We start from the raw sequence: 230686 nt of genomic DNA, 5'->3' as shown, positions 1-230686 counted from the left end.
AGAGGGCCGGAGACTTCTCCGAGACCTTCAACTCATCCGGCAGCCTCATTTCGATCTACAACCCCATCACCGGCTCCACCCAGGCTCCTCGTATGCAGTTCCAGGACAACGTCATCCCGCAGGGGCTTCTGAACCCGATTGCGCTCAAGATTCTCTCTTACTATCCCGAGCCGAACGTTACCGGGAACCCGTATACCAACGTGAACAACTACTTTGCCAATGGGGTTCAGACAACCACGCGCAATGCATTCGGGGTTCGCCTGGACGAATATCTAACGCCTACACAAAGGCTTTCGGGACGCTACACCTGGGATAAGGCAACTCTGATCTCGCCGCGATACTTCGGCAGCAACAACATCGCCGACCCTGGTTATGGCCCAACGATCTACCCCAGAAACAGTCTGGCGTTTCTCTACACCAACGCCCTCACCTCAAGCCTGTTGATCGAGGCTCACGCCGGGTTCAACCGCTTCGGACTGGTTCGCAACCCGATCAGCCAGGGCTTCGATCCCGGCACACTGGGGTTCCCGTCCTCGCTGGCCGCGGAGATGCAGTTGCTCGAGTTTCCTCTCTTTGCCATGTCGACCACCTCATCCATCGGCAGCAACCAGGCAGACCCATCGACGCAGGAGAACAACGCTTACACCTTCGGCGGCGACGTTACCTGGGTCAAAGGCACTCATACCTTCAAGACCGGCGCTGAGCTGCGCGACTACCAGTGGAACGCAATCCAAGGCAGCGGCGTATTGCAGTTCAACTTCGATGCCAACTTCACCAAAGGCCCAAGCCCCACCGCAGCCGCTACCAATGGATACGACCTGGCGTCGTTCCTGCTCGGACGTCCAGCCAGCGGCACTCTTTATCGCCATCAGAACTACGCCTACTCCACCTATTACTGGTCTCTCTACGCGCAGGATAACTGGAAGCTGACCCACAAACTCGTCGTGGACTACGGGCTGCGCTTCGACCACGAAGCCGGGACGACAGACCGTCACAACGGCATCAGCAACTTCGATCCGAACCTTGCCTACAGCGCCAGCGGTTTGAATCTTACCGGAGGACTCGAGTTTGTCGGAGTCAATGGAGTCGGCCGCGGCAACCGCGATGCAACGTGGGACAACTTCGCCCCCCGCATAGGAGTTGCCTATAGCTTTACTCCGAAGACCGTCTTCCGTACCGGCTTCGGTCTCTTCTTTCTACCGACGACGGGCGGCTATGTTCGGCTCGGATCGACTGGCTTTACCAGTCAGACCTCTTACGTCGCTTCGATCGATGGCAACCAGCCCAGCGGTACGCTAAGCAATCCCTTTCCGCAGGGAATCGTTCCTCTCACGGGGGCCTCCCTCGGCCCGCTGACGGGGCTTGGCTCAAGCATCACTGCTAATGTCCGCAACCTCACTACCGGCAGTGCGCAGCAGTGGAGCGCCAACCTGCAGCAGCAGGTCGGAGACTGGGCTATCGAGTTCGGCTACATCGGAACACACGGGCTCCATCTCCCCGCGGACTTCGCTTTCCATCATCTGCCCCAGGGCGATCTCGGTCAGGGCACTGCCCTACAGCAACTTGTCGATAATCCCTACGCTGGTATCATCACCAATGGCTCGCTCTCTGCTGCCCAGGTGCAGCGCGGACAGCTCGAGATGAGCTACCCGCAGTTCACCGGAGTCACCGCGATGACGAACTGGGCGGGATCTAACTATCAGGCTGCTACGGCCACGGTGCGGCGTCAGTGGGTCAATCAGTTCTACCTGCTCGCCTCCTATACATTCTCCAAGCTGCTGGATAACAACCTTGGCAACGGAGAAAACATCTATGCCGACACCGGCAGCAACACCGTCCAGAACTGGGATGACCTTGGTGCCGAGAAGGCTGTGTCAACCTCGAACCTGCCACAACACCTGGTCGTCTCAGGCAATTACATCCTGCCTTTCGGCAAGACCGGCAGCCACATTTATAAAGAACTGATCGGTGGATGGCAGCTCAACGGCATCCTCACTGCGGAGAGTGGCAACGTCATCAGCGTGACCGCGAACGCTCCTGCATACGGAGGCTCGCGGCCGAACATCGTGGGCAATCCAACACTCTCGCACCCCACCGTTACCAACTGGCTGAACAAGGCCGCGTTCGCCAACATCCCGGCGTTCACCTACGGCAACGCGCCGCGGAACCTTCCCTCCACGCGTTCGCAGGCATATGTCAATCTTGACGCGGCGCTCGCCAAGGAGATACTGCTTCACGACCAGATGGCCCTCAACCTTCGGGTGGAAGCTTTCAACCTGTTCAACAGCACTACCTTTGGCATCCCCGACAGCAACATCAACGATACGAATTTCGGTCAGATCACGACCTTGCGTACCGGTACTGCGCCTAGGGTGCTCCAGTTTGCTGTGAGATTCCACTTCTAAATCTCTCTGGACTGACTGTGTATTGACTCCCCCTCTGTCGCTGCTGCAATCACGAGCAGCGACAGAGGGGGAGTTGAATTACCCAGGATTCATCCCTCAGAAAAATCAGGAAAAGAAGACCGTTGACGATTCCTACGATTTCACGACGCACATTCATTCAAGCGCTGGCTGCTATTGCCGCTACCTCTAGGGGCGATGCTTCCCCGGACACCCGACACGCAAAGCCGTTCCGTGTAAAGGATATTCTTCATCTTCCACGAAGCATCAACTTCGGCCTCGCAGCCGATGGTGCTCCACTCACCACCGGCAGCCTCTACCGCGACTTGACACAAGATGCCTCAGAATTGAGCTTCGATGTCTCCAACAATCAGATCGCGGCTTCACTGACGGCACGCGGTGAGGTGCATCGAGCGTGTATCTGCTGCGGGGTTGAAGCTCTTCCTCTAGAGCAGATCAAAGGTGGCGTCTACAGCAGAAAACTCCTCCTCTACGGAGGGCCGTGGTCGATGCAGGCTCATGTGGAATCGGGAGGGATCTCCAGCAGCCATGTCAAAGTTGCACTGCTCGAAAACCTCCTGCCACTGTTCACATCCCGTCAGGGCGATGTGAGCATCCACCAGCTTGTCTTTGCTCCTGTAGATCGTAGTGACTCGGCCCGCTCCCCCCGAGCGCTTCTGAATCTCACTCTTCTTACCAACGATGGAACTATTACGCGGCAAGTGAGCCTGGCCCCCATCAGCGCGAGCCTGATCAATACCCCGAGATCCGGCGATCCACATTCAATTGACTCGTCTCTTAGTCAGAACGAACAAGCTACCGGCGAGAAGAAGAGCCGTGCTCTCGCCCGTTGTGCGCTCTTCGATCATCTCGGCCACAGTGGTCAATTCGACTTTGACGGAGTCTCCCTGACTATTGCCCCTCACGCTTCCACTGTGCTGGCGACCGCATGGATACTGGGCGAAGACGAGCAGGAAACAGATGCAACGCTCGCGCGGCTGAACGCCTTAAGCCTCGCACGATGGCTCGAAGATACGCTTGACGTGCGCCGAATCGGCTATGGCACGTTGTCGATTCCGCGGGACAGCTTCGTGGCCGAATCGGTGATCCGCTTCGCGGAGCTTTCTCGTCAGTCTGCCCTGCGATCCCGTGACGGCAGATTCTGCGGAGGCTTCCTCGGCAGCGACGTCGGCATAACCCAGGTGAATTGGGCTCGCGATGCTTACTACTCTATGCTGGCGATGAGCCTCTTCGATCCTGCGCTCTGTGCCGATTCCATCCCCTACTTTCTCAAGTGGGGATGCCCCACGGAGACAACTGGTCCCGCTCGCTCGCGGTTCCCTGGAGCCGGGAGCATCAGCCAGTCCCTCAGCAACTCCGTCTCCGGCCTGTCACTCGCAGGCGCTTACTATCGCTCCACGGGAGACCGCAGCTTTTTCATCGCTCGCCCCGAGATATTGGAGCAGGCACGCCGCATTTTCGATGAAGTACTCGCAAGCCGTCGCGGCACGCCCATGCTCTTTCCTTCTCTTTACTTCTCCGACGGAGAGGCTCGCGGGGAGTACCACACAGGCTCGAATGTTGCTGCCTGGTTCGCGTTCATGGGAATGGCGCAGGTTGCAGCCGAAGCCTACGGTGACGATACGTTGGCGCATGAGTGGTCAAGTGTCGCGCAAAGCATCCACGACGCCATCAGCACGTACTGCGTTGGCAAAGGACCTGATGGAGATCGCTTCTTCGAAGGGGTCAATAAGGATGGCAGCTTCGTACAAGGCCATGACGGGGAGGAGAGCGAGACGACCCTTCTGCCCTTCTACGGATTCTGCAAGGCCGACGACCCCAGGCTCCTGCATCATGCATCTCTGGCCATGACCAAGGAGAACCCGCTCTACTCGCCGGAGCTCGATGCCATCTGGTGGTACAACGCAAACTGGAGTTCCGCAACCTTTCCGGGCTGGACGACCGCTCTTGCCGGTGCCGCGGACGAACCCCAGATACTGCATCGGCTCAACCGCATTCGCTCTCTCACGGACCTGGATGGCTCCCCATGGTGGTGGCCCTATACTTACGGCAGTAAAGACCCTTCTATGCCGCTTCGAGGCGACGTCGCGAGAAAGTGCGGATGGGGCGCGGCAGTGTATCTCTGCTGCCTGATCAACAATTTCATCGGTGTTTCAGTAGATGCCCGTTCTCGTTCCATACACTTTGCCCCTTTTATTCCATGGGACAGTTTTTCCTGGAATCGTGCACGGATCGGCGCGACCAGTTTTGACCTCGAGCTGACCAAAACCCCAGGCGAGATATCCGCATTCGTGCGAAACCGCAACTGCCATCGTTATGCGGCTACCATCGTGCTGACGCCGGGGAAGGGTATTTCACTCAAAGACCTTCAGGCCTCGGGAGTCTCTATTAAGGCCCTCTCCACTTTGGAGTGCTGGGGGCGAACGTCTCTGCAGGTCGAGGTAGATCTCGCTCCGGGAGAACATGTGCACGTGCGGGCAAAGATCGGCTGAGGCAATCGAATATAAACTGAAAATAAGGCAGAGATTCCCACGGGCCAGTTTCCACAATCTTACGCAATGCACTATTGATTCAAGACCAGCGAGTGCTCACAATCGCCGACCATAGCAGATGATTCGTGATTTCCAGGGCCGGAAGATCCTTTAGGTTTCCAGACTATTGACTGAGAGATGTTTATCCTACAGTTAGTAATTCTTCGAAGAAGCCGCCGATCTGGCGCGCTCTATCGACGAAATGAATTTCCAAAATCCAATGGCGCATCTGGCCCTTCTCATCCGTTGAGCGCATAGGCAGGCTGCTCTTCGGATGAATATAGAGAGTTATCTTATCCTCAGTGATCCTCTCATGCGGAAACTGACCGATCAGATGCCCCGCGATCGGTCCGCCAAACTCCCAGCCGTACTTCGCCGCAAGAGAAACGGCATAGGCATAAAGTTGATCTGCGGTAATATCTGGATTCTCTTTGAAGTAGTGTTTCCCATCGGCGAATGCTTTTGCCACATCATCACGCATCTTGAGCTTCACAGAATCTGATCCGATAACGAAGGTGCGCCCGAAATCTGCTTCATACTCTTCAAACACCGGACCGAGATCGAGGAAAAGAATCTCATCTGCACCAAGCGTATGGTCTGGCGGATTGTCAGCGTAAGGCAGCAGTGTATTGGCTCCCGCGCGAACGATTCGCTTGTGCCAGTACGTTGAGATCCCGTACATCTCCTTCGCCAGGTCATAGATCTCCTGGTTGAGCTGGCTCTCAGTGATACCGTCACGGACCAGCCCTCGCGTTTCTACCTCATGAAAGAGCCGTTCCGCCTTGTTCTGGGCAATGCGGAGTTCTGTAACCTTTTTCTCTTCCGATATGTCTAATGAACCGATCTCGTCTGGCACGGGGGGCTGTTCCTCACTATATTTATAGTGCCCGATGGAGGGGCCTAAAACCAGATGACTGCCGTTTTTCGTTGGAGAAAGATGAACCTGTCTATCGTGGCTGCAATTGCGACCGTCCTGAGCTTTACGGTTGCCAGCTCCCCCTTGGCGCAGGCACAGGAGCCGCTAAGCATCGTTGGAAGCTCTCCGTTATACGGACTGACCGGCGCGACCGGCTGGATCAATTCCACGCCTTTGACGGCAAAGCAGCTCAAGGGGAAGGTCGTCCTCGTCGACTTCTGGGACTATTCCTGCATCAACTGTATCCGCGCCATTCCGTATGTTCGTGCCTGGGCGGAGAAGTATAAAGACAGCGGCCTCGTCGTGATCGGCGTCCATACGCCGGAGTTTGACATCGAGAAACAGATGCCAAACGTCCAGAAGGCAGTCAATAAGTTTGGAATCACGTATCCCGTTCCCCTCGACAACAACTATGCGATCTGGAGCGCGTTCCACAATCAATACTGGCCCGCCCATTATTTTATCGACGCTAAAGGAAAGGTGCGCTACGAGCACTTCGGCGAGGGCGAATACGAGCAATCGGAGCGTTGGATACAGGAGCTGCTGAAAGAGGCCGGCGCGAAGCCGATGTCGGCCAGCACTGTTAGCGTTCATGGGCAAGGGGTTCAGGCGGTTGCCGACATGAGCGATGTGCGCTCTCCTGAGACCTATATTGGCTATGACCGTGCCGAACATTTTGCGTCGCCGGGCGGCATCAAGCGAGATGCCGAGCAGCTTTATTCTGAGCCGAATCGTCCTAAATTAAACGAGTGGGGACTTGCAGGCAAATGGACCGATCACCAGCAGGTCGCTGTGCTCGGATCTGCGGGGGGAAAGATCGCCTTTCGTTTCCACGCCCGCGACCTGCATCTTGTACTTGGTCCGACAGCCGATGGAAGACCAGTTCACTTTCGAGTGACCATCGACGGGCAGGCTCCAGGAGCGAATCATGGAGTAGACACGGACGCGGAGGGCAACGGCGTCGTGACAGAACACCGCCTATATCAGTTGGTCAGAGAGAAGGGTACGATTACAGACCACACCTTCGTGATCGAGTTTCAGGAACCGGGCGTGCAGGCTTTCTCCTTCACCTTCGGATGAGAGCCAACAGGAGAGCATCATGATTCAGAAGCGAGATGGCAGCATGAGTCGGAGAGTGTTCCTTGTCGCCGGAGGTGGTGCTGTGACTGCGCTTGCCTTAAAACTGCGATATGGAATCAACTCTGTCGAAGCGATGGCTGGAAGCCCTAAAGCAGTCAATATCGTTGAGTTCTCCGACTCAGGGCAGCGGAAAGAGACGGTCAGTGTTCCGGTGATTGTCAAGACCAATGCCGAATGGAAACAGCAGCTATCGTCTGACGCATACGGAATCACGCGGCGGGCGGGCACCGAACGGCCTTACTCCGGTCAGTATTGGAATCTCCACGACAAAGGGCTCTATCGCTGCATCTGCTGCGATACCGCGCTTTTCAGCTCCGATACAAAATTTGAATCGGATACGGGCTGGCCCAGCTTTTGGCAGCCCATCGCCAAAGAAAATGTTCGTGAAAGTATCGACATGTCCCTGGGAATGGGGCGCATCGCGGTTTCGTGCAAACGCTGCGACGCCCATATCGGACATGTCTTCGATGATGGACCAAAGCCGACGGGCCTGCGTTATTGCATGAATTCAGTGGCACTTAAGTTTGTGAAGTTTACCTAGCCCACAAGGTGCAGAATAGAAGTATGTCCGAGAATACCTTCGCTCAGATTCTTTCCGAAGTGAACACGTGTGCGAAGTCCGCAAACGATCTTGCGTCTTTGCAGAACTTCATCGTTGAGATCATTCCGCAGCGCCTGTCTTATTACAACTGGACGGGCTTCTATATGCTCGATCCCGACGATCCAGAGACGCTGGTCCTGGGACCGTTTCGTGGAGCGCCAACTGAGCATGTGCGTATTCCCGTGAATCAAGGAATCTGTGGAGCTGCTGTGGCGCAAAACGATACGGTTATCGTGGACGATGTCAACTCAGATCCACGCTATCTCGCCTGCTCGCTGGAGACCAGATCCGAGATCGTCGTTCCCATTCGAGTCAATGATGCTGTGGTCGGTGAAATTGACATCGACAGTCACGACCTCGCTGCCTTCTCACCGCGAGACAAGGAGTTCCTCGAAGAGTGCGCGGCTATCGTGGGCAGCTTTATGAAACGCACTCAAGCTCTATCTTCGGGTGCAAAGTAGAAGCGGTAATGGTTCCTGCAGCCGGGGTTAAAGCCAGCCTTGCAGTGCGGGCACGAGTATCCGCTGTCCATGTATTCGTGGATCGTCAACTCGCACCCGCACGCACCACAAAGAACCGCTCGAACATTCCACTCTGCATGCGGCCAGACTTCAATGGCATGGCCAGCTAGAGTTTCGTGGCAGTCTTTGCAGGCATAGTAGATGCCGCAGCAAGCCATCTTGATAGCAATGATGTCGAGCGGAGAGTGGTAATGGACGCATCGGGTCTCCGCATCCACTTCCACTCCTCGGACATCTGGTTTTAGCAGCTTCACATGCCTATCAGAACACAATGCAGGAATCATTTAGTAGCGTCTATAAGAGAGAAACTTGCCGGACATAGTGATGCGCACGCGGTCACCCTTCGGGTTCTCCTCACGTTCGATTGCCATACCGAAGTCGATCGCGCTCATGATGCCGTCCCCGAACTCTTCCTCGATAAGTGCCTTCCAGGTAGTGCCGTAGGTTTGTATCAGTTCATAGAAGCGATAGATCAACGGATCTGTCGGAGGGACTGTCGATAGCGAACCTCTATAGGGCGGTTCAGTAAGCTGGATTGCTTCCGATTCCTCCAGGTCCAGCAGCTTCGCAAGCTTGCCAGCTTCGTCCTTTGTCAGCGTCATCTGGCCGAGCAGCGCAGCCGTATACAAGATCGGCGATCCCTCCGATGGCTTCTGCAATCTGCTTCCACGAAAGGCCCTGCTTTCGCTTGGCATCCAGTACCTTCGCGGTGAGTTCTTCTCGTGTCATCTCTTGCTCCTAAAAGGTTGACGGGCGAAGTCGCCTTCGCCCGTCTTAGTTTGCGTTAGACGATACATTACTTCTTCACGGTATAGGAGTGCGCTCCAGCACCAGCGAGCTTGCCGCCATCCACGATCAGGTACTCATCTCGGATGGGACGCCCTTCGAAGAAGCACTCCAGTATCTCGCGCGTGCCTGCCGCATAGCGGGTTTGAGCGGAGAGCGATGTGCCCGAGATGTGCGGGGTCATCCCATGATGCGGCATCGTCCTCCAGGGATGATCCTGCGGAGCGGGCTGCGGATACCAGACATCACCGGCATATCCGGCCAGCTGTCCGCTCTCCAACGCGCGAACAACCGCATCACGATTGCAGATCAGGCCACGCGCGGTGTTCACAAGGTAAGCGCCGCGCTTCATCTTGCCGATCAACTCATCGTTGAACAGGTCGAGCGTGCCCGGGTGCAACGGCGCATTGATCGTCACCACATCGCAGACCTTGACCATGTCTTCAACGCTCGTGTGATGAGTCAGGCCAAGCTCCTTCTCGACGCTCTCCGGAAGCCGATACTGATCGAAGTAGTGCAGCTTCACGTCGAAGGCCTTCAGGCGCTTCAGCACCGCGAGTCCAATGCGGCCCGCGGCAACCGTGCCCACGTGCATCCCTTCGAGATCGTAAGAACGTTCGACGCAGTCCGCAATATTCCAGCCGCTCTTGAGAACCCATTCGTACGACGGAAGGTAGTTGCGCACCAGAGAGAGGATCATCATCACCACATGCTCGGAGACGCTGATGCTGTTGGAGTACGTCACCTCGGCAACGGTGATGCCGTGCTTGATGGCGGCTTCAAGATTGACATGGTCGGATCCGATGCCGGCCGTAATCGCCAGCTTCAGCTTCTTTGCCTTCTCGATGCGCTCCGGTGTCAGGTAGGCGGGCCAGAATGGCTGCGAGATGACAATGTCCGCGTCGGGCAACTCACGGTCGAAGACCGAGTCTGCGCCTTCCTTATCCGACGTGACGACAAGGGTGTGGCCAAGACCTTCGAGGTACTTGCGCAAACCAAGCTCGCCGGAGACACTGCCGAGTAATTCGCCGGGGGTGAAGTCAATCGCCTCCGGAGTAGGAGCCGTCTGCCCACCCGGATAGTGGTCGATCTTGGGAATGTCGTTGCGAGCGTAGCTCTTGGGATAACCGGTAACGGGATCGTCGTAAAGCACACAAAGTATCTTTGCCATTGCTTCCTCCAATTACTTACGGAAACAACGCTCTCAAACCGCAATCACGATGGTCAAACAAAGGACTTCAATGGGCCAATCGAAGATTTCGATCATCGTTACAGTCCGATAACTCACGTCGTTGAACGGTTCATCTGCTTGTCCACCTCTTTACGAAGGTCGATCAGTTTTGCCGCATCCAGAAAAGCCCGGGCAATAGGAGGTAAGGGGTCTCGATCCGAGGCAACGAGGCCAACCACATGAGAAGCCTCCGGTTCGACAAGTGCGAGCGAAGTAAGCCCATCAACCTCTCCAATCAAGGACAGAAAGGAGTTCGGCACAACGGTGGACCACTGACCGAACTTCAAGTGCGACCACAACGTGATGAGTGAGTTCGTCTCGATAGCTGCATGGACCTCTGCTCCTGCCTCTCGGAAGTGTGTGTCGATAATCCTGCGGTTCTGCATATCGGAGGTCAGCAGGCAAAGGGGATAACTCGCCGCCTCCAGCCACGGAATCGTCTTACGTCCTTGCATGCTCGGACTCACCCGAGTCAGGAAGACGTAATGCTCGGTGTAGAGCTGGAGCCGGCGCACCCTCGCAAGCGGCTCGTTGTCGAGATACGTCATTCCTATATCGAGCGTCAGCTCATCAATGCCTCTCTGGATTTCAATCGAGGTCAGGCTGCGGATGACTGTATGGGTCTGCGGATGATGCTTGGCGAATGGCGTAGTGAGCAGCGAGATGATTGGCAGCGTAACCGGGATCGCCCCAACCTTCAGATATCCCGTCAGTCCCCGCCGCATCTCAGACAAGCCCTGTTGCAGACCTTCATAGTCTGCGATCACATGCTTGGCCCATTCAAGGGCTTTCTCTCCTTCAGGAGTAAGCCCCACAAAGCGCTGTCCGCGCTCGACCAGCAGAACACCGAGACTCTCCTCCATCTGTTTAATCCCAGCAGAGAGTGTCGACTGCGTCACACGACAACAAGCTGCCGCGCGCGCAAAGTGCTTTTCACGTGCCAAGGCTGTAAGAAATTCCAGATGCCGAAGAATCATGCGCGCCTATCTCAATTCAAATCATATAATTTTGCTACCGATAAGCGGCCAGAGCCGAAATACCCTAGCCCGAGAACACCGGCAAACGACTTGTAATCAAGATGATTCCGTATACTGGGCTGGCCGATCAAACATGGCTTGCGTTACTTCCTTCGAATCCTGGCCTGTTCAAGGATTTATCGGTGACATGAAAGATCAACCCTGAGGAGATTTCACGATGTTTATCTCGAACGTTCGACGCCTCGCCATCTGCTCTGCTCTTGTGGCAAGCCTTTCGCAAGCCGCGTCCGCCGCTGACATTTTGATCGCCGACGCGAAATCGCAGCCGGAAAGTTTGACCGTGGCACCTGGCGGCATGCTGATCGTTGGCAGCGCCAGTTCGCCATTCGTCTACAAGGTGCGCTCGGGCGCATCCACCGCCGAGAAGTTCATCGACGCCAGCGCCGAAGGTCCGGGAACGTTTTTCTTCGGTATGCTGGCCGATGCCGCCAACAATACGCTGTGGACCTGCCAGCTAACCCCGGTGCCGAACATCACTCCGGTGCAGCGACACACCGCACTGCGAGGCTTTGATCTCACTACCGGCGCGCCGAAGGTCCGCTGGAACCTGCCCGGCGACAATACGACGTGCAACGATTTCGCGATCGGCCCCGACAAGGCGCTCTACATTACGGACACCGCCACCGGTAGAATCTACAGGCTGGCGGCCGGGGCCTCCAGCGCGGAGCTTTACCTGGAGCATCGCGTGCTTCAGGGCGTCGATGGCATTACCTTCCTGAACGGTACGCTCTACGTGAACAACGTAATCTTCAACAAGCTCTATCGCATCCCGGTGGACGCCTCCGGCAAGCCGGGGCAGCCTGTCGATATCTGGATGGACCAGCCGGTAAAAGGTCCCGACGGGATGCGTGCGGCGAATGGAAAGATCTTCGTCGCCGAAAATGGCAGCGGTAAGATCTCTGCCCTCACCATCAACGGCGACAGGGCAAGCGTCACCGTGCTCAAGGAAGGACTTAAGACACCGACCGGAGTCGAACCTGCGGGAGATACGCTTTGGATCGCCGAGCGTGGAGCCGGTAAGGCCGTGTCGATCCCCCTTCCGAAATAGCTTGTTGAGGGAGAGAATTCGTCGAGCGCGAGATCATGGCCTGGATTGCGCAAGCCGACCTTTGCAGCGGCAAGATCTTCCGAGCGATTGGAAAACCAGACCACCTTTGGGGCGATGGTTTCACCCCAAAGGTGGTCTGCTCGGTAGCGAAGCTGGCTGGGGAGAAATGCGGTTTCGAGGCAAATATGTGACCACGCAGAGTCGCTCGCATGGTATCTGATGCTTGTTGCGGCTTCGAGCGCTTTGGATGTTGGCGAGTGTCAAACACTTTGAAGTTTTCATCTTCGATGCGGACGACTGTGCGCGATTACAAGTCGCGCTCGGAATCTATCGTCAATCCAATAGTGGCGATCCAGATCAAGCGCACGCGAGCCGATATACGTTTGAATCCTCATAAACACGCTTGCGTCGATCAATCGGTACCTCCCTGACTCCTGCAAACCATTGGGCTATGATTCAAACTGAAAGGAATTACTTTGCGATATATGCGTCAATTTATGCTGCTTCTGATCGTGGCCGCGGCCTCGATTCAATTACATGCGGAGTCAAAGCCTCTTCGCGTTGTGATCGTGGGCCTGGTCCACGGCCATGTACAGGGTTTCCTGCGCGACTTGCCCAAGAGCAAGGATGCAACGCTTGTTGCCATCGTTGAGCCGGACAAAGCCCTTGCCGAGAAATATGAGAAGCAGTATTCGCTTGACCACTCACTCTTTCACACCGATCTCGACGAGACCATCGTCGCAACTCATCCCGATGCCGTACTCGTCTACACGACTATCCTCGATCATCGCCGCGTCATCGAGGTTGCCGCCAGGCATGGTGTCTCGTCGATGGTCGAAAAACCGCTGTCCACAACGATGGAAGATGCTCTGGCTATTCGCGCCGCGTCCCGCAAGTACAAGGTGCATGTGCTCGTGAACTACGAGACCACCTGGTATGCCTCCAACGCCGAGGCTCTGAGGCTGGCTGAAGACAATAAGCTGGGCGACGTCCGCAAAGTCGTCGTGCATGACGGCCACGAAGGCCCGGCCGAGATTGGTGTTGGGCCGGAGTGGTTGCCCTGGCTCACGGACCCCATGCGCAACGGCGCTGGCGCCCTCTTCGACTTCGGCTGCTATGGAGCCGACCTCACGACGGTGCTGATGCACGGGCAGGCCCCGATCAGCGTTACCGCCGTCTCTCAAACTGACAAGCCTCAGATCTATCCGCACGTTGAGGACGATGCCACCATCATCCTTCATTACCCCAAGCTCCAGAGTGTATTGATGCCGTCGTGGAACTGGAGCTTTGCCCGCAAGGACATGGAACTTTACGGCACGGGGGGCATGGCTATTACGGTCGGTCCATCGAACCTGCGCACGCGATTCCATGGAGAAAAGCTGGAGCAGACAAGCGAAGCGCCTGCGCTTCCGGCCAACGTTGCGAGTTCTCTCGGGCTGCTGGCAGCCGTGCTGCGTGGCGAGCTGAAGGACACGGGCGATCTCTCAGCGCTCGACACTAACATGGTGGTGATGCAGATTCTCGACGCCGCCCGTACGTCCGCCGCTACCGGACGCACCGTAATGCTAAAGCCGTTGCCCCAATAGGTTGTCCGTTTACGGACTGCTTTACGCCGCTTCTGAAAGTCCGCCCTCTTGGGCAAACATGGACACCAGTGGACGATCATCATCGTCTCTCATTGAAATTGAGAGACGATGATGATCTGAGGTTAGAGACCAAAGACGGCGGCGTTCAGTATTCCACACCGATCTGCATCCCAATTGTAGGGTTATCGCTTTAAGCGCCATCGAGAAGGCTGAGTTTCGCGATGGCGCTTGACCGTTATACGAGAGGCTTGGCTGCGATGATGTCTAGCTGCTGGATCTGCGGCGGTTCGGCAAACAACTCTTCGGCCTTGGCAAAGAGGGCTTTTGCTATCTCTCCAGTCAGGTGAGCTTGCCTGTCTTCTTCATTGGCGAACGTGTCAAAGATCCCGAACGTTGCCGGAGCGATGCGAAAGGCAAACCAGGCTCTGGTGCCAGCTTCCTGAGCTACCAGAGGCAGGGCGGATCTTAGAAATTGCTCAACTTCATTCTCTTTCCCCGGTCGAGCCTTCAGCGTCGCTGATATCGCAAAACGATCCATGTCTTCTCCCAATTTCATTGTCTGGTTTAGAGGTGGAGCAGAGAAATCTCCGATCCAATTTGGGTTCCATTGCCTGTTCCGTCTTCAATCTCTAACCACGCTTGACCTGCAAGATAGAAGACTATCCGTTTGATCTTCCGGAAAGAAAAAAGTTACAGCCGACATGAGGATTATGGGGGAGACAGCGATATCGCCCTTAGCTTGGGCCGACTATCGTGAGTGGCGACTTCATCCCGTCTTACGAAAATGAGAAGACATGATGGATTCAACTCGCGATGGCCGGAGCACTCCAGCTTGTAACCTTCGTTGTACTCAAGCGTCTACTGTGAGGCGTTTTAACGTTTCATAAGGAGGTAAAGCGAAGGTGACAGATCACACTGGGGCTCCTGTAGCCCAACAGAATCGGGGCTGGCTCCTTAGTCTGACGAGTTTCCTGCTCATTCTTTTGCAGAGTGTATGCACTGCCGTCATAACCATCAGTGGTCTTCGATTCCTGATCGGGTTGAGTTCGCTGGCGGCTGCCTCATTCATCCCAGGATTCGCCTTTACTCTCCATACCGGTATCGTTCGAGTTCCGATGATTGTCTTTGCGATCCTCGGCTCTGTCCTCAACCTTTATGTCGTGTGGCGAATACGTTCTCTTCGCGCCCGCCCCGCAGCGCAGTGGAGGATGCAGCCGATCTCCGCCAGGCAGCGCCGTTCGGAGACTGTGCAGATTGCACTGTCGGTTGTGACTCTTCTGCTGGTTGTGGCGGAGAGTCTCGCGCACCACATTTTGCACGGTTCTTACTGATCTCCACTCACTGACATCCGTTTAGCCGCCGCCTGCCGTTCTGAGTTCGAGGTCAAGGCGCGCATGCAGGCGCTCACTAAAGCCTACCGGCAATTCGAACACGCGCTCATCCGCTGTAAGGATGATGATATTGCGAGTCGAGTCCAAAATGGCCGAGCAAATCTCGCAGTGATCGAGATGTTTCTGAACATCTCTCCGGATTTCCTCGGACAGTGTGTCATCGATATATCCGGAGATGTGGTCCCAAACGTGTTTGCATTCTATAACCATGGGAGCCACCTCCTCTTTGGGCCTGGACGGACGTTCTTCAAATGCGGGATGAGTTGTTTTTGCAGCATCATGCGCGCTCGGTGAAGCCGCACCTTCACCGACGGAACACTGATGCTGAGAGCCTCTGCGGTTTCATTGACGTTCAGCTCTTCGATATCCCGCAGCAGGAAAACCTGGCGATAAATCTCGGGAAGACCGGTGACTGCTTCTTGAAGCATTAGCCGGATCTCCTGCCGTTCCAGAGCCTCTGAGGGGATCTCATGCCAATCCCGGAGCAAAGCCGGAGAGACCGATCCCTCCTCGTCGGGAGGGGTATCGAGTGATTCCATGCGAACGATTGCCTGTCGCCGGAGTCGGCTTCTTGCCTCATTGAGAGTGATACTGATGAGCCAGGTACCGAAGCTTGATTCTGCGCGAAACCTGGACAGGTTGCGAAAAGCCTTCAGGAAGGATTCCTGAGCGATATCCTCTGCATCGGCCTCGTTCTTCACGAAGGAGAGCGCCATCATGTAGACGCTTCGCTCGTAGGGGCGAATCAGGTCGTGATACATCTGGGTATTTCCGGCCAGGATCGAGGCGATCATCGCTGCCTCGACTTCGTTTTCGATCCGGTTCGTCATTCGCTATGCAGTTTCCTTCACCCTCTTGGCAATCAGTGCATCGACCGCCAAGAGGCCGGGGCCAAATATCAACACCATCAGCGACGCAAACAGGAACGTATAGGGATCAGCGACATAAAACTTACCGGGATCGGAGAAGAACGAGGTGAGTGCCTCGTGATCCGCTGTCCAGTAGGCTACGAACATGTTACCGGCGAGAAACAGGCTGATGATGCGAGAACCCAGGCCGAGCATGAGCAAGATACCCCCGACGAACTCCAGGCCCGAGACGAAATGGGCGTTGAACGCGGGAAAAGGAATATTAAGGCTCGCAAAGAACCCTGTGATCTTTTCCAGGTGGTGCAGCTTCCCCCAGCCGGTCTGGGCAAATTGAAAGCCCCAATAGAGGCGCACGGCCAGCAGCATGGGAGAGCGCAGCATAGATAAAGCCGTCGAAAAGCGATAATACACGCGAACCAGCTTACTCATGAATAACCTCGTTGCGATAGAGCCCGGGCGGTATTCCGGATCGGCGGCTCTTCTCATCGCTCATTAGAGCGAATAGATAAAATTTGGTTACGACGGAAATGCAAATTGTTGGAATTGCGGTGATAGTTCTTCGCAATGGCTGATCACGGTCTGTCCAAATCTCTTCTCAGGATGAGAGGATACTGCCGGGAGCTAAAATTCAGCACAGGCTGTAACCATTTGCCGCCTCAACTCTCCAATACGCGGTACAAGAGATGGCGAGAGGGCTTCCCAGATCAATGCAGCCTGCTACTCTCGCTCCGTCTCCCCGTGTCCGCGACCGCAACGTCCAGTGCGCAAGGCCTGGCCTTAACCAAGAAAGGAACTTTCTATGAAGACGACTTCAGTAAGCTCTCTGGCTCTGGCTGCGGCATTCGCAGGCCTGCTTGGCGGTACCGCTGCCCGCCTCAACGCCCAGCCGGTTTCGCCCAACACCGGTGCTGCCACCAGCGCCTCCGCTGGGCTCGGCGTCTTGCTCGTCAGCGACGATAAGGCCCCACTGCCGAAGCATGCCTGCAAAGGACAGAACGACTGTAAGGGGCAGGGCGGCGGCAAGCACCCCGGCAAGAACTCCTGCAAGGGCAAGGGCGACTGTGCGACCGACGGTTCCAAGTCCAAGGCATAGTTTGGTTCTCTGTTGGAGGTCTGAGATGGTTCAGGCCTCCAATTTTGCCTGTCTTGCGTAAAGGAGCAATCATGCCGGCCAACCGCTTTAATGGATTTACCGAATACGGCGTTGGGATCGGACTGCGAATCCCCCACTATGACCACATCTTTTCGGAGAAGCCGGTCGTCGATTGGTTTGAGATCATCTCCGAGAACTACATGGTCGATGGCGGGCGCCCTCTGAAGATGCTCGACCAGATCCTGGAGAGATACCGCGTTGTCCAGCACGGAGTCTCGATGTACTTCGGCTCCGCGCAGTCCCTGAATCGGGACCATCTTCGGAAGCTCAAGGAGCTGACGAAACGTACCAAGACTCCTTGGCTCTCTGACCATCTTTGCTGGGGAAGCGTCGATGGCTGCTACACGCACGATCTGCTCCCATTGCCGTACACCTTCGAAGCGGTTCGAACGACCGCAGAGCGCATCCGGCAGGTTCAGGATTACCTTGAGATTCCCGTTGCGGTCGAGAATGTCAGCAGCTACGCAGAGTTCCACGAGTCGCAGATGACTGAGTGGGAGTTCCTGAACGAAGTCGTTCATGCGGCCGACTGCGGAATTCTTCTCGATGTAAATAACATCTACGTCTCATCGCAGAATCACGGGTTCGATCCGATGGTATACGTCGATAGCATCCCCGTGGAGCGAGTCGCCCAGATTCACATTGCCGGGCATTCCAGGTTCGAGAAGTATACGCTCGACACGCACGATCATCCGGTGCTCGATCCCGTGTGGAAGATGTATGCGCGTGCGATCGAGAGGATCGGCCCGACGGCAACATTGCTGGAGTGGGACGACAATATTCCTTCGTTCGAGGAAGTTCACAATGAAGCCCTGAAGGCGAACCGCTACTTGAAAGCAGCCGCGACACAGACGAGGCAATCGGTTGGAATTCTGGAAGAGGCCAGCGTATGAACCTTCTGGAACTGCAACGACGCATGGCGGAGGACGTGCGCCGCCCGCTGACGCCGAACTTCGAGATGCAGCAGGAAACGGAAGACGGCAGCTCCACCAATGACCTGGCTGCAAGTTACATCACTCCGAATGCTCACCTGACCTCCTTCGAGCGCCTGGAGATTTATAACCGTCAGTACTGGTTCCGCTTGATCGAAGCGGTATCCGACGATTTCCCCGCGCTGAATGCAGCCCTTGGCGCAAAGCGCTTCAACGCCATGGTATTAGCCTACGTCCGCGAAAATCCATCGACTTCGTGGACGTTGCGTGACCTTGGCGGCAAGCTGCCGGATTGGCTGGCTAATCACCGCGAGTTCGCTGGGAGGCAGCATAGACTGGCAGTCGATATCGCCAGACTCGAGTGGGCGTATGTCGAAGCCTTCGACCGCAGGTGCGTTGCTCCACTCTTAGCCGAGGATATCCAGATATTGGGCGCTGAAACGCGCGTCGCTCTCCAGCCGCATATCCAACTGCTCGAGCTGATGTATCCCGTCGACGAGTTGGTGATGGCCGTGCACAAGGACACACCGGACACAGACATCGTCAGCAATGCGTCGACAGGAAACAGGCTGCGGAAAAGAACATCGCTTCCCATAATGCGCCGTGGCCGGGTTTTTCTGGCCGTCCATCGCTTCGATGATCTGGTCTATTACCGGCGCATCGACCGCGAAGCATTTCAGCTACTTTCCGGCCTACGCAATGGGTTGTCGATCATGGAAGCACTCAGCATAGCGTTTGCGGACACTCGCTTGAAGGAACAGCAGCTAGCCGAGAAGGTTCAGGAATACTTCGCTCATGCGGCGGAGCTTGGCTGGTTCTGCAAACCATAAATAGCCCTCTCTCCATTTGTCCTCGCCCAGTTGTGTCGATTGCGGGAACTCAGAGCCAACGCCGCGACGAATCCGTCGCGGCGTTGGTTTGTCTGGTATTAGAGTGCGGCGATGCCGTTGAAACCAACGGTCTCGGGCAGCCCTTCAATCTTGCCAAGGCTGGTGGGAGTTCCATCTGAGTTGATACGGTAGACACAACTGTGCCCGTAACTTCCTCTCGTCAGACGTTAAGGCATTTAGAGAAGATTCTGGATCTTAATTACAGGCAACCTGTCCGTCTCACTCTGCACAATCTAAAATTGAGACGAAACCGAATCCTATGCAAATTTCGCAATCGAAGACGGTAAGTACAGATATTTCCGCCGGACAGGAGTCATCTGTCAGAAATAGTGCGATTCCAGTTGCTATTGCTTGGTCCAGTCTCTTCTTCGCGGTGTTGCAGAGCATCTGCACCTTCTTCGCCGCTGTTGATGGCATCCGATTGACGCTTGGGATTAGCTCACTTCTCGTGAGCGCCTCTGTAGGAAATATTCTGGATCGATTTCATGCCGACTGGATTCGCGTGCCAATGATTCTGTTTGCCTTGCTTGCGACATCGCTGAACCTGCTGGTTCTGGCGCAGGTTCGTCGGCTTCGCCGACGCCCTGCATCCCAGTGGCGTCAGACTCCTCCCACAAAAAAGAAGCTGCGCATGGAGCGGATGCAACTCCTTCTGTCCGTCGCAACTCTTTTCCTGATTGGACTCGAGGAGTATCTCCACTTCCGCTGGGGCCATCATCTGTGATTCAACTCATTGCGGACTTTTTGCGGTAAACCTTGCCATGAGAATGAAGCTCACACTCAGAGATTATCGTTAGCTTTAATTCTGAGATACCGTTGCGTGCTGGCTATTATCACCATCACGCAGTCAGCGGTTCTCACTTATATTTTTATTCTGGAGCATGGATATCTAGCCAGCAAAAGCAGCCTTAATCTCTTCCGCAACGGTGTGCAGATTCTCATCGAGCACAAAGTGGCCCGAGTCCAGCCAAACGAGCTTTGCCTTTGGCAAATCACGCAGGCAAGCTTCGGCTCCCGGTGGCACAAAGAATGAATCCTTCGTGCCCCACAGGATGAGCGTCTTCGGCTGGTGAGTACGGAAGGCCACCTGCCAACTGTCATACGATGCCTCGTTCGTCTTGTAGTTCTCCAGCAGGTCAATCTGATACGCCTGCGTGCCGGGACGGTCTAGAAATGCCTGATCTAAAACCAGTTGTCGGGGTTGATGTTCTCTTTAGCGCGCTCCGACAATTTAGTTGAACATGGTCGAGGCCGCACTCAGGAACTCCTTTGCCGGTTCCTCCGTCTTTGCATTGCGATTCTCCCACAGTGGGCTGAGAACCTGCTTCGGCAACTCACCAACGCCCTCTATGTACGCATTAGCGTTCTGGATAATGAAGCCCTTTACCTGTTCCGACTTTTCCGCGAAGAGACGGAACCCAACTGGGCGGCCGTAGTTTTGCATATAAAGGGCGTATGACGTAAGACCAAGTTGGTCGAGCAAACCACGCAAGTGTGCTGCAAGATTGTCGAACGTATATTGGAACTCATACCGCGATGGAGCCTCGAAGTGACCAAAGCCGATGTAATCAGGAGCAATGAGATGAAACTTATCGGTAAGTGCGGGAATGAGTTCACGGACATCTGGCTGCTGTTTGGAAGCCTTATCCTTCCAGCGATACGCGAGTCCCAGGCGTGGTCCGAACTGTGTCTTGCTGGCGTTAGACCCTGCTCCGGTACCCGCCATCGAGTAGTTGCTGGAAGTCCCCGGAAGATTCGCATGTGAAATCTGGGCAAGGAGCTTAGTCGCCGCAGGGCTCACTCCCGTTTCAATCGCGTTGCGGCCATCGTTGTGCACGGCTCAATGTGAAGATGACGTGGGATTTGGTGAACCTTTCTGCGATGGAGGCGCGGCACGAAAAGATACGAGCGCAGCTCGAACGCCTTGTCGTCAGCGCTGAGTTCGCACGCGCTGACCGAACGGCGCGCTTCCTCAGATTCGTTCTCGAACAGTCCCTCGAGGAAAATGTAGAGGCCCTGAAAGAGAGGCAGATCTGCATCGAGGTCTTCGACCGGCCTCGGGACTGGGACCCGAAGCTGGACAATATTGTCCGTAGCGAAGCGAGGCGGCTCAGGGCAAATCTGGAGGCATATGCTGCCAGCGGAAACCCGGATGAGACGGTACGAATCATCATCCCCAAAGGCGGCTATCTGGCGGAGTTCACTGAGCTGCCTGCGAAGAAACCGGCCCTGGATCTACCAGACCTGTCAGCTGCTTCGTCGAGCCACACTCCTTCAGAAAATCGGACGCGATCTCAACCCTGGTGGCGAGCCTCTGCACTGATCGCGAGTTCCGCGAGCCGAAGGAAGGCATCTACTTTGCCATTGGGGGACAATCATTGGCAAAGTTCTTCACCTACGCTTTCCGCACCCGGCAGATCGAGGAGCTTGTCGAACTTCCGCAATCTCTGGCTTTAGGAACGCCGCGCCTGGTCATCTCTCCCGACGGGAAATGGCTCTTATACGCCATGATCGATCACGTCGGGAGCGACATCAAGATTTGGCGCAACTCCTCTCTGGCTGCCCTGCCAAGACATTAGGCGGCCGCCATAAACTTGCCCCAGGCCCAACAGCGAAACGCCGTCGGCCCTGGGCAAATTTACAAGCTCGCCGTTACTGCTTCTTACTGGGGTTTTCCTCCTGGGGAACCTCTTGCCCTTCACCGGGGAAGGGCCATTTTCGCTCGATGGGCTGCTGGGCCTCGCGAGTGGTTTTGGGGACGTTGTCAGCAACCTTGAGGTTCTCAAGAAAGTGAACCCCTAACTTCCCGGCAGTGGCTATATCGAGATCGCCATCGTGGTCGAAGTCCTCCGCCAGGATCTGCGTGCCTGCGCTGGCGGTGCCGTTGTAAGAGAGCGTGAACCTCGTGAACGTGCCGGTCTTTCCAATGCGATAAGCATAGAGAACGACGGGATCGTACGATCCGGCATCGTTGCCGGAGTGGCCACGATAACGCTTGCCGGTGATAAGCTCGGGCTGTCCATCGCCGTCGATGTCCGCGAGCCGAAGAGCGTGCGACTGCGAGAAGGACTCATCAATGAGGTGTTGAGTCCACCTGCGGCCTGCGCCGGAGCCGCTCTGCTCCAGCCAGAAGAGCCCGTAGCCGTGCCCCTGACCATAGATGAGATCCATCTTGCCGTCGTGATTGACATCGTAGCCAAGGATGGGGAAACCGGCATCGCCGAGTCGCCAGTCGCCATGCCACTCCCACTGATCGCTGTTTGCGTCGATGTTTTTATACCAGCCATAAGGGGTGAGGAGATCGGCCTTGCCATCTCCATCGACGTCGGCAACGCCAATGCCGTGGCCGTCATGCTGGTCTTTGTCGACGTGATGCACCTTCGGCCTGGGACCGCTGAAGTCTACCCAGAGGATGCCGCCCTTGTCATAGTGGGCCAGAGCCACATCGGGTTTACCGTCGCCATTGATATCAGCGAAAGCGCCGCCCTCGGTGTCGTAGCTATCGGTGATCTTCTCGCGTTGCCAGAGGGTGCCGGGCGCAGCGGATGCACCAGGGTTTTTGTACCACCAGAGACCGTTAGCGATCCAACCGGCAGTAACGAGATCCGGCAGCCCATCATGGTCCACATCGACGATCCACTCGCCGCAGTCGGAGACAAACTCCTCATGCGTGCCGACGGCGCGGAACTGGTGCTGCTTCCAGTCACCGCCATGAGCGCCGGGATTCTCATACCAGTAGGCTCCGCTAAGCAGGTCGTTGAAGCCATCGCCGTTTATGTCGAGGGCGGAGATTCCTTCAGCATGATCGCTTCCAAGGCGGTGTGACAGGAAGGCGATGCGGGGCGTGCCGTCGGGATCGTTGCCCGGCTTTTGGAGGCGGACTTCGGTGCCTTTTCCATTTTCCTGAGCAACGGCAGTGCCAGCACAGAGTGTCGCGATCAAAGCGAGGTGAAGCGTGCAATATCTCATGGAGATCCTTTATATGTGAATGGTCCCGAATAGATTCAGGAGAAGATATCTCGTATCCGCATGGCAATCATGCCGGCGTCATCACGCCAGCTTCATGGTTTCGGGATCCCAGTGAACGATGGCGTCCTTCTCAATGCTGAGGTTCGAGAGCAGCGCGGCACCGGCGGCGCGGAAGCCGAAGGTTGCGTCTTCCACCGGCTGCCTGCGAGTGCGAACAGAGTTAAAGAAGTTGTGGAAGTGGTCGTAGCTGTCGGAGTAGCCGCGGGGCGCGGAGTAATTTTCAACTGCGGCATAGGTAGAGCCAGCGGGATGTTCGACGGGGTACTTCCTGCCGTGCTCTGCGGTGAGCTGCCGCTGCATGTCATTCGTAAAGGTGCCGATGGTCATGCCGGGGTCTCTCTCATGCGGAACACGCGTGACGATGACGCTGTTGCCTGCGATCTCCATGGTGCCTTCGTCGCCGGTAAAAAGGAAGCCTTCGCTCTCTTCGCCTCCATTGACGAAGTTGACGCGGAGCGAGAGGTTAAATCCTTCGGGATAGTCGAAGAGGGCGAGCATCACATCATCGGCGTCGCGGCCGTCCTTCCAGTAGCGTACGGACCCGGTGCCCATGGCGCGAGTGGGGCCGTGAGAGCCGGTGATGAAGTGAGTTCCGCTGAAGAGGTGGACGAAGAGGTCGCCAGCGACGCCGGACCCATAAGCCTTCCACTTACGCCACTGGAAGAAGTGCTCAGGGTTCCAGGCGATCTTAGGGGCAGTGCCGAGAAAGCGAGGCCAGTCACAGGTCTCAGGCGAGGCATCGAGGGGAACGGTATAGTTCCACGCGCCCATAGAGGAGTTTCGATCCCAACGCGCATTGACAGTATTGAGCTTGCCGATAGCTCCAGCGGCAAGAAGCTCCTTGGCTTTCGAGTAGGCGACGTTGCTCACACGCTGGCTCCCCACCTGCAGGATGCGGTCGGTCGATCGAGCCGTGTCGATAATCTCCGGCCCATCGGAGTAGAGATGGATCATGGGCTTTTCGAGATAGACATCTTTGCCCGCCTTCATGGCATCGACAGCGGCCTGTTTGTGCCAGTGGTCGGGCGTGGCGATCAGGACGGCATCCACGTCTGGACGAGCGAGGATCTCGCGATAGTCTCGCGTGGTGAAGACGTCGGCTCCCCAAAGCTCTTTAGCGTGAGCGAGACGTCCGTCGTAGCAGTCGGCGACGGCGACGAGCTTGACGCCGGGAACCTGGAGAGCGGTCTTGGTGTCTCCCTGACCCTGGATGCCTGCGCCGATAAGGGCCAGGTGGATATTGTCATTGGGGGATTTAGGAGCAATCAGCGGAGCCGTCTGAGCGGCAAGCATGTGGAGGTTCGTAGCGCCTGCGGCTGCAATCATGGCAGATTTGAGAAAGGATCTGCGGTCGAGTGTCGTCATGTGGTCGAGTCTCGTTTCGGTAGAGTCTGGTGGTGGTTGCAGAAGATGCAATGTGCATCCGAGGGTTCAGGTTCCATATCAGGCCATAGGACTTATAGCCTATAGCTGGCATGTGAGCCGTTGGAAGTGCGGCCCCAAGCATTGTAGCGACTGTAGGAGCTATCTGCCTCATATCAACGATCGCAACACCCGCATCGAGGATGCCGGGCATCTGTAATGCGGAAGTGGAGAAGCTACTCGCCGGGCCACAGGCAAAAACTTTGTCAGCCGTGATGAGCGGAAAGTGGCAGGTTATGCCGACGCGATAGACATAGTTCTTGTGGGCTGCGAAGCCATCACCTCAACCGGAAATCGCATCAAGTTGCAGAGCTATCCTCTGCGGCCCGAATCTCTGGATATCGAGACTGGCTCAGAGGAACGCTGTCGATGCCGCATGGCGGATCCACACAAAATGCTTGTAGAACCAAGCGTTCAGGACGATACTTGATTTCCAATATGGCTCGACGTGGCACGTTTCGCGTAAAGCCTGTCGAGTAATGCGGCTAATAAATCCGGTTGTGTTGCGAGCTACAACGCATCCAATTCGCTGGGAGGGTCCTACAGATGCCGACGTTCTTTATCCAGGATTCAGACAGTGAAGGAGCTGCTTTCCAGTCCGCTCTATCGTATTGCCTTAGTCAAAACCATCCCACAGCACATACAACCCCGGCAGAACTATCAGGTCATGCCGAAGTGGTGTTGGACCTCCTTTCAGAGATGATCTGGACGATGCGCCCGGATGGCTCAAGTGAATATTTCAATCGGAGATGGAACGACTATACCGGGTCCAAGGCGGGCGAACCAGGCTTAGGGAACTGGCTAAACTGGGTGCATCCGGATGACTATTGCGAAGTCCTGAGTCGCTGGACACAATCGAATGAAACAGATTCCCCTTTCGTCTGTGAATGTCGCCTCCGCCATCGATCCGGAGATCATCGGTGGTTTCTGGTTCAGGCTCGGGCACAGCACAACGAGTACCGTGAGGTAATTCGATGGCTAGGTAGCTGCACCGATATTCAAGAGCTGCGTGCTCGCCAGCAGGCCCTTGAAGAAAACACAAGGCTCCAGCGCGACATGCTGGATATCAGTGTCGATTGCATCAAGGTCATTAATCCTGACGGCTCGCTTGCCGCGATGAATAAATCAGGTTGTGTCGCCCTCGGTGTTTCGGAGGACTCCGGCTTTGGCATGCGATGGCTCAATCTCCTCCCCAAGGAAGTACACAATCGTGGAGGAAGAGCCTTGGCTATGGCCCGGCAGGGGAAGAATGCGCGCTTCCCTGGACTTAGCCAACTACCAGGTCAAAAGCCTCAGTATTGGGATAATATCCTCACCCCGCTGGTAGATGAGCACGGCCGGACGACTGCGATTTTTTGTGTCTCCAGAGAAGTGACGCTACAGCGCGAGGCCGAGAGGCGGCTTCGAATCGCGAGCGAAATTGATAGCTTGACTGGATTGCTAAATCGCAGGTCACTCCGAATTAAACTAAGGCATTTGATTAAAAACGCCCGTCGGACGGGCGAACAATTTGGTTTCCTTCTGATTGATCTCGATCACTTCAAACAAGTCAACGATACCTTGGGACATCCAGCCGGGGATCATCTCCTGCAAGCCATCTCCAGGCGCCTCAAGACATCTTTTTCAGATTCAGGAATTGTGGCTAGGCTTGGCGGCGACGAATTTGCGATCATCATTCGCAATATCAGAGATGAGGAAGATGTACGCAACGCGGCCGGACGAGCTCTTTCGCAAATGACATCTCCCATTACCTATAACGGCAATCAGATCAATGGGGGAATGAGCATAGGCTGCGCTCTTTTTCCGCGAGATGCACAGGATATCGAGACATTATCTCGCTGTGGAGATGCCGCGCTGAAAGAGCTGAAGGCTAACGGTCGCGGTGGGTTTCGCATCTTCGATGCCCGAATGATGGAAACGATTGAGCGCGCGGTAGCTCAATTCAATCTTGCCGCGCAGATCCTGCACAACAGGGTGATCGAGCCGCGGTATCAACCCAAAATAAACCTCCCCGATTTTTCCGTAATCGGGTTCGAGGCTCTGCTGAGTTGGCGCGACCCTGAATCCGGCCTGCAACCGGCTAGCACTCTCGCAGAGACCTACAGGGACTACGAACTCGCGACGCAGCTTAGCTGCCACTTGCGAAAGAGAGTTTTTAGCGACATGGCGGCCTGGAAGAAGACGGGGACTGCTCTGCTTCCAATTTCAATGAATGCTGCCCCGGCCGAGTTTCTGCGAGATGATTTCGCGGAACGCCTTCTGAGAGACCTCGACAAATTCCACATTGAGCCTTCATTGATCGAGATTGAAATTACCGAACTTGCGCTTTTTGCGCGAGGGTCAGAGTTCATCGTCCGCGCGTTACGAAAATTACGAGAATACGGAATACGCATTGTCCTGGACAACTTTGGTACAGGTTGTTCGAGTCTTGCGCAATTGGGAGATTATCCAGTGGACGCCCTAACGATTGATCGCACCTTCGTTCAACGGATGCACTCTGAGAAGGCGATCGATGCAATCGTTCAAGCTATCGGAATGTTGGCTTCCAGCTTATCGCTTGATGTCATCGCCAAGGGGATTGAAAACGAGTGTCAATACGATATGTTGCGAGGTTTCGGTTGCTTGACTGGGCAAGGTCTCTATTTCGGCCCACTACTTAGCTCTGCAGAGACGATGCGCGCGCTCCCTAAGGAGCAAGTTGCTGCTCCTTAGTTACGTATACATACGTCGCTGCAAGCCTCAAGCCCGTGACTGCAAGGCAGCTACAACTCTGCAGTAGGCCGGTCACATCCGAACAAGGAGAGCCGGTGCTATATCTCCCGCGCAGAGCAACATTGGCGACCGCATCACTGGCCTGTCCCGATCTTTGTGCTGTTGGATGAGTTAGTGTAACGAGCGCCATATGATTACGCTCGAATAGCTGGGAGAGGCGACCATCGTTATGTGTCATTTTGTGGGAAGTGATCGGACTTCTGCCGATCACTTCCCACAAGTGCATATGACTGGTCTTATTAGTCAATGCATATCCAGCTAAATGAGAGGGTTGTTTTCCGTATGAATTGCTTTAGGGGTTTGAACTACCCAGCGTGTCGAATAGCGGCGACGCCGGGATCAGGGATGGACTGTCGCCGACAACCGAGACCGACAGAATGCGAATCTTGTCGTTGTTCGGAAGCGTAAGCGTGCGAGCGCCCACGGGTAGATCCAGCGAGTACACGAAGAGATAGGAATACTGGTACGGCTCGTTGAGTCCCTCTGCGGTGTGATGGTGAGACGCGTACCAGCCCAGTGCAGCCTGCTTGATGTAACCGGGCTTCAATCCAACGTAGTCATCGGGGTAGCGCCATGCGGGCGGTTTGGATTCGTTCGGCGAACGGAGGGAAGATGAGACATGATTGGCGGAGACGGCCCAGTCACGGTCCGGAGTGTTTGTCCAGATGCGCGTGTCCCACTGGCCAATCCAGCCGGTCCACGATTGAATGTTCAACTCGGCGGCGCGATTGCCCACACGGAAGAGTGCTTTCTGATCGTCTGCAGAAGATGCCGCGGCAAGCAGATAGATGCGATTAAATCGGCCGGCGGGCAGTGCAAGCGTCTGGCCCCTGGCCGTGACAGCGTTCGGCACGCCGGTTTTAGCTGAGGCAAGCTCAAACCTGACCGGGCCATAATCAATCTCAGACGAAAGCATCTCAGCAGGCATCGCGTTTCCTTTGCCGTCGATACCGCCATCTTCGATCTTCGTATCATCGTTGCTGGCGATGGCACGATCGTAGTGCAGCGCGACCGACTGCGTATGCGGTCGCGCAATCGGAACCTGCGGCGGTGCAAGACGCAGCGCAAAGGTGCGCGGCTGATACGGAGTGAAGGATGCAATCAGATCGCCGTGGCTCACTTCGGCTGGCCCAATTGGTTCCTCCTGCGCGTTGACTTCGTGCGCCGACGTAATCGGTGCAGCAAAGGACACATGCATATTCGGCGCAGGCTTACCGTTCAGTTCCACCATGCGGAGAACGAGCTCGTCACTGTCCTCGGCTTTCTTGAACGCAAGCACGCGGATCGCAGGATCGCTGACACGCACCAGAGAGAAGCTCTTGCCAAACGTGCCCGAATGCTTCTCCGTTGTAAACGAGATCAGCGGATCGTTGACGCGGTATGCCTCCCACGCCGTCTGCTCCTGGCGCCAGTCGCCGGCATGGCCCACGACGCCGAGTGCGATCTCGTGATGTCCCCAGTCCTGAGTCGTCTGGTCGCTGTAGTTGCCTGGATGGCCGTCGGCTGTGGGCTTCGCCCCAGGAGAGCGCAGCAGTGTCACGCGAATCGTCTGATCGTCACGCTTGTCAGAGCCATTCTTCACATCGGTCAGCAGAGTCACGCCATAGCTTCCACTTTTGTCGGTCAGGTCGATCCAGCGATGCGAGCCCACCTCATACTGCCGCTGTTTCGCATTGCCCCGCTCGATAGTGCCGATATCCCAGCTATAGGTCGCCTTCGGATTCGAAGCGCTCAGCGAGAACGCTGCCCTAAGGTTTGAGCCCGCAGTCTTCCAGTCGATTGCATAGTGGAGATCGACGCGATTGCCGGCATCGCCCGCGGCAAGACTAACGGTCTGCACAAACCGGGAGCCTTCGGTCTGCCGCGTCACTTCGAGCGAGACGCGAGCAGGGCCATTCTCGCTGATGCGAATCTCCGCAGGTCCGCTGACAAACGTGCGCGGAGCAGCCTGTTCCTGCGCGAAGTCCATGTTCCATGCCGGATAATTACGAGGAATATCGGTGGAGATCGCCAGCCTGAGTGGCGCGGAGAGCAAATCCTTGCCGAGCTTCTTGTCATAGATGCTCGACACGTCGCCACTCTCGTTAAGCGTCACTCGATAACGCTGGTTTTCGAGCGAATGATCGGACGCGTGCAGCGCGTTATTCGTTACTGGCTGCGCGTCTGGGCGTACGTCGAAGACGGCATAGCCGACAGAGGGCACAGACGCCAGAAAGACTACCTTGCCGTCTTTCCACTGTGCAGGAGTCTCCTGTCCGTCGGGACCATAGACGCGCACGGCTTTGGGAGCGTGGCCAGGAAAGACAACCGCGGCCTCGACCAGATCCTTGCGAGCGATGTTGAGCGGGTTGTAGACCACCACAGGCACACCCTGCGTGCGCGTATCGAGACCGGAGGAAACAGCAGCGCTTGCACTGGTAAGCACTGCGGCAAACCGATTGGCTGCGATCACGTCATCGTTCCATGCATACTGATAGGCGCGTGGTGTCGATGTTCCTGCACCCGTATCGTGAAAATGCCCGGCGAGCGCGAGCACCCACGCATCATTCAACTGCTGCTGCGGATAGGTGCGAGCACCAAGCCATTGCGCGGCGATCGAAGCCTTCTCCGCTGCGTCAGCGAGATTTTCATCCTTGATGATCCAGCGCTTGTGATAAGCCTGCGATGTGAGCGAACCGGCGGAGTGGTCGGTCAGCTCCAGGTCACCCTCGTAGTGCGGCATGCGTGCGGCCATATCCGGCGTAATGGCGTTGAACATCTGATCGGAGGAGGACTCAATCACACGCACCGGGCCTTCTCCCACGCGCACCGTCACCGAATGCGCGGGGAAGGACGGCACACCATTCAGCTTTGGCAGGGACGGCAGTATGGTGTCGCTCTTCGTCGCGATGGCTTCAAGCAGTTTGACGGTAGCCTCCTGCGGCGCTCCTCCCGTATCTCCTGTGCCCACGTAGCGGTAATCGGCGAAGACGCCCGACACTTTTCCATTGAGATCGATGCGCTTCACCCAGTCCGTATCGGCAGCAGAAAGACGGCGAAGCGCGTTGGACTGTTCCCCGTTGAGCGGCGGCTTTTGCGCATTGCTCAATAGAGTCTGTTCCATAGACGCTGTGGGCGCCTCGCTCAGGTCGGTATAGATGCTGCTACCGTATGCGCCAGGATGCAACGCCGCAACCACGCTCCTACCGTCTGGCCCCACCCACACCCCGACGTTGAAGGGTACGCCGTCCGGTGTCTGCTCGGGCGAATCGGGCCCACCCACCTCTGGCCCGGCGGGCCAGCGCCCACCGATCTTTTGAGTCGAGAATCCCGCGAGTCCGGCATGGGCAAGAATCGTAGGCAGCGAGGAAGGGAATCCGAAACAGTCCGGCAGCATAAATTCGTTACTTGCCTTGCCGAACTCGTGACGAAAATAAGTATTGCCATACAAAATCTGGCGGAAGATTCCTTCGGCGCTGGGCAGGTTTACGTCGCCTTCTTCCACCGAAGAACCTGCGGGGAACCACTGTCCACGCGCCACGTACCCCTTGATTCGCGCATAGTCGCCAGGAAAATACTCCTTCATCAGACGATAGCGATTCGAGCCGGTCCAGTTGAAGACATAGTGTGGGTACTTATCCATGTAGTCGAAATTCAGCCGCATCGTTTTGGGCAGAAACTCGCTGATGGTTTGCGGAAACTCCCATCTCCACTGTGTGTCCAGATGAGCATAGGGAACGACGAAGAGTGTAGGGGTCTTTGTAATGTCCGGTGTGGTCATAGTCTGACCGTCGGCGGCAGTGACGAAGGCAAGCATCGCTGCTGTGGCGGCAACGGATCGCAAAGGGCGCCGGGCAGCAGCGCAAACGGTATAGAAAACAACGACCATGCTGAATTTCTCCCCAAATAGCTTGTGTAAGCAAAAAACCTTAACTCGTGTCGGCAGAACGTCTGCAACCTACCTCACGTCAAACAACATCTGAAAACCTCGATCTATGTGGAACTGGTTATGACAATGAAAGAGCACAGGGCCCTCTCCCTCGGGCGTCCAATCGACTTCCATCCGCTGATGCGCGCCGATGAGAACAACATCCTTCAACAAGCCGCCGGTGACCCTTCCGTCAATGCGAGTCAACTCAAATGAGCTGCGATGCAGATGCAGCGGATGCGCATCGGAGCTGGTGTTGTGGAATGCAAACCGGTGACGCACGCCTTTGCGCAAAACCACGGGCGGATTCGATGAGCGATAGCTGTTACCGTTGATCGTCCATCGTTCCATGCCGTTCTCGCCGGGAGGAACACGTGCAATAACCATCGGCAGCGTTACGTCGACAGGCGGCTGCGGACGCGGCAGACCGAACTGCGTGTAATCCCACGGCGCAGCAGTAGCACGCGCATTCATCGCAATGCCACTGTGGCCCGCATATTCGATCAAAACTCCCAGGCCCGCGCCGCGTACGTCGTCATCGGTCGATCCCAGAACCCAGACGCCGGGACAGTTCATCTCGACGATGGCGTCGACCCGTTCGGCAGCACCCAGATCAAGCGAAGGAACTTTACAGGGCCGTGGCACTGGATTTCCATCCAGTGCAATAACAAGAAACTCGTGACCAGGAAGAGCAAGCTGAATATTTTCGGTCGCGCTGGCATTGAGGATATGGAACAGAACGCGCTGTCCTTCTTTGACGCGAACCGGTTCTCCATGACCAAGCGCTTTGCCATTGATCGAGCCGATGCGATAGCCGACCTCAACCATGCTGGAGCCCCAATCGGTTTCACCGAACTCCTCCACGGCAGAGGGATTGTCGTCGTCATCCATATCGAGGAAGAAAGGCTCCCACTCATGCGTGGAGAGAAAGATCTCCTGGTCGTAGCGGCCGGAGTTCTTCTTCGGCTCAACATAGACGAACCCAAACTGGCCGCTGTACAGGCCCACAGTGAGATCGTCCATCGTCATCACATGCGAATGCACCCATCGCGAACCGGCCGCCTGCGGCGTCATGCGATAGCGAAGATGCCCATGCGGCGGCACAGACAAACTATTCTCCTCCTGCGTGCCATCCATAGCTGCGCTCAAAGGAAAGCCATGCCAGTGAACATACTCCGGAATATCGGTGTCGTTGAAGAGGTCCACGGTGACAGGAACGCCTTCGCGCAGACGAATCAGCGGCGCTGGCACGCTGCCGTTATATCCCGTGGTGTGGATCGTCTTTCCGGGAGCAACGTCGGTTGTCACTGGGCCAATGCGCAGTGTCACGTCGGCCGGAGTGTCGTGTTTCTGCAGAGCTGCCCATGCTGGGCTTGCAGCAAGCCCAGCGGCGGCCGCCGCGGCTCCTGTGAGAAAGCCGCGGCGAGTTACTCGCCCATCGTTCTGTAGCCCATTACTTGGTGAGAGTTCGACGATATAGCTCACTTCCATCCGTACCTATAAAACAAATTGCAAGGGTCTTGCTATCGGCTTCGAGAACCGTGAAGCCGTTGACCTTCTGCCGAAATACGGAGCGGTCGTACGGATTCATCTCATAGAGGCCCGCGCCGCCCCCACCGCTGACAAAGAAGTGAACACTCCCCTCCGGCTTCAGCTCCTGCAAATTGTGGTCGTGGCCGTTCAAATACACATCGACGTTGTGCTTTTTAAGAATCGGCAGAAGCCGCGCGATAAGCTCTTTATTGTCGCCGCGCGTCGCCGAGTAGATGTGGTAGTGGCCGTAGACTATCTTCCACTGCGCGGTGCTTTTGCCAAGTTCCTCATCGAGCCACTTCAGCTCCGCTTCATCGACCGCCGGAGTATCGAAGGCAAAAAACTGCACGGAGCCAGCGGTGAACGTGTAATACGGCGCGGGCATGTGCCAGCTCTGGCTTTTGGCCGAATAGAGAACCTCTGCCGCTGGACTGTCGGCGCCGCTCCAGTCATGATTGCCGAGCACGGCGTAGAAAGGGATGTGCATCGGGCTGTAAAGCTGTTCCCACTGCGTCTGCCAACGCGGATCGTCGGGACTGTTCATGCCGCGCGCGTAGAAGTTGTCGCCAAGCGTCAAACCGAAATCGAACGGATGGGTCTTGTGATACGCCACCATCGCCGCAGCGGTCTGCTTCTGCGCCGCTGAACCGGTTCCAAAGTCGCCAAACGCCAGCACGCGAATCGGCTTGTCTGCCGGTGCTACGGAGAACAGCGGCGGCGGCATACGCATGAACGAAGGAAAACCAATACCGTAGCGCGTCTGCTGCAGCAGCTTCTGCTCGTCCAGCACCAGTCCAGCGCTATGAATATCGCCGGCGGCCACCGCAGATCCGAGCCTCGCGTTGAGCAGTCGATTCAAAGAGTCTATCCGCGCCTCCTTGAGCATCTCGGCCGCGGCGATGGAAACAGTTACGTCAGGATCGGACGAGGCATGATGCTCGAGGGCCGATATGTCCTGACCGCCTTGCCAATGTTTCTCAAGCCCCCGAATGACGTCGATGCGAAGCGCCGCAGAGGGTTCTTTTTCAAGCCGGTCGAGTAAAAAAGTGGATTCCGACGGCATGTCTCCGAGAACGTGCAGTATGGTTGCGACGAGTTCGTTGTCTGGCATCTTCTCGGCTTGTTGCTGAATCTCTTCGGTCTGCTTGATCTTCGCCTGCGCCTCGGCACGATAGTCGGCCGGGATGCGCATTAAGATCGATTCAGACAAAGGCAATAACGGTGACTTGTGGGGCGTCACCTGGGCAACCGATATCAGGCTCAGGGAAGATGCTAAGGACAATAGGAACACGGGACGGTTTGAAAAGAATCGAAGCAAGATTTGCACTCCTCCGGAGTAGGCGTAAAGAAGAAGAGGGAGACGGAAGAGATATCCGTCTCCCTCTTCTTAGAACGAGTATCGAACTGACAATTGAAGCTGTCGTGAAAGGCCGGTTTTGCTGGTGACCTTGCCGAAGGTGGAATTGCCGGGTGTGAGGTTGGGGCCTGACCAGTTGGGGTGGTTGAACACATCGTAGGCCTCGGAGCGGAACTCAAAGGCGTTTCGTTCATTGATGGCAAACTTCTTGAACAACCCAGCATTCCAATCCTGGAAGCCCGGACCATAGATGACATCTCGAATCCCATGCTGCAGGTTGAAGGTTCCTTGCGCGGGTGCGGTAAACAACGGTTGTCCGGAGGAGGTAGTCGTATTGAAGTAAGTGGCTGAGGCCGATGTGCTCTTTGAAAATTGCCGCGGATACGTCGGCTTTCCGTTCAGCACCCAAAACTGAGGCAGGCCAGGGTCAGCGATGCCTGCGTAATCGGTGTTGGTGCTGTAGACGCTTCCCGGAGCTCCAGCCAAAAATTGAGCAGTGCCACTAAGCTGCCAACCGCCGAGCACCTTGCCGGCAAGATGTTGCTGGTTCCTCAGGAACGGCAAGTCATAGGTGAAGGTGCTAACAAAGGCATGGCGAACGTCGAAGGTTGAAGGTCCCCAAAGATTACTCGTGTTGTACGTATCCGGTACGATGTCGCTATAGCTTGAGCTATTGTCCATGCTTTTGGACAAGGTGTATGCAGCAGAGAAGCCCAGGCTGTGGGTGAACCTGCGATTCCAGAAAACCTGCAACGAATTGTATCGAGAGCTACCACGACTCACCTCCGTCAGGATGGAAGAGTAGCCTCTATACGGTGCCAGGGCCGCTTTGTTGATACCGGGGTTCGCATATGTGGTTCCGGCGGGGAGCTGGTTTGCATCCTCGGAGTACCAATTATGAAGTCCTCGGCGACCGACGTATGCGACAGACAGCACTGAATGACCGGGAAGCTCTCTTTCTACCGTGACGTTCCAGTTCCATCCTTCCGGCTGTTTCATATTGCGATCCAGAGTTGTTACTGTCAGCGTGGGAGTCGCAACAGACGTTAACTTGGCTCCCGGGTTGTCGATCGAAATGCCGGTTACGGTAACAAAAGGCTGGAATGGAGAGTTTCCGCCGGGGAAGATGTTGTCCACCAATCCCATTCGCGTAAGAAACCGGCCGCCGCCAGCACGGACCACTGTCTTATCGGTGAATTGATATGCAACACCCACGCGTGGCTGAAGGGCATTTTGATGATCGAGCAAACCGCGAGGCAATCTGTTATTGAACAGAGGAGCATACATTGTCGGAAAGTTGGCTTGATAGACTCCATGCTGCACCGCACCGTTGGGGAAACCGGAGAGGCCCGGAATGACCATGCCGTTATATTGGTTGCCGCTGCCCAGGTTGACCAGACCTGTGCTCGGGTTGATGCTGACTGCCTGTGTCGGGTTATACAAAGCAGGGTCAAAGAAAGCGGCGTTCCCCCAGAGCGCATGGAATGGGAAAACGAGCGTATCGCGAACGCCGTAGTCGATATGCAACCTGGGAGTGATCTTCCAGGAATCCTGTGCAAACAGTTCATACATGGCGCCACGCCATGTGGTGTCCGCCCGTGGTCCGATTTCGGTATAGCTATCAGCCAATCCCAATGCCAGGTTAGCTAGCCCCAAACCGCTACCATTCGTGTAGGAGTCACTGAGGGTAAAGGTCCCGTTCTGATTGTTGCTGCCTCCGGGGACAGTAGTGATGTTGATCTGATCGTCGTCATCCTCACCCCGATAGTCATATCGAAACCCGAACTTTAACATGTGATTCCGGGTTGCTAACGACAGGCTGTCGCTGAATGTATAGATTGGACCACCGGAGTGCGACGGATATGGTCCGCCGCTCAAGCTATAGAAAGGACTCGGAAGGCTAAGACTTGGAATCTTGTCGAGATCCTTACCCCCGGGAACTATATAGTTGTAGTTAATTCCCAACTCAGATCGATTGAATCCCGGCAAAGACGCATTGACTGGATTTGATACGCGGTCGATGCTAAGACTTCCATTCGCTTCATTGATGATGGTTGGGGTGATAGTCCAAACCCAGGCAAGGGTATTCGTCTGGTTCGGCCACAATTTATACTTGCCCGTCAGCCCCGATCCCTGGTCCAGAGCAGAATACTCGTTATAAGAAAGATCTGTTCTTCGGAACGAGATGCGGTGCTTGTCGTTCCAAACGAAATCGAAGTTATAGGAGCCCTTGCGCTGATTGATAGGGTGAGGAGCCGTGGCTTCCCAGTTCTGATCTCCATTAACCAGCAAGCCTGGAGTTGGCGCGGGATAGGCATTCAAGAGAGCCATGCCGTTGGAACTCCACAGATTTTTGGGGATGATGTTCCCAGGGAAGGGTACACAAGTCTTCTTTCCATTGGTTGTTGTGCAGTTATTTGGATTAGAGATGATCCTGGGAGTGCTGTAAAACGGGTTGGAGCCGAGCAACTCGCTGAAATTACCTTGGCGCATCAGGGCTGTCGGTACGGTTTCAAACTGCGTATCGGTATACCGGTAACGAATCCAATCTTCAGCGACGAACCAGAAGAGCTTTCTCCGCAGTATTGATGGCAGGCCCGGAGCCCAGACTGGCCCTCCCACGGCAAAGCCGAAGTCGTTATATCGAAAGGGCGATGCGAAGGCTGTTGTTGGACTCTGGTTACGCGACCAGGTATTCGCATTCAGCGCCGAATTCCGTAGATATTCATACGCCGTTCCGTGGAAATCGGTAGTTCCGCTTTTGCTGACCATACGGACCTGACCGCCTCCAGCTCCGCCGTATTCGGCTGCGTACGCCGAGGTGAGTACCTGCATCTCTTCGGTTGAATCAACGTTCGGCGTACCAATTACGTATGTGTTTGCACGAGTGCGCACAGCAGGGGCGCCGTCAATCGTCACCGTTGTATCTGTCTGCTCCGCTCCGTTGATTGCATAGCCGGGCTTGCTTACGCTGAAATTGAAATCACCCAGCGTGGCTCCCGTTATCACGCCGGGCAACAACTCAGCCATGTAGACGGGATTACGGCCATTGAGTTCCTGATGCTGAATCTGCTCTTCGGTGATTTGGTGCTGAACCGCGCCGGAATCAGTCTGAATCAGACTGGCACTCGCGGTCACTTCTACAGACTCATCCGATGCCCCAACGGTCAGTGCAGCGTTGATCGATAATGTCGACGATGCGTCCAGCTTATTATGGATACTTTCAAAGAGTTTGAATCCCTGCATCCGGACAGCAACGGTATAAAAGCCGGCGGGAAGGCTCGAGATCGAGTAGTAACCACTTCCATCGGTGGCGATCGTATGGCTTTCCTGGGTTGCCTCGGAGGTCACGGTGATTTGTGCCTTGCGAACCAGGGCTCCCGACGGGTCCTTGACGAAACCTGCAATCGTACTGGTATCCGATTGCCCATACATACATATGTGGAGGCCCATCAAACAAGCCAGTGCCCAAACGATATTTCGGAATCCTTGACGACTTAGCTTCACTTTCATCTCCCGACTGCCAGTGAAATCAGCGTTCCTCCTTTATGTACACACGTCAGACATCAAGCCGGTAGTTAAGACCGGATTCCTAACGGTTCGGCATGTTTCTGTAAATAAGCGATTTATTGCGTAACGGGGATTTTAACAGTCATGAATTGCGGGTTTGATATGTTCACTGTGTGAAGCCGATAAAGTCGGAACCATGGAATCAAGATTCGTTCACGCTCCGGACCGATTTGATCGTTTCTCGCGCGAACGAGGTACGGCATCATGTTGATCAGATCGTAACAAGTCAAGCGTTCAGCAGAAGTCGCAGAAGTTGTGAGTTTCTACAACATCTCCTTGATAAGACGCTGGCCGGCCAGCATGATGAGCTGAAGGAACGCATGATCGGGATGCAGTTGTTCGGTCGTGACCCTGCCTACGATACAGGTGAGGATGCGATCGTGCGTGTCACTGCGACAGACGTCAGAAGGCGGCTGAAGCGTTTCTATGACGATGTAGAAACAAACATCCGTCTTGACCTGCCTCCCGGAGCATACGTCATTGGGCTAATTGAGCAGGCTGCCTCACCAGAAGTGACCTATCCTCCGCAGCCATCCGAGCCGACGGAGATCCTTCACCCACCAGTCACACGGCCATCCATCTGGCGTCATCTCTTCCCGATAGCGTTGGCTTTAGCGGTGTTGGGACTTTTGATGAGTGTGTACCACTATCGAATACAGTCAGCCAAGGCTGACCGTCTGCCATGGTCGGCTATGCTGCCGCGTCGAAAGCAATTGAAGATTGTGTTTAGCGATCCCGATATCGTTGTTCTTCAAGGGATCACGGGAAATGAGATTTCACTCACGGACTACGCAGATCATCATTACGTACCCTCTCAACAGCTACTGGATCATCCTTCCAGCGTTGTAGCACGGCTTTTCAAGGGGTATAACGTTCCTATTATTGACGCCGACTTTGCCCTCAGTGTCAGGAGTTTGCTCCCGTCGGGACCGATTAACACATATCGCGCCAGAGCCCTTCAATCCCAGGATTTCAAAACGGAAGATAACTTCATACTACTCGGCAGCCCAGTGTCGGATCCCTGGGTCGCCCTCTTTCAGGACCGGCTCGATTTTTACTTCACGTATGACCCAGCGCGACACGAGGAAATTATTAATAACCGACACGCCGAACACGGAGAAACATCCGTTTATGTCCCCACGACCCCAGGGTGGGGCACAGGACAGGCGTTTGCGATTATTGGATTGCTCACGAATCCGAATCAAACAGGGCACGTTCTGATCCTGGCCGGCTCCAACTCCGCAGCCACGGGGGCGGCTTACAGGCTGGTCACGGATATGGATTCAATCTCTCGCGTGCTTCAGGAGCATGGTGTCGATGTTCACGATCCCAAGACCCAGTTTGAGATCTTACTGCGCGTAAACACGATGGCTTCGTCTCTTAATAACTTCGACGTAGTAGCCTGTCATCGTCTTCCTGGAACCGCACATTGATTGTGCAGCAGATGTAATGCGTCTCCTTGATGTTCTCTGGACGACGAAGATACGCTCACGCAGGCGATCATTCAGCTTGCCTGCCAGTACGGCGTTATACCTACCGCCGTGTACCCTGGCTTAGCATCCAGGCCAGGATGGAAACCCACATAAGTCATTGATTTTAGAAATGGTCGGGGCGAGAGGATTCGAACCTCCGACCCCCTGGTCCCGAACCAGGTGCGCTACCAGACTGCGCTACGCCCCGAACCGATTGGTGAGTGGATGCCGGTGGAAGGGTGCTGGCCATGATTTTCAACGCCACGGGATACGGCGCGATGGCTGGCTTACCGACTCACTAAGAATATCAGAGATTGTGACGTTTGCGTGCATGGCCTCGAGATCTCCTCCCCAGACCGATTTCAACAAGAATAGGCCCCATAATGCACCGGCCCATCGTCGATCTGTGGCAGCGCGATTCTGTGCCGGTTGGCTGAGCGTCTCGCACCCAAGCAGACCGAGTTGAGCGGAGCCAATGTAGCTCCGCTCAACTCGCCTGCATCCGAATCGACCAGTCTAGCGGTGTCCGCCGCCGTGGCCACCAGCCGCGTGCCCGCCGCCACCGGGGTGTCCGCCGCCGACATGGGCTCCGCCGCCGGGACGTCCGCCACCAAAGCCGCCACGAGCTACCGGCCGTCCACCGCCGACGCGTCCGCCGCCACGATAGGCGCCTCCGGGGCGTCCCGCGTATCCACGCCCGCCACGGGGGAAGTAGCGTCCGCCGCCCGGGCCGCCGAAGCGATGCCCGCCCCAGCCATGGCCGTAGCCCCAGTTGGACCAGGGGCCGACGCCGAGGAAGATGCCGTTATAGAAGTATCCCGGCCCGTAGAAGCCCATCGGCGCGCAGGAGTAGGGAGCATAGTCATAGTACCCATAGGGGCATACCGGCGGCGGTCCACCGATGCTGATGGCGATCTGCGCATTGGCCGATGGCGCGTAGGCCAGGGAGGCGAGCAACGCTGCGCCGCTGAGTAAAACCTTCAATCCACGCATTTAAAACCCTCTCGATCTATTGCAGTGTCTTCCACTGGTTGTACTCGATACTGCGGTGTACCGTTTCCTCGCTGAGGGCAGGCTTCGGACAGACTAACGCAGTTAGATTGGATGGATTTGGAAAATAAAGGTTGCTTCCGGCCCATATTCCCAGTGTGGGAATTCCTTCTGCGGTAACCAAACCCCGGTTTCTGAAACAAGATTCAGGCCGCAGAAGACCTGGGTCGCGATACACTACCGGCACACTCCCGTCCCATCAAAAATTGAATAAATGATTCGCAGGCAGTTCTGAAGAGAGATTGCAGACAAGGCAGCAGCCCACTCCTGTAGAGGTAATCTTGCATGAGCAGTTCGACCGCCCCCGCCGTTCCCTACGCCGAGTCGCCGTCCGCCGACGCCAGCCCAGTCTCCAGTGCAGACGAGACGCACCGCTGGTCCCTGCCCGCGAAGATCGGCTTCCGCCTGGCCTTCATCTACTTGGTGTTGTACATGTTCTGCAACACCAACGTGACGATCTTCACGATCCTGCAGCCCTTCCCGTCGCTCGACCGCTGGATTCACGGGGTGCTGGACACTCCGTTCCTCATCTTCACGCAGTGGTGGGGCGTCCGGGCGTTTCACCTCACCGGTATCGCCGCCGTCTGGCACAAGGACGGCAGCGGCGACACCATGCTGAACTACCTGCTCAGCGCCAGCTTCCTCGGCACCGCTGTCGTCGGCACGGCCATCTGGTCGGTGCTCGACTGGCGGCGTCCGCACTATCAGACGCTCTACGCGTGGCTGCGCTTCCTGGTCCGGCTCAATATCGGCATGGGCATGTTGCAGTACGGCTTCTACAAGCTCTACCCCATCCAGATGCAGCCGCCGAACATGGCCGTGCTGAACGAGCCTCTGGGACAGACCTCTCCGATGACCCTGCTGTGGACGATGCTGGGTCTGGTGCCCATGTACGAGCGCGTCTGCGGCGCGGCGGAGATCATCGGCGGCCTGCTCATCCTCTTCCGCCGCACAGCCTTGGCCGGGGCTATCATCAGCGCCTTCGTCATGACAAACGTGGTGCTCTACAACCTCTTCTTCGACGTGCCGGTAAAGCTCTACGCCATCCACCTGCTGCTGATGTCGCTCTTCGTCATGCTGCCCGACATCAAGCCGCTGTGGAGCTTCTTCGTCCTGCACCAGCCGTCGAACCCGGTCGGCGTCTGGGTGCCTCCCGCCTCGCGCCACAGCTTCAAGGTAGCGACAGCGGCCATCGAGATCGCCTTCTTCGTCTTCGCCATCGCGGGCTACATCAAGTACGACGGCGACCGCTACCGAGCCTATACGGATTCAGTGCGGCCCTCACCGATTATCGGGCTGTGGACACTCGACGCCAGCTCGGAGATGCCGAAGACCGTAGGCGGCGTTCCCTGGCACGAGATCTCCATCGACAGCCTGACGCGCGGCATGGCTCGTTCGACCGACGGAATGCTCTGGCGGATGTACCTGACCTACAACGAGAGCGCCCACACGCTGGGGATGGTCAGCCGCGGTGGCGGCGGAGCGGTGAAGTACACGTGGCAGACGCCCGCGACGGATGTGCTGGTGCTGAACACGGGCGGCAAGGTGCTGACCTTCCACCGCGTGCCGACCCCAGCGTCTTACCCATTGTTGACGCGCGGCTTTCACATGATTAACGAGTGGGGATACGAGCGATAACACATGGCTCTTTAGTAGGGACTGTAATGGCCAAGTATCCCAAAGCAGATCAGTACCGTGCCGATGAAGTAGAACATCGCCCGGCAGAACCACTGCGGATTCTCTCCGTCGAGCGTATTGGTGCAGCGGTCCGTGGCCGCGCGGAAGACGCCGATGGAGAGCGCAATGATGCCGAGTACAAGGGGAATATCGCGTCCGAGGTTTGGGTGCATGGCAGTGCCTCCCGCAATCCTTGCCGCAGATTGTAGCGCCACTCAGATGCAGTTGTAACTGGTGCAGTAACGAAATTTCCAGCAAACCGGAACCGACGTTAGAACACCGTTGCCATTGTTCTCCCGGCCGCCTGTTTTTTCGTTCTTGCCGTTGCTTGTTTTTTGTTCTTGCCGTTGCTTGTTCTTTTGTTGTCATTCAGGAGCGAAGCGGAGGAATCTGCTTCTGTTTTTGTTCTTGTCGTTGTTTTTGTTTTTGCATCTACTGTTGTCTTCGCTTCTGGGGAATGTCGCCCGGACATTCAAAGCCACCACAGAAGCGGGCTTTAGCCCCCGAGGTATGCTTTCTTTTCCCGGCCTAACCCATTCCGCTTGGAAGGTCCTTACTTCTGGAAGGCACTTACTTAAAAATGCCGAATGCTCTCACTGGGAGCATGTCCCTGCGCTCCCGGAGGCGGCACAACCGTCCGTTCCGCCGTCCGATCCACCCGGCTCTCGAGCGACCGGCTCACCAGCTCACGCGATCCAAGCCCAACAGCCAGCGACAAGGTCAACACAATCCCCCCAAACAAGATCCCAAAAGCCAACTCCACCACAGTCCCACCAATCTGAAGATGGTCAAGAATCATGGCAGCGGTCAAAACCAGCACCAGCCACTTCACCCCCAGCGACAGGAACCGGGCATACTGCAACTGTGCATTGACCGCCCCGATCAACACCGACCGAGCCAGAAAACGAGCAATAATATTCCCGGCAAAGAGCAGCAGGATAGCTCCAACCGAGTGGGTAAGGTAGGGCAGCAGCGAGAAGGGCAGCGTAGAGCCGGTCGCCAACGAGGCGTCGAACGAGGAGACCCCGATCACCAGTCCCAGCAGCACGCAGAGCCAGAACGCGCCGCGGGCGACGATCTCGGTGGGTGCGGTGGAGGGGGTCCAGTCGGTGACTCCGGCGGTGCGGTTACGCGCCAGCCGCTCGTCGAACTTGGCCGCTGTCAGCCCGCGCCGCAGCAGCGCCGAGATACCCATGCCGATGGCCGTCAGAACCGCGAGCGCCACGAAAAACGCCAGAATACCGGGCAAAATCGCGACCAGCAGCGAGAGAACCCGGTAGAGCGAGTCGTGCAGCGCGTCGGACATATGGTGCCAGATCGAGGTATTGTCCACGTAGATCGGCTGGGATACGGCCTGGTATGGGTCGGGCTGGAGCATGGTAGCGAGCGTGTTTCGCATGGGGAAACTCCTTGAATCGGGCAGCAGCGGTGTTATGGATGCAGCGGTTGCGATAATTTCCGTATCTCTATGTTTCTATGGGTTAAACCGGTCTGGCCAGCGCCATCGGGAGACCAGGTAGGGTTTGTCCATTTCGAAGGCGTTGGCGATGGCTTCGATGTGGTTTTCGGAGCTTACGCCTGTGGTGGTGATGTTGATGTGGCTCGCCACCCAGGCGAGGTAGAGCGGAGTGAGCGCGCCCAGCAGGTGGCCTCGGTTGATGGTGCGCAGCCGGTAGGCCAGGAGGAAGTCGAAGACGATGCGGGCCCAGAGGCTCTCGGGCATCCGGAAGGCGGGGCCGTCGGTGGCGGCGAGCCGCTTGAGGCCGAGGAGCGAGTTTGGCGGCAGCACCAGCGACCAGATCTCCTGCAAGTTGGTGTAGGCGAGGCGGAAGGCCTCGATCATGGGGGCTATGTCGGCGGGGGCGTCGTTGTCGGGAGCCTGCGGGATGGGGTGACGGGCAGGGGGCAGGGGCGGGCGCGCTGCCAGAAGGCGGCTTTGGCGTCGATGTCGGCGAAGAGCGAGCTGGTCACCAGCGCGAGGACGGCGTTCAGGTCGGCCTCGGTGGGCTGGGGCAGAGTACGCGGCCCGGCGTCAATCTCCTGGATGGTGAAGCCTGCGGCGGCGGCCTCGTCGATGGGCCAGAGCAGGGCGTCACTTTGGCTGAGGGTGGAGAAGCGCTGTCCGGCAGCGGCTAAACGCTCGGCCATCCGCAGGGAGAGGCCGAGGTCGAGCGCCAGCGGGAAGCGGGCGCGGGTGGCGAAGAGCGCCCGGGTGAGGGGATAGAGGATCGCCGCGTTGACCAGTCCGGCGCGGGGCGGCTGGTCGTAGCAGGGGATGGCCAGGTCGGCTGAATCGACGGCGGCGGCGAGGGCTTGGAGGGCGGCTGGGGCGAGGGTGTCGGCTGCCGGGCCGAGGATCAGGACGGCGCGGGCCTCGCTCTTCTGGGCCAGTTGGTGGGCGTTGATGAAGTCGGCCGCCGTCAGGGTCCAGGTGGAGTTGGTCGGGTTTACGGTCAGGAAGCGCAGCTCCGGGTGCTGCTCGGCGAGCAGCGGGTCGGGCGTGGCGATGGTCATCTGGTCGGCGGGAAAGGTCGCGGCCAGGTTGCTGAGCAGCGTCTCTACCGGCTCGGAGGGCATGGCCGTGAGCACCACCAGCAGGCCGGTGGCGGCGCGGGCGGCGGAGGGCGTAAGGTTGGGGATCGAATCTGCTGTCGCCATTTGTTACTTTCTCAAGAACCTGTTTACCAGAGCGATCAGTGTACTGCTATCGAGAAACGGCCAGTGCGTTGCTAAAGAGCCAGGATGCCGGAGAGCGGGATGTGCAGCCACGTGGGCCGGTTATTCAGCTCGTAGAGCAGCTCGTAGAGCGCCTTTTCGAGCAGGTAGGCGTTCAGCATGGTTTGCGCCTGTTGGGGCGGCGGCAGCAGTGCCGGGTCGGCGGCGATGGCCGCTCGGTATCCTCTCAGGAACTCGGCGGCAATGGAGTTCTGCCAGAGCTTGGTCCATATCGTTATCTCCTTTTGGTTTGTGGGAGATAGATCGTTATCCCTGATGTATTGATCGAGTCCGGAGTGGGCCGCGTAGGAGAATGACCGGAGCATTCCGGCGACGTCCTTCAAAGGAGACTGCTTCTGGCGGCGCTCGGCCAGCGAACGGGCGGGTTCGCCCTCGAAGTCGAGCAGGACGAAGTCGTCCTGCGCCCGCAGAATCTGGCCCAGGTGGTAGTCGCCGTGGATGCGGATGCGCTGGCCGGAGAGTGCTGCTGCGGCGATGGCGTGGGCGCGGGAGAGCAGGTCGATGCGGCGGGAGAGCAGCAGGGCGTCGTCGTCGGCGATGTGCTCCTGTAGGGCGGCGAGCTTCGTTCTCAGAAGGTCGAAGGCCGAGGTGATCTGGCTGTCGATGCGGAGGGAGTCGGCGTCCAGATACTCCTGAGTGATGGGTTCGGCTGCGAAGGCGGGGTCGTCGGTGGGAGTGGCCAGCGCCAGGTGCATCTCGGCGGTGCGGCGGCCGAGCAGGGCGGCGGCTTCGAGTGACGGGCCTGCATGTTCGAGAACCTCGCGGATCGGCGTGCTATCGCTCAGGAAGCTGGCTGGGGGCATGTTGGGCGGTGCGGGCAGGCCGGAGATTGCGGTAAAGTACTCGCCGAGCCGGTCGAGAAACCACTGCCAGCCGTCTCCTTCGTTTTCGACCAGTCCCTGGAGCATTGCAACTGTTGTCTTTTCAGTGGCTTGCGGGGTAAGGGTGATCTCGCCCAGGAAGGGGGCGATGCGCGGGAAGTGGGCGGTCTCGGTGAGGAAGCGGCTTATCTCCACGTCGGGATTCTCTCCGGGCTGCAAGCGGCGGAAGAGCTTCAAAATCAGTTGCTTGCCGTACAGAATGGACGTGTTGGATTGTTCTGCCGAGCCGGTGCGAGATGGCAGAGGATGTTCTCCCCGAGCTGAGGCAAAGGCTGTGGAAAAACGGGCCTCAATTGTGCCGGTGGGGACTGGCGCCTCGTGGGGAAGAGGCTCGGAGTTCTGTTCGGGAGAGTGTGGCGGGGCTGCTGCTTCTCCCGGCTGGGCTGTGATTGGAGCCGGGGTAACTGGTACGCCGGTCGAGGTGGTGGACAGCGGAACAGAGATTGTTTCTTCGGCGGTTGCGGAGGGAACCTCAAGTGATGGATGAGAGGTTTCGGCGGCAGGGAATAGCTCGTGCGGGCGCAGGGAGACGCTCCCGGAGCGCTCGGGGTGATGCAGCAGGTCGGCTGCTTCTCCGGTTGCCAGAGCCTGATTTGCGGTGTGGCCGCTGGCGGCTGCGGTGAGTGTCGCCGCTACTTCTAAAGCCGCAGTTTGGGGTGTTCCGAGAGTCAGCCGGGCGTTGCGCTCGATCAAGGTCAGCAGACTTTGGCGCAGGTCCTCTCGCGTCGTTGCGTCGTGGAGTACGGCTTGGCCGGTGGGGGTGGTGAGCGTCGCCAGAACCGTCAGTGGGTGCTCGGCGATGAGGGCAGCGGCGTCTGGTCCGGTGGAGAAGGCCAGTGGGATTTGGTAGGTGTCGGTGGCCGAGTCCGCGTAGCCGATCTCTATATAGAAGAGAGCCGGGGGGATGGTGCTGGCGGCGGGGATCGAGTTGGTGGGGAGGATGGCGGTGTTGGCCGCGACCATCTCGGGTAGCTCGGCCCACTCGAGCACGCGCGCGGAGTGGATCGTCCGGCTCTTGGCTCCGAACCAGCGTTGTTTCGGCAGCCAGGTGGGGAGGGTGGTCTGGAGGAGAGCCAGTCCGTGACCGGCCAGGAGGCCGGACCAGCCCTTGGTTAGCAGGTCGAGTGCTGCCTCCTGATTTTCGCCGACGGCGGCTTCGGCCTCCATGGTTGCGAGGACGGGGGAGATTGCGGCCTCGGGTGGCCGGACGCTGGCGGGTTGCAGCTCCAGCCAGAGGAAGGAGTAGGGGGCCAGCGAAAGGGAGTAAGGGGCGTCCTCGATGATCGGGAAGGAGACGTAGCCGAGCATCTCCACCGGCTCGAAGCCCTTGTAGTTGCTCAGGTCGAGCGAGACCGGCTGGGCGAAGCGGCTCAGGTTGGCGACGCAGAGGACGGTCTCGTGGGAGCCGTCGCCGCGGTCGAGGTCGCGCAGGTAGGCGAGGATCTTCCGGTTGGCCGGGTTCAGGAAGGTGAGGGTACCGCGCCCGAAGACCTGGAAGAGCTTGCGCAGGGCGATCATGTTGCGGGTCCACTGCAGGAGGCTGGACTGGTCGGAGAGCTGGGCCTCGACGTTGACGACCTGGTAGCCGTAGATGGGGTCCATGACGACGGGGAAGTAGAGGCGGGCGGGGTCGCACTTGGAGAAACCGGCGTTGCGGTCGGAGTTCCACTGCATGGGCGTGCGGACGCCGTTGCGGTCGCCGAGGTAGATGTTGTCGCCCATGCCGATCTCGTCGCCGTAGTAGAGGATGGGCGTGCCGGGGAAGCTGAGGAGGACGGAGTTGAGCAGCTCGATGCGGCGGCGGTTGTTGTCGACCAGAGGGGCGAGGCGGCGGCGGATGCCTACGTTGATGCGCATGCGCGGGTCGGCCGAGTAGGCGAGGTACATGTAGTCGCGCTCGTCGTCGGTGACCATCTCGAGGGTCAGCTCGTCGTGGTTGCGGAGGAAGAGGCCCCACTGGCAGGTGTCGGGGATGGCCGGGGTCTGGGCCATGATGTCGGTGATGGGGAGGCGGTCCTCTTGCCGGAGCGCCATGTAGAGGCGCGGCATGAGGGGGAAGTGGAAGGCCATGTGGCACTCGTCGCCGTCGCCGAAGTAGGGGCGCACGTCGGCGGGCCACATGTTGGCTTCGGCCAGAACGAGGCGGTTCTGGTACTCGGCGTCGATGACGGCGCGGATCTCTTTGATCTTGGCGTGGGTCTCGGGAACGTTCTCGCAGCTGGTGCCGTCGCGCTCGATCAGGTAGGGGATGGCGTCGAGGCGGAGGCCGTCAACGCCGAGGTCCATCCAGAAGCGCATGGCGTTGAGCACCTCTTCCATGACGCGGGGGTGGTCGAAGTTGAGGTCGGGCTGGTGGGAGAAGAAGCGGTGCCAGTAATACTGCTTGGCCACCTCATCCCAGGTCCAGTTGGACTTTTCGGTGTCGGTGAAGATGATGCGGACGCCGTCGTAGAGGCGGTCGGTGTCGCTCCAGACGTACATCTCGCGCTCGGGCGATCCGGGTGGGGCGAGACGGGCGGCCTTGAACCAGGGGTGCTGGTCCGAAGTGTGGTTGATGACCAGCTCGATCATCACCTGCATGTTGCGCTGGTGGGCGGCGTCGAGGAAGGTCTTGAAGTCGGCCAGGGTGCCGTAGGACGGGTTGACGTCGACGTAGTTGGCGATGTCGTAGCCGTCGTCACGCAGGGGCGAGGGGAAGAAGGGGAGGAGCCAGATGCAGGTGACGCCGAGGTCTTGCAGGTAGTCGAGCCGCGAGAGCAGGCCGGGGAAGTCACCGATGCCGTCGTTGTTGGAGTCGGCGAAGGCCCGGACGTGCAGCTCGTAGATGATCGCGTCTTTGTACCAAAGTGGATCGGTGGCGCTTGCGGGCTTCTTCACTCGTTTTGTCTCCGAGCCTATTGTGATGCGCAATTTGTATCAGGTGAGCCGGTGGATGAGGAAGACGTGGGCGGGTTGGGCTTCGGGGCGCAGGGCTACGAAGTTGCTGCGGTCGTGCCAGGTGTAGCTGGTGCCGGTCAGCAGGTCTTCGACGATGAAGTTCTGGTTGTAGGGGATTCCGAGCTGCCGCAGGTCGAGGTCGATCCAGCCGGCCTGCTCGTTGAAGGGGTCGAGGTTGACCGCGACGAGGATCGTGTTCTCGAACCCCGGCGTCGTCTTCGAGTAGCAGAGCAGGTTGGGGTTATCGGCCGGATGGAAGTGCAGGGAGCCGTTCGATTGCAGCGCCGGGTTGGCGCGGCGGATGCGGTTGAGCGTGGTGATGAGCGGCACCAGCGAGCCGGGGACGTTGCGGTCGCGCTGGCGGATCTGGTACTTCTCGCTGTCCATATACTCTTCGGACTCGGTTCTGCCGGGTGCGGGCTTGGCCGGGATGTTCTCGCCCAGTTCGTAGGCCGGGCCATAGATGCCGAAGTTGGCCGTCAGGGTCGCAGCTAGGATGAGGCGCTGCATGAAGGCGGGGCGGCCTCCGTCCTGTAGCGACTTGTGCAGGATGTCCGGCGTGTTGGGCCAGAAGTTCGGCTGGAAGAAGTTGCTCACCGGAGGGCGCGTGATCTCTTCGAGGTAGCTCTCCAGTTCCGGCCTGCTCGTGCGCCAGGTGAAGTAGGTGTAGGACTGGGTGAAGCCGCCCTTGGCCAGTGAGTACATGACATGCGGGCGCGTGAAGGCTTCGGCCAGGAAGATGGTGTCGGGGTACTTCTCGCGCAGCGCGCCGAGGCACCACTCCCAGAAGGGCAGCGCCTTGGTGTGCGGGTTATCGACTCGGAAGACGTGTACGCCGCGCTTGATCCAGAACTCGAAGACCGAGTACAGCTCGTCCCACAGGCCGCGCCAGTCGGGTGACTCGAAGTTCAGCGGGTAGATGTCCTGGTACTTCTTCGGCGGATTCTCGGCGTACTGGATGCTGCCGTCGGGCCGCGTGATGAACCAGCTCGGATGCTCGGTGACCCAGGGGTGGTCGGGCGAGCACTGGAAGGCGATGTCGAGCGCCAATTCAAGATGGTGAGACGTAGCTGCGGCCACCAGATGGTCGAAGTCGGCGAGGGTGCCGAGCGCCGGATGGATGGATTTGTGGCCGCCGTTATCGTCCTTCTGCTTGGTGGCGACGGACTTGTCTCCGATAGCCCACGGGCTGCCGAGGTCTCCGGGTTGGGCGGTGGTGGAGTTGTTCGGACCCTTGCGGAAGGCGTTGCCGATGGGATGAATCGGTGGCATGTACAGGATGTCGAAGCCCATCGCGGCGATCTCGGGGAGTTGTTTCTCCACGTCGGCAAACGTGCCATGCTGGCCCGGAACCGGAGACATGGAGCGCGGAAACAGCTCGTACCACGCGGAGAAGCGGGCGCGCTCGCGGTTGACCCAGAGCGTCAACTCCGGCTCGTAGCGAGTGGCGTTGCTCAGGTCCGGATAACGCGCCATCAGGGCGTGCTGGCTGTCGCTCAACGGATATTCATAGAACGCGGCGTTCTTGTCGGCCAGCGCGGTGAGTGTGTCCGCCAGTTTCTGAAGCTGTTTGGCATCGGCACTGCGTGCGCGTCCGGCTGCTTCCTTCACCAGGATCGCGCCCGAGCGTAGCGCCAGCGGGATATCCTGCGGCACGGCGTTGGGATCGGGGTGCTGCGGATCGGGCTGCGCGGCCAGACGCTTCTTCAGGTCGCTGGCCCAGGTGTCGAAGTGATCGATCCAGCCCTGCACGGTAAACGTCCACATCCCCGGCTGGTCCACGGGGAACGATGCCGTCCACAGATCGTTGCCTAGTGCGGTCATAGGCACCGTGCGCCACTTCTTCTCGGAGCTGCGGCGATACTCGAGCCGCGCAGCCACGTGATCGTGGCCATCGGCGAAGATGGCTGCGGTGACGACGACCTGGTCGCCGACGATGCGGCAGGCGGGGTAGCGGCCGCCATCTACCTGGGGTGTGATCTCTTCGATGACAACGCGATTACGACCATGAGAAGGCTTCATGACATCCATCTTTCAGTTGCAAACTTCGCTTGGGTGGAGACTCGGGGCAGAGGGGTGAGCGCCATAGTGAGAGAGATGCAGAGAATCGCAGCCGGGGTTACTTGCAGCAGCAAAAGGGCCGACAGCGCCCTTCGATGAGTCTAACTAATTCTGGGTTTGTGAACGGAACGAGAACAGGAAGCATCAGAACTGAGACGGAGGATTGCGTGCCTGAGAAGAAGCCGGTGAAGAAGGTAGAGAAGAAGCCCGAGAAGGATACGGCGAAGGAAAAGAAGCTCCCGCTGCATGGATCGCGCATCGAGGACTACGCGTTGATCGGCGACTGCGAGACGGCAGCTTTGGTCTCGCGCAACGGCTCCATCGACTGGCTCTGCTGGCCGTCGTTCTCGAGCGGAGCCTGCTTTACTGCGCTGCTCGGCACCGCCGATCATGGTTTCTGGAAGATCGCCCCCGAGGGCAAGGTACGCGAGTGTCGCCGCCAGTATGCAGGCCAGACCCTGATCCTTGAGAGCACCTTCGTTACCGCGGGCGGCGAGGTCCGCATCACCGACTTTATGCCGCCGCGGAGCAAGTGCTCGAGCATCGTGCGCATCGTTGAAGGCATACGCGGCCGCGTGAAGATGCGCATGGACCTCGCCATCCGCTTCGACTACGGGCGCACAATCCCCTGGGTGACGAGCATCGAAGGCGGAGTGCGCGCCATCGCCGGACCGGACATGGTGGTGCTGCGCTGCGGCACGCGGATCAAGGGCGAGGGCATGACCACGGTGAGCGAGTTCACCGTGAAGCCCGGCCACTCCGAGTCCTTCATCCTGACCTATGCGTCCTCGCAGGACAATCAAGGCCACGACTCGCCCATGCCCGAGATCTTCAAGGCTAAGGACGCGCTGGCCGACACCACGCTCTTCTGGCAGGAGTGGCGCGGCCGCAATACCTATCGCGGGCCTTATGAGGAGGACGTCGCGCGTTCGCTGATGATGCTGAAGGCCATGACCTATCGGCCCTCGGGCGGCATCGTCGCGGCGGTCACGGCGGGCCTGCCGGAGAAGATCGGCGGCGCGCGCAACTGGGACTATCGCTACTGCTGGCCGCGCGATACAGCCTTTACGCTGATGACGCTGCTACGCGCCGGCTACCAGGAAGAAGCTGCGGCCTGGCGGCGCTGGCTGCTGCGCACGGTGGCCGGAGCGCCGGACCAGATGCAGACCATCTACGGCATCAACGGCGAGCGCCAACTGGTGGAGTGGGAGGCCGACTGGCTGCCGGGCTATGAAGGCTCGCGGCCGGTGCGTATCGGCAACGCCGCTGCCAACCAGTTTCAGCTCGATGTTTTCGGGGAGGTCGCCTCGGCGCTGGAGCAGATGCCGCTTGCTGAGGATGGTATACGAGTTTCTTCTACTGCTCTGCAAGCTAATATCATCGACCATCTTTGCAGGGTTTGGGTGGAGCCGGACGAGGGCATCTGGGAGACGCGCGGAGGCCGCAAGCACTTCGTCCACTCCAAGGTGATGGCCTGGGTCGCACTCGACCGCGCCATCAAAAACTATGAGCGCTACGATGGCGGCGGCGATATCAAACGCTGGCGCAAGAATCGCGACATGCTGCATAAGCAGATTCTTGAGAAGGGCTTCAATAAGAAGCTCAACAGCTTCACGCAAAGCTATGGCTCGAAGGAGCTTGACGCTTCTTGTCTGCGGATCGGGCTGGTGGGCTTTCTGCCGATGGACGATCCGCGCATCGTCGGCACCATCGAGGCCATTGAGAAGCACCTGATGCGCGACGGCTTTGTGCTGCGCTACAACACGCACACCTCGAAGGATGGACTGCCGCCGGGCGAGGGAGTTTTTCTGGCGTGCAGCTTCTGGATGGTGACCTGCCTCTGGCTGATAGGCCGCAAGGAGGACGCGACGCGGCTCTTTGAAAAGCTGCTGGCGCTGCGCAACGATGTGGGCCTGCTCAGCGAGGAGTACGACGTTCCAGGTAAGCGCATGGTTGGCAACTTTCCCCAGGCCCTATCGCACCTCACAATGGTCTATGCGGCGCTTACCATCGCTGGAGTATGGAAGCCCGGCCCGAACACGGAGGATAGATAACAGCAGGCGGACGGCAAGGAATGGACTTATCTCGTGCGGCCTCTGCGGGCCGTGCCGAGGTGCAACCTCACCCGTTGCCCGCGCAACTAAACAGGGACTGAGCTACTCTGTCCCCGGGTTCGCGCCCGGCCCCTTGTGCCTTGCACCTCGTGTGTCGATTGGACCTTATGATTCGTGTGCCCAGCTCGACCTATCGCCTGCAGTTGCATCGCGACTTCACCTTCGACGATGCGGCGGCGGTGGCGGAGTACCTGTGGGACCTCGGGGTCTCGCATGTCTATAGCTCGCCCTATCTGCAAGCAGCGCCGGGCAGTATGCACGGCTATGATGTCGTGGATCATCAGCGCGTGAACGCAGAGCTGGGCGGCGAGATCGCGCATCAGCGTTTTGTGCAGGCCTTCAGCGAAAGGGGGATGGGGCAGGTGCTCGATATCGTGCCCAACCACATGGCGCTGGGCCGCGAGAACCGCTACTGGTGGGACGTGCTCGAGAACGGCAGCTCCAGCCGCTATGCGTCTTTCTTCGACATCGACTGGCAGCCGCAGGAGGAGCGTCTGCGCAACAAGGTGCTGGTGCCGGTGCTGGCCGATCAGTACGGCCGCGTGCTGGAGCAGGGAGGCATCAAGGCCGCGCGCTCCGGCGGCGCGTTTCTGGTCGAGTGCGCGGGGCAGACGCTGCCCATCAATCCTTCGTCATTTCCTGTTTTTTTGAATCGCGCTGCTGACTACTCGCGTTCGGACACGCTCAGTTTTCTTTCCGCATCTTTCAGTCGTCTGCCGGTGCCTGACTACGGTGATCGCCGCGCCGTGCTGGTGCGGCATCGCGATAAGGGTGTTCTGCTCAAGCTGCTTGAGCGGCTCTGCTCTGAGGAGGTAAGCGTCTGCAAGGCCATCGACCATGCGCTGCGCGAGCTGAACAAGAATCTTGACGCGCTCGACGATTTTCTGAATCAGCAGAACTATCGGCTTGCATATTGGAAGACCGCCGATCAGCAGCTTGGCTATCGCCGCTTCTTCGACGTCAACAATCTCATCGGTCTGCGCATGGAGCGCGAGCACGTCTTTGAAGAGACTCATGCTCTTGTGCTCGATTGGCTTCGGCGTGGCGTGCTCGATGGCGTGCGCGTCGATCATCCCGATGGCCTGCGCGATCCGCTCGAGTACTTCAAGCGTCTGCGCGAGGCCGCACCCGAGGCCTGGATCATCGGCGAGAAGATCCTTGAGCCTGGCGAGTTCATGCGGCAGGAGTGGCCCATCGAAGGCACCACTGGCTACGACTTCCTCAACGTCGTGGGTGGCTTGCTGCTGCACCAGACGGGACTTGAAGAGCTGACGCGCATCTACGCCGAGTTCACCGGCCAGCCAACCGACTTCCATGCAATAGCCCGCGAGAAGAAGATCAACGTGGAGCAGGAGGCGCTGGGCAGCGACGTCAATCGCCTGACCTCGCTCTTCGTCGAGATATGCGAGAGCAACCGCAATCAGCGCGATTACACGCGTGCCGAGATGCGCCGCGCCATTCGCGAGATTGGGGCCTGCTTCTCCATCTACCGCACGTACGTGGTGCCGCAGCGCGAAGAGATTACCGATGAGGATCGCTGTTACATCACACAGGCCATCGACTGCGCCAAGGAACGCCGCACCGATATTGATGACGGCCTCTTCGACTTCATGCACGATGTGCTGACGCTGCAAGTGCGTGGCCGTCTGGAGAGCGAGTTCGTGCTGCGCTTCCAGCAGTTCACCTCGCCGGTGATGGCGAAGGGGGTTGAGGACACGGCTTTCTACTGCTTCAACCGGCTGACGTCGGTGTGCGAAGTCGGCGGCGATCCGGCGCGCGGCGGTCTTAGCGTGGAGGAGTTTCACGCCTTCCAGCAGAAGATGCAGGAGACGCATCCGCGCACGATGACGACGCTCTCCACGCATGACACCAAGCGCAGCGACGATGTGCGTGCGCGGCTGGCTGTGCTCACCGAGATCCCCGCCGAGTTTGGTGAGGCTGTCGTGCGCTGGGCGGGGCGCAACGCGGGCTATCGTAGCGGCGATGTGCTCGACCGCAACACCGAGTACTTCTACTACCAGACGCTGATCGGCGCGTGGCCGCTGGACGCGGAGCGAGCTAAGGCTTACATGATGAAGGCCATGCGCGAGGCCAAGCAGCAGACATCGTGGGTTGCGAACAACAAGGCCTACGAGGATGCGCTGAACAGCTTCATCGAGCAGACGCTCGCCGATGAGAAGTTCTGCGCAGAGGTGGAGCGTTTCGTGCAGCGCATCCTTGTGGCGGGCCGCATCAACTCGCTGACGCAGACGCTGCTCAAGCACACAGCGCCCGGAGTGCCCGATCTCTACCAAGGCGCGGAGCTGTGGGATCTCTCGCTGGTAGATCCGGACAATCGCCGTCCTGTGGACTACGAGGAACGCCGCCGTGTGCTTGCGGAGTTGAAGCATCTGAAGCCCGCCGAGGTGCTGACCCGGATGGATGAGGGGATGCCGAAGATGTTCGTGATTCACCATGCGCTGTGGCTGCGCAGGCAGCATCCGGAGTGGTTCGGCGAAGGTGCTGAATATGTGCCTGTAACGGTTACAGGTTCAAAACAGCCTCATGTCATTGCCTATCTTCGCGCCGATGCCGTCCTCACGGTTGCTCCGCGGCTGACCACTACGCTTGCGGGCAAGTGGGAGAAGACTGCTGTCTCTATACCCAAGGGCAAATGGAGAAATCGGTTGACTGAAGCGGTCTTTCACGGCGGCGTGGTTCCGGTCGAAGATCTATTGAAGGAGTTTCCCGTGGCTCTTCTCACGCGGGAGGGAGCATAGTCATGCACGAGTTTACGGTCTGGGCTCCGCGAGTGAAGAAGCTTGCGGTCAAGCTCGGCGAAGATGCGGTTGTCATGATTGGCCCGGATGAGCGGGGTTGGTGGAGAGCCACAGCGAAGGCCGGTCCCGGCAGCGGCTATGCCTTTCTCGTCGATGACGACCCGACGCCTTATCCTGATCCGCGCAGCCTACGCCAGCGCCGCGGTGTGCATGGCCCATCGATGCTCTATGACCAAGGCGCATACCCGTGGAAGCATCCCAATTGGCAGGGACCGCCGCTCGGCAGTTCCGTTCTCTATGAGCTGCACCTCGGCACCTTCACGTCCGAAGGCACCTTCGACGCGGCTATAGGAAAGCTCGATTATCTCCGCGATCTCGGTATCACGCACGTCGAGATCATGCCTGTGGCCTCCTTCGCGGGCGATCGCGGCTGGGGCTACGACGGCGTTGCGATCTTCGCGGTTCACGAGGCTTATGGCGGGCCTGATGGTCTTAAGCGATTTGTGGATGCCTGCCACGATCGCGACCTCGGCGTCATCCTCGACGTGGTCTACAACCACTTCGGCCCGGTCGGAAACTACACCGGCAAGTTCGGCCATTACACCACCGGCAGGCACCACACTCCGTGGGGAGATGCCATCAACTTCGAGGACACAGGCTCGGACGAGGTGCGGCGCTTCTTCATCGACAACGCGCTGATGTGGCTGCGTGACTTCCACATCGACGGCCTGCGGCTGGATGCCGTGCACGAGTTCGTGGACCGCAGCGCGGTTCACTTCATGGAGCAGCTCTCGGCCGAGGTCGAAGCGCTCTCCACCACGCTGGGCCGACACCTGATTCTCATTGCCGAGAGCGACCTGAACGATCCCCGGATCGTCCGTCCGCGCGAGGCCGGTGGCTACGGCATGGACGCGCAGTGGAGTGACGACTTTCACCACGCGCTCTTCAGTCTGTTGCACGTGAACACCAAGGGACAGGGCTACTACGACGACTTCGGCGCGGTCGAGCACCTGGCCAAGAGCCTGAAGGAGGTCTTCGTCTACGACGGCATCTACTCGGGCTATCGCGGGCGCAGGCACGGCCGTCCCGTGGACGGACTCTCCGCGCATCGGTTCCTCGGTTACATCCAGAATCACGATCAGGTGGGCAACCGCGCCACCGGCGACCGGCTTGGCCACATCGTCGGCCTGGAACGGGCGATGGCGGCGGCGGGTCTGGTCCTCACCGCGCCCTTCGTTCCCATGATCTTCATGGGCGAGGAGTTCGCCGCCTCCACCCCCTTCCTCTACTTTGCCGACCATGACGACCCCGAGATGGCTCGTCTGGTCTCGGCGGGGCGCAAGCGCGAGTTCGCCGCCTTCGGCTGGGACGAGGACCAGATCCCCGACCCGGAGAAGCCCGCTACCTTCACCGACTCCAAGCTCAACTGGAACGAGGTAGGGCAGGGCGAGCACCGGCAGATGCTGGAGTGGTTCCGCATGTTGGTCCATATCCGCCGGTCTTCACCCTCTCTGAACGACGGCGACCGAGGCCATCTCCACGTCACCTTCGACGAGAAAAAACGCTGGCTCCGGATGGATCGAGGGTTGGTCACGGCCATCTGTAATCTAGGCGACGAAGCGATTCTCTTGCCGTGCGGCGAGACATTCCGGCTCCTACTCACGTCGAAAGAAGCGACGGAGTTTGTGGGGGGCAGCGTCACGGTTCCGCCCTCCGGCTTCGTGCTTCTTTCGGCGGAGGAAGCTTAAGGGAAGGTTAAGAGTATTTGCCAACACGAATCCAGTAAATACTTCTATTGAAAGGGAAACTTTTTCCAATATCGACCGTATTCTTTACAGACCCTTCATAGCTTTGAGCCGATAGCAAAGGCTGTTGAGCCAAAGTCGCCGATCTGTGTTGTGGAAGATGCAGTTGGACCCGGACTGCGGATCTATTTTTACGGATCATTTGAGAGAAAAATGTTTAGTTTGATGACAAACCGGAAGATGACAGGCCAGCCTGTATGCCAGCCCAGAGTGGGGGTTCAGGGAGCAGGCTTTCTGGCTATGGCCGCGTTTGCCATTGTCGTTTCCTGTGTATCGGTTGTGCCCTACGGTTTAGCCCAGGCTCCCGCGGCACCGGCAGCCGCTGCTGCCTCCGCGCGCCAGCTTGGAACCGTGACCGCGATCGCCGGGTCCGTTCTGACCCTTTCGACTGACACCGGCAAGACTATGACCGTTACCGTCGCGGATGGAGCCAAGGTGCTGCAGCTCGCCCCCGGCAGCACCGACCTGAAGACGGCCACGCCCGTCGTGCTGACCGATATCGCGGTGGGCGACCGCGTCCTGGCCGCCGGTAAGCCCGGCGACACCAGCGACACCCTGACCGCCACCCGCGTCGTCCTGATGAAGTCCACCGCCATCGCCGAGAAGCACGCCAGCGAGCAGGACGAGTGGAAGCGGCAGGGGATGAGCGGCATCGTCAGCGCCATCGCGCCTGACAGCGGCGGCGCGGCTATTACGGTCACGGCTGGACCTCGCAAGGTCATCGTCCAGGCTACCTCTACGACCACCTTCCGCCGCTACGCCGGTGACTCGGTCAAGTTCAACGATGCGAGGCCCAGCACGCTCGACCAGATCCACGTCGGCGACCAGCTCTCGGTGCGCGGTCCTAAATCGGAGGACGGCACCTCGCTGAGCGCTATCGAGATCGTCAGCGGCTCCTTCCGCAACCTCTCCGGAATCATCACCGCCATTGATGCCGGTTCCGGCTCCATCACCCTGAAGGACCTGGCCACCAAGCAGACCGTTAAGGTCTCGGTGACTACCAACTCCGATCTTCGCGCGCTGCCTGCCGAGGTTGCCGCGAGGTTTGCCGCCCGGGCCAAGGGCGAGACGCCTGCTGCGGCTGCCCCGGCCTCTGCTTCAGGCTCCGATGCTCCCGGTCCCCGCCGCTCTGCCGGTGGAGACCTCTCTCAGATGCTTGCCCGCCTCCCAGCCCAGACCCTCGCCGGCCTCAAGTCCGGCGACGCGGTCATGATCGTCGCCTCTGCCAGCCAGACCGGAACTTTTACCGCGGTCACCCTGCTCAGCGGCGTCGAACCCATCCTCTCTGCAACCCCCAGCGGAGCCGCACCCATGACGCTCTCTCCGTGGAGCGTTGGCGGTGGCAGCCCCGAGGGCGGCGGTCTGTAAGTTTGATGTAGATCTTCACTGTAGCTTCAGGAGCGTGCTCCGGGTTTCCGAGAGCTACGCCTGTAGTGCGCCTTACCTGCCCCGACGACGGGCCTGATTGTTTTCATTGCAGATTTTTTTTGGAGATTCAGAGTAATGATGCTTCTTCGCATGACCAAAGTGTTGTTTTTAGGCTTATTCTGCCTGCTGCTTCTGAACCCTAGCCTCGTATTGGCCCAGGGAGCCTCCGCCACCGTCAGCGGCACCGTCGTCGACCCGGATAGCGACCTCGTCCCCGGAGCCACCATCACCCTCAGCCTGCCCGGCGGCAAGCCGGCGGCCGTGGTCAAGTCGGGCAGCGACGGCACCTACAGCACCAAGGTCGCGCCGGGTACCTACTCGTTCACCGTCGTCATGCAGGGCTTCTCGCCCTTTATACGGCAGGCCGTCAAGCTCACCGCCGGACAGGCCCTGACCCTCAACGCCAAGATGGCGCTCGAGAACGAAGTCCAGCAGGTCCAGGTGACCGCCAGCGACAACACCGTCAGCGTCGATGCCGATTCGAACGCCAGCGCCACGGTGCTCAAGGGCGACGACCTGGAAGCCCTCTCGGACGACCCTGACGAGCTTTCGAGCGAGCTTTCGGCGCTCGCCGGGCCCGCCGTGGGACCGAACGGCGGCCAGATCTACATTGACGGCTTCACCGGCGGCCAGCTTCCGCCCAAGTCGTCCATCCGCGAGATCCGCATCAATCAGAACCCCTTCTCCGCGCAGTACGACCGCCTGGGCTACGGCCGCGTCGAGGTCTTCACCAAGCCGGGAACGGACAAGTTCCACGGCAACTTCCAGTTGAACGGCTACGACAACAACTTCAACACCGGCAACCCGCTGCTGGGGCCTGACGCGGTCATTCCGCCGTATCACACGCTCTTCTTCTTCGGAAACGTGACCGGCCCGCTGAACCACTGGGCCTCGTTCACGCTGGGCGGCTCGCGCCGCACCATCCAGGACAACACCGTCATCAACCCGACGGCGCTCTACTCGCAGATCGCCAGCCCCGGCACGGTCTGCCTGCCCACAGACCCCTCCGCGAACTGCGCCATCACCAACAGCTTTACCCAGGCGCTGCTTGTACCTCAACTTCGTTGGGATATTACGCCCCGCATCGACCTGGCGCTCGGCGAGAAGAACACCCTGACCACGCGCTTCCAGTACACCTCGAACCACATCCCCAACCAGGGCCCCGGCTCGGGCGACCTCGCCTCCGTCGCTACCACCAGCGACAGCTCCGAGGTAACGCTGCAGATGAGCGATACCCAGATCGTCAGTCAGCGCATCATCAACGAGACCCGCTTCGAGTACCAGCGCACCCCTTCCACGCAGACCCCGTTCAGCACAGACCCCAGCCTCAATGTGGCGGGTGCGTTCGAGGGCGGCGGCGCGACCACCGGCCTCTCCAGCGTTCTGGACCAGCACATCGAGGTACAGAACTACACCTCCATCCAGCTTAAGAAGAACTTCATCCGTTTCGGCGGACGTTTGCGCACCACCGGTGAGACCAATACCTCTACCTCTGGCGTAAACGGAACGTTCTCCTACGCGAGTATTGACGCCTATACAAAAAACACGCCCAACCAGTACACAGTCACCCAGATCACCACGCCGACCATCCAGCTACGCACGACAGATCTGGGCCTCTACGCCGAGGACGACTGGAAGCTCAAGCCGAATCTCACCATCAGCTACGGCATCCGCTACGAAACCCAGAATTACATCCCCGACCACAAGGACTTCGCTCCGCGCGTCTCCTTCGCCTATGGCCTGGGCAAGGGTACTTCGCCCAAGACGGTCCTGCGCGGCGGCTTCGGCATCTTCTATGACCGTTTTATGATTTCCAACCAGGCGTCTCTCATCCGCCAGCCTACGATCACGCAATACGTAATCCAGGGGGATGTGCTGACCTCGGCCTGTACCCCGGCCAATCCAGTGGCCTGTCCTATTGGCGGCCAGACCACCAGCTATCAGCTATCGAAGAGCATGCATGCGCCGTACACCATGCAGACCGCTATCGGCGTCGATCAGCAGATCATGGGGGGGGCGACGGTCTCGGTCAACTACCTAAACGCGCGCGGCGTTCATCAGTTCAACAGCGAGAACACGACCTTCGTCCAGAACGGCGGGCCTACTCTTACCGGTCCCATCCAGTACCAGTACCAGTCCGAGGGTGCCTTCCGCCAGAACCAGTTGATCGTGAATGTGAACTACCGGCCCAACCGGAACTTCTCGCTCTTTGGCTTCTATAGCCTCAGCTTCGCCAACGCCAACACGGGCGGCATCTCCTCCTTCGCCACGCACCCCGGCGACCTGGGAGCCGATTACGGACGCGCCGCTTACGATGTGCGCAACCGTCTCTTCGTGGCCGGAAACCTTGCGTTCAAATACGGTATCGCGGCGTCACCCTTCATGGTGGCGAACTCGGGAACGCCCTTCAACCTGACGACCGGCACCGATAACAACCTCGACAGCGTCATCAACGACCGAGTGGCTTTTGCCGCTGCCGGAACCCCCGGCTCGAAGACGATCCCCGGCTGCGGCACTTTCATCGCGCCGACCGGCACGAACTATACCGAGGTCGGTCCCAACCTCTGCTCCGGCCCGGCCAACTTCACCATGAATCTGCGTCTGACCAAGACCTTCGGCTTCGGCCCTCGCACCGGTCCTCCGCAAGGGAGTGGCGGTGGCGGCGGCGGACGCCGTGCCGGGATGATGCAGGGCGGTCCCCGTGGCGGCGGCGGACGTGGTCCGGGCGGCCCCGGCGGCGGCGGTGGAACCAACACCGGACGACGCTACAACCTGACCATCGGGGCACAGGGATCGAACATCTTCAACGTTGTCGATCGAGGCTCGTCGGTGGGAGCCTTCACGTCGCCCAAGTTCGGCGTGGCCAACCAGCTTGCGGGCAACATCTTCACCACGAACTCGGCGGTACGCCGCGTCCTGCTGCAGGCCTCCTTTACGTTCTAGCGAACTACGTAAAAAAGCTCCCTCGAAGATTGCTTCGAGGGAGCTTTTGTTTTACTGCCGGGTTGGCGGAGGAAGTATCAGCGCCTCGTCCAGCGCGCGGCTGAACTCGCTGCGGTCGAACGGCTCCGGCTTCGCGATCATTACGGTCTTGGCGTTCAGAAACTCCTTCATCCCCATCGCCGCAAGCTCGCGTCCGTAGCCGGAGCGCTTGATGCCGCCGAAGGGAAGCCGGGGATCGGAGGAGACCATCGCGTTCAGGAAGACGCCGCCGCACTCAAGCGTCCGGACGAAGTGCTGCTGCTCCAGGTAATCCCTCGTCCACACCGAAGCCGCCAGTCCAAAGGGTGTATCGTTGGCGATCTCGATGGCCTCGGAGACGTCTTTGGCGCGAAAGAGCATGGCCACCGGCCCGAAGAACTCATCGCGATAGACGGAAGCCGAGCGCGGTACGTCGGCGATCACGGTAGGCCCGAAGAAATTTCCCACCCCCGTTATCCGCTTGCCGCCGGTTAGAATCCGGCCTCCGGCGAGCACGGCTGCCTCCACCTGCTTCTCCAACTCGTCAACCAGGGAGGGCGTCGCCAGCGGCCCGATCTGGGTGTCTTCGAGCATGGGGTCGCCGATCTTCAGCGCCTCCATGCCTGCTACAAAGCGCCTCTCGAACTCGTCGTAGATCTCCTCGTGAACGATGAAGCGCTTGGCCGCGATGCAGGACTGGCCGTTGTTGATCGTACGCGCCTTCACCGCTGTGGCGACGGCCTGGTCGAGGTTCGTCGAGGGCATTACGATGAACGGATCGGAGCCGCCCAGTTCCAGCACCGACTTTTTGATAAGCTGTCCGGCCTGGGCCGCGACGGCGCGGCCCGCAGGCTCGCTGCCGGTTAGGGTGACGGCGGCGACGCGCTCGTCGGCCAGCACCATCTCGACCTGTTTGGATTCGATCAGCAGCGTCTGGAAGGTGCCGCGCGGAAACCCGGCCCGCCGCACCAGCGCCTCAATCGCCAGGGCACACTGCGGCACATTGGACGAGTGCTTCAGCAGGCCCACGTTCCCGGCCATCAGGGCGGGCGCTAGGAAGCGGAAGACCTGCCAGAAGGGGAAGTTCCACGGCATCACGGCCAGGATCACTCCGAGCGGGTCCCAGCGCAGGTAGCTGTCGCCGGACTCGATCTCGATGGGCTCCTCGGCCAGCATCTCCGAGGCGTTCTCGGCGAAGTAGCGGCAGCAGGAGGCGCACTTCTGGATCTCCTGCCGCGCGGTTGCCAGGGGTTTGCCCATCTCGGTGGTAATCAGCGCGGCCAACTCTTCGACCTCGGCCTCCATGATCGCGGCCAGCCGCCGCATCCACAGGGCGCGATGTTCGAGCGAGATATCGCCGTAGCTCTTGAAGGACTGCGCGGCGAGGGCGATCTTGCCGCGGATCGCCTCTTCGCCGAGTGGCTCGAAGGTGCGTAGAGAGTTGCCGGTGGCGGGATTGATGGAGGCGATGGCCATGTCGCGAAACCAACTTTTCTGGTGTGGAGTCTCGTCGTGTTGAGTGTAAGGGCTTGTCGGCTACGCTGCCAATCGGGCCAGCGCTTCGGCCAGCACCAGCGTTCCCCGGGCGATATCCGCCGTGGTGGCGAACTCGTCCGGCTTGTGGCTGACGCCTGCTCGGCAGGGAATGAAGATCATGGCGACGGGCGCGATCCGGGCCATGAAGAGCGTGTCGTGGTAGGCGCGGCTGACCATCTTGCGCGCGGGGATGGCGTGCTCGGAGCAAATATCGGTGAGCAGGGAGACGATGTCGGGGGCGCAGGTGGCGGGCTCGTCCGCGTTGACCAGGGACTCGGTGATCTCGACGCGGCGACGGTCTTGGAGGGAGGCGATATCGGCGCGGATGCCGTGCATCACCGACTCGCGGCGGGCGGGGTCGGTGTCGCGGATGTCGAGCTGGAGCGCGACGCGGCTGGGCACGGAGTTGACCGCGCCGGGGTGGACGTCGCAGGTGCCCACGGTGGCCACGGTGTCGATGGAGCCTGTCGCCAGTGCGTGGCGTTCAATGGATAAGACCAGCTCGGCGGCGGCGCAGAGAGCGTCGTGGCGATCGGGCATCAGGAGCGCGCCCGCGTGACCGCCGAAGCCTTCGATGACGAAGCGGTATCCGGCGGGCGCGGCGATGCTGGTGACGATGCCGATCTGTTCGGCGTGGCGCTCGAGCAAGGCCCCCTGCTCGATGTGCAGCTCGAGGAAGGAGTAGTAGTGGTGCGGGGCTATGCGGACGGTTTCGAGCGGACCATGAAAGCCTGCGGCGGTGCGGACCTGGTGCAGGGGCAGGTCGCTGGCGTCGAGGAGGGCGTCGGCCTGCTCGGGCGGCAGGACGCCCGAGAGGACGCGGCTGCCCAGGCAACCGATGCCGAAGCGCGTCGGCTCCTCGGAGGTCAAGAGGATGGTCTCGATGGAACGCCGGGGCCGGTGGCCGCTGGCGGCGATGGCGCGTAGCGCGGCCAGTCCGCCGAGGACGCCGACGGTGCCGTCGTACATGCCTGCGTGGGGTATGGCGTCGATGTGAGAGCCGGTGGCGACCGGGGCCAGCGCGGGGTCGGTGCCTTCGAGGCGGAAAAACGTGTTGCCGATGGCGTCTTCGCGGATGCTCAGGCCCGCCTCGGTGGCCAGTCGTTTGAGCCAGGCACGGGCGGCGAGGTCGTCCGGCGTGAAGACGACGCGGGTGACGGCGGTGCCCAGCGGCGACGGCTCGGCGTGGGTGAAGGTCGCCAGGTGGTCCAGCTCGGATTGGAGGCGGGCGGCGTCGATGTGCAGGTCAGGCATAGGTGCTCCGTGGCGCTACCAGCTTAGCGGATGGCGGTTGAAGTCTTTGTAGATGAGGTACTTCGCGGGCTGCTTGCCGATGGCTCCGAACCACTGCGGGCAGTAGGGGGCCATCCAGATGAAGTCGCCCGCCGTGACCGGATACCACTGGTCGCCGAGCCGGTAGATGCCGCCGCCCGCGAGCATCAGCAGGCCGTGCTCCATGATGTGGACCTCGACCATGGGGAGCGCCGCGCCGGGCTGGTAGGTCATGGTGTTGACGGCGAAGTCGTGTGCGGGCGAGTCGGGCAGGAGGGTGCGGACCTCGAGGTCGGGGTCGCCGTTCAGGGCTGAGGCGGGGGCTTCGGCCTCGTGACCGAAGAAGGCTGGTGGTGGAGGCAGGGTGGGGTGCGGCTCGTAGCTCTTCTCGAGGATGGCGATGCGCGAAGGCTCGAGCGCGGTCAGGCTGGCGTCGAGATCTTCGGGCAGATAGGCGTAGCTGCCGGGCGTCAGAGCATGTGTAACGTTTTTAGTTACCTGGAATCCCGGCTCTTCGACATTTGTAACCTGATGCAGCACAATCTTCGCCGAGCCATCGAGCAGGTAGACGAATCGCTGGTTGGAGGTCGGCCCGAGACGGCTTCCGGCCTCCATCTCGACGGTGTACTGGGTGAACCCCGCGCCCCCGGCGGGCGAGGTGTGGACGATGGCGACGCCGCCTTCGAGCGACGGCAGCGGGATGCGGATGAAGGTATCCGGCGTGTGCAGCAGGTGGTCGCGTGAGTTGACGCTGCGGGTGTGGCCGAGCTTATGCATGTGCGACCTCAGTGGGAGAAAGACTATTCAGGAAGGCTACTCCGGTGATGAGGGCGGCTTCAACATCGGCGGCGTGGACGGCCTCGTCGGGATGGTGGCTGAGGCCGCCGGGGGTGCGGAGAAAGAGCATCGCTGCGGGGATGCGGCGGGCGAGGATCATGGCGTCGTGGCCCGCGCCGCTGGGGATGGGGGAGGCGTCGAAGCCGCTGATGCGGGCGGCCTCGACCAGCAGGTGGATGAGGTGCGGGTGCATGGGGACAGCGGGTTGATCGACCAGCGGCTGCACGGTGCAGGTGACGCCGCGCCGGGTGGCTGCGTGCTGGGCGGCTTCGAGGAGCACTGCGAGCGTGGCGTGGCGCACGGCGTCGTCGGCGTGGCGCAGGTCGAGTGACGCTGTGACCTGGCCGGGGATGACGTTGCCTAGGCCGGGCTTGGCTTCGATGGAACCGACGGTGGCGACCAGCCCCGGCTGCGCGAGGGCGTGGGCCTCTACCAGCGTGATCCAGTGGGCGGTGGCGGCCAGGGCGTCGTGGCGCAGGCGCATGGGCGTGGCTCCGGCGTGGTTGGCGCGGCCGTGGAAGGTAAGGCTCAGGCGGCTCTGGCCCGCGATGGTGCTGACGGCTGCGAGGGGGCGCGACTCGGCTTCGAGGACCGGGCCCTGCTCGATGTGAAACTCGAGGTAGGCGAAGGCGCTGGGAGCGAGCGCGGCGGGTGCGGTGGGCTGGTGGCCGAAGATGGCGATGGCGGCGTCGAGCGTGATGCCGTCGGCGTCGGTGAGGGTGTGCGGGGCGGGCTCGCCGATGAGGGCGAGGGAGCCGAGGAAGGGGTGGCGGAAGCGGACGCCCTCTTCTTCCGAGAAGGCGATCAGCTCGATGGCGAAGGGGAGCTCGGCGGGGTCGACGGACTCGATCAGCGAGAGGCCCATCAGGATGCCGAGCGGGCCGTCGAAGGCTCCGGCGTCGACGACGGTGTCGAGGTGCGAGCCGACGATGAGGCGCGGCTTGTGCTCGGTGCCGGGGTGGATGGCGTGCAGGTTGCCCACGGCGTCGATGGTGACGTGCAGCCCGGCCTCGAGCATCCACCGCCGCACCAGCGCGTGGGCCTCGCGGGTGGCGGGCGTCAGGAACTGGCGGTTGGTCTGGCCGGGGACGTCGGTGATGCGCGCAAGCTCGCGGCAGCGGGCGATGATCTGCTCGGCCTGGGCTGCGAAGGCGAGTTTGTTCTCATGGGTCATATTAAGAGCGGCGCAGGCGGGCTTCGATGTAGCCGTGAGGCTCGTCGGTGGGGACGAAGATCTCGTTGGGGTTGTCCTGGCCGAAGCGGGAGAGATCGACCAGCAGGCAGTGCTTGTTGGGCATGGTGATGTGGATCTCGTCGATGGCGGGGACGGCGTTGAGGGCGTCTTCGGCCATGGCGTAGAGGGTCTGCTGGACCGACTTGCTCTTGTGGTCGGCGAAGGTGCGGAGCAGGAGGGTGCGGATGGTCTCGCGGGTCAGGTCGTAGTCAGTGGTGTCGGTGTAGTGCCAGTCGGCCTCGACGATGGTGCCGAAGACGCGGTCTTCGGTCTCGGGCAGGGTGGTCAGGGAGTCGCGGAGGAAGCCGGAGAAGGCCGAGTTGGCGGTCTTGAGGAGGTTCAGGCCGGAGAGGCCGGAGTGGATGACGAAGAGCTGGTCGCGGTGGCGCTCGACGCTGGTGGTCTGGACCTCATTGGAGCCGCGCATAAAAGAATCCGGGTGGGGCTGGCCTTCGAACTCGAGGCGCTGCCAGGGGTGGCCCTGGATGCGGACGTGCGCGGAGGAGACCTGTGGGTTGCGGCTCAGCAGGAAGTCGATCAGCTCGCGGGCGTACTCCTCCATCGTCGTGGCCTGGGAGCTGCGGGCGACGGAGTAGACCGTGTTCTTCATAGTGTCGGTGGCGAGGATCTTCGAGTTGTCGCCGAGCGTGTGGGCTGTCTCGAAGTCGCCGCGGAGGAGGACCTCGACGGTCCACTCGAAGACGCGGTTGCCTTCGGGGTGGCGGGTGACCTTCATCAGGCGGACGCGGTGTTTGCCGTAGCGATTGTCGATCAGCTCGATCATGGGCTTCCTCAGCTTCCTCGGTAGGTGGTGTAGCCGTTGGGGGTCAGGAGCAGGGGGATGTGGTAGTGCTGGGCAGGGTCGGCCAGCTCGAAGACGATGTCGATGTAGGGATAGAGGCCGCGCAGGTTTTGTGCGGCGAAGTAAGGGGCGGTCTCGAAGCGCAGGCGGAAGATGGCCGGGGTGGGGGCGGGGTCGTCGGGCAGCAGGTGGCGGGCGCGGCCGTCGACGTCGGTGTGGACGTGGGCGAGCGGGGTCCAGACGGCGTTATCGCGGCGGGCGAGCGAGAGGGCGACTCCGGCGGCGGGGCGGCCGGTGGCGGTGTCGAGGATGTGGGTCGAGATGCCCATGTTTTAGGTGCCTCCTAGCCAGCGTTTGAGGCGGAGCTGGGTGATCTGGCGCTGCTGTTCGCCGGACTCGCGCCACTCGGTCTCGGGATCGTTGTGGATGCGGGACTCGAGGGCGGAGAGGATCTCGGGGGCGGTGCGGCCGTTGGCGCAGAGGAGGAAGATGCGGCCGTAGCGGGCCTCGTAGCGGGCGTTGGCGGCTCGGAGGGCTTCGGTGGGTTCGGCTTTGGACTGCTCTTGGCTGGACCAGGTGAGTGATGTTGCGGTGGCGGCTTTGGCGTGGCGCTCGCCGAGGCGAGGGTGGCTGTCGAAGGCCTGCTGCCAGGCCTCGGGTGGGAGGGATTGCCAGATCTGGTCGGAGAGGTGGAGGAGTTGGACGGGGTCGGGGATGGGGCGGTGGGTGGTGAGGGCTTCGGCCCAGGCGTGCGAGCCGCAGCAGGGCAGGATGGACTCGGCGGCTTCGGCTGGGGGGAGGGAGTTCCAGCGGGCGAGAACGCTCGGGTTGGATTCTGTTTGCACGGTGTTGTGAGGATATCGCAGGTCTTGCAGAGGTGCAGTGACGGGTTGGGGAAAGAAAACGCGAAGCGTCCAAAACCGTACGAAGTACCGCCCGCCCGGCGTTAGGGCGCTTTTGTCATTGCTGTTGTATCTGAGGTAGGTCCGGGCTTTAGCCCGGACATTCAAGACCTGTCACAAATGCGGGCTTTAGCCCCCGAGGTGTGCTTTCTTCTCCCGTCCATTGATGCTGGAGGAGAAGCTGTTGTTTGTGAAGACAGGCTGGCCGCGTAGGTAGGTGGCGTGGACCTTGCCGGTGACGGTCTCGCCGACGTAGGGGGAGACGGGGTGGCGGAAGTGCAGGTCTTCGGGTGTGATGGTGTGGGTGGTGTCGGGGTCGAAGAGGGTGAAGCTGGCCTCGCGGCCGGGGAGCAGGGAGCCTACTTCGGTTTCAAAACCCGCCAGCCGGGCCGGTGCGGCAGAGAGCCAGCGGGCGATGTGGTCGAGTGTGAAGCCGCGTCTGCGGGCTTCGGTATGGATGATCGGCAGGGCCACCGAGAGGCTGGCGATGCCGCCCCAGGCCATGTCCCAGCGGCCTGTATCGAGACGCTTCATCTCAGGCGGACAGGGGGAGTGGTCGGTGGCGATCAGGTCGATGGTGCCGTCGGCGAGGCCCTGCCAGAGCTGCTCGCGGTTGGTCGCGCTGCGGATTGGCGGGGCGCACTTGTGCAGGGTGGCTCCGTCGGGGATGGTTTCGGCGGCGAAGTGGAGGTAGTGGGGGCAGGTCTCGACCGTGACGGGCAGGCCCTCGGTTTTGGCGGCGGCGAGCAGGGGGAGCGCGAGGGCCGTCGAGAGGTGGACGATGTGCAGGCGGAAGCCGTACTGGCGGCAGAGGCGGAGGAGGAGGTCGATGGCCTCCAGCTCGGCGGCGGCGGGGCGGCTGGCGAGGTAGGTGGAGTATTGGGTCCAGTCGCGGTCGATGAGCGTGGGGGCGACGGCTTCGATTGGCCCGGCCAGCTCGGCGTGGACGAGAAGCGGCAGGCCAGTGCGGGCGATGTGGGGGAGCGCGGCTTCGAGCTGGCGGCGGTCGATCATGGTGAAGCCGTCGCAGCCGGGGTAGATGAGGAAGCACTTGAAGCCGGGAACTCCGGCCTGGGCGAGCGGCTCGAGATCGAGCTGGTTGTCGGCGACGGCTCCGCCCCAGGCGGCCCAGTCGATGAGGCACTGACCGGTAGCGGCGGCGCGTTTGGCCTCGAGGTGGGGGACGGTGGTGGTCTCGGGCAGGCAGTTGAGGGGCATGTCCACGAGCAGCGTGTAGCCGCCTGCGGCGGCGGCGCGGGTGGCCGTGCGGAAGCCCTCCCACTCGGTGCGGCCGGGCTCGTTGATGTGGACGTGGGTGTCGACCAGACCGGGGAGGATGGCTCGGGTCTTGTGGTCATGAATGGTGGCGTCGGGGGGGATCTCGGCGGTGTTGCAGATGGCGCGGATGCGCTCGCCTTCGATCAGCAGCGCGCCGGGGCGGGTGCCTTGTGGGGTGACGATGCGGTCGGAGAGGAAGGCTTCGGGCATAGGTAGGTTTTCTTGGGGAACGGCGGACCGGAGGTCTTAGATTTGCTGGCTCATGCGGTTTGAGTGGTCGTTGCACCTAGTATCGCTGCTGAAAGGTTATTGCGGTTACTGCGAAGGCTTCAGCACCCGGCGCGTTCCCATTGGCGGCTCCTTTTGAGGGTCATTCGGCAGGCTTAAAGGATCGGCAAGAAGCTTCGGGTCTGGCATCCTAACGGAGACTCCCGCAGGCCGGATGAACGCATCGGTGTGCGCGACCCACACCATGATTCCGTGTTCGCCCGGTGCGGTATGCTGGGCCAGCGGAAACTCCACGATATAGCGCCCGCGCAGCAGATCGACAAACTGCTTCAGGTCGAAGGGAAGCTGGGCGCCGGTCGTCGACAGGATCATCCCGCCGCTCAACTCGCACACGTTCAGAAACGGGTCTTCCGATGTTCTGCCGCCCGCCGTTACCCGCACTCCCCCGTAAGGTTCCCTTATTATGACCCGCTCGGTCATCCCAAAGATGGCAACTCCTTCCTGCTGCGCGAGACTCTTCAGCTCTCTCCATGGACGGTCGCTCCCCTTGTCGTGGCCATCGGTCACTGCCAGAATTACGCGGCGTCCCGGTGTCCCGTGCAGCTCGCGTATCACGTATCCCAGCGCGCTCCACGTACGCGGCGTGTGCTCACATTCGGCCCCCTTTTCTTTTTGCTCGAGCCGCGCGATTTGGAGCACATGGTCGACTCCGCGCTTCATCGTGTCGGCGTCGGCGGGTGCGTTGAGAAAGGTTCGCTTGAGCGTGCAGCCCAGCGTATAGATCGTGATGCTGTCTTGCGGGTGAAGCCACCGCGGAGCCAGTTGGGCGATGGCCGCATCCATCGTCGGCAGCAGGTGGTCTTCGGCGCCGGTTACGTCCAGCACGATCGCCAGCGCGATGGGGTCGTCTCCCTCCAGCCGAACGTGCGTCGGCTGGAACTTCGGTCCGGAGTCCAGGCTCATGGAGAAGCGATCCTGGGGAATCGGTTTTAGCGGAAGGCGGTTGTCGCTCAGCACCAGAGTGGGCACCTGAACGAGACCCTCATAGACGTGCAAGGTGGCCAGCGGGGGTGGTTCGTCTTGTGCAGTCTGTGCGCGGCTCAAGACAGCACAGGCTGCCAGAATCGCTGCGCCGAGCAACAACCGGCGAAGTTGCGAGAGAGATGCGCGGCGCTGAGTCATCCTGTCCTCCCAGCTTGTCCTTCCCCAACCTGGCAAAAGTTTACCTCTCTTTTATCCGATGCCTGATATTTGCCGGGCGGTCGTTGCTTCGCGGGGGATGCCTGCCGGGGCACGGAATCCGGTAACATGGTGGGGTGGACGCTCATAAGGAATACATGAGGCAGGCGATTGACCTGGCCACGACGAATGTGACGTCGGGTGCGGGCGGGCCGTTTGGCGCGGTGATCGTGCGCGACGGCAAAGTGATCGCGACCGGGGTGAACCGGGTGACCGCGACCAACGACCCCACGGCTCATGCGGAGGTGACAGCGATCCGCAATGCCTGCGCGGCGCTGGGGACGTTCGAGCTGAGCGGATGCACGATCTACTCGAGCTGCGAGCCCTGCCCGATGTGCCTGGCGGCGATCCTGTGGGCGCGGTGCGACGCGCTCTTCTACGGCAGCACGGCCGGCGACGCGGCCGAGGGCGGGTTCGATGACTCGTACTTTTATGAGCAGGTGCGGCTGGAGCCGAAGGATCGGGTGCTGCCGTGTGCGTGCCTGCTGCGCGATGAGGCTCGGGTGAGCTTCGACCGCTGGCGGGAGCAGGCGGGAAAGATCGAGTATTGAAGGCTTGGCGGCTTTGGGTGGTTAGGGCCGTATCCCTTTCGACAATTTCAGGTTCAGGAACTTCAAGACAGGAATAACGATGAAGGTTGCTTTGGTTGGGTTTGGGACGGTTGGTAGCTCGGTGGCGAAGGTTTTGCAGGCGTTGCAGCTACCGGGGTTGGAGCTGACGCATGTGTATAACCGCCGGATCGCGCGCAAGAAGGCCTCGCTCGAGGCGCGGTTTGTGCCCACGGGCGTGGTCTGGACCGAGGACATCGAGGATGTGTTGAACTCCGATGCCGAGATTGTGGTCGAGCTGATCGGAGGGCTGGAGCCTGCGGGTGATTGGATTACGCGGGCGCTCGCTTCGGGAAAATCTGTCGTGACGGCCAATAAGCAGTTGATCGCCTATCGCGGCACGGAGCTGCTGGCACTGGCTGCGGAGCGTGGGGTGCAGCTATTGCATGGGGCTGCGGTGGCGGGCGGCGTGCCCGTCATTCCGGGGATGCTGCAGGGGCTGGGCGGCGACGAGGTGACGCGGATCAGCGGCATCCTGAACGGGACGTGCAACTACATCCTGAGCCGGATGGAGGCGGGCGACGGCTACGCGGGTGTGCTGGCCGACGCGCAGGCGCTGGGGTATGCCGAGGTCGATCCGAGTGCCGATGTGGACGGCTATGACGCGCGGGCGAAGCTGTGCATTCTGGCGCGGATCGGGATGCACGCGGAGCTGAACCCGGATGAGGTCTCGACCCAGACGATTGCCTCTGTCGATGCGGTGGACTTTGCTTATGCGAAGGAGCTGAACTGCACTATCCGCCAGGTATCGCGGGTGGAGGTGGACGGCAACGGCGTTCATGCGCGAGTGGGGCCGATGCTGGTGCCGAGGATCTCGCCGCTGGCGTGGTCGCATGGGACTCAGAATATGGTGGTCGTGAAGGGCCGGTTCAACGGCGATGTGGTCTTCTCGGGCCACGGCGCGGGCGGAGATGCGACGGCGGTGGCCGTAATCAGCGATCTGTTGGCGGTCTCGCAGGGCTGCACCAACGTGAAGCTGCCGGTGACGCCGAAGAAGGTGAACGGCGACCTGGTGGCGCCGCACTATCTGCGGTTCATCGTGGACGACAAGCCGGGGATCGTCTCGGCGATTGCGGGCGCGCTGGCGGAGGTAGGGGCGAACATCGACTCGCTGCTGCAACGGCCAGGATATCCCAAGCACCGGCTGGCGTTTGTGGTGACGACCGAGCCGAGCTTGACCTCGGTGATCGAGCGGGCGGTGGAGTCGATTGCGAAGCTGGACTGCATGTTGGAGCGGCCGCTGTGCTTACAGATACTCGTGGTAGATGATAAAGACGAAGAGACCGCCTAATGGCGATGAATGAGGAGACGGCTTAATGGCGGTGTTGCTGGATGCAATCAATATCAAGCGGAAGATGACGTTTGAGATGGACGATGTGCCGTATGCGTGCCTGGACTCGGATATCAGCACTCCGACGGCGCGCGGAGGGCAGACGCTGGTGCGGCTGAAGATGCGCAACCTGCTGAACGGCGCGGTCTTTGAGAAGAGCTTCAAGGCGGGCGACAAGTTCAAGGAGCCGGACCTGGAGTATGTGCCTGTCTCGTACCTGTATAGCGATGGCGATGGTTCGCACTTTCTCAATCAAGATAACTTTGAGACGCTGACGCTGAACGCGGAGACGGTCGGTGATGCGCTGGACCTGTTGATCGAGGGCGCACTGCTGCAACTGTACATGTACAACGGCGGGCCGATTGGCGTGGTGCTGCCGGTCTTTGTGGAGTTGAACGTGGAGTACGCGGAGACGGGCGGCAAGGGCGACTCGTCGAGCGGCAGCGGGACCAAGATGGCGCGGTTGGAGACGGGGCTGGAGATTCGGGTGCCGTTGTTCATCAAGGAAGGCGAGAGGGTCAGGGTCTCGACTGAGACGCGGGAGTTTACCGGCCGGGCATAAGGTTTTTCACGCGAAGCGTCGAGAACGGTACGAAGTACTCGGGGGACGACGATGGATCGCAGGGATTTTCTCAACCTGGGTGGGGCCAGTGTGGCCGGTATTGCTTTGCGTGCTCGTGCGCAGGAAGCCGGCTTCAAGGCGCAGGAGCCGGACCTCGTGGTCTTCAATGCGAAGGTCTATACGGTCGATGACCGGCTGCCGAAGGCGGAGGCGTTCGCCGTCAAGGGGGGCCGGTTCGTCGCGGTAGGCAGCAATGCGGAGATCAAAGGGCTCATCGGCAGGAAGACCCAGAGCTACGATGCCCACGGGATGACGGTGGTGCCGGGGTTCATCGACACGCACAACCACGGCGGTGGCGAGGGGCTGATGTACCACGCGCTCGTCGGCAACCCGTACGATGTGGAGTTCGTGACGATCCAGAGCGTCATCGACAAGTTGCAGGCTCGTGCGCGGACTCTGCCCACGGGGACGTGGGTAGAGGGCTTCTTCTTCGACGATACCAAGCTGAAGGATAGCCGCCCGCTGAACGCGCAGGATCTCGACAAAGTTTCGACGGAACACCCGGTGGTGGTGCGGCATCGCGGCGGGCACACCAACTTTTACAACAGCAAGGCCTTCCAGATGGCGGGTATCACGAAGGATACGCCCAATCCGCCCGGAGGTACCTTCGACAAGAACGAGCAGGGCGAGCTAAACGGGCGCGTCACCGACCGGGCCAGGGTGGTGCTCGATAAGGTCGGCAGCTTTGAGAGCTTTACTCCGGCTGTCAAGGAGAAGCGCGTCCTCGACGGCGTGGCTTTTATGTCGAAGAAGTTCGTCGAGTACGGGCTGACCAGCGTGCATCACGACGAGGTGGGCGTGCTGATGGCCATGCAGGAGCAGCGCGTGCGTGGTGGACTGCTGCACCGCGTCAACTATGAGCCTGGCGATAAACTGACCGACCAGATGATCGACGCGGGCATCGAGAGTGGCTTTGGCGATGAGTGGATTCGCTTGGGCGCTACCTCGGAACACCTCGTCGATGGCTCGCTCTCCGAGCGCACGATGGCGATGAGCCGTCCCTTCGTGGGCATCTCGCCACCGTACTATGGCAACCTCATCCAGAGCCAGGAGGACCTGAACGCTTGGGCTGAGCGGGTGCATCGCGCCGGTATCCGGCTGAACTGCCACGCCAATGGAGACGTCGCGATCGACCGCACGCTAACGGCTTACGAGCGGGCTTTGAAGTTGTATCCACGGCCCGATGTGCGGCCTAAAATTTCTCATTGCAGCCTGGTCAACGCTGATCTGGTGCGGCGAATGAAAGCTCTGAACGTGGTGCCTGCCGAGTTCAGCACCTACCCGTATTACAACTCCGATAAGTTTCATTTTTACGGCGAAGAGCTGATGAAGAACATGACTGCCATGCGGTCGCTGCTTGATGCCGGGATTGTGGCCTCGGGTGGTTCGGATTTTAGCCCGGGGCCGTTCTCGCCGTTGATGGCGGTGCAGGCGATGGTGACGCGCACCGGATGGAATGGGGAGACGTGGGGCGCGAACCAGCGGATCAGCGTGGATGAGGCGCTGCGGGTGAATACGCTCAATGGGGCTTATAACTCGCTCGAGGAGGGGATTAAAGGCTCGATCACTCCAGGGAAGCTGGCGGATTTTGTGGTGCTGGCGAATGATCCTCATACCGTGGAGCCGGGGAAGATCAAGGATATTCAGATTGTGAAGACCGTGGTGGGTGGGGCTACGGTCTATCAGGCGTAAGAGAAGGCTCCAGGAGCAACGGCAACAGCGCCCTCGCGCCGGGCGGGCGGCACTTCGTGCGGTTTTGGACGCTTCGCGTGTTTTTTGTTTTTAGAGAATAGAAAGTGGCACCTCGATTGTGAGGTGCCGCTCTTTTTGTTGCTGCGATTTTTAGTACTTCGCCATCGTCGGGTCGATCTTATCGGCCCAATCGAGGATGCCGCCCGCAAGGTTCTCCACGTGGGTGAACCCGGCGTTCTTCAGGATCACCGCGGCCTTCTGGCTGCGGGCTCCCGAACGGCAGTGGACGACGATCTCCGCGTCCTTAGCCACGGGAATCTCAGAGATGCGCTTCTCAAGATCGCCGACCGGGATCAACGGCGCGCCGAGATTCGCGATGGGAACCTCGTGCGGCTCGCGGACGTCGAGCAGGAAGAAGTTCTCGTTGGCGTCGCGCCTGCGCTTCAGGTCATTGACGGTGATCTGCGGGATGCCATCGACGATGGAGCCGGAGACGTCTTTGTTCTGCGCGACCTCAAGCGGACCGGTGGTCGAGGCCGGAGGCGCGATGCCGCAGAACTGGTCGTAGTCGATCAGCTCGGTGACGGTCGGGTTGGGGCCGCAGACCGGGCACTCGGGGTTCTTGCGCAGCTTGAGCGTGCGGAAGTTCATGCCCAGCGCGTCAACCAGCAGAAGACGGCCGACCAGCGGCTCGCCGATGCCGAGAATGAGCTTGATGACCTCAGTAGCCTGGATGATGCCGACGAGGCCGGGCAGGATGCCGAGGACGCCGCCCTCCGCGCACGAGGGCACGAGGCCCGGCGGCGGCGGATCGGGGTAGAGGCAGCGGTAGCACGGGCCGTCCTTGGCCCCGAATACGCTGGCCTGGCCCTCGAAGCGGAAGATCGAGCCGTAGGCGTTGGGCTTGCCGGTCAGGACGCAGGCGTCGTTGACGAGGTACCGGGTCTGGAAGTTGTCGGTGCCGTCGGCGATGACGTCGAAGTCCTTGAAGATCTCGAGCGCGTTGGCGCTGGTGAGCATGGTGTTGTACTTGACCACGTTCAGGTTCGGGTTCAACCCCTTGAGCATGATCTCGGCGGAGTCGACCTTCAGCTTGCCGACGGTCGCGGTCGAATGGATAACCTGACGCTGGAGGTTCGAGGCGTCGACCGTGTCGAAGTCGACTAGGCCGAGCGTGCCCACTCCGGCTGCGGCGAGGTAGAGCGCGAGCGGCGCGCCCAGGCCGCCGGTGCCGACGCAGAGGACCTTCGCGGCCTTCAGCTTCTGCTGGCCCTCGTAGCCGACCTCGGGCAGGATGAGGTGGCGGGAGTAGCGGGCGATCTCCTCGTTGGTGAGCTTGGGAAGCTCGGCGGTGACGGCTTGCGGATCGAGCGTTGCGGTGGACATAATGTGCCTCTTATTTACAGATGCGGGGTTCTGGGCTGCGGATTCAGCGGCCGCCGGCGATGGAGGGGATGATGGTCAGCTCGTCGGACTCGGCGACGGCGGTCTCTTCCTTGGCGGGGAGGTAGCGGATGTCGTCGTCGTTCAGGTAGATGTTGACGAACGAGCGCAGCTTGCCGTCGGCGCTGTAGAGGTTGTTGCGCAGGTCGGGGAACTGGGTGACGAGGGCTTCGAGTGCGGCGGCTACGGTGGTGCCGGTGACGGTAACGGCCTCCTGGCGGTCGGTGTAGGCGCGAAGAGGGGTGGGGATGTGGATGGTCATGAGGCTCCTGAAAGCTTGGAAATGTGGATGAGAGTGAAGAGGGACTTTGCCGGGCGCGCCGCGAGTGGGCGGGGTTCTAAGCCGGGGCTAGAGGCAACGACAACAACAACAGCTGCGGCGGCCAGGGCAGGAGCCGAGGCAACAACAACGACAGCGAGTTGGATAGTGCAATGTCATGCTGATTTGATTCTAAACCGTTTCGTTGATCAAAATCTCGATGGGCTCGGGTTCGAAGCGTTTGTCTTCCTCGCTGGTGCCGGTGAGGAGGAAGGAGTTGGTGTCCTCGGAGACGCCTGCGGTCTTGTCTCCGGCCACGCGGGTGATGAGGTAGGAGCAGCCGAGCCAGTGGGCCTCGGCGAAGTCGGTGGAGGACCACATGGCGGGGTGGTCGGGGTGCGAGTGGTAGAAGCCGACGATGTCGAGGCCCAGTTTGCGGGCGTGGCGCTGGATCTTGACCAGCTCCTCGGGCGCGATGTGGTAGCGGTTGTGGGCCGAGTCGGTGCGGGTGTTGCCCGCGCGGACGGTCTCGACGACCTCGTTGCCCGCCTCGGTGGAGTGGCCGAGCAGGACACCGCAGCACTCGTAGGGGTAGGTCTCGACGCCGTGGGCGCGCAGGGTCTCGTATTCAGTGTAGGAAATTTTGAGCATTAGGACTCCTTCCAGAAGCGCTCGGACATGTACTTTTCTGCGGAGTCGCAGAGGATGGTGACGATGACGGCTTCGCGTCCGGCGGCGTGCTCGCGCTGGGCGATCTGGAGCGATGCGGCGACCGCTCCGCCCGCCGAGACGCCGACCAGCAGGCCGGATTTGCGGGCCAGACGCAGGCACATCGCGTAGGCGCGCTCGGTCTCGAGGTCGATGTTCTCGTCGGCGAGGGTGGGGTCGTAGATCTTGGGGACGATGGCCGTGGCCATGTGCTTCAGGCCCTCGAGGCCGTTGAAGGGCGAGTCGGGCTGCATGGAGATGCAGCGGATGTTGGGGTTCAACTCGCGCAGGCGGCGGGTGGTGCCCATGAAGGTGCCGGAGGTGCCGAGGCCCGCGACGAAGTGGGTGACCTGGCCCTCTGTCTGCCGCCAGATTTCGTTGGCTGTCGTCCGGTAGTGGCTCAGCCAGTTGTTGTCGTTGGAGTACTGGTCGGCGTAGAAGTAGCGGTCGGGCTCGGCGGCGGTCAGCTCGCGGGCCTTGCGGATGGCTCCGTCGGAGCCGTCGGCGGGGTCGGTCCAGACGATGGTGGCTCCGTAGGCGGCGAGGTACTGCTTGCGCTCGGGCGAGACGTTCGACGGCATACAGAGCGTGACCGGGAAGCCCATGGCCGCGCCCAGCATGGCGTAGGCGATGCCGGTGTTGCCGCTGGTGGCGTCGAGCAGACCCTTGGTGGGCGAGAGAAGCCCTTTGCTCTGGGCGTCCAGCACGATGGCCGACGCGGCGCGGTCCTTGACGGAACCGCCGGGGTTGGCCCACTCGGCCTTGCCGAGGATCTGAATGCCGGGAAGGTCGCCTGTCAGCTCGTCCAGGCGGACGAGGGGGGTGTTGCCAATACGGTCCAGAAGGCTGGTCCCGAGTGTTTTCGTTGCGGTCTCGGTTTGAGTAGGCATGGTTTCTATTGGGAGTTGCGCTGCCGATGTGCGACAGTTATTTATGTCGAGTGTAAATTACTGGTTCTGACAGGCAAACCGGGAACCAAGAATAAGGAACATGTAACTCATGGCTAAGAAAACAGAGCAGCGCAGCTTCAACGACGTCCTTTCCATTCTCGGCAGCCAGAAGTTTGATGTCGCGCCGGCCTCCGAGGGTGCAAAGCGGGGCGGCGGGGCGTTCCAGGTGCGGAAGTACGGGTGTGCGGCGGAGATCGGCGCGGGTTCGGACGGGTCGGTGCAGATGCTGGCGCGGCCGGGCTGGGTGCTGGGCGGCGAGATCAGCCGCCTGGTGGACAAGGGCTACCAGAAGTTCCTGGTGACCCCGAAGGTGAGCGTTCCGGCGACTGCCGACGCGCTGCGGGCGATCCATGAGTTCTCGCAGGAGCTGAACCTGGCGGCTGGGGAGATGAACCTCTACAACGAGGCTCTGGGAACGACCAGCGACCGCTATATGTACGACCGGGTGAAGGGGCGTCCGGACGCCGGGTAACGATTGCCGGTTCGGGCGAAGAGTCTAGCGCGGATAAGGACGGATCAAGGCGGATTTGAATGCTCGGGTGTTGATGCCTGAGTGCTTTTATCTTTCTTGATCCTTCTTTATCCGCGTTTGGTTTTTCTTGACTGTTCGCGCTGGTACTCGCGGTAGGCCTCGCTCTTGCCGATGCCGCGTTCGCGGGCTACGCGCTTCAGGGCGTCCATCTCGGAGAGGGAATCCGAGGCCATCAGGGCGGTTACATCCTGAAGGATGGTGCGGCGGGAGGTGACCTGTGACTCGGCCAGGGTGAGCAGCAGAACGATCTCGCCTTTGACGACGCCTCGCGCGGCGAAGGTCTGGGCTATCTCCGCGACCGGGCCGCGCAGGAACTCTTCGTGCAGCTTGGTCAGCTCGCGGGCCACGACGAGGTGCTGGGCGGGGCCGAAGGTCAGCTCGAGGTCGGCGAGGGTCTCGAGCAGGCGGTGGGGCGACTCGTAGAGGATGTGGGTGGTGGGGCCTTTGGGCAGGGCTTCGAGGGCCGAACGGCGCTGGCCGGGTTTGGACGGCAGGAAGCCGTGGAAGGTGAAGCTCTCGGACGGCAGGCCGCTGGCGATCAGGGCGCTGATGGCGGCGTTGGCTCCGGGAATGGGGTAGACCGGGACTCCGGCGGCGATGGCCTGGGCGGCGAGCTGGGAGCCGGGGTCGGCGATGCCGGGGGTTCCGGCGTCGGAGACGATGGCGATGCGGGCTCCGGCCTTCAGCTCGGTGACCAGCTCGGCGGCGCGCTCGCCCTCGTTGAAGAGGTGGTAGCTGACGGTGGGAGTGTGGATGCCGAAGTGGTTCAGGAGCTTCTGGGTCTGGCGGGTGTCCTCGCAGGCGATGCGGTCTGCCAGACGCAGGACGCGGAGGGCGCGGAGGGTGATGTCCTCGAGGTTGCCGATGGGGGTGGCGACCAGGTAGAGGCCGGGGGGGATGGGCTTGTCGGAGGTTTTGAGGGTTTCAGGCTTGAGTGTGTCAGTCATGGGGTAGTTGGGGTTGTTAGAGGCAACGGCAAAAGCAGAAGCAGATTCCTCCGCTTCGCTCCTGAATGACAACCAAAAGAACAGGCAACGGCGAAAGAATAGGCAACGGCGGAGGTGGTCTCTTGGGGCGCTTAGATTCAGCGGTCGTTCTGTTTTGATGCGAGGGTGGCTTGCTTCAGGCGGCGGGTCTGGTTGAGGGTGGTCATCGACCGTTGCAGGTTCTGCGGAGTGATGATGCCGACGATGCGCTCGCCCTCGACGATTGGCACTAACTGCGCACCCTGGCCCGCCAGCGTGCCCATGATGCGCCGCAGCGTGGCCACCAGCGAGTCGTTCGGCGAGGCCGTCTGGAAGCTGCGCGTCATCACGCCCTGCACGTAGCTGTTGCCGTTCGACTCCAGCGCCTCAAGGATGTTCTGGCGCGAGACCGCTCCGACCAGATTGTTGCCGCGGACGACGGGATAGACGTCCTGCAGGGTGTGCCCGGCGTGCAGCATGGCGTCCTCCAGCGTGGCCGAGGCCGAGAGGGTGGTGAAGTCGGTCAGCATGACGTCGCGCATGGTGACAGCCTCGGCCCCGGTGGGAACGGACGGCTGGCTGGGATCGTCGGTGGCGGTGACGGGCTGGAGGAGGGGCAGCGACTCCATCTGGGCGCCGAGCAGGATGGTGATGCCCATGATAATCATCCACATATTGACGACGATCATGCCGCCCGCGATGAGGATGAGCGCGATGGCGGGGCCGAGGATGGCCAGCAGGCGCGAGCTGCGGGAGGTGGCTCCTGCACCGGCGGGCAGCAGCTCGCTACGGAAGACGCGCGCGCCGTCGAGCGGCCAGGCGGGCAGCAGGTTGATGGCTCCGAGCAAAATGTTGACCCAGACCAGGGCGCGGAGCAGGTGCGCGGGGGAGACCCAGCGCAGCGAGAGCAGGTCGGTCGAGGGGGCGAAGGTCAGGATGACGGCCGCCATGATGAGGCCGAAGGAGAAGTTGGCGATGGGGCCGACCATGGCCATGCGGCGCTGGATGGCGGGGCTCTGGGCGCGGACGCTGGCTTCGGGCGAGAAGGTGAGCAGGCCGCCAGTGGGCAGCAGCAGGATGCCGCGCAGCTCCAGCGAGAACCAGGTGGCTGCGACGGCGCGGGCGATCTCGCGCACGGCCACGGCGAGCAGCAGCAGCAGCCACAGGGCCACGCCACGGTGGGTGCCCACGCCGACGAAGGTGGCGTAGCTGATGGAAAACGCGCAGAGCAATACGAAGAAGGTGTGGATGCGGAGATCCACGCCGAGAACTCTGCCGATCGGGAAGGACCATCCGCGCATGACTTGATTGTATGCTGCGGGCGATGAGGGCGGGGCGGTTAGGATGGGAGGATGAGGGTGATTGCAGGGACGTACCGGTCGCGGCTGCTGGCCTCGCCGCCGGGGATTTCGACCAGGCCGACGAGCGATCGGCTGCGGGAGACGCTGTTCAATATTCTGGCTCCACGGCTGGAGGGCTGTAAGTTTGTGGACCTGTATGCGGGGACCGGAGCGGTGGGGATCGAGGCCATCAGCCGGGGCGCGGCGTTTGTGTGGTTCGCCGAGAAGGCCGAGCCTGCGTTGAAGTCGCTGCGAGGGAACCTGGCTGCGTTGAAGATCGCGCAGGGTTACTCGGTGGACGACCGGGGGACCGGGGCTCTGTTGCAGAAGGTGGCGAAGCTGAAGGGGCAGATCGATATTGTGTTTCTGGACCCGCCGTATGAGGCCGAGGCGGAGTACGAGGGGACGCTGCGATTTCTGGGCAGTGACGCCGGGCGGGGGATGCTGGCCGAGGGCGCGGTGGTGTTGGCCGAACACGCCTCGAAGGGGAAGTTCAAGCTGGCCGAGCGGTATGGCGGGTTGGTGAGGACGCGGGAGTATCGGCAGGGAGAGGCTTCGGTGAGTTTTTACGCGGTTGCGGCCGAGTAAAAAACACGCGAAGCGTCTAGTACCCCACGAAGTGGTGCCCGCCCGGCATGAGGGCGCTTTTGCTGTTGCCTCTTGTCCCAAAGGCAACAGCAAAAGCAGATTCCTCCGCTTCGCTCCTGAATGACAACCAAAAGAACTGGCAATGGCAAGTGCCCTTAGCGGATCTGGTAGCCGCCGCCGGTATGGGTGCCGGTGCGCAGGTCGAGCGTGAACGGAACCTCCTTATCAGTGAGCATGTTCCAGCCGAAGCCGTGAAGCTGGTCTCCTTCGATGTGGCTGAGGGTAATGCCTTCCCAACTCAGGCGGCTGGATTGCCATGCCATGCCGTCTGCTCCCCATGCGAGCAACTGGTGGAAGCCCATGAAGAGCAGCAGGTTGTGGCTGGGGAGCGGGTGGACGGCGGTGACGGGCTTGAGCGGTAGCAGGGTGCAGGCGGACGGGGCGGTGGTGTCGGCCAGGTAGGCGTAGCCTCCGGCGACGGCGCAGAGCTGGCCGGGGTTGGGGCAGGCGTAAAGGCCCGTGGGCATCGAAGGATCGGTGAAGCCAAGGGCACAGGTGACCAGGTAAGAGCCTCCCGCAGCGGGGCGTACGAGCAACTGCAACGCGCCACGGGCCAGCGAGTCCTCTTCGCCCGCGATCTGCATGGGGTAGGTGAACTGGCGCGCGGGCGCGATCAGGGGAGACGTGCGCAGGATCTCGGCGGACCAGTTCTGCGGGAAGGTGTCGGGGGCGAGTAGGGGCATGGTGGCTCTGCAATCAGGATAACGGTTAGCGGGTGCGAGTGTCCGGCTAGAACGAGCGTTCGGTCGGTATAGTAGAATCCCGGCATGGTCGATGACGGATGAGATTCAAGCTGATTCTTACCGGAGCCACCGGGTTGGTGGGTGAGGGCGTGCTTCTGGAGTGCCTGGAGCATCCGGCGGTGATGCAGGTGTTGAGCGTGAGCCGAAAGTCCTGCGGGAGGCAGCATCCCAAGCTGACCGAGTGTCTCGTTCCTGATTTTATGGAGCTGGATGCGGTCGCCAACCAGTTGAGCGGCTACGATGCCTGCTTCTACTGCGCGGGCATTAGCTCGCGGGGCATGACTGAGGCTGCGTACAGCCATGTGACCTACGATGTGCCCCTGCACTTCGCCGAGACGCTGCTGCGGCTGAACCCGCAGATGATCTTCTGCCACATGTCGGGCGGCCACGCCGACAGCTCCGAGAAGGGCCGGGTGATGTGGGCGAGGGTCAAGGGACGAGCCGAGAACGCGATGATGCGGTTGGGCTTTCGGCGGGTCTATAACTTCCGTCCCGGCTTTATGAAGCCGACCGACGGGCAGCGCAATGTTCCGCCGTTTTATCGGGCGATCAGCCGTCTGTACCCGGTGCTGCGCGTGCTGCTGCCGAGCCAGGTGCTGACTATGCAGCAAGTGGGGCTGGCCATGATCGAGAGCGTGCTGAAGGGGTATCCGAAGCAGGTGCTGGAGATCAAGGATATGCAGGCGCTGGCCGGAAGCTAGGCCGCAACTTTGTGTTGCGACAAACATCGTATGGGAAGATTGGTTGGGATATCTTCCCTTGAGGTGTTTGCTTGTCGAAGCTACTGGAGCCGCTGAAAGTCGGCGCATGGACTCTGCCGAATCGTGTCGTCATGGCACCGCTGACGCGGGTGCGTGGAACCGTCGATCATCTGCCGACGCCGATCATGGCCGAGTACTATCGGCAGCGAGCCTCGGCCGGGCTGATTATCTCCGAGGGAACGCCGGTCTCGCCGATGGGTGTGGGATATGCGCAGGTGCCGGGCATCTGGTCGCAGGAACAGGTAGAGCGGTGGAAGCCGGTGACCGCAGCCGTACACGAGGCGGGAGGCAGGATACTCGCGCAGATATGGCATGTGGGGCGTATGTCCGATCCGATGTTTCTCGACGGGCGGCAGCCGGTCTCGGCGAGTGCGATTAAGCCGAGCGGGCACGTCTCGCTGGTCAGGCCGCTGAAGGAGTTTGTGACGCCGCGTGCGCTGGAGTTGGACGAGGTCAAGGGCGTCATCGAGGAGTTCCGCAAGGGAGCGGCGAATGCGCAGGCGGCGGGGTTTGATGGAGTGGAGATTCATGGGGCCAACGGCTATCTGCTGGACCAGTTTTTGCAGTCGGGCACCAATGTGCGGACGGATGAGTACGGCGGTTCGGTGGAGAACCGTGCGCGGCTGATGCTGGAGGTGGCGGATGCGGCGGCTTCGGTGTTTGGGGCCGATCGGGTGGGGATGCACCTGGCTCCGCGCTCGGACGCGCATGGGATCTCGGACGCGAACCCGCGGGAGACGTTTACGTACGTCGCCACGGAGCTGGGCAAGCGCGGGCTGGCGTTTCTGTGTGCGCGGGAGTTCCTCGACAACGATTGGCTGGGGCCTAGCCTGAAGCAGGCGTTCGGCGGGGTGTATATCGCGAATGAGAAGTTCGACCAGGCGCAGGCGGAGCAGGTGATCGAGGCCGGGGAGGCGGATGCGGTGGCGTTTGGGAAGATGTGGATCGCCAATCCGGATCTGGTGCGGCGGTTTGCCGAGGGTGCGCCGTTGAATACGCCGAATCCGGAGACGTTTTATGCGCATGGGCCGGAGGGGTATACGGATTATCCGGCGCTGTAGTTGCCTTTACGCAAAGCGTCGAGAACCGCACGAAGTGCCGGTCTTTCGAGTACAGCACGAAGTGCCCCGGCGTTAGGGCGCACTTGTTGTTGTCTTAATTCAACCGCTGAAGGCGGGCTACGAGCTTCTCGGCTAGTGGCTCGCCGGATTCGGTCCAGAGCAGGCGGCTGGAGATGCCGCAGTGCTTCTCGACCGAGAGCGTGAAGGCCAGCAGCATCTCGATGTTCTGCTTGATGTGCTTGGCGGTGAGGGCCGCATACTCGTTGCCGGGTTCGATCTCGGCCTCGTCGTCGAAGAGCCACGGGGTGTCGAGGCCGAAGTCGATGCGGATGTGGCCGTTCTGCTCGAAGGTGGAGTCGTCGAAGTCGGGGCCGAAGCCGAGGAACTTTACGGTGGTGGGGGTCTGCCGCCAGATGGGGTCGAGGCCGCCGGTCTCTTCGGCGGTGACGCCTTCGGGGGCCCAGAGGCTCCACTTCATCTCGAACTCATAGGCGGTGTCTTCGTGGAGTAGCTCGGTGGCCTCAGCCACGGCGTTTTCGATGATGGACTCTTCGCTCTCGGAGGCTTGGGAGCGGTCGTCGAGGACGTAGAGGCGCTGGTAGGTGGGGGCTTCGTGGAAGCTGATGGGGTAGGCCGCCGCGGCGGAGACGCGCTTGCTCTTGCTGATGAGCGAGAACTGGCGCAGGACTGCGATGAGAGCGGCGGGCAGGGCTTCGAAGCGGAAGTTGGGGAACCAGAGGCTCAGGTAAAGCTGATCGGCCATAGGTTTTAGTTTACAGCTATAGGAGTTTGTTTCCGACCAGCACGCGAAGCAGTAAAAAGGCGTGCGAACGCCCGCCCTCCGCGCAGGAGGCCCGTCCGGCAGGACGTCTTTGCAGTTTTTGCAGAAAGCATACTTCGGGGGCTAAAGCCCACATTGGTGGCGGGTTTTAATGTCCGGGCTAAAGCCCGGACCTACCCCAAAGGCAACAACAAAGACAGAAGCAGATTCCTCCGCTTCGCTCCTGAATGACAACAAAAGAACAAGCAACAACGCCCTTGCGCCGGGCGGGCGGCACTTCGTGCGGTTCTCGACGCTGCGCGTGGCTTGAGGATGAGAAGATAGATCAGGCTTCCAGATGGGTTTGTCGATTGGGAAAGTTCGGGTGGGGTTGCTGGTGGGCGCTGGCCTGCTGGTAGCAATTGTGCTTGGATTCATCGGCTACGCGCACTTCGTTGCGGCACGCTTCGTCAAAGGGCTGCCGGGGCGGTTGGGCATCGACATCAAGCAGACCACGGACAACTTCACCTACTCGCAGTCGCTCAAGGGCAAGACCGTCTTCACCATCCACGCGGCCAAGGCCATCCAGCACAACGACAGCAAGGTGACGCTGCGGGACGTAGGGATCGTCCTCTACGGACGCGAGGGCAACCGCGCCGACCATATATACGGAGACGAGTTCGAGTACGACCAGAAGCTGGGCGTGGCGACGGCCAGCGGTGAGGTCAGAATCGACCTGCAGGCTCCGGCGGCGGCCTTCCACGGCAAGCCCGACGGCGGGGTACACGAGACGGGCGAGGCTGCCGACGGCAAGGATGACAAAGACGCTCGCGTGGTGCATGTGCGGACGCGCGGGCTGGTCTTCCACCAGAAGGAGGGCTTCGCGACGACGCCCGAGCAGATCGACTTTACCTCGGGTGGTATGACGGGCCATGCGCTTGGCGCGCAGTACAACTCCCAGACCGGGGTGATCGTGCTGGACTCGGCCGTACACGTGAGCGGCCTGATGAAGGATCGGTCTGGGGTGCTGACGGCGTCGCACGCGGAGATGGATCAGAAGGCCAATACGGCGGTGTTTACGGGGGCGAAGTATGTCTCGCCGGGGCAGGGGCTGGAGGCCGACCACGCGGTGGTGCATACGGCCAAGGACGGCACTCCGCAGGCGATGGAGACGCAGGGCCACGTGCGTGTGACCGGGCAGGATCGCGGCGCAGTAATGTCGGACCGGATGGACGTGGTGCTGAACGCGAAGGGCAAGCTGGAGTCGAGCCACTTGTACGGCGGGGTGCGGTACGCGGATACGTCCGACGGGCGGGACGCGCAGGGTAGCGCGGCGGATGCGCGGGTCGGCTTCGACGGCGAGGGTCGTGCGCGGCATGTGGACCTGACCGGCGGGGTGACGGGTGAGGAGCGCGGGTCGGCGGCGACGCGGACGATGAGCGCGCAGCATCTGGTGCTGGAACTGGAGCCGCAGGGGACGCGCAGTGTGCTGCGGGATGCGGTGGCTACCGGTGCGGCGAAGGTGCGGGAGGTGGCTCAGGCTGTCGGCAAGGGCAGTGCGACTACTGACATGGCAGGCGATACCTTGACGGCGCACTTCGACGCGGTGAACGGGGAGTCGCGCATCTCGACTGTGCATGGGGCGGGGCATACGGCGCTGCATCAGGTGGCTCGAGATGGGACGGATGAGATCAGCTCAGGCGATACGCTGGAGATGTTGTTCCGCCCGGTGGCTGCGGGTAAGTCCGCAAAAGCTAAGACGGGACTCCAGACCGGCGGTGCTCAGCCGGTTGAAGTGCAGCGGGCGGTGCAGCGGGGTGGAGTGAAGGTGGTGCGTCGGCTTCCGGCCAAGGCGGGTGCGGCGGCTGAAGTGCAGCGGGCGGCGGGCGATGAGGAGACCTACGACGGAGATTCGGATCGGGTGACGCTGCGCGGGCGGGCGCAGGTGGAAGACCCGTCCGGCGCGGTGTATGCCGAGACGGTGACGATGGAGCGCGTGAGCGGCGATGCGACCGCCGAGGGCGGGGTGCGGACGACTTATCTGCAAACCAGCACCAGCGGCGCGCAGAAGAACGAGCCGACTCATGTGCTGGCCGATCATGCCAGCTTCAAGCATGGGCTGGGGACGGCTTACTTTTATGGTGCGGCGCGTCCGGCGCGGCTGTGGCAGGGCGGGTCTCAGGTGGAGGCCCCGGTGCTGGAGTTCGTGCAGGCCGACAAGCGGCTGAAGGCTTACGGCGAAGGTGCAGGCGATGCAGCGGTAGTGCATGGGGTACTGCTGGGGTCTTCCGCCAAGCCCGCCGGGGATAAGACTCAAGCTAGAGGGAACCAGGTGGTGCATGTGGCCAGCCGGGAGCTGGTCTACTCCGACCAACTGCGGCAGGTGGAGCTGAAGGGCCGGGTGCGGGTGGAGGACGCCGACGGGGTGATGGTTTCGGACCACGCGACGGTTTATCTGTCTCCTTCTCAGGCTCCTTCTGCAACGAACAGAGGCTCCGCAGCGTCAAATAAGCCTCCAGCCGATGCTTTTCTCGGAGGTCAGGTCGAGCGCGTGGTCGCTACCGGTGCGGTGCGCGTCGAGCAGCCGGGGCGGCTGGCTGAGGGGCAGCAGTTGGTCTATACGGCGGAGGACAAGACCTTTTTGATGACGGGAACCAAAGCCGCGCCGCCCCGGATCGTGAGCGAGGGGCGGGACAACGAATCGCCGGGTACGATCGTCGGCACCTCGTTGCGGTTTCGCAGTGGGGACGACAGCGTCCTGATCTCGGGCGGCGACGGGCAGGGCGGAGCGCAGCGGGTGAAGACCGAGACGCGGGTTAAAAAGTAAAGTGATGGAAGAGGTTTACGCGGTGAAGACGGGGTCAGGGCAGTGAGCGGGGAGTCAGGAACAGCGGGCAGGGTACTGTCGACCGAGGATATCGGCAAGTCCTACGCCGGACGCGCGGTGGTGCGGGGGGTCTCGCTCCAGATCGCGCAGGGCGAGGTGGTGGGGCTGTTGGGGCCGAACGGCGCGGGTAAGACCACCAGCTTCTACATGATCGTGGGGCTGGTGCGGCCGGACGCGGGCCGGGTGATGGTGGACGACGTGGACATCAGCCGCCTGCCCATGTACCTGCGGGCGCGCAAGCACAAGATCAGCTACCTGCCGCAGGAGCCCTCGATCTTCCGCAAGCTGACGGTCGAGGAGAACATTCTGGCGGTGCTGGAGGCGCAGCAGCTGCCCTGGGAGCGGCGCAAGACCCGGACCGAGCGGCTGATCGAGCAGTTAAACCTGGGCCACGTGCGCAAGACCCGCGGCTACGCTCTGAGCGGAGGCGAACGCCGCCGGGTGGAGATCGCGCGATGTCTTTGCATCGACCCCTCGTTTATCCTGTTGGACGAGCCCTTTTCGGGAATCGACCCCATCGCCGTGCTGGATTTGCAGGAAATTATCTTTGCCCTGAAGGCGAGCGGAATTGGGGTTCTGATTACCGACCATAACGTGCGCGAGACGCTCTCGGTGACCGACCGGGCCTACATCATCAACGAGGGGAAGATCTTCCGAACGGGCACGCCGGGTATGCTGGGACGTGATCCGGAGGTAAAAAGGATCTATCTCGGGGAAAAATTTTCCATGGATTAGGTTGCATTCGACCCTGGATGTGCAATATTTATGCATCTATTTTCACAGAGCGGCGGCTTCCCACTCTTGATTCCAATGTGGGAAACGGCCATGTGCGGCCCCTATCAGCAATGTCCGGCAAGTGTAGACTGTGGCGGAGCAAACCAACGGAGACATTCCTCTGACGGCGATCGGGTGACGTCGATCTCAGATTGTCGAAGGAATTTTCTAGATCTGCAATGCTGGTGGACGAGGAGAGGTAGAGACATTGTTCATGCAACCCAGACTGAATCTGAAGGTCTCGCAACGCCAGGTGCTGACGCCCGGCCTTGTGCAGATGGTCAGTGTGCTGGCGCTGAACAAGCTGGACCTGAAGGAGATGATCAACTCCGAGATGGTGGAGAACCCCGTGCTCGAGGAGCTGGAGGAGTTCGGACCCACCATGGAGGAGATGGATGGGCGCGAGGGTGACCGCGACCGCTCCGTCGCCGAGGTGGCGGCGGAGACCGAACGGGTGGAGAAGGACCCCTTCGACGAGATCGACTTCGGCAGCTACTTTCAGGAGTTTCTGGACCCCGGCTTCAAGACGACCTCGAACTTCGAGGAGTATGACAAGCCCTCGTTTGAACACTTTCTGGCCCAGCCCAGCACGCTGAGCGACCATCTGCTGTGGCAGATCGGGGCGCAGACGCTGTCGCCGGTGCTGCGTGCGGCGGTGGAGCTGGTGATCGGCAACCTGGACGGGAACGGCTACCTGACGGCGAGCGACGAGGAGCTGGCCGAGGCCCTGGCGGCCGAGGTGCATGGTCCGATCCGGCTGGACCCGATTCCGTTTGAGCGTGGGGCGCGGGCTAAGCCGGAACTGGCTGAGGAGGAAGAGGTGCTCGACTCGGTGGCAGCCGCTGCTCCTAAGCCGAAGTCTCTGGATGCGGAGCTGGTCATTATCGTCCGCGCGCGGGAGCTGGTGAACCAGCTTGATCCCCTGGGGGTCGGCGCGCGCGACCTGCGCGAGTGCCTGCTGGTGCAGATTGCGGCGCAGCGGCGCGAGGCCGAGACGGTGGCGGCGCGGCGCAGGGAGCTGGCGTCGGCAGAGGCGGAAGAGGGTCTGGAGGAGCTTACGGATGAGGTGGCTCCGCCGCAGAGCCGCTTCGACGTCTTCGAGACGGCGGCGCATATTGTGACGAACTGCCTGCCGCTGCTGCTGAAGAAGGACATGCGTGAGCTGACCAAGAGCTGCGGGCGCACGGCCGAGGAGGTGCAGGCCGCGGTGGAGTACATCCGCACGCTGGACCCCAGGCCGGGGCAGCGGTACGCGCAGAACGATACGCGGCTGATCGAGCCGGATGTGGCGTTCGTGAAGCGCGACGACCAGTACGTCGTGCTGATGAACGAGGAGGACATGCCCACGCTGCGACTGAACCAGGGCTATCGGAAGATGCTGCGGCAGAAACAGACGGACAAGGACGTCCGCGAGTATGTGAAGGAGCGGTACAAGTCGGCGATCCAGCTTCTCAGAAACATCGAGCAGCGGAAGAACACGATTGTGCGGACCTGCGAGGTGATCGTCAGGCGGCAGCAGGAGTTCCTGGAGCATGGGGAGCAGTCGCTGAAGCCGATGATGATTAAGGAAGTGGCCGAGGAGATCGGAGTGCACCCTTCGACGGTGAGCCGCGCGGTGGCGAACAAGTATGTGCACACGTCGCAGGGGGTGTATGAGCTGCGGTTCTTCTTCTCGGAGGGCGTGAACGGCCCTGAGGGCGGCGACCTGCCGTTGGTGCTGCTGAAGCGAAAGGTGAAGAAGCTGATCGAAGAGGAAGACCCGCGCAAGCCGCTGACCGACGACCAGTTGGCCGCGCAACTCAAGTCCGAGGGGATCAATGTGACTCGGCGGACGGTGGCGAAGTACAGGGAAGACCAGCAGATTCCAAGCACTCACCAGCGTCGCGTTCGATAAATTGCTGTCTGGAAAGATTTCCACGGATCAGGAACAGGTGGGGATTGGCTTGTTCTTGTCCGTCTTATCCGGGATTTTCCGTGTTTTTTTTGGATGACTTTATCTCCGGAGGCAAGGAGTTTTGAACAACAACGGAGTGCATCGACGGCATCGGAGGGTATAGATTGTGTTGCAGTGAGGTGAACTGATGAACGTTGAGTACACCGGACGATGCACGACCGTTACGTCGAAGTTGAAGAAGCAGGCGGAAGCGGGGTTGTTGAGGATTGAGCGAATCGTGGGCAGGATGGTGAGTGTCCATGTGATTCTGACCGGGGAAAAGTACCGGCAGATCGCGGAAGTAACGATGAAGACCGGGGATCAGAGCCTGGTTGCGTTGTGTGAGGGGACAGAGATGGCGGTGGCCCTGCATGACGCGCTGCGGTGCCTGGAGCAGCAGGCGATTCGCAGTCAGCAGCGCCGAACGACCCTGAAGCGACATCCGAAGTCAGTGCCCAGCCTGGTGGTGGAGATGGATCAGGCGGCGGCCTCTTAGGTGCTGCGGTGTAGATAAGTAAGTGGTATGGGGGATTTCCGTTGGTCGGCAGCGGATATCGTTAGCTGCCGACCAATGGAAGGCCCTCAGAAGATAACTCCCCCGTGCCGCCCCGAGAACGGTACGAAGTACCTGCTACGATCTCTGCATGAGCCGCAAGCCAGCCGCGAAGACTGTAAAGGCAGCGAGCAAGACTGCCCTGAAGAAGACTGCCAAAAGTTCCTCCAAAAAGATTGCGAAAAAAACTGCGGCTGAGGGCTATCTCGAGGCCCACGGCGAGTTGGTGATCCTGACCGGTATGTCCGGCTCGGGCAAGCTCTCGGCGCTGAAGGCGTTTGAGGATCTGGGTTACTACTCGGTGGACAACCTGCCGCTGGAGTTGATTCCGCGCTTCGCCGATCTGGTGCGCCAGTCCAATGAGATTACCCGCGCGGCGCTGGTGGTGGACGTGCGCGAGGGGATGCGGCTGGATAAGTTTCCCGCGATCCTGAAGCAGGTGCGCAAGGTGCTGCCGACGAAGGTGGTCTTCCTCGAAGCCAGCGAAGACGCGCTGGTGCGGCGGTTTTCGGAGACGCGCAGACCGCATCCGATGGGGCTGGCCAAGCGCGCGCGCGACCACGGCAAAGAGGTGACCGAGACGGTGCTCGAGTCGATCCGCTCGGAGCGCAAGCGGCTGGACCCGATCCGCAACGTCGCCGATATCCTGCTCGATACGACGAAGTTCAACGTGCACGAGCTGCGTGCGCACATCCACGCGCAGTTCGAGGACAAGGGCGAGAGCGACCGCAACCTGACGATCCAGTCGATGAGCTTCGGCTTCAAGAACGGCGTGCCGACGGATGCGGATCTCGTTTTCGACGTGCGGTTTCTGCCCAATCCGCACTTCATCCCCGAGTTCCGCCCGCTGACCGGCAGGGACGCCCAGGTGGCGAAGTACGTGATGAGCTTTCCGCAGACGAAGGAGTTTCTCGACAAGACCACCGAGATGCTCGACTTCCTGCTGCCGCACTACATCAAGGAGGGCAAGAGCTACCTGACGGTGGCCTTCGGGTGCACGGGCGGGCAGCACCGTTCGGTCTTCATCGCCGAGGAGATGAAGCGGCGGCTCGAAGGCAGTGGTTATAGGGTCAAAAGCTCGCACCGGGATATGCCGCGGTGAAGATGCAGGCCAGGCTGCCGGGACGCGGCAATGAGCTACCGTGTGCTGACCACCGAACGAGATGCTGCACTGGAGATCGAAAGTTTCTTCCTGAGAAAACGCTTGAAATGATTCAGAGGGATTTCTATCAGGACGGATAATGCGATGGTGACAAGAAGGAGGGCGATTTTCTGGATATTGCTGGTTCGGTCATAGGGAATATAAGCCACGAACAGCATCAGCAAAGGCAGATGAAAGAGATAAAGGGAAAATGTCCCATCGGCAATCCTGCGAATTATCGGAATGACGGCATGGTCTTTTCTCAGCTTCGATCGTTCCAGCAGAAGAAGTAGGTAGAGCAAGAGAAGGCCGGTTGGAACTCCCACCACATAGGCGTGAAAGCTTGCACGTTGTAGAAGGTGCAAGCCATGATCCTTGCTCCAATGAAGTAGACCTGTGAGGCTTGAGTGCGGCATCGTCGCAGCAACTCGATGGCCCAAGCTACGCAGGACGGGGCGCAAAAGCACAACCGCAATGAGCCCGGTGGCGAAGATGCCGGTAAGATAGGAGAGCGAGTTTCGCTGGGTGCGCAGTTTTTGATAGAGATCGTGAATCAAGCAGCCAAAGAGCCACAGAGGAAGGAGAAAGAGAATGGGAGGTCCGACGAAGAGTGCCAGGGCGACAAGCGAAACCCATCGCACCCAGCCTCTGCCGAAGAACGCCAGACCGTAAAAGCAATAGTAGGAGAATTCATAGCACAGAGACCAGAACACAGAGTTGAAGCTGACCGGAAAGTCAAAGCCCCATATCTCTGCGGTAAAGGTGAGATTTGCCAAAGTTTGCGGAGCAATTTTTCTCAGGTCGAATTCGACGATACTTCCTAACCGTGTGGAAGGGAACAGGTGCAGCACGAAAGCCGCCAGGAGAGTAAATAAAACGGCAGGTACGGTCACCGAGTACAGGCGTGAGAAGCGATCAATTGCGTAATCTCGAGCCTCAATCGGGCGGACCTTTGTGATCAGGCGAATCACAAAGCCGGAGAGAACAAAGAAGACTGCCACTGCACTCAGCGCAAGTTTCAGGAGATAAGGCCAGTGCAGGGAGAAAGGGTAGTTGGATAAGTGGCCGACAACGACTGCAACTGCTGCTCCAAACCGAATGACATCCAGCGCAATGGAACCTGCCGGCGTGAGTGGCCGCGCCTGCGTAGCTTGTTTTTGCAGTCGCATTCCTTCCGATCTCTCCCGGTTGAGTAAACTGGCGCTTTTGAGTTTTGCCAATTAGTGTTTGGGGGATTGATATGTAGTTCGCACGAACATTCTCTATCGACGCGGCTTCGCAAGGTGAGCATAGCACAGCGGCTTTTGGAGATGCGCGGTTTTTATGAGTGGATTACTCATGCGTAGAATAATCTGGTGCGGATCGGCTTAGATATCGACGGAGTGCAGATTTGAAGCGGGTCTGGCGGCTGCTGCTGTACGGAGTCCCCTACGCGCTCTACTCGCTGGGCTCCGTGCTGCTGATGGCTATGGTGGGGCTGATGGCGGCGTTTCGTGTGCTGTTGGTCAAGCCTATTTTCGATAAGGTGTTGCAGCCCGATGCTCCGCCGGATGACCTGCTGCGGTTCTCGATTCCGCATGTGCAGCGGCAGATCGACCTGCACTTTCTGGTGCCTAGCCAACTGCATAACGCCTGGACGGTGGTGGCCTATGCGCTGATCGCGTCGGCCATCGTGAAGTCGGTTTGCGACTACGCGGGCACCTACCTGGTGAACTACGCGGGCTTCGGCATGATTACCGACCTGCGCAACGACCTCTACGACGCGGTGCTGCGGCGGTCGATGGCGTTCTTCCAGAAGCACACCACGGGCACGCTGCTCTCGACGCTCATCAACGATATCGAGCGCGTGCAGACGGCGATGTCCGCCGTGCTGGGCGATTTCTTGCAGCAGTTTTTCACTTTTCTTTTTATGGCCGCGGTGGTGGTCATCAACGGCGGCAAGCTGGCCTGGGTGCTGCTGCTGTTTGTGCCGGTAGTTATCTCGTCGGCGCGGCGCATCGGGCGCAGCGTGCGCTCCACCACGCGTAAGGGCCAGGACAAGCTGGCCGAGATCCAGAACATCCTGCACGAAACCATCACAGGCAACAGCATCGTGAAGGCGTTCGGCATGGAGATCTGGGAGATGAAGCGGTTTCGCCGGGCGGCGCGGCGGCTCTTCACCGCGAACCTCAAGGCGATCAGCGTGCAGGCCATCAGCTCGCCCCTGATGGATGCTATCGGCTCCATCGGCATCGCGCTGTTGCTGCTGCTGGGCCGCGATCGCATCAAGCTACACCAGATGACCGAAGGCTCGTTCATCGCGTTTCTGATTGCGACGTTCACGCTCTACGATCCGGTGCGCAAGTTCGCGCTCTTCTACAACAGCTTCCAGCAGGCGCTGGGCGCGAGCGAGGCCATCTTCGAGTTCATGGACGCGCAGGACGACGTGCGCGAGAAGCGCAAAGCGCCTGAGCTGAAGGGCTTCCACGAGGAGATTCGTTTTGAGAACGTGGGCTTTGCCTACGAGGACAACGGCGAGATGAAGCCGGTGCTGCACGGCATCGACCTGGCGGTGCAGCGCGGCGAGGTGATTGCGCTGGTGGGGCCGAGCGGCGCGGGCAAGTCGTCTCTGGTGAATCTGATTCCGCGCTTCTTCGATGTGGCCTCGGGGCGCATCCTGATCGACGGGCATGACCTGCGCGATGTGACGATTGCGTCACTGCGCGAGCAGATCGGCAAGGTGACGCAGGAGACGGTGCTCTTCAACGACACCGTGCGGAATAACATTGCTTACGGCCAGCCGGATGTGCCTCTGAAGGATGTAGAGTCAGCCGCGAAGATGGCGCTGGCGCACGATTTCATCCTGCGGATGCCGGAGGGGTACGACACGAAGATCGGCGAGAAGGGCGTGCGGCTGAGCGGCGGCGAGCGGCAGCGGCTGGCGATTGCGCGGGCCATCCTGAAGAACGCGCCGGTGCTGATCTTGGACGAGGCGACCAGCGCGCTCGACGCGGAGAGTGAGAAGTTTGTGCAGGCGGCGCTGGCGAACCTGATGCAGGGGCGCACGGTGTTCGTGATCGCGCACCGGCTCTCGACCGTGCGGCGGGCCACGCGGATCGTGGTGCTGGAGCACGGGCGCATCACCGAGATGGGGACGCACGAGCAGTTGCTGGCGCGGATGGGGACGTATCGGCGGCTGCACGATCTTCAGTTCCAGGACGATAGTGATGTGGAGGGTGTGGCATGAGTTCTGCAAATCCGGTTCGGTCGATGACGGGCTTTGCTACGGCGCGTGGAGCGTCCGGGGAGGTGGGTTTCGCGTTGACGTTGAAGAGCGTGAACCATCGTCATCTGGACCTGCTGGTGCGGGTGCCGAACGGTCTGGAGGGGCTGGAAGCGGCTCTGCGCAAGACGCTGAAGGAGCGGCTGCGGCGCGGGCATGTGGAGTTTGGGCTTCAGCTTGAGAAGGCCACGGCTGGCGGGCGTCTGGAGTTGAACGAGGCTCTGCTGGCCTCGTATGCGGAGGTCTACCGGCGTGCCTCGGGTCTGTTGGGATTGAGTGGTGATCCGGAAGTACACGAGCTGCTGCGGATGCCTGGCGTGATCGCGGCTGAGGCAGTGAGGGCGGAGGATGCCGAGATGGCTGCGGCGGTGCTGGCTGCCGTGCCGGAGCTGGTGGACCGCTTCGACGCGGTGCGCGCCGCTGAGGGCGAGGCGCTGCGGCTGGAGCTGCTGGCTGGAATGGGGCGCATCGAGGCCGTGGTGGACGAGGTGACGCGGCTGCGCGGGAGCATCGCCGAGACGCAGGTGGGTCGGCTGCGCACGCGGCTGGCGGAGTTGCTCGAAGGAGCCGGGGTTCAGGTGGCTGAGGAGCGCATCCTGATCGAGGCGTCGATGCTGGCCGAACGCGGCGACGTGGAGGAGGAGTTGGTGCGGCTCAGGACGCACGTGGGCCGGTTCGTGGAGTTGCTGGAGGCGGGCGGCGAGCTGGGGCGGCAGCTCGATTTCCTGTTGCAGGAGCTGAACCGCGAGGCCAACACTCTGCTCTCGAAGACGGGGGGAGCCGCCGGGGAGGCCGGGCTGCGCATTACCGATTTGGGTTTACAGGTGAAGGTTGAACTGGAACGGGCCAGGGAACAGGTGCAGAATCTGGAGTAGTTTTCCGGCTAAGCAGCTACACTGACAACAACATGGCAGGCATTCTTTTCATCATCTCGGCCCCGTCGGGCTCGGGGAAATCAACGCTGGTGACGCAGTTGCGGACACTGGTCGAGGGGCTGGACTTTTCGGTCTCCTACACGACGCGCGCGCCGCGTGGCTCGGAAGAGAACGGGCGCGAGTACCACTTCACCACCCGCGAGAACTTCGAGCGGATGATCGCCGCGGGCGAGTTTTTGGAGTACGCCGAGGTCTTCGGCAACTACTACGGCACGGCGCTTTCGGCGCTCGATCATGCGCGGATTGCGGGCAAGGACCTGCTGCTCGATATCGACGTGCAGGGCGCGGTGCAGATCATGCAGAAGCTGCCGTCGGCGGTCTCGATTTTTATTTTGCCACCTAGCCCCGAGGTGCTGGAGATGCGTCTGCGCAACCGCAGCGAGGCCGAGAACATGACCTCCGAGGAGGTCATCGGGCGGCGTCTGAGCGAGGCGCGCAAGGAGCTAAACCGGCTGCGCGAGTACAAGTACGCGCTGGTGAACGATGTTCTGGACCAAGCTGTGACGGAGATGAAGGCGATCGTGCTCACCGAGCGTGGGCAGGGGGACGGGGTGCAGGCGATGGCCGCGAGCTGCCGTACCGATGCCGCTTCGAGCCGTCTTCAGGCGGCGCTTGCGAGCTTTGCCCGGAGCTAAAGCGGGACTAAAAGAGTTAGGGACTCGTTATCCACTATCGTTTTTTGTGGTAGCGGCCGATGTTTAGGGGTAGAGTCGAAGTCACCGAGGTAAATCTATGACGACAGACAATGCTCTGTTCAACAAGTACAGCTTGGTCAAGGGTGCTGCTCGCCGTGCGCGGCAGCTACAGTCAGGCGCTCCTCCGCTGACGGCTTCAAAGTCGATGAAGGCGTGCCGTGTGGCGCAGGATGAGATTCGCGCCGGGCAGGTGACGTTCGTGCTGAACGAGCGCATCGTGGCTCCGGCAGTCGACACTCTTATCTAGCACTTCGTGCCGTTCTGGGGGCGATATGGGCGAGTAATCTGCTGAGGGCCTTCTGCTGGTCGGCAGCGAGCATCTGCTTTTACTTGGCTCGGTTTCCTCAGGCCGATTGCTGTAGGCTGGCAAGATGGCGGTCGAAAAGCAGAACGATGCGGTGCGTGCGTATCTCGAGTACTTCCGGGATATGGGCGTGCATGACTTCTATCGGAACGGTGAGCCGGTCGAGCTGGAGCAGGTGCTTTCTGCTCAACCTGAGGCTCTACCCGAGCCACCGATGCCTGTGGTCAGGGAACGCGTTGCGGCGGCTCCCGTAGTGCGCACACCTGTTTTGCCTGATCCTGCGTTGCAGGCTCCCGCTCCACCTGCCTCTGTTCTACGTGCGCCTGCCGTGCGTCCTCCGGCACCGCCACCCGCGCCTGTTCCCTCTGCGTTTAGTGATTCCATGGCCAAACCAGTTCCGCTTCACAGCCTCATCCGCCTGCCCACGACGCGGATCGCGCCCGCCGACCGTGCTGCTGCCCTGCGTGCCATCCAAGAGGATATCGGCGACTGCACACGCTGTCCGCTGGCCTATGCGGGACGTCGGAAGATTGTCTTCGCCGACGGCGATCCCAACGCGCGGCTCATGTTTGTGGGCGAGGGGCCGGGCGCGGATGAAGATGCCAGCGGCATCCCCTTCGTGGGCAAGGCCGGACAGTTGCTGAACAACATGATTACGGCGATGGGCCTCAAGCGCGAAGAGGTTTACATCGCGAACATCGTCAAATGCCGCCCGCCGGGCAATCGCAACCCCGAGCCGGTCGAGGCCGAGACTTGCAGGCCGTTTCTCGCACGGCAGATCGACGTGGTGCAGCCGGAGTTCATCGTGGCTCTGGGGGCCACGGCGGCGACCTACCTGCTGGGGGTACGGCAGTCGCTGACCTCGCTGCGGGGTACGTGGCGTCAGAGTCGCGGGGCCAGGGTGCTGGTGACCTATCACCCGGCGTTCCTGCTGCGCGATCCGCGCCAGAAGGGCGAGGCGTGGAAGGACCTGCAGATGGTGATGGCGGAGATGGGGCTCAAGGGGCCGAAGAAGGCTTAGGCAAAAAACACGCGAAGCGCCGAGAACCGCACGAAGTGCCGCCGCCCGGCGTTAGGGCGCTTTTGTCGTTGTTTCTAGATGTACCGGGCCTGCTCCCGCAGCTTCTTCGCCTGCGATGTCTTGTGCTGCTCATCAAGGACGGCGGCGCGCAGCAGCATGGTCTCGCGTAGCTGCTGCCGGTAGTTCGCGGACTTATCCACTTCGGCCTCATTCTGTAGCAGGCTGCGGATGATCTCTTCGGCCGCAAGGCAGTCCTTCTCCGCGCCCCGCAGGTTGTTCGTCAGCGAGCGGATCTCGGCGCGGGTGATGAAGGCGGTGGCGGCGGCGGGCGAGTGGTGCATCACGTCGGGGTTCAGGTCGACGAAGCGGGAGACGGCCTCTTCGCCGAGCTGGCTGGCCTCGGGCTTGCGCTTGGCGGCGATCAGCGCCAGGACGAGGTCGTTGTACGCCGTAGCATGGACGCCTGTCTCGAAGCGCGGGGAGAAACGGTTCGCCATAGCGAGCGCCTCTTGGCACGCGGCCACGGCGTCAGCGGAGTTCTGGGCCGAGAGCGTCTGGCAGCGGGCGTGCAGCGGCTCGAAGGCCGCGTCGATCTTCTGGTCGGTATCCGGCGGCAGCTCTTTCAGGTTGAAATTGACGCTGGTGGTGATGATGGCCGGGGTTGGCTTGCCGTCGGTGAGCAGGGGACGGTAGGCGGCGTGCCGGTAGGCATCTACGGCGGCCTGGCGCAGCGGCTCGGGACCGGAGACGGCGCGCACGCCGATCACCTCGCCCTTGGCCGAGACGTTGATCTCGAGCACGACGACGCCCTGGATGCGCGCCTTCTTGGCCTCCTCGGGATAGACCACCGAGGGCGGGGTGATGGGCTCGTCGTTCAGCGTCGCGGCGGCAGACGGCTGGGCGGAGACGGCCTGAGCGGCGGCCCGGGCGGGAGAGCCGGAGGAGGCGAGGAGGAGGGCGATCGGGAGGAGTGCTTTCAAGCGGAGGCTTCCTGGTTCCGGAGACGTTACGGAATCTTCGACCGACAGAATAACGCAGCGAGGTGAAAGGCGTATGAGATATGCTCCCTACCCGTCTACTTCAGGGGCTCTCTGCCTGAACTTCGGGCTAATCTGCATAGGCTACAATTTTGCAATGTCCACGGAAGAATTGCTTCATGAGGGCCTGGTTCCGACTCCAGGCAAGCGGATCCGCCGTCCTGGTCTTCATGCTCTTACGGGTATTCGTTTTTTTGCGGCTTTCTGGGTTCTGTTGTTTCACTTTGGGGCGGGCTTCTTCGACCACATGCACATGCCCTCCCCCTTCATTGCTTTTCTGCGACACGGCGGATTCGGTGTTTGCCTCTTCTTCATGCTCTCGGGTTTCATCCTGTACTACACGTATCAGGACAACCTGAAGACGGGCCGCGATCTTTATAAATACTTCGTCGCTCGTCTGGCGCGCGTCTATCCGGTCTACCTTCTCGCTCTCGTCATCGCCACCTGTCTCTCGCGAACGCTTCCGCAGGGGCGGGAGTGGCTTGTGATTCCACTCCTGCAAGCCTGGTTTCCAGTTACCTCGAAGACGGGGATGGCGGTCATCGGGCAGGCCTGGACCCTCTCGGTGGAGCTTTTTTTCTACCTCTGCTTTCCCTTGCTGTTATTGTTCTTTCGCCGTCGCCGGTCTCCAGCGGTGTTGTGGTCGATAGCGGGGCTGATGGTCGCAATCGGAATCGCGTTTCATGCTCCCAACCTTGCTCCCGGAGTCTTCGACTCATGGGTCAATCGTCACATCCTGCTGCCGGTTCTGCGCCTGCCGGAGTTCATCCTGGGGATGTCGCTTGGTGCTCTCTTTATGGAGCGGCAGAGTGCCTCGCCGGATTGGCGCACCAATGATTGGTTGACGCTGGCGGGCCTGATTCCAGGCGGCATTGTGATCTCCCTTAGAGTCGAGGATCGTTACCTGATTGCTGCCGCTCTCTTTTCTTTTGCGTGGGCTATCTTCCGTCTTGCGGTAGGCAAGGGCTGGCTGACGAACCTTCTCTCCAGTCCTCCGATGTTGTTGCTGGGTGGGGCCAGTTTCTCGATCTACATCCTGCAGGCTCCAATACGCAACCTGATGCATGTACTCTTTGCGCACTTCCACCCGGGGCTTGATGCCGCGGTTACGCCCGTGGTGCTCATCGTGTTCTGCTGTTTTCTGTTTCTTTACTACGAGGAGCCGATGCGCGGTGTCGTGCGTCGCGTTCTGATAGGCAAGTAGCGTTTCGGGCATTGCGCCGGACTCGATACACTGGGGAGTGTGGCTTCCTTCTGCGATGTGGCTCTGCCGGTTCCGCTCGATCGGACGTTTACCTATGCGGTGAACGACCGGGTGCCTGTCGTCGGCGCGCGGGTGTTGGTTCCCTTCAGCGGACAGCGCCTGATGGGCGTCGTGGTGCGGGTGCACGACCAGCCGCTGCCCGAGGGCGTCGAGGCCAAGCCGCTCCAGCAGGTGATGGACCATCAGGCCATCCTGTCCGATGAGCTGATGCGGCTGGGGTCGTGGGTCGCCCAGTACTACTGCGCGCCGCTGGGCGAGGTGCTGCGCGGGATGCTGCCGCTCTCGGCCGAGGTGCGGCGGCAGTGGGTCTACCGGATCGGCGAGGCGGGGCGGCGCGTGCTGTACGAGGGCGCGGCCAAGGGCTCGTCGCGGCGCTCGAAGCTGACGCCAGAGGAGCAGAACCGCGAGTATGCCGTGCTGAACTACCTCGAGAGCGGCGAGTCGGCGAAGATCTCCGCGCTGCGCTCGGCGACGCAGGCGAATAAGGCGCTGCTTGAAGGCATGGTGCGGAAGAAGTGGCTGGTGCGCGAGGCGTTGGCCGAGGAGCGCGACGCTCGGCGAACGTACAAGGTGGCCGTGCTTACCGGGGCCGAGCAGCAGGGACAGCCCGGCGCGAGGCTGCCGAAGTTGAACGAGAACCAGCTCGCCGTGCTGGCCGAACTGGCCGCGGTGGGCGGACGGATGGCCGTGCGCGACCTGCGCGAGGTGCTCAGCCGCAAGGCCGTGCCGGAGAGTTCGCTGACGACGCTGGTCAAGCGCGGGCTGGTGGCGATTGAGGAGGCCCCCGAGCAGTTTCACCTGGGCGGCGTGGGGCAGGCGGGCAAGAAGCATGCGCACGAGCACGCGCTCAACGAGGAGCAGATGGAGGCCGTCGGCACCATCGCGGCGGCGATGGAGAAGGGCGGGTTCCGCCCGCACCTGCTCTACGGCATCACCGGATCGGGCAAGACGACGGTGTACTTCGCCGCCATGCAGCGGGCGCTCGACGCAGGCCGCAGCGCGCTGCTGCTGGTGCCGGAGATCGGCCTGACGCCCGCGATGGCCGGGCAGATGCACGCGGCCTTCGGCAGCGAGGTGGCGCTGCTGCACTCGCAGCTTACGCCCGATGAGCGCGCCGAGCAGTGGCATCGCATACGGCGGGGCGAGGCGCGAATTGTCGTGGGTACGCGCTCGGCCATCTTCGCGCCGATGGTGCGGCTGGGGCTGATTATCGTCGATGAGGAGCACGACTCCAGCTACAAGCAGGAGGAGACGCCGCGCTACCACGGTCGCGACGTGGCGGTGATGCGGGCCAAGCTGAACGAGGCAGTGGTGGTGCTGGGGTCGGCGACGCCGTCGCTGGAGAGCTGGGCCAACGCCGAGCGCGGGCGCTACGGGCTGATCGAGATGCGCAGCCGCGTCGCCAACCGGCCGATGCCCGCGGTGGAGTTGGTGGATATGCGGCAGGAGTTTCAGGAGACAGGCCGCGAGGATATCTTCAGCCGCAAGCTGATCGACGAGACCCAGGCGACGCTGGATCGGGGCGAGCAGGTCATCATCCTGCTCAACCGGCGGGGGTACTCGTTCGTGGTCATGTGCCGAAGCTGCGGCGACAAGATCGAGTGCGAAAACTGCGCCATCTCGATGACCTACCACAAGCCTGTGCCCGACTCGGGCGACGGCATCGCGCAGCCCGGACAGCGGCTGGAGTGCCACTACTGCGGCTTCCGGCGCGGCGTGCCCAAGACCTGTCCCAAGTGCCAGAGCGAGCACCTCTACTTTCTCGGAGCAGGCTCGCAGCAGGGAGAAGAGCGGTTGCAGGAGATCTTTCCCGGCGCTCGCATCGGGCGCATGGACCGGGACACAGTACGCGGGCGCGGCGATATGGAGCGGCTGCTACATCGGCTGCATGCGGGCGAGATCAACCTGCTGGTGGGCACGCAGATGATCGCCAAGGGGCACGATATTCATGGCGTGACGCTGGTGGGTGTGGTGGGAGCGGACCACGCGCTGGGGCTGCCCGACTTCCGCGCCGCCGAGCGCGTCTTCCAGCTTCTGACGCAGGTTTCGGGCCGGGCCGGGCGCGGCGAGCTGCCGGGGAAGGTGCTGGTGCAGAGCTATCATCCAGACCACTACGCGGTGAAGTTCGCGGCCGAGCACGACTATCCGGGCTTCGTCGCCAAGGAGATGCAGTACCGCCGCTGGATGCACTATCCGCCCTTTGCCGTGCTGGCGAATGTGGTGGTGGAGAGCCCCGCGATGGAGGAGGCGGCGGGCTGGTCGGCCAAGCTGGGGAGATGGTTCGAGCAGCAGGGAGTCGTCGGGCTGCGGGTGCTGGGGCCTGCTGCTGCGCCCATCATGCGGCTGAAGCGCATCTATCGCTTCCACTTTGTGGTGAAGGCCGAGCGGCGACAGGTGCTGGGAGATGCGTTGCGCGCCATGTTGCAGTTTGCCGAGGCGAACGAGATTCCGCGTCGCAATCTGGTGGTGGATGTGGACGCGGTTCACCTGATGTAAGAGAGAGATAGATCGGGCCTTCAGCCCTCATCTCCCTCTTCGCAATCGGTTACCTGGGGCGTTGCCCCAGGCTGGTATAAAGCGCGCCTTCAGCGCTTTCTGTGGCGTAGGGAGCATTGGCCCTCATGTGCCACCCCATCTCAACTCCGACCGGCGGGAGGACCATGCGAAGCCGAGTACAGCACGAAGTGCCGCCCGCCCGGCGTGAGGGCGCATTTGTCGTTGTTTTTAAAAAGCCTAGTCGATGAGCTGAAGCTCTTTACCGGGCTTGAAGCGAACCGCCTTACCGGGCGCGATGCTGACCTCGGCCCCGGTGCGCGGGTTGCGGCCGACTCCGGTCTTGCGTGGCTTTACTGTGAAGACCCCGAAGCCGCGCAACTCGATGCGGTCTCCGCCGATCAGGCTCTGCTTCATGCTTTCGAAGATGGCGTCCACAGCAGCTTCCGCCTTGGTACGTACGAGGCCGGTGCGATCGACCACCCGTTGAATCAGATCCTGCTTGATCATGATGACCCCAGTCCTACTGCCAGTAGTGAGAGCGTAGCCACAACTGCTCTGAACGGCCCGACGCTGGTTTGATGGTAGAAAGTCAACCGTAGATTGTCAACGGAACAACGCTACCGTAAAATCAGCATTTACAGGGACTTGCATGCTTCCCAGGGCATTAGATGCAGCGACGTTAGATGCGGATGCGCCCCTGAAAGATTTAGCGAAATACGCTATCGAGAACTGAAAAAGGAAAGGTAAGCTAAGGCATGGCGATCAAAAGCGACCGTTGGATTCGGGAGCAGGCATTAACACAGGGGATGATCGCACCGTTCAGCGAGAAGCAGGTCCGCGAGGGAGTCATCTCCTACGGCCTCTCTTCCTACGGGTACGATCTGAGAGTTTCAGACGAGTTCAAGATCTTCACCAACGTCAACAGCGCAATCATCGACCCGAAGGCGTTCGACGAGCGCTCCTTCGTGACCGTGCAGGCCGACAGCATCATCGTGCCGCCGAACTCGTTCGCGCTGGCCCGCTCGGTCGAGTACTTCAAGATTCCTCGCGACGTACTGACAATCTGCGTCGGCAAATCGACCTACGCGCGCTGCGGCATCATCGTCAACGTCACCCCCTTCGAGCCGGAGTGGGAGGGCTTTGTCACGCTCGAGATCTCGAACACGACGCCTCTTCCGGCGCGTATCTATGCCAATGAGGGACTGTGCCAGATCCTCTTCTTCCAGTCCGACGAGGTCTGCGAGGTGAGCTACGCCGACCGCCAGGGCAAGTACCAGAACCAGCAGGGAATCGTGCTTCCGAAGCTGTAAGCAGCAGCGTCGTGGCGATGTGTGAGCGGGCCTGAAGAGCGTGCAGGCAAAACCAGAGCGCGAGGGCTTGAAGGATGTTATCCCACCCAGAGACCAGGTCGAGGCGGATCGGAATCGTGGCAATGGACCCGCTGCGGGTGATCGGCCTGCGGACCCTGCTCGACCGGCAGCGAGAGGGCAAGCACGTGCCCACGGAGATCATGCCGCTCTCGGCGCCGCGCGCGCTGGAGACGGTGGGGCTCACTATCGTGCTTATCGACTCCGACTCGACGCCGTTCCTGCTGGAGCTGCTGTCGACGTTCCGGCGCGCTCGGCCGGAGCTGAACGTCATCGTGCTGGGTAGCTCGATGGACCCGGCCCATATCGAGGGCGTCATCGGCGCGGGTGCGAAGGGCTATCTGCGCCACTCGGCCAGCGAGGACGAGCTGCGCATGGCGATCGATACGGTTTCGGACGGATCGGTGTGGGCTCCGCGCAAGGTGATGGCGAGGCTGGTCACGGGCTCGCGTCCGACGGTGTCCGGGGCGCAGGTCAAGCTGACGGCTCGCGAGAGCCAGGTGTTGGAGCTGTTGGTGCAGGGGTACTCCAACCGAGAGATTGCCCTCGAACTGGCAATTGATGAGGGCACGGTGAAGGCGCATCTGGGGCGGCTGATGCGGAAGACGGGCGTCACCAACCGCACGGCGCTGACGATGCAGACCCTGACGAAGATCCCCACCCAGACCAAGCCATAGGCTTATCGACGTGCCGCCTGTCCGGCGTAAGGGCGTACTTGCCGGTGCCTGCATCGGCTACGCGAGGGAATCGCGCCTCAATTGAAACTTATGTCTCAATCAAGACATGGGCACTCGGATTTTGCAGCTTCGACGAAAAGCAGGTGGCTTAACTTTCTTAGAGTTCCAGCATCTGCAAATGTCTCCGATACGATTTAGCCGCTTCCTGACTGGTTTTTATCTACTTCGGGTCTTGTGTGGACTGTTTACTTATTAGTAAATTACCTTGTTACCTAAGTCTGTAGACCTCCGTAATGTTGTGAGGCCGCAAGGGAAAGTGCAGAGTAAGCAAGCAACACAGACCTGGGAGAGTGGGGCTGGACCGGCGGAGGGCGAGATGCCCTTCCTGATGCCAGCCCCCATTTTTTTAAACTGGGCTTTTTAGCGCCTTTCCGTTGCCCTCTTGCGAAGTGGGAGCGAAAGACATTTGTTGTGTACAACTTTCCATTCGCTCCATCCATCACACTACAAGTCCCGTCGATTGCGCAGAGAATGTGCGCAACATCATTTGATTTGGCACTAAGATTTTGGCGCACTGGTTTTGGAGGATTGATCGCGATGAAACGTATTGTGGCAGCACTGAGCACGTTGACCCTGATGGTAGGTGTAGCAACAGCCCCCGCATTTGCCGAGGCAGATAAAGCGAAGCTGACGGAGCGCCTCAACAACGCCTCCGCGGTTCTCAAAGAGATTATGGCGACGCCGGACAAGGGTATCCCCCAGAGCATCCTGTCCTCGGCCTCCTGCGTAGTCGTCATCCCCAGCTTCAAGAAGGGCGCGTTCGTCGTCGGCGGCCAGTACGGCCAGGGCGTCGCAACCTGCCGGACGGGCCGGGGCTGGAGCGCGCCGGTCTTCGTGCAACTGGCAGGCGGTAGCTTCGGATTCCAGATCGGCGGTCAGTCTACCGACCTCGTCCTGGTCGCGATGAACCAGAACGGCCTGCAGGACATGCTGAAGAACAAGTTCAAGATCGGTGCTGACGCGGCGGCTTCGGCCGGTCCGGTCGGACGCAACGCGCAGGCGGGAACGGACTGGAAGCTGAACGCCGAGTTCCTCTCCTACTCGCGCTCGAAGGGCCTCTTTGCCGGTATCAACCTGGATGGAACCGTGCTTTCGCAGAACGCGGACGACACCCGTACCCAGTACGGCACGGATATCCCCTTCAAGACGATTCTGAGCGGCGGAACCCCGACTCCGGTCGAGGCGCGGCCCTTTGTGCGCACCGTGGCCCGCTACTTCGTGGCGGCACGCGCTGCTCAGTAGCACCGAACTGAATTGTGAAGAAGCAAGGGGGAGCGGCCGGGGGCTGCTCCCCTTTTGCTGCGTTCGGTTATAGAGCGCGGGCCGGGTAAACTATAGGCTTGACGCTATCTCGTACTCTCGGACAACGAAGACCCAGCATGCGCGAGCGGCTCGAATTTGCGCTGGTATGGCTGCTGGTGCGCGGCCTCGGCGCTCTGCCGCGAAGCTGGGCACGCGGCATCGGCGAGGGCATTGGATTGTTTGCCTTCCGCACGCTCGGCCGTCTGCGCTCGGTAGGGATGCGTAATCTACGGCTCGCCTACCCGGAGTGGGACGACCTGCGCCGCGAGTGTACTCTGCGGAGGGTCTACTGCCAGCTTGGGCTGCTGCTGGCTGAGTTCTGCCTGATGAGCGGGTACACCGCCGAGGAGGCTGGCCGGTTCATCCGCTACGACGGTCTTGAGCACTATCTTGCCGCACGGCAGCGGGGCAAGGGCGTGCTGGTCCTGACCGGGCACCTGGGGGCGTGGGAGCTATCGAGCTTCTACCACTCGCTGGCGGGTTATCCGATGGGCATGGTCATCCGGCGGTTGGACAACCCGCTGGTGGATGAGTTCGTCAACCGCATCCGCTGCCTGCACGGCAATCGCGTCATCCACAAGGACGACTTCGCGCGTGGCCTCATCGCCTCTATGCGAGCGGGCGAGACGGTGGGCATCCTGATGGACACCAACATGACGCCGCCGCAGGGGGTCTTTGTGCCGTTCTTCGGAGTTCCGGCGTGTACGGCCTCGGGGCTGGCGCGGATCGCGCTGAAGACCGATGCGGCTGTCGTACCAGGCTTTCTGTTTGCTGAGGAGGGCGGTCGCTACGTCCTGCGCTTCAGCCCGGCCCTCGAGCTACAGCGCAGCGCCGACGCGGAGGCCGATATCGTGGCCAACACCGCGCTCTTCACCGCAGAGATCGAGCGTTCTGTGCGACAGTATCCAGAGCAGTGGCTGTGGATGCATCGCCGCTGGAAGACAAGGCCTGCGGGCGAGCCGGGAGTTTATTGATGGCCGAGAAGATCACGGTCGGGATCATCGAAGAGCTGCTGGATCGCCAGCCCAGCGGGGACACGCGCTCCTTCGCGCGGCTCTCGGGCTTCGCCGACGCGGGGCCGGACGCCATCGTCTTCGCGCAGGATGAGGCATCGCTTGCACAGGCGCTTCGGTCCGCAGCGGGGCTGATCCTGGCGCGTGTGAGTGGCGACAACCTCATAGATCCGCGACTGTTTCCGGTCAGGAATCCGAAGTACGTCTTCGCTCTCTGCGGGCGCTGGTTTGACTCCTTCCGGGAGCCGTCGGTACACCCCTCGGCGGTGATCGACCCGGAGGCGTCGGTCGGTCCGGGTACCTCTGTCGGCGCTGGAGCGGTCATCGCGGCTGGGGCGCGGCTGGGCAGAGGCTGCGTCATCGGCAGCAATGTCACGATCTTCGGCTGTGCCACACTGGGCGATCGGGTGGTAGCGCAGGCGGGCGCGGTGCTCGGCTCGGTGGGCTTCGGCTACGTACCGGGGCCGGATGGCCATCACCTCCGCTTTCCCCAGCAGGGGACGCTGTGGATCGGCGATGATGTGGAGATCGGGGCCAATACGACCATCGACCGTGGTGCACTGGGTGAGACCCGCATCGGGCGCGGCACGAAGATCGACAATCTGGTTCACATTGCGCATAACTGCATCATTGGTGAGGATGTCCTGATTGCCGCGCAGGTGGGGCTGGCGGGGTCGATCATCGTTGAAGATCGGGCGATGCTGGGCGGGCAGGTAGGGCTGGGCGAGCGGGTTACGATTGGCCGGGGAGTCATTCTGGGTGGCCAGGGAGGCGTGCTGCCGGGCAAGAAGATCGAAGGCGACGGAACCGTCTACTGGGGCACTCCGGCGCAGCCCGTCAGGGAGTATCTGCGGGATCTGGCGCGGCTCAGGCGGCGCTAGGGAGGCGGTAACGTGGCGATAGTCGTGGTCGGCGGACACACCAGGAACATCGGCAAGACCAGCGTCGTCGCGGGGCTGATCGCGGCACTACCGGAGATGCACTGGACCGCGTTCAAGATCACGCAGTTCGGCCACGGCGTCTGCTCGGCCAATGGCGAGCCGTGCGACTGCGAGACTGCCGAACATACCATTGCCATTAGCGAGGAGCGCGACCGTTCGAGTGGCACGGATAGCTCGCGCCACCTGGCTGCGGGGGCGGTGCGGTCGTTGTGGGTCAGGACGCGGCAGGGTCAGCTTGCCGAGGCGATGCCACGTATCCGGCGCGAGATGGCGGCGGCGGAGAACGTGATTCTTGAATCGAACAGCGTCCTCCGGTTTCTGAGGCCGGAGGTTTATATCAGCGTGCTCGACCCGGAGACGGCGGACTTCAAGGAGTCGGCGCGGAGGTATCTGGACCGTGCCGATGCCATTGTGACTCCGGCGGGGGAGATGGGGCAGGCTGCGTGGGAGGGGATCTCTCTGAAGCTGGTGGCCCATGCCCGGCGGTTTGTAATGCACCCGCCGCAGTACTGCGGGGAGGACCTGGTGGAGTTCGTCCGGGGGAAGATGAGTGTGGTGGGGATAAATCGGGCCTTCAGCCCTCATTCGCACACAGACATTGTTACCTAGGGCTTTGCCCTAGGCTGGTATAGGGCGCGCCGTTGGCGCTCATGCCCGTAGTGCAGCGTGCTTTCCGGTGAAACACTTTAGGACGAAATGGTTCCGAATGAAACATCCCAGGACACACCTCGAAGAGCGCTGAAGGCGCGTTCCATACCAGCCTAGGGCAAAGCCCTAGGTACCCGGACGCTCTGGAAGCTGAGGGCTGAAGGCCCGATCTATCGGATTTACCTCTGAACATGAGGCCCCGGATCAGCAGCTTGAGACTAGATGGAAGGGACGCCGAGCATCATCAGGTCGTCGACCAGGCTGATCTCCTTCTGGACGAAGGGTTCAGCGTAGCGGACGCCCGCGAGCAGGCCGTAGTGACGGGCGTGGGCCAGGGTGCGCTCACGGATCTCCTCCTCGGGGACGAAGAGGCCGCCGCCCTGGGGCTGGTTTGCGTACTGAGAGCGGTAGGCCAGCAGCGACTGGAGGCGTGGCTCGACGTGCGGCGTGATATCCACCACGAAGGTGGGCCGGACATCGGCGTAGAGCGAGGCGTAGAGGATCTTGAAGGGGCGGTGCGGCCGGGCGTCGGGAGCATCCGGCGTCACCACCTTGGCCAGTCCCGCGACGAAGCAGGCCTCGTAGCCCAGGGTGGCGCTGGTGTAGTGGTCTGGGTGACGACCCTGCCAGTAGGGAAGGATGACTACGCGCGGACGCAGACGGCGCAGCACGGCGGCCAGCTTCAGCCGGTTTTCAAGCGTGTTCTGGACGTTACCATCGGGAAGATCGAGCGCCTCACGCACCGAGACCTTGAGGATTCGGGCGGCCTCAGTAGCCTCGGCGAGCCGCTCGGCAGCGGTGCCTCGCGTGCCCGACTCGCCCTGTGTCAGGTCGAGGATGCCGGTGCGCCAGCCGAGGGCCTGCATGGCCATCAGGGTGCCGCCGCAGGTCTGCTCCACGTCGTCGCGATGGGCTGCGATGGCAAGAATATCGACGGGAGCAGAGGTCGGCATGAGCGGATTAGTTGGCGGCGTTGGTCAGCGCGTCCATGTAGGCTACGTCGAGCGCCGTGCCCTGGACGGTGATGAAGAAGTTGTTGATCTCCGAGCCGTCGGCCGTGTTGAAGGCGTGAACCTGACCGCCGTACGCGGTGTAGACCTTGTGGAAGTCCTGCACCCAGCAGATGCCGGTCAGAGAGCCATAGTAGAGCAGGTTGTTGTCGCCGTTCGGATAGGGAACCGTGGCCGGGGTGGTCGCGGTCGCCGGGGTGATGGCGGGCACGATGCTGGCCGTGTGGGCTCCCAGGTCGTAGCGGGTCAGGCAGTTGTAGTTCAGGCCCTTGGCCGCGCGCTCGCCGGTGGCGCAGAGCTGCGATCCGACCCAGAGCGTATTGTCGTCGGCGAAGAGCATCTTGGTGTGGGTGCCGTCCGAGATGGCGATCGGGGCCGAGACCGCGAGGGTGGTCAGGTTGATCGTGGTCAGATTCCCGGCGAAGAGGCCGTCGGGCTGTAGCGCCTGGCCCGCTACGTAGAGGTTGGTGCCATCGGAGATGACGTCGGTCGCGCCGCCGGGGACGGGAATGGTGCTGGTCGTCTGCACCGGGTAGGTGGTCGAGGTGGGGATGACGTTGTTGGTCAGGCCGCCGATGGGGATAATGCTGACGCTGGAGCCACCGTTGCTGCCGCCGCCCAGCTCCTGGCCCGCGTTCACCACGTAGACCGAGTTGCCGTCGATCGAGTAGTAGGCGTAAGTGGGGCGGTCGAAGCTGCCATTGACCGGCACCACGCAGTAGACCGGCAGTTGGTAGGGCTGGCAGTCAATCGCGCCCGGGGGGAAGAGCGGGTTGGTGCCGCCCGCGTTGTAGATGGTGTTCGGCGTCAGCTTGATGACGCGATAGAGCGTATCCGAGTTGCGCACCATGGCCAGCGCGACCGTGTCTCCGGTGTTCGAGAAGACGCGGTAGACGTTGGGCAGGTTGAGCGGGTAGCCCTTGCCGGTGGTCAGGTCGACGACGGTGAGCAGGCCGACGGACTCCTCAGCCGAGTACTCATGCGCGGCCAGCGGAGGAATAGCCAGCGAGCTCGAAAGGCCGGGCAGGGTTGGCCCGAACGCGCCGAGGCTGGCCTCGGTCGAGTAGTTGATGGTCGCGACCGAGCCGTTGTTCTGCGAGTAGACGTAGCCGCGCTGCTGCTCGGGGTAGTTGATGATGAGGCTCGGATAGCCGCCGCTGAAGCCGCTGATGGGGAAGCTGGAGATCGTGTTCTGGATGTTGTTGCGCAGGTCGAGCTTGCCGTCGAGCATCAACAGGCTGCCCGTGCTCGAGCCGTCGGAGGTCACGGCGACGAGAACGCGCTCAAGCAGTTGGCTGGGAGGGATGGGCCGACCGGCGAACTGGTTCTCGGGGTGAGGGTACAGGTTGCGGCAGGAGGTAAGCGCAAGACTTACGAAGGCCAGCAGAAGGCCCTGTGCGGACAGAACAAGAAGACTACGGGGCTTCAATTTCAACGTGAACGGCTCCAAACCTGATCGCTGCGGCGTAGACGAATGCGGCTGCGGATTCCTTGAAGTATACCAAAGGAAGACGAACCGCCCCGACGAGGAACGCGGTTTCATCGCGCGTCCATCGCCCATACATGGCCTGTCAATAGCTTAGGATGGATGGATTGAGCTGAATGGCCTGCGTGGATAGGATGAGCGGGATCGTGTTAGAGCCGGGAAGAGAGTTTCGAGCAATGAAAACAGGCAAGGTAGCGGAGAGTTTATTCGGGGGCGGGTCGGAGCGGAAGGTCGTGCTGTGCGATGGAGCGATGGGGTCCATGCTGTACGGCCGGGGGGTCTTCATCAACCGCTGCTACGACGAGCTGAACCTCTCGCAGCCGGACGTGGTGCGCGGCGTCCACCTGGAGTACCTTCAGGCCGGCGCGGAAGTGATTGAAACCAATACCTACGGGGCCAACAGCATCCGGCTGAAGCGTTTCGGGCTGGAGGCACGGGTCGCCGAGATCAATCTGGCCGGGGTGCGGCTGGCGCGTGAGTGCGTCGATCAGATGCGGGAGAAGCAGGGGAGCGAGGCGTTCGTCGCCGGGGCGATGGGGTCGCTGGGCGACCTGACGGTCTCGGCTGAGGAGGCCTTTGCGGCGTTCTCCGAGCAGGTGCGGGCGTTGGCGCAGGGCGGTCCCGGCGTGGGCGCGGACCTGCTGATCGTCGAGACGCTGCCGGGGATGCTCGAGGCCGAGCAGGCTATTCGTGCGGCTAAGGCCGAGGCTCCGGCGCTGCCGCTGATCGTGATGGTGACTGTCAGCGAGAGCGGCGACTGCCTGGACGGGACTTCGCCGGAGGAAGCCGCGCGGCGGATGACCGAGTGGGGAGCCGACGCCATCGGCTGCAACTGTAGCGACGGCCCGGCGACGGTGCTGAGCGTCATCGAGCGCATGAGGCCGATGACGACGCTGCCGCTGGCGGCGATGCCTAACGCGGGACAGCCGCGGGCGATCGACGGGCGCAGCCTCTACCTGACCTCGCCCGAGTACATGGCCAGCTTTGCGCGGCGATTCGTGCAGGCCGGGGCTACGTTTGTGGGCGGATGCTGCGGCACCACGCCCCAGCACACGCGGGCGATGCGCGGGGCGCTGCGTGCTCTGGAGGCGCAGGCGACCGGGGTGCAGGCGGTGGAGTCGGGGGCTGCCGCCCGTGTCGTCGCGAGCAAAGTCGAGCCGCCGCCGTTGGCCGAGCGGTCCAGGGTCGGCGCGAAGATCGCCACCGGGGCCTTTGTGACGATGGTGGAGATTGTGCCGCCGAAGGGCATCGACACTACCCATGAGCTGGAGGGCGCGGAGGAGCTGCACCGCCTCGGCGTCGACGCGATTAACGTGCCGGACTCGCCGCGTGCCAGTGCCCGCATGAGCGCGCAGAGCCTCTGCGTGCAGATTCAGCAGCGGGTGGGGATCGAGACGATCCTGCACTACACCTGCCGCGACCGCAACCTGCTGAGCATCCAGAGCGACCTGATCGGGGCCTCGTCGATTGGGCTGAAGAACGTTCTTTGTCTGACCGGCGATCCGCCGAAGATGGGTACTTATCCCGATGCCACGGCGGTCTTCGACGTGGATGCGATTGGGCTGGTGAAGATCGTCGAGGGGTTGAACCACGGGCTGGATATCGGCGGCAACGCCATCGGCGCTTCGACCGGCTTTACCATCTCGGTGGCGGCCAATCCGGGCGTGCCCGATATCGATAACGAGGTGCGGCGGTTTGCCGCTAAGGTCGAGGCGGGCGCGGAGTTCGGCATTACGCAACCGGTCTTCGATATGCGGCTGCTGGAGCAGTTTTTGAAGCGTATCGAGGGTTTCAGGATTCCAATCGTCGCGGGCATCTGGCCGCTGACCAGCGTGAAGAACGCCGAGTTTATGAAGAACGATCTGAAGGTGAGTATGCCGGACGAGATCATGCGCCGGATGGCGGCGGCTGGCTCGCCCGAGGCGGCTCGGGCTACGGGTATCGCCATCGCGCAGGAGATGCTGACGGCGGCGCGGACGATGGTGCAGGGTGTGCAGGTCAGCGCGCCCTTTGGCAAGTACAAGGCAGCGGCCCAGGTGCTGGGCGTCGTTTAGGCGACGGGAAGGGGATCATTATGGCTGGATTTGAGGACAGGTTGACGGCGCTCGAGGCGGTGGTGGAGCGGCTGGAGCGGGGGGAGTTGTCGCTGGAGGAGTCGGTGCGGCTCTTTGAGCAGGGGGTGCAGCTCTCGAACGCGTGCAAGCTGGAGCTGGAGAAGGCGGAGGGGAAGATTCAGGTGCTGGTGGAGGGGGCGTCGGGGGAAGTGCAATTGGCGGAGATGGAGATCGAGGCTGATGAGGAAGAAGACGACGCAGAGTAATTAAGTAAGAATCACGCGCAGCGGGCGTTCACACGCCTTTTTACTGCTTCGCGTGGTCCTCCCGTTGGTCGGAAGTAAAAGATCTTCGCTGCCGACCAGCGGAAGGCCCCATGCAGATCACTTACCTTACAGCCCCCAAGACCGCACGAAGTGCTAGTTCTCCGTCCGCTCGCGCTTGTAGGGCTTGGCCATATCCGCACGAGCCTCGTTGATCGCTCCCTGCGTATTGTCGTTTGTCTGCACGGCCAACCGGTACTCGTTGACGGCGCGCTCTCTCTGCCCGGTGATATCGAAGATCCGCCCCAGCTCGACGTGGCTCCAGACCTCCACCCACTTCGGCTCGCCGTCCCCGCGCAGCGCGTCGCGGAAGCTGTTCGCGGCGGACTGATAGTTCCGCTGCTGGAAGAAGATCTCTCCGATCCGATAAGCCGCCAGCGAGCTGTTTTTATTGGAGTCGAGCGCCTTCTGGTACTCGACCAGCGCGCCGGTCAGGTCACCTTGAGCGACTAACTGCTGCCCACGCAGCACGGCCACCTTCACGGCCAGATCCGGGGTCGACTTCAGCAGCCAGTTCTGTGGGTCCAGCGTAATCCGCCGGGGCCGTCCGAAGGTCTCCACCGAGTACGTCGAGTCGGTGCCGCTCACGTCCACTCGGCGCGTCTCGGTCTTTCCGTCGGTCTCGATGCGCAGCTCCACCGGCATACGGAAGAGGTCGAGATCCTGCGCGATGGTGCCGATGGTGCGGAAGCCCTTGTTGCTGCCCAGCCGGTAGACGGTGTAGTGGTTGGTGAACTGCGGTGCGCCGGTGCCGTCGAGCCACTGCGCGAAGAACGGCGTCATGTTCAGGTCTTTGTTCTGGGCCTCGACCACGGCCTCCACGTCCCGGCCGCGCACGGACTTGTCCGTATATTGCGAGAGCAGCCCGCGCAGGAACTTGATGAAGGCATCGTCGCCCAGCTCCCAGCGCAGCATGTGGAAGACCATCGCGCCCTTCTCGAGCGTCATGGACTGGAACTGCGGCGAGAAGGGATCGAGCCGTCCCACCGTGGTCAGGGGCGCGGTGTCGTAGGCCAGCGCACCGGCGGAGATGTCGCCGACCGCGTTCTGGAAGGCTGTCTTGCCGGAGGCGTCCTCGGTGTACATCAGCTCGGCGTAGCGGCTCATGCCGTTGGTGATCCACGCGTCGTTCAGCGTGGCGGGCGATATCTCGGAGCCGAACCACTGGTGCGCCAGCGTGTTGGCCAGCAGGCGCTGCGAGTTATGATCGACGATGCGGTTGCCCGCGATGGCGATCACCTCCGGCCCCCAGGCGGCGGAGATCGAGTCCTCGGGCAGCTCGACGATGTTGATCGTGCCCGACTCCGGCTGGCCGAAGGTGTTGGACATGAACTCGAACTCGCGGCTGGCTAGATTGACGAAGTCCAGCCCGCCGGACTTGCGCGTGTCGGTGATGTAGAGGTGGATGTTGCGCAGGCCCGGCGCGCTGATGGGCGCGAGGAACTTGCCCGCGACGATGGTGCCGGGGAAGCCCGGCTTGGTCCAGTTGAAGCTGTACTCGGTCTTGCTGCCTTCGACCGAGACCGGCGTCCCGACGGCTCCGCTGCCCACTACGCGCTCGTCCGAGGGCACGCGGATCTTCATCTGCGCGGTGAAGCGGTCGGTGTAGAGACCGGTCGGCGACATGGGGAACCAGCGGCCGGGATAGAGCAGGATCGAGATGGGGGCGGCGATGGCGGCCAGCTTGATGCCTTCGACCGGGCTGGTGTCGGAGCCGGTGAGGGTGCCCGCATACTCGAAGCTCCAGGTGGTGGTGGTGCCCTTGGGGATGGGGTTCTGGAGGGTGAAGCGGACGGTGGAGTTGGCGGTCAGGCGCTCGGAGGTGAGGGCCGCACCGGTGGCGTCGGTGACCTTGCTGAGGGCCAGCCCGTTGTTCAGCTCGAAGACCGGGTTGGTCAGGTCGTCGAGCGCGGTGAAGGTGACCTGGGCGGTGGCGGTCAGTTTGGTGGACGCGGGGTCGATGTCGGCGGAGATGGTATAGGACGTGACGCGAAGCTGCGGGCGCGTGGGCGCGGCCAAGGCCGGAAGGGCAGCGGCGATGAGGGCGAGAGCGGCGGCCAGGTGCCTTAGGGAGAACATGGGCGGAGGTCCTTTAGGGCGTGCTTCGTCAGTGTATTAGACGGTACTAGATTAATTTAGGATCGGTCTCGTTCTGGTCGTCGAGCAGCGTCAGGGCAGCATCTCGAACTCGCTCGATGGCGGTGGCAGTTGCCGCTGGGGTGAGCATAGCCCGAAGCTCGGCCAGATCGGCGAGCATACGGGTTCTCCGGGGAGTGTCTTCGAGCAGCGGTTTCAACTCCTCGGAGAGCGTCTTCGGGTTGAACCGCTCCTGCAACAGCTCGGGCACGATGCGCCGTCCGGCGATCAGGTTGGGCATGGCGATGGGCAGGTTTCCGGCAGAGTCGAGGTTGTCCTGTGCCCATATCTCGGGCGGATACTGGACGAGGTACTTGGCCAGCGCGTAGGTGAGCCGGGAGACCCGGTAGACGACCACGAACGGGTTGCCGATGAGCGCGGCCTGCACCGTGGCCGTGCCGCTGGCGACGATGGAGGCGCGGGCGTGGTGCAGGGCCTCGCGGGCGTCGTCCACCAGGTGGATGTACGGCAGCGGCCCCGCCGCCACGCCGGGAGGATGCGAGATCCAGCCCGCCACGAAGTCCTTCAGACGCTTCAGGTCGATGGTCGAGGCCACGGGCAGGATGTACTCGACGTCGCGGGGGTACTGGCAGGCCATCTCGACCATCGCGGGCAGGTTGGCCTCAACCTCGCGCCAGCGGCTGCCCGGTAGCAGGGCGATCCACGGCTTCGCCGGGTCGAGTTGATAGTGGGCCGCGTAGGCCTCGCGCGAGACCGAGGGCAGCGGCAGCTCGGCCAGTGGGTGCCCGACGAACTCGGCATCGACGCCGCGGTTGCGGTAGAACTCGGCCTCGAAGGGAAAGATGACCAGCATCCGCGAGACCCGCTCCTGCACCCAGCGCAGGCGGCGGCGCTTCCACGCCCAAAGCTGCGGCGAGACGAACCAGACGACCGGCACGCCGCGCTTCTTCAGCTCGCGGGCGAGGCGGAAGTTGACGTCGGGAAAGTCGATCAGGACGGCCAGGTCGGGGCGCTGCTGCTCGATACTGCGGACGAGTTTTTTGTACTGGCTATAGATATAAGGCGCGTGCCGGACGACCTCGGTGATGCCCATGTGGGCCACGTCCTCGGCCCGCACCACGCGCTGCTGGCCCTGCGACTGCATCTCGAGGCCGCCGAGGCCGGTGTAGGTGGAGGCAGGGAGCGCGAGGCGCAGGGCGGCGATGAGCTGCGCGCCGTAGTGGTCGCCCGAGGCCTCACCGGCCGAGAGAAAGATTCGCGGATTGGGCTTCATGGCGATGGGGCTAGTTTATCCGCTCTGGGTTTACGATGGGGGCCATGGGGCGCGTGAAGAACTTCGAGGCGGTGCTAGAGCCGGACAACCGGATGCTGGGCTGGACGATTGCGCGGGTGCCCTTTGACCCCGCCGCGGCGTGGAAGGAGATGATCTGGCTGAGGGTGCGGGGAGAGGTCAACGGCTTCGCCTTCCGTAGCTCGCTCTTTCCTGACGCTCGCGGCGGCTTCTATGTGCTGGTGAGCCGGGCGATGCAGGCCGGGGCTGGCGTGCATCGCGGAGAGAAAGCCGAGTTTACGCTGGAGCCGGACCTTGAGGCTCGTCCAGCGGAGCTGCCGGACGAACTGGCGGCGCTGCTCGAAGACGAGCCGGGGCTGCGGGAGTGGTACGACGGCCTCTCCGAGTACATGCGGCGCGAGATGGGCAAGTGGGTGCTGGCGGTGAAGAGCGACGAGGCCCGGATACGTCGAGCCGAGCAGACAGCCGAGCGCCTGCTGGCCACGATGGAGGCAGAGGTGGAGTTGCCGCCGGAGATCGCGATTGCCTTTCGGCTTCGACCTAAGGCCAAGGCTGGTTGGGAACGGATGAGCCAGACGAAGCGACGGGCAGAGCTGATGGCGGTCTTTCATTACCTAAGCCCGGAGTCGCGGACCAAGCGCATCGGCAAGATGATGGACGAGGCGGAGAAGCACGGGGCTTCGGTCAAGGGCTAGTACGGACAAAGGAGCGACCGCCTTGGCAGTAAGCGCCAACGGCGCTATACCAGCCTGGGGCAACGTCCCAGGGGATGAGCCGCCAAGGTGTGAGGGCTGAAGGCCCGCCCTATTGTTAATGGGGTAATGGAAAGAAAGCATACCTCGGGGGCTAAAGCCCGCATCCGTGGTGGGTTTTGATGTCCGGGCTAAAGCCCGGACCTACCTCAGAAGCAGCGGCAACAGCAGAAGCAAAGACCAAGGCAAAAACAGATTCCTCCGCTTCGCTCCTGAATGACAACAAGAAAACAGGCAACGACGAAGATGCTCAAGCGAGGAGGCTTCGCACGCAGCGGAAGAATCCAGGGCCCCCATCTCTCAATTCTGAGATATGGGTTTTACTCAGTCGTTACGTGGTTGGCGTAAGCGTCCGTGCTTCGCTGGGCGCGGCGGCTGGCTCCTGATCCTGATACTGCAACTGGTACAGCTTGTAGTAGAGTCCGCGCTCGGCCAGCAGCTCCTGGTGCGTGCCCTGCTCGCGCAGCGTGCCCTTGTGCATCACCAGGATCGTGTCCGCCGACTGGATCGTCGAGAGCCGGTGCGCGATCAGGACCGACGTACGCCCCGTAATCATGCGCGAGAGCGCCAGCCGAACGCGGTGTTCCGTCTCGGTGTCTACCGAGCTGGTCGCTTCGTCCAGGATGAGGATGCCGGGGGCGTGCGCGAGGGCGCGGGCGAAGGAGATAAGCTGCTTCTGGCCGGTGCTCAGGCCGGCTCCGCGCTCGCGTACAGGCTCGGCGAACTGGAGCGGAAGCGTGCGGATGAAGTCGCCGACGTTGACCTCGTCGGCTGCCTGCTGCAACTGCTGGTCGGTGATCCAGCTCGACCCGAGCCGGATGTTGTCGGCCACGGTGCCGGAGAAGAGGAACGGGTCCTGCAATACGACGCCGAAGCGCCGCCGCAACTCATGCAGGTTGCGACATCGAATGTCCACGCCATCGACCAGGATCTCGCCGTGCTGGATGTCGTAGAAGCGCATCATCAGCGCGGTGATGGTGGTCTTGCCTGCGCCGGTGTGGCCGACGATGGCGGCGGTCTCGTTGGGATGAATTGCGAAGGAGACGTCGCGCAGAATCCACTCGACTGAGGGATCGTTGCGCCCGTCTGTATCTTGATCGAGTTTCTGATACGTAAACCAGACGTTGCGGAACTCGATCCTGCCGAACTCCGGGCTGGCCGGATCGACGGCCACGCACTCGGCGGGCGAGACGATGGCGGGGGCGGCGTCGAGCAGCTTGAAGACGCGCTCGGCCGCGGCCATGGCTGCTTGCAGAATGTTGTACTTGTCGCTCAGGTCCTGGATGGGCCGGAAGAACCGCTGCGCGTACTGGATGAAGGCGATCAGGATGCCGATGGTCAGCGGGCCGCCGATGCGCGTCTGGGCAGCGTGTATGCCGAGACTGTGCAGCACGCCAATGCCGCCGCGCCAGAGCACCAGCGCGATGGCGATCGAGCTGAGCAGCTCGACGATGGGGTAGTAAAGCGCGTAGGCGAAGATGGCGTCGGTCCACGCCTGCTTATTGCGCTGGTTGACAGCGGAGAAGTCCGAAAACGCCCGTGGTTCGCGGTTGAAGAGCTGCACGACGCTCATGCCGGAGACGTACTCCTGGGTAAAGGAGTTGATCTGCGCGGTAGCCGCGCGCTGGCGGCGGTAGCTCTCGCGGACGTGCCGCCGGAAGACGCCGGTTACATACAGGATCGCGGGGATGACCGAGAGGGCCAGCAGCGCCAGCGCCCAGTTCATCTGCAACATGATGGCCACGATGAAGACGAGGATAAAGACATCCTCGAAGATGGCCAGCACGCCCGAGGTGAACATCTCGTTCAGCGCGTCTACGTCGGAGGTGACGCGCGTGACCAGCCGCCCGACGGGATTGCGGTCGAAGAAGGCGACGTCCTGCGTCTGGAGGTGGCGGAAGATCTGGCTGCGCAGGTCGAACATGATCTTCTGCCCGGTCCACTGCATCAGGTAGGTCTGCAGGAACTCGAGGCCGAAGGTGAGCATGAGCGCGCCCAGATAGAGCGCGGCGAGCTGGGTGATGCCGACGAAGGGGACGGGGTTCAGGTGCCGGGCCAGCCAGCTCATGTGGGCTGGGCGGTTCGGGGTCATGTAGGTGTCGACCGCGACCTTGACCAGGAACGGTCCGGCGACGTCGCTGGCGGCCTTGATGACGATGGCCAGGGCGGAGATGGCGGTTTGCAGCTTGTAGGGGCGCAGATAGGTTAGCAGGCGGCGCATCAGCCGCGAATCGTAGACCTTGCCGACGACGTCGTCGTCGGGTGGGGTGGTCTTTTTCTTCTCTTCTGCCTGCTTGGTGTTCGCGGTTTCTTTGCTCATGCTCTGCTTCATTCTAGATGCTTGGGACGGGGGAAGGGTGCGGTTTATCTGTTGTTCACAGGCAGTTGAAAAAGAAAACACGCGAAGCGTCCAAAACCCCACGAAGTGGCGCCCGTCCGGCGTTAGGACGTTGTTGCTGTTGCTCCTGAAAACACATGAAAGAATCGTAACTATGCGCGAGTCCACCGGCGTCTATATCTCGATCCCGTTCTGCAAGGCCAAGTGCAGCTTCTGCAACTTCGCCTCGGGCGTCTTCGCGGCGGACCGGATCGCGGGCTATGTGGATCGGCTCTGCGCGGAGATTGCCGGGGCGCGTGCCTCGGCTGCGCGGCTGGGCGCGGAGCTGCCGGAGCACGTGGATACGGTCTACTTCGGCGGCGGAACCCCCAGCCTGCTGGAGCCTCGGGTGGTCGAGCGGATCTTTGCCGCGCTGCGTGGCGAGTTTACGGTTGCCGCCGACGCTGAGATCACGGTGGAGTGCGCTCCGGGGCAGCTTGAGGAGGCTACGCTCGAGCAGTATCAGCGCGAGGGGATGAACCGCGTGAGCTTTGGGGTGCAGAGCTTTATCGACCGCGAGAGCGCCTCCGTGGGGCGTCTGCACACAGGGGTCGAGTGCCTGGCGGAGATGGAGCGGATGCGGAGAGCCGGGGTCGGACAGCGCAGCCTCGACCTGATCGTCGGCCTGCCGCACCAGACGGTGGCCAGTTGGCGGTACTCGGTGGACGAGGCGCTGGCCAGCGGCGCGGAGCACGTCAGCGTCTATATGCTGGAGGTGGATGAGGACTCGCGCCTGGGGCGGGAGCTGCTGGCCTCGGGCGACCGCTACCGGGCCGGAGCGGTGCCGGACGAGGACTCCTGCGCCGATTGGTACGCCGAGGCCGTCGGGTGGCTGGGTGATGGTGGCGTCGCGCAGTACGAGATATCGAACTTCGCCCGGACGGGTTGCCGGTCGCGCCACAATATCAAGTACTGGCAGCGGAAGCCGTACATCGGCTTCGGATTGGATGCGCACTCGATGCTGCGCTCGGCCACAGACCCGATGGGCGCGGTGCGGTGGGCGAACCCGGACGAGATGGAGGGTTATCTTGGGCTTGGCGATGGGCTGGCTGCTCGTGCCCTTCCGGGGGTGATTGTGGACCGCATCGGTCGTCGAGAAGCTTTTGAGGAGACGCTCTTTCTTGGGCTGCGGATGAACTCCGGGGTAGAACTGGAGCGGCTGCGGGCTGACTTCGGGGCGCTGGTCGATGAGATTAGTCCGTCTCTGGCTGAGGTGCAGGAGGCTGGGTTGCTCACGCAGGAGGACGGCTGTTTGAGGCTTACTTCGGCGGGGCGCATGGTCTCGAATGAGGTCTTTGGGCGGCTATTGCTGGAGCCTGTCGCTTAGTTTCAAAGGCAACAGCAACAACGCCCTCGCGCCGGGCGGGCGGCACTTCGTGCGGTTTTGGACGCTTCGCGTGTTTTCTTCTTTTAGGATAGAGAAATACCCCGGTTCACAGAGACCCGCCGCATAGCTGCGACCTCACTTATAGGAGATGGAAACGATGGCACACTTGATTGACCTGCGCAGCGACACCGTAACCAAGCCCACACCCGCCATGCGCCACGCCATGGCCACCGCCGAGGTGGGCGACGACGTCTACAGCGAAGACCCGACCATCAACCGGCTCGAAGCCCGCGCCGCTGAGATCATGGGTCGCGAGGCCGCCATCTTCGTCCCCACCGGGACTATGGGCAACCAGATCGGCGTGCGGCTGCACACGCAGCACGGCAAAGAGGTCATTTGCGAGGCGCGCTCGCACATCCTCGACTGGGAGATGGCGATGGTCGCGGCCTTCGCGGGCTGCCAGTGCCGCACCGTCGCGGGCGAGCGCGGGATTCTGACGTGGGAGAAGATCAAGGCAGCCATCGCGCCGGTCATCTACTACAAAGCGCAGACGGCGCTGATCTGCCTCGAGAACACGCACAACATGGCCGGAGGCACGGTCACTCCGCTGGCGAACCTGAAGGAGATATGGGCCGGGGCGAAGGCCGCTGGACTGCCCGTTCATCTCGACGGCGCTCGCGTCTTTAACGCTGCCGCTGCCGCAGGTGTTTCGGTGGAAGAGCTGACCAGCGGTTTCGACACGGTGATGTTCTGCCTCTCGAAGGGCCTGGGTGCTCCGGTGGGGTCGATGCTGGTGGGGACGAAGGATCAGATCGCCGAGGCTCGCATACATCGCAAGGCGCTGGGCGGCGGAATGAGGCAGGCAGGAATCCTGGCGGCGGCGGGGCTGATCGCGCTCGAGGAGATGCCGAAGCGGCTGCATGAGGACCACGAGAACGCCCGGCTGTTGGCCGAGGCGGTTGCCGGTCAGGAGAGCGCGGAGATCGACCTTGAAGCCGTGCAGACTAATATCGTCATCTTCCAGTTGAAGGATAAGGGCGATGCTCCGGCCTTTGTGGCTGGGCTGAAGGAGCGCGGCGTTCTGGCCAGCGCGATCGGGCCGCACTCGGTGAGGTTTGTGACCCACTACGATGTCTCGCGCGAGGACTGCGCGGCGGCAGCTGAGATGGTGAAGCAGGCTCTGGGGGCGCTGGTTCCAGCGGCTGTTTAGCACTTCGTGCCGGCTTGGGGCTGTATCGGTAGATGGTCTCCTGCCTGTAGGCCTCCCGTTGGTCGGCAAAGCGATATTCGCTGCCGACCAACGGAAGGCCCTCAGAAGCTAACTTCCCCTTATCGCCCCGAGAACGGCACGAAGTGCTAATCCGACTCCATCTCCGTCGGTACGGGCTGAATCTCCGGATCGCTGGCCAGGAAGACGTGGACCGCGGTGCCGTGGCTGTCGGGAGCGATATCGCTCTCAATCTCGATCTCCCCTCCATGCCGTGTGACGATGCCCTGGCTGACCCACAGCCCGAGGCCGGTGCCGCGTTCGCCCTTGGTCGTGAAGAAGGGCTGGAAGAGGTGGCGGCGAACCTCCTCGGGGATGCCCGAGCCGTTATCCGCCACCGTAACGATAAAGCCCGGCAGACGCGTGCTGAGCGGCTTCGTACCGGCCGGGCTGGGCGTGGCCGTCACCTGCACGCTCCCGGCTTGGTCCTGCTGCTGCCCGGCTGCCTCGGCGGCGTTGGCCAGCAGGTTGGTGAAGACCTGGCGCAGCTCGGCGGGGAAGCCGTGGATGATGGTCTCCTTCGGCACATCGAGTGCGACTACGACCCCGAGGTCGGTGAAGCGGCGCTCCATCAGCAGCAGGATGGACTCCAGCATCTCGCGCAGGTCGATGGCGACCGGCGTGCGCGACTCGCGGTAGAGGCTGAGCATGGCGCGGCTGATCTGGGTGACGCGGGCGATCTCCTGCTTGGCCAGCAGCAGAAACTGCGCCGACTCCTCCGGGCTGGCTACCCCGTCCATGAGGAAGAGCAGGTTCGAGACCGAGTCCAGCGGGTTGTGGATCTCGTGCGCGATGGTGGCCGCGAGCCGCCCCGAGACGGCCAGCTTTTCGTTGGCAATGAGCGCGGCCTGCGACTTGCGGGCCATGGTGACGTCGCGGAAGACCAGCACAAACCCGATCAGGCGGCCGCCACGGTCGCGGATCGGCGCGCCCGAGTCGTCGATCATGATCTCGGTACCGTCCTTGCGGATGAGGATGGTGTTGCCGGGCAGCCGCACCACGTCATGGCTCCTGCGCATCAGCTCCAGCGGGTCTTCGAGCGGCTCGCGCGTGGTCTCGGAGAGGATGCGGAAGACGGTTTCGAGCGACTGGAGGTGGGCCTCCTCCTGGGTCCATCCGGTCAACTGCTCGGCCATCGCGTTCATGGACTCGATGCGGGCGTCGAGGTCGCAGGTGATGACGCCGTCGCCGATGGAGGCCAGCGTGGTGCGCAGCTTCTCCTCGGAGCGGAAGGTCTCCTCGATGCGCGTCTGCAGCACGCTGAGGGTCTGGCTGTAGGCATCGGTGACGCGGTGCAGCAACTGCCGCATGAAGATGCCGATGAGCAGTCCGGCCAGCAGCGTGAGTACGCCGAGAGCGAGAAAGGTGCGGCGTGCCTGGGTGTGCCAGCTCTCGGTCCGGGTGATGCGGCTCTGCTGCGCGGCGTGGACGATGCCGGCCAGCGCGGCGCGGAGGTCGTTCATCTCCTTGCGGCCCAGCAGGTTCAGCTCGACGTCGTCGGTGTGCCCCCCGGCCTTCACGGTGGCGATCAGGGGCTCGGCAAAGCCGTGCTCCCAGGTGGCCTGGGCGACGCGGACGGCTTCGATCCGCTGCAACTGCTCCTCCCGCGGCTTGGGGCGGGCCTCGGTCTTGGCGCTCTTTTCGAGAAGCTCGAGGTTGTGCTCGATCTGCGGCTGCGCGTCCAGATAAGACTGTAGAAAGGCCGGGTCGCCGGTGATCTGGTAGCCGCGCAGGCCGGACTCCTCATCGACGATGAGCCGCTCGATGAAGATGGTCTGGGCGATCTCGGCGCTGGAGGCCTGGATGAGCGCGACCGTATCGTGGGCGATCTTCATCTGCCAGAAGATAACCGCAGCCATAAAGATCAGGGAGACGACGGGAACGATCAGGACGAGCCGGAGGATGTGGTGGAACTGCCTGAGATTCAATTCATTTCCCCGCGTATCCGGCCCGAAGCTCATCGCCTGGCTCCCTATTTATTTGAATACAGACTACTTGGACGCAAACTATAGGGATTCCGACTGTATGGTGTCGGCAGGATTGAGAACCAGACGGCTCAGCTTCTCCAGCAGCACGGGGGCACCCTCGCCCTTGGTCATGCAGACGTTCACAACCTCTTTGACGTCGGCGGGCAGGTCAACGTAGGCGGAGAGCAGCAGGATGGGGACCTCGGGCTTGGTGTGGCGCATCCGCATGGCCACCTCGGCGCCGCTCATGCCGGGCATCGAGTAGTCCAGTACCACGGCCTGGATCGGCTCGCGGGCGAAGATCTCGAGGCCGAGCACCCCGTCGAGCGCGGTGAGGACGCGATAACCGGCGCGCTCGAGGAGCATACGACGCACCTGGAGCCCTACAGTCTCATCGTCCACGCACAGAATTAGGGGGGGTGTTCTCGACATGTTAAGACCCAGGGCTCCTGACCATACCAGCATAGCTGACGCGAGTAATGTTACGGAAACGCTTTGTCGGAATCGAGAAAAGAGTAATAATGGACCCCCGTAAGGATACAAAAGGACTTATATCGAGACAGGCCGGGAAAATCGAGCGGATTCATCGTATGTTTGCAATCGGACTGTTTCATTGCGATAACCTTGACTGCGATAGGGCTTAGGGCTGGAACGAGGATTTTTACATTGAGTCAGACGATATTCCTGCTGGAAGATGAGGCAGACATCTCCCGCCTGGTGCAGTACCACCTGGAGGGTGCTGGATACACGGTTCGTCCTTACCTGGCGATCGGGTCGATCGTAGCCGATGCCGAGAAGCAGCCACCTGCTCTATTTCTTCTGGACATCATGGTCCCGGGCGGAGACGGCATGGATCTCTGCCGCAGGCTGCGGCAGAACCCCAAGCTGAGCATCGTACCCATCATCTTTCTGACGGCGCGCGCCGCCGAGAACGACCGGGTTCACGGGCTGGAGCTGGGTGCCGACGACTATATTACGAAGCCGTTTGCGACGCGCGAGCTGGTAGCCCGGGTCAAAGCGGTTCTGCGCCGGTTCGAGCGGCCAACCGCGCCCTCGGTCATCAGCTTCGAGGACGTCGAGATCGACGCCAGCGCGATGCAACTGCGCGTCAAGGGTGAGCTGGTGACGACGACGGCGACCGAGTTCCGTCTGCTGGACTACCTGGCCCGGCATCCGGGGCGGGTCTTCAGCCGCGATCACCTGCTGGATGCGGTGTGGGGCGATGCGCGGTTCGTAACGCCGCGGTCGGTGGATGTGTATGTCCGGCGTATTCGCGAGAAGATCGAAGAAGATGCGGAGACGCCGCGCTATCTGAAGACGATGCGCGGAGCCGGATACCGGTTCGAGATTCCCAAGGTGACTGCGCAGGCCTCGTAGGCTGCGCGGTGGCGGTAGGGGTAGGCAGCCGCCACAGGGCGGTTGCGGCGACGAAGCAGCAATCGGCGAAGAGGTGGGGTTCCTGTCTCTGTACTCGACTGTCTCTCCTGTGGCCGGGCTTTGTCCGGATCGAGGCCAGGGCTGGGCAGGATCGGGGACGATTACGACAGGTAACGGTGGCGCAAGACAAGGCGTTTGCAAAGACGCGGGGGTTCAGGGGTGAGTCGGAGTCTGTTCCTCAATCTGCTGGTGCGGCTGGTGCTGGCGGTCGGGGTGGTGACGGCGCTGGACTGGTCGATCCACCGGGTAGACCCTGCGTTCTCCATCTTTGGAGATGTGCTGCTGCTGCTGGCGTGGGCCGCGCTGGTCTCGCTGTGGACGGCGCAGTCGCTGCGGCGAATTCTGCGTCCGTTGCAGGAGGCGGCAGCGCTGCTGGTGGAGGGCCGCCAGGGGCCGCTGGCGACGCGCTACCGCGACTTTGACGGGCTGGCGCTCTCGCTGGCCGCGGCCTCGGGCCAGGTGCAGCGAGCGCTGGAGCGGGCAGTGGAGAGCAGGCGCGAGCTGGAGTCGCTGCTCGACAGTATGCAGGACGCAGTGGTCGGGGTCGATAGCGCCGGGCGCATCCAGTGGACCAATCGGAATCTGCAGGGGATGATCCCGAGCGCCTCGGTCTCGGGCGCGGTCAAGATCGGCCACGCGCTGGTGCAGACGATCCGAGACCCGGAGGTGCTGGCCTGCGTGCGCACGGCGATTGAGGAGCGCGTGGTCAACGAGCGCAAGTCCACGTCGCTGGTGCCGGGGCGGATCTTCGAGATCAACGCCTCGCCCACGCCGGGGGGCGGCGCGGTGGCGGTGATGCACGACATCACCCGCATCGAAGAGGTGGAGCGGACCCAACGCGACTTCGTAGCCAACGTATCGCACGAGCTGCGCACGCCGCTGACCTCGATCACCGGCTACGTGGAGACGCTGCTCGACCACGAGGCATCCCTGAGCCCCGTGGCGCGGGACTTTCTGCGCACGATCCTGAAGAACGCGACGCGGATGAACCGGCTGACCGAGGATCTGCTGGTAATGGCCCGTGTCGAGGGGCCGAAGCAGGAACTGAACCCGGCCCCGGTCTCGGCGGCGCAACTGGTGCGGGACGCGGTGGCGTCCATGAGCGGGCTGGTGCAGGAGAACGGGGCGGTACTCGAGATTGGGCCGACGACCAAGTGCCAGGTCTTTGCCGATGCGGACTCGGTGATGCAGGTGCTGGGCAACCTCATTGAGAACGCGCTGAAGTATGGGCACGGCAAGGGCGAGGGCCGGACCCGCAGCGAAGAGGACCGTGCCCGCGTGGTGGTGAGCGCGCGTGAGGTCTCCGAGCCTTTTGACGCCGTGGAGTTCAGCGTGCGGGACTTCGGGCCGGGAATCGCCTCCGAGCACCTGACCCGGATCTTCGAGCGTTTCTACCGAGTGGATAAGACGCGGTCGCGGGAGTCGGGCGGCACCGGCTGGGCTGGCCATCGCGCGGCACATGGTCCACGCGCAAGGCGGCAGCATCCGGGCCGAGAGTGAGCTGGGAGCCGGGAGCAACTTCCTGTTTACCCTGCCCAAAGCCTTGTATCCGGTGCAGTAAGGGGAGATACGGTCTCTCCGCCGCTGGTCGGAGGCAGGGCCGGAAAGAAGCCGGACAGGGGACCGTGCAACTGTTTGCAGATGTCCGAAAGCATTGATTCTTTTCGTTTTTATGGCGATGTAACCGTACAGTAACACAGCTTGACGACACTAGATGCAGGTGCGCTGACTGTTCGCGTGACCTATTTGAGGGGGAGACTTTGAAACTGAACCTGATTGCAGCATGTGTCCTGTCCTTTACGGCAATGAGCGCGGTGCCGACGGCGCTGGCCCAGAACATCAACGGCGCGGGAGCGACCTTCCCCTATCCGATCTACTCGCGCTGGTTCACTGAGTATAGCCATGTGCACCCGGAAGTAAAGATCAACTACCAGTCCATCGGCTCGGGCGGCGGTATCCGCCAGGTCTCCGAAGGTACGGTGGACTTCGGCGCGACCGACGGTCCGATGACCGACGAGCAGCTGAGCGCCTCGAAGGTGAAGGTAATACACATCCCGACGGTTCTGGGAGCGGTGGTTCCGACCTACAACCTGCCGGGCGTGACCGCGGACCTGAAGTTCTCGCAGGATGCGATCGCGGGCATCTACCTGGGTAAGATCACCAAGTGGAACGATCCCGTCATCGCCAAGGACAACCCGGGCGTGAACCTGCCCGCGAAGGCGATCCTGCCGGTCTACCGTTCGGACGGGTCGGGCACGACCTACATCTTCACCGACTGGCTCTCGAAGGTCAGCCCGGAGTGGAACACCCGCGTGGGCAAGGCGACCAGCGTCAAGTGGCCGGTCGGCATCGGGCAGAAGGGCAACGAGGGCATCGCCGGAATGGTGCGCCAGTCGCCCTACTCGTTCGGCTACGTCGAGCTGATCTACGCGGTGACGAACAAGATGCAGTACGGTTCGGTCCGCAACGCTGCGGGCAAGTTCGTGAAGGCTTCGACCGAGGGCGTGACGGCTGCGGCGGCCGCGGCTGCGAAGAACATGCCTGCGGACTACCGGGTGTCGATCACGAACGCCGCGGGCGGGGATTCCTACCCGATCTCGAGCTTCACCTGGCTGCTGATCCCCACCAAGTCGGCTGATCCGGCCAAGGGCAAGGCGCTCCAGGGCTTCCTCCAGTGGATGCTCTCGACCGGCGAGGCCGAGGCTGCGCCGATGAGCTACGCTCCGCTGCCGAAGGCGGTCGCCGACCGCGTGAAGCAGACGATCGCGACGGTACACTAGAACGTAGCCGGCGTCAGGGTGGAGCATCCTGACGCCGGTCGTTGTGTTACCTTCACCGCAGTTCTTTTTTCTGGCAGGTTTTCAGTTTTCGGCGTCGAGCCGCCAGCCCCAATGTTGAACTCCACTCAGGACGCGACTCCCGACCGCATGACCGTTGATCCCGCATTCTCGAAGCCCGGCGCAATCGCACAGGCGCCATCCGTAACGAACTTTGTAGCGCCTGCCCCGCCTGTTGCCGACCCAGGGCCACCGTCGCCGATCCGCCTGTTCTTGAGCAAGCGTGGCAGCGGCAGCGTTCCGGATGGGATCTTCTTCGCGCTGATGTTGATCTGCGCGTGCAGCATCTTCGCGATTGTGGTCTTTATCGCGAGCATTTTGGTCGTTCGCTCGAAGCTCTCGCTGGCGGCGTTCGGACTCAAGTTCTTCTCCAGCCAGGAGTGGGACCCGGTAAGCGGATCCTTCGGCGCTCTGCCGTTCATCTACGGCACGCTGGCCACGTCGCTGCTGGCGCTGCTGATGGCGGTGCCGCTGGCGCTGGGCGTCGCGGTGTTCATCACCGAGCTTTGCCCCAAGGCGCTGCGGGCTCCGATCTCATTTTTGACTGAGCTTCTGGCCGCGATTCCGAGCGTGGTCTACGGCCTCTGGGCTGTCTTCGTGCTGGTGCCGCTGATGCGCGACCAGGTCGGCCCGCTCCTCTCGACGTACCTCGGCTGGACGGGCTTCTTCGAGGGCGCGAACTTCGGCGTTGGCCTGCTGACCGCGAGCATCATCCTCGCTATCATGATTCTGCCGATCATCTCTTCGATCACCCGCGACATTATGATGGCGGTGCCGAACAACCAGCGTGAGGCGGTGCTGGCGCTGGGGGCCACGCGCTGGGAGATGATCCGCATCGGCGTGCTGCGCAATGCGCGCATCGGCATCGTCGGCGCGGTGATCCTCGGTCTGGGCCGTGCGCTGGGCGAGACGATGGCCGTGACGATGGTGATCGGAAATCACCCGGTCATCTCGAAGAGTCTGTTTGCGCCGGGCTACACGCTGGCCAGCGTCATCGCCAATGAGTTCTCCGAGGCCACGGGCGACCTGTACCTGAGCGCCCTGATCGAGATCGGACTGGCTCTGTTCCTGGTAACGATTGTGGTGAACGCGATTGCGCGGCTTCTGGTCTGGGCCGTAACTCGCGGCGCACCGGCGAGGGTGGCCTAAGCGATGAGCACACAGCCGATGGCAATGGACCCGAAGCCCAGGGCGCCGATGGATTTCTCGACGCGAGCCATGCGTCTGAACACGGCGCGGCGTACGTTTACGAACTATTTTGTCAGCGGCCTTGCGATTCTGAGCACGATCCTGGTGATCGCGCCGCTGGTGGCGATCCTGGTGTACCTGCTGTACAAGGGCGCAAGCTCACTGAACCTCGACTTCTTCACCAAGATCCCCGCGCCGGTGGGCGAGCCGGGCGGCGGCATGGCGAACTCCATCGTGGGTTCGGCAATTGTGCTGGCGCTGTCGAGCGTGATGGGGATTCCGGTGGGCATCGCGGCGGGCGTCTATCTCGCGGAGTTCGGCCAGGGCAAGATGCTGGCGAACGCGGTGCGGTTTACGGCCGACGTGCTGAACGGCGTACCCTCCATCGTGATGGGCATTGCGATCTATTCGCTGATCGTGATGCAGCAGAAACACTTTTCGGCCTTTGCGGGTGGCGTGGCGCTGGCCATTATGATGGTGCCGACGATCACTCGCACCACCGAGGAGATGCTCTCGACGGTGCCTCATGCGATCCGCGAGGCGGCGCTGGGGCTGGGCGTGCCCAAGTGGCGCACGGTGGTTTCGGTCAGCCTGCGGACGGCTTCGCCGGGCATCATCACCGGCTGTATGCTGGCGTTCGCGCGCGTGGCGGGCGAGACGGCTCCGCTGCTGTTCACCGCCTTCGGCAACCAGTTCTGGAGCCTCAAGCTGAACGAGCCGATCGGCGCGCTGCCGCTACAGATTTACGTGTATGCCATCTCTCCCTACGATGAGTGGCACAGGCTGGCGTGGGCCGGGGCGCTGGTGCTGATTGTGATGATTATGGTTTCTGTGACGCTAGTGCGGGTGTTTGCAAACCGCGGTGCGCTGAAGGGTTCAAGCTAATGGGAGTTGGGATTCAAGTCGAACATTTGAACGCATGGTATGGCACGACGCATACGTTGCAGGACATCAATCTGCACATCCCGGCCAACCATGCGACGGCGCTGATCGGGCCTTCGGGCTGCGGCAAATCGACGTTTGTGCGCTGCCTGAACCGGATGCACGAGACCAACCCGATTGCGCGGGCGACGGGCACGGTGAAGATGGGCGATGTGGACATCTACAGCGACGCCTCGCCGGTGGAGATACGGCGGCGCGTGGGCATGGTGTTCCAGCGGCCCAATCCGTTTCCCACCATGTCGATCTACGACAACGTGGCCAGCGGGCTGAAGCTGAACGGCTTTCGCAACCGCGCCATTCTGGACGAGACGGTGGAGCGCTCGCTGAAGCAGGCGGCGCTGTGGGAAGAGGTCAAGGACGACCTGAAGAAGAAGTCGGGCGCGAGCCTCTCGGGCGGACAGCAGCAGAGAATGTGCATCGCGCGCGCGCTGGCGGTCGATCCCGAGGTGCTGCTGATGGACGAGCCGGCCTCGGCGCTGGACCCGGTCTCGACCTCGAAGATCGAGGACCTGATCTTCCAGCTCAAGAGCCAGTACACCATTGTGATCGTGACGCACAACATGCAGCAGGCGGCGCGCGTGGCCGAGAACACGGGCTTCTTCCTGAACGGCAAGCTGGTGGAGTTCGATTCGACGCACAAGATCTTTACGCGGCCCAGTGATAAGAGGACGGAGGACTACATCACCGGGAGGTTCGGATGACGCGGATCAAATTTCAGCAGAGCCTCGACGATCTGAAAGAAAAGCTTCTGGTGATGGCGGGGATGGCCGAGCAGGCCATTCAGCGTTCGATCGAAGCCTACCGGACGCGGGATATGTCGATCTGCGAGTTGGTCTTCCGGTCCGAGCCCGCGATCAACCGGCTGGAGCGCGAGATCGACCAGATGGCGCTGGACCTGCTGGCGATGGAGCAGCCGATGGCCATCGACCTGCGCTTCATTCTTTCGGTCATCCGGATCAACGCGGACCTCGAGCGGGTGGGCGACCAGGCGGTGAATATCGCGGTGCGCGTGCGCGAGATGGGCGCGTTTGCCAACTACGATCTGCCGGTGGATATTCCGAAGCTGGCGTCGTTATCGGCCGCGATGGTGCGCAAGGCGTTGCAGGCGTTTATCGAGGCCGATGCGGAGCTAGCGCAGGCGGTGCTGGCGCTCGACGACCAGGTGGATGACATGAACGACGCAGCGTTTTATGCGTTGAGCACGCTGATCGGCGAGAAGCCAGAGCTGACTCCGCAGTCGCTGAACGCGTTGATTATTGCGCGGAACCTGGAGCGGGTGGGGGATCATGCGACGAATATCGCGGAGGATGTGATCTTCTGGGTTCGCGGCGCGGACGTTCGCCACAATACGACACCGGCCTAAACGTTTCATACAGTGTGATCCTCCCGTTGGTCAGAGCATTTTTGTTTCCGACCAACGGGAGGACCTTTGCTTTCAAATCACCCAGACAAGGATGAAAGTCACGAAGTGACCGCCCCGCGCGCAGCGGGCCCGTCCGGCAGGACAGGAGCCTCCCACCAGATAAGCTGCGGCAAGCTGGGGAAGTAGAGGGCCAGCCGGAGGGGTTGGCCGGGAGCGGCCAGCTCATCGGCGTAGCCCTCCAGTTGCTGAGCGTGCCTCTGGCGTTCTACTTCGAGATCTTCGACGTTGGCGGTCTTGTAGTCGACGATCCAGAGGTGGCTTTCTCCCTCGGATAAGGGCGTGGGACCGGCGAGGAAGACGCGGTCGGCGCGGAGTGTGTGCGGGGCACCGTCGCGGAGGGAGACCTGCTCGTGTTCGGTGGCGGCTGCGGGGTGAGGGCCGAGGAGCCATAGCCCTTCGGGGTCGCGCAGTGCGGCGGTTAGTGCGTCGATGGCGCGGGCGGAGTGGCTCTCGACGAGAGCCGGGGGCAGGCCGGAGGCCCGGAGGATGGCGGCGGCACGCGGAGTCCAGCGGGGAAGCTCGGCTAGCAGGTCGGCCGAGGTTGTGCCCGAGGCGAGCTGGGCGGTGATCTGCTCGAGCAGGGCGTGGACGGCGTTGCCGTAGGTCCGGGCGGCGAAGGAGCCTTCGGAGCGGGTGAAGATGGGGGCGAGCCTCTGCGGCCGGGCGGGCGTGAAGAGCGGCGCGGGTTGCTGAGGGAGATAGTTGGCCGGGACTCGCTGGAGCGGTAGGGCGCGGGAGAGCTTTGGGGAGGATTCTGGCTCCGCCTCGGCGGCTATTTTGAAGACTACGTCTGGCTCGGCTGGGGCGGCGGCGTTGAGGAAGTGCGGCTCGGCGGCGGGCCAGGCGGCTCCGAGGAGGCTTGTGGAGGGGACTGAGGCGGCTCCGTCTTTCTTGGCCTTGGGGGAGGCGAAGAGGTGCAGCTCTTCGCGGGCGCGGGTGCAGGCCACGTAGAAGAGGCGCTTGCGCTCGGCGGCTTCGCGGGATTTCTCCACGCCCTGAATCCAGGTGGTGAGGCCGTCGGTCTGGCGGCCCTTGCCGGGGATGGGGGCCAGGATGCCGGGGGCTTGGTCTTCCTCTTCGGAGTCGTCCGTGGACTCTATCTCCAGCCAGCTCAGCAGACGGCCCGTGGAGCTGCGGCCTATCTTTTCGAGCGCGGGGACAAAGACGACGTCCCACTCCAGGCCCTTGGCCTTGTGAATGGTCATCAGGTCGATGGCTCCGGGGTGGACGGACGGCTCGGCGAAGAGGCGGGCGAGGCGGTCGGTGAGCGTGGTCAGCTCGAGTCGGCCGCCGGGCTCTTCGAGTTGGTCGAGGAGCGAAAAGAAGCGGTTGGCGTTGCGGCTGGCCTCCTCGTCCGAGCAGTCGGCCATGCCCAGCGAGTGCCAGGTCCGCTCGATCAGCTCGGCGAGGGGCAGGCGGCCTCGCCGGGCGAGGGCGGCGCGCAAGATCGGGTAGACGCGGGAGATGCGCTCGATGCCGTCCTCGGATAGCTCCTCGCCGCGTATCTCGATGAGGTGGAAGACGGTCTCCTCGGCGAAGGCGTGGTCGTCGGCCCCGGCGAGCTGGTGCAGGTCGGCCAGCGTGAGGCCGCAGGCGGGCGAGCGCAGCAGGGCGAACCAGGCGGTGCGGTCGGCGGGGTGGAGCAGGGCGCGGGTGAGCGCGGTCAGGTCGAGGATCTCCTGGCGGTCGGCGAGCGGCTCGATCTCGACGGCGCGGAAGGGCAGGCGGGCGAGCTTGAGGGCGTCGATGATCTCGTGCAGGTGGCGCTTGTTGCGGACGAGGACGGCGATGCTGGTGCCGGGGTTGCGGCTGCGCCACGCGGCGGCGATGCTGGCGATCTCGCTGGCATTCTGGCCGGGTTGGGTTGAGTCGTCAGTCAGGCTGGCGTGCCACGCGAAGGCGGCGTCGCCGGTGGCCTCGCGGACGGCGGAGGCGGCGACGTAGGGCACCTGCTCGGGCTGGGTCGGGTCGGGCTTCAGGGGGAAGAGACGGGCGAAGGTCTCGTTGAAGGCGGTGACCAGCGTGCGCTGCGAGCGGAAGTTGGCCGTGAGCTGGAGCGGCGTCAGGGGGATGTCGCCGAGACGGCGCTCGAGCAGCGTGTGGACGAAGCGCTCCACGCGGGCCTGGCGGAAGAGGTAGATGGACTGCTTGGGGTCGCCGACGAGGAAGACGGTCTGGCTGCGGCCGTCCCAGTTCTGGGTGAGGAGCTGGATCAGCTCGTACTGGCCGGTGGAGGTGTCCTGCATCTCGTCGACGAGCAGGTGCTGGAGCCTCATGCCCAGCGCGGTGGAGAGGTCGTCCTGGGCGTCTTCGCGGCGCAGTGCGGACTTGGCCAGCAGCGATATCTCGGTGAAATCGCACTCGTTGCGCTCAGCGAAGACGAGCTGCAGCTCGACCAATGCGCGGGAGAGGATCTGGAAGAGGGCCTTGGTGATGCGCCACTGGTCGGCGGGGTACTGGAGCGGCGGCAGAGCGAGCAGGGAGCAGAGAATTTCGACGAGGCCGGGAGTATTGCTGAAACGGGCGACCAGCTCTTTGAGGTCGGCCCGGTCCTTGGGGGTGGTCTCGAAGAGGATCTGGTTCTTGTTGAAGCCGCCGCGCCAGTTCTGCTGGGACGGCGTAATGACGAGGTGGACCAGCGAGCGCCAGTGGGCGAGGTCTGCGGCGGCCTGTCCGGGGGCGGAGGTCAGCTCGCGGCAGATCGTGATGGGGGATTCGGCTCCCTTGTAGCCCTCGGCCCAGGCCAGTCGGCTGGCCAGCAGGGTTAGTTCGGCCAGCAGATCTTGCGGGATGACCTGCGCGATCCGGGTGAGGGTGCGGCAGACGACCTGTTCGAGGGCGCGTTCGAGCTTGGGCAGGACGACGGTGTCGAGGTACTGTTCGTCGAGGTCGCGCCGGGTGAGCGGGACCAGCTCGCCCCACTGGTCGCGCCAGGAGAGCATGTTGGCCAGCAACTGCTCGCAGTTGGACAGGTTGCCGTCGCGGTGCAGCAGCAGGGTTTCGAGCGCGGCGTTCAGCGCGGCGTCGGGGCCGCCGAGCTGCATCAGCGTCCGGCGGGCGGCCTGCTGGTAGAGGCCGGTGGCGGGCTCGACCGGCGTGGCCGAACCGGCGCTGCCCGAGAGGATGGGGAGCGAGCGGGCGATCTGCGCGCAGACGGCGTCGATGGTGCGGATGTTGAAGCGTTGCGGCGACTCGATCAGGTTCCACCCGGCCTCGCGGTCGCGGGCCACGACGGCCTCGGCGAGCGGCCGGGTGTCGCGGTCGAAGGCGTTCTTCGGGGGGATGGCGTCGCGGGCGTCGGTGAGCTGGCCGAGGACGCGCTCGCGCATCTCGGCCGTGGCCTTCAGGGTGAAGGTGATGGCGAGAACCTGCGCGGGATCGGTGACGGCGGGGTCGGTGAGGAGCTTGAGGTAGCGGCGGATGAGGAGGCCGGTCTTGCCGGAACCGGCTGGCGCTTCGATCAGAAACGACCGTTGGATGTCGAGGGCTTCCTCTCGCGCCGCGGCGTCGGAGATGGCGGGCGGGGTGGGGAAGAGGAGGAGGTTAGGACTGGGGTTATTCATGGGCCAGCTCGCTTTCCTCGGACTCTTCTTCGGAGAAGGTGGCCAGATTGAGGCGGCAGAGGAGGCGCTGGCCGCAGTGCTGGCAGGTGTTGGGGTAGCGTTTGGGATCGACGCGGGCGTCTCCGGCGGCGAACTCCTCGGCCAGAGCGGTGAGGACGCGCCGCCACTCCTCGAGCTGGGATTCGAGTGGGAGCTGGTTCTTGGCAGTGGAGGCGAAGACCTCGGGTGTGGAGGCGAAGCCGGTCAGGGCCAGGTCGTCCCCGGCGCGGAGCAGGGCGAAGGCCACGCCGCCGAGCGGGGTTCCGTCCGGGCGCGGCCACGCGGGCTGGATGGCGTAGAGCGGAAGCTGGGGGGCGTCGGGGCGGTCGGAGAGCCACTCGGCGGGAGAGGCGTGGCCGGTCTTGTAGTCGAGGATGAGGTCGCCGCCGCTGGTCTCGTCGATGCGGTCGGCGCGGAGTTGCAGGTGCAGGGGGCCGATGTGGGCTTCGAGTTTCTCCTCCTGCTGGCGGACGAGGAAGGGCGGGCGGGTCAGCTCGAAGTCGAGCCACGGGCGCAGGAGCTGGCGCAGGCGCTCGCGTTGGAGGGACAGGTAAGCCTCATCCCAGGTGGTCTGGGTAAGGCGGCGAGAGCGCCCGAGGGCCGCGTCGATGCAGCGGTCGAGCGTGGCGTGGCGCTGGTTTTCGGTCAGGGACTTCAGGGTCTCCTGGTCGCGGACCTCGTCCCAGAAGGTCTCCATGATCTTATGGACGTCGACGCCGCGCTCGAGCGCGTTCATGCCGGGGTCGCGGGCGTCGATGGCGGAGGAGCCGAGGCGATGTTCGGCGAAAGCGCGGAAGGCGCAGGCGGCCTGGTGTTGCAGGAGCTGGGAGCCGCCCCGGCTGGGGTGGTCGGGCGGGTAGGGTGGTGGCGGCTGGTCGGGCACGGACTCGAGCGGGAGCGCGGTGCGGGTGGGCTCGGGGATGGGGTCGTAGGGGGTGAGACCGAGAGGCTCGAGTAGAGGCGACGGGTGCTGGTGGCCGTCGGCGAGCGTGGCCGAGTAGCTGAAGACGACGGTGGGGGCGGCGCTGGCCAGCCGGGCAGTCAGGCGCTGGGCGGCCCCGCGGTCACGGGCGGCGTCGGCTCCGGGCATGGCCAGCTCCTGCTGGATGTGCCAGGGCAGAAAGGGCGTGGTGGAGGGCTGCGGGGGCCAGCTCAGCTCGCCCGCGCCGAGGACCCAGGCGGCGTCGAAGCGGGAGCCGGAGGCTTCGAGCGGGCCTAGGATCTGGATGGGCGCGTCGTGCGACTCGGGGGCGAAGATGGCCTGGGTGGCGATGCGGGTGAGTGCCCGGAGGGCCATCGTGGGGGTGGCGCGGGAGCCGTCGAAGTCGAGCGTGGCCAGCTCATCGAGCGCGGACTCCCACCGCCGCAGGGCCTGGAAGGTGGTGGAGTCCTCGCCCGCTCGGACGGACCAGCGGGTAGCTTCGAGGGCGGCGCGGAAGGCGTCGGCGTGCTCGGCGTACGGGCGCTCGGTGGTGTCGGCTGCGCTGCGGCGTAGGGCACGGAGGCGGAGGAGCAGGTCGGTTAGCTGCTCGCTGCGCTTGGCGGTGGCCACGGAGGCGATGGCCTGGTCGAGCGTTAGCTCGGGGCGGAGCATACGGGACTGGCGCAGCTCGAAGGCGTCGAACTCGGCGGCGGCGGCGGCGGCCTCATCTCCCAAGGCTGCGCCGAAGTACGGCGAGAGCAGCAGGGCGCTGATCGTGTCGAGCGGGAGCGGCTGCTGGGTCCAGCGGAGGAGGTCGAGCGCTGTGGCGACCAGCGCGGTGCTGGCCAGCGGGGTGCCGAGGGAGAACTCGTAGGGAGCGGCGGCTGTGGAGGCGATGTCCTCCAGCTCGGGGGCCAGGATCTCGCGGAAGACGCGGGCGATCAAGGGCTTGCGGTCTTCGAGGCCGGGGACGATGACGCCGATGCGGGCGGCAGGGGCGGCTGTGAGGACGCTCCGTGCCCAGTGGGCGGCGGCGCGGATCTCGGATAGATCGTCGGCGCAGGCGGCCAGTTGACGGTCGTGGGCTTCGGTTGCAGGTTGGTAGTGGGTAACGGGGGTTAGGGAGGCGAAGAGGGACGTATAGGCGGGCGGCGGGGTGTCGAAGCCGACTAGCAGCAGGCCGTTTATGGCGAGGCCAGCCGCTCCAAGGGCGGCGGGAAGTTCGGCGCGGGTGAGCCAGGACTCGCGTTGCAGGCGACGCTCGAAGGCCACGGCCCAGCGCTGGAAGGCGCGGGTGTCGGTGCTGGTGCTGAGGGTGCGGAGGCGGGAGCGGCCGTTGTAGAGGTGCAGTCGCGACCAAGCCTCGGCGGCCATCTGGGCCAGCGAGTCGAGCGAGCGCGTCGTCTCTGAGGAGCTTTCCGCTGCAAGGACTGCTCGCCAGATGGCGTGCTCCTGGGCGGGGTTCAGGAGCACCCGGTCGGTCTTGCCTGCGAGCAGAATCTGGTGCCAGAGGCCGGTGGCCCAGGTGTCGAAGGCGAAGATGGAGGGACTGTGCCAGCGGGTGCGGCCCTCGGCCTGCATCGCTGCGTTGAAGTCGCGGCGGAGGGTGCGGGCGGCGCGCTGGTTGGAGGTGACGATCTCGCCGCCGTCGGCCAGGGCTTGTGCGATCTCGGGTGGCAGGGGCATCTCTCTTGCTTATAAACCAAAAGACGATTGTAGGTTTATGAGTTGTATGTCGTTTGAAATCAATCTCTCATCGCCGGAAAAAGGTCTCTGGTATTTACGCGAAGCGTCCAGAACTGCACGAAGTGCCGCCCGCCCGGCGTTAGGGCGCTTTTGCTGTTGCCTTAAGGAGTGAAAGCATCCAGCTTCGGTGGGAAGAGGATCATCACCAGCAGAACCAGCGCGGCGGCCACGGGGATGCCGAGCGCGAGCTGCAACGAGCCGGTCCGGGTGGAGAGGACGCCCATCAGCCACGGAAGAGATGCCGCGCCCAGTCCCGAGACCGCGATGACCGCTCCAGCCTGACGTGCGCGGGGGTGGTAGCCCAGAAGGATCGAGAACGAGACGGGGAAGACCGCGGCCAGGCTGAGGCCGAGCAGGACCGCGAAGGCGGCGATGGAGGCGGCGGTGTGGGCCGTGGCCAGCGCGGCGGAGAGGATTGCCGAGAGCCCCAGAGCGACGCGGATGAGGGTGGTCTCGGCGACGCGGTGCAGAAGCGCGGAGGCTATGGCACGGCCCACGGTGAGGCCGAGCAGCAGCAGGACCAGCGTGTACTCGCTGAGCGCCAGCGACGAGGTGCCGTAGCGCAGGGCGAAGGTGGTGAGCCAGCCGCTGAGGCAGGTCTCAAGTCCGCCGTAGACGAAGAGGATGCCGAGAAAGTAGAGGAAGACGTGCGGGCGGAGTCCGGGGATGGTGTCGGCCTCGGCGCGGGCGGGCGGCTCGGGTTCGGCTCCCCGCATCTGGAAGACGAGGGCGATGATCGAAATGAGGAAGAAGCCAGCCAGCGTCAGAAGCAGATTGCGCAGGGCGAAGTGCGGCGTCAGCCACGCGGCCAGCAGCGGCGAGAGCATCGCGCCGAAGCTCCAGGAGAGGTTGAGCCGGGTGACGGAGACGCCGCGGTTGGCGGTGAAGCGGCGTCCCGCGATGATGTGGATGGCGGTGAGGGTGCGGCCCACGCCGAAGCCTCCGATGACGAGGCCCGTGCAGGCCACGGCCAGCCCCGGAGCCAGGGCGAAGATCGCCAGGCCCAGCGTGGAAGCGGCGACTCCGACGGCGACGCTGCGGCGCAGCCGTCCCGAGGTGCTGATGCCTCCACAGAACGAGCCGCAGAACTGCGCCATCAGCAGCAGGCCCGCCTGCGCGTCGGCCAGATGCCACTGGCGGCTGAGCATAGGCAGAATCGGCCCGAGCAGGAAGGTGCCGAGGCCGGTGAGGATGAAGGTGGCGTACATCCATAGAAGCGTCGGGACTGGAAGAGTCGGGACAGGGACCGTCGGTACAGTGCGGTGATCGCTCATCCTCTGCGTCGGTGGCATGAAACTATTATGATCGCCACTGGGGTGGTGTGTGCGATGGGAGTTTCCATGAAGCGGTTTACGGCTGTTCTGGGTTTGAGTCTCGTGCTGTCGGTTGCGGGCTGCCGCAAGAGCGCGCCTGCTCCAACGGTGGCGGCGGGCCAGCCCGCGAAGACCTTCACGCTGCGCGGCCGGATCGTCTCGACCAACGCCGCTCACGGCGAGGTGACGGTGGCTCATCAGGCTATCCCCGGCTTTATGGGAGCGATGACGATGCCCTACAAGCTGGTGCAGCCGGAGATCCTCTCGGAGTTGCACCCCGGCGACACCATCACGGCGCAGTTGCTGGTGGATAAGGACTCGGACGGCTATCTCAACCCTCGGCTGGACCACGTCGTCATCGTCGGCCAGACGCGCCCCGACTACAAGCCGCAGTCGCAGTATCATGTCCCGGAGCCGGGCGAGTCGGTGCCGGACTTCAAGCTGCTGAACCAGAGTGGCAAGACGATCCACCTGGGCGGCTTCAAGGGCAAGGCGGTGCTGCTCACCTTCATCTACACGCGCTGCCCGCTGGCCGACTACTGCCCGCGCATGAGCACGAACTTCGCGCAGATCGACAAGGCGCTGGCGGCCGAGCCGAAGCTCTACGGCAGCACGCATCTGCTCAGCATCAGCTTCGACCCCGCGTACGATACGCCCGCCGTGCTGCGTAGCTACGGCGGCGCGCACACGGGACAGTTTACGAACGAGACCTTCAAGCACTGGGACTTCGCGGCTCCTTCGGCGGCAGACCTCACAGATGTTGAGCACTACTTTGACGTCGGCGTGACGCCGGGCGACGACCGCACGCTGAACCACTCGATGGCGACCGCCCTGATCGGCAAGGATGGCAAGGTAGTCGCGTTCTACCCGAGCAACGACTGGCAGGTTGAGGACGTGTTGGCGAAGCTGAAGGAGGCCGCACTGTGAGCGAGAGGCTAACCTACACCGAGCGTCTGGAGGCCGGGCAGCGGCAGCGCAAGCACATGCGCCGGGCCGATCACGCGGGCTGGAATGCGAGCGCGCGAGATGAGGAGCCGAAGACGCTGTTGAAGCGAAGCGATAAGGGCCGTATCCCCAAGCTGGTGAAGCTGAAGTACGAGCGCATGGCGGCCTCGGCGTTTGCATACTTTCGCGGCGCGGCCACGGTGATGGCGTACGACCTCTCGCTGGGGCCGAACTCGGGCATCCTGAACCAGATCTGCGGCGACGCGCACGTCAGCAACCTGGGCGCATACGAAGGGGCGGACGGGCGGCTGGTCTTCGACATCAACGACTTCGACGAGTCGATGGTGGGGCCGTTCGAATGGGATGTGAAGCGCATGGCCACCAGTATCTTGCTGGCGGGGCGCGAGGCCGGAGTGAAAGAGGCGCGCTGCCGCGAGGCCGTGGAGATGATGCTGGCGAGTTATCGCGAGGGCATCATCGGGCTGACGAAGATGACGGTGCTGAGCGCGGAGCGGCACCAGGTTAAGCGGCTCGGCGATCTGCCCTCCATTGAGCAGGTGCTGGAGATCGCTGAGCGATCCACGCCGCTACACTCGCTCGACACGCTGACTGAGGAGACGAAGGGCGGGGAGCGCATCTTCAGGACGAAGCCGCCAACTCTGGAGCGGCTGACGGGCCTCGTTGCCCAGCAGGTCAGGGACTCGCTGACTACCTACCGCGACTCGTTGCTGCCGGAGCGGCGTCGTCTGCTGGACCGGTATCGAGTGCTGGATGTTGCGTTCAAGGTGGTGGGAACAGGCTCTGTCGGGTTGCGCGATTATGTGGTGTACCTCGAAGGCAATGGCGAGGACGACCCACTCTTTCTGCAAGTGAAGGAGGAGGTTGCGTCGGCTTACGCCCCGTATCTGGGCGGCGCATCACCTGCTCATCAGGGCCAGCGCGTGGCCGAGGCGGAGAGGGCGATGCAGTTTCAGTCGGACCCATTTCTGGGCTGGACCACGCTCGATGGGCGCGACTATCTGGTGCGTCAGTTGAACGATCACAAGGCCGCCATCGACATTACGACGCTCAAGTCGGCGACCCTTCCCGAATATGCGGGGCTCTGCGGCGAACTGCTCGCACGCGGACATGCACGGGCGGGGGACTGCGCGATGATCGCGGGCTATTTGGGCAACTCGGAGCGCTTCGACGAGGCGATCCTGCGCTTTGCCGTGGCCTATGCGAATCAGAGCGAGCGTGACTGGAAGAAACTGGTGGCGGAGCTGAAGCATTGAGTGAGCCGCGCTTCAGCGTGCGGCTGGCAGAGCCGGAGGATGCACCGGCGCTGCGTGCGTTGATCGCAGACTCCGTGCGCCGTCTGCAGCTTGGGGATTACACGCAGGCGCAGATCGACGGCGCGCTGGGCACGGCGCTGGGGCTGGACACGCAGCTGATCGACGACCGCCACTACTTCGTAGCTGAGACCGCCGACGGCACTCTGGTAGCCAGCGGCGGATGGAGCGACCGGCGCACGCTCTTCGGCAGCGACGGCGCTGCGGTGAGAGAAGACGACCGCATCGACCCCGCTGTAGATGCGGCAAAGATCCGAGCGATCTTCGTGCATCCGGACTGGGCGCGGCAGGGGCTGGGCAGCCTTGTGCTGGCGACGGTCGAGAACGCCGCACACGCCGCCGGGTTTCGACGCTTTGAGATGGGATCGACGCTGACGGGCGTGGCCTTGTACACACTCAAGGGATACCAGCCAGGAGAGTTGATCGAGGTGCCGCTGCCGAACGGCGAGCGGCTGCCGATCCTGAAGATGACTAAGAATGCCGAAGAGATGACCAGGGATGCCGAAGAGGTATCCTGAGGGAAAGGGAGTTCTATTATGGCGAAGATAACGGTTGTCTTTGGAGTGCTGCTGCTGATCCTGGGTGCGGGCGCGTTCGTAAGCCTGGGGCACCATCCGCATACGCTGATTCCGGCCGCGTTCGGCCTGCTGCTGGTGGTCTTCGGCGCGCTGGCGCAGACGCCCAACGCGAAGCGCCGCATGTTGTTCATGCACATCGCGGTAACGGTCGGTCTGTTGGGCTTTCTGGGAACGATTCCGGGGATCATCGGCATCATTCAGATGGCAGCGGGACATGAGGTGGCACGGCCCGATGCGGCGAAGGTGCAGGCCATCATGGGTACGCTTTGTCTGGTCTTCGTGGCACTTTGCGTGCGCTCGTTTATCGCGGTGCGGCGGGGACGGACGGCTGCATAAGTAAGTCAAAGTAAGAAATAAAAAGTAAGAAGTAACTCCGAACCCATAAGGAATACATAAGTAGCTCACTTATGCGTGCCTTATGGGTTTCACGTTTCACTGAGTGTGGCCGGCAGATAGCCGGTTTCACGAGGTGATGCAAATGAAATACATTCGAGGCCTTTCTCAGTCTGGTGCAAATTTTGTTGCTGGACTTCTGACAAGTTATGAAGGGAATAAGGCCGCAATAAGTAACAAAAAAGAGAGCAATCTCATGCACATCCCCTGTGCGGGATCGCTTCTACTCTTCACCCTTGTTCTTATTCTGAGTTCTGTAGCTCCAGCCTTCGCGCAGTCGACCTTCGGAAGCATAAGAGGTACCGTTCAGGACAACACCAGTGCGGCAATCTCCAATAGCCATGTTGTGCTTCACAGCACGGACGAGAATACAGAGCGTCCTGCAAATGCTGATGCCTCGGGCGGTTTTATATTCGAAAACGTTAAGGCAGGCCACTACAGACTGCTTGCTCACCATGATGGCTTCGCCGACACGACCCTGACCGGCATTGCAGTCGAGGCTCGCCAGGATCTCCGCCTGACGGTCACGCTGTCGGTAGCGGCCCAGACTACGACCGTCGAAGTTACCTCCGCAGCCGACCAGATCAACACCGAGAACGGAACGCTCAGCGACTCAAAGGATAACCTGCAGATGACGCAGCTTCCTCTGAATAACCGTGCTACGACGACCAGCCCACTCGGCGCTCTTGGCCTCTCCCCCAACGTTCAGACAGATAGCTCGGGTAATATTGCGCTCGGTGGAGCCAGTTCGTCGATGGTCAACTTTTCCGTCGATGGTATCTCGACCGCAAACGTAAGACAGAACGGTGCGCTGCAGGATGCCTACCCGTCGCAGGAGGGAATCGCCGCAGTCAAAGTAACATCGTTCAACAACAGCGCCGAGTTCTCGCAGATTGGTGATGTCACCTTTACCACCAAGAACGGAACGAACAATATTCATGGAAGCGTCTTTGAATATCTGCAAAATCAGGCGCTGGATGCTATCCCATTCGGGTTTAGCAGTAAGTCACCAAAAAAGTTTAATACCTTTGGATTTTCACTCAGCGGCCCGATTATGATTCCCCGCTTGTATGACGGACACAATAAGACGTTCTTCTTTGTCGACTACGAGGGAAACAGGCGAACAACCGCGGTAGCCCAGCAGTTTGAAGTTCCTACGCTAGCCGAGCGGAACGGCGATCTCAGTGGATTCAATCAGCCTGGCCAGCCTGCTCTGGCGCCAATTCTTGCCGGCAATATCAGTGCGACAGCAAAGGCTCTCCTAACTTACATTCCCCTGCCGAACGTAGGAGGGCAGTCTGGATTCAACTACGAGAACTTTCAATCGACTCCAGCCCGAACCGACGGCGCCGATATTCGCCTGGATCAAGCCATATCCTCCAAGCAGTCCGCGTACGCCCGCTTCAGCCGTAAGAATATTACTTCCGACTTGGCAAATCCATTCTTGCCGAACGACGTCGATTCCATCCATAATCGGAGCTTCCTGTTTTCCCATACCTACGCGATTACGCCAAAGCTGCTGAACGAGTTTCGCTTCGGATTTACGAACGTCACAACAAACGTGAACTTCCCAATCCAGGGATCGGACGCGTTGACCCAGCTCGATCTGACTGGCGTAAATATCAGTCAGCATCAGACGACGCACGCATTCCCAACCTTTAACTTCAGCTCCGGCACCGGACTTACGCCGATTGGCAGGGATAAGGCGGGTGTTACTCAGTCCCATACCATGCAGTTCAGCGATAACGTTACATACACTCTTGGCAAGCACACGCTAAAGGCCGGAATTGATATTCGTCGGCTTCGCTACTTCGACCTGGAGAGCTTTGCCCCGTCATACGCCTCGGATGACTTCGGTAGCTTCACTTTCCAGCCAACCTTCACCGGAAATGCCTTCGGCGATTTTCTGGAAGGCGCGCCAACTACTCTGAACTTCGCAGTATCCAGCCCAGACGTAGGTGGAACAGCCACTCAGTACAGCCTGTTTGTGCAGGACGAGTATCAGCTTAACAGCCGACTTACTCTGAGCTACGGCATGCGCTGGCAGGTACTTCCCGGATTTCAGGAAGATGGCGGTAACCTGGCTAACTTTGATCAGAGGAATAATTCAATCGTAGTTCCGGATAATCTTGCGGCATATCTCACAAGCCAAAATATTACTGCTTCAAATGTTGGTTTTCAGCAGTCGTTCAATGCATGTAATTTGAACTTCAATGGGCTTCCATGTACGAAATATGTGACGGCCAGCCAGGATGGATTGCCGCAGAGCCTGCGCAATACTTATAAGGGGAACTTCCAGCCACGTATCTCCATAGCCTACCGGCCCTTCAATGACACCAAGACAGTTATCCGTGCGGGCTTCGGTATCTATACAATGACCAACCTTGGCCCCCTGTCGTTCAATAACAGTGGTAATCCAACCTCAGCCCTTCACACTTACTCGAATGTCAATACGGCGGGGCCAAATACTCCCCAGATCCGGTTTCCCAATACTGCGCCTCCCAGCGTATCTGCGCAAATTGGGGGAGGCGGTTTGGATCAAGGTGTAGACCCGAACTACCGTGATCCTCAATCGAACCAGTGGAACGTGACAGTGGAGCGTGAGATTTCGAACAATACGTCCATTCGTGCGAGCTATGTAGGGATGCATACCTATAGGCTGAGCATTACGGAAGACCTGAACCAGATTCCGGCTAGCAGCACTACCTATACGCCGACCGTGGCAGCGCCATGGGCAGATGCTCGGACTCCTTACTTAAACTGGGCACAAATCTTCAGCACGTTCAACGCAGGTGAGGCAAACTATCGCGCTTTTGAGTTGGAGGCCTCGCACAGAATGCAGCGCGGGCTCTACTTCAATGCGAACTATACCTTCGCTAACAATCAGGCGGATAACCAGGGAGATGCACCGAGTTCATTTGCAGGCGAGGTGAACTACGGTGGTCCGATTGCTAACCGCTTCAACATTAAGCAAGATCTTGGCAATGTGGAAGGTACACGCCGTCACCGTATGCTGCTGACTGGGGTATATCAGCTTCCTGTGGGCAGAGGCCGTAAGTTCATGAACGTTGGCGGTGTGAAGGACGCCATCCTCGGTGGCTGGGATCTTACAACTGTAACTCTGCTTGAAACAGGCCCATGGTTGACGCCGAGCATCAGCGCGGGCGGATGTCAGGTCACCACAAACGCTGATGGTTCCTGCCCCGTAGGGGCGACTGGGCAAGCGCAGACCAATGATCAATCCAATACAAACGTTGCGAACCGCAGCGCAGTTTTGCGCCCCGACGTTGTCGCGAATAACTTGTATGGGGGACAATCGAGAGCGCAGTTCTTCAATATCACGGCCTTTGCGCCGACACCAGTTGGAGCCGGTCGTTTCGGCAATGCTGGGGTTGGTATCTTGCAGGGCCCTGGAACGGCGACGGTCAGTCTTGGCGTGGCAAAATCATTTCATATTACCGAAAAGGTTCATGCTCGCTTTGAATCGACCTTTACTAATGTACTGAACCACATAAACTTCGCTCCGCCGGCAACGGTAGTAGATAGTCCTTCTACCTTCGGTGCATTGATCGGCGCGCAAACGGCAGAGAATGCGGGAAATCGCACCGGACAGGCTGCTCTCCGGATTGATTTCTAACTCGTAAAGACAAGAAATAAAATGGCCTGGAGTTCAGTGGTTGAACTCCGGGCCATTTTGTTTTGGATAAATTGTATGGCAATTTATATTCCGCGTTTATTTTACTGTTCCAGCTTGTCGTAACCAGGCAACAGATTCCTGCACCGCCTCAAGCGAGCTATATCGCGGTGCGTATCCCAGCCGTTCGCAGGCCTTTGCGATGCTACAGTTTGGCGAGTGCGCGATGTGATCCCATGTTGAGCGGGCGTCTTTTTCTGTCACTGTTTCGCGCCATTCATCGAAAGGCATGAAGCGGATTCTTGCTGGTTGACCGAAATAGTTGAACGTTCTTTCGGCGTAGCCGCGCAAGGTCAGTGCTGCTGCGGAGACTACGTGAAAGCTCTCGCCAATAGCTGCCGAGCGACATTCAATAGCTCGTACAAAGGCTTGTGCCACGTCTTCGACGTGAACGTGGTGCACAGTCTCCATTCCGATGTTCGGCAAGGTGATTTCATTGCCGTGCAGGATGGATGAAAATACGTCAGGGTTGAAGTTGCCTTGTGGGTTGATTGGATTCCAACCCGCACCTACGAGGTGCCCCGGATGCAGCACGGTCACGGGCAGGCCATCGTTGGCAGCGGCATCCAGTAGTGATCGTTCGATCGCGGCTTTACGTTTGCCATAGTCGCCAAAGGGTTCGCGCACCGCAGTTTCCGTCGTAGGAACCTCGACACTATGCCCGTGGACCCAGATGGTGCCGCAGTGCAGCAGGTGATCAATACGGCCGCGTAGAGCTTCAACCAGTTGGGCTGAACTCTCGGGCGTGTAGCAGGTCAGATCGACGACAGCCTCTGCACTCAGTGCAGCGATGTGCTCCCCGAACCTTCCGGCCTCTTCCTCGGCAGAACGATCCAGTACTACATGCTTGACCTGTTGCCATGCCGGGCCATCTGTGTAGGGCTGTTTCAATCCTCGGCTGACGCAAGTTACATCATGCCCGGACTTCACCAACATGGGAGTCAGAGAGCTGCCAATATGTCCAGTACCACCGATGACTACGACGCGCATAATTTCGAGTATGCCATGGAACCACTTGTTCCCGGTTTGTTGTTACTCTGGAAATTCAATGTCTTCAAAAAACCTGTAGTTCGCCAGGTTCGTCGCCGGGGCAAAGAAACACGCTACTTTCATTACTTCGTTGCCGGTGTTCTGGAGCATGTGGATCTTGCCCTGTGGAAATAGGATGGCGCAGCCTTGTTTGACCGAGCCGATCTCGCCTTCGATCCACACCCTTCCGCTGCCCGAAAGCAGATAGATGACCTCCTCGCCGTTGGGGTGAGAGTGCGCGGGCTTGACCGTTTGGCCGGGCTGCACCTCGATGACGCACATGCTGCAGTGCTGTGCATTCGTAGTCTCGGCAGTGACAACCCAGCGCAACATCCTACCAGGCAGGTCAAGAGCCTCGATGCTGGTTTCGTCCACAATCGGTAGCGCCATAATCGAATTCCTCCTTCAATTTCAAAGGTGCTATCGCTTGCTGGCGGCGACAGCGTCCATGATTGTTTTGGCAATATGCACTGGAGCAAGTTTGAAAGCCTCGACTAACTCCTCATAAGTGGCGGAGTGAATGAACTGCGGCTTCCCCTCAGCCGTCAAGGTATTAACGGTCAACACACGCTCGAGTGAGCCAGATACCGTTGCTCGATTACGATAGAGCACCTTCAAAAAGTTCTGCCAGATGTATCCATTATTCTGTTCCGCGAAGAGCAGAATTTTTCCAGAGTGATAGAGCTTGAGCAGTAACTCGTCGTCGATAGATGGCATGTCGACGACGGTTACTCCAACTCCGGCTGTCGCGGATAATTTAGCAGCCTCAAGCGCCTCGTGTACTCCACGTCCGCTGCTGATGAGGGCCACTGTGTCGTTCTCGCCCTCAAGTAGCACCTGCCCCTTGCCGAACTCGAACTCGTACTGCTGCCCATAGAGCACGGCCGACCCGGTACGCATTACCCGCACGTAGACCAGCCCGCGATTGCCCGCCATGATCCACGTCATGATGGAGAGCATCTGCTGCGGACACGACACGTCGATGATCTGCAATTGACCCACGGCATCGAAGGTAGTGATATCGTCGTTGCCCATATGGGTCGCGCCGTTGGTGCGGGTCTCGAAGTTCGCTGCCGTGGCTAGAAAAGTAAGATCGAGACCGTGGCCCTCACTTAGCCAGCCATCCGGTGCGGCAATGGCCTCGAGCCGCTCCTGCTGTCCGACCGCGATGCGACGCAAAACCTGCCAGTTAAAGAAGGGGCAGAAGGTGCTCGTCCAGGTATTACAACCCAGCGCGGCAAAGGCCTCGCCGATCAGCATCATGTTTGCCTCGGCCACACCCACGTTTAACGCGCGATGCTGGTCCACGGCAGCCACGCCTGCCTCCAGCCCACTTGTCGATGCCAGGTCGGAGTCGATGGAGGCCACGCGGCTATCCCGGGCGAAGACCTTCATAGCTCCAGTCACGATCTCCGCGGCACTGTACTGTTTTTTCGGATCGAGTTTCGGCAAAGCTGTGGCATCGTAGCGAATCTGCTTGTCGCGCACGGGAACGCGCTTCGTCAGCACCGGACCTACTACTGGAGGAAGGGCTGCAATGCGCTCTACATCGAGGTGCATGGAACGCGCCGCCTCACGCAGCATCGTTGCCCGTAGCTCACCATCGGCGCTGCCTTCAAGTTCAGACAGATGCTCAAGAAACTCCGCAACCCGTGCGCTGCGGCGTTCTTCCTGCAAGGCAAGCTCCTGCACGATTAGCGACTCAGACGTGGTCACCTTGTGCTTATTCATGAAGTCCGAGAACGCGCCGTAGCCCTTGGTTGTGTTGCATACGATCGCCGTTGGTTTTCCATTGCGAGGGCCGAAGCGGAACTGCTCGAGGGCCGTCAACACGCCGTCGTACTGGGTCGCGTCTACGCTGTGCGCCTCCCAGCCGTAGGAGCGGAATACTTTGTCCAGTTCGGGCATGGGGAAGAGCGTTCGGTTATGCACATCGAGCTGCCCGTTGTTGCGGTCCACCAGTACGCAGAGGTTGTCGAGGTGGCTCTGACCGGCGTACATCACTGTCTCCCAGCAGGAGCCTTCCTGTAGCTCGCCGTCTCCCACCATCACATAAGAGTCGAAGCGCGGAGAGGTCCGTCCGGCGATGGCAAATCCCTGCGCTACACCGATGCCCTGTCCCATAGGGCCCGTCGCAATGTGCACCCCGGGAAGCACAGGCCCCGGGTGGCCGTTCAACAGGCTCTCGTGCGAGCGGGAGTGGCGCAGCAGCTTCTGGTCGAAGTAACCCAGCTCCGCATAGATGGAGGCCATCGCCGCTACGGCATGGCCTTTGCTGAGCGTGAAGATATCTTGCCCGCGACGCGTCGGGTCTTCTATATCGAGCTTGAGGAATCCACCATAAAAGAGCGCCACCAGCGGGATCGTCGCAGAGAACGCGCCACCCGAGTGCAGCCCGTTATCGACCGCATCGCGGCTCTGTCCCAGCGTGAGGATGCGGATATCCGAATCCTTGATCGCAAGCAGTTTAAGGATACCCGCGCGCAGAAGAGGGTACTGCTGCAGGAAGGCTGCGGGGGCAGCGCTCGAGCTAAGTGTGGAGCTCATCTTCGTCATCCGTCGGGTCCTTGAAGCAGATATTTGAAGGTTGATTCTGTTGCGCATTACGCATTTTGTGTTGCGTATACAGCGACGAAGTATATGCCTCGTGCGTCGCCATCGTCAACGGTACTTTGTACGGTTCTCGGAGAACTCCTCCCGCTGGTCAGAAACAAACATCGCTCGTTTCCGACCAACGGGAGGACCCATACACTCCACTGACCCATGCATCCCCGAGAACGGCACGGAGTGCCCTAGAACTGGCGTGACCACTCCTTCGGCCAGCGCTCGATCACGACCTTCTTGTCCGTGTAGAACTCGATGGCGTCCTTCCCCTGGCCGTGCAGTACACCCATAAAGCTGTCGCGCCAGCCGCTGAAGGGGAAGTAGGCCATCGGTGCGGCGACACCGATGTTTATGCCGATGTTGCCCGTCGGCACCTCGTAGCGGAACTTTCGCGCGGCCGCGCCACTGCTGGTAAAGATCGCAGCCGAGTTGCCGAATTTGCTCTTCGAAAGCGTCTCGATCGCATCATCCAGCGTGTGGGTTTCGTTGACCGTGAGCACCGGTCCGAAGATCTCGGTCGTCGTCAGCGGATTGGACTCGTCGATCCCGCTCAGCACTGTAGGCGTAATGAAGTTGCCGTTATTGCCCAGGCCTTCGCGTCCGTCGAGCAGCACTTTGCCGCCCGCGTCCACGCCCTTCTCGATCAGGTGCAGGATCCGCGACTTACTCTCAGCCGTAATCACCGGCCCCATGGTCGTTTCCTTCTCAAGCCCGTTGCCGGTCTTGATATTCGACGCGATCTTCAGCAGCGCCTCGTTGAACTTCTTCGCCGAGTCCGCAACGGTCACGGCGACGGAGATCGCGAGGCAGCGCTGTCCCGCGCAGCCGAAGGCGCTGTCGCTGATGATCTTCGCGGTCATATCCATATCGGCGTCCGGCATCACGACGACGTAGTTCTTGGCTCCGCCCTGGCACTGCACCCGCTTGCCGTGGGCCGAGCCTTCGGAGTAGATGTACTTCGCCACCGGCGTCGAGCCGACGAAGCTGATCGCCCGCACATCCGGGTGATGCAGCAGCGTATCCACAGCAGGCTTAGCTCCCACGACGAGGTTGGCCACGCCCTTGGGCAACCCGGTCTGTTGCAGCAGCTCGAAGATCAGCTTCGCCGTCAAAGGCACGCGCTCCGACGGCTTCAGGATGAAGGTGTTGCCCGTCGCAATCGCATAGGGCATAAACCACAGCGGAATCATCGCCGGAAAGTTGAAGGGAGTAATTGCAGCAGTCACGCCGAGCGGCTGCCGAATCATCATCTCGTCGATGCCGCGTGCCACGTCTTCGAGGTTGTACCCCTGCATCAGTGTTGGGATACCGCACGAGACCTCGACGTTCTCGATGCCGCGTGCCAGCTCCGCACGCGACTCGGCGAAGGTCTTGCCGTTCTCTTTGGTGGTGATGGCAGCGATCTCATCGGCGTGCTTTAGCAGCAGCTCGCGAAAGGCGAACATATACTGGATGCGATCCTGCGGCGGCGTGGTGCGCCAGCCGGGGAAGGCTGCCGAAGCTGCGGCCACGGCTGCGTTTGTGTCGGCCTCTTCGGCCAGAGCGATCTGAGCGATGCTCTCCTGCGTCGCAGGATTGATGATGTCAATGACGTTCGACGAGCTTCCCGCCAGCCACTCGCCGTTGATGTAGTTCGCCTGTAGCGTTGCTGTTCCCGTTGCCATTTCAATCCTCCGGTAAAGAAAATCTTTTGTACAGATGAGTTTGGGTGCTACGAACGAGGATCGTTCCAGTGCACCATGGGCAGCCCGGCCACTGGGGCCTTGAAGTAGGGAATCCGCTGCCCCTTGAGTGAACCGATGTATAGGGTCTGCAAGTCCGGTCCACCGAAGGTGACGCTCGCCATCCACGGTGCAACGCCGCGGCCGGTCGCGAATAAAACATCCTCAGTCACCGCACCGGCGAAAAACTGCTTCTCCAGCGCCTCGACCTTAGCCGGGTCGCCCTCATCGAGAAACACACGCAGATCGCCCTGCGGCGTAATGGCCCAAAGCTTATCCGAGTACACGCATGTACCCCACAGGTTGCCCGCGCTGTCGAATGCGATGCCATCGGGCCAAGCGCCCTTGCCCAGGCTCGAAGGCCCAAAGATCTCGCGCTCGCCCAGCGTGCCGTCCTCATTCACGCGCATACGGCTGATGCAGCCTCCGGTCGTCTCCGCGACGTACATGTACTCCTCCTTCGCGTCCATACGAATCTCGTTCGTAAAGTGGAAGCCCGAGGCTACGATGTGAAACTTGCCGTCGATGTACCGAGCAATGTAGCCGTCGTCGAGATCGGGCTTCAGCGCGTGCATCCAGTTCTTGATGCGCGTCGAGATCGTAATCCAGATGCGGTCCTTCGAGTCGCGCAGCACGAAGTTCACCTTGCCGATGGCCTCTCCGTCGATGCTGTCGGCCAGCACCTTGGACTCGCCGCTCCGCGTCATGATCTCCAGCCGGTCGGTGCCAAAGTTGGAGATGAGGATATCACCGTTGCGCGCAAACGCGAGTCCATTCGGCAGCGTGCCCGTCAGGTAGCGCGAAGCCTCGCTCGCGGCAGCCTCAAAGTAGCCGGAGATCTTCTGCGTCACAATCTCCTGCGTGCCATTCGGTTCGAGCCGCACCACTCCCCCGCGCGAATCCGCACTCCACAACGTGCCGTCTTTCTCAGCCAGAATGCACTCCGGACGTTGTAGTCCGCTGCCAACATAGTTCAGGGTAGAAGGGTCGATTCCAAAGTCGAGAATGGGATTGCTCATAGCCGGCGACGTGCCTCCTTGCGCCATTGCGGTTGGGAATGAAAGAGAAACTATGCAACAGTCATTGTGTCCTGCGCAATGACGTTTGCAAGAGTACCACAGCCGCAAGACGATGCACGAGTGCGAAATCCGCCGCCTCATTCCGTTGTTGCAACAAAGAAAAAGCGCTACCCCAAAGGGAAGCGCCTCTCGTTTACGGCAGTATGAAACGCGGCTACTCCTTTGGCTCCGCCATGCTCAGTTGCAGCCCGATCTCCCGCGCAGCCATGCTGATCTTCTTCGCATACTTGGCATAGTGCTCCTTGGGAAACCGAGCCTCGGGCGCGGAGATTCCAATCGAGCCGACGATAGAGCCATCCTCCAGCCGGATCGGCGCAGCGACGCAGCGCATCCCCGGGTTGTACTCGGCTTCGTCGGTAGCATAGCCGCGCGCATGAATCTCCTTGCACTCGACGGTCAGTGCCTTCACAGTGCTGATGGTGCTGGGCGTATGCTTCGTCAGCGGGCCGATGCCAAACTGCGACTTCAGCTCCTTCTCATCGGCATCGGCCAGCAGCGCCTTGCCGTGAGCGGTGCAGTAGAGCGGCACTAGCTCGCCCGTCTGCCCCGCGACCGAGATCACATGGTTGGCATTAGCGGAGTCGATGAACAGGGCGTTCTTCCCCTCGCGCACCGCCAGGTGGGCCGTCTCGTTCAGCTCATTGGCAATCAGCTTCAACTGCTCATGCGCCACTCGGACCAGCATGTTGCTCCAGTCGTACTGGTGCGAGAGCGTCCACATGGCCGGGCCAAGGATATAGTCCTTGCGCCCGGCCGGACAGGCCAGAAAGCCGCGTCGCCGCAGCGTCTGGGCCAGGCGAAAGGCGCTGCTGCGGTCGATCTGCAGCAGATCGGCCAGCTCGCCCAGCGAGATGGGCTGCTTCGAACGGGCCACGGATTGCAAAATCACCAAGCCCCGATCGAGGCTCTGAATAAAGGGTACTGCGGTTGGTTTTTTTATGGGCATAGACCTGCTGCTCAGGCCCTCAGCTTGACGCCGATCTTCTTCAGGTAAGCCTGACTCTCACCCGCAAGTTCGGATGGAGGGATCGGCGAAAGGCTATTGGGATCATTGTCGAGTTCTACCATCACCATACCACTAATCTTTCGGCCGGCCATCAGGTCCAGAATCGCGGGGACGTTTACCTTTCCGCGACCCAGGGGGCAATAGTACACCAGGTGCGGGTCCTTGCCGTCATAATCCTTCAGGTGCATGTGCTGCACCAGCGGCAGGTAGTCCTTGACCACCTGCACCGCGTCCGCCCCGCCCTTGGTAAGCTGGCCCACGTCCGGCCCAAACTTCAGCGTCGTGTGGTCGATGGCGTCGAGCGTGGCGTAGGTCTCATCGCGCGTCTCCACGCACGTCCCCGTGTGCTGGTGCAGCACTGGCGTCAGCCCCTGATCGACGATCCTCTTCGATGCTTCGTTCAGCGTGGCAACAATATTGGCCTTGTGCTCCGCAAAGTTGTAGCTATCGCGTGGCACAGGATTCGGCCCCAGCACGAAGATCCGCCCGCCCGTGGCCTTGATGAGCTTGGCCCATCTCACGGCCTTGTCCATCGTCTCCTGGCGGCGCGTGGAGTCGACAAGGTTCAGGGTGCAGTAGCCGGAGATTAGCGGAATGTGATTCGCCTTGAGCACCGGCGTCAGCCCACCCTTGCTCTCCCAGTCCACCAGTACGTCGCCGAAGGTCTCAAAGCCATAAAACCCCAGCTTGCCGCAGGTCCCAATGGCGTCGGCTACCTGCGCGTTCGGCCACGTAATCCCGGTATAGCCAATGGGAATATTCCAGGTCTTAGCCAGAAGGCTCGCGGGCATGGCGGCCGCCGTGGCGGCGCCGAGAAGGGTGCGGGTTACAAAAGTGCGGCGAGTCGTGGATCGGGTAAGGGACATCGTCATCGGGGTATTCACTCCATCCTCATTCTCAGGCCATTCGAGCCGATCTGGTGTCGCAAATAAATTGCGCTCTGCGCATTTATACTTGCGCAAGACGCAACCACTGTGCTCCTCTCATCCTGGCAGTGTCAAGCAAATCCTCACGTACAGGCTGCAAAAAATGCAGTCGTTCACCCTCCGTTGCAATAGCTGGTTACCGCAAAAGTAATCTTCGAGGATCGTACTTTCTTGCTGCTTGACGATCCCGCACCCCAACGGTAAGATTTGCGTTGCTTGCACTATACGCAATTTGAATATCGTGTTTCGCAAGAAGAGGCGTGGCCGGTACACCGTCGTTCGCACCGGTTGTGGGGCAAAATAACAGGCTGTTTCTGCACTATTTGAAGCTTAGCGATACGAAAGGGCTTGCATGGATTACTCGAGCTTCCAGTTGAAGGACAAGATCGCCATCGTCACCGGAGCCTCCCAGGGCATTGGGCGCGCCATCGCGCTGGGACTGGCGCAGGCGGGCGCGCACCTCGTGCTCGCCAAGCACCCCGGCGGCAATATGGCAGAGGTTGAGGCAGTCAAAGCCGAGATCGAGTCCCTCGGCGTCCGGGCCATCATCGTCCTGACTGATGTGGCTGTGGTGGCCGACGTTGAGGCTCTCATGGCCCGTACTGTCGCCGAGTTCGGCCGCATCGACATCCTCGTCAACAACGCCGGTTGGACCGGCACCAACGACGCCCTCGACGTAACCGAGGAGGAGTTCGACAAGACCGTATCGTCCTCCTTGAAGAGCGTCTTCTTCGCCTCGCAGGCCGCGGCCCGCGTCATGATTCCTCAGGGTGGAGGCCGCATCATCCAGATCGGCTCCAACTTCGGCGTCATCGCCTTCAAGAAGCGGGCGGTCTACGCCGCGGTCAAGGCCGCCGTTCACCATCTCGCCAAGGCGCTCTCGCTCGAGTGGGCCCACGACAACGTGCTGGTCAACGTCGTCGCCCCCTGCATCACCGAGACCGAATCGCGCAAGAACATCCTCGAGCGGCCCGGATACAAGGAGTGGGCGACCCAGCAGATGATTCCTCGCGGACGCTGGAACCAGCCGGAAGATCTTGTCGGAGCGGTGCTGTTTCTTGCCAGCCCCTTTTCCGACATGGTGGTGGGACATACCTTGATGGTCGATGGCGGTTGGACGATCCACTAGCAGACAGGAGAAAGACAATATGAAGTTGACAGGCAAGATCGCCCTGGTGACGGGTGCGGGGCAGGGTATTGGAAGAGGGATCGCCGAGGTCTTCGCGGAGAACGGCGCGGACGTGGTCATCAACGACCTGCACGTTGGGGAGCGCACCGAGCAGGTAGCCGAGGCCGTTCGCAAGCAGGGCCGCAGGGCTCTCGTCGTCCAGGGAGACGTCTCCCTGCGCGCCGATGTCGACCGCATCTTCGCAGAGGCCCAGCAGCTCGGCCCGGTCGACATCCTCGTCAACAACGCGGGCATCGAGACCATCGTGCCCTTCCTCGAACTGACCGACCAGCAGTGGGAGGATGTCACCAACGTCAACCTCAAGAGCGGCTGGATGTGCTCGCAGGCCTTCGCCAAGCGCGCCGTAGCTGAGGGCCGCAAGGGAGCCATCGTCAACCTCGGCTCCATCCAGGCCGCGCGTGTTCTGCCCGGCCGCACCCACTACGCCCCCAGCAAGCTCGCCGTCGAAGCCATGACCCGCAACATCTCCGCCGAACTGGGGCCGCACGGCATCCGCGTCAACTGCATCCACCCCGGCCTGATCGATACGCCGATGATTCGCTGGGTGCTCGAAAGCCCGGAGATTCTGCCGCAGGTCGTCGCGCAGATCTCGCTGGGCAGGCCCGGCCAGCCGCGCGATATCGGCAACGCAGCGGCCTTCCTCGCGTCCGACGAGGCCAGCTATGTCACCGGCCAGTCCCTGTACGTAGATGGCGGTTGGGTGGGCAAATAAGCACAGCTTTTTCGCAAGGCAAAACAAGAACCGCCGGTGGAGTCATCCACCGGCGGTTCTTGTTTGCGTTGTAAACAGATTTACTTGCCGGACCTCTCAGGCAGCGCGAAGACATAGTATCCCTGCTTCGTGTTGTCGTAGGGGGTTGCGGCAGCCGGTGTTGCCTTGCCGTCCGGTTGCCGTACCGTCTCCAGCCGCGGCCGCGCGCTGATCGCGATGTACTCGCGCCCAGCGACCTCGTAGACAGCGGGAATCCCCTCCGGCCCCGCGGGCAGATGCAGCGACCACACCTGCTTGCCGGTGTCTTTGTCGTAGAAGTGCAGCGTGTTGTCCGAGATCGTGGGCGCGATGATAAGCCCACCCGCCGTCACCACAGGCCCGCCACGCGGCCAGTAGCTGCCCGTATTGCGGATGCCCTTGGCAACCAGCTCCTCCACTTCGCCCAGCGGGATCTGCCACTTGATCGTGCCCTTGTTCATGTCATACGCGGTCAGGCTCGACCACGGCGGCCCGATGGCCGGAAGACCCTCGCTGGAGTTCATGTAACCATATCCGGTCCAATATCGCTGTCCGCCCGGCCCCAGCTTCACCTGGGCTTTGGGGGCCGGAGCCATCATGCGAGCCATGATGTCGCCGGGAATCGCGCCCAGCTCCGGAGCCTTCAGATAAGCGATCAGGTTCTTGACGTCATCGCTATCGAGGTCCGGAAAGGCAGGCATCGGCGGCAAACCATTCTGCACCGCAGTCGCCACCCGTTCCGCGCCGGCGCGCTGAATGATATTGACGAGTGAGGGAATCGCAGGCGGCTGTCCCGCACGCGACTCCGTATGGCACGACTGGCAGTTCTGAATATAGACCAGGTGCCCCTGCGACTCCGCTGGCCCCGTCATCTGCCTGCGCGGCGGCTTCGTCTCCAGCTTCAGCAGCGAGGGCGCATCCTTCGACGCCACATAAAACGTCGCGGTCGCGGGATCAATCGCAGCCGTGCCCCAGTTGGCTCCGCCGTTATTGCCGGGCGTCTCCATCGTCGTGCCCAGCGTGGGCGGCGTGTAGATACCCTCGTTCCGCGCTGCCAGCACCGCGGCCTTGATCTTCTCGCGCTCAGCCGGATTGGAGATATACGGATCGACATCCTCCGCGCTGAACTTCTGCCTCGCAAACGGCGGCAGCGACGGAATCGGCTGCGTCGGCCACGACTTCTCCCCCGGCATATCCGACTGCGGTACAGGCCTCTCCTCAATCGGAAAGACCGGCTTACCCGTCGCGCGATCGAAGACATACACAAATCCGTTCTTCCCAGCCTGTGCCACCACGTCCACCATCTTGCCGTTGTGCTTGATGGTCATCAGCTTCGGCGCGGTCATCAGATCGTAGTCCCACAGATCGTGATGCGTCGTCTGGAAGTGCCACAGGTACTTGCCTGTGCGCGCATCGAGCGCCAGCAGGCAGTCGGAGAACAGATTCGCTCCCAACCTGTCCGCGCCATAAAAGTCATACGTAGGAGCACCGATAGGGAAGTAGGCGATGCCGGTCTTCTCGTCGATCGTGATCTCGCCCCACGTATTGGTGCCGCCCACGTACTTCCACGCATCCTTCGGCCACGTCTCATAGCCCATCTCGCCCGGATGCGGCACTGTATGGAAGCTCCAGGCCACCTTGCCGGTCAGGATATCGAAGGCGCGCAGATCGCCCGGAGGCGACTCATACTCCTCGCCGGTAGCCGAGCCAAGAATCAGCAAGTTTTCGAAGACCCTGCCCGGCGTAGCCGTCTGAATCTGCCGTATGCTGCTCGGAACGCGCCCCAGTCCCTCACGCAGATCGACCGCCCCATGATTACCGAAGCTATCAATCGAATTCCCAGTCTTCGCATCGATCTCATGAAGCATGTTGTCGGCCGAAAACAGAATCCGCCGATCCGACCGATCCTTACTCTCCCAATAGCTCACGCCCCGGTTCGAGACATTGCGCGGCTTGTGATTATCGTGAACCCAGATCTCCTTGCCGGTCGCTGCATCCACCGCCGCAATGTCGTTGTCCTTGCCGATGACATACATCACGTTGTCGATAATGATCGGGTTCGAGCCATAGCGAAAGCCATTGTTGCCCGCCGGATAAAACCACACCTGCTGCAACTGAGCGACGTTGCTCTTATTGATCTGCCGCAGGTCGGAGTACTGCGCCGAGTCCGGCCCGCCCTGATACGCCCGCCACGTCGTATGCGGCGCGCGCTCTTTCCCCTCGGCTGCATGTGCCGTCTGCGCGGAGTGGTGCAGGCAGACTTCCGTAAAAGACCCGGCGAGAGCAAGCGATACAGCAGATATCTGCCACAAGGGTATTCGCATTGGTTGGTCTAACTCCTGTTAAATCGTCTTCCGTTTGTTACAAGATCTTGAGGCGGTAGTCAGGGTGTTTTATGCCGCGGTCATCGGCGTCTAACCACGGCGGGATACATGCAACGGAGTGCTCATGCAAGGCCTTTTTCGTTTATTGCGCGATACGCAATTCGTATTGCGCATGATCTAAAGAGAACGACATACTAGCAACCCCAAAACACGTAAGTCAACGTCCATCTTCAGCCACAAATCCGGGTACCCATGTCTCGCTTTTAAGGCATGGGTTTCAACATCGCCGCCGATCCGCTCCTTACGTCCCGTCCTTCAGGGAACGGTTTCAGCCGCGTCACAAATTCGCCATCCATGAACACGGCTTTAGTCGCTGCGGAACTCTTTTCTGCAAAGTGGCTCATCGTTCAATCTGTCGCAATGCCTCTGCCGCCGCATGGCTTACATTTTCATCACTACTCACTGCTGCCTGTTCCAGATGAGTTTTGGCCTCCGCAGCACGATGCTCCCGCAGCAACGCCAACCCCAGCCCAAGCTGCGCATCCCCCTGGTCAGGCTTTATCTGCAACACCCTCTCATACTCTTCCGCTGCCTCCGGCACATGACCCTGGGCCGCCAGCAGATCGGCCAGATCGCTGTGCATCTCCGCCGACCCCGGCTCGAGCCGCACCGCTGCCCTAAGCTCGGTGGTGGCCCGAGGAATCGAGTTAGTCAGAATGCTGAGCAGGCCAAGCCCATGATGCGCCTCCGCGTAGTTCGGGTTGACCGCAAGAGCTTTGTCCAGATGAAACTCCGCCTCGGCGAAGCTATGGTTACTGGTCAACAACGAGCCGAGATTATTCTGTGCCTCCGCAAGATCAGGCTCCCAACGAATCGCCTCACGGAAGGACTGCTCGGCCAACGCCGCATCTCCGCGCCGCAACGCCACAAGCCCCAGCAGGTTGTGCGCCTCCGAGCGCTCCGGATTGACGGCCAGCGCACGGTTCAACGCCTCCTGTGCCTCGGCCAGCCTCTCCTTGCGCAGATAGGCGTTCCCCAGATCGGTCAGCAGTAGATCGTCTTTGGGATACAACGCCACGCCCTTTTGCAATACGTCCAGCGCCCGCGCATCCTGCCCCGTGGCATATAGCGCCGGAACTATCTCCCGCATGGCCTGCCGATCACCGGGCCGATGCGCGAGCGCAGCATCGAACCACCTCACCGCATCCGAGTTTCTGCCTCTGCGCGCATAGGCTCGCGCCAATTCCAGATAAGGTTCAGGCATTGTCGGCGACTGCCGATCCACCACACTCTGCAACTGCTTCAGCCCCTGCACCCCATCGCCATCGTCCACGCGAGCGACGGCCAGATACAACTCATCCTTAGCCGTATCAGAACCTTTGGCCGGATAGTAAAGATCCACAAGATTCTTATCCGGCGGCAGCGTACTCTCAGCCAGCGGCGCAAGCAGATCGCCTGCAGGCCGATACCTCTGAATATAGTGATCGGTCATGACAACATGCACCGAGCCCGCCGCCCGCCGCTTCGGCATATGACATGAAAGACAATTCTGGCTCGCAGGCAGCGCCACGGTGTGCTTTACCGCGGCATGACAGCTCAGACAGACCGCGGTGTACTTGCGCACGGCTTCCTCGCCACGGGGAATATCATGCGGGTTATGGCATGTAATGCACGTCATCGAGCTCTTCAGATAGCAAGCTGATTCCCGCAGCCGATAAGCCGCATGAGCAATCTCAAAGTCCTCGTGCTTATTATCCTTGGGAGCTTCAAAGTACATCTTGTAGTCCCCCAGGCTTTGGCCCGGACGGAAAGAGAATACGTCACGGCTATAGTTACGTATCTCCGGCGGAGTATGCAGCGCGCTCGTGCCCAGGTGACACTCCATGCACACCTCCATTTGACGGTCACGCGGCAACTTTCGCGGATTCACAATCGCAGCTCGAATCTCCTCGATTGACGCCTTGCCCGAGGTCACAGCAGCTACATGAGCCCGTCCGGGCCCATGACACCGCTGGCAGTCGATCCCCTCCGGCAGTCGAGCAGGGAAGACCCCTTCCTTCACATCGTCGTTCGCCGTCGGCGAGTCCATCGCAGGATAGCCGTTGTGGCAGAACATGCACTCCGCCGTGATCGTGCCGCGCATATCGGTCTGGCTCGCACGATCGAACCCCGGACTCATCGCCCAGTATCCCGAGCGCTCCGTGTACCAGCTCACCGGCAGCTCGACCAGCTTGCCCTCCTGCGTGCGGTGCAGATAGGTGCGCGCATGATTCCCCGATCCGATTACATAATCCACTTGCTGCTCAACGACGTTCGCTTCCTTGCCATCGAAGCCCGCAGTACTGCGCCTCTGGAAGAACCTTCCATCGCGCTCGACCATCGCGTAGTGCATCCCCGATAGCTTATGGTCGAGGGTGTGCGTCCCCGTGTAATCCTCGATCACATTCTTATCAGTCGGCTGATAAAACGACCGCCCCATACCGGTCTTCTTATAAGTAGCCGCGATCTGCGAGTGGCACGTAGCACACACAGCGGGGTCTACATAGTCCGACTGCGCCCGCACTACAGGCACCCTCTCCCGATGCCGATGCCCCACCACCCATCCCAGGCATAGCAGCGCGCCAACCCCGAACAGCACCGCGACCCCGCGCCGCCAAAGCCGTCCTGAAGCAGGCACAGGGGCTTCGATCTTCACCGGAGCAGTACTCTTCGATCTCTTCTTCATCGGCTTCATGGGAATCAGTAGTAAGAAGCTTACGGCACGCAGACAATCATTGTCATGAAGGACAGAAAAGAGGGGTAGCCATTGGGCTACCCCTCTTTGAGTTGCGATAAGCAATGCAGTTAGAAGTTGAACCGGCCCGAAAGCTGCAACAGTCGCGGCTGATTGAGCTGCGTCGTAATCTGCCCCACCTGCGCATTGCCGATAGCCGTATTGGGAACACCAAACTGCACACGGTTGAACAGGTTGAACGACTCGACGCGGAACTGGAACAGCACCCGTTCCGTCAGATGCGTGTCCTTGTACAGCGCCAGGTCATAGTTTGCCTGCCCTGGAGCCCGCAACGAGCTATCGAGCCGCGATTCATTGCCGAACGAGAACGCTGTCGCGGGAGCCGTAAAGGCAGCCGTATTGAAGTAAGTCGAGGTGGAGCTGGCATCGCCCAGTCGTTTCTGCACCGCGCCGCCAATCTTCTTATTCACTCCCGGCACCACGTTCGGACGCGTCGAGCCTTGCAGCGCATAGGTCGTAATGTTGTTCTGCTGCATACTGATGCCGAGAGGGAAGCCCTCCTGGAACGTCGTCACGCCATTGACGCCCCAGCCGGATACCACCTTATCCATCAGCCCATGGACATTCGAGCCGAACGCCTGCCCACGCCCGAACGGCAGCGAGTAGACATAGCTGATGACCAGCCGTTGCCGCGTATCGAACTCCGAGAGCGAGTACTCCGCACCCAGGTTCGACAGGTTCTGATACGCCGGAGCATTGCCCGTCGCCTCCAGCCACTGCGTCAGGCTCTCCGCGTTCGTCATCATCTTCGAGAACGTATACGAGCCCAGCAGCACGCCGCCCGAGTGGAACCGCTTCTCCACCTTGGCCTGTAGAGCGTTGTAGTTGCTGAAGCCCGTAAACGAGCCGGGATTGGAGATATTGCCATACTGCGGGAAGGGCCGCAGCAACTGGTTTTGCGGAACCGTCGGGTTCTGCAGATTGCCCTGCGAGATCCTGCCGTAGAGCGGATTTGTAACCTGTTTGGTCAAGAAGCAGGTCGAAGAGGGCGTGCCCTGATTACAAGCCGGATCACCCGCCGCCTGGCTCAGATACGAGGCAGGCACCTGGTTCACTCCGATGCTCACCGGCAGGTGCGATCCATGCAGTCCTGCATAGGCCGCCTCCACCGCGATTCCCATCGGCATCTGCCGCTGAACGGCAAAGTTCCATTGATACGTGATGCCGTTCTCCTCATTGGCCAGCACCGAGTTCGCAGATCCACCCAGCAGAATCTGCTGGTAAGCGGGGTTACGTCCCGGCGCTCCGGTAAGCCCACTCGGATAAGGATTATCGAGCGTAGCGGACGGAGTATTTCCGTTGTCGTTCGAGGTCACCTCAACATTGTTCACGTAGTTGATGCCGGACTGCACCGGCGAATCCGTAAACGTCAGGTCCGAGGGCAGAACGAACATGCCCCAGCCCGCACGAATGACGGTATTGTCATCAACGCGATACGCAAGCCCAAGCCGCGGAAGAAAGTCCGTGTAGTGTTCGTTGCGCTCACCCGCCGCAGGATGCTGCGGCGTGCCGACCAGGTCAAACGCACCCAACACCGGGTTGCCGCCGACAGAGATAGAGCCCAGTACTGGGTTCACCTCCGTTGGGTTGAAGGTAGCGATGCGCTGGTTGCGCTCGCGGTAGGTTCCGGGGATCTCATACCGCAGCCCCAGCGTCAGCGTCAGCTTCGGAGTAGCCAGCCATGTGTCAGAGATAAAGTAGCCCTGGTAGTAGATCGCCGTGTAAGTCGAAGGCGCGATCTGCACCGTTCCCGTAGCCCCATAGCCCAGCAGGAACGAGGCAAAGGGATTACCCGTGCCGCTCGCTGCCGACGCGCTCTTACCAGTGAACACGTTGTCGAACGCGAACGTGCCGCCCGGCGCATTGTTCTGGAAGTACTGCTGATCCAGGCGACGAAGATCCGCACCGACCTTGAGGGTATGGTTCTTCAGCGTCTTAGTGAAGCTGGGTGCAATCACGTAGTTGCTGTTGATGGATTTAATCAGACCCGTGCCGACGTTGTTGATTGTCGGGTTGGTCATCGTGATCGCGGGCACGGTCGTCGAAGGTGTCAGGTTATTCAACTGCGCAATCTGGCCGAAGTAAGACGGCAGCCCAAGCTGCGTCTCATCGTAGCCCAGCGTTCCCGGCGTGCGCTGATAGTTCCAGCGCGTGTACGAGATGCGGATATCCCCAATGGAGGTTGGGTTGAAGAGGTACGAGTCACCGGCTACGATCTGCTTGGTCGAGAAGGACTCCGGCGAGGTCTGGTCTCCGGTGATGAGACCGTTGTTATACGTCTGCGGCGCAATATTCTTCGAGTTCCACTGCGTATACCGCCCGAAGATGCGCTGCTTATCGCTCAGTGCATAGTCAACACGACCGTTGTACTGGTCGTTGTTTCCACCGGCGGTCGCATAGCGCTGGAAGTTCTGCGTCAAGGCATTGTTGGTAGGAGCAGCCCAGTAGGGGAATGCAATCAGGTTCTTCGCCACGGTGCTGAAGCGGGCCGGGTCGATGACGTTGAGTTGCCCCTTGTAAGAGAACTGCGTACGCGTGGGAGCGAGTCCCTGCCTCTGAGCGTCCGTGCAAGCGGGGTTCGAGCCAGTGCCGCAGGTCGTGAGCGGGTCATAGATCGGCGTGGAAAGAGCCGAGAAGTCGCCGCTACGCTCAGCCGCAGTGGGAACCGTGTAGTTGTACAGCAGGCCGGTCGTATTGCGATAACCCTGATAGTCAAAGAAGCCGAAGAGCTTGTCCTTGATAATCGGGAAGCTGATGTTGCCGCCGAACTGGTTCTGGTGCAGCGGGTTCTTGGCCAGCGGACTCGCGCTGTGCTTCGAGAAGTATGGCGTGGAGTTGAAGACCGTATTGCGCAGGAACTCATACGCCGTGCCATGAATGCTGTTGGTGCCAGACTTGGTCGTGATGTTGATGACACCACCGGCGTACATGCCATACTCCGCGGTGTTGTTGTTCGTCTGTACGCGGAACTCCTGTACCGAATCCTGCGAAGGCACCAGGATCGTCGCATTGCCATAGGAGATATTCACGGGCGCACCATCGACCAGTGTCGAGCTCTGGTTCGCATTGCCTCCGCCGATCTGGTAGTTACCCGCCGAGAAGACGTTCTGCCCGGTCAGGTTGCCGGAGGAGCCTCCCTGCGGCACCACGCCCGGAACCAGTCCGACCAGCGCCAGCACGTTGCGCCCATTCAACGGCATCTCGGTCACCGCGCGACCCTGTACCACCTGGCCCAGAGCCGCGTTCTCCGACTGGATGATCGGAGCCTGCGACGTGATCGTCACCTGCTCGTTCTGGGTTCCAATCTCCATCGGCACGTTGATGCGCGAGGTCAGCTCAACCTGCACCTCCACCGGATCGCGCGAGTAGTGCTTGAATCCGGCGCTGTCCACATCCACCTTGTACTGTCCCGGCTGCAGCGTCAGCACCTGGTAAGCGCCGGTGTCGTTGGTCTGGACGGTATGCGTCTCTCTGGTCGCATCGTTAGTCACAATGACCGTCGCATTGCTCACGGCGGCTCCGGTTGCATCCATCACCTGACCCACAATCGAGCCGGTCGTATTTTGCGCATAGGCTGAAGCCGCGAGCACGGAGAAGCACAGCACCCCGATATTTATTACGCGTTGAATCAATCTTGAAGTCGACATCCACTTTCCTCCCAATTGGTGCGCCGGTCTTCGTGCAATGATTCATGCGTATTATGCAATGATATTGCCGACGACCTCGAACCCTAACACTCGCATTTAAGAGAAGTCAAGGGTCAATTTTTTATCGAAAAGTAAGAGCAGATAAGCGCGTGCAACATCACCACTTGCGTCCATGCGTGAAGAACGCAGAGTGGATCGTCCGCGAGAGATGACTCACGGTGAAGACACAGTCTGCTACGCATCGTGCGCGAATCAGTCCATGCTGACAGGGCAAAATCGACTTATCTGTCGTTGCCCGGAACTCGACTTACTTCTTCTTCCTCAAGGTGGATTTCCCCCAGAAGATATACGTGCCGCTCCGTGTTGAGGTGACGATATCCATCGCACCATCGCCATTGAGATCCACTGCCAGCACATCCGATCCCACGCCGGAGTGGTTGTTGATCAGCTCCGGCACCAGGCGTGCGCCGCCCGGAGCCTTGCTGTCGCGCACCGTGCGGTACCAGTACAGCACCGCAGGTCCATAAGGATCGGGATCGTAGAAATCATCGAGATGCGACCAGTAACGCTTCCCAACCACAAAGTCCGGAATGCCATCGTCATCGACATCCGCCACAGTCGATCCATGCGGCTCCGTAAACACAACGCCGCCCGCACTTTCAGCCGCCGTCCGGCCCATCACCACATGCTTCACAAACGAGATCTCGCCCGTACTCGAACGCTTCTGCTCGAACCACGCGATCCCCCATCCATGCGCCTGAATCACAGTGACGACATCGTTCAGCCCATCGCCGTTCACGTCATAGACGCCCATCGTCGCGCCTCCAGCAGAGGTGCGACCCCAGCGCCCGAAGGCCTCCGGATGATACTTCCACAGCGAGCTTCCCGCGTTGGTCGCAGGCTGCTCCCACCACCCATAAGCCCCCAGTATGTCGGCTTTGCCATCGCCGTTCACGTCGCCGACTCCAACGCCATGCGGAGCCCACGGCCCTCGCTCCGAGACCGTATGCACAATCCACTTGCCCGTAGGGTTAGCCGGATCGACCGTCGCATACCGCATATACCCTTCGGCCTCGTACACCAGCGCAGGCTTGCCGCTGCCATCCACATTGCCCATCACGGTCTCTTCGCTATCGATCGGCGACACCACCTGGTAGTGCTCCCACCGCCGCGACTCACCCTTGGGATTCACATACAGCACCGCGCCTTCCTTGCCGCCGCCCGCATGACTGGTCGTCATCACATCCGGCCAGCCGTCGCCGGTAAAGTCATACGCGTGCTCCACCCAGTCCATCATTGAGTAGTTCGTAGAAGGGTTCACCGCCTGCGCCGGATAGATCTCCCGCGACCGCGTATAGTCCGGCCCAAAGTAGATCAGCGGCCCCGAGACGATATCCATCTTTCCATCGCGATTGAAGTCCGCGGCATCGGCCGACCAGCCGTAGTAGAACGGGTTCACCCGTTGCATCCTGAAGCGGTCGCCCGTAATCTCCAGCGGCTCTACATGCACCCCAAGATCGCGGTACGCGAGGTTACGAAACTGCACCTTGCTCCCCCCGCCTACATACAGAGCAATCGGCCCATAGCCATCCATATCCTCGGTCGCCGCGCTCACCTGCCCGCTGCCGTCGTCGAGAAACCCCCGAACAATATCCGCATCGAGCAGCAGCTCAATCTCATTCCAGTCATTGACCTTCAGCCCCGGCGCAGGCCGATCCATCGGCATCTTCACACCCGCAGGTCCACTCCGCAGCGGAGGCATCGCACGCGGCGCGTCCCCACCCGGCGCAGCAGGCGGAGCAAACCGAATCTGCCCCCCGGCGGCCCGCAGCTTCTTGCGCGCGATCTCCTTGCCACTGGCATCGAGCGTCAGGTTATAAGCTCCCAGCTCCTGTCCCTTGATGGAGACGAAGATCCCCTCCAGCCCACCCTGCTCCGTCTTATGAGCCCGCAGCAGCACGCCGGTATCGCAATCCCCCTCGCACCGGAACTGCGTATAAACCCCCGTATCCTGGTACGAGCGATCGAGCACCAGCCAGCCCGATCCGCTGGCAGAGATCACGCCATCAGCCGCCCGCCAGTCCGCACTCCCCAGCGTGTGCCAACCCGCCAGGCTCGATCCCTGAAACGTAACGTCCGGGTTGAAACTCGGCGTTTGAGCCTGCGCTCCACTAAACGTAAGCACGGCAAGGGAGGCAGCAAGATATCCGAAGCGTTTCGCCAGCATGGTGAGCCTTCTCCTTGAGACCCCGCAGGTCTCGTTTGAGAATTGCGCATTACGCAAAGGGTCTTGCGTAAAGACGCCGAATTGTAGCAGCTTGCGAGAACAATAGAGAAGCCCCAAAGTTTGAAGTCAGGCCGGACCGCCATTTACTCTTGAACCGCGGCAGAGATTCCTCTGCCGATATGTCGATTCAGAGGTTCTAATAGAGATCTATGTCGAAACGTGAATTTCAGACCGAAGTCAGCCAGTTACTGCAACTCATCATTCACTCCCTCTACTCGCACCCCGAGATATTCCTCCGCGAGCTGATCTCCAACTCCTCCGACGCGCTCGACAAGCTCCGCCACCTCACCCTCACCGACGAGGCCTTCAAGAGCATCGCCTTCGAGCCGCGCATCGACCTCGAGCTGGACGAGGAGAACCACACCCTCACCATCAGCGACACCGGCATCGGCATGGACGAGGAGGACCTGGTCTCACACCTCGGCACCATCGCCCGCTCCGGCACGAAAAACTTCCTCACCCTCCTCTCCGGCGACGCCAAGAAGGACTCCAACCTCATCGGCCAGTTCGGCGTCGGCTTCTACAGCGCCTTCATGGTCGCCGACCGCGTCGAGGTCACCTCGCGCAAGGCTGGCACCGACCAGGCCTTCCGCTGGATCAGCGACGGCAAGACCGGCTTCGAGATCGAACCGGCCGAGCGCGCCACCGTCGGCACGACGATCCTGTTGCACCTCAACGAAGAGGGCAAGGAGTACGCCAATAGCTGGCGCCTGCAGGAGATCGTCAAGAAGTACTCCAACCACATTGCCTTCCCCATCTTCCTCACCTACGACAAGAGCCAGTGGAACGAGGAAGAGAAGAAGTCCGACAAGATCCGCACCACCGAGCAGGTCAACGTAGCCAGCGCCCTCTGGCGTCGCTCCAAGAGCGAGCTGAAGGACGAGGACTACAAGGAGCTTTACAAGTCCATCTCCGGCGACTGGCAGGACCCTCTCTTCTGGTTCCACACCAAGGCCGAGGGCTCGCTTGAGTACACCACTCTCTTCTACATTCCGGCCAAGGCCCCGCTCGACCTCTACCAGGCTGAGTACAAGGTAGGCGTCAAGCTCTACGTCAAGCGCGTCTTCATCATGGACGACGCCAAAGAGCTTCTGCCCCCATACCTGCGTTTCGTGCGCGGCATCATCGACAGCGAAGACCTCCCGCTCAACGTCAGCCGCGAGATCCTGCAACAGAACCGCGTGCTCACCAGCATCCGCACCGCCAGCGTCAAGAAGATCCTCTCCGAACTGAAGAACATCGCAACCAACCAGCCCGAGGAGTATCTGAAGTTCATCACCGAGTACAACCGTCCGCTCAAGGAGGGCATCTACGGCGACTACGCCAACCGCGAGACGCTGCTCGATCTGGTCCGCTTCAAGTCCACCAAGGCCGAAGGGCTTACCAGCCTTGCCGATGTGAAGTCCCGCATGAAGGAGGGCCAGAAGAGCCTCTACTACATCACCGGCGGCTCCGAGTCTCTGTTGCGCACCTCGCCTCTGCTCGAGATCTACAAGAAGAAGGGCATCGAGGTTCTCATCCTCGACGATGAGATCGACGAGATCGTCTTCTCGGGCGTGGAGAAGTACGGCGACCTCGACCTGAAGGCGGTCAACAAGACCTCAACCAGCGAAGACCTGAAGGACGAGTCGGAGCCGGACAAGGCCGAGAACCTGAAGCCGTTGCTCGACAAGCTGAAGGCCACGCTGGGCGACCGCGTAAAAGATGTCCGCGCCTCGGTGCGCCTGGCCGACAGCCCCTCCTGCATCGTCTCTGACGAAGAAGAGCCGTCGCTGAAGATGCAGCAGATGATGCGCGCGATGGGCCAGAAGGACATCCCCGCGCTGAAGCCCACGCTGGAGATCAACCCTGACCACGAGATCGTCAAGAAGCTGCTCGCCCGTCCCGACGATGCCCTGGCCGAGGATGCCGCATGGCTTCTCTTCGATCAGGCACTGCTCATGGAAGGCGTCCCACTCCAAGACCCCGCCAACTTTGTGCAGCGCCTCAACCGCATCCTGAACATCTCGATTTAGAGAGTAGTATCCCCATCCTCACGACGGCACTATCGTCGTGAGGATGGGGAAGCAAACAATCCCCAGCCCGACTGGCCATTGTTGTTGCTTGTTCTTTTGGTTGTCATTCAGGAGCGAAGCGGAGGAATCTGCTTCTGTCGTTGTTCTTGCTTTTGCTTCTAGGGTAGGTCGGGACTTTAGCCCCGACATCAAAACCGGCCACTGACGCGGGCTTTAGCCCCGAGGCATGCTTTCTTCTCCCGGCCACAACCGCTCGTTGCTCCCCGAAAAGCGCTGAAGGCGCGCTCTATACCAGCCTAGGGCGAAGCCCTAGGTAATCGACAACGAAGGCAGATGAGGGCCGAAGGCCCGACCTATTACTATCTCAATCCTGCAAAGCCCCCCGCAGATCCTCAATCAAATCGAGCGAATTCTCCAGCCCAATCGAGAGCCGCAAAAGATTATCCGGTGTCTTCGTCCCGGCCCCTTCAATCGAAGCCCGATGCTCGATCAAACTATGCGTCCCACCAAGACTCGTAGCCCGTGTAAAGAGCTTCGTCCGCCCGGTAAAAGCAAGCGCCTCCGCCTCTGATCCACGCAACTGGAACGAAAGCACCCCGCCAAACATCTTCATCTGCCGAGCGGCAATCTCATGCTGAGGATGCTGCGGCAGCCCCGGATAATAAACCTTCTCCACCTGCGGCTGCTCTTCTAGAAACCGAGCAACCTCCAGCGCCGACGCGGACTGCGCACGCATCCGCAGAGGCAGCGTAGCCACACCACGCAGGGTCAACCAGCAGTCGAAAGGCGAAGGAATCCCCCCGCCAACCCCATACTGCTGCGCAATACGCGCCTCTTCAAAGAGCGGGTTCGAGCCATTACAAAGCAGCACACCGCCAGTCACATCGCTATGTCCTGCGATGTACTTGGTCGTGGAGTGCATCACGATATCAATGCCGTAAGCCAGCGGTTTTTGCAGAATCGGCGAGCAGAGCGTGCTATCGCAAACCGTAAAAATCCCCCGGCTACGCGCCAGTTTCGCAACGGCTTCGAGGTCCGTAATACGGAGCAGGGGATTCGACGGCGTCTCCAGCCAGAGGAGCTTTGTATCAGGACGAATCGCCGCTTCGATGTTGCTGATATCGCTGGGATCGACGAGGGTTACATCCAGCAATCCGCGGGATTTGCGGTGTTCGAGCAGCTTGCGAAAGCCGTGGTAGACATCGTCAGTGACGACGACGTGATCGCCGTGCGCGAGCGACTCGACCACCGCGCCAGCCGCGCCTAATCCTGAAGAAAACGCGATGGCCTGGTCCGCGCCCTCGAGGGCTGCGAGGCAGGTTTCGAGCGCCTGTCTATTGGGGTTATTGCTGCGCGAGTAGCTGTAGCCGCGCGGGAAACTGCCATCGGTATCGCGCTCGAAGGTGGTCGCAAGATAGATCGGCGAGACCACCGCGCCGGTAACCGGATCGACGGGCTGGCCTGCGTGGACTGCTAGGGTCTCGGGGTGGACGTGGGGCTTAACGCTCATGTTTCACGATCATAATGGATGGATAGAACACGGTGTTTTGTCGGTGTGACGCGGTGGAGTGACGGTGTGGATCTACGGTGTTTGCACTATTTTGGGTGCAAATGGCCACTCGCGCCGGACGCGGGACCGGATGAAGAAGATGAGTGCTCCGCTGATCGCGACGACGGCCCCGTAACTCAGCTCGCGGGAGGCGTCGGGGCGCGAGAAGAGGATGAAGAAAAATCCAGTCAGCGCGAAGAGCGGAGGCAAGGGGTAGAGCCAGATGCGGAAGGGACGTGGCCGGTTCGGCTCGCGCTTGCGCAGGACCATGACGCCGACCTGTTGCAGTACGAACTGCAGGATGATGCGGATGGTGACCAGCGCGGCGATGACGTGGCCGAGGTCGAAGAAGCAGAAGAGCGTGGAGGCCGCGCCCAGCGCCAGCAGAGACAGGTGCGGGAAGTTGTGCTTGGAGTGCAGGCGGCCGAAGATGCGGAAGAAGTTGCCGTCGAGCGCCGCGACGTAGGGGACGCGGGAGAAGGCCAGCAGCAGGGCGAAGACCGAGGAGAAGGCCGTCCAGATGACCAGCCCGGCGAGGACACGTCCGGCGGTGGTGCCGAGGGTGCGTTGCAGCATGACGGCTACGACGGCGAGGCGGCTGTTGCCGGAGGTCGCGGTGGCCAGCTCCTGCCAGGGGATGACGCCGAGGACGCTGACGCTCATGAGCAGGTAGAGCGCGGCGATGACGAGGATGGAGATGAGGACTGCGCGGGGGATGTTGCGGCCGGGGTTCTTGATCTCGCCGCCCATGAAGCAGACGTTGTAGTAGCCCCAGTAATCGTAGGTGGTAATCAAGGTGGCTGCGCCCAGGGCCTCGAAGAACGCGGGGCGCAGGGTGAAGGCTCCGGGGGGGAGCGAGAAGGCCATGTGGGCGTTGAAGTGGGTGAGTCCGGCAAAGATGACGATGCCGATGGTGAGGAGCATTCCGGCCCAGAGGACCCAGGCCATGCGGGTGATGGCGCGGACGTTGCGGTAGAGCAGGATGACCATCAGGACGCAGGTTCCGGCGGCTACGAGCTTGGTTCCGGCGATGTGGGAGAGTAAGCCGGTTGCGACCGGGCCTTGGTGGAGGGAGGGCCAGAGGTAGGCCGCGTACTGGGCCAGTCCGATGCAGCCCGAGGCGATGGAGAGCGGGGCGCTGAAGCAGAGTTGCCAGACGTAGAGGAAGGATGCGAGGCGGCCACCGCTCTGGGGGCCGTAGATTTCGCGGAGGAAGGCGTAGGAGCCTCCGGCTTCGGGCATGGTTGCGCCCAGCTCGGCCCAGACCAGGCCGTCGCAGATGCCGATGAGGGCTCCGATGATCCAGCCGAGGAAGGCCTGGGGGCCACCCATGGCGGCGACGACCAGGGGCAGGGTGATGAAGGGGCCGATGCCCACCATGTTGAGCATGTTGAGCGAGATGGCGCTGCCGAGACCGACCTGGCGGGTGAGGGCTGGTTGGCTTGGGGGGGCGGGTTCGCTGGGCATAGTTATGATCGTAGTACTTCGTACCGTTCTCGGGGTGGTATGGGGGAGTGATCGGCATGGGGCCTCCCGTTGATCGGCAGCGAGCATTGTTATTTCCGACCAACGGGAGGACCCTTATCTCTTGAGTTATCGAGACAAGGTATACGCGTCACGAAGTGACCGCTCCGCGCGTAGCGGGTCCGTCCGGCAGGACGTTTTTGCAGCTTTTACAATAGAGTTCCTCAGCGGCTCAAGGCGTGCCCTTAGTGGTCGTGGTGGGGTTGAAGAAAGCATACCTCGGGGGCTGAAGCCCGCTTTGATGGCGGGTTTTAATGTCGGGGCTAAAGCCCCGACCTACCCCAGGAGCAACGGCAACGACGAGAAGCAACGGCAAGAGCAAGAGCAACGGCAAGAGCAAGAGCAACGGCAAGAGCAACGGCAAGAAGCAGATTCCTCCGCTTCGCTCCTGAATGACAACCAAAAGAACAGGCAACAACAACGAATCCAAAACAAGCAACAGCAGCGAAACAAAGGAACGGGCGTTAGTCGCGAAACACAAGAACGGGCAACAACAAATTACAGAACCGGCAACGGTGAGAACGCCGGTTATGCGGGAGAGGTTGCTTTAAGAGTTGGAGTTGGGGCCGCCTAGTGCTTTGAGGCGTTGGATGAACTCGCGGATGGGGAGCAGAATCGGCTCGAAGAGGGGGTGCTTGCGGTTCTGCAAAGCTACCTCGGCGAAGAGCTTGAGGCCGATGATCAGGGCCGCGGAGTCGTCGGGCGAGAGGATCTGCTTGTCTTTGGTGCGGGCTGCAATCTCGAAGAGATCGTCGTGGTTTTGTACCTCGAACTGGAGCGGGTGGCCAAGGCCGGTGCTGGTCTGTTCTCCTTCGAGGGCTTCCACGGTGATGCGATAGCGGTAGGCGTTCATTGAGGTCCTTTCCATGGCGGAGTATCGCGTGGGCTCCGTCTTTGGTTCGATGATCGGGGTTGGGAAAGGGACTCTCCTTTTGCATGCGGGTTAGTTGCTATAGCCGGAGATGAACTGGTGGCGCGTACCGTCGAGTTGGAAGGTGGAGCGAGGGAGCTTGCCGATGTTGGCTCCGTAGATGTGGATGCTGATGGATGGTTGATCTGCAAGGGCATTTGAGACGCGGTGCAGGTCGCCGGTGTCCTCGGAGACGGCGTCGACCATGCCTTGTGTGAGCAGGATGGGGTCTCCTTCGGGGAGCAGTGAACCATCGGGTTGCTGGGCGTAGCCCTGTGAGTGCTCCGCGCCGCGGAGGATGCCGATGAGGCCCCAGACGGTGTGGTTGTGGATGGGGGTCTGCTGGCCTGGGCCCCAGACGAAGCTGACGATGGAGAAGCGGTCCTGCGGGTCGGCGTGGAGGAGGTACTGGCTGTAGCGGGTGGGGCTGGCGATGGCGTACTCGGAGGGGAGCCAGTCGTCCTGGGCGATGAGCTGGGCCAGGAGCGGGGTGCCCTGGGTGAGGATCTCGCGGTCGGGGAGGGCGGCGTCGATGAGCTTTTGGAACTCATCGAGAAAGGCCATGAAGCGAGGGTGGTGGACGTTGGCCATGGTTGCGGTTTCCTGTGAGGGAGAGATTCGATGGGGCAATGATAGTCATTTCCCCGTACAATTCGTTCGCCTGGATTTTTTTATTGTCGCTTGCTTCTTGAAAAGGTATGGAGGTTATTTGTGCTCAGAAGATTCGCGCGTGTGGGTGGAGTTCTTTTTGCTGGTCTGCTTGTTTGCGTGGGATCGTTGGTTGCTCAGAGTGCGTTGGGGATCTTTGAGGGGCAGACGGATATTGGCAGCGTGACTCCAGCGGGTACGGCGGCGTATGACGCGGCGGCTGGGACGTATACGATCGCCGCGGCTGGGGCCGATCTTTGGGACGCGAGCGATAACTTCCACTTTGTCTGGAAGAAGGTTTCGGGAGATGTGGCGCTGACGGCCGATGTCACGTTTCCCGATACGGCGGGGACGCACTATCCGCGGCGCAAGGCGATGCTGATGGTGAGGCAGGGGCTGGATACGGATAGTCCCTATGTGGCCGTGACGCAGCATGGTGTGGGGGCTACGGTGTTGCAGTATCGCCGCGTGAAGGGCGGGGGGACGCAGGATATCGAGGTAAGTGTAGCCGCGCCGAAGCGGATTCGGCTGGTGCGGCGTGGGGATGCGGTGACGATGTTCCTGAGCGCCAATGGCGAGCCGCTGCACCAGGTGGGGGCGTCGATGAAGGTGCGGCTGTGGGACTCGTTTTATGTGGGGCTGGGGGTGTGCTCGCACGATGCGAAGGTGACCGAGAAGGCGGTCTTCTCGAATGTGAAGTTGGAGACCTCGGTGGTCTACAGCACGTTGCAGACGATGGCGATCGATCCGGCGTTTCTTCAAGCCAAGGTGGTCTATACGACCGAGGGGCGGATGGAGGCTCCTAATTGGACCAGGGATGGGCAGTCGCTGATCTTCAATCAGAACGGGAAGATGATGATGGTTCCGGTGAAGGGTGGGGAGCCGAAGGTGATTGATGTTGGGGCGGCGGTGCGGTGTGGAGGGAGTCATGGGTTGTCGCCCGACGGGAAGGAACTGGCGATTACCTGCGCGATGCTGGATAAGCCGGAGACGCGGGTGTATGCGGTGCCGATGAGCGGGGCGACGCCGGGTGGGACGCCGAGGATGGTGACCGAGCATGGATCTTCTTACTGGCATAGCTGGTCGCCGGATGGTAGGACCATTGCGTTTACTCGGCCCGCGCATGGGTCGGGGGATATCTTTGTCATCCCGGCGGCGGGTGGGGAGGAGAAGCAGATTACTTCTGGGGAAAAGCTGAGTGACGATCCGGATTATTCTCCTGACGGGAAGTACATCTACTTCAACTCGGATCGGAGTGGGGGGATGCAGATCTGGCGGATGAAGACGGATGGAAGCGTGCCGGAGCAGATCACCTTCGACGAGATGGTGAACTGGACACCGCATGTCTCGCCCGATGGGAAGTGGATGGTATTTCAGAGCTATCCGGCGGGGACGACGGGGCATCCGACGAATACGGATATTGCGGTGAGGATCATGTCGCTTGAGGACAGGAAGGTGCGGACGCTGGCCAATGTGGTGGGCGGGACGGGCATGATGAATGTGCCGTCGTGGGCTCCCGATAGCAAGCACCTGGCGTTTATGACCTACCTGCTGATGCTGCCGGAGGAGACCGGCAGCATCAGGTAGAGCTAGGCGCTGTAGAGGTTGGTGTTGAGGAAGTGGTTGCGGAACTTGCCCTTGGGATCGTACTTCGCGAGGAGGGCTTTGAAGTCCTTCATGCGGGGGTAGTGGGCCTGGATCTGCGCGGGAGGCATCGTGAAGGTCTTGGCCCAGTGGGGGCGCGGGTCGAAGGGGGCCAGCTTGGCCTCGATCTGTGGGAGGATCTGCTTGATCGCGGGCCACTCGCGCTTCCAGGTGAAGTGAAGGGCGAGCGAGGGGCGCTGGTAGGCCATGCTGAGCCAGAGGTCGTCGGGGGCGATGGTGCGCAGCTCGGTGACGAAGAGGTGAGGGGTGATCTGGTCGCGTAGCTGCTCGACGGCGAGAATGGCCTCGTAGGCGCGGTCAAGGGGGACGAAGTACTCGCTCTGGATCTCCGCGCCCTGGCTGGGGGTGAAGTTCATCTTGAAGTGCGGGAGGCGCTCGTACCAGGGGCCGGGGACGCCGAGTTGGTCGGTGCAGTTCTCGGCTGAGACGCCGGAGATGGGGTGGAGCTTTTTGGTGGCGGCGGTGGCTCCGTAGAACTGGGGGGAGATGTGGGTGGCGTTGCCGCCGTCGGTGCGGCGCTTGATCCAGACCTGGGTGGCGCGGTGGTGCTGCCAGTCGGTGAAGAGGCTGACGGAGTAGCCGCTGGAGTAGATGGGGATGAGGTTGTGTTGAAGCTCGTCGAAAGATAGGTTTTCGTAGAGGACCTGGGTCATCTCGAAGCGAGGCTCGACCGCGAGGGTGATGCGGGTGATGATGCCGAGCGCGCCGAGGCCCACGACTATGCCGGGGAAGTCGGCGTCGTGCTCGCGGGTGAAGGTCTTGAGGGTGCCGTCGGGGAGGACGATCTCGATGGCGCGGACGGCGGTGGAGAGGTTGCCGTTATGGAGGCCGGAGCCGTGCGTGGCTGTGGCGCAGCCTCCTACGACCGAGATGTGTGGGAGAGAGGCCAGGTTGTGGACGGCGAAGCCGCGGCTGTCGATGTAGGGGGCGAGCTGGCCGTAGGTGACTCCGGCTCCGACGGTGACGGTACGGGCTGTGGTGTCCAATTCGATGGAGTCGAGGTGCTGGAGGGAGACCTGCTCCTCGGTGCTGTCGGCGATGTCGTTGAACGAGTGGCGCGTGCCCAGGGCCTTGAGGTGAGTGTGGGCGGCGATGAGGTGTTTGACCTCTTCGGGGTTCGCGGGCAGGTCGAGGTGATCCGTGCTGTAAGTGAGGTTGCCCGCCCAGTTGGTGCGGGCTGTGGCGGCTTCGGCCAGGGGGAGTTTTGAGAGAAGGCTGCTACCCATTAGTGCTCCTGAAGACTTGAGAAACTCACGCTTGTTCATCATTCCATACCTTCCACTCAGATAGCAGCCGCGGCGAACGCTCGGATAAAGATTGCCCGCAAGGGAAACAGGTTCAGATGTGTTTCGTCAAGGTGCGACGTATGGATTTGCGAGGAGGCTGGGTGGCGGCTAGTTTGGTTGCGGGTGTTTTGGTGGCTCGCGGCGATTTTGGTTGTACCGCTAGCGTGGTGGTGGCCATGTGGTTGCGAAGGGTGCGGGCCTTTTCCTGCTCGCGGCCGAGGGTGAGCAGCTCATTAGCGTCGGTGAGGTGCGCGGTCATCAGGCGCGCGGCCAGGGGGGCGTCGCGCTGCTCGATGGCGGCCAGGATGGGCTTGTGGAAGGCGACGGTATGCTCAAGGTCTACTAGCTGCGAGGTCACCATAATCATGTTGAGCATGGCGCGATGAATGGTGTGGAAGAGGCGTCCCGTGAGGCGATTGCCGGATGCCTGAAAGATAGCTCGGTGAAAGAGAAGGTCTGAGGCCACCAGCTTGACGCGGTCGCGCTCGCTGTTTTCGAGGTCGGCGATGGATTGGCGGAGGAGGGCGATGTCGTCGGAGTTGGCGCGCTCGGCGGCCTTGGCTGCAAGGGCCGGCTCCATGAGGAAGCGTAGCTCGGTTAACTCTTGTACGGATGTGTCGTCGAGTAGGAAGAGGAACTCCATGGGGACGGCGAGGACGGAGGAGGCGTCGCGGTTGAGGTAGCTGCCGTCGCCGACCTTCTGGGTGATGACGCCCATGATCTCGAGCACCTTGAGGGCCTGGCGCAGGGAGGAGCGGGCCACCTTGAAGTGTGCCGCAAGCTCGCGCTCGGGCGGCAGCTTGGTGCCGGGCGTGAGGATGCCTTCGCTCAGCATCTGCTGAAAGCGAAGGATAAGCAGATGTGTGACGTCGTCCTTGTTGTTCAGGACCTGCTTCGCACTGGCCATCTGGAGATTCCGCCGGTTGTTCATCGTCCCATAGTGCTTGGGTTGGACTGACAAAGTCAAAGCCTTCAGCGCTATATGAAAATCAATAGGTAGTACCTATTGACGATGGAATGATCGTTGTTGTGGGGATATTTTTGATTTGTGGGTAAATGTCCGCGCATGTGGCGATAGACCAAAAAAATAAATGATGGAACGGTGTTGACAGGAGAGTTTTATAGGTACTACCTTTGTGCGCGTTTGCGAAAGCAATAGATGGCGATGGCGTGGATAAGTCTGCGGTAAGGAGAGCCATAAAGATGAAAGATTTCGTTAGAGCGGTAAAGCTTGGGGTCTTCGCAATGATGTTGACGGTATTCGTCAACTCGGCGATGGCGCAGGTGGAGCAGGGGCGCTTTGTAGGCCGGATCGTGGATACGCAGGACTCTGTCATTGTCGGCGCGGCGATCAAACTGACTAATACGGGAACCAACATTACGCAGAGTGCTGTGACAGATGGCAGCGGCAACTATGTCGTGACGCCGGTGCAGGCGGGCTTGTATTCGCTTAGCGTGACGGCGCCGGGATTTCAATCGATCACTACCTCGAAGATCGAGGTACAGGTCGGGCAGATTGTGCGTGAGGATCTTACGCTGAAGGTGGGTGAGTCTACGATCTCGGTAGAGGTGAGCACGGGCGCACCTTTGCTGACGACGGACTCAGCCACGGTAGGGCAGGTGATTACGAATGCACAGTTGACCGGCCTGCCGCTGAATGGGCGCGGGTTCTATCGGTTGGCGGAGTTGACTCCTGGAGCATCGTTGCAGGCGGCTACGGGTAACTCGTTGGCGATTCGGCCTGAGATTGTGAATGGGAATGTCATCAGTGGTATTCGCGGAAGTGCCACGTCGTTCTTGCTGGACGGTGTGGACGTTAGTGAGCAGCACCAGGGCGGTACGTTTATCCAGACCTCGATTGATGCGCTGCAGGAGTTTTCGGTGCAGCAGAGCCCGTACTCTTCGGAGTACAACCGCGGTGGCGCGTTCTTCAATGCGACGGTGAAGAGCGGCACGAATAAGTTTCACGGCGGCATCTTCGAGTTCATCCGCAACGATAAGCTGGACGCGCGTAACTACTTTTTGACGCAGAGGCAGATCCTGAAGCGAAACCAGTTTGGCGGCGACCTGGGCGGGCCTTTGTCGATACCGCATCTGTATAACGGCAAGGACAGGACGTTCTTCTTCTTCAACTATGAGGGGCAGAGACTGCGTCAGGGGCTGCCTGAGGCGATGGTTGTGCCGACCGATGCTCAGCGTGGCGGCAACTTCGGATCGAAGACGATCTATGATCCGTCGACTACCTGCACTGTCTCGCTGACAAATGCCTGCTTGAGCAATGGCGCGACAAGCACTACACCGATTGGTACTACCGTTCGGTTGCCCTTCACTAACAACACGATTCCGAGTGGAAGGCTGGCATCGCAGGCGCTGGCGATTCAGGCCTATGAGCCTACCTCGTCAACGGGAACTTTTACTTATGCTCCCTCGCAGGCGATCGACTTCGATCAATATACGGTGCGTCTCGATCATCAGATCAACGCGAGTAATCGGCTCTTTGCGCGGTGGATTTATGTAACTAATCACGAGGTGGATCCCAACTCTTCGCCCTTGCTGGGAACGGCCAAGTTGAGTTCGATTGGGCAGGATATTGCACTGGGGGTTATCACGAATGTGGGGACGCATATGGTGAATGAGGCGCGTGTTCACTATCTTCCGAGCCATGTGCGGTTGTCAGCGTTTTTGCAGGGACCTGACTATAACGCGATGTTCGGTGTGACGGGGCTGAGTGCGCAGCTGAGAAATGGAAGTGGGTCTTTCCCGGACTATAACTGGAGTGGTTATAGTCAGTTGCTGGGGTCGGCCTTCGATCAACGGCCTAAGTCGCAGGACCGCAAGGTGGTGGAGGGTACGGAGAACTTTACGATCCTGAAAGGGAAGCAGTCGATCAAGTTTGGTGTGCTGTTTCGTTATTACCAGTGGCTGGGGTATGACAGCGAGACTTATGCGGGGCAGTTTACCTTTAACGGGAGTGAGACTGCGCTGCCTGGCAAGGCTGGGACTGGAGATGCTTATGCGGACTTTCTGCTGGGCTATCCTTCTTCCGTGGCGCGTGCTTATCCGGCTCAGAACTTTGGTGGACAGCAGATCTACAAGCAGTTCTTCTTTCAGGATGATATTCGAGTAAGTGATCGACTTACGATTAATGCCGGTCTCAGGTATGAATACTCGCCTTGGCTGGATGGTTATAAGGGCCAGGTGGGTACGTTCGATCCTACTCAGACGAAGCCGATTATTGTTTCTGGTTCGGGTACGGTTCCGGATCTTAGCTCGCAGCTTGCCGCTCCGGCGGCTTACCAGTTCTTCGGTCAGTACATACAGACGAGTAGCTCGGCTGGGTTGCCTTCGAATATTACTTATACGGATAAGAGACAGTTTGGGCCGCGTGTTGGTTTCTCGTACTCGGCTACGAAGAAGACTGTAATTCGCGGAGGCTTCGGCATGTTTTATGAGCCGGAGGGATCGAGCGGGCGCGTCAATTTGAATATGCTGCCGTTCCGGCTTGCGGAGACGCAGAACCAGACGACCAATGTGGTTCCTACGCGTACGCTGGGTAACTTCTTCCTGGGGACGGCTTTGGGTTCGGCGACAGCTAACCCGACGCTGGCGCCATCGAAGGTGCACATGAACATGGGTTATAACGAGCACTATAGCCTTGGCGTTCAGCAACAGCTCACACAGAACGACGTGCTGGAAGTGAGCTATGTCGGGAACCATGGTGTGGATCTGAATGGGACCAATGACTTCAACGATCCGAAACCTGGAGCGGGTGCAATTCAGGCGCGGCGGCCCTATCAGCCGTGGGGGACGATTAACTTCTTCACGCAGGATACTTCGACGAACTATAACTCGTTGCAGGCTAAGGTGGAGCATCGGACAGGTTATGGATTGACGGGTCTAGTGGCTTATACGTGGTCGAAGTTCTTCCAGTTCAATCAGTCGCCTGGGCTGGGTGGTAACTCGGGGTATGAGTATGCAATCTCGCCCTATGACACGCCGCAGAATCTGGCGCTCAGTGGTAGCTATGAGTTGCCGTTTGGGAAGGGACGGCGGTATCTGAACCATGCGAACGGGATTGTGAATAATACGCTGGGGGGATGGCAGATCCAGACGATTATTGCAGTACGGAGTGGCGTGCCGTTTACGCCGGTTGTCTCGACTGATGTTGCGAATACAGGTGTAGCGAATCAACGTCCAAACCTGAATCCGGCTGGTGGAACGCCGCATTTTCACCCCACGGTGGCGCAGTGGTTTGATCGGGCCAAGTATGTGGATGCGCCGCAGTATCAGTATGGAACGGTACATGCCGATGTGGAGCGCTCGGACCTGTATCGGCAGTACGATGCCTCCATCTTCAAGAACTTTGCGATGCCGCATGAGAGCACGCTCTCGTTCCGGGCGGAGTTCTTCAACCTGACGAATACCACCAGCTTTAGTGCTCCTAACTCGAGCATCACCTCTTCGGCTGTCTTGACTACGATTGACTCGGCTGGTGGGGCGCAGGTTACCAGCACCTCGGTTCCGTCGCGTGATATTCAGTTTGCGCTCAAGTACAACTTCTAAACGTGAAAGGAAGCATGATGACGGGTTTGAAACGCGTGGTCTTATTGGGGGCGCTTACTGCTGAGGTTCTGGTTGCTATGACGATGCTGGCTCAGGGGACGGTGCCTGAGCCGGTGGCGTCGTCGAGCCAGCCGCCAGTTTCCATTCAGGTGGATCTGACGAAGAAGGTGGGGAGTTATAAGCCGATCTATAGCTGGTTTGGATATGACGAAGCAAATTACACCACCATGCGTCATGGCAGGGAGTTGCTTGGGGAGTTACATGATCTCAGTCCGGTGCCTGTGTATATTCGCGCGCACCATCTACTGACTTCGGGTGATGGCAAGGCTGAGCTGAAATTCAGCTCGACCAATGTTTATAGCGAAGATGCGAATGGTAAGCCGATATATGACTTCAAAATTCTGGATGGCATCTTCGATACCTTCAAGGAGAAGGGTGTAAGGCCTATGGTGGAGCTGGGTTTTATGCCGAAGGATCTTGCGGCTGATCTGCCGAATCGGCATGAGCCTTACCAGGTGCACTATCCGGGGTCTGCGATCTCGGGTAAGTCGAATAATCCGCCTAAGGACTATGCGAAGTGGGGCGAGTTGGCTCGTGTGGTTACGGCGCATTTGGTGGAGCGGTATGGCAAGGAGGAGGTGCTGAAGTGGTACTTCGAGGTGTGGAATGAACCGGATATTGATTACTGGCATACGTCTCCTGAGGAGTATTGGAAGCTGTATGACTATGCGGTGCTGGGGGTAAAGACCGCGCTGCCGGGGGCGAAGGTAGGTGGGCCTGCGACAACCAGCCCAAGGAATCCGAAGGCCAATCTCTTTTTCAAAAACTTCTTGGAGCATGTGAACTCGGGTAAAAGCGCGGCTAATGGTAAGCCGCTGCCGATGGACTTTATCTCGTTCCATGCGAAGGGACTGCCGACGATCAAGGACGGCAAGGTGACGATGGGGATTCAGAATGAGATGAACGATGCCGATAAGGGGTTTGCCCTAATCGCGTCGTATCCTCGGTTCAAGAATCTTCCGATCATTATTAGCGAGGCCGATCCTGAAGGGTGTGCGGCGTGTTCGTCGAAGGTGAATCCGGCGAATAACTATCGCAATGGGACGTTGTATCCGGCTTATACGGCTACGGCCTTCAAAGGGCTGTTTGAGTTGCAGGATCGGCATGGTGTGAACCTGCTCTCGATGTTGAGCTGGTCGTTTGAGTTTGAAGATAAAGACTACTTTGAAGGATTTCGCTCGTTGGCTACGAATGGGATCGATAAGCCGGTATTGAATGTGTTTCGTATGTTTGGGTTGATGGCTGGTGATCGTGTGAGCACGAGCAGCACGGGGCAGGTGCCGCTGGATACGCTGGTGAACGCGGGTGTGCGGCAGGCTCCGGATGTGGATGCGCTGGCTACGCGTGGCGATAGAGAGGCGGCGGTGCTGGTGTGGAACTACCATGACGTCGATGGCGCTGCGGAGGCTACTCCGACGACGGTGACGATCAGCGGGATTCCCGCGGAGGTGCATCGGGTGCTGCTTCAGCACTATAGGCTGGATGATACGCATAGTAATGCTTATACGGTTTGGCTGGGGATGGGGTCGCCGCAACATCCTAGTACAAAGCAGTATGCCGAGCTGAAGGCTGCGGGGCAGTTACAGCTTCTTACTTCGCCCGAATGGTTGGATGTAAGTGATGGGCAGGTGAAGGTAGTTACAGAGATGCCGAGGCAGGGTACATCGTTGATGCACTTGATTTGGTAGATGAGAACGGTAGATCAGCAGAGGTGTAGATGACCTTCTTGTCGAAAACAAAGCAGGATGAGGCACTAAGCAGCGAGAGTAAATTTCGCTGGTACGCTGTTGCGTTGGTTACGGTTGCGATTGCGATTAGTTACTTCGATCGGCAGACGCTGCCGGTTGCCATCGCGGCGATCCAGCGGAATATTCCCATCTCCAACCAGCAGTTCTCTTATTTGCAGACAGCGTTTCTGCTCTCTTATGCGGCGCTCTATGCGGTGGGTGGGAGGCTGCTGGATCGGTTGGGAACGCGGCGCGGGTTCATGCTCATTATGCTGTGGTGGTCGATCGCCTGTGCGCTGCATGGTCTGGCTTCGGGATTCATGTTGTTGCTGGGAGCGCGTTTTCTGCTGGGCATGGGGGAGGGGGGAGCGTTTCCTGCTGCGGTACGTGTGGTTGCTGAGTGGATTCCGCCGGAGGAGCGTTCGACGGCTGTGGGAATTATCAATGCGGGAACGGCGGTGGGGTCCGTGCTGGCTCCGCCGTTGATCGGGTTGGTGTTGCTACATAGTGGATGGAGGGCTGTCTTTATTTCGGCGGGCACGCTTGGGTTGGTGTGGGTCGTGTGGTGGATCTTGACTTACAAGAGTAACTCGCTGACTTTGTCGGATAACACGGTCGATGCCCGGTTACTTGGGGAGCAGCTCAGCTTTGGGCAGATCATTAGTATTCATAGCGTGCAGGCGATTGTCTTCGCTAAGTTTATGAGTGACTCGGCATGGTACTTTTTGCTCTTCTGGCTGCCGAAGTATCTTTATGATGCGCGTGGCTTCGATATTAAACAGGTGAGTTACTATGCCTGGATTCCTTATGCTGCTTCGGGTGTAGGCAGCTTTCTTGGGGGATACTTCTCGAGTAGGTTGCTGCATCGGGGGTATTCGCTGGATACGGCGCGTAAGTGGGCGTTGGGGCTGAGCGCGCTGTTTATGCCTGTGGTGATGCTGGTGCCGTTGGTTCCGGTGCAGCTTGCTATTCTGCTGTTCAGTCTTGCTTTCTTTTGTCAGCAATCCTGGTCCGGCCTGATTATGACGCTGCCCGCGGATATCTTTCCGCTCTCGGCGGTGGGTACGGTATCGGGTCTGGTTGGGTTTGGCGGCGCGATTGGAGGGGCTATCTTCGGTGTTGTTGCCGGATATCTGCTCGGCCACGGCTTTGGCTATGGGACGTTGTTTGTCCTGGTAGGCACGTTTCATCTTATCGGCTTTCTTGCCATTCTCTTGTTCGCCGGCAGGATTCAACCGCTTCGCAGCACCGACCTTAGGGAGATAGAGAGCAGAGTATGAAGATCACTGAAATCCGCACGCGTGTCGTTCAATGGGAAGGAAAGACGGTGCCGCTTCCTCCGCACTTTTGCACCAACCCTATGGATCTGGTGGCCTTTCGTGAGGCTTCGATGGGTAACTTTGCGTTTCATGGATGGGTGGTTGTCGAGATCTTTACCGATAGCGGGTTGGTGGGGATTGGGAATGCCGCACTCTCGCCGCTGGTGACGAAGACTTTGATTGATACTTATCTGAAGCCTGTGTTGATCGGTAGTGACCCCTGGGATACGGAGTATCTTTGGCAGCAGATGTATCGGCGCACGATGGCGTTTGGGCGCAAGGGTGTGGCGATGACGGCGATCTCGGCGGTGGATATTGCTCTGTGGGATCTGCTGGGCAAGGATACGAAGCAACCGGTGTATCGGCTGCTGGGCGGGAGGACGAAGGAGAAGATTCCGGTCTATGCCAGTCGGCTGTACGCGATGCCGCTCGATGAACTACGCGCGGAGGCGCAGCGGTATAAGGACGAAGGCTATACGGCGATGAAGCTGCGATTTGGCTGGGGGCCGATTGATGGCGCTGCCGGGATGCAGAAGAATCTGGAACTGGTGCGTACGGTGAGGGAGGTGATCGGGGATGGGATCGACCTGATGACCGATGCTTACATGGGTTGGACTCTCGACTATGCGAAGCGCATGTTGCCGCTGTTGGAGCGGTTCAATTTGCGATGGCTGGAGGAGCCGGTGATTCCGGATGATACGAGGGGGTATCAGGAGTTGAAGGCTTATGGGCGGGTGCCGATTGCGGGGGGCGAGCACGAGTTTACGATCTTTGGGTTTCGCGCTCTGCTGGAGGCCAATGCGCTGGACTATATCCAGTTCGATACCAACCGCGTGGGTGGGATAAGCCAGGCGCGGAAGATCTCGGCGCTGGCGGAGTCGTTTCAGGTGCCGGTGGTGCCGCACGCGGGGCAGATGCATAACTACCATGTGGTGATGGCTAGCCTGAACTCGCCGATTGCGGAGTTCTTTCCGCAGGTGGATGTCGAGGTGGGCAATGAGTTGTTCTGGTACATCTTCGATGGGGAGCCGGTGCCGACGAATGGGTATATCGATCTGGACGAGAGTGTGCCGGGGCTTGGACTTACGATCAATGAAGAGTCGTTGAAGCGGTTTACGGTGATTGGGTAGGGGGTAGGATGGCGATGCATCTGGTGCAGTTAGGGAGTGCGTCCGCGCGGCGGGTGGCGCTGGTTGAAGAGCCGCATCTGCGGTGTCTGGTGGGTGCGGCTTCGATCTATGAGCTGGCGTTGTATTGTCTGGAGCATGCTTTGTCGCTGGGGGAGTATGCCCGGTCGCTTGCTACTGGAGAAGTGCTGACCTATGACGAGGTGTATGGGGGGAACTCTGAGTGGAAGCTGCTGACGCCGGTTGATGTGCCGGAGGAGCCTTCGCGGCTGCTGGTGGCGGGGACGGGGTTGACGCATCTGGGGAGTGCGAGGCAGAGGCAGGCGATGCATCTGGCTGATGCTCCGAAAGCGGATGTTCCCATGACGGATAGCATGAGGATGTTCGAGTGGGGTGTGGAGCGGGGGCGTCCGGCGGAGGGAGAGATTGGGGTTGCGCCGGAGTGGTTTTATAAGGGCGATGGCTCGGTGCTGCGTGCTCCCTTTGCGGCGCTCGAGATACCGGATCATGCGGAGGATGGGGGCGAAGAGGCGGAACTGGCTGGGGTCTATGTGATTGCGCAGGATGGGACGCCGTGGCTTGTGGGGATGGCGCAGGGCAATGAATTTTCTGACCATAAGTTCGAGAAGCGCAACTATCTGAACCTGGCGGGATCGAAGTTGCGTGAGTGCAGTCTGGGGCCGGAGCTTGTGGTGGGGGCAGGGTTCGGGGATGTGCGCGGGGAGGTGCGGATCGAGCGGGATGGCTCGGTGATCTGGCAGAAAAGCATTGCGAGTGGGGAAGAGAATATGTGCCATAGTCTTGCGAATTTGGAGCATCATCACTTCAAGTTCGCGGGGCATCGTCAGCCGGGCGGTGTGCATGTGCACTTTTTTGGCGCGGATGCGCTGTCGTTTGGCGATGGCGTGGTGCTGCGGGATGGCGATGTGATGGTGGTGGCGTTTGAAGGCTTTGGGCGGGCGCTGCGGAACGTTGTTCGTGAAGTGGCAAAGACGGCTCAACCGGTTCGTGTGCGGTCGCTGGCTTAGAGGAGATAGGGATGAATCAGGTATCGGTAGCGTTGCTTGGGTTGGGGACGATGGGGAGCGGGATGGCGGCGAAGCTGCTCAAGGCTGGGTTTTCGCTGGCTGTTTATAACCGCACGGCGGCGAAGGCGGCTCCTTTGGCGGAGCTGGGGGCGCGGGTGGCGGCTACTCCTGCGGATGCAGTGAAGGGAGCGCAGGTGATTGTTGCGATGCTTGCGGATGATGTTGTTTCGCGTGCGGTTTGGACGGGGGAGGACGGCGCGTTGGCGGCGGCGGAGGTTGGGGCCGTACTGGTGGAGGCTAGTACATTGAGTCCGGCTTGGGTGGAGGAGTTGGCGGGGTTGGCGAGTGCAAAAGGACTGGAACTGCTGGATGCTCCGGTGACTGGGAGCCGGGTGCAGGCGGAAGGCGGGCAGCTCTCGTTTCTTGTGGGCGGATCGGATGCGGGGCTTGCTACGGCGCTGCCGGTGTTGCGGGCGATGAGCAAGGATGTGATTCATCTGGGGCCTTCGGGGGCTGGAGCGAAGATGAAGCTGGTGAATAACTTTCTCTGCGGCGTGCAGGTGGCTTCTTTGGCTGAGGCTTTGGTGTGGCTCGAGCGGAGTGGGCTGGATCGGGAGAAGGCGCTGGGGATTCTGAAGAACGGTGCGCCGGGGAGTCCGCTGCTGGCGGGGATATCGGCGCGGATGACCAGCCGTGATTACACCGTAAACTTTTTGCTGAAGCTGATGACGAAAGACCTTCAGTATGCGTATGAGGCTGCGGAGGAGAATGGCGTGAAGCTGACTACGGCTGCGAATGCGCACGCGCTCTTTGAGCAGGCGATGGAGGATGGCTACGCGGAGAAGGATATGGCTTCGGTGGTCGAGCCGCTGCGTGCCGAGGGGCATCGGCAGGATTCGTAAGAGCTATCTCTGCTTTGAGAGGATCGACTATGAGGCATCGTTCTGTTGCTTTGGCACTCTTTGTTTGCTGTGGGCTGGCGGTTGCGCAGGATGCTGCGAAGCCTGCTTATCTCGATCCCGCGAAGCCGATGGAGCAGCGTATCTCTGACCTCATCGGACGGATGACGCTGGAGGAGAAGGCCGCGCAGCTCAACCATCTCAACACCGGGATTCCGCGGCTGAAGGTGCCGATGTGGGGAGGGTGGAATCAGACGCTGCATGGGGTCTGGTCGAAGCAGCCTACGACGCTCTTTCCGGCGGCGATTGCGATGGGGGCGACGTGGGACCCGGAGCTGGTGCATACGGTCGCCGATACGATGTCCGATGAGGCGCGTGCGCTCTACAACGCCAAGGCCGATGGGCCGCGCTCGAAGCATGGGCTGGTGTATCGCTCGCCGGTGATTAATATCAGCCGCGATCCGCGCTGGGGGCGGATTCAGGAGGTCTTCAGCGAAGATCCGTGGCTTACGTCACGGATGGCGGTGGCGTATGTGAGGGGCTTGCAGGGCGATGATGTGCAGCATCTGAAGCTGGCTGCGACGGTGAAGCACTTTGCGGTGAATAACGTGGAGACGGGGCGGCAACATCTCTCGGCCGAGGTGGATGAGCGCAACCTGATGGAGTTCTGGCTGCCGCACTGGAAGGCCGCGATTATGGAGGCTCATGCGCAGTCGGTGATGTCTTCGTATAACGCGATCAATGGGACGCCGGATGCGATCAATCACTATCTGTTGACGGAGATTCTGCGCGATCAGTGGGGCTTTGATGGATTTGTGACGGATGATCTCGGCGCGGTGGCGCTGCTCTCGGGGCGTCGTTCTGGCTCTGCCGAGACGGGGCAGCGGGCTACGGAAGACCCGGTGGAGGCGACGGCGCTGGCCATCAAGGCGGGCAACGACTCGGACGATACGGAGTTCGAGACGAATATTCCTCTGGCGGTGAAGCGCGGGTTGCTCTCGGTGGAGGATGTGGACCGTGCGCTGACGCGGGTACTGCGGGTGGGCTTCCGGCTGGGGGCGTTTGATCCGCCGGAGAGCAGTCCTTATAGCAAGCTGGCGATGAGTGTGGTGCGGTCGCCGGAGCACTTGCAGCTTGCGGAGAAGGCGGCGGCGGAGTCGATCACGCTGCTGAGCAATCGGGATAACTTTCTTCCGCTGAAGAAAGAGGTGGTTCACTCGGTTGCGGTGATTGGTCCGGCGGGCGATGCGGATTATGAGACGGGCAACTACTATGGAACGCCTGCTCGCAAAGAGGGGGCGCTGGCGGGGCTGCGTGGGCTGCTGGGGAGTGGGGTGCGTGTCGAGTATGAGAGGGGCGCGGGGTTTGTGGAGGCTGCGGACTCGGCTGCGATTGCCAGGGCTGTGGAGTTGGCGCGCAGGTCCGATGTGGCTGTGCTTTGTCTGGGGACGAATTTGAAGGTGGAGGCGGAGGGGCATGATCGTCGTGACCTGAATCTGCCGGGAGCGCAGGAGCAGTTGATGGAGGCGGTCTTTGCGGCGAATCCTAAGACGGTGCTGGTGTTGATGAACGCCGGACCGCTGGCGGTTACGTGGGCGCAGGATCATCTGCCTGCGATTCTGGCTGCTTGGTATCCGGGCGAGGCGGGTGGCACGGCCATTGCTCGGGCGCTATTCGGGGATGACAATCCGGGAGGGCATCTGCCGTATACCGTCTATGCCAGCCTGGATGGCGTGCCTGCGCAGAATGAGTACGACGTGTCGAAGGGATACACCTACCTTTACTTCAAGGGGTTGCCGCTCTATCCCTTTGGGCATGGGTTGAGCTATACGCACTTCGAGTACAGCCATCTGAGGCTGTCGGCGGCATCGGTGGCCGCGACGGGGACGGTGGAGGTTTCGTTCGACCTGAAGAATACGGGGGAGAGTGCGGGGTCGGATGTGGCCCAGCTTTATACGCATCAGCGGCGCAGTGCGGTGGTGCAGCCGATCAAGAGTCTGCGGGCCTTTGAGCGGGTGATGTTGCAGCCGGGGGAGACGAAGCGGGTTCAGTTTACGCTGCCCGTCTCCCGGCTGGCTTTTTATGATGTTCGTTCCAAGGGCTTCATGGTTGAGCCGGGTGGCTTCGATTTGCAGGTGGGTTCTTCTGCTGAAGATATCCGGTTGCGGGGTTTGCTTGAGGTGAAGTAAGGCTAGACGTGGACCTCCCAGCCCTTCTCGTAGGTGCGGCTCCAGTGGGTCATGGCCTCGTTGTCATTGAGGATGTGGCCGGTAGTGGTGTCGATCTTGAGGTCGCGCTTGACCTCCCAGGAGATGTTTGAGAGCTGCAGCATGGTGACGCTGACGTTGCCTACCTCGATGGGGGAGTGGAGCTTTTCGCCGGTGCGAATCGAGGCGATGAAGTTGGCGAAGTGGGCGTCGGTCATGGAGTCTTTGCTGAGGAGGTCGTGGCTGGAGATCTTTTCGGGGGTCTTGAACTCGTCCTTCTTGACGCCGTCAAGGTCGTAGACCTCGTAGCCTGCGCGGTCGAGCAGGACGGTGCCGGTGGTGCCCTGGATCAGGACGCCGCGGTCTCGACCGTAGTACTTCATGTTGTTGCAGCACTTGCCCTCCCATGAGATGAGCTTGTCGGGGTACTCGAAGCTGGTGACCATGGTGTCGTAGAACTCCCAGTCGTCCTTGAAGTGGTAGCGGCCCGCCGAGGAGGTGACGCGATTGGGGTACTCGGCCTGTAAGGCCCAGCGGCAGACGTCGACCTCGTGGGTGCCGTTGTTGAGGCTCTCGCCGGTGCCGTAGCGCTGGAGCCAGTGCCAGTTGTAGGGGTGGATGTTGTCCTTGTAGGGGCTGCGGGGGACGGGGCCCTGCCAGAGCTCCCAGTTGAGCCACTCGGGGACCGGCGCGACCTTGCCGGTGCCCATCGACTTGCGGTTGTTGCTGTACCAGGCCTTGCCGAAGTAGGCGCGGCCGATGAGGCCCTGGTGGATCTGACCGATGATGCGGATGCTGTGGTCGGAGGAGCGCTGCTGGTCGCCTACCTGTACGTGCTTGCCGTACTTGCGTTGAGCTGCAACGAGCAGCTCGCCCTCGCGGGGGTTGTGGCTGGAGGGCTTTTCGACGTAGACGTGCTTGCTCGCACGGAGGCCGAGGACGGCCAGGGGGGCGTGCCAGTGGTCGGGCGTGGCGATGGTAATGGCATCCACGTCCTTGCTATCGAGGATGCGGCGGAAGTCGCCCTCGGTCTTGGGGGCGTAGCCGAACTCGCTTTGGGTCTCGGTGGCGGCCTTGGCCAGGACGTGGGCATCGACGTCGCAGATATAGGCCAGGCGGGCGGTGGACTGGTTGGCCTTGAGGGAGGAGAGATGGGCCTGACCGCGTCCGTTCAGGCCGATGACGGCGAAGTTGAGGCGCTCGTTGGAGCCGAGGATCTGGGCGTAGCTGCGGGCTGTGGAGGCTATGGCTGTGGAGGCGATGGCTGTGCCTGCGACGCCATCGAGAAATGCTCTGCGTGTAATCATCTGGTCTCCTCTTTCGCCGAACCAGAGTACAACGTTGAAGGCTCTGCCTGATATGGGCAGCTCGATACCGATACGCGGACCAGGAGGGGAGTTTTGGAAATTCGCCTGTGCGGTTGTGCTCTGGGAGACACAAAACTGGGCGACACTAGAAGGAGTTAGGGAGAAGAACACGATGGGTAGGTTGGCGGGAAAGACCGCACTGATTACGGCGGCGGGGCAGGGGATTGGGCGGGAGTCGGCGCTGCGGTTTGCCGATGAGGGAGCTACGGTCTGGGCGACGGATATCAACCAGGGCGCGCTGGATGCGCTGGCGGCGCTGCATCCTTCGATCCGTCCGCGGGTGCTGGATGTGAGGAGCACGGAGGCGGTGGATGCGCTGGCTGCTGAGCTGGGGGCGCTGGATGTGCTCTTCAACTGCGCGGGGTATGTGCATCAGGGCGACATCTTTGCGTGTGAGGCGAAGGACTGGGATTTCTCCTTCGACCTGAACGTGACCGCGATGTACCGGACGTGTAGGGCGTTTCTGCCTGCGATGCTGAAGGCGGGCAGGGGCAGCATCGTGAATATGGCCTCGATCGCTTCGAGCTTGAAGGGGATTCCGAACCGCTTCGTCTATGGAGCGAGCAAGGGTGCGGTAATCGGGCTGACGAAGGCCATTGCGGCGGACTTTGTGGCCAAGGGGATTCGGTGTAACGCGATCTGTCCGGGGACGGTGGAGACTCCGTCGCTGGGTGAGCGGGTGGCGGCGCAGGGGCCGGATATCGAGGCCACGCGGGCGGCGTTTATCGCGCGGCAGCCGATGGGGCGGCTGGGGAAGCCGGAGGAGATTGCAAATCTGGCGGTCTATCTGGCATCCGATGAGTCTTCGTTTACGACCGGGCAGACGCATATTATTGATGGCGGCTGGCTGATTTAGTTTTTTCAACACGGAAAGCAGGGGTTATGAAGTTACTTCGTTATGGGGCGGCGGGGCAGGAGAAGCCCGGCTTGTTGGCGGCGGATGGGACGATTCGCGATCTGTCGGGGGTGGTGCCGGATCTGGCGGGGAGCGTGCTCTCGGCGGAGAGCCTGGCGCGGCTGAAGGCTCTTGATGTGGCTACGCTGCCGGTGGTGGAGGGGACGCCGAGGCTGGGGCCATGCGTGGCGCAGGTGGGTAAGTTTATCTGCATCGGGCTGAACTACTCGGACCATGCGGCTGAGACCGGGATGGCCGTGCCCAAGGAGCCGGTGGTGTTCATGAAGGCCACCTCGTCGATCATGGGGCCGAACGATACGGTCGAGATTCCAAGGGGATCGGAGAAGTCGGACTGGGAGGTCGAGCTGGGGGTGGTGATCGGCAAGACGGCCAAGTACGTCAGCGTGGAGGATGCGCTCTCGCATGTGGCCGGGTACTGCGTGGTCAACGACCTGTCGGAGCGGGCGTTTCAGCTCGAGGGAACCGGCCAGTGGGTGAAGGGCAAGAGCGCTGATACCTTTGGGCCGATCGGGCCGTGGCTGGTGACCGCCGATGAGGTGGCCGATCCGCAGAATATGACGCTGTGGCTTGAGATCGATGGCCATGAGTATCAGCGGGGGACGACTCAGACGATGGTATATGGGGTGGCGTTTCTGATCAGCTACCTGAGCCGGTTTATGAGCCTGCAGCAGGGTGATGTGATCTCGACCGGCACGCCCCCGGGAGTGGGGATGGGGCAGAAGCCGCCGAAGTATCTGAAGGCGGGGAATGTGATCCGGCTGGGGATCGATGGGCTGGGGGAGCAGACGCAGCAGGTAGTGGCTGCGGAGTAGTTACAGGTGTGCCCCATCTCCCCGAAGCGGGAGATGGGGCACGTGGATTTTGACTCAGCAGGATGCAGGCTGATGAGTGGGACGGTACGCGCTAGGCGTCGTCCTCGTCATCTTCATCCTCATCGTCTTCTTCGTCGTCGTCCGCGTCTTCATCCTCGTCGTCCTCGTCATCTTCGTACTCGAGGTCGTCTTCGTCCTCATCCTCGTCCTCATCATCTTCGAGGTCTTCGTCATCGGGATCTTCGTCTTCGTCGTCTTCGAAGTCGTCGTCCTCATCATCTTCATCCTCGTCCTCGTCGGGGTCACTGGCTGCGGCTGCCAGGTCGGCGTATGCGGCCAGGGCGGAAGGGGCGAAGGTCGAAGTCGCGTCAAAGCCAAACTCCGGGCCCACGCTCCGGAGTGTTTCCTGAAATTCGTTATTTTCAAATGCCATCGTTGATCTCCTCTGCGTTTCTGCCAGCGTTGGATGCAGCATAACAATCAAAGGGAGCAGACGGCGATCTTTCCACGATCAATTTTTCTTGTGGAGAGTGTTCCAAGGTGGGATAAAGGGGGGGGTGGTGCGCCCGGCAGGAGTCGAACCTGCGACCTACAGCTTCGGAGGCTGCCGCTCTATCCAGCTGAGCTACAGGCGCGTATCTCCATGCTACCACTAAGCGGCGGCCGGGGGGATAGCTGTTTGACAGAGGAGAGCAGCCGAGTACAGCATTGGTATGTCTAAAGATGTATCTACCGGCGAAGTTTTCCACTAACGCAATACCTTCCGAAAGAGAGATTCCATGCGATGTCTTCGTGTTTCTAACTGCTTCCGCGTGGCCCTGCTGGGGGCAGGGCTGGCTTTGATCGCTTCACAGAGTGCTGTCGCCGCTACTGGACAGATGGGCGGGATGGATATGGGCGGTGGCGCCAAGAAGCCGATGGCCAGCCCGCCTGCTACGGCGACCGTAAACTTTGGCGGACAGCAGGTTGTCATCAAGTACAACACGCCGTCGATGCGCGGACGCAAGATTATGGGCGGGTTGGTGCCGTATGGGCAGGTCTGGCGGACGGGGGCGAATCCGGCGACGACGCTGATTACGCCGGTGCCGCTGCATATTGGGGCTCTGCTGGTGCCCGCGGGGACGTACACGATCTATTCGCTGCCGGATCCGAAGGAGTGGAAGCTGATTGTGAACAAGCAGACCGGGCAGTGGGGCACGGAGTATACCCAGGGGATGGATCTGGGGCGCGTGCCTATGAAGGGGAAGACGCTCGATAGGCCGCAGGAGGTCATGTCGATCTCGTTCGATGGGACGAAGGGGAATGAGACCGAGCTGCATGTGCGGTGGGAGAATACGGATGAGTTTGTGAAGGTGACCACGCCTTAGTTTGGGGCCTCCCGTTGGTGGGATTTTTGTTTCCGACCAGCGGGAGGGCCGCGCGAAGCAGTAAAAAGGCGTGCGAACGCCCGCCCCCGCGCGTAGCGGGCCCGTCCGGCAGGACAAGTTTGTGGTGGGAATAGGTCGGGCCTTCAGCCCTTGTCCTGCCAGAGTAACCGGGTACCTAGGGCTTCGCCCTAGGCTGGTATAGAGCGCGCCTTCAGCGCTTTTCGGGGTGGCTAGAACTCTTCGGCGTCGGTGGGGTCGCCGGTCTCGGAGTAGCTGCCGGAGACGGGGGAGTCTACGTCTTCTTCGCGGAGCGAGAGGCCGAGGACTACGCCGTTTGAAAACTCGATGGTGAGGGCTGCGCCCTCTTCGAGGGATGCTTCGCTGACCGTCTCGCCGATGAGCGCGCAGAGGGCGTTGCGGTAGTCCGGCTCGCCGTAGGCCACCGAGTAGTCCGTGTGCAGGACGTGGGGCCAGTCGTAGAGGATGAAGAGCGGCGTGGAGAAGCGGAGCTGGAGGAAGTCCTGTACGAACTCGACCGCGAGAAGCTCTTCGCCGATGACTGCGGAGATGTCCATGAGGCAAGACCCTTGTGGTTAGTGGGGACGTTGTGAACCCCACCCATGTGCGATGGGTGGGGTCATCGGAGATGCGGTTTAGTGGCCGGTCTCTTCGCTGATGAAGGCCTCGTAGTCGGCGGCCGAGAGCAGAGTGGAGAGCTGGGCAGCGTCGCTCAGCTCGACCTTGATCATCCAGGTGGTGTTGGCGGCGGTGTTGATGGTCTCGGGGGCGGAGGAGAGAGCCTCGTTGATCGCCGTGACGGTGCCGGTGACGGGCGCGAAGAGGTCGGAGACGGCCTTGACCGACTCGACCGAGCCGAAGTTCTTGCCCGCGTCAACCGTGTCGCCGACCTTGGGCAGCTCGACGAAGACGATGTCGCCGAGGGAGTTCTGGGCGTAGTCGGTGATGCCGACCGTGCCGATGTTGCCTTCGACCGCGACCCACTCGTGTTCCTTGGTGTACTTGTACTCGGCTGGGTAAGCCATTGGTGATCTCCGTTCCTGTGTGTGAGAGTTGTGGTCGACCGAGGGCTGGCCCTCGGGGAAAGTTTAGGCGGTGACCTTCTTGGGTTTTTTGTAGAAGGGCAGCGGGACGACCTTGGCCTTGACCTGCTGGCCACGGATCTCGACCGTTACGACCTCGTCGAGACCGGCGTACTGCACCGGCACGTAGGCCATGGCGATGTTCTTCTTGAGGAAGGGCGCGGGGGAGCCGCTGGTGATCTCGCCGATGGGTTCTCCGGCGAGGTTGAGGACGCGGTAGCCGTCGCGGCCGATGCCGCGCTCGATCATCTCGAGGCCGACCAGCTTGCGCTTGGGACCGCCTGAGGCTGCTACGGCTTCAAGAGCAGAACGGCCTACGAAGTCACCCTTTTCAGGGTTGGCTGCGGGGTCGAACTTGGCGTAGCGGCCGAGTCCGGCTTCGAGGACGTTGATGGTGTCCGAGATCTCGTGGCCGTAGAGGGCCATGGCTGACTCGAGGCGGAGCGTGTTGCGAGCGCCCAGGCCGCAGGGGATGATGCCGAACTCTTTGCCTGCCTCGAGGACCTCGCCCCAGACGCGGCTGCTGGTCGGCTCGTCGGAGGGGATGTAGATCTCGAAGCCGTCCTCGCCGGTGTAGCCGGTGCGGGCGATCATGACGTTGTAGAGGCCGCAGACCTGGCCCCAGGTGAACCAGTAGTTCTTGATGGTGCTGAGGTCCGTGCTGGTGAGCTTCTGGAGGGTCTCGGCGGCGCGGGGGCCTTGAATGGCGAGCTGGGTGTAGTGGTCGGAGAAGTCGTTGATGTGGATGCTGGGCATCGAGCCGATGGTCCTGCGGACCCACTGGATGTCTTTTTCGCGTGTGCCCGCGTTGATGACGATGAGGTAGTCGTTGTCGGAGAGCTTGTGCAGGACGACGTCGTCGACGAAGGTGCCGTTCTCGTAGAGCATGGCCGAGTAGTGGGCCTGGCCGACCTGGAGCTTGGAGGCGTCGTTCATCAGGAGCTTCTGCACGGCGGCGAGCGAGCCGGGTCCGCGGAGCTGGATGTCGCCCATGTGGGAGACGTCGAAGATGCCGACGCCGGTGCGGACGGCCATGTGTTCGGCGATGAGGCCGGAGTACTCGACGGGCATGTCCCAGCCGCCGAAGTCGACCATCTTGGCCTTGTGGGCGCGGTGGGTTGCGTTGAGCGCGGTCTTGCGCAGCTCGGATGCTATCTCAGCCATGAACCATCCTTCTGGGTGTCGTAAGGGGGATGAGGACACCCCTCTAAACGATAGCATCCCTGATATTTCAGTTTGAGGCGTTTGGGAGGGGAGTGCTCCTCGTATCGGCGGTGGGAGAAGAGAGCGTATGCCGTGGTCGAAAGCCCGTCGTACCTGGGTTTGAGGGACAGGCCGGAGTCCGGACCGACTTCAGGATTCACCGCGACGATTCGGGCAAAAGCAACGGCAACGACAGATTCCTCCGATTCGCTCTTTTCGCTTCTTTTCGTTCCTCTATGAAGCGCAAAGGGAGGAATGAGGAGGCAAAGAACCGGCAGCGGGAGGAAAGCAGGCTACGGATTCAGCGGTTGAGGATCTGGCGGGCGGCGCGGAGGCCAGAGCGCATGGCCGCGTGGACGGTGCCCCAGTGGCCGGTGGTGTCGGTGTGTTCTCCGGCGAAGTAGAGGGTGTCGGCGGCGGGTTCGGTGGAGAGGGCGCAGGCTTCGAGCGCGCCTGCGGGGACGTAGCTGTAGGCGCCGAGGGCGTGGGGGCGCGGCTCCAGTCGTGGGTGACGCAGCGGATGAGCAGGCTGCGGAGATGGGCGGCGGGCAGGGAGAAGGTCTCGGCGAGGGAGGCGCAGGCGGCTTCGGCTAGCTGGTCGGGTGTGAGGGAGGCTAGCGCGGCGGAGCGCGGGCCGCCGATCCAGCCGGTGAGGGTGGCGGCGGAGTTGGGGTGGGGTGTCCACCAGACGGGCGGCATGGTGCGGGGCGAGAAGAGGAAGCTGAGGCGCGGGGCCAGGGTGGTCCAGAAGGGCTCGTGGAAGAGGAGGGTGAAGCGGCAGACGTGGCCCATGGAGAGGCGTTGGGCTTCGCGGATGGCGTTGGGAAGTGGGGTGATGGCGATGGCCTGGCTTTGCAGCACTCCGAGAGGCACGGCGAGGATGGCGCGTGGGGCGGTGTGGTGGGTATTGGCTTCTACGTGGACCTTGCCTGGGGTCCAGGTGATTCGGTGGACCGGGGCGTTGAAGACGATGTTGCCGCCAGCTTCGAGGAGTTTCTGCGCGAGGAACTGGGGGAGGCGGTCGTAGCCGTCGCGCAGGCGGAAGAGACGGTCGCCTTCGATCTCCTCTTCCGCCTTCTGCTGTACGCCGAGGGAGGCCGCGCTGATGATGCGGTGGTCGGCGGCGTTGAAGCCTTCGACGTAGCCGGTGATGCGCTGACGGGTCTCTACTGCGAGGGGATGGCTCGCGAGGAAGTCGGCGAAGGTTTGGTCTGGGCCGCGCCAGTCTTCTAGTTGGTCGAGGAGGCGGAACTCTTCTTCTTCGGCCTCGTCTTCGGGCTGGACGTGGCCTTCGGTGATGGTGAGGTGGTCGCCTTCGATCTCGTAGGTTTCGAGGGCGGCTTCGTGGATGAGGCTCCATAGCTCCGGGGGGCGGCCGTGGATGAACTCGGCTCCCAGCTCGGTGATGGTGCTGCCCTCGCGGTGGGTGAGGATACGGCCGCCGACGCGGTCGGTGGCTTCGAGTACGGTGACGCGGAGGCCGGATTCGGCCAGGGTGCGGGCGGCAGTGAGGCCGGCCATGCCGGCTCCGATGATGAGGATGTCGGGGCTAGTAGGGGTCACGGGAGATTGGATGCGAGGCGGGAGGAAAGGATCGTGTCGTTGGCAGCAGGTTGTTTGTTTCCGGCCAACGGGAGGAGCACGCGAAGCAGGAAAAAGGCGTGTGAATGTCCGCTCTCCGCGTAGGAGGCCTGTCCGGCAGGACAGGTTTGTGACAGGGAGGTCGGGCCTTCAGCCCTTGTCTGCCTTTGGGGGCGAATACTTAGGGCTTAGCCCCAGGCTGGTATGGAGCGCGCCTTCAGCGCTTTTAGGGAGCAGGAGCATAGGGCGGTTTTGGCCGGGAGAAGAAAGCATACCTCGGGGGCTAAAGCCCGCTTCTGGGGCGGGTTTTGATGTCTGGGCTAAAGCCCGGACCTACCCAGCAAGAGCAAAGACAAGAGCAACGGCAACAACAGAAGCAGAGTCCTCCGCTTCGCTCCTGAATGACAACCAAAGGAACAGGCAACGGCAAAGGACTTTTAGCTGCGGGCGCGGCGCTTGGCGCGGAGGAAGCTGCTGAGGCAGAAGTAGCCGAAGAGCAGTGTCATGGCGGCCATGACCCAGAAGCCGCGCTGGGCTTCGGGCGTGCCGCCGTGGAGGGCGGCGCGGTGGCTCCAGCAGTACGTGCTGCCGACGATGACGAAGAGGCTGAAGAAGGTGCCCGTCACCTCGAGCCAGATGATCCCGGAGGCGCGGACCGTCGGCTTCCAGACCGCCTCGCCGAAGCGGCGGCTGCCTTCGCGGACGCCGCGGGTGGTTTGAATGACTTGCGCTACGCGTGGGGTGGGTGCGGGCTTGGCTGTTGGCTGGGATGCGGGTTGCGGTGGGGTGCTCGGGTTGGGCGATGAGGCCGCGTCCGCGGCGTTCAGCAGCGCACGCGCCGCCTCGCGCGCGCCTGTTCCCAATGCTCGACCGAAACGCACCGAATCCATACGGAACAGTGTATCGCCCTTGCGGGCCATGTTCGCATCCAAGACGGGAGCAGGGACGAAGAGCAGCAGAAGCCGTCAGGAAAAAAGGAGCTTTAGGGATATGAGGAATCTTATCTGGTACATCGCGGCAGTGAGTGCCACCGCCGCCTACGTCCTCGTCAGGAACGCACAGAACCGCCGCCCGACGCCTGTGGAAGAGTTGGCTCATCGGTTGGAAGACGCCTGGGCGGATCACCATACGGTCGCATAATTGGCTGGACGATCCATTGCGGCCAGGGGGCACTCGGCGTATTCTTCATGGAACGGCAGCGCCGTTTTGAGCGCAGGCCGGTTGGGCTGAGCGATTCCTCGGAGGTGGCATTGAACCAGAACGTGAAGGACCTCATCCAGAAGCTTGGCGAAGCAATCCATGAGTCCGTCTCCGAGTCAGAACATATCGCCGGGGTCGTCCGCAATATCCGCGAGCAGGGCTTCGACGTCCTGCTGATGCTTGAGGCGACCATCGGCCTGAACGAGGTGGAGCCCGAGAGCGAGGCGGAGAGCGGACAGGCGCTGGGGACCGGGAGCGAGTCGCCTGACGGACCCTTTACTCACCATGACCTCAACTTTTTGAAGTCGCTGCGCATCAGCCTCTCGGAGGAAGATGCAGATGACTCTTCGGAGCCGGACTCCGGCAGCAGGGGCGGAAGACAGTAGCTGTATCGCGATTGGATGGACTCGTTGCGATGAGGCCCGGACAGCGGTGTCCGGGCCTTGTACGTGTGCAGGAAATTGCAGTGTCGGCCGACACATTCCCAGGGCGTGCGTCCATGGTAGGGTGGTCGCAATGTGTCCGTGGTAGGTTGTCTGAACAGTGCTGGATGGTCTGTTTCGCGACACCCATTCTGTGCATCGAACTTGTGTCGTCTGTTTCCGTCCTGCGACCGTGAATCGGCCGCATCCGTAGAGCACCGCAAACCTGCTGTCCATGTTTGCCTGAGTTGTTTCGAGGAAGCAAAAACATGAGAGATACGCTTGGTGTTCTGCTTGCCGGTGGTGCTGGCGAGCGCCTCTTTCCTCTGACGCGTGACCGCGCCAAACCTGCCGTACCGTTTGCCGGGCAGTACCGCATCATCGACATCACGTTATCTAACTGCATCAACAGCGACCTGCGCCATGTTTATATCCTGACCCAGTACAAGGCGCTGTCGCTGAACCGGCATATCCGAGAGGGCTGGGGGCCGGTGGTGGCCAATGAGCTGGGCGAGTTTATCGAGATTCTGCCGCCGATGCAGCGTGTCTCGAAGAGCTGGTACCAGGGCACGGCCGACGCGGTTTATCAGAACATCTACTCGATCGGGTCGGAGCAGCCGAAGTATGTGCTGATCCTGTCGGGCGACCACATCTACAAGATGAACTATGCGCTGATGCTGCAGCAGCACCAGGACTCGGGTGCGGATGTGACGATTGCCACGCTGCCGATCCGGCCGGATGAGGTCTCGGCGTTTGGGGTTGTGGAGGTGGCGGTCAACGGCGAGGTGACCGGGTTTGAAGAGAAGCCGAAGGAGACCAGCGTGCGGTCGCCGTTTATGCCGGATATGGTGGACGCCTCGATGGGTATCTACCTCTTCAATACGGATGTGCTGCTGCCGGAGCTGATCCGCGATGCGCAGGACCCGGACTCGAAGCACGACTTCGGCCATAACATCCTGCCCAACATCCTGGGGCGGTACAAGATGCTGGCTTACAACTTCGTCGATGAGAATAAGCAGAATGCGCTTTACTGGCGCGATGTGGGGACGCTGGAGGCCTACTACGAGGCCAACATGGACGTCGCCGGGGTAAGCCCGGTCTTCAACCTGTACGACAAGTCGTGGCCGATCCGGTCGAGGGCTTATCAGTATCCGCCTGCCAAGTTTGTCTTTGGGGAGATTGGGCGTACGGGTATGGCGATCAACTCGATTATCTCGGCGGGGTCGATCGTCTCGGGCGCGGTGGTGAGGAACTCGGTGCTGAGCCAGGATGTGCGCGTGAACTCGTATGCGGATGTCGACTCGAGCATTATCTTCTCGCACGTCAATATCGGGCGATACTGCCGGATCAAGCATGCGATCATCGACCGCGATGTGCATATTCCGGACGGCACGGTGATTGGATATGACCCGGTGGAGGATCGGAAGAAGTACTTTGTTTCGCCGTCGGGGCTGACGGTGGTGACGCGGGATTACTCGGTGTATGAGAATCCGGTGTCGGCGCAGTTTATGCAGACGGGGGGATAAAGCGGCGGCCCTACCCCAGAAGCAAAAGCAACGGCCAAAGCAGAAGCAGATTCCTCCGCTTCGCTCCTGAATGACAACCAAGAAAACAGACAACGGCAAAAGCGCCCTCTCCTCGGATATGAGGAGAGGGCGCTTTTGTTTTGCTTTTGAGGCTTGTTGGTTTAATTCTTGCCGAAGCGGTAGAGGAGTCCGCCGCCGATGGAGAAGAAGGTCCGGGTCTCGGTGCCCCAGTGCTCGAGGATCAGGTCGGGCGAGATGCGGATGGCGATCTTGCGCGAACGGTTGAGATCGAGGCTGCCGCCCAGCGCGAAGATAGGCCGGGTACGGTCGGAGTAAAGGCCGACGTTGAAGGGCAGGGCCTCGGTCTGGGTGTTGAAGACGCCGTGCGCCGCGCCCGCGAAGGCGTGGTAGTTGATGGCGGCGAGCTGGTTGCCGGGTCCGCGGTACTCGACGCCGCCCATGCCCCAGATCTGATAGATGAGCGGGCGGGTGACGCCGGACTGCGAGATGGGGCTGGCGATGACCGGGGTGGTTCCGGCTTCGCCGCGGAACTCCGCACCGACGCCCAGCTTGCGGGTGAGCCACCTGGTGCCGAGAACCTCGACGCCGCCGAGGTTGGCGCGGTAGGGGATGTCCTGACCGGCCTGGGTGTTCAAGAAGTTGATGCCCGCGTAAAGCTCGTAGCGGTTGGCGTAGGTGACCGGCGGCGCTGCCGAAAGTTTAGCGTTCTGGGCCTGGGCAAATGCGCCGCATAGCATGATGGTACCGGCCACTGCGACTGCCTTGGCCCTCCTGAAACTCAACGTCTGACTTTGCATCGCTCTCCGATATCCGTTCCTGCTTCAAAAGCACTCTTCCAAGATATAACTTCCAAGATATAACGTCTCGGGGTACTTCGTACCGTTCTCGGGGCTGTATGGGGGAGATTATCAGCAAGGGCCCTCCCTCTGCCGACCGGCGGGGGCCTTGCCGGTGGTTGCCCCCTGCGGCCCCAAGACGGCACGAAGTGCTTTGTGCGACAATCACCAGCAGGATTTGTTGTAAGCGGCAGCCGGCAAGAGCAGGTGCCTGGTTGCAGGAGAGTCTTATGGAAATATTTCAGCCGTGGCACCTTATTCTCGTTGCACTCGTGGCAGTGATCTTCTTTGGCGGTAAGAGGCTTCCGGAGCTGGGCAAGGGCCTGGGCGAAGGGCTCAAGGGCTTCAAGGACGGACTGAAGGGCGTGACGGAAGATACGGCGGCCAAGCCCGCCGCAACCACCCCTGCCGCAACCCCCAAAACCGAAGAGACGGTCACCAAGTAGGCGGTAGACGCGAGACTTGAAGCTGAAATCACATTACCTGATCAAACCTGACCAGAAGGTGAAGCTCTCGCGCCTGGAGACGTCGGAGGACGGCGGCTTTCGTTCGCAGGAGGCCGCTGCCGCAGTCCTGGTGAAGCATCGCGAGACGCTGGCTCACTTGCAGGAGCTGCTCTACGCGGGCCAGCAGCGGGCCGTGCTGATCGTGCTGCAGGGCATGGATACGGCGGGTAAGGACGGTACGATCTCCCACATCTTCTCGGGCGTGAATCCGCAGGGCTGCGATGTCGCCAGCTTTAAGGTGCCTACGCCGCTTGAGGCGCGGCATGATTTTCTGTGGCGCTGCCATGCGATGGCTCCGCCTAAGGGCATGATCGGGATCTTTAATCGCTCGCACTACGAGGAGGTGCTCTCGCCTCGGGTGCATAAGCTCTTTTCGGCCAAGGAAGCACGCGCGAAGATGGACGAGATCAATGACTTTGAGGAGATGCTGGTGAACAGCGGCACGGTGGTGCTGAAGTTCTTTCTGCATATCTCGCGCGAGGAGCAGACGGCGCGGCTGCAGGCGCGGCTGGACGATCCGAAGAAGCACTGGAAGCTCTCGGCGGCGGACTTCAAGGAGAGGGAGTTCTGGCCGGACTATGAGCAGGCTTATGAGGATGTCCTGAACCGGACGAGCCGGAAGGATGCTCCGTGGTTTGTGATTCCGGCGGATAAGAAGTGGTATCGGAATCTGGCGATCTCGGAGATTCTGGTTGAGGCGTTGAAGGGGCTGAAGCTGGATTATCCGACGCCTACGGTGGATGCGGCGAAGATCAAGTTGTAAGTTCCCTGGGGTGGGTGGCCGGGTTGAGGAAAGCATACCTCGGGGGCTAAAGCCCGCTTTTGTGGAGGAGTTTGATGTCCGGGCTAAAGCCCGGACCTACCCTAGAAGCAAAGGCAACAGCAAAGACAGAAGCAGATTCCTCCGCTTCGCTTCTGAATGACAACCAAAAGAACAGACAACGGCTGACTGCAAAAGCAGGCAGTAGCGGCTACAAAAGGACAGGTGGCGGCAAGGGCAGCGGTGTGTCTCTTAGAGGGCGATCATGACTACGGCCACTACGGCGGTGACCATGCCTATGGCTTGCAGGTGGGTGGGTTTTTCTTTGAGGAGTAAGGCGGCCAGCAGGATCGTCGAGGCGGGGTAGAGGGAGGCCAGGACGGCAGCTACGTCCAGGCGGCCTGCGCGGGTGGCGGCGATGAAGAGCAGGTTGCCTGTGGTGTCGAGGAGCGCGGTTGAGAGTGCCCAGCGGACTACTACCGGGGTGATCCGAGCCGGTGGCGGGGGATTCCTGGAGAACAGGCTGGCGAGCAGGAGGAGGGAGCAGGTGGTGATGCTGCCGATACGGGCTGTCGCCATCGGCCAGATCAGGCCTCCTGCTCCGGCGAACTTCAAGGCTACGAAGTAGCAGCCGAACCCCGCTCCGGCGAGGATTGCCAGGAGCATGGTGCCGCTGGGTTGTGGGGTGGAGTTTGGTTCAGATGAGCCTCCGGCTACCAGCCAGATAGCTACTCCGGCGATGACGAAGCCAGCCGTACGTCGCCAGCCTGGGGTGCCCTCGGAGAGCATGTCCACGGCGGCGGGGATCGCTGCGGCCAGGAGGCCGCTGATGGCTGCTGCGGCTCCCATTGCGCCGCGCGAGAGGGCTATGTAGAAGGCTGTGAGGGAGAGGCCCCCGGCGACTCCGGCGGCGAGGCCCCAGGCCAGCACTGCGCCGTGAGGGAAGCGGTCGCCGCGGATGAGCGAGATGGCCAGCAGGACGGAGAAGCTGGCCGTGTGGCTCATCAGGACGACGCGCAGAGCCGCGCCGGTCGACCCCCCGGCGCGCTTGACGCCCATGCCGCCGGAGAAATCGCCCATGCCCCAGATCCCTGCCGCCAGCAGGCCCAGCAGGGCGTTTCCTTGAAGAAAGATGCCCACCCTTGCCTACGGAGTCTTAGTGGCCGGGGTGGTTGTGGTCGGGCGCATCGGGCGCGCATCGTTGGCCGAGGGGTAGTAGCCCTTCTTGGCGATGACCTCGAGATTCGGGCGCATGACCTTGACCTCGATGGTGCGGTACTTGCCGTCGATGAACGGCTCGGTGGTCTGGTAGCCGACGGTGTACTGGGTGCGGACCTCTTCGGTGATCTTGCTGAAGCTGGTCTCGATGCCGCGGGTGCGGTACTCGGCGTAGGTCTCGCCGCCGGTGGCCGCGGTGTAGGCGGGCAGGATGTTGTCGCGCATCGTCATGGGGATGTGGATGCGGTCGATGAAGCCGAGGCCCTCGACGCTGGAGTCGCCGACGAGGGTGGCGTAGACCTGGATCTTGTTGGTCTGGAGGTACTTGATGACGTCCTTGGTCTTGGCGACGCTGCCGTACTCCTTGCCGTCGGAGATGACGAAGATGATGCGGCGGCGGCCGCGCTCGGCCTTGGCTGTCGCCTTGGCGGCCTCAAGGATCGCGTCGTTGAGGGTGTGCAGCTCGCGCGGCACGTTCTGGATGCCGCTCATGCTGGTGCCGTGGGTCGAGTTCACCAGCGGGTTGTGGGCGTTGTTGGGGTCGTTGTCGTTGATGTTGATGTTCTGCGAGAGCGGGCCGCTGGTGTAGGCCATCGCGCCGTCGCGTCCGGTGGACTTGGACTGCTCGAGCACCGCGCCGAGGCGGGCGCTCTGGCCGGCGGTGAAGGCGGTCTGGAGGCGGGGGCCGTTGTTGTAGGTGTAGACGGCGACCTCGTCGTAGGGAGCGAAGGAGCCCTGGAGTGCGCCAAGCGCGTTGTTGACGCGGGACATGGTGTCGAAGGGCAGGCTCTGGTCGATGACGAGCGCGACCGACATGGGCACCGGGTCGGTAGTGAAGACGCTCATCTTCTGGCGCAGACCGTTCTCGTAGACGCGGACGTCGCGCCAGGTGAGGCCGGGGACGAGGTGGCCCTTGTTGTCCTTGACGGTGAAGGGAACTTCGACGAAGTTGGTGTGGACGTAGAGGGTCTGGATGGCCTGTGCGCCCTCGCCGGGTGCGGGAAGCTCGGGAGCCTCCTCCTGCGTCGCGGCCGAGGCGGGCGCGGCGCTGCCGGGCAGGGTGGAGCCGACGGGCTTCTGGAAGGAGTCATCTGCGGCTGGGGTGGGCGCGGGGATCTCGCTGCCGGTGCTGCCCTTGCCGGGGGCGACCGGCCCTAACGTCGTCTGGGGCCGGGGAGCGTCGGGAATGACCTGCTGCGGGGAGGCTGCGGAGCTGGATTGCTGCGCCTCCACACCTTCGCTCATCTGCCCCAACAACATCAATGCCAACGCGCCTGCTACTACGCTCTGCTTCACGGTCGTCTCCCTTATTTTGTTGCAGCTTACAGAGTACCAGCCGCCGCCGGTCCTATTTCCTCTTGGACGTATTGATTCGAAACAATGTTGGCTTGAAATTGTGTCGCCGCTCTCTTCGGGGTTTTCCGGATGCGGAAGACAACATTCGGTTTAGCGCCGGTTCGGTCGTCTAAATTGCCCTTTCGGGCGTCTAATGAGACATGCGCCGCCTCACCGTCCCAGCCGTCTTCTCCGCCGTCTTTGCCGCCTCGTTGTTTGCTCCCGGCCTCCTTGCGCAGGAGGCTCCTTCGCCGACCGGGCCACCTCCCCGTAGCGATGCGCCCGAGCAGGTGGAGCGGCAGGACGATCTGCAGACCCTGAAGATTGGGACGCAGCTTGTGAATGTCTACTTTTCGGCTCGGGATAAGAGCGGATATATCACCAACCTGAAGAAGGACGACTGTCTGATCGCCGAGAATAAAGAGCCGCAGACGATCAAGAACTTTACCCAGGAGAAGAATCTTCCGCTGACGATCGGGATTCTGCTCGATACCTCGGGGTCGCAGCAGAATGTGCTGCCGCTGGAGCAGGAGTCCGGGGCTACGTTTTTGAAGGACGTGCTGACGCCTAAGGATGAGGCTTTTCTGATCTCCTTTGATATCAATGTCGACCTGCTCTCGGACTACACCAATAGCCCGCGCGAGATACGCCGGGCGATGGATAAGGCGCGGATCAATACCGGCGCGGGGACCGGGTCGGTGACGGGGAACAGCCGAGCCAAGGGGACACTGCTGTATGACGCGGTCTACCTGGCGGCGAGCGAGAAGCTGCGGGCTGAGGCGGGGCGGAAGATCCTGGTAATCCTGACCGATGGCGGCGATCAGGGGTCGCAGGAGACGCTGAAGACCGCCAGCGAAGCGGCCCAGAAGGCCAATGCGATTGTGTATGTGATCCTGATCGCCGACCGTGGGTTCTATGGCGGCATGAGCCTGGGGTACTCCAGCGACCGCGATATGGAGCAACTGGCGCATGATACGGGCGGGCGCGTCATCAACGTGGGGAACAACGGCAAAAAGCTGGAGGAGGCGTTCGACCAGATTCAGGACGAGCTGCGGACGCAGTACCTGCTGAGCTATGACCCGACCAATAAGAAGGTCGATGGGACGTTCCGGACGATCAACCTCGATTGCGGCAAGGGGCTGAAGGTGCAGGCGCGGAAGGGGTACTACGCGGTTGGGGATGGGGAGCCGGGCAACTAGTAAACGCGGGAGGCTATACTTCTTTCTCACGGTTTCAAGGAGATTGCCTTGCAGCGTAGAGACTTCATGACCCGTTCGTTGGCCGCGTCCACCCTTGCGCTTTCACCTGCTGCGTTTGCAGCCGCGCCTCCTGCCGATGGCCGCCAGTTTTATGAGCTGCGCAAGTACACGCTCAGCTCCGGCCCGCATATGGGGAAGGTTACAGATAACTATGTTTCCGAGGCTCTGATTCCGGCGCTGGCGAAGCTGGGGATTGGGCCGGTCGGGGCCTTCCGGCTGGACTATGGGAATGAGACGCCGACGCTCTATCTGCTGCTGCCGAGCTCCACGGCTGCGGCGCTGATTGGGCTGGATGCGCGGCTGGGGCAGGATGCGGAGTACGTGAAGGCGGCGGCGGAGTTCAACGGCGGCTCGACCGAGCAGCCTGCGTTTCATCGGGTGGACAGCTCGCTGCTGTGGGCGTTTGAGGGGTTCCCAAAGCTGCATGTGCCCGCGAAGCAGACGCGTATCTTTCAGCTTCGCACCTATGAGAGCCCCACGCACGACGCGCACCTGCGCAAGGTGGAGATGTTCCATAAGGGCGAGTTCGAGATCTTCAGGCAGTCGGGGTGCGAGTCGGTCTTCTACTCGCAGACGCTGATTGGGCCGAGGATGCCGAGCCTGACCTACATGCTCTCGTTCAAGAATCTTGCCGCGCTCGAGACGGGGTGGGATGCGTTCCGCGCCAATCCGGCGTGGAAGAAGCTGAGCAGCGAGCCGCGATACAGCACGGATACGCTGGTCAGTAATGTGACGAATCTCGTTCTTAGCCCTGCACCTTACTCGCAGATATAGCTGCGAGTAAGGTGCAGGACTCAGGCCTCCATCGCGCCGGAGTAGACGGCCATGCCAGCTACGGCGTCGACGCCCATGGCGTCCAGCTCGTCTACCTCGCGCCGCTCTTTGATGCCGCCTGCGACGATGAGCTGCTTGGCGGTACACGCGCGCAGGATCGCTGCGACGTCGAGGGGAAAGCCGCTCATCGTGCCCTCGGTGTCGACGTGCGTGTAGAGGAAGGCGGCGCAGCTATCTTCGAGCCAGGTGACGGCCTCCTCGGGAGTCAGGTCGACCGAGTCCTTCCAGCCCTTGACCGCGACCTTGCCGCCTTTGGTGTCGACCGAGAAGCAGAGCGCGTCCTCGCCCAGGGACTTTTTGAGCGACTCGGCGAACTCCAGCTTGATGACCTTGTGGCGGCGCTTTTCTGTGGGGTCTTCTGAGACGCCAAACAGGGAAGACCCGTAGATGACGCGGCGTGCGCCTGCATCGAGCAGAGCCTTGCCGTCCTCTGCGGTCTTCAGTCCGCCGCCCACCTGGCAGGGAAGCCGCTTGGAGATCATCTCGATCAGATTGCGATTCTCGCCCTGCCGCATGGCGGCGTCGAGGTCGATCAACTGCACCATGGGGTACTTCGAAAAACGCTCGATCCAGTACTCGAAGTCGTCGAACGCGAGCTTCAGCTTTTCACCCTGCACGAGCTGCACGATGCGCCCGCCCATCAGATCAATCGAAGGAATCAGCATTGCAATCTCTCCTGAAACTAAAGTTGTTACAAATTAGCAGGGCAGCCTGACGCTTACTCCGGCTTTGGCCAACTCTGCTTTCAACTCGCGTGAGTCGGTGACACCGAAGTGGAAGATGCTGGCGGCTAATGCGGCGTCTGCTTTGCCGCGTCCGAAGACGTCGGCGAAGTGGGCTGCGCTGCCCGCGCCGCCGCTTGCGATCACCGGGATTTGCACGGCTTTGCTGACCATCGCGGTCAATTCGCAATCGAAACCGTTACGCATTCCGTCGGTGTTCATGCTGGTGAGCAGGATCTCGCCCGCGCCGCGCTGCTCGGCCTCGCGAGCCCAATCGACTACGCGCAGGCCGGTGGCTTTGCGGCCGCCGGAAACGTACACTTCAGCGTCTTCCACGCCCTGGCCGCGACGTGCGTCGATGGCCACGATGACTGCCTGTGCGCCAAAGCTGCTGCCGATCTCACCGATCAGCTCGGGACGAGCGATTGCTGCTGAGTTGATGCTCACCTTGTCTGCACCTGCGTCGAAGACTGCTGCTGCGTCCTCTGCCGAGCGAATGCCGCCGCCTACTGTGAAGGGCACGAACAGCGTGGCTGCCGTGCGCTTTACCGTGTCGATCAGGGTGCCGCGGCCCTCGTGGGTTGCGGTGATGTCGAGCAGTACGATCTCATCCGCGCCCGCTGCCGCGTGGCGGTGCGCCAGCTCGGCGGGGTCGCCCGCGTCGATGATATCGACGAACTGGATGCCTTTGACTACGCGGCCATCGCGCACGTCCAGGCAGGCAATGATTCTCTTGGTCAGCATCTATCCCAGCCTCACCGGCACTGCGTCGTCCACTGCGACCGCTGCGCCTTCGCACACCATTCGCGCTACGACGGTGCCCGCGCCGACGGTGTCGCCGGAGCTGACGAACCACTCCACCAGTAGGCCCTGCGTGGGGGCGGGAAGGTGATAGTCCATCGTTCCATCCGAGAGCACGGCCACGGGCTGTCGCGTGGCGACCAGCGTGCCAACCGGGATGAGCTGCTGCGACAGCGTGTAGCTGGGCTGGTCCTGAGCGATCGTCAGTTCATAGAGAAACGGCATGGTTACAACTCCACAAAGTTCTTGAGTACCTGTAGTCCTACTGCGCTGGACTTCTCGGGGTGAAACTGCACACCCATCACGTTCTCGCGTTCGACCGCGCCGGTAAAGGCTCCGCCGTAATTTGTAACTGCGGCGGTGTCTTGTACTAGAGGGGCGCGCCAGGAGTGGGTGTAGTAGACGAAGCCGCCGGGATCGACGCCGCGCATCAGTCGCGAATTCTCGCGCAGGTCTTCGAGCGAGTTCCAGCCTACGTGCGGGGACTTCAGCTCCGCGCCTTCATACAGGGCGGGGAAGCGCTCGCACACTCCGGCGAAGTGGCTGAGGCCAGCGACCTCGGGGGCTTCGGTCGAGCCTTCGAAGAGCCATTGCAAGCCTACGCAAACGCCCAGGAACCATGCGCCTTTGGCGACGCCTTCGCGAACTGCCTCGGTGATGCCGAGCTGCTGCAGGAGGGCGGTCGCGCGGAAGTGGCCGACGCCTGGAAGCACGAGCTTCGAGGCCTTGCGCACTACGTCGGGATCTTGTGTTACCTGCGTCTCCGCGCCGAGGTAGTGCAGCGTCTTGACCACGCTGGTCAGGTTGCCCGCCTTGTAGTCGATGACGGCGATCATCTAGAGCAGTCCCTTCGTGCTGGGCAGCATCTCGCGCATACGCTCGTCGCGCGAGCAGGCTCCGCGCATGGCGCGGGCGAAGGCTTTGAAGATGGCCTCGATCTTATGGTGGTTCGAGCGGCCGTACATGGTCTTGACGTGGACGTTGGCCTTGGCGCCGCGGGCGAAGCCGTCGAAGAAGTCCGAGACCAGCTCGGTCTGGAAGTCGCCGACTACGGGGACGGTGACCTGGTCGTCGACCACGTAGGCCACGCGGCCGCTCAGGTCCACGGCGGCTACGGCGAGGGTCTCGTCCATCGCCATGACGAAGTAACCGGCGCGCATGATGCCCTTCTTGTCGCCCAGGGCTTCGAGGAAGGCTTCGCCGAGCGCGATGCCTACGTCTTCGACGGTGTGGTGCTGGTCTACGTCGAGATCGCCCTTGCAGGTGAGGGTCAGGTCGAAGCCGCCGTGGCGCGTGAATAGCTCGAGCATGTGGTCGAAGAAGCGGATGCCGGTCGAGACCTGGTAGGTACCCTGGCCGTCGACCGTGAGGGTTAGGGCGATCTGCGTCTCGGTGGTGTTGCGTACGATGGTGCCAGTCCTTACCGTGTCCATGCGATCTCCTTGAGTGAGGCGACGAGGGCCTCTAATCCTGCGGTTACGTGGGCTTCGACCCCGATGGTGATGCGGACGAAGCCGTCGCATCCGGGGTCGCTGGAGCGGTCGCGCAGCAGCACGCCGCGGCGGCGCATGGCTTCGACCAGCTCCTTGTGTTTGGGGCCGATGCGCATCAGTACGAAGTTGGCCGCGCTGGGGAAGTAGGGGACGCCGAGGGCGTCGAGTCCTGACATCATGCGCTCGCGGCCGACGCGCACCTGCTCGACGTACCAGGCGAGGTAGGCGGAGTCTTCGAGGGCGACGGGGAGGCAGTCGAGGGCCACGCCGTTGACGTTGTAGGGCGAGCTTACTTTGCGGGTGTAGCCGATGAGGCGGGCGTCTCCGGCCAGCAGGCCGATGCGCAGATTGGCCATGCCATAAGCCTTCGAGAAGGTGCGGGCGACGATCAGGTTCGGGATGGAGCCGACGTCCTGCATGGTGGTTTCGCCGTGGAAGTGGAAGTAGGCTTCGTCCACTAGGAGTACGGCTTGCGGGGCTGCGGCGGCGATCTGGAGGAGAGCCTCGCGGCTGACGACTGCGCCCGTGGGGTTGTTGGGCGAGGCTACGATGATGAGCTTCGTCTTCGGCGTGATGGCGGCGAGGAAACGCTCGAAGGGGAAGGCCAGCGACTCGTCGGCCTGTACTTTGCGGAGGCCGTCGGGAGTCATCATCTGCACGCTGACGTCGTACATGAAGAAGGATGGAGTGGAGATGAGGGCTTCGTCGCCGTCTTCGAGAAAGGCCGCGCAGACCAGGTGGATGGCCTCATCGACTCCGTTGGTGAGGAGTACTTGATCGGCCTTGAGGCCGAGGTGTTTGGCGACGATGGCTTCGACGCCCTGACGCTCGGGGTACTTGGTGAGGCCCTCGCTGGTGATGGCGTGCAGGCGCTCGATGACGCGGGGTGACGGGGCGAAGGTGTTCTCGTTGAAGTCGAGACGCAGGGCTTCGCGGCCCGCGAGCGGCGGGTGATACTCCGGCATGGCGAGCACGGCGCGGCGGGGCGTTACTGTCTTCGACTCTGTGATGGTGCTCATCGAGACCTCCCTCTCATCTTGACGCGAACGCTGGCGGCGTGGCCGATGAGTCCTTCGGCCTCGGCCAGTGCGATGGCGTGCGGGCCCATGGCTTTGAGTCCGGCGCGGGTGTACTCCTGTACTGTGATTACCTTGACGAAGTCCATGATGCTGAGGCCGCCGCGGATACGGCCCACGCGGCCTGTGGGCAGCACGTGGTTGGGGCCGCTGATGTAGTCGCCCATGGACTGCGGCGAGTACTTGCCGACGAAGACCGATCCGGCGTTGCGGACCCACTTGAGGTCGCGGGCGGAGTCGACGGAGAGGTGCTCGGGGGCGAGGCGGTTGGTGAGTTCTTGCGCCTCTGTAACTGATGCGGTTACAAATATGCAGCCCTGGGCTTTGATTGCAAGTTTCGCCAAGGAGTTTGATTTGGATTGGAGCTTTACTTCGGCGGCTACGGCCTGGCCCAGCTCGAGGTTGCTGGTGATGAGTACGGCAAGGGCTTCGGGGTCGTGCTCGGCCTGCGCGACCAGGTCGGCGGCGATTCCGGTTGCGTCGCCGGTCTCGCTGGTGACGACGATCTCCGTTGGGCCTGCGGGCATGTCGATGCCGCACTCCTGCGAGATCTGAATTTTGGCGGCGGTGACGTAGAGGTTGCCGGGGCCGACGATCTTGTCTACTCGCTGGATGGTTTCGGTGCCCAGCGCCATGGCAGCGATGGCCTGTGCTCCGCCCACGCGGTAGAACTCGGTGACGCCAGCCAGATAGGCGGCTGCGAGGGTCTCGCGGGCGGGCTTCGGCGAGCAGACTACGATGCGCGTGACGCCCGCTACCTGCGCGGGGGTGACGGTCATCAGCAGGGTGGAGGGCAGGGGGTAGCGTCCGCCGGGGACGTAGCAGCCTACGCTGCCCAGAGGACGGACGATCTGGCCGGTCTTGACGCCATCGACGGGGGAGAAGGTCCACTCCTGCGGTTTCTGGGCCTGGGCGAAGGCGCGGATATTGGCCTGGGCTACCTGCATTGCAGTTTGGAGCTGAGGCGACGTGGTCTCCCACGCCGCCTTCATCTCCTCCTGCGAGACCAGCAGGGAGTCGCTCTTGCCAAGACCATCGAACTGCGCGGCGTACTTGCGCAGCGACGTGTCGCCGCCCGTGCGCACATCGGTAACTATTTTGGTTACAGATGCTTCGACCTTCGCGGTGTTGACCGCGCCGCGCCGCTCCAGCGCCTCGATCAGCGCCGCCGTGGCCTTCGCACTGCGTCCGAATGTCTTGACGAGCTTCATTTAGAGCACCACCTTGCTGAGCGGGTACTCGACGATGCCGGTGGCTCCAGCGGCCTTCAGGCGGGGGATGACCTCGCGCACGACGCGCTCGTCGAGGATAGTGTTGAGGGCGAAGCCGTCGCCGCTGCTGAGGTGCGAGACGGTGGGCGAGCTGAGCGCGGGGAGCTGCGCCTTGACGGCCTCGAGCTGATCGGCCTGCACGTTGAGCATGAGGCCGACGCGGCCCTGGGCGGCGATGGCGGCGTTCAGCATGAGCGAGATATTGTTGATCTTCTCGCGCTTCCAGTCGTCGGCCCAGGCAGTTTTGTTGGCGATGAGCTGGGTCTCGGACTCCATGAGCACCTCGATGATGCGCAGGCGGTTGGCCTTGAGGGAGGAGCCGGTCTCGGTGACCTCGACGATGGCGTCGGCGAGCATGGGGGGCTTCACTTCGGTGGCTCCCCAGCTGAACTCGACCGTGACGGGGATGTTCTTCGAGGCGAAGTAGCGCTTGGTGAACTCGACCAGCTCGGTGGCGATGATCTTGCCCGCGAGGTCCTCGGGCTTCTCGAAGGGCGAGTCCTCGGGGACGGCCAGAACCCACTTGACGGTCTGGCGGCTCTGCTTGGAGTAGGTGAGGCTGGTGACGCGCTCGACGTCGCTCTGGTTCTCGAGGATCCAGTCGTTGCCGGTGAGGCCGGCATCAAGCGCGCCGTGCTCGACGTAGCGGGCCATCTCCTGCGCGCGGACCAACATGCACTCGATCTCTACGTCGTCGACGGTGGGGAAGTAGCTGCGGCCGTTGGCGAAGATGCGCCATCCGGCGCGCTCGAACAACGCAATCGTTGCATCCTGCAGGCTACCCTTCGGAACTCCCAGCTTCAGCTTATTTGCCATCATTCACTCCCGCGGTTTCAACTTCCATGATTGGTTTCGTAAAGCAGCTTACCGTGCCCTCGTGGCAGACGAGGCCGTCGCCTTCGACGTGCACGCGGAAGAGCAGGGCATCGTTATCGCAGTCGGTGGCGGCGGTGACGACGCGCAGGCGGTTGCCGCTGGTCTCGCCCTTCATCCACAGCTTCTGGCGGCTGCGGCTCCAGAAGGTGACGAAGCCGCTCTCGAGCGTCTTCTGGTAGCTGACCTCGTTCAAAAAACCAAGCATCAGAATCTCGCCCGTCGTGGCGTCCTGCACGATGCCCGCGACCAGCCCGTCGGTCTTGCCAAAGTCGATCTGAACCTTCTTCTCCACTTCAATCTCCCTGATGTTGTTCTGCCGGTTTGCCAACTCGCAACGGGCAGAAAAAAGCCCGCTCGCGAGAGTCGCGTCAGCGGGCCTTTTGGAATCCTTAGCGTGAGTTCGTTAGTTCACCGCACCGGACACAGCCGCCAACACGCTCGACGCGTGATGATGGTGATGGCCACGATGCTGGAAGGAAACGCTCACAGAAGTAAGGCTAACCATGGGAGCAATCCTTGTCAACTGATGTGCGCTATTCGAAAATTCTGCGGACATGGGGAGTCGATCTCGGATAACCTTAGCCACGATCAGGAGTTACTGGTCGTACTCCCCACTTTTTAGTTCTCAAGGAGCTTTCTCCCATGCGTATTCTTCGCCGTTTGATTACCCCCGCAGTCCTGCTGCTTGCCTTTGCCGCCGTTGCACCCGCGCCCCGGACCCTGGCCCAGGCGGCGAAGCCCTCGGCAGCGGCTCCCGCCAGCCTGGTTGACCTGAACACGGCTACTCCCGATCAGTTGAAGGCGCTGCCCGGCATCGGCGATGCCTATGCGAAGCGCATCATCGACGGGCGTCCGTACACCGCGAAGACGCAGCTAACCCAGAAGGGAATCCTGCCCGCGGCCAGCTACGCCAAGATCAAGGACATGATTATCGCCAAGAAGGCAGCGAAGTAACCGATCGGTGGTTGGGGCTTCCGCCCTCCGGCGGCAGAGGAGGGCGGAGTTCGATGCGGTGCTGACGTGAGAATCGTGTTGATTCCATGCAGGATCTCTCCGAAAACGAGACGCAATCGGTTAGCATAAGCAAAGCCGCATAGAGATCAACTTCATCGTCAGGCTGCTTCTTCAGCCCGTGTCAGCGAGCCCATGTTAGCCAAGCACCGTTCTTTCGCGAAGCCCGCACTTGTACTATCCGGTCTGGCTGTGAGCCTGGGCACGATGCCCGGCTGCTCCAGCGTTGCCGGTAGCGCGAGCATCGCGCAGGTACGGATCATCGACGCTTCGCCGGATGCGCCGGGGTTGGATATCCTCGAAGGCTCGGGCGTGCTGGCTTATAACCTCGGGTTTGGCACTATTACGTCGTATGTGCCCATTGTGCCGGGTGTTTACAGTATTTCAGCCAACGGATCGGGGACCAAGCAGCAGTTGGTCAGTGCGCGGGGGACCTTTGGGGTTTCGCAGCAGTACACCGTCATCATCGGTAATGTGACGGCCTCGCTGGGGGAGAATATCCTGCTCGATCAATCGCAGGCCGCGCCCGCTGGGCAGATTGCGCTGCGGTTTATCGATCAGGCGACCAAGGTGGGTGGGGTGGATCTTTACCTGGTGCCCTCGGGCTCGCAGATTACGGATACTAACCCGATTCTTACCAATGTGGTCTTCGGCACCAACACCGGGTATGTGAACGTGCCGACGGGGACTTATACGCTTGTCGCCATGCCGACCGGGGTGAAGCCCACCCTGCCGGTGACGACGACCTCGTCCAGGGCCAGCACGACCTCGGCGGCGTATTACACGGGGGCTTCGGTCGCTTATGCGGGCGGGGCGGCTTCGACGATTGTGCTGATCGATCAGCAGATCGTTACGGCTCCTAGCTTGCAGGTGATCTCGGCGCAGGACTATGCGCCGGCGGGTACGAGCTAAGCCACAACTCTGTCCTGCCGGACGGGCCCCCTGCGCGGAGGGCGGCCACTTCGTGACTTTTATACTTGTCTCGATGACTCAAACGGCTGAGGTCCTCCCGCTGGTCGGAAACGAAGATTGCTCGCTTCCGACCAGCGGGAGGACCTCAGAAGATCACTTCCCCATACCGCCCCGAGAGCGGCACGAAGTGCTAGTAGCGGTAGATCTCGGCCTTGTACGGGCCTTCTACCGGCACGCCGAGGTACTCGGCCTGCTTGGGCGAGAGCGTCGTCAGCTTGACGCCGATCTTCTCGAGGTGCAGGCGGGCTACCTCCTCGTCCAGCTTCTTGGGCAGGATGTAGATGCCCACCTCGTACTTGTCCTTGTTGGCCCAGAGGTCGAGCTGCGCCAGCGTCTGGTTCGAGAAGCTGGCCGACATGACGAAGCTCGGGTGGCCGGTCGCGCAGCCCAGGTTCACCAGACGGCCCTCGGCCAGGACGAAGATGCTGTGGCCCGTCGCGAAGGTGTACTTATCCACCTGCGGCTTGATGTTCAGCTTGGTCGCGCCCGCGAAGCTGTTCAGCGCGTCCATCTGGATCTCGTTGTCGAAGTGGCCGATGTTGCAGACGATGGCCTGGTCCTTCATCAGCTTCATGTGCTCGAGCGTGATGATGTCCACGTTGCCGGTGCAGGTGACGTAGATGTCGCCGCGTCCGAGCGTCTCTTCGAGGGTCGTGACCTCGTAGCCCTCCATCGCAGCCTGCAGGGCGTTGATGGGGTCGATCTCGGTGACGACGACGCGCGCGCCCAGGCCGCGCAGGGAGGCGGCAGAGCCCTTGCCCACGTCGCCGAAGCCGCAGACCACGGCGACTTTGCCCGCGACCATGACGTCGGTGGCACGCTTGATGCCGTCTACCAGCGACTCGCGGCAGCCGTAGAGGTTGTCGAACTTCGACTTGGTGACCGAGTCGTTGACGTTGATGGCGGGCACGAGCAGGGTGCCCTTCTCCTTCATCTTGTAGAGGCGGTGGACGCCGGTGGTGGTCTCCTCAGATACGCCGCGCCATTCCTTCGCGCACTCGGTCCAGCGGGCCGGATGCTCGGCGTGGACCTTCTTCAGGAGCGTCTTGATGACGTCCTCCTCCTGCGAACTGGACGGCGAATCGACCCACTTGTCGCCGTGCTCGAGCTCATAGCCCTTGTGGATCAGCAGGGTCACGTCGCCGCCGTCGTCGATGACGAGCTGCGGGCCAAGCACGCCGCCGTTGCCGTCGGGGAAGCTGAGTGCCTGGTTCGTGCACCACCAGAACTCCTCGAGCGTCTCGCCCTTCCAGGCGAAGACGGGCACGCCCGCGGCTGCGATAGCCGCTGCGGCGTGGTCCTGGGTGGAGAAGATATTGCAGCTCGCCCAGCGGACATCGGCTCCAAGATCGACCATGGTCTCGATCAGCACGGCGGTCTGGATCGTCATGTGCAGCGAACCCGAGACGCGCACGCCCTGGAGCGGCTTGCCCGGGGCGTACTTGCGCCGGATCGACATGAGGCCCGGCATCTCCTGCTCGGCGATCTCGATCTCCTTGCGCCCGAACGCCGCGAGTGAGAGGTCCGCTACCTTGTACTCTTTCGCCACCGTATCCAACTGCCCAACCGTTGCTGTCGCCATCTGAAAAACACCTCTGTTGAAGATCAATATCTCGTTCTAAAGCCTATCATTCGGACGCCTTGGCGGGGCTATCCCTCGAGGACCTTTGCGAACATCTCCGCATCCACGTTGCCGCCGCAGAGCACCACTCCGACCCGCTTGCCGCGCATAGCGTCGCGCTCGCTCATCAGGGCGGCAAAGGAGGCTGCTCCGGCTCCTTCGGCCACGTTGTGCGTGGCGGTGAAGAGGGTGCGCATGGCTGCCGCGACCTCGTCTTCGCTGACGGCGACTACGCGCTCGACGCCCTCGAGGATCGCCGCCAAGGCATCACTGTTGGGACGGCGACAGGCCAGGCCGTCGGCCAGCACCGTCGTCACCGGATGCTCCACCACATGCCCGGCTGCAAACGAGAGCTGGTAGGCCGGTGCGCCGCTCGAGACTACGCCGACGATCTTGGTCTTCAGGCCGAGGGCGTTGCGCGCCGCGATCATCCCGCAGACGCCGCTGCCCATGCCGATGGGCACGTACACCGTGTCCAGCCCGGGCGTACCGCGGAAGAACTCCAGCGCGTAGGTGCCCACGCCGTGGATCAGCTTGGGATCGAGCGAGGGCAGACGGTGCATTCCGCGCTCTTTGGCCAGCGTGTCGGCGTGCTCGCAGGCGGCCTGAAAGTCCTCACCGGCCTCGATCAGCTCGACCCCGAGGGCGCGCATGGCCTCGTTCTTCTCGCGGCTGTTGCCGAAGGGAACCACCACCACCGCTGGAGTGCCGGTCATCTTCGCGGCGAAGCCCATCGACTGGCCGTGATTGCCGCGCGTCGCGCCTACCACGCCCTTGATCTCGGGGTGGTTATGCTTCAGCCAGTCCATGTAGATGATGCCGCCGCGAATCTTGAACGCGCCCACGGGCGTGTGGTTCTCGTGCTTCACCCAGACCTCGGTCCCGGCGGCTACGTCGAGCAGGGGCCAGTTGTACTGCGGGGTGGGTGGCATGTGGGCGTAGATCAGGGCAGCGGCTGTCTCCAGCTCCGCAAGATCGGGCAGTCTCCAGGTCATCTTTATATTCTATGACCTGGATTGCCGATCCCTGAAAGTCAAGAGCAAGGCGAAACGGGGAAAAAGGGATAAAAAGGATAAGAGGGATTAAAACTAAAAACAAAGACGGATAAAAACGGGATGCTTTGTGGCTGACTGGTTCTGCTTCTTATGTCTTGATTAGGCTCTACTGCCTCTTCGCGATCACGCCTTGATCCCTCTTATCCCTTTTATCCCTTTTTCCCCGTTTCGCCTTGCTCTTGTTTTTCTTCTTTCTGCGGCAGGGTACAGTAGTCGAATGGATCAGATCGACGCCCGCTCCCTCTACAGCAAGATCAGCTGGCGGCTGATCCCTTACATCTTCATCCTGTATCTGCTCGCCTATCTCGACCGCGTCAATGTGGGGTTTGCCGCCGTCGAGATGAAGCATGATCTGCTGCTCTCGAACACGGTTTACGGCACTGGCGCGGGGATCTTTTTTCTGGGTTCGTCGCTCTTCGATCTGCCCAGCAACCTGATCCTCAACCGGGTTGGCCCGCGGCTCTGGATCGCCCGCATCATGATTACCTGGGGGATCATCGCGACCGGCATGATGTTCGTGCAGGGGCCGCACTCGTTCTACTTCATGCGGTTCTTTCTGGGTGTCAGCGAGGCCGGGTTCTTTCCCGGCATGATTCTCTACCTGACCTACTGGTTTCCGTCTCGGGAGCGGGCTCGTGCGGTGGCCCGGTTTATGACGGCGACCTCCATCGCCGGGGTGGTGGGCGGGCCGCTCTCGGGTGCGCTGCTGAAGCTCGACGGCAGGGCAGGACTGCATGGGTGGCAGTGGCTCTTTCTGGTCGAGGGTGTGCCGACGATTCTCTTCGGTATCTCCGTGCTCTTTGTTATGAAGGATCATCCCGATGATGCGGCGTGGCTGTCGGATGCGGAGAAGCACTGGCTGGACAAGGAACTGGAGCGCGACCGCATCGAAGGCGGTGCGGCCAGCAACCATCGGCTCTTTGACGCTTTTCGGATGCCGATGGTCTGGGTGCTGGCCGGGATTTTCTTCATCGACCAGATTGGGACTTATACGGTCAACCTGTGGATGCCGCTGGTGTTCAACAGCTTTCTCCATCCCGGTGGCGATCCCTCGGGGGCCAGCATCGTTGCTCGCTATGCGACTGTGCCTTACATCTGTGCGGCGATCTTTACCGTCATCGTCGGCTGGAATAGCGACCGTACCGGCGAGCGACGGGGGCATATCGCTGCTTGTCTGATGCTCAGCGCCATCGGTTTTGGATGGGCGGCTTATGCGCACTCTCTGCCTGCGGCGTTGTGTGCGATGTGCCTTGCGGCTATGGGCTACTGGAGCCTGATGGGACCGTTCTGGGCTTTGCCCACGCGGGTTCTGGGTGGGCAGGCTGCGGCTGGCGGGGTTGCAATTATCACTATCGTCGGTGGCTAGGTGGGTTCTCCGGGCCTTATATGACGGGCGTTTTGCGCGATATGACCCACAACTATACGGCGGGAATGTTGGTGATTGGCGGCTCGGCTGTGATTGGTGCGGGGTTCTGTTTTTTGTTGAAGAGTGCTCCGCGTCGAGAATCTTAGGTTTCGACCGATTGTCTTTGCTGGTTTGAAGAAAGCATACCTCGGGGGCTAAAGCCCGCATTGGTGGAGAGTTTTGATGTCCGGGCTAAAGCCCGGACCTACCCCAGAAGCAACGGCAAGGACAACGCCAACGGCAAGAACAATGGCAGAAGCAGATTCCTCCGCTTCGCTCCTGAATGACAACAAAAAACAGGCAACCCCAGCTATGAACTCTGGGTGGGTGGGATGATCTGTACCTTGCGTTTGGCTCGCCAGTTCAGCCAGCTTGCCACCACTAGCAGCACGAAGAAGCCTCCGAACCCGAGGCCAATCCCCAGTACGGCTATGACGCCGACGATCGTCACCCAGAGCGGCGCCGTGCTGTTGAAGTAGACAAAGCCCGCCGTCACATCGACCGCCAGCAGCACCAGCGAGAGCACCAGAACGACAAGGCTAATGATGATCCACGGTTTATATGCCGGTGGGATGGTGGAGCTGCTCATGCGCCCTCGCGTTCGAGTAGTGTGCGTTTGCGTTCGATGCCCCAGCGATAGCCCGTCAGCGTGCCGTTCTTGCCGATGACGCGGTGGCAGGGAACGAGAATCGCCAGTGGATTCGCGCCGATGGCGCTGGCGACTGCGCGTACGGAGCCGGGTGCGCCGAGTGCCTCGGCGACTTGGGAGTAGGTGCGGGTCTCGCCCCGGGGGATCTTTTGCAGTTCTCGCCAGACACGCATCTGGAAGGCAGTGGCGCGGATGTCGAAGGGCAGGGAGGCGGCGCGGAGGCTCTCGTCCATGCTGGCGATGACTGCTTCGACGGCATACTCCAGCTCGCTATCCATGCGCTTGGTCTCGGCCTTGGGGAAGCGCGCTTGCAGCTCGGCCAGCAGCTCCTCTTCCGTGTCGGCGAAGGCGATGGAGCAGATGCCGCGGCTGGTGGCCCCGACCATCATCAGGCCCAGTGGGCTGTCGGCTACGGCGTAGCGGATCGTCTCGCCCTGGCCGCCCGCCTTCATGGCGCTGGGCGTCATGCCGAGCAGCTCGTCGGAGCCCTCGTAGAGGCGGCTGGAGGAGCTGTATCCGGCGTCGTAGATGGCGTCGGTGACGGAGGTCTTGGGCTCGCGCACCTTGGCCTTGAACTTGGCGACGCGCTGGGCCTTGGCGAACTCGCGCGGGCTGACGCCGAGGACGCGCTTGAAGCCGCGCAGAATGGTCAGCGGAGCGACGCCGGTGGCTTTGGCTACGTCCTTCAGGCGCGTCCGTTCGTTCGAGTGCTCGGTGAGGAACTGGGAGACGGCTTCGATGGCGGCGACCTGCGGGTCGGGCTTGCGGCCGACGAGGTCGGGCTCGCAGCGCAGGCAGGCGCGGTAGCCCGCGGCCTGGGCCTGCTCGGGCGTGGGGAAGAAGGTGACGTTCTTGCGCTCGGGGCGGCGGCTGGGGCAGCTGGGGCGGCAGTAGATCTTCGTCGACTTGACGGCGTAGACGAACTGGCCGTCGGCGGCGGGATCGCGCGCCAGTACCTGTTGCCAGGCTTTGCCTGCGAAGACGCTGGGGACTTTGAGACGCGGGCTGGGGGTGATGGAGGACATGCTCATATTGAGTATGGTCTTCTTTGCGGGGATTGGAAACACTCCGGTTTTGACCTGGAAGTCGTGTGGGCAGGGCCGGTAAGGGGAAGAGCATTTATCATTAGCCATCGATTCACCTTTTTCATGAGTCATGACTCCTCAACCAGAATCTGAAAGACTCCTCCCATAGGCTGTAAGTGGGTTGCTATCGACAGGAACAGCGAGAAACAACACGAAGAACGATGACGTGCAAGGTTTGCTAACGCCGCACCAATCCAGATCAATAGAGGGAAAAACGAGATGAAACAGTTAGTGATCACGGGGCTATTTGTGGCTCTGGCAGCGACCCAGGTAGAGGCTCAGATCAACGCGGGCGCGCAGAAGCCCGAGCCGAGTGTGCCCTTCACCATGACCCAGGTGACGACCCTCAAGTTTCCCTGGCGGATTGCCTTTCTGCCCGATGGGCGGATGCTGATTACCGAGAAGGTCGGCGCGCTGTGGCTGGTGACGCAGCAGGGCGACAAGACGCCGGTTACGAATGTGCCCGCTGTTTTGTACAAGGGGCAGGGCGGCATGTTGGGCGTCTATCTTTCGCCGCACTATGCGAAGGATCAGAGCGTTTACCTGACCTACTCGGAGCCGGGCGATGGCGGCTCGAGCCTGGCGCTGGCGAAGGCTAAGCTGGTGATCGGGCAGGGCTCGGCGAGCCTTGAGGGCTTGCAGGTGATCTGGCGCGACGGCGAACGGGGCGAGGGCGGGCAGTTCGGCGCGCAGATCGCGTTTTCGCCGGATAGCCGTTACCTGTACCTGACCGTGGGCGATCGGCAGCGCATGACTCCGGCGCAGGACCCGAACCAGCCGCTCGGCAAGATTCTGCGGCTGACGCTGGATGGCAAGCCTGCCAAGGGCAATCCGATGGCAGGGAAGAAGGGGGCGGCCAGCGTGCCGATCATCGACCCGCCGGCGGATACCGAGGCCGCGAAGACTGCTCCTGTGCTGAGGACGTATACCTTCCCGGGGCCGAACCTGTCGCTGGCGGAGACCTGGAGCATGGGGCACCGTACGCCCTATGGTCTGGCCTTTGCACCGGATGGCCGGTTGTGGGAGATCGAGCATGGCCCGCGGGGCGGCGATGAGCTGAACCTGATCGAGCCGGGCAAGAACTATGGCTGGCCTCTGGTCTCTTATGCGGTCAACTACGATGGTGTGCCGATCCCCAGCCCGGGTACGCGGCCTGACCTGACCAAGCCGGTCATCTACTGGACGCCGGTGATCGCGCCGGGCAACCTGATGTTCTACCACGGCTCGATGTTCGCGCAGTGGAAGGGATCGGCGCTGGCGACTGGACTGGCGAGCATGACGCTGAACCGCATTACCTTCGACGGTAAGGGCGGGGCGACGCCCGCGGAGCGCTGGGATGTGGGGCACCGCATCCGCGACGTGGAGGAGGCTCCCGATGGCGCGCTGTGGATGCTTGAGGATGCCAGGAATGGCGGGGTATTCCGCGTGACGCCGAAGTAAGGCTACGGTCGTCTTGTGAAACAGAAAGGCGCTTCTCGGGGTCACCATCCTATATCGATGGCGACCCTGGGAAGCGTCTTTTGTTTCAGCGTGAGATATTATCGGGCAGTCCCGGCAAGTGGGCTCATCGTCATGGTCTCTTTGTAAAGAGATCGGCGTTTTGTATGAGCAGGTCACTGATGTCAATGTTTTTCCTTATCAGGGTCTTTGCTTTTGCTGTTGTCGTTGCGGTTGTTGTTGCTCTCCACCGGGTTTGTATTCGCACTCTGATGAGCTGATCGTGATCGAAGCTCGGTGCCGGTTGGGGTTCGAGAGGAGAGTCGATGCTGCCATTTATCAGACGGACTTGGAAGACCAAAACGCCGACGCAGTCATCGGAACGCGGTGTCGATGCAACGGGTGAACTCTATGCAGCCTGCTGATAGAACGGGATGTAGGGTTCCTGTGTGTTCCAGAGGTGATGGAGTAAGACGGCAAGCTTGCGTGCGACCGCCACGACGGACTTGTTTTTCGCCTGCTTGCCTCCACGGGCTGCCAGGTGCAGGCCCCACTGTCGAAGTGCTGAGTCCCGGCCATGTGGTCGCAGGATGTGGTTGGCGCACTCGATCAGCAGACTTCGAAGATATGCGTTGCCAGCCTTGGTGATGCCGAGTTGCGGGTCGCGTTCGCCGGACTGGCTGCGTTTTGGTCGTAGCCCAAGGTAGCAACCCACATCTCGACTTCGACCGAATCGTGTCTTGTCGCCAAGCGTCAGCACGAACGTAAGAGCAGTGATATGGCCGACCCCGTGAATCGTCATCATGGACTGGGTCTCGGCATACTCGGTCTGAGTTAGGCGTTGGATCTCTCGGTCATACTGCTTGATCTTCAACGTCATCTCCGCGATCTGTGAGAGAACCGGACCCAGTGCCAGCTTCAGCCCTGGCGGCATCGCGGCTTGGCCTCGTTGAGCGAAGCACTTCGTGGAGGATGCGGGCATACGATGGCCGCAAGCCTTGGTTAATCCTCGAACCGCGTTGATGGCCGCTGTTCGCAGTCGAACCAGAAGCTCGCGAGCACGAATCAAAGTGAGGGCTTCCTGCTGTTCAACCGTGCGGTGAGAGATCGGTCGCAAAATCTCAGGATCGAGTCGGGCGTAACGCGCCAGCTTCTCCGCATCTACATCGTCGCTCTTGCGATCGCTGTGTGAGATCGCCCGCAACTCACGCACGTTGGCGACGATCACCTCGTGGCCCAGTTGTTCGAGCTGTTCGCTGATCCAGATCGAATGCACGCCGGCCTCCATCGCCACTCGGGCATGAGGCACGTCGGTGAACCACTTATCGATCGCCTTCGCTGTGGTCCTGAAGCGGCCTCGATCGATCACTTCTCCTTGCTGGTTGAGAGTACAGTAATGGCTCCAAACGTCGCCAAGGTCGATGCCGATCGTCAGCTCTACCTGGCCACGCTTCCGGGGTGCTTCCGCGATGAGGTGGTGCGTTGGCTTCTTCATGGGAACAGTCTGCTCCTCCTGCGGAGGACCTGCTCATCCCATTTATAGGTACTAACGCGCTATAGCAGAGCGCACGAGCGCCCCTCCTCGCCATTTTTCAGCAAGCCATGCGAACACGAAGAACAAGATAGCGTTTATGACTTGGATGCCGGTGAGAGTCGCACGACCGATCACGCCGTGTAGAAGCAGCATCGTCGAGACGATCAAAACGATATGCAAGAGTATGCCGTCGGCGACGATGAAGGTGAGCCCTCCATAGGGCAGCCCATGTTTTCCAAAAGAGACTTTGGCCACCCAGAACGAAATTGGAAGAAATAGGATGAGCGCCGTAAGCACGCCGGGGTTATAGCCGGAGCGCACGAAGGCTCCGAGATGAGTGAGCGCATTGACGAAAATCACGCCATAGACGGACAGACCGAGGATCGGGTCACGGCGGCTCAAGATGGCCGCGACCGGAGCGCCGACCCAGAACAGCGGCAAGTTGACCGCCAGATAAAACGGCGCCGGTATTAGGCACGAAGGATACGGCGGTTGAGCCAGCATAGCGCACATGAAATGGGGAAAAGCATGAAATTGTCCAAGCAGGTCTAGCCCATATTCCTCGACGTTGTGGATCAGGTAGATCGCGACCGCAAGCCAGGAAAGCCAACTGAGATCTCGCCATCGCGATTGGTTGAAATCGCTTCGCAGTCTGTTCGTGGAAAACAGCAAGATCAGCAGTACAACTGCAGCCACAGACCCGATCCACGGGAAGTTCAGATCAATCCAACTCCATGTCATTGCGCGCTCCAGAGTATGCGATGTTATACAGCAGCCGACACCTGCAGGATATCGGTTTCTTAAGCCCAATTAGGAGTAAGAAGCGCCTTTTCGGAAGGGGCCGCAACTGGCCACAAGTGTTTAACGGTATCTGACCAAAAATCTCTCCCTGTTGACAGTAAGTTTCCATGGAAATTACTATTGTTTCCATGGAAACTTACAAGACGAGAACCCAACAGTTGAGTCCATTAGAGGGCCACCTTGGATATTGGCTCAGACGCGTCTCGAACGCTGTCTCGGGAACGTTCGCCCGCGCCCTCCAGGAGAAACAGACTTCGGTGGCGGAATGGGTGCTTCTGCGTGAGCTTCACGAGCGCGGACAAGCTGCTCCAGGCGAGTTGGCCGATAGCTTGGGATTGACTCGTGGCGCAGTTTCTAAAATCGTCGACAAACTCGATGCGAAGGGCTGGGTCCAAACGGGGGCAAAAGAGGGCGACAGCCGGTTCCGCCTGCTTTCCCTCACACGGGCGGGACGCCGCAGCCTCCCCATTCTTGCTGAGATTGCTGACCAAAACGATGCACGCTACTTCGATTGTCTGAGTGCGAGAGAGAAAAACACTCTACGGGAACTGCTTGCCAAACTTACAGATCATAACCGCATCCACGATGTCCCAACCGAATAAGGAGAAACCTCATGAGTAAAGCAATCGATAACCTGACTGAAGCTATGAAATTTGCAGGCGCGAACCGTCCCCGAGTGGGCGGCTTCCCCTACCTGGCAGAAGTTTTGCGAAAAGCTGGCGTGACGCGCAACGTATGGTCGCTGCCATCCTGCCAAAGCCTCTATCTCACGCAGGAGGGACCAGTCGTAATGCAAGGCGCCCCCTTGATCAACGGTGCCGTCGATGTACCGGCCTTCGATGAGAAGGCCCTAATCAAGGCGCTTCGCGTGGATCAGGCTGGTGAAAGCACATTCCCGGAGTTTCTGGATGCCACGTGGCGAGCAGGTGTCATTCGCTATGACGTGGATCTGGAAGGACGTACAGTGGCCTATCAGAGTTGGAATGGCGACGAGTACATTGAAGCCTATCCAGCAGTTGTCGTCGCCTAGATGTGAAGGGTGCCGCTTCATAAGAGTTCTCTGGAGGCATTATGTTTCAAGTTATCTTTACGCTGATTGCAGTTGTGGGCGCATCTGTCCACCTTGCACTTTCACCCAAGCGCCGGAGCAGCGGAGCGGCCATTGCCGGAACGTACCTCCTGTATCTGCTCTTCTTCTATGTTGGCCTTATGGGAGTGCTCACCGCGTATGCACACGTCTTCCGTCCCGTTGAGACATCGGCGTCCATAGGATGGTCAACAAGCCCTTACGAATACGAAGTCGGGATGGCGGACCTCACCGTTGGTGTTCTGGGGGTTTTGTGTCTGAAGTTTCGGGGCGACTTCTGGTTGGCGACAGCCATTGCAAACGCAGTCTGGTTGCTAGGCGACGCGGTCGGGCACATTCGGCAGATGACACTTAACAACAATCACGCTTCCAACAACTCAGGCATCTTCTTAGTCACCGAAATCATCATGCCGCTCGTAATTCTCGCTTTGACTCTCTACTACCGTCGTCGGGAGGACAAAGTCGCCTGACAGAATCGTGGGCGCTAAATCCCCATCGCACTCTAGAACAAGATTTGTACCGGGAAATGGGATGAGCAGGTCCTCCGAAGGAGGAGCAGACTGTTCCCATGAAGAAGCCAGCGCAACACCTCATCGCTGAAGTTCCACGCAGGCAAGCCAAGGTCGAGATGACGATCGGCATCGACCTTGGCGATGTCTGGAGCCATTACTGCACTCTCAACCAGGACGGAGAAGTGGTCGACCGTGGCCGCTTCAGAACTACCCCGAAGGCGATTGAGAAGTGGTTCACCGACGTGCCATCAGCGCGGGTCGCGATGGAGGCCGGAACACACTCGATCTGGATCAGCGCACAGTTGCAGGAACTAGGCCACGAAGTGATCGTGGCGAACGTTCGCGAGTTACGTGCGATCTCGCACAGTGATCGGAAGAGCGATCAGGTGGATGCTGAGAAGCTGGCAAGATATGCGCGGCTTGATCCGAATATCTTGAGGCCGATCGCCCATCGTACGGTCGAGCAACAGCAGGCTCTGACTCTGATTCGTGCGCGAGCGCTGCTGGTGCGACTGCGTACCGCTGCGGTGAACGCCGTTCGTGGTCTGACGAAGTCGTGCGGCTACCGTATGCCTGCCTCTGCCACAACGTGCTTCGCCCAGCGCAGCGTTGCTGTTATGCCACCTGGACTGGCACACGCGCTCGGTCCGGTGCTTCAGCAGATCGCGGAGATGACAGTAAAGATCAAGCTGTACGACCGACAGATCCAACAGCTCGGCCAGACCGAGTATCCAGAGACGCAGGCGCTGCTGAAGGTTCACGGCGTCGGCCACCTCACCGCCTTGACCTTCGTGCTGACGCTCGGCAGCAAGGAACGGTTCGGACGAAGTCGTGATGTCGGTTGCTATCTTGGCCTACGGCCTCGTCGAAGTCAGTCCGGAGACCATGATCCTCAGCTTGGCATCACCCATGCCGGCAATGCATACCTCCGAAGTCTGCTGATCGAGTGCTCCAACCATATCCTCCGACCGCACGGACGAGACTCGGCGCTGCGCCAGTGGGGTCTGCACTTGGCCGCACGAGGTGGTAAGCAGGCCAAGAGTAAGGCCGTCGTCGCAGTAGCACGCAAGCTTGCGGTGTTGCTCCATCATCTCTGGAGCACCCAAGCTACATATATGCCGTTCTACGAACAAGCTGCTTGAGAGATCAACATGTTCACCCGTTGCGACGACACCGTGTTCCGATGACTGCGAGCCGACTTCGGCCTTCGAGGCCGACCGATAAATGGCAGCATCGACTCTCCTCTCGAACCCCAACCGGCACC

General features: G+C 61.1%; 189 protein-coding genes and 2 tRNA genes (1 of these 191 running past the window's edge). 93 read left to right on the top strand and 98 right to left on the bottom strand.

The window, feature by feature from the left end:
• Both FTO74_RS13870 and FTO74_RS13865 read left to right on the top strand, forming a co-directional pair.
• Window positions 1–2405: the 3' portion of a carboxypeptidase regulatory-like domain-containing protein gene (locus tag FTO74_RS13870; protein WP_162538677.1), read on the top strand. 919 nt of this gene lie to the left of the window's left edge; the window shows 2405 of its 3324 coding nt (coding positions 920–3324); its start codon lies beyond the left edge, outside the window; the stop codon is at window positions 2403–2405.
• A 122-nt stretch (window positions 2406–2527) separates the two neighbouring features.
• Window positions 2528–4915 carry a hypothetical protein gene (locus FTO74_RS13865; protein WP_162538676.1) on the top strand — a complete coding sequence of 796 codons (2388 nt, stop codon included), beginning with the start codon at window positions 2528–2530 and terminating at the stop codon, window positions 4913–4915.
• A 181-nt stretch (window positions 4916–5096) separates the two neighbouring features.
• Here FTO74_RS13865 and FTO74_RS13860 read toward each other — a convergent pair whose 3' ends face one another.
• Window positions 5097–5810, bottom strand: a complete 714-nt coding sequence (locus FTO74_RS13860; RefSeq protein WP_255462275.1) for a M24 family metallopeptidase — start codon at window positions 5808–5810, stop codon at window positions 5097–5099.
• A gap of 81 nt (window positions 5811–5891) precedes the next feature.
• Between FTO74_RS13860 and FTO74_RS13855 the strand changes: the two genes are divergently transcribed.
• From FTO74_RS13855 to FTO74_RS13845, 3 genes are read left to right on the top strand one after another with little or no spacing between them, the layout of a single operon-like run.
• Complete coding sequence (locus FTO74_RS13855) at window positions 5892–6950, top strand: thioredoxin family protein (protein WP_255462274.1); 1059 nt, start codon at window positions 5892–5894, stop codon at window positions 6948–6950.
• Between the two features lie 19 nt (window positions 6951–6969).
• A complete protein-coding gene (gene msrB / locus FTO74_RS13850) occupies window positions 6970–7551 on the top strand; it encodes a peptide-methionine (R)-S-oxide reductase MsrB (protein WP_162538674.1) in 582 nt (193 codons plus the stop codon).
• Window positions 7552–7574: 23 nt separating this feature from the next.
• Window positions 7575–8072 carry a GAF domain-containing protein gene (locus FTO74_RS13845; protein ID WP_162538673.1) on the top strand — a complete coding sequence of 166 codons (498 nt, stop codon included), beginning with the start codon at window positions 7575–7577 and terminating at the stop codon, window positions 8070–8072.
• Here the strand turns inward: FTO74_RS13845 and FTO74_RS13840 are convergent.
• From FTO74_RS13840 to FTO74_RS13825, 4 genes are all read right to left on the bottom strand, one after another.
• On the bottom strand, window positions 8045–8416 hold the full coding sequence (locus FTO74_RS13840) for a CHY zinc finger protein (RefSeq protein ID WP_162538672.1): 372 nt from the start codon (window positions 8414–8416) through the stop codon (window positions 8045–8047). The two genes, FTO74_RS13845 and FTO74_RS13840, sit on opposite strands and share 28 nt — an antisense overlap.
• Window positions 8417–8791 carry a cyanase gene (gene cynS / locus FTO74_RS13835; RefSeq protein WP_220399022.1) on the bottom strand — a complete coding sequence of 125 codons (375 nt, stop codon included), beginning with the start codon at window positions 8789–8791 and terminating at the stop codon, window positions 8417–8419. It abuts the gene before it with no gap.
• Window positions 8792–8928: 137 nt separating this feature from the next.
• Window positions 8929–10089 carry an NAD-dependent formate dehydrogenase gene (locus FTO74_RS13830; RefSeq protein WP_162538671.1) on the bottom strand — a complete coding sequence of 387 codons (1161 nt, stop codon included), beginning with the start codon at window positions 10087–10089 and terminating at the stop codon, window positions 8929–8931.
• 113 nt (window positions 10090–10202) lie between these two features.
• A complete protein-coding gene (locus tag FTO74_RS13825; RefSeq protein ID WP_162538670.1) occupies window positions 10203–11126 on the bottom strand; it encodes a LysR family transcriptional regulator in 924 nt (307 codons plus the stop codon).
• 355 nt (window positions 11127–11481) lie between these two features.
• On the opposite strand from FTO74_RS13825, the gene FTO74_RS13820 reads away from it, so the two are divergent.
• Window positions 11482–12234, top strand: a complete 753-nt coding sequence (locus tag FTO74_RS13820; protein WP_255462273.1) for a hypothetical protein — start codon at window positions 11482–11484, stop codon at window positions 12232–12234.
• Between the two features lie 497 nt (window positions 12235–12731).
• A complete protein-coding gene (locus FTO74_RS13815; protein WP_174242228.1) occupies window positions 12732–13820 on the top strand; it encodes a Gfo/Idh/MocA family oxidoreductase in 1089 nt (362 codons plus the stop codon).
• 235 nt (window positions 13821–14055) lie between these two features.
• On the opposite strand, the gene FTO74_RS13810 is transcribed toward FTO74_RS13815, so the two are convergent.
• From FTO74_RS13810 to FTO74_RS13795, 4 genes are all read right to left on the bottom strand, one after another.
• Window positions 14056–14358: an antibiotic biosynthesis monooxygenase gene (locus FTO74_RS13810; protein ID WP_162538667.1), complete on the bottom strand. Its 303-nt coding sequence runs from the start codon at window positions 14356–14358 to the stop codon at window positions 14056–14058.
• Window positions 14359–15172: 814 nt separating this feature from the next.
• On the bottom strand, window positions 15173–15421 hold the full coding sequence (locus FTO74_RS13805; RefSeq protein ID WP_162538666.1) for a zf-HC2 domain-containing protein: 249 nt from the start codon (window positions 15419–15421) through the stop codon (window positions 15173–15175).
• Window positions 15412–16041 (bottom strand): sigma-70 family RNA polymerase sigma factor, encoded by a 630-nt coding sequence (locus FTO74_RS13800; protein WP_162538665.1) that lies wholly within the window; start codon window positions 16039–16041, stop codon window positions 15412–15414. Before FTO74_RS13800 ends, FTO74_RS13805 begins: the two co-directional genes overlap by 10 nt.
• A 3-nt stretch (window positions 16042–16044) precedes the next feature.
• Window positions 16045–16509: a DoxX family protein gene (locus tag FTO74_RS13795; protein ID WP_162538664.1), complete on the bottom strand. Its 465-nt coding sequence runs from the start codon at window positions 16507–16509 to the stop codon at window positions 16045–16047.
• A 370-nt stretch (window positions 16510–16879) separates the two neighbouring features.
• Here FTO74_RS13795 and FTO74_RS13790 point away from each other — a divergent pair, with 370 nt between their 5' ends.
• The 4 genes from FTO74_RS13790 to FTO74_RS13775 all read left to right on the top strand — a co-directional run bounded on the left by FTO74_RS13790 (window position 16880) and on the right by FTO74_RS13775 (window position 19779).
• Window positions 16880–17173, top strand: coding sequence for a hypothetical protein (locus FTO74_RS13790; RefSeq protein ID WP_162538663.1), 294 nt, complete (start codon window positions 16880–16882; stop codon window positions 17171–17173).
• A 71-nt stretch (window positions 17174–17244) separates the two neighbouring features.
• Window positions 17245–18126 (top strand): DUF692 domain-containing protein, encoded by an 882-nt coding sequence (locus FTO74_RS13785; RefSeq protein WP_162538662.1) that lies wholly within the window; start codon window positions 17245–17247, stop codon window positions 18124–18126.
• Entirely contained in the window at window positions 18123–18995 is an 873-nt protein-coding gene (locus FTO74_RS13780) for a DNA-binding domain-containing protein (protein ID WP_162538661.1), read from the top strand. Before FTO74_RS13785 ends, FTO74_RS13780 begins: the two co-directional genes overlap by 4 nt.
• A 319-nt stretch (window positions 18996–19314) precedes the next feature.
• Window positions 19315–19779 (top strand): hypothetical protein, encoded by a 465-nt coding sequence (locus FTO74_RS13775; RefSeq protein WP_162538660.1) that lies wholly within the window; start codon window positions 19315–19317, stop codon window positions 19777–19779.
• 507 nt (window positions 19780–20286) lie between these two features.
• Here FTO74_RS13775 and FTO74_RS19555 read toward each other — a convergent pair.
• Entirely contained in the window at window positions 20287–20892 is a 606-nt protein-coding gene (locus tag FTO74_RS19555; RefSeq protein WP_220399021.1) for an alpha/beta fold hydrolase, read from the bottom strand.
• A gap of 466 nt (window positions 20893–21358) precedes the next feature.
• Here FTO74_RS19555 and FTO74_RS13765 point away from each other — a divergent pair, with 466 nt between their 5' ends.
• Window positions 21359–21634 carry a hypothetical protein gene (locus FTO74_RS13765; RefSeq protein ID WP_162538659.1) on the top strand — a complete coding sequence of 92 codons (276 nt, stop codon included), beginning with the start codon at window positions 21359–21361 and terminating at the stop codon, window positions 21632–21634.
• A 73-nt stretch (window positions 21635–21707) separates the two neighbouring features.
• On the opposite strand, the gene FTO74_RS13760 is transcribed toward FTO74_RS13765, so the two are convergent.
• On the bottom strand, window positions 21708–23024 hold the full coding sequence (locus tag FTO74_RS13760) for a VCBS repeat-containing protein (protein WP_162538658.1): 1317 nt from the start codon (window positions 23022–23024) through the stop codon (window positions 21708–21710).
• Between the two features lie 81 nt (window positions 23025–23105).
• Window positions 23106–24449 (bottom strand): Gfo/Idh/MocA family oxidoreductase, encoded by a 1344-nt coding sequence (locus FTO74_RS13755; RefSeq protein ID WP_162538657.1) that lies wholly within the window; start codon window positions 24447–24449, stop codon window positions 23106–23108.
• A gap of 603 nt (window positions 24450–25052) precedes the next feature.
• On the opposite strand from FTO74_RS13755, the gene FTO74_RS13750 reads away from it, so the two are divergent.
• Window positions 25053–27218, top strand: coding sequence for an EAL domain-containing protein (locus FTO74_RS13750; protein ID WP_162538656.1), 2166 nt, complete (start codon window positions 25053–25055; stop codon window positions 27216–27218).
• Window positions 27219–27570: 352 nt separating this feature from the next.
• On the opposite strand, the gene FTO74_RS13745 is transcribed toward FTO74_RS13750, so the two are convergent.
• The 4 genes from FTO74_RS13745 to FTO74_RS13730 form a co-directional block, all read right to left on the bottom strand.
• Complete coding sequence (locus tag FTO74_RS13745) at window positions 27571–31101, bottom strand: glycoside hydrolase family 38 C-terminal domain-containing protein (RefSeq protein ID WP_255462272.1); 3531 nt, start codon at window positions 31099–31101, stop codon at window positions 27571–27573.
• 114 nt (window positions 31102–31215) lie between these two features.
• Window positions 31216–32676, bottom strand: a complete 1461-nt coding sequence (locus tag FTO74_RS13740) for a multicopper oxidase domain-containing protein (RefSeq protein WP_162538654.1) — start codon at window positions 32674–32676, stop codon at window positions 31216–31218.
• Window positions 32639–34036, bottom strand: coding sequence for a metallophosphoesterase (locus FTO74_RS13735; protein ID WP_162538653.1), 1398 nt, complete (start codon window positions 34034–34036; stop codon window positions 32639–32641). The genes FTO74_RS13740 and FTO74_RS13735 overlap by 38 nt, the downstream gene beginning before the upstream one ends.
• Before the next feature lie 69 nt (window positions 34037–34105).
• Window positions 34106–37588 carry a carboxypeptidase regulatory-like domain-containing protein gene (locus tag FTO74_RS13730; protein WP_255462271.1) on the bottom strand — a complete coding sequence of 1161 codons (3483 nt, stop codon included), beginning with the start codon at window positions 37586–37588 and terminating at the stop codon, window positions 34106–34108.
• A gap of 170 nt (window positions 37589–37758) precedes the next feature.
• On the opposite strand from FTO74_RS13730, the gene FTO74_RS13725 reads away from it, so the two are divergent.
• A complete protein-coding gene (locus tag FTO74_RS13725) occupies window positions 37759–39078 on the top strand; it encodes a hypothetical protein (protein WP_162538652.1) in 1320 nt (439 codons plus the stop codon).
• 170 nt (window positions 39079–39248) lie between these two features.
• On the opposite strand, the gene FTO74_RS13720 is transcribed toward FTO74_RS13725, so the two are convergent.
• Window positions 39249–39325: transfer RNA gene (locus FTO74_RS13720), tRNA-Pro, on the bottom strand.
• A gap of 308 nt (window positions 39326–39633) precedes the next feature.
• On the bottom strand, window positions 39634–40110 hold the full coding sequence (locus FTO74_RS13715; protein WP_162538651.1) for a hypothetical protein: 477 nt from the start codon (window positions 40108–40110) through the stop codon (window positions 39634–39636).
• A gap of 342 nt (window positions 40111–40452) precedes the next feature.
• Between FTO74_RS13715 and FTO74_RS13710 the strand changes: the two genes are divergently transcribed.
• Window positions 40453–41805 (top strand): hypothetical protein, encoded by a 1353-nt coding sequence (locus FTO74_RS13710; protein WP_162538650.1) that lies wholly within the window; start codon window positions 40453–40455, stop codon window positions 41803–41805.
• An 11-nt stretch (window positions 41806–41816) separates the two neighbouring features.
• On the opposite strand, the gene FTO74_RS13705 is transcribed toward FTO74_RS13710, so the two are convergent.
• The 7 genes from FTO74_RS13705 to FTO74_RS13675 form a co-directional block, all read right to left on the bottom strand.
• The gene (locus FTO74_RS13705; RefSeq protein WP_162538649.1) at window positions 41817–42017 is read right to left on the bottom strand and encodes a hypothetical protein; all 201 of its coding nucleotides are present in this window, start codon (window positions 42015–42017) and stop codon (window positions 41817–41819) included.
• Window positions 42018–42115: 98 nt separating this feature from the next.
• Window positions 42116–42316: a hypothetical protein gene (locus tag FTO74_RS13700; RefSeq protein WP_162538648.1), complete on the bottom strand. Its 201-nt coding sequence runs from the start codon at window positions 42314–42316 to the stop codon at window positions 42116–42118.
• A gap of 102 nt (window positions 42317–42418) precedes the next feature.
• Window positions 42419–43243 (bottom strand): hypothetical protein, encoded by an 825-nt coding sequence (locus FTO74_RS13695; RefSeq protein WP_162538647.1) that lies wholly within the window; start codon window positions 43241–43243, stop codon window positions 42419–42421.
• A 75-nt stretch (window positions 43244–43318) separates the two neighbouring features.
• On the bottom strand, window positions 43319–43687 hold the full coding sequence (locus tag FTO74_RS13690; protein WP_162538646.1) for a hypothetical protein: 369 nt from the start codon (window positions 43685–43687) through the stop codon (window positions 43319–43321).
• A 5-nt stretch (window positions 43688–43692) separates the two neighbouring features.
• Window positions 43693–44502 carry a hypothetical protein gene (locus FTO74_RS13685; protein WP_162538645.1) on the bottom strand — a complete coding sequence of 270 codons (810 nt, stop codon included), beginning with the start codon at window positions 44500–44502 and terminating at the stop codon, window positions 43693–43695.
• A 71-nt stretch (window positions 44503–44573) separates the two neighbouring features.
• A complete protein-coding gene (gene treS / locus FTO74_RS13680; protein ID WP_162538644.1) occupies window positions 44574–48338 on the bottom strand; it encodes a maltose alpha-D-glucosyltransferase in 3765 nt (1254 codons plus the stop codon).
• A gap of 39 nt (window positions 48339–48377) precedes the next feature.
• Window positions 48378–50420 (bottom strand): alpha-1,4-glucan--maltose-1-phosphate maltosyltransferase, encoded by a 2043-nt coding sequence (locus tag FTO74_RS13675; RefSeq protein ID WP_162538643.1) that lies wholly within the window; start codon window positions 50418–50420, stop codon window positions 48378–48380.
• 206 nt (window positions 50421–50626) lie between these two features.
• Here FTO74_RS13675 and FTO74_RS13670 point away from each other — a divergent pair, with 206 nt between their 5' ends.
• The 5 genes from FTO74_RS13670 to FTO74_RS13650 all read left to right on the top strand — a co-directional run bounded on the left by FTO74_RS13670 (window position 50627) and on the right by FTO74_RS13650 (window position 61508).
• Entirely contained in the window at window positions 50627–52513 is a 1887-nt protein-coding gene (locus tag FTO74_RS13670; protein ID WP_255462270.1) for a glycoside hydrolase family 15 protein, read from the top strand.
• Window positions 52514–52680: 167 nt separating this feature from the next.
• Window positions 52681–55332, top strand: a complete 2652-nt coding sequence (gene treY / locus FTO74_RS13665) for a malto-oligosyltrehalose synthase (protein WP_162538641.1) — start codon at window positions 52681–52683, stop codon at window positions 55330–55332.
• Between the two features lie 2 nt (window positions 55333–55334).
• A complete protein-coding gene (treZ, locus tag FTO74_RS13660) occupies window positions 55335–57080 on the top strand; it encodes a malto-oligosyltrehalose trehalohydrolase (protein WP_162538640.1) in 1746 nt (581 codons plus the stop codon).
• A gap of 297 nt (window positions 57081–57377) precedes the next feature.
• The gene (locus tag FTO74_RS13655; protein WP_255462269.1) at window positions 57378–58505 is read left to right on the top strand and encodes a DUF5666 domain-containing protein; all 1128 of its coding nucleotides are present in this window, start codon (window positions 57378–57380) and stop codon (window positions 58503–58505) included.
• 135 nt (window positions 58506–58640) lie between these two features.
• The gene (locus tag FTO74_RS13650) at window positions 58641–61508 is read left to right on the top strand and encodes a TonB-dependent receptor (RefSeq protein ID WP_162538639.1); all 2868 of its coding nucleotides are present in this window, start codon (window positions 58641–58643) and stop codon (window positions 61506–61508) included.
• A 51-nt stretch (window positions 61509–61559) separates the two neighbouring features.
• Here FTO74_RS13650 and FTO74_RS13645 read toward each other — a convergent pair whose 3' ends face one another.
• The 9 genes from FTO74_RS13645 to FTO74_RS13605 all read right to left on the bottom strand — a co-directional run bounded on the left by FTO74_RS13645 (window position 61560) and on the right by FTO74_RS13605 (window position 70797).
• Complete coding sequence (locus tag FTO74_RS13645; protein WP_162538638.1) at window positions 61560–63002, bottom strand: NAD-dependent succinate-semialdehyde dehydrogenase; 1443 nt, start codon at window positions 63000–63002, stop codon at window positions 61560–61562.
• Between the two features lie 60 nt (window positions 63003–63062).
• A complete protein-coding gene (locus tag FTO74_RS13640; RefSeq protein WP_162538637.1) occupies window positions 63063–64316 on the bottom strand; it encodes a M20 family metallo-hydrolase in 1254 nt (417 codons plus the stop codon).
• A gap of 15 nt (window positions 64317–64331) precedes the next feature.
• On the bottom strand, window positions 64332–65111 hold the full coding sequence (gene allE / locus FTO74_RS13635) for a (S)-ureidoglycine aminohydrolase (protein ID WP_162538636.1): 780 nt from the start codon (window positions 65109–65111) through the stop codon (window positions 64332–64334).
• Window positions 65104–66345, bottom strand: a complete 1242-nt coding sequence (locus tag FTO74_RS13630) for an allantoate amidohydrolase (protein ID WP_162538635.1) — start codon at window positions 66343–66345, stop codon at window positions 65104–65106. Before FTO74_RS13630 ends, allE begins: the two co-directional genes overlap by 8 nt.
• 1 nt (window position 66346) lies before the next feature.
• Window positions 66347–67189 (bottom strand): factor-independent urate hydroxylase, encoded by an 843-nt coding sequence (gene pucL / locus FTO74_RS13625; protein WP_162538634.1) that lies wholly within the window; start codon window positions 67187–67189, stop codon window positions 66347–66349.
• 8 nt (window positions 67190–67197) lie between these two features.
• A complete protein-coding gene (gene uraH, locus FTO74_RS13620; RefSeq protein ID WP_162538633.1) occupies window positions 67198–67536 on the bottom strand; it encodes a hydroxyisourate hydrolase in 339 nt (112 codons plus the stop codon).
• 3 nt (window positions 67537–67539) lie between these two features.
• Entirely contained in the window at window positions 67540–68052 is a 513-nt protein-coding gene (gene uraD, locus FTO74_RS13615) for a 2-oxo-4-hydroxy-4-carboxy-5-ureidoimidazoline decarboxylase (protein WP_255462268.1), read from the bottom strand.
• 186 nt (window positions 68053–68238) lie between these two features.
• A complete protein-coding gene (gene allB / locus FTO74_RS13610; RefSeq protein ID WP_162538632.1) occupies window positions 68239–69597 on the bottom strand; it encodes an allantoinase AllB in 1359 nt (452 codons plus the stop codon).
• A gap of 105 nt (window positions 69598–69702) precedes the next feature.
• A complete protein-coding gene (locus tag FTO74_RS13605) occupies window positions 69703–70797 on the bottom strand; it encodes a hypothetical protein (RefSeq protein ID WP_162538631.1) in 1095 nt (364 codons plus the stop codon).
• Between the two features lie 134 nt (window positions 70798–70931).
• Here FTO74_RS13605 and FTO74_RS13600 point away from each other — a divergent pair, with 134 nt between their 5' ends.
• The 4 genes from FTO74_RS13600 (at window position 70932) to FTO74_RS13585 (ending at window position 75106) form a co-directional block, all read left to right on the top strand.
• Complete coding sequence (locus FTO74_RS13600; protein ID WP_345933176.1) at window positions 70932–71405, top strand: nucleoside deaminase; 474 nt, start codon at window positions 70932–70934, stop codon at window positions 71403–71405.
• Window positions 71406–71484: 79 nt separating this feature from the next.
• Window positions 71485–72753: a homoserine dehydrogenase gene (locus tag FTO74_RS13595; protein ID WP_162538629.1), complete on the top strand. Its 1269-nt coding sequence runs from the start codon at window positions 71485–71487 to the stop codon at window positions 72751–72753.
• Window positions 72754–72778: 25 nt separating this feature from the next.
• Entirely contained in the window at window positions 72779–73354 is a 576-nt protein-coding gene (locus FTO74_RS13590) for an elongation factor P (protein WP_162538628.1), read from the top strand.
• Window positions 73355–73405: 51 nt separating this feature from the next.
• The gene (locus FTO74_RS13585) at window positions 73406–75106 is read left to right on the top strand and encodes an amidohydrolase (protein ID WP_162538627.1); all 1701 of its coding nucleotides are present in this window, start codon (window positions 73406–73408) and stop codon (window positions 75104–75106) included.
• A gap of 150 nt (window positions 75107–75256) precedes the next feature.
• On the opposite strand, the gene moeB is transcribed toward FTO74_RS13585, so the two are convergent.
• The 4 genes from moeB to FTO74_RS13565 form a co-directional block, all read right to left on the bottom strand.
• On the bottom strand, window positions 75257–76492 hold the full coding sequence (gene moeB / locus FTO74_RS13580) for a molybdopterin-synthase adenylyltransferase MoeB (RefSeq protein ID WP_162538626.1): 1236 nt from the start codon (window positions 76490–76492) through the stop codon (window positions 75257–75259).
• Between the two features lie 43 nt (window positions 76493–76535).
• A complete protein-coding gene (locus FTO74_RS13575) occupies window positions 76536–76811 on the bottom strand; it encodes a MoaD/ThiS family protein (RefSeq protein WP_162538625.1) in 276 nt (91 codons plus the stop codon).
• Window positions 76812–77000: 189 nt separating this feature from the next.
• Window positions 77001–77459, bottom strand: a complete 459-nt coding sequence (locus FTO74_RS13570; protein ID WP_162538624.1) for a M67 family metallopeptidase — start codon at window positions 77457–77459, stop codon at window positions 77001–77003.
• A complete protein-coding gene (locus FTO74_RS13565) occupies window positions 77459–78406 on the bottom strand; it encodes a cysteine synthase family protein (RefSeq protein WP_162538623.1) in 948 nt (315 codons plus the stop codon). The genes FTO74_RS13570 and FTO74_RS13565 overlap by 1 nt, the downstream gene beginning before the upstream one ends.
• Window positions 78407–78515: 109 nt before the next feature.
• Between FTO74_RS13565 and FTO74_RS13560 the strand changes: the two genes are divergently transcribed.
• The gene (locus tag FTO74_RS13560) at window positions 78516–78938 is read left to right on the top strand and encodes a hypothetical protein (protein ID WP_162538622.1); all 423 of its coding nucleotides are present in this window, start codon (window positions 78516–78518) and stop codon (window positions 78936–78938) included.
• A 107-nt stretch (window positions 78939–79045) separates the two neighbouring features.
• Here FTO74_RS13560 and rsmI read toward each other — a convergent pair whose 3' ends face one another.
• Both rsmI and FTO74_RS13550 read right to left on the bottom strand, forming a co-directional pair.
• Complete coding sequence (gene rsmI, locus FTO74_RS13555; RefSeq protein WP_162538621.1) at window positions 79046–79945, bottom strand: 16S rRNA (cytidine(1402)-2'-O)-methyltransferase; 900 nt, start codon at window positions 79943–79945, stop codon at window positions 79046–79048.
• Between the two features lie 137 nt (window positions 79946–80082).
• Window positions 80083–81264 (bottom strand): CBS domain-containing protein, encoded by a 1182-nt coding sequence (locus FTO74_RS13550; protein WP_162538620.1) that lies wholly within the window; start codon window positions 81262–81264, stop codon window positions 80083–80085.
• 51 nt (window positions 81265–81315) lie between these two features.
• On the opposite strand from FTO74_RS13550, the gene rsmD reads away from it, so the two are divergent.
• Window positions 81316–81891 (top strand): 16S rRNA (guanine(966)-N(2))-methyltransferase RsmD, encoded by a 576-nt coding sequence (gene rsmD, locus FTO74_RS13545; RefSeq protein WP_162538619.1) that lies wholly within the window; start codon window positions 81316–81318, stop codon window positions 81889–81891.
• 155 nt (window positions 81892–82046) lie between these two features.
• Here rsmD and FTO74_RS13540 read toward each other — a convergent pair whose 3' ends face one another.
• The gene (locus FTO74_RS13540) at window positions 82047–82634 is read right to left on the bottom strand and encodes a hypothetical protein (RefSeq protein ID WP_162538618.1); all 588 of its coding nucleotides are present in this window, start codon (window positions 82632–82634) and stop codon (window positions 82047–82049) included.
• Window positions 82635–82732: 98 nt separating this feature from the next.
• Here FTO74_RS13540 and FTO74_RS13535 point away from each other — a divergent pair, with 98 nt between their 5' ends.
• Both FTO74_RS13535 and FTO74_RS13530 read left to right on the top strand, forming a co-directional pair.
• The gene (locus FTO74_RS13535) at window positions 82733–83395 is read left to right on the top strand and encodes an NAD-dependent epimerase/dehydratase family protein (RefSeq protein WP_162538617.1); all 663 of its coding nucleotides are present in this window, start codon (window positions 82733–82735) and stop codon (window positions 83393–83395) included.
• 71 nt (window positions 83396–83466) lie between these two features.
• A complete protein-coding gene (locus FTO74_RS13530; RefSeq protein WP_162538616.1) occupies window positions 83467–84516 on the top strand; it encodes an alkene reductase in 1050 nt (349 codons plus the stop codon).
• A gap of 94 nt (window positions 84517–84610) precedes the next feature.
• Here FTO74_RS13530 and FTO74_RS13525 read toward each other — a convergent pair whose 3' ends face one another.
• Window positions 84611–85279, bottom strand: a complete 669-nt coding sequence (locus FTO74_RS13525; protein WP_162538615.1) for a hypothetical protein — start codon at window positions 85277–85279, stop codon at window positions 84611–84613.
• Between the two features lie 355 nt (window positions 85280–85634).
• On the opposite strand from FTO74_RS13525, the gene FTO74_RS13520 reads away from it, so the two are divergent.
• The 5 genes from FTO74_RS13520 to rapZ all read left to right on the top strand — a co-directional run bounded on the left by FTO74_RS13520 (window position 85635) and on the right by rapZ (window position 92525).
• Window positions 85635–88103, top strand: coding sequence for a hypothetical protein (locus FTO74_RS13520; protein ID WP_162538614.1), 2469 nt, complete (start codon window positions 85635–85637; stop codon window positions 88101–88103).
• 42 nt (window positions 88104–88145) lie between these two features.
• Window positions 88146–88898: an LPS export ABC transporter ATP-binding protein gene (gene lptB, locus FTO74_RS13515; protein WP_255462267.1), complete on the top strand. Its 753-nt coding sequence runs from the start codon at window positions 88146–88148 to the stop codon at window positions 88896–88898.
• Window positions 88899–89145: 247 nt separating this feature from the next.
• Window positions 89146–90831 carry an RNA polymerase factor sigma-54 gene (rpoN, locus tag FTO74_RS13510; protein ID WP_162538613.1) on the top strand — a complete coding sequence of 562 codons (1686 nt, stop codon included), beginning with the start codon at window positions 89146–89148 and terminating at the stop codon, window positions 90829–90831.
• A 187-nt stretch (window positions 90832–91018) separates the two neighbouring features.
• Entirely contained in the window at window positions 91019–91366 is a 348-nt protein-coding gene (gene raiA, locus FTO74_RS13505) for a ribosome-associated translation inhibitor RaiA (RefSeq protein WP_162538612.1), read from the top strand.
• Window positions 91367–91514: 148 nt separating this feature from the next.
• Entirely contained in the window at window positions 91515–92525 is a 1011-nt protein-coding gene (gene rapZ / locus FTO74_RS13500; RefSeq protein WP_162538611.1) for an RNase adapter RapZ, read from the top strand.
• Between the two features lie 35 nt (window positions 92526–92560).
• Here the strand turns inward: rapZ and FTO74_RS13495 are convergent, their stop codons facing one another.
• A complete protein-coding gene (locus FTO74_RS13495) occupies window positions 92561–93733 on the bottom strand; it encodes an acyltransferase (protein WP_162538610.1) in 1173 nt (390 codons plus the stop codon).
• Window positions 93734–93954: 221 nt separating this feature from the next.
• On the opposite strand from FTO74_RS13495, the gene FTO74_RS13490 reads away from it, so the two are divergent.
• From FTO74_RS13490 to FTO74_RS13470, 5 genes are all read left to right on the top strand, one after another.
• A complete protein-coding gene (locus FTO74_RS13490) occupies window positions 93955–95790 on the top strand; it encodes an ABC transporter ATP-binding protein (protein WP_255462266.1) in 1836 nt (611 codons plus the stop codon).
• Complete coding sequence (locus FTO74_RS13485) at window positions 95787–96701, top strand: YicC/YloC family endoribonuclease (protein ID WP_162538609.1); 915 nt, start codon at window positions 95787–95789, stop codon at window positions 96699–96701. Before FTO74_RS13490 ends, FTO74_RS13485 begins: the two co-directional genes overlap by 4 nt.
• Before the next feature lie 32 nt (window positions 96702–96733).
• Window positions 96734–97396 carry a guanylate kinase gene (gene gmk / locus FTO74_RS13480; protein ID WP_162538608.1) on the top strand — a complete coding sequence of 221 codons (663 nt, stop codon included), beginning with the start codon at window positions 96734–96736 and terminating at the stop codon, window positions 97394–97396.
• A 97-nt stretch (window positions 97397–97493) separates the two neighbouring features.
• Window positions 97494–97703: a DNA-directed RNA polymerase subunit omega gene (gene rpoZ / locus FTO74_RS13475; RefSeq protein ID WP_162538607.1), complete on the top strand. Its 210-nt coding sequence runs from the start codon at window positions 97494–97496 to the stop codon at window positions 97701–97703.
• Window positions 97704–97827: 124 nt separating this feature from the next.
• Window positions 97828–98781: a uracil-DNA glycosylase gene (locus FTO74_RS13470; RefSeq protein ID WP_162538606.1), complete on the top strand. Its 954-nt coding sequence runs from the start codon at window positions 97828–97830 to the stop codon at window positions 98779–98781.
• A 74-nt stretch (window positions 98782–98855) separates the two neighbouring features.
• Here the strand turns inward: FTO74_RS13470 and FTO74_RS13465 are convergent, their stop codons facing one another.
• Entirely contained in the window at window positions 98856–99761 is a 906-nt protein-coding gene (locus tag FTO74_RS13465; RefSeq protein ID WP_162538605.1) for an energy transducer TonB, read from the bottom strand.
• A gap of 154 nt (window positions 99762–99915) precedes the next feature.
• Here FTO74_RS13465 and FTO74_RS13460 point away from each other — a divergent pair, with 154 nt between their 5' ends.
• On the top strand, window positions 99916–101022 hold the full coding sequence (locus FTO74_RS13460) for an acyltransferase (RefSeq protein WP_162538604.1): 1107 nt from the start codon (window positions 99916–99918) through the stop codon (window positions 101020–101022).
• A gap of 39 nt (window positions 101023–101061) precedes the next feature.
• A complete protein-coding gene (priA, locus tag FTO74_RS13455; RefSeq protein WP_162538603.1) occupies window positions 101062–103578 on the top strand; it encodes a primosomal protein N' in 2517 nt (838 codons plus the stop codon).
• Window positions 103579–103815: 237 nt separating this feature from the next.
• Here priA and FTO74_RS13450 read toward each other — a convergent pair whose 3' ends face one another.
• Window positions 103816–104085, bottom strand: a complete 270-nt coding sequence (locus FTO74_RS13450; protein ID WP_162538602.1) for an HU family DNA-binding protein — start codon at window positions 104083–104085, stop codon at window positions 103816–103818.
• A 248-nt stretch (window positions 104086–104333) separates the two neighbouring features.
• Between FTO74_RS13450 and dcd the strand changes: the two genes are divergently transcribed.
• From dcd to FTO74_RS13420, 6 genes are all read left to right on the top strand, one after another.
• Window positions 104334–104888 carry a dCTP deaminase gene (dcd, locus tag FTO74_RS13445; RefSeq protein WP_162538601.1) on the top strand — a complete coding sequence of 185 codons (555 nt, stop codon included), beginning with the start codon at window positions 104334–104336 and terminating at the stop codon, window positions 104886–104888.
• A 122-nt stretch (window positions 104889–105010) separates the two neighbouring features.
• Window positions 105011–105622 carry a response regulator transcription factor gene (locus FTO74_RS13440; RefSeq protein WP_255462642.1) on the top strand — a complete coding sequence of 204 codons (612 nt, stop codon included), beginning with the start codon at window positions 105011–105013 and terminating at the stop codon, window positions 105620–105622.
• Window positions 105623–106219: 597 nt separating this feature from the next.
• Window positions 106220–106924, top strand: a complete 705-nt coding sequence (locus tag FTO74_RS13435; RefSeq protein ID WP_162538599.1) for a lipid-binding SYLF domain-containing protein — start codon at window positions 106220–106222, stop codon at window positions 106922–106924.
• 137 nt (window positions 106925–107061) lie between these two features.
• Window positions 107062–107958 (top strand): lysophospholipid acyltransferase family protein, encoded by an 897-nt coding sequence (locus tag FTO74_RS13430; RefSeq protein ID WP_162538598.1) that lies wholly within the window; start codon window positions 107062–107064, stop codon window positions 107956–107958.
• Window positions 107958–108878, top strand: a complete 921-nt coding sequence (locus tag FTO74_RS13425) for a UDP-3-O-(3-hydroxymyristoyl)glucosamine N-acyltransferase (protein WP_162538597.1) — start codon at window positions 107958–107960, stop codon at window positions 108876–108878. Before FTO74_RS13430 ends, FTO74_RS13425 begins: the two co-directional genes overlap by 1 nt.
• A 12-nt stretch (window positions 108879–108890) precedes the next feature.
• A complete protein-coding gene (locus FTO74_RS13420) occupies window positions 108891–109547 on the top strand; it encodes a hypothetical protein (RefSeq protein WP_162538596.1) in 657 nt (218 codons plus the stop codon).
• Window positions 109548–109804: 257 nt separating this feature from the next.
• Here FTO74_RS13420 and bshB1 read toward each other — a convergent pair whose 3' ends face one another.
• Both bshB1 and FTO74_RS13410 read right to left on the bottom strand, forming a co-directional pair.
• The gene (gene bshB1, locus FTO74_RS13415; protein WP_162538595.1) at window positions 109805–110539 is read right to left on the bottom strand and encodes a bacillithiol biosynthesis deacetylase BshB1; all 735 of its coding nucleotides are present in this window, start codon (window positions 110537–110539) and stop codon (window positions 109805–109807) included.
• Window positions 110540–110546: 7 nt separating this feature from the next.
• On the bottom strand, window positions 110547–112031 hold the full coding sequence (locus tag FTO74_RS13410) for a hypothetical protein (protein ID WP_255462265.1): 1485 nt from the start codon (window positions 112029–112031) through the stop codon (window positions 110547–110549).
• A gap of 227 nt (window positions 112032–112258) precedes the next feature.
• Between FTO74_RS13410 and FTO74_RS13405 the strand changes: the two genes are divergently transcribed.
• Window positions 112259–114136 (top strand): bifunctional homocysteine S-methyltransferase/methylenetetrahydrofolate reductase, encoded by a 1878-nt coding sequence (locus FTO74_RS13405; protein ID WP_162538594.1) that lies wholly within the window; start codon window positions 112259–112261, stop codon window positions 114134–114136.
• Window positions 114137–114156: 20 nt separating this feature from the next.
• Window positions 114157–114402 carry an exodeoxyribonuclease VII small subunit gene (locus FTO74_RS13400; protein WP_162538593.1) on the top strand — a complete coding sequence of 82 codons (246 nt, stop codon included), beginning with the start codon at window positions 114157–114159 and terminating at the stop codon, window positions 114400–114402.
• 153 nt (window positions 114403–114555) lie between these two features.
• Here FTO74_RS13400 and FTO74_RS13395 read toward each other — a convergent pair whose 3' ends face one another.
• The gene (locus FTO74_RS13395; RefSeq protein WP_162538592.1) at window positions 114556–116538 is read right to left on the bottom strand and encodes a M1 family aminopeptidase; all 1983 of its coding nucleotides are present in this window, start codon (window positions 116536–116538) and stop codon (window positions 114556–114558) included.
• Window positions 116539–116584: 46 nt separating this feature from the next.
• Window positions 116585–117829: a lipid-A-disaccharide synthase gene (gene lpxB / locus FTO74_RS13390; RefSeq protein ID WP_345933158.1), complete on the bottom strand. Its 1245-nt coding sequence runs from the start codon at window positions 117827–117829 to the stop codon at window positions 116585–116587.
• Between the two features lie 44 nt (window positions 117830–117873).
• On the opposite strand from lpxB, the gene FTO74_RS13385 reads away from it, so the two are divergent.
• On the top strand, window positions 117874–118542 hold the full coding sequence (locus FTO74_RS13385) for a YdeI/OmpD-associated family protein (RefSeq protein WP_255462264.1): 669 nt from the start codon (window positions 117874–117876) through the stop codon (window positions 118540–118542).
• 388 nt (window positions 118543–118930) lie between these two features.
• On the opposite strand, the gene FTO74_RS13380 is transcribed toward FTO74_RS13385, so the two are convergent.
• On the bottom strand, window positions 118931–120919 hold the full coding sequence (locus FTO74_RS13380; protein ID WP_162538590.1) for an ABC transporter ATP-binding protein: 1989 nt from the start codon (window positions 120917–120919) through the stop codon (window positions 118931–118933).
• Window positions 120920–121091: 172 nt separating this feature from the next.
• Here FTO74_RS13380 and hemW point away from each other — a divergent pair, with 172 nt between their 5' ends.
• Window positions 121092–122303, top strand: coding sequence for a radical SAM family heme chaperone HemW (gene hemW / locus FTO74_RS13375; protein ID WP_162538589.1), 1212 nt, complete (start codon window positions 121092–121094; stop codon window positions 122301–122303).
• 148 nt (window positions 122304–122451) lie between these two features.
• A complete protein-coding gene (locus FTO74_RS13370) occupies window positions 122452–123513 on the top strand; it encodes a GntG family PLP-dependent aldolase (protein WP_162538588.1) in 1062 nt (353 codons plus the stop codon).
• Window positions 123514–123659: 146 nt separating this feature from the next.
• Here the strand turns inward: FTO74_RS13370 and FTO74_RS13365 are convergent, their stop codons facing one another.
• Both FTO74_RS13365 and FTO74_RS13360 read right to left on the bottom strand, forming a co-directional pair.
• Window positions 123660–125498, bottom strand: coding sequence for an ATP-binding protein (locus FTO74_RS13365; protein WP_162538587.1), 1839 nt, complete (start codon window positions 125496–125498; stop codon window positions 123660–123662).
• Window positions 125499–125576: 78 nt separating this feature from the next.
• On the bottom strand, window positions 125577–125969 hold the full coding sequence (locus FTO74_RS13360; protein ID WP_162538586.1) for a response regulator: 393 nt from the start codon (window positions 125967–125969) through the stop codon (window positions 125577–125579).
• Window positions 125970–126203: 234 nt separating this feature from the next.
• Here FTO74_RS13360 and FTO74_RS13355 point away from each other — a divergent pair, with 234 nt between their 5' ends.
• The 7 genes from FTO74_RS13355 to phoU all read left to right on the top strand — a co-directional run bounded on the left by FTO74_RS13355 (window position 126204) and on the right by phoU (window position 133304).
• Window positions 126204–126914, top strand: a complete 711-nt coding sequence (locus tag FTO74_RS13355; protein WP_162538585.1) for a response regulator transcription factor — start codon at window positions 126204–126206, stop codon at window positions 126912–126914.
• A 219-nt stretch (window positions 126915–127133) separates the two neighbouring features.
• Window positions 127134–128474 (top strand): histidine kinase dimerization/phospho-acceptor domain-containing protein, encoded by a 1341-nt coding sequence (locus FTO74_RS13350; protein WP_255462263.1) that lies wholly within the window; start codon window positions 127134–127136, stop codon window positions 128472–128474.
• 260 nt (window positions 128475–128734) lie between these two features.
• A complete protein-coding gene (gene pstS, locus FTO74_RS13345; RefSeq protein ID WP_255462262.1) occupies window positions 128735–129754 on the top strand; it encodes a phosphate ABC transporter substrate-binding protein PstS in 1020 nt (339 codons plus the stop codon).
• 111 nt (window positions 129755–129865) lie between these two features.
• The gene (pstC, locus tag FTO74_RS13340) at window positions 129866–130960 is read left to right on the top strand and encodes a phosphate ABC transporter permease subunit PstC (protein WP_255462261.1); all 1095 of its coding nucleotides are present in this window, start codon (window positions 129866–129868) and stop codon (window positions 130958–130960) included.
• A gap of 3 nt (window positions 130961–130963) precedes the next feature.
• Window positions 130964–131884, top strand: coding sequence for a phosphate ABC transporter permease PstA (pstA, locus tag FTO74_RS13335; RefSeq protein WP_255462260.1), 921 nt, complete (start codon window positions 130964–130966; stop codon window positions 131882–131884).
• Window positions 131884–132642 carry a phosphate ABC transporter ATP-binding protein PstB gene (gene pstB / locus FTO74_RS13330; RefSeq protein ID WP_162538584.1) on the top strand — a complete coding sequence of 253 codons (759 nt, stop codon included), beginning with the start codon at window positions 131884–131886 and terminating at the stop codon, window positions 132640–132642. Before pstA ends, pstB begins: the two co-directional genes overlap by 1 nt.
• Entirely contained in the window at window positions 132639–133304 is a 666-nt protein-coding gene (gene phoU / locus FTO74_RS13325; protein WP_162538583.1) for a phosphate signaling complex protein PhoU, read from the top strand. Before pstB ends, phoU begins: the two co-directional genes overlap by 4 nt.
• Before the next feature lie 98 nt (window positions 133305–133402).
• Here the strand turns inward: phoU and FTO74_RS13320 are convergent, their stop codons facing one another.
• From FTO74_RS13320 to FTO74_RS13310, 3 genes are all read right to left on the bottom strand, one after another.
• Window positions 133403–136927 (bottom strand): UvrD-helicase domain-containing protein, encoded by a 3525-nt coding sequence (locus FTO74_RS13320; protein WP_162538582.1) that lies wholly within the window; start codon window positions 136925–136927, stop codon window positions 133403–133405.
• On the bottom strand, window positions 136920–139574 hold the full coding sequence (locus tag FTO74_RS13315; protein WP_162538581.1) for a PD-(D/E)XK nuclease family protein: 2655 nt from the start codon (window positions 139572–139574) through the stop codon (window positions 136920–136922). Before FTO74_RS13315 ends, FTO74_RS13320 begins: the two co-directional genes overlap by 8 nt.
• A 161-nt stretch (window positions 139575–139735) precedes the next feature.
• The gene (locus tag FTO74_RS13310; protein WP_255462259.1) at window positions 139736–140926 is read right to left on the bottom strand and encodes an MFS transporter; all 1191 of its coding nucleotides are present in this window, start codon (window positions 140924–140926) and stop codon (window positions 139736–139738) included.
• 48 nt (window positions 140927–140974) lie between these two features.
• Here FTO74_RS13310 and FTO74_RS13305 point away from each other — a divergent pair, with 48 nt between their 5' ends.
• From FTO74_RS13305 to FTO74_RS13285, 5 genes are all read left to right on the top strand, one after another.
• Complete coding sequence (locus FTO74_RS13305) at window positions 140975–141874, top strand: SCO family protein (protein WP_162538580.1); 900 nt, start codon at window positions 140975–140977, stop codon at window positions 141872–141874.
• Entirely contained in the window at window positions 141871–143166 is a 1296-nt protein-coding gene (locus FTO74_RS13300) for a DUF2252 domain-containing protein (protein ID WP_162538579.1), read from the top strand. The genes FTO74_RS13305 and FTO74_RS13300 overlap by 4 nt, the downstream gene beginning before the upstream one ends.
• Complete coding sequence (locus FTO74_RS13295) at window positions 143163–143741, top strand: GNAT family N-acetyltransferase (RefSeq protein WP_162538578.1); 579 nt, start codon at window positions 143163–143165, stop codon at window positions 143739–143741. Before FTO74_RS13300 ends, FTO74_RS13295 begins: the two co-directional genes overlap by 4 nt.
• A gap of 18 nt (window positions 143742–143759) precedes the next feature.
• Window positions 143760–144137: a hypothetical protein gene (locus FTO74_RS13290; RefSeq protein WP_162538577.1), complete on the top strand. Its 378-nt coding sequence runs from the start codon at window positions 143760–143762 to the stop codon at window positions 144135–144137.
• Window positions 144138–144279: 142 nt separating this feature from the next.
• The gene (locus FTO74_RS13285; RefSeq protein WP_174242226.1) at window positions 144280–147831 is read left to right on the top strand and encodes a TonB-dependent receptor; all 3552 of its coding nucleotides are present in this window, start codon (window positions 144280–144282) and stop codon (window positions 147829–147831) included.
• Between the two features lie 96 nt (window positions 147832–147927).
• Here the strand turns inward: FTO74_RS13285 and FTO74_RS13280 are convergent, their stop codons facing one another.
• The 7 genes from FTO74_RS13280 to FTO74_RS13250 form a co-directional block, all read right to left on the bottom strand.
• The gene (locus FTO74_RS13280; protein ID WP_162538576.1) at window positions 147928–148878 is read right to left on the bottom strand and encodes an NAD-dependent epimerase/dehydratase family protein; all 951 of its coding nucleotides are present in this window, start codon (window positions 148876–148878) and stop codon (window positions 147928–147930) included.
• Between the two features lie 42 nt (window positions 148879–148920).
• Window positions 148921–149307, bottom strand: a complete 387-nt coding sequence (locus FTO74_RS13275; RefSeq protein ID WP_162538575.1) for a cupin domain-containing protein — start codon at window positions 149305–149307, stop codon at window positions 148921–148923.
• Window positions 149308–149337: 30 nt separating this feature from the next.
• Complete coding sequence (locus tag FTO74_RS13270) at window positions 149338–151473, bottom strand: transketolase C-terminal domain-containing protein (protein WP_162538574.1); 2136 nt, start codon at window positions 151471–151473, stop codon at window positions 149338–149340.
• A gap of 236 nt (window positions 151474–151709) precedes the next feature.
• Window positions 151710–153185: a CoA-acylating methylmalonate-semialdehyde dehydrogenase gene (locus FTO74_RS13265; protein ID WP_162538573.1), complete on the bottom strand. Its 1476-nt coding sequence runs from the start codon at window positions 153183–153185 to the stop codon at window positions 151710–151712.
• A 47-nt stretch (window positions 153186–153232) separates the two neighbouring features.
• Window positions 153233–154261: an SMP-30/gluconolactonase/LRE family protein gene (locus FTO74_RS13260; protein ID WP_162538572.1), complete on the bottom strand. Its 1029-nt coding sequence runs from the start codon at window positions 154259–154261 to the stop codon at window positions 153233–153235.
• A 214-nt stretch (window positions 154262–154475) separates the two neighbouring features.
• Window positions 154476–155267, bottom strand: a complete 792-nt coding sequence (locus FTO74_RS13255; RefSeq protein ID WP_255462258.1) for an IclR family transcriptional regulator — start codon at window positions 155265–155267, stop codon at window positions 154476–154478.
• 11 nt (window positions 155268–155278) lie between these two features.
• Entirely contained in the window at window positions 155279–156199 is a 921-nt protein-coding gene (locus FTO74_RS13250) for a sugar phosphate isomerase/epimerase family protein (RefSeq protein WP_220399020.1), read from the bottom strand.
• Between the two features lie 406 nt (window positions 156200–156605).
• On the opposite strand from FTO74_RS13250, the gene FTO74_RS13245 reads away from it, so the two are divergent.
• Entirely contained in the window at window positions 156606–157382 is a 777-nt protein-coding gene (locus tag FTO74_RS13245; protein WP_162538570.1) for an SDR family oxidoreductase, read from the top strand.
• Between the two features lie 19 nt (window positions 157383–157401).
• Window positions 157402–158154 carry an SDR family NAD(P)-dependent oxidoreductase gene (locus FTO74_RS13240; protein WP_162538569.1) on the top strand — a complete coding sequence of 251 codons (753 nt, stop codon included), beginning with the start codon at window positions 157402–157404 and terminating at the stop codon, window positions 158152–158154.
• 80 nt (window positions 158155–158234) lie between these two features.
• Here FTO74_RS13240 and FTO74_RS13235 read toward each other — a convergent pair whose 3' ends face one another.
• From FTO74_RS13235 to FTO74_RS13220, 4 genes are all read right to left on the bottom strand, one after another.
• Entirely contained in the window at window positions 158235–160496 is a 2262-nt protein-coding gene (locus FTO74_RS13235; protein WP_162538568.1) for a PQQ-binding-like beta-propeller repeat protein, read from the bottom strand.
• A 400-nt stretch (window positions 160497–160896) separates the two neighbouring features.
• Complete coding sequence (locus FTO74_RS13230; protein WP_162538567.1) at window positions 160897–163221, bottom strand: tetratricopeptide repeat protein; 2325 nt, start codon at window positions 163219–163221, stop codon at window positions 160897–160899.
• A gap of 119 nt (window positions 163222–163340) precedes the next feature.
• Window positions 163341–166937: a carboxypeptidase regulatory-like domain-containing protein gene (locus tag FTO74_RS13225; protein WP_162538566.1), complete on the bottom strand. Its 3597-nt coding sequence runs from the start codon at window positions 166935–166937 to the stop codon at window positions 163341–163343.
• Between the two features lie 307 nt (window positions 166938–167244).
• Window positions 167245–169164, bottom strand: a complete 1920-nt coding sequence (locus FTO74_RS13220) for an FG-GAP-like repeat-containing protein (protein WP_220399019.1) — start codon at window positions 169162–169164, stop codon at window positions 167245–167247.
• A gap of 209 nt (window positions 169165–169373) precedes the next feature.
• Here FTO74_RS13220 and htpG point away from each other — a divergent pair, with 209 nt between their 5' ends.
• On the top strand, window positions 169374–171239 hold the full coding sequence (gene htpG, locus FTO74_RS13215; protein ID WP_162538565.1) for a molecular chaperone HtpG: 1866 nt from the start codon (window positions 169374–169376) through the stop codon (window positions 171237–171239).
• A gap of 364 nt (window positions 171240–171603) precedes the next feature.
• Here htpG and FTO74_RS13210 read toward each other — a convergent pair whose 3' ends face one another.
• The gene (locus FTO74_RS13210) at window positions 171604–172749 is read right to left on the bottom strand and encodes a PLP-dependent aspartate aminotransferase family protein (RefSeq protein WP_162538564.1); all 1146 of its coding nucleotides are present in this window, start codon (window positions 172747–172749) and stop codon (window positions 171604–171606) included.
• A 72-nt stretch (window positions 172750–172821) separates the two neighbouring features.
• Window positions 172822–174255 (bottom strand): APC family permease, encoded by a 1434-nt coding sequence (locus tag FTO74_RS13205; RefSeq protein ID WP_162538563.1) that lies wholly within the window; start codon window positions 174253–174255, stop codon window positions 172822–172824.
• Between the two features lie 298 nt (window positions 174256–174553).
• Here FTO74_RS13205 and FTO74_RS13200 point away from each other — a divergent pair, with 298 nt between their 5' ends.
• Window positions 174554–174886 (top strand): hypothetical protein, encoded by a 333-nt coding sequence (locus tag FTO74_RS13200; protein ID WP_162538562.1) that lies wholly within the window; start codon window positions 174554–174556, stop codon window positions 174884–174886.
• Here the strand turns inward: FTO74_RS13200 and FTO74_RS13195 are convergent.
• Entirely contained in the window at window positions 174860–175180 is a 321-nt protein-coding gene (locus tag FTO74_RS13195; protein ID WP_220399018.1) for a DUF3861 domain-containing protein, read from the bottom strand. The genes FTO74_RS13200 and FTO74_RS13195 overlap by 27 nt on opposite strands.
• 75 nt (window positions 175181–175255) lie before the next feature.
• Window positions 175256–175813 carry a cysteine dioxygenase gene (locus FTO74_RS13190; RefSeq protein ID WP_162538561.1) on the bottom strand — a complete coding sequence of 186 codons (558 nt, stop codon included), beginning with the start codon at window positions 175811–175813 and terminating at the stop codon, window positions 175256–175258.
• 177 nt (window positions 175814–175990) lie between these two features.
• On the opposite strand from FTO74_RS13190, the gene FTO74_RS13185 reads away from it, so the two are divergent.
• Window positions 175991–177457, top strand: a complete 1467-nt coding sequence (locus FTO74_RS13185; RefSeq protein WP_162538560.1) for a PD40 domain-containing protein — start codon at window positions 175991–175993, stop codon at window positions 177455–177457.
• 2 nt (window positions 177458–177459) lie between these two features.
• Here FTO74_RS13185 and FTO74_RS13180 read toward each other — a convergent pair whose 3' ends face one another.
• Complete coding sequence (locus FTO74_RS13180; RefSeq protein WP_255462257.1) at window positions 177460–178761, bottom strand: D-arabinono-1,4-lactone oxidase; 1302 nt, start codon at window positions 178759–178761, stop codon at window positions 177460–177462.
• Between the two features lie 112 nt (window positions 178762–178873).
• Window positions 178874–179782, bottom strand: a complete 909-nt coding sequence (locus FTO74_RS13175; RefSeq protein ID WP_255462256.1) for an FCD domain-containing protein — start codon at window positions 179780–179782, stop codon at window positions 178874–178876.
• 242 nt (window positions 179783–180024) lie between these two features.
• On the opposite strand from FTO74_RS13175, the gene FTO74_RS13170 reads away from it, so the two are divergent.
• From FTO74_RS13170 to FTO74_RS13140, 7 genes are read left to right on the top strand one after another with little or no spacing between them, the layout of a single operon-like run.
• Window positions 180025–183384, top strand: coding sequence for a carboxypeptidase-like regulatory domain-containing protein (locus FTO74_RS13170; protein WP_162538559.1), 3360 nt, complete (start codon window positions 180025–180027; stop codon window positions 183382–183384).
• A gap of 14 nt (window positions 183385–183398) precedes the next feature.
• Window positions 183399–185132, top strand: coding sequence for a beta-xylosidase (locus FTO74_RS13165; protein ID WP_255462255.1), 1734 nt, complete (start codon window positions 183399–183401; stop codon window positions 185130–185132).
• 38 nt (window positions 185133–185170) lie between these two features.
• On the top strand, window positions 185171–186451 hold the full coding sequence (locus FTO74_RS13160; RefSeq protein WP_255462254.1) for an MFS transporter: 1281 nt from the start codon (window positions 185171–185173) through the stop codon (window positions 186449–186451).
• Window positions 186448–187620 (top strand): L-rhamnonate dehydratase, encoded by a 1173-nt coding sequence (locus FTO74_RS13155; RefSeq protein WP_162538557.1) that lies wholly within the window; start codon window positions 186448–186450, stop codon window positions 187618–187620. The genes FTO74_RS13160 and FTO74_RS13155 overlap by 4 nt, the downstream gene beginning before the upstream one ends.
• 8 nt (window positions 187621–187628) lie before the next feature.
• Entirely contained in the window at window positions 187629–188645 is a 1017-nt protein-coding gene (araD1, locus tag FTO74_RS13150; protein ID WP_255462253.1) for an AraD1 family protein, read from the top strand.
• 11 nt (window positions 188646–188656) lie between these two features.
• On the top strand, window positions 188657–189547 hold the full coding sequence (locus FTO74_RS13145) for an NAD(P)-dependent oxidoreductase (protein ID WP_162538556.1): 891 nt from the start codon (window positions 188657–188659) through the stop codon (window positions 189545–189547).
• Between the two features lie 29 nt (window positions 189548–189576).
• Window positions 189577–191733 (top strand): glycoside hydrolase family 3 C-terminal domain-containing protein, encoded by a 2157-nt coding sequence (locus FTO74_RS13140; RefSeq protein WP_162538555.1) that lies wholly within the window; start codon window positions 189577–189579, stop codon window positions 191731–191733.
• A gap of 2 nt (window positions 191734–191735) precedes the next feature.
• On the opposite strand, the gene FTO74_RS13135 is transcribed toward FTO74_RS13140, so the two are convergent.
• A complete protein-coding gene (locus FTO74_RS13135) occupies window positions 191736–193058 on the bottom strand; it encodes a Gfo/Idh/MocA family oxidoreductase (RefSeq protein ID WP_162538554.1) in 1323 nt (440 codons plus the stop codon).
• 172 nt (window positions 193059–193230) lie between these two features.
• Here FTO74_RS13135 and FTO74_RS13130 point away from each other — a divergent pair, with 172 nt between their 5' ends.
• A complete protein-coding gene (locus FTO74_RS13130) occupies window positions 193231–193974 on the top strand; it encodes an SDR family oxidoreductase (RefSeq protein ID WP_162538553.1) in 744 nt (247 codons plus the stop codon).
• Between the two features lie 26 nt (window positions 193975–194000).
• A complete protein-coding gene (locus FTO74_RS13125) occupies window positions 194001–194846 on the top strand; it encodes an ureidoglycolate lyase (protein WP_162538552.1) in 846 nt (281 codons plus the stop codon).
• 91 nt (window positions 194847–194937) lie between these two features.
• Here the strand turns inward: FTO74_RS13125 and FTO74_RS13120 are convergent, their stop codons facing one another.
• Entirely contained in the window at window positions 194938–195279 is a 342-nt protein-coding gene (locus FTO74_RS13120; RefSeq protein WP_162538551.1) for a hypothetical protein, read from the bottom strand.
• A 125-nt stretch (window positions 195280–195404) separates the two neighbouring features.
• Window positions 195405–195481 (bottom strand) — tRNA-Arg (locus tag FTO74_RS13115).
• A gap of 144 nt (window positions 195482–195625) precedes the next feature.
• Here FTO74_RS13115 and FTO74_RS13110 point away from each other — a divergent pair.
• Window positions 195626–196213 (top strand): DUF2911 domain-containing protein, encoded by a 588-nt coding sequence (locus FTO74_RS13110; RefSeq protein WP_162538550.1) that lies wholly within the window; start codon window positions 195626–195628, stop codon window positions 196211–196213.
• Window positions 196214–196443: 230 nt separating this feature from the next.
• On the opposite strand, the gene FTO74_RS13105 is transcribed toward FTO74_RS13110, so the two are convergent.
• The 5 genes from FTO74_RS13105 to FTO74_RS13085 form a co-directional block, all read right to left on the bottom strand.
• Window positions 196444–196788, bottom strand: a complete 345-nt coding sequence (locus FTO74_RS13105; protein WP_162538549.1) for a hypothetical protein — start codon at window positions 196786–196788, stop codon at window positions 196444–196446.
• Window positions 196789–196866: 78 nt separating this feature from the next.
• A complete protein-coding gene (gcvH, locus tag FTO74_RS13100; protein WP_162538548.1) occupies window positions 196867–197256 on the bottom strand; it encodes a glycine cleavage system protein GcvH in 390 nt (129 codons plus the stop codon).
• A 63-nt stretch (window positions 197257–197319) separates the two neighbouring features.
• Window positions 197320–198477 carry a glycine cleavage system aminomethyltransferase GcvT gene (gene gcvT, locus FTO74_RS13095; protein WP_162538547.1) on the bottom strand — a complete coding sequence of 386 codons (1158 nt, stop codon included), beginning with the start codon at window positions 198475–198477 and terminating at the stop codon, window positions 197320–197322.
• A gap of 273 nt (window positions 198478–198750) precedes the next feature.
• Window positions 198751–200079 carry an NAD(P)/FAD-dependent oxidoreductase gene (locus tag FTO74_RS13090; protein ID WP_162538546.1) on the bottom strand — a complete coding sequence of 443 codons (1329 nt, stop codon included), beginning with the start codon at window positions 200077–200079 and terminating at the stop codon, window positions 198751–198753.
• Between the two features lie 455 nt (window positions 200080–200534).
• Window positions 200535–200987: a hypothetical protein gene (locus FTO74_RS13085; RefSeq protein WP_162538545.1), complete on the bottom strand. Its 453-nt coding sequence runs from the start codon at window positions 200985–200987 to the stop codon at window positions 200535–200537.
• Window positions 200988–201087: 100 nt separating this feature from the next.
• Between FTO74_RS13085 and FTO74_RS19390 the strand changes: the two genes are divergently transcribed.
• The 3 genes from FTO74_RS19390 to glgC all read left to right on the top strand — a co-directional run bounded on the left by FTO74_RS19390 (window position 201088) and on the right by glgC (window position 203245).
• Window positions 201088–201237, top strand: a complete 150-nt coding sequence (locus tag FTO74_RS19390) for a hypothetical protein (RefSeq protein ID WP_174242225.1) — start codon at window positions 201088–201090, stop codon at window positions 201235–201237.
• A gap of 47 nt (window positions 201238–201284) precedes the next feature.
• The gene (locus tag FTO74_RS13080; protein WP_255462252.1) at window positions 201285–201683 is read left to right on the top strand and encodes a hypothetical protein; all 399 of its coding nucleotides are present in this window, start codon (window positions 201285–201287) and stop codon (window positions 201681–201683) included.
• 305 nt (window positions 201684–201988) lie between these two features.
• Window positions 201989–203245 (top strand): glucose-1-phosphate adenylyltransferase, encoded by a 1257-nt coding sequence (gene glgC / locus FTO74_RS13075; protein ID WP_162538544.1) that lies wholly within the window; start codon window positions 201989–201991, stop codon window positions 203243–203245.
• Window positions 203246–203406: 161 nt separating this feature from the next.
• Here glgC and FTO74_RS13070 read toward each other — a convergent pair whose 3' ends face one another.
• Window positions 203407–204018: a hypothetical protein gene (locus tag FTO74_RS13070; RefSeq protein WP_162538543.1), complete on the bottom strand. Its 612-nt coding sequence runs from the start codon at window positions 204016–204018 to the stop codon at window positions 203407–203409.
• A gap of 314 nt (window positions 204019–204332) precedes the next feature.
• Between FTO74_RS13070 and tatA the strand changes: the two genes are divergently transcribed.
• A complete protein-coding gene (gene tatA / locus FTO74_RS13065; RefSeq protein WP_162538542.1) occupies window positions 204333–204548 on the top strand; it encodes a twin-arginine translocase TatA/TatE family subunit in 216 nt (71 codons plus the stop codon).
• 16 nt (window positions 204549–204564) lie between these two features.
• Complete coding sequence (locus FTO74_RS13060) at window positions 204565–205371, top strand: polyphosphate kinase 2 family protein (protein WP_162538541.1); 807 nt, start codon at window positions 204565–204567, stop codon at window positions 205369–205371.
• Window positions 205372–205620: 249 nt separating this feature from the next.
• Here FTO74_RS13060 and FTO74_RS13055 read toward each other — a convergent pair whose 3' ends face one another.
• Both FTO74_RS13055 and FTO74_RS13050 read right to left on the bottom strand, forming a co-directional pair.
• Complete coding sequence (locus tag FTO74_RS13055) at window positions 205621–206508, bottom strand: EamA family transporter (RefSeq protein ID WP_162538540.1); 888 nt, start codon at window positions 206506–206508, stop codon at window positions 205621–205623.
• Window positions 206509–206514: 6 nt separating this feature from the next.
• Window positions 206515–207882 (bottom strand): VWA domain-containing protein, encoded by a 1368-nt coding sequence (locus FTO74_RS13050; RefSeq protein WP_255462250.1) that lies wholly within the window; start codon window positions 207880–207882, stop codon window positions 206515–206517.
• Window positions 207883–208082: 200 nt separating this feature from the next.
• Here FTO74_RS13050 and FTO74_RS13045 point away from each other — a divergent pair, with 200 nt between their 5' ends.
• Both FTO74_RS13045 and FTO74_RS13040 read left to right on the top strand, forming a co-directional pair.
• Window positions 208083–209120, top strand: a complete 1038-nt coding sequence (locus FTO74_RS13045; RefSeq protein ID WP_162538539.1) for a VWA domain-containing protein — start codon at window positions 208083–208085, stop codon at window positions 209118–209120.
• Window positions 209121–209186: 66 nt separating this feature from the next.
• The gene (locus FTO74_RS13040) at window positions 209187–209954 is read left to right on the top strand and encodes an NIPSNAP family protein (protein WP_255462249.1); all 768 of its coding nucleotides are present in this window, start codon (window positions 209187–209189) and stop codon (window positions 209952–209954) included.
• Window positions 209955–209974: 20 nt separating this feature from the next.
• On the opposite strand, the gene FTO74_RS13035 is transcribed toward FTO74_RS13040, so the two are convergent.
• The 9 genes from FTO74_RS13035 to hisI are packed head-to-tail and all read right to left on the bottom strand — an operon-like array spanning window position 209975 to window position 216545.
• Window positions 209975–210679: a HisA/HisF-related TIM barrel protein gene (locus tag FTO74_RS13035; RefSeq protein ID WP_162538537.1), complete on the bottom strand. Its 705-nt coding sequence runs from the start codon at window positions 210677–210679 to the stop codon at window positions 209975–209977.
• A gap of 33 nt (window positions 210680–210712) precedes the next feature.
• Window positions 210713–211480: an imidazole glycerol phosphate synthase subunit HisF gene (gene hisF / locus FTO74_RS13030; RefSeq protein ID WP_162538536.1), complete on the bottom strand. Its 768-nt coding sequence runs from the start codon at window positions 211478–211480 to the stop codon at window positions 210713–210715.
• A complete protein-coding gene (locus FTO74_RS13025) occupies window positions 211481–211762 on the bottom strand; it encodes a biotin/lipoyl-containing protein (RefSeq protein ID WP_162538535.1) in 282 nt (93 codons plus the stop codon). It abuts the gene before it with no gap.
• A gap of 2 nt (window positions 211763–211764) precedes the next feature.
• Window positions 211765–212373, bottom strand: coding sequence for an imidazole glycerol phosphate synthase subunit HisH (gene hisH / locus FTO74_RS13020; RefSeq protein ID WP_162538534.1), 609 nt, complete (start codon window positions 212371–212373; stop codon window positions 211765–211767).
• Window positions 212374–212970: an imidazoleglycerol-phosphate dehydratase HisB gene (gene hisB / locus FTO74_RS13015; RefSeq protein WP_162538533.1), complete on the bottom strand. Its 597-nt coding sequence runs from the start codon at window positions 212968–212970 to the stop codon at window positions 212374–212376.
• Window positions 212958–214049 carry a histidinol-phosphate transaminase gene (gene hisC, locus FTO74_RS13010; protein WP_162538532.1) on the bottom strand — a complete coding sequence of 364 codons (1092 nt, stop codon included), beginning with the start codon at window positions 214047–214049 and terminating at the stop codon, window positions 212958–212960. The genes hisB and hisC overlap by 13 nt, the downstream gene beginning before the upstream one ends.
• Window positions 214046–215317 carry a histidinol dehydrogenase gene (gene hisD / locus FTO74_RS13005; RefSeq protein WP_162538531.1) on the bottom strand — a complete coding sequence of 424 codons (1272 nt, stop codon included), beginning with the start codon at window positions 215315–215317 and terminating at the stop codon, window positions 214046–214048. Before hisD ends, hisC begins: the two co-directional genes overlap by 4 nt.
• Window positions 215318–216193: an ATP phosphoribosyltransferase gene (gene hisG, locus FTO74_RS13000; protein WP_162539870.1), complete on the bottom strand. Its 876-nt coding sequence runs from the start codon at window positions 216191–216193 to the stop codon at window positions 215318–215320.
• On the bottom strand, window positions 216183–216545 hold the full coding sequence (hisI, locus tag FTO74_RS12995; RefSeq protein ID WP_162538530.1) for a phosphoribosyl-AMP cyclohydrolase: 363 nt from the start codon (window positions 216543–216545) through the stop codon (window positions 216183–216185). The genes hisG and hisI overlap by 11 nt, the downstream gene beginning before the upstream one ends.
• Before the next feature lie 350 nt (window positions 216546–216895).
• On the opposite strand from hisI, the gene FTO74_RS12990 reads away from it, so the two are divergent.
• Both FTO74_RS12990 and FTO74_RS12985 read left to right on the top strand, forming a co-directional pair.
• Complete coding sequence (locus FTO74_RS12990; protein ID WP_162538529.1) at window positions 216896–217207, top strand: helix-hairpin-helix domain-containing protein; 312 nt, start codon at window positions 216896–216898, stop codon at window positions 217205–217207.
• Window positions 217208–217456: 249 nt separating this feature from the next.
• The gene (locus FTO74_RS12985; protein ID WP_255462248.1) at window positions 217457–218176 is read left to right on the top strand and encodes a DUF4397 domain-containing protein; all 720 of its coding nucleotides are present in this window, start codon (window positions 217457–217459) and stop codon (window positions 218174–218176) included.
• Between the two features lie 190 nt (window positions 218177–218366).
• On the opposite strand, the gene ahcY is transcribed toward FTO74_RS12985, so the two are convergent.
• Entirely contained in the window at window positions 218367–219818 is a 1452-nt protein-coding gene (ahcY, locus tag FTO74_RS12980) for an adenosylhomocysteinase (protein WP_162538527.1), read from the bottom strand.
• 68 nt (window positions 219819–219886) lie between these two features.
• Complete coding sequence (locus tag FTO74_RS12975; RefSeq protein ID WP_162538526.1) at window positions 219887–220852, bottom strand: threonine dehydratase; 966 nt, start codon at window positions 220850–220852, stop codon at window positions 219887–219889.
• Window positions 220853–221129: 277 nt separating this feature from the next.
• On the opposite strand from FTO74_RS12975, the gene FTO74_RS12970 reads away from it, so the two are divergent.
• On the top strand, window positions 221130–222278 hold the full coding sequence (locus FTO74_RS12970) for an MFS transporter (RefSeq protein ID WP_255462247.1): 1149 nt from the start codon (window positions 221130–221132) through the stop codon (window positions 222276–222278).
• 349 nt (window positions 222279–222627) lie between these two features.
• Here FTO74_RS12970 and FTO74_RS12965 read toward each other — a convergent pair whose 3' ends face one another.
• Both FTO74_RS12965 and ada read right to left on the bottom strand, forming a co-directional pair.
• Window positions 222628–222906: a hypothetical protein gene (locus FTO74_RS12965; RefSeq protein WP_162538525.1), complete on the bottom strand. Its 279-nt coding sequence runs from the start codon at window positions 222904–222906 to the stop codon at window positions 222628–222630.
• Window positions 222903–223997 carry a bifunctional DNA-binding transcriptional regulator/O6-methylguanine-DNA methyltransferase Ada gene (ada, locus tag FTO74_RS12960; RefSeq protein ID WP_162538524.1) on the bottom strand — a complete coding sequence of 365 codons (1095 nt, stop codon included), beginning with the start codon at window positions 223995–223997 and terminating at the stop codon, window positions 222903–222905. The genes FTO74_RS12965 and ada overlap by 4 nt, the downstream gene beginning before the upstream one ends.
• A 273-nt stretch (window positions 223998–224270) precedes the next feature.
• Here ada and FTO74_RS12955 point away from each other — a divergent pair, with 273 nt between their 5' ends.
• Window positions 224271–225491: a PQQ-dependent sugar dehydrogenase gene (locus FTO74_RS12955; RefSeq protein WP_162538523.1), complete on the top strand. Its 1221-nt coding sequence runs from the start codon at window positions 224271–224273 to the stop codon at window positions 225489–225491.
• Between the two features lie 406 nt (window positions 225492–225897).
• Here FTO74_RS12955 and FTO74_RS12950 read toward each other — a convergent pair whose 3' ends face one another.
• Together FTO74_RS12950 and FTO74_RS12945 are read right to left on the bottom strand one after the other, a co-directional pair.
• Window positions 225898–226983, bottom strand: coding sequence for an IS110 family transposase (locus FTO74_RS12950; protein WP_162537434.1), 1086 nt, complete (start codon window positions 226981–226983; stop codon window positions 225898–225900).
• A gap of 51 nt (window positions 226984–227034) precedes the next feature.
• Entirely contained in the window at window positions 227035–227763 is a 729-nt protein-coding gene (locus FTO74_RS12945; RefSeq protein ID WP_162538522.1) for an HXXEE domain-containing protein, read from the bottom strand.
• A 167-nt stretch (window positions 227764–227930) separates the two neighbouring features.
• Between FTO74_RS12945 and FTO74_RS12940 the strand changes: the two genes are divergently transcribed.
• The 4 genes from FTO74_RS12940 (at window position 227931) to FTO74_RS12925 (ending at window position 230564) form a co-directional block, all read left to right on the top strand.
• Window positions 227931–228425: a MarR family transcriptional regulator gene (locus tag FTO74_RS12940; protein ID WP_220399016.1), complete on the top strand. Its 495-nt coding sequence runs from the start codon at window positions 227931–227933 to the stop codon at window positions 228423–228425.
• 11 nt (window positions 228426–228436) lie between these two features.
• Window positions 228437–228853, top strand: coding sequence for a DUF1398 family protein (locus tag FTO74_RS12935; protein WP_162538521.1), 417 nt, complete (start codon window positions 228437–228439; stop codon window positions 228851–228853).
• A gap of 41 nt (window positions 228854–228894) precedes the next feature.
• Entirely contained in the window at window positions 228895–229380 is a 486-nt protein-coding gene (locus FTO74_RS12930; RefSeq protein ID WP_162538520.1) for a DUF6790 family protein, read from the top strand.
• A gap of 98 nt (window positions 229381–229478) precedes the next feature.
• The gene (locus FTO74_RS12925; protein WP_162537048.1) at window positions 229479–230564 is read left to right on the top strand and encodes an IS110 family transposase; all 1086 of its coding nucleotides are present in this window, start codon (window positions 229479–229481) and stop codon (window positions 230562–230564) included.
• Window positions 230565–230686: the final 122 nt, after the last annotated feature.

This window comes from Granulicella sp. WH15, assembly GCF_009914315.1.
Lineage (GTDB): Bacteria > Acidobacteriota > Terriglobia > Terriglobales > Acidobacteriaceae > Edaphobacter.
The sequence above is the reverse complement of the archived record's forward strand: the minus strand, read 5'-3'. Positions and strand labels throughout refer to the sequence as shown.

Excerpts from the sequence above, each read along its gene's own strand:
- FTO74_RS19390 (WP_174242225.1), top strand. The coding sequence starts at position 201,088 with ATGAGGAATCTTATCTGGTACATCGCGGCAGTGAGTGCCACCGCCGCC.
- treY (WP_162538641.1), top strand. The coding sequence starts at position 52,681 with ATGATTCGTGTGCCCAGCTCGACCTATCGCCTGCAGTTGCATCGCGAC.
- FTO74_RS13780 (WP_162538661.1), top strand. The coding sequence starts at position 18,123 with ATGAACCTTCTGGAACTGCAACGACGCATGGCGGAGGACGTGCGCCGC.
- FTO74_RS13535 (WP_162538617.1), top strand. The coding sequence starts at position 82,733 with ATGAGATTCAAGCTGATTCTTACCGGAGCCACCGGGTTGGTGGGTGAG.
- FTO74_RS13430 (WP_162538598.1), top strand. The coding sequence starts at position 107,062 with ATGCGCGAGCGGCTCGAATTTGCGCTGGTATGGCTGCTGGTGCGCGGC.
- FTO74_RS13155 (WP_162538557.1), top strand. The coding sequence starts at position 186,448 with ATGAAGATCACTGAAATCCGCACGCGTGTCGTTCAATGGGAAGGAAAG.
- FTO74_RS13590 (WP_162538628.1), top strand. The coding sequence starts at position 72,779 with ATGGCGGTGTTGCTGGATGCAATCAATATCAAGCGGAAGATGACGTTT.
- FTO74_RS13210 (WP_162538564.1), bottom strand. The coding sequence starts at position 172,749 with ATGAGCGTTAAGCCCCACGTCCACCCCGAGACCCTAGCAGTCCACGCA.
- FTO74_RS13785 (WP_162538662.1), top strand. The coding sequence starts at position 17,245 with ATGCCGGCCAACCGCTTTAATGGATTTACCGAATACGGCGTTGGGATC.
- FTO74_RS12970 (WP_255462247.1), top strand. The coding sequence starts at position 221,130 with ATGGATCAGATCGACGCCCGCTCCCTCTACAGCAAGATCAGCTGGCGG.
- FTO74_RS13840 (WP_162538672.1), bottom strand. The coding sequence starts at position 8,416 with ATGATTCCTGCATTGTGTTCTGATAGGCATGTGAAGCTGCTAAAACCA.
- hisH (WP_162538534.1), bottom strand. The coding sequence starts at position 212,373 with ATGATCGCCGTCATCGACTACAAGGCGGGCAACCTGACCAGCGTGGTC.
- FTO74_RS13675 (WP_162538643.1), bottom strand. The coding sequence starts at position 50,420 with ATGAAGCCTTCTCATGGTCGTAATCGCGTTGTCATCGAAGAGATCACA.
- FTO74_RS13485 (WP_162538609.1), top strand. The coding sequence starts at position 95,787 with ATGAGTTCTGCAAATCCGGTTCGGTCGATGACGGGCTTTGCTACGGCG.
- moeB (WP_162538626.1), bottom strand. The coding sequence starts at position 76,492 with ATGTCCACCGCAACGCTCGATCCGCAAGCCGTCACCGCCGAGCTTCCC.
- FTO74_RS13110 (WP_162538550.1), top strand. The coding sequence starts at position 195,626 with ATGCGATGTCTTCGTGTTTCTAACTGCTTCCGCGTGGCCCTGCTGGGG.
- FTO74_RS13105 (WP_162538549.1), bottom strand. The coding sequence starts at position 196,788 with ATGGACATCTCCGCAGTCATCGGCGAAGAGCTTCTCGCGGTCGAGTTC.
- FTO74_RS13265 (WP_162538573.1), bottom strand. The coding sequence starts at position 153,185 with ATGGCAACGGGAACAGCAACGCTACAGGCGAACTACATCAACGGCGAG.
- bshB1 (WP_162538595.1), bottom strand. The coding sequence starts at position 110,539 with ATGCCGACCTCTGCTCCCGTCGATATTCTTGCCATCGCAGCCCATCGC.
- FTO74_RS13085 (WP_162538545.1), bottom strand. The coding sequence starts at position 200,987 with ATGGATTCGGTGCGTTTCGGTCGAGCATTGGGAACAGGCGCGCGCGAG.
- FTO74_RS13605 (WP_162538631.1), bottom strand. The coding sequence starts at position 70,797 with ATGACTCAGCGCCGCGCATCTCTCTCGCAACTTCGCCGGTTGTTGCTC.
- rsmD (WP_162538619.1), top strand. The coding sequence starts at position 81,316 with ATGAGGGTGATTGCAGGGACGTACCGGTCGCGGCTGCTGGCCTCGCCG.
- FTO74_RS13435 (WP_162538599.1), top strand. The coding sequence starts at position 106,220 with ATGAAACGTATTGTGGCAGCACTGAGCACGTTGACCCTGATGGTAGGT.
- FTO74_RS13405 (WP_162538594.1), top strand. The coding sequence starts at position 112,259 with ATGAAAACAGGCAAGGTAGCGGAGAGTTTATTCGGGGGCGGGTCGGAG.
- FTO74_RS12990 (WP_162538529.1), top strand. The coding sequence starts at position 216,896 with ATGCGTATTCTTCGCCGTTTGATTACCCCCGCAGTCCTGCTGCTTGCC.
- FTO74_RS13810 (WP_162538667.1), bottom strand. The coding sequence starts at position 14,358 with ATGGATCGTTTTGCGATATCAGCGACGCTGAAGGCTCGACCGGGGAAA.
- allB (WP_162538632.1), bottom strand. The coding sequence starts at position 69,597 with ATGCCCGAAGCCTTCCTCTCCGACCGCATCGTCACCCCACAAGGCACC.
- FTO74_RS13775 (WP_162538660.1), top strand. The coding sequence starts at position 19,315 with ATGCAAATTTCGCAATCGAAGACGGTAAGTACAGATATTTCCGCCGGA.
- FTO74_RS13190 (WP_162538561.1), bottom strand. The coding sequence starts at position 175,813 with ATGGCCAACGTCCACCACCCTCGCTTCATGGCCTTTCTCGATGAGTTC.
- FTO74_RS13125 (WP_162538552.1), top strand. The coding sequence starts at position 194,001 with ATGAAGTTACTTCGTTATGGGGCGGCGGGGCAGGAGAAGCCCGGCTTG.
- hisC (WP_162538532.1), bottom strand. The coding sequence starts at position 214,049 with ATGAGCACCATCACAGAGTCGAAGACAGTAACGCCCCGCCGCGCCGTG.
- FTO74_RS12935 (WP_162538521.1), top strand. The coding sequence starts at position 228,437 with ATGAGTAAAGCAATCGATAACCTGACTGAAGCTATGAAATTTGCAGGC.
- FTO74_RS13320 (WP_162538582.1), bottom strand. The coding sequence starts at position 136,927 with ATGAATAACCCCAGTCCTAACCTCCTCCTCTTCCCCACCCCGCCCGCC.
- FTO74_RS13270 (WP_162538574.1), bottom strand. The coding sequence starts at position 151,473 with ATGACGAAGATGAGCTCCACACTTAGCTCGAGCGCTGCCCCCGCAGCC.
- pstB (WP_162538584.1), top strand. The coding sequence starts at position 131,884 with ATGGGAGTTGGGATTCAAGTCGAACATTTGAACGCATGGTATGGCACG.
- FTO74_RS13795 (WP_162538664.1), bottom strand. The coding sequence starts at position 16,509 with ATGAGTAAGCTGGTTCGCGTGTATTATCGCTTTTCGACGGCTTTATCT.
- msrB (WP_162538674.1), top strand. The coding sequence starts at position 6,970 with ATGATTCAGAAGCGAGATGGCAGCATGAGTCGGAGAGTGTTCCTTGTC.
- FTO74_RS13710 (WP_162538650.1), top strand. The coding sequence starts at position 40,453 with ATGAGCAGTTCGACCGCCCCCGCCGTTCCCTACGCCGAGTCGCCGTCC.
- treZ (WP_162538640.1), top strand. The coding sequence starts at position 55,335 with ATGCACGAGTTTACGGTCTGGGCTCCGCGAGTGAAGAAGCTTGCGGTC.
- FTO74_RS13230 (WP_162538567.1), bottom strand. The coding sequence starts at position 163,221 with ATGAAGAAGAGATCGAAGAGTACTGCTCCGGTGAAGATCGAAGCCCCT.
- FTO74_RS13705 (WP_162538649.1), bottom strand. The coding sequence starts at position 42,017 with ATGCACCCAAACCTCGGACGCGATATTCCCCTTGTACTCGGCATCATT.
- FTO74_RS13585 (WP_162538627.1), top strand. The coding sequence starts at position 73,406 with ATGGATCGCAGGGATTTTCTCAACCTGGGTGGGGCCAGTGTGGCCGGT.
- ahcY (WP_162538527.1), bottom strand. The coding sequence starts at position 219,818 with ATGGCGACAGCAACGGTTGGGCAGTTGGATACGGTGGCGAAAGAGTAC.
- FTO74_RS13470 (WP_162538606.1), top strand. The coding sequence starts at position 97,828 with ATGGCGGTCGAAAAGCAGAACGATGCGGTGCGTGCGTATCTCGAGTAC.
- FTO74_RS13280 (WP_162538576.1), bottom strand. The coding sequence starts at position 148,878 with ATGCGCGTCGTAGTCATCGGTGGTACTGGACATATTGGCAGCTCTCTG.
- FTO74_RS13715 (WP_162538651.1), bottom strand. The coding sequence starts at position 40,110 with ATGCGTGGATTGAAGGTTTTACTCAGCGGCGCAGCGTTGCTCGCCTCC.
- FTO74_RS13255 (WP_255462258.1), bottom strand. The coding sequence starts at position 155,267 with ATGCCCATAAAAAAACCAACCGCAGTACCCTTTATTCAGAGCCTCGAT.
- hisB (WP_162538533.1), bottom strand. The coding sequence starts at position 212,970 with ATGGACACGGTAAGGACTGGCACCATCGTACGCAACACCACCGAGACG.
- FTO74_RS13395 (WP_162538592.1), bottom strand. The coding sequence starts at position 116,538 with ATGTTCTCCCTAAGGCACCTGGCCGCCGCTCTCGCCCTCATCGCCGCT.
- FTO74_RS13760 (WP_162538658.1), bottom strand. The coding sequence starts at position 23,024 with ATGAGATATTGCACGCTTCACCTCGCTTTGATCGCGACACTCTGTGCT.
- FTO74_RS13565 (WP_162538623.1), bottom strand. The coding sequence starts at position 78,406 with ATGCCTACTCAAACCGAGACCGCAACGAAAACACTCGGGACCAGCCTT.
- gcvT (WP_162538547.1), bottom strand. The coding sequence starts at position 198,477 with ATGGCTGAGATAGCATCCGAGCTGCGCAAGACCGCGCTCAACGCAACC.
- FTO74_RS13690 (WP_162538646.1), bottom strand. The coding sequence starts at position 43,687 with ATGATCGAGGCCTTCCGCCTCGCCTACACCAACTTGCAGGAGATCTGG.
- FTO74_RS13520 (WP_162538614.1), top strand. The coding sequence starts at position 85,635 with ATGGGTTTGTCGATTGGGAAAGTTCGGGTGGGGTTGCTGGTGGGCGCT.
- FTO74_RS13380 (WP_162538590.1), bottom strand. The coding sequence starts at position 120,919 with ATGAGCAAAGAAACCGCGAACACCAAGCAGGCAGAAGAGAAGAAAAAG.
- FTO74_RS13685 (WP_162538645.1), bottom strand. The coding sequence starts at position 44,502 with ATGGCGACAGCAGATTCGATCCCCAACCTTACGCCCTCCGCCGCCCGC.
- FTO74_RS13855 (WP_255462274.1), top strand. The coding sequence starts at position 5,892 with ATGAACCTGTCTATCGTGGCTGCAATTGCGACCGTCCTGAGCTTTACG.
- araD1 (WP_255462253.1), top strand. The coding sequence starts at position 187,629 with ATGGCGATGCATCTGGTGCAGTTAGGGAGTGCGTCCGCGCGGCGGGTG.
- FTO74_RS12975 (WP_162538526.1), bottom strand. The coding sequence starts at position 220,852 with ATGACCTGGAGACTGCCCGATCTTGCGGAGCTGGAGACAGCCGCTGCC.
- rsmI (WP_162538621.1), bottom strand. The coding sequence starts at position 79,945 with ATGACTGACACACTCAAGCCTGAAACCCTCAAAACCTCCGACAAGCCC.
- FTO74_RS13130 (WP_162538553.1), top strand. The coding sequence starts at position 193,231 with ATGGGTAGGTTGGCGGGAAAGACCGCACTGATTACGGCGGCGGGGCAG.
- FTO74_RS13400 (WP_162538593.1), top strand. The coding sequence starts at position 114,157 with ATGGCTGGATTTGAGGACAGGTTGACGGCGCTCGAGGCGGTGGTGGAG.
- hemW (WP_162538589.1), top strand. The coding sequence starts at position 121,092 with ATGCGCGAGTCCACCGGCGTCTATATCTCGATCCCGTTCTGCAAGGCC.
- FTO74_RS13205 (WP_162538563.1), bottom strand. The coding sequence starts at position 174,255 with ATGCCCAGCGAACCCGCCCCCCCAAGCCAACCAGCCCTCACCCGCCAG.
- FTO74_RS13200 (WP_162538562.1), top strand. The coding sequence starts at position 174,554 with ATGGCGGGTTTTAATGTCGGGGCTAAAGCCCCGACCTACCCCAGGAGC.
- FTO74_RS13240 (WP_162538569.1), top strand. The coding sequence starts at position 157,402 with ATGAAGTTGACAGGCAAGATCGCCCTGGTGACGGGTGCGGGGCAGGGT.
- FTO74_RS13250 (WP_220399020.1), bottom strand. The coding sequence starts at position 156,199 with ATGACGATGTCCCTTACCCGATCCACGACTCGCCGCACTTTTGTAACC.
- FTO74_RS13645 (WP_162538638.1), bottom strand. The coding sequence starts at position 63,002 with ATGGCCATCGCCTCCATCAATCCCGCCACCGGCAACTCTCTACGCACC.
- rapZ (WP_162538611.1), top strand. The coding sequence starts at position 91,515 with ATGAGCCGCAAGCCAGCCGCGAAGACTGTAAAGGCAGCGAGCAAGACT.
- FTO74_RS13045 (WP_162538539.1), top strand. The coding sequence starts at position 208,083 with ATGCGCCGCCTCACCGTCCCAGCCGTCTTCTCCGCCGTCTTTGCCGCC.
- FTO74_RS13750 (WP_162538656.1), top strand. The coding sequence starts at position 25,053 with ATGCCGACGTTCTTTATCCAGGATTCAGACAGTGAAGGAGCTGCTTTC.
- hisD (WP_162538531.1), bottom strand. The coding sequence starts at position 215,317 with ATGAAGCTCGTCAAGACATTCGGACGCAGTGCGAAGGCCACGGCGGCG.
- FTO74_RS13145 (WP_162538556.1), top strand. The coding sequence starts at position 188,657 with ATGAATCAGGTATCGGTAGCGTTGCTTGGGTTGGGGACGATGGGGAGC.
- FTO74_RS13640 (WP_162538637.1), bottom strand. The coding sequence starts at position 64,316 with ATGCCTGACCTGCACATCGACGCCGCCCGCCTCCAATCCGAGCTGGAC.
- FTO74_RS13305 (WP_162538580.1), top strand. The coding sequence starts at position 140,975 with ATGAAGCGGTTTACGGCTGTTCTGGGTTTGAGTCTCGTGCTGTCGGTT.
- FTO74_RS13035 (WP_162538537.1), bottom strand. The coding sequence starts at position 210,679 with ATGCTGATTCCTTCGATTGATCTGATGGGCGGGCGCATCGTGCAGCTC.
- FTO74_RS13790 (WP_162538663.1), top strand. The coding sequence starts at position 16,880 with ATGAAGACGACTTCAGTAAGCTCTCTGGCTCTGGCTGCGGCATTCGCA.
- FTO74_RS13120 (WP_162538551.1), bottom strand. The coding sequence starts at position 195,279 with ATGGCATTTGAAAATAACGAATTTCAGGAAACACTCCGGAGCGTGGGC.
- gcvH (WP_162538548.1), bottom strand. The coding sequence starts at position 197,256 with ATGGCTTACCCAGCCGAGTACAAGTACACCAAGGAACACGAGTGGGTC.
- FTO74_RS13550 (WP_162538620.1), bottom strand. The coding sequence starts at position 81,264 with ATGCGCGGATGGTCCTTCCCGATCGGCAGAGTTCTCGGCGTGGATCTC.
- FTO74_RS13080 (WP_255462252.1), top strand. The coding sequence starts at position 201,285 with ATGGAACGGCAGCGCCGTTTTGAGCGCAGGCCGGTTGGGCTGAGCGAT.
- allE (WP_162538636.1), bottom strand. The coding sequence starts at position 65,111 with ATGCATAAGCTCGGCCACACCCGCAGCGTCAACTCACGCGACCACCTG.
- FTO74_RS13025 (WP_162538535.1), bottom strand. The coding sequence starts at position 211,762 with ATGCCGTTTCTCTATGAACTGACGATCGCTCAGGACCAGCCCAGCTAC.
- FTO74_RS13815 (WP_174242228.1), top strand. The coding sequence starts at position 12,732 with ATGCTGCTTCTGATCGTGGCCGCGGCCTCGATTCAATTACATGCGGAG.
- FTO74_RS13450 (WP_162538602.1), bottom strand. The coding sequence starts at position 104,085 with ATGATCAAGCAGGATCTGATTCAACGGGTGGTCGATCGCACCGGCCTC.
- FTO74_RS12925 (WP_162537048.1), top strand. The coding sequence starts at position 229,479 with ATGAAGAAGCCAGCGCAACACCTCATCGCTGAAGTTCCACGCAGGCAA.
- FTO74_RS13370 (WP_162538588.1), top strand. The coding sequence starts at position 122,452 with ATGGAAACGATGGCACACTTGATTGACCTGCGCAGCGACACCGTAACC.
- hisF (WP_162538536.1), bottom strand. The coding sequence starts at position 211,480 with ATGCTGACCAAGAGAATCATTGCCTGCCTGGACGTGCGCGATGGCCGC.
- FTO74_RS12950 (WP_162537434.1), bottom strand. The coding sequence starts at position 226,983 with ATGAAGAAGCCAACGCACCACCTCATCGCGGAAGCACCCCGGAAGCGT.
- FTO74_RS13820 (WP_255462273.1), top strand. The coding sequence starts at position 11,482 with ATGCTGATCGTTGGCAGCGCCAGTTCGCCATTCGTCTACAAGGTGCGC.
- phoU (WP_162538583.1), top strand. The coding sequence starts at position 132,639 with ATGACGCGGATCAAATTTCAGCAGAGCCTCGACGATCTGAAAGAAAAG.
- FTO74_RS13040 (WP_255462249.1), top strand. The coding sequence starts at position 209,187 with ATGACCCGTTCGTTGGCCGCGTCCACCCTTGCGCTTTCACCTGCTGCG.
- FTO74_RS13805 (WP_162538666.1), bottom strand. The coding sequence starts at position 15,421 with ATGGTTATAGAATGCAAACACGTTTGGGACCACATCTCCGGATATATC.
- FTO74_RS13180 (WP_255462257.1), bottom strand. The coding sequence starts at position 178,761 with ATGGGTAGCAGCCTTCTCTCAAAACTCCCCCTGGCCGAAGCCGCCACA.
- htpG (WP_162538565.1), top strand. The coding sequence starts at position 169,374 with ATGTCGAAACGTGAATTTCAGACCGAAGTCAGCCAGTTACTGCAACTC.
- FTO74_RS13220 (WP_220399019.1), bottom strand. The coding sequence starts at position 169,164 with ATGCTGGCGAAACGCTTCGGATATCTTGCTGCCTCCCTTGCCGTGCTT.
- FTO74_RS13495 (WP_162538610.1), bottom strand. The coding sequence starts at position 93,733 with ATGCGACTGCAAAAACAAGCTACGCAGGCGCGGCCACTCACGCCGGCA.
- FTO74_RS13755 (WP_162538657.1), bottom strand. The coding sequence starts at position 24,449 with ATGACGACACTCGACCGCAGATCCTTTCTCAAATCTGCCATGATTGCA.
- pstA (WP_255462260.1), top strand. The coding sequence starts at position 130,964 with ATGAGCACACAGCCGATGGCAATGGACCCGAAGCCCAGGGCGCCGATG.
- FTO74_RS13235 (WP_162538568.1), bottom strand. The coding sequence starts at position 160,496 with ATGCGAATACCCTTGTGGCAGATATCTGCTGTATCGCTTGCTCTCGCC.
- FTO74_RS13290 (WP_162538577.1), top strand. The coding sequence starts at position 143,760 with ATGGCGAAGATAACGGTTGTCTTTGGAGTGCTGCTGCTGATCCTGGGT.
- FTO74_RS13460 (WP_162538604.1), top strand. The coding sequence starts at position 99,916 with ATGTCCACGGAAGAATTGCTTCATGAGGGCCTGGTTCCGACTCCAGGC.
- FTO74_RS13310 (WP_255462259.1), bottom strand. The coding sequence starts at position 140,926 with ATGCCACCGACGCAGAGGATGAGCGATCACCGCACTGTACCGACGGTC.
- FTO74_RS13135 (WP_162538554.1), bottom strand. The coding sequence starts at position 193,058 with ATGATTACACGCAGAGCATTTCTCGATGGCGTCGCAGGCACAGCCATC.
- FTO74_RS13440 (WP_255462642.1), top strand. The coding sequence starts at position 105,011 with ATGGACCCGCTGCGGGTGATCGGCCTGCGGACCCTGCTCGACCGGCAG.
- FTO74_RS12965 (WP_162538525.1), bottom strand. The coding sequence starts at position 222,906 with ATGAGCAGCTCCACCATCCCACCGGCATATAAACCGTGGATCATCATT.
- FTO74_RS13360 (WP_162538586.1), bottom strand. The coding sequence starts at position 125,969 with ATGTCGAGAACACCCCCCCTAATTCTGTGCGTGGACGATGAGACTGTA.
- rpoZ (WP_162538607.1), top strand. The coding sequence starts at position 97,494 with ATGACGACAGACAATGCTCTGTTCAACAAGTACAGCTTGGTCAAGGGT.
- tatA (WP_162538542.1), top strand. The coding sequence starts at position 204,333 with ATGGAAATATTTCAGCCGTGGCACCTTATTCTCGTTGCACTCGTGGCA.
- FTO74_RS13845 (WP_162538673.1), top strand. The coding sequence starts at position 7,575 with ATGTCCGAGAATACCTTCGCTCAGATTCTTTCCGAAGTGAACACGTGT.
- FTO74_RS13165 (WP_255462255.1), top strand. The coding sequence starts at position 183,399 with ATGATGACGGGTTTGAAACGCGTGGTCTTATTGGGGGCGCTTACTGCT.
- hisG (WP_162539870.1), bottom strand. The coding sequence starts at position 216,193 with ATGGCAAATAAGCTGAAGCTGGGAGTTCCGAAGGGTAGCCTGCAGGAT.
- FTO74_RS13825 (WP_162538670.1), bottom strand. The coding sequence starts at position 11,126 with ATGATTCTTCGGCATCTGGAATTTCTTACAGCCTTGGCACGTGAAAAG.
- FTO74_RS13560 (WP_162538622.1), top strand. The coding sequence starts at position 78,516 with ATGGCTAAGAAAACAGAGCAGCGCAGCTTCAACGACGTCCTTTCCATT.
- pucL (WP_162538634.1), bottom strand. The coding sequence starts at position 67,189 with ATGATCGAGCTGATCGACAATCGCTACGGCAAACACCGCGTCCGCCTG.
- raiA (WP_162538612.1), top strand. The coding sequence starts at position 91,019 with ATGAACGTTGAGTACACCGGACGATGCACGACCGTTACGTCGAAGTTG.
- FTO74_RS13830 (WP_162538671.1), bottom strand. The coding sequence starts at position 10,089 with ATGGCAAAGATACTTTGTGTGCTTTACGACGATCCCGTTACCGGTTAT.
- FTO74_RS12930 (WP_162538520.1), top strand. The coding sequence starts at position 228,895 with ATGTTTCAAGTTATCTTTACGCTGATTGCAGTTGTGGGCGCATCTGTC.
- FTO74_RS13655 (WP_255462269.1), top strand. The coding sequence starts at position 57,378 with ATGGCCGCGTTTGCCATTGTCGTTTCCTGTGTATCGGTTGTGCCCTAC.
- gmk (WP_162538608.1), top strand. The coding sequence starts at position 96,734 with ATGGCAGGCATTCTTTTCATCATCTCGGCCCCGTCGGGCTCGGGGAAA.
- FTO74_RS13525 (WP_162538615.1), bottom strand. The coding sequence starts at position 85,279 with ATGGCCGATCAGCTTTACCTGAGCCTCTGGTTCCCCAACTTCCGCTTC.
- FTO74_RS13315 (WP_162538581.1), bottom strand. The coding sequence starts at position 139,574 with ATGCCCCTGCCACCCGAGATCGCACAAGCCCTGGCCGACGGCGGCGAG.
- lpxB (WP_345933158.1), bottom strand. The coding sequence starts at position 117,829 with ATGAAGCCCAATCCGCGAATCTTTCTCTCGGCCGGTGAGGCCTCGGGC.
- FTO74_RS12945 (WP_162538522.1), bottom strand. The coding sequence starts at position 227,763 with ATGACATGGAGTTGGATTGATCTGAACTTCCCGTGGATCGGGTCTGTG.
- FTO74_RS13195 (WP_220399018.1), bottom strand. The coding sequence starts at position 175,180 with ATGGAAAGGACCTCAATGAACGCCTACCGCTATCGCATCACCGTGGAA.
- FTO74_RS13740 (WP_162538654.1), bottom strand. The coding sequence starts at position 32,676 with ATGGAAGTGAGCTATATCGTCGAACTCTCACCAAGTAATGGGCTACAG.
- uraH (WP_162538633.1), bottom strand. The coding sequence starts at position 67,536 with ATGGGCATCTCGACCCACATCCTCGACACCGCCACCGGCCGCCCCGCC.
- FTO74_RS13275 (WP_162538575.1), bottom strand. The coding sequence starts at position 149,307 with ATGGCGCTACCGATTGTGGACGAAACCAGCATCGAGGCTCTTGACCTG.
- FTO74_RS13225 (WP_162538566.1), bottom strand. The coding sequence starts at position 166,937 with ATGTCGACTTCAAGATTGATTCAACGCGTAATAAATATCGGGGTGCTG.
- FTO74_RS13285 (WP_174242226.1), top strand. The coding sequence starts at position 144,280 with ATGAAATACATTCGAGGCCTTTCTCAGTCTGGTGCAAATTTTGTTGCT.
- pstC (WP_255462261.1), top strand. The coding sequence starts at position 129,866 with ATGTTGAACTCCACTCAGGACGCGACTCCCGACCGCATGACCGTTGAT.
- FTO74_RS13730 (WP_255462271.1), bottom strand. The coding sequence starts at position 37,588 with ATGAAAGTGAAGCTAAGTCGTCAAGGATTCCGAAATATCGTTTGGGCA.
- FTO74_RS13570 (WP_162538624.1), bottom strand. The coding sequence starts at position 77,459 with ATGCTCAAAATTTCCTACACTGAATACGAGACCCTGCGCGCCCACGGC.
- FTO74_RS13245 (WP_162538570.1), top strand. The coding sequence starts at position 156,606 with ATGGATTACTCGAGCTTCCAGTTGAAGGACAAGATCGCCATCGTCACC.
- FTO74_RS12955 (WP_162538523.1), top strand. The coding sequence starts at position 224,271 with ATGAAACAGTTAGTGATCACGGGGCTATTTGTGGCTCTGGCAGCGACC.
- FTO74_RS13425 (WP_162538597.1), top strand. The coding sequence starts at position 107,958 with ATGGCCGAGAAGATCACGGTCGGGATCATCGAAGAGCTGCTGGATCGC.
- FTO74_RS13650 (WP_162538639.1), top strand. The coding sequence starts at position 58,641 with ATGATGCTTCTTCGCATGACCAAAGTGTTGTTTTTAGGCTTATTCTGC.
- FTO74_RS13700 (WP_162538648.1), bottom strand. The coding sequence starts at position 42,316 with ATGTCCGGGCGACATTCCCCAGAAGCGAAGACAACAGTAGATGCAAAA.
- glgC (WP_162538544.1), top strand. The coding sequence starts at position 201,989 with ATGAGAGATACGCTTGGTGTTCTGCTTGCCGGTGGTGCTGGCGAGCGC.
- FTO74_RS13595 (WP_162538629.1), top strand. The coding sequence starts at position 71,485 with ATGAAGGTTGCTTTGGTTGGGTTTGGGACGGTTGGTAGCTCGGTGGCG.
- FTO74_RS13630 (WP_162538635.1), bottom strand. The coding sequence starts at position 66,345 with ATGACCCATGAGAACAAACTCGCCTTCGCAGCCCAGGCCGAGCAGATC.
- FTO74_RS13385 (WP_255462264.1), top strand. The coding sequence starts at position 117,874 with ATGGGGCGCGTGAAGAACTTCGAGGCGGTGCTAGAGCCGGACAACCGG.
- FTO74_RS13800 (WP_162538665.1), bottom strand. The coding sequence starts at position 16,041 with ATGACGAACCGGATCGAAAACGAAGTCGAGGCAGCGATGATCGCCTCG.
- dcd (WP_162538601.1), top strand. The coding sequence starts at position 104,334 with ATGGCGATCAAAAGCGACCGTTGGATTCGGGAGCAGGCATTAACACAG.
- FTO74_RS13695 (WP_162538647.1), bottom strand. The coding sequence starts at position 43,243 with ATGCGAAACACGCTCGCTACCATGCTCCAGCCCGACCCATACCAGGCC.
- FTO74_RS13540 (WP_162538618.1), bottom strand. The coding sequence starts at position 82,634 with ATGCCCCTACTCGCCCCCGACACCTTCCCGCAGAACTGGTCCGCCGAG.
- FTO74_RS13170 (WP_162538559.1), top strand. The coding sequence starts at position 180,025 with ATGAAAGATTTCGTTAGAGCGGTAAAGCTTGGGGTCTTCGCAATGATG.
- FTO74_RS13575 (WP_162538625.1), bottom strand. The coding sequence starts at position 76,811 with ATGACCATCCACATCCCCACCCCTCTTCGCGCCTACACCGACCGCCAG.
- FTO74_RS13140 (WP_162538555.1), top strand. The coding sequence starts at position 189,577 with ATGAGGCATCGTTCTGTTGCTTTGGCACTCTTTGTTTGCTGTGGGCTG.
- FTO74_RS12940 (WP_220399016.1), top strand. The coding sequence starts at position 227,931 with ATGGAAATTACTATTGTTTCCATGGAAACTTACAAGACGAGAACCCAA.
- ada (WP_162538524.1), bottom strand. The coding sequence starts at position 223,997 with ATGAGCATGTCCTCCATCACCCCCAGCCCGCGTCTCAAAGTCCCCAGC.
- FTO74_RS13260 (WP_162538572.1), bottom strand. The coding sequence starts at position 154,261 with ATGAGCAATCCCATTCTCGACTTTGGAATCGACCCTTCTACCCTGAAC.